The organism is Mycobacterium sp. Aquia_216 (genome assembly GCF_026723865.1).
Lineage (GTDB): Bacteria > Actinomycetota > Actinomycetes > Mycobacteriales > Mycobacteriaceae > Mycobacterium.
The window spans coordinates 3,958,935-4,187,190 of the sequence record NZ_CP113529.1 but is presented as its reverse complement, the minus strand read 5'-3'; the positions used below and the strand labels follow the sequence as shown (position 1 = coordinate 4,187,190).

212 protein-coding genes and 7 pseudogenes (2 of these 219 only partly in view) are annotated in these 228,256 nt (G+C 63.7%); 101 read left to right on the top strand and 118 right to left on the bottom strand.

Features of this window, described 5'->3' with window-relative positions; genetic code table 11:
- Positions 1-721, top strand: partial view of a spirocyclase AveC family protein gene (locus tag OK015_RS19620; protein WP_268125625.1) — the 3' portion only. It extends 473 nt beyond the left edge of the window; only the last 721 of its 1,194 coding nucleotides appear in the window; the start codon falls outside the window, past its left edge; its stop codon occupies positions 719-721.
- Between the two features lie 247 nt (positions 722-968).
- Here OK015_RS19620 and OK015_RS19615 read toward each other — a convergent pair whose 3' ends face one another.
- A complete protein-coding gene (locus tag OK015_RS19615; RefSeq protein ID WP_268125623.1) occupies positions 969-1,811 on the bottom strand; it encodes a hypothetical protein in 843 nt (280 codons plus the stop codon).
- Between the two features lie 136 nt (positions 1,812-1,947).
- On the opposite strand from OK015_RS19615, the pseudogene OK015_RS29290 reads away from it, so the two are divergent.
- Together OK015_RS29290 and OK015_RS19610 are read left to right on the top strand one after the other, a co-directional pair.
- Positions 1,948-2,097, top strand: a pseudogene (locus OK015_RS29290) (hypothetical protein); the annotation flags it as partial.
- Between the two features lie 165 nt (positions 2,098-2,262).
- The gene (locus OK015_RS19610) at positions 2,263-2,667 is read left to right on the top strand and encodes a hypothetical protein (protein WP_268125621.1); all 405 of its coding nucleotides are present in this window, start codon (positions 2,263-2,265) and stop codon (positions 2,665-2,667) included.
- Between the two features lie 140 nt (positions 2,668-2,807).
- Here OK015_RS19610 and OK015_RS19605 read toward each other — a convergent pair whose 3' ends face one another.
- From OK015_RS19605 to OK015_RS19595, 3 genes are read right to left on the bottom strand one after another with little or no spacing between them, the layout of a single operon-like run.
- Positions 2,808-3,947 (bottom strand): acyl-CoA dehydrogenase family protein, encoded by a 1,140-nt coding sequence (locus OK015_RS19605; protein WP_268125619.1) that lies wholly within the window; start codon positions 3,945-3,947, stop codon positions 2,808-2,810.
- A complete protein-coding gene (locus OK015_RS19600) occupies positions 3,944-5,107 on the bottom strand; it encodes an acyl-CoA dehydrogenase family protein (RefSeq protein ID WP_268125617.1) in 1,164 nt (387 codons plus the stop codon). The genes OK015_RS19605 and OK015_RS19600 overlap by 4 nt, the downstream gene beginning before the upstream one ends.
- On the bottom strand, positions 5,108-6,682 hold the full coding sequence (locus OK015_RS19595) for an AMP-binding protein (protein ID WP_268125615.1): 1,575 nt from the start codon (positions 6,680-6,682) through the stop codon (positions 5,108-5,110).
- 363 nt (positions 6,683-7,045) lie between these two features.
- Here OK015_RS19595 and OK015_RS19590 point away from each other — a divergent pair, with 363 nt between their 5' ends.
- Positions 7,046-8,209, top strand: coding sequence for a cytochrome P450 (locus tag OK015_RS19590; protein ID WP_268125612.1), 1,164 nt, complete (start codon positions 7,046-7,048; stop codon positions 8,207-8,209).
- Here the strand turns inward: OK015_RS19590 and OK015_RS19585 are convergent, their stop codons facing one another.
- The 7 genes from OK015_RS19585 to OK015_RS19555 form a co-directional block, all read right to left on the bottom strand.
- Positions 8,210-9,127: an FAD-dependent oxidoreductase gene (locus tag OK015_RS19585; protein WP_268125610.1), complete on the bottom strand. Its 918-nt coding sequence runs from the start codon at positions 9,125-9,127 to the stop codon at positions 8,210-8,212.
- 60 nt (positions 9,128-9,187) lie between these two features.
- Positions 9,188-9,955, bottom strand: coding sequence for a hypothetical protein (locus OK015_RS19580; protein ID WP_268125608.1), 768 nt, complete (start codon positions 9,953-9,955; stop codon positions 9,188-9,190).
- Positions 9,956-9,995: 40 nt separating this feature from the next.
- Entirely contained in the window at positions 9,996-11,567 is a 1,572-nt protein-coding gene (locus tag OK015_RS19575) for a phytoene desaturase family protein (protein ID WP_268125606.1), read from the bottom strand.
- 133 nt (positions 11,568-11,700) lie between these two features.
- Positions 11,701-12,528, bottom strand: a complete 828-nt coding sequence (locus tag OK015_RS19570; RefSeq protein ID WP_268125604.1) for a hypothetical protein — start codon at positions 12,526-12,528, stop codon at positions 11,701-11,703.
- A gap of 19 nt (positions 12,529-12,547) precedes the next feature.
- Positions 12,548-13,102 (bottom strand): hypothetical protein, encoded by a 555-nt coding sequence (locus OK015_RS19565; RefSeq protein WP_268125602.1) that lies wholly within the window; start codon positions 13,100-13,102, stop codon positions 12,548-12,550.
- 5 nt (positions 13,103-13,107) lie between these two features.
- Positions 13,108-14,478 (bottom strand): protoporphyrinogen/coproporphyrinogen oxidase, encoded by a 1,371-nt coding sequence (locus tag OK015_RS19560; protein ID WP_268125600.1) that lies wholly within the window; start codon positions 14,476-14,478, stop codon positions 13,108-13,110.
- Positions 14,475-15,584, bottom strand: a complete 1,110-nt coding sequence (locus OK015_RS19555; protein WP_268125598.1) for a spirocyclase AveC family protein — start codon at positions 15,582-15,584, stop codon at positions 14,475-14,477. The genes OK015_RS19560 and OK015_RS19555 overlap by 4 nt, the downstream gene beginning before the upstream one ends.
- A gap of 78 nt (positions 15,585-15,662) precedes the next feature.
- Between OK015_RS19555 and OK015_RS19550 the strand changes: the two genes are divergently transcribed.
- Positions 15,663-16,283: a TetR/AcrR family transcriptional regulator gene (locus tag OK015_RS19550; RefSeq protein ID WP_268125596.1), complete on the top strand. Its 621-nt coding sequence runs from the start codon at positions 15,663-15,665 to the stop codon at positions 16,281-16,283.
- A gap of 21 nt (positions 16,284-16,304) precedes the next feature.
- On the opposite strand, the gene OK015_RS19545 is transcribed toward OK015_RS19550, so the two are convergent.
- On the bottom strand, positions 16,305-16,766 hold the full coding sequence (locus OK015_RS19545; RefSeq protein ID WP_268125594.1) for a pyridoxamine 5'-phosphate oxidase family protein: 462 nt from the start codon (positions 16,764-16,766) through the stop codon (positions 16,305-16,307).
- A 206-nt stretch (positions 16,767-16,972) separates the two neighbouring features.
- On the opposite strand from OK015_RS19545, the gene OK015_RS19540 reads away from it, so the two are divergent.
- The gene (locus tag OK015_RS19540) at positions 16,973-17,239 is read left to right on the top strand and encodes a hypothetical protein (protein ID WP_268125593.1); all 267 of its coding nucleotides are present in this window, start codon (positions 16,973-16,975) and stop codon (positions 17,237-17,239) included.
- Here OK015_RS19540 and OK015_RS19535 read toward each other — a convergent pair.
- The 4 genes from OK015_RS19535 to OK015_RS19520 form a co-directional block, all read right to left on the bottom strand.
- A complete protein-coding gene (locus tag OK015_RS19535; protein ID WP_268125591.1) occupies positions 17,236-18,465 on the bottom strand; it encodes a phosphotransferase in 1,230 nt (409 codons plus the stop codon). The genes OK015_RS19540 and OK015_RS19535 overlap by 4 nt on opposite strands.
- A gap of 112 nt (positions 18,466-18,577) precedes the next feature.
- Complete coding sequence (locus OK015_RS19530; protein ID WP_268125588.1) at positions 18,578-19,207, bottom strand: TetR/AcrR family transcriptional regulator; 630 nt, start codon at positions 19,205-19,207, stop codon at positions 18,578-18,580.
- Between the two features lie 35 nt (positions 19,208-19,242).
- Positions 19,243-20,064 (bottom strand): enoyl-CoA hydratase/isomerase family protein, encoded by an 822-nt coding sequence (locus tag OK015_RS19525; protein ID WP_268125586.1) that lies wholly within the window; start codon positions 20,062-20,064, stop codon positions 19,243-19,245.
- 5 nt (positions 20,065-20,069) lie between these two features.
- Complete coding sequence (locus OK015_RS19520) at positions 20,070-20,537, bottom strand: FAD-dependent oxidoreductase (RefSeq protein WP_268125584.1); 468 nt, start codon at positions 20,535-20,537, stop codon at positions 20,070-20,072.
- A gap of 211 nt (positions 20,538-20,748) precedes the next feature.
- On the opposite strand from OK015_RS19520, the gene OK015_RS19515 reads away from it, so the two are divergent.
- A complete protein-coding gene (locus tag OK015_RS19515) occupies positions 20,749-21,210 on the top strand; it encodes a hypothetical protein (RefSeq protein WP_268125582.1) in 462 nt (153 codons plus the stop codon).
- 2 nt (positions 21,211-21,212) lie between these two features.
- Positions 21,213-22,520 (top strand): protoporphyrinogen/coproporphyrinogen oxidase, encoded by a 1,308-nt coding sequence (locus OK015_RS19510; RefSeq protein ID WP_268132909.1) that lies wholly within the window; start codon positions 21,213-21,215, stop codon positions 22,518-22,520.
- 47 nt (positions 22,521-22,567) lie between these two features.
- Here OK015_RS19510 and OK015_RS19505 read toward each other — a convergent pair whose 3' ends face one another.
- Positions 22,568-23,221, bottom strand: a complete 654-nt coding sequence (locus OK015_RS19505) for a TetR/AcrR family transcriptional regulator (protein WP_268125580.1) — start codon at positions 23,219-23,221, stop codon at positions 22,568-22,570.
- 161 nt (positions 23,222-23,382) lie between these two features.
- Between OK015_RS19505 and OK015_RS19500 the strand changes: the two genes are divergently transcribed.
- Positions 23,383-25,032, top strand: a complete 1,650-nt coding sequence (locus OK015_RS19500) for a phytoene desaturase family protein (RefSeq protein ID WP_268125578.1) — start codon at positions 23,383-23,385, stop codon at positions 25,030-25,032.
- Positions 25,029-25,760 (top strand): hypothetical protein, encoded by a 732-nt coding sequence (locus OK015_RS19495; protein WP_268125576.1) that lies wholly within the window; start codon positions 25,029-25,031, stop codon positions 25,758-25,760. The genes OK015_RS19500 and OK015_RS19495 overlap by 4 nt, the downstream gene beginning before the upstream one ends.
- 6 nt (positions 25,761-25,766) lie before the next feature.
- Here OK015_RS19495 and OK015_RS19490 read toward each other — a convergent pair.
- The 6 genes and pseudogenes from OK015_RS19490 to OK015_RS19465 all read right to left on the bottom strand — a co-directional run.
- Positions 25,767-26,107 (bottom strand): annotated as a pseudogene (locus OK015_RS19490) (cytochrome P450); the annotation flags it as partial.
- Positions 26,108-26,154: 47 nt separating this feature from the next.
- On the bottom strand, positions 26,155-27,711 hold the full coding sequence (locus OK015_RS19485) for a phytoene desaturase family protein (RefSeq protein ID WP_268125574.1): 1,557 nt from the start codon (positions 27,709-27,711) through the stop codon (positions 26,155-26,157).
- 1 nt (position 27,712) lies between these two features.
- A complete protein-coding gene (locus OK015_RS19480) occupies positions 27,713-28,606 on the bottom strand; it encodes a DUF1295 domain-containing protein (protein WP_268125572.1) in 894 nt (297 codons plus the stop codon).
- 424 nt (positions 28,607-29,030) lie between these two features.
- A complete protein-coding gene (locus OK015_RS19475; protein WP_268125570.1) occupies positions 29,031-30,092 on the bottom strand; it encodes a phosphotransferase in 1,062 nt (353 codons plus the stop codon).
- 21 nt (positions 30,093-30,113) lie between these two features.
- The gene (locus OK015_RS19470) at positions 30,114-31,106 is read right to left on the bottom strand and encodes a DUF7065 domain-containing protein (protein ID WP_268125568.1); all 993 of its coding nucleotides are present in this window, start codon (positions 31,104-31,106) and stop codon (positions 30,114-30,116) included.
- A gap of 14 nt (positions 31,107-31,120) precedes the next feature.
- A complete protein-coding gene (locus tag OK015_RS19465; protein WP_268125566.1) occupies positions 31,121-32,203 on the bottom strand; it encodes an LLM class flavin-dependent oxidoreductase in 1,083 nt (360 codons plus the stop codon).
- Positions 32,204-32,293: 90 nt separating this feature from the next.
- On the opposite strand from OK015_RS19465, the gene OK015_RS19460 reads away from it, so the two are divergent.
- The 5 genes from OK015_RS19460 (at position 32,294) to OK015_RS19440 (ending at position 37,184) form a co-directional block, all read left to right on the top strand.
- The gene (locus OK015_RS19460) at positions 32,294-32,848 is read left to right on the top strand and encodes a TetR/AcrR family transcriptional regulator (protein ID WP_268125564.1); all 555 of its coding nucleotides are present in this window, start codon (positions 32,294-32,296) and stop codon (positions 32,846-32,848) included.
- A gap of 172 nt (positions 32,849-33,020) precedes the next feature.
- Entirely contained in the window at positions 33,021-34,064 is a 1,044-nt protein-coding gene (locus OK015_RS19455; protein WP_268125562.1) for an LLM class flavin-dependent oxidoreductase, read from the top strand.
- 32 nt (positions 34,065-34,096) lie between these two features.
- Positions 34,097-35,113: an LLM class flavin-dependent oxidoreductase gene (locus OK015_RS19450; RefSeq protein ID WP_268125560.1), complete on the top strand. Its 1,017-nt coding sequence runs from the start codon at positions 34,097-34,099 to the stop codon at positions 35,111-35,113.
- Complete coding sequence (locus OK015_RS19445) at positions 35,103-36,428, top strand: protoporphyrinogen/coproporphyrinogen oxidase (protein WP_268125558.1); 1,326 nt, start codon at positions 35,103-35,105, stop codon at positions 36,426-36,428. Before OK015_RS19450 ends, OK015_RS19445 begins: the two co-directional genes overlap by 11 nt.
- A 21-nt stretch (positions 36,429-36,449) precedes the next feature.
- A complete protein-coding gene (locus tag OK015_RS19440) occupies positions 36,450-37,184 on the top strand; it encodes a hypothetical protein (RefSeq protein ID WP_268125556.1) in 735 nt (244 codons plus the stop codon).
- A 22-nt stretch (positions 37,185-37,206) separates the two neighbouring features.
- Here OK015_RS19440 and OK015_RS19435 read toward each other — a convergent pair whose 3' ends face one another.
- From OK015_RS19435 to OK015_RS19410, 6 genes are read right to left on the bottom strand one after another with little or no spacing between them, the layout of a single operon-like run.
- The gene (locus OK015_RS19435) at positions 37,207-37,962 is read right to left on the bottom strand and encodes an SDR family NAD(P)-dependent oxidoreductase (protein ID WP_268125554.1); all 756 of its coding nucleotides are present in this window, start codon (positions 37,960-37,962) and stop codon (positions 37,207-37,209) included.
- Between the two features lie 47 nt (positions 37,963-38,009).
- Positions 38,010-39,065 carry a phosphotransferase gene (locus OK015_RS19430; RefSeq protein WP_268125552.1) on the bottom strand — a complete coding sequence of 352 codons (1,056 nt, stop codon included), beginning with the start codon at positions 39,063-39,065 and terminating at the stop codon, positions 38,010-38,012.
- Positions 39,062-40,057: a DUF7065 domain-containing protein gene (locus OK015_RS19425; RefSeq protein ID WP_268125550.1), complete on the bottom strand. Its 996-nt coding sequence runs from the start codon at positions 40,055-40,057 to the stop codon at positions 39,062-39,064. The genes OK015_RS19430 and OK015_RS19425 overlap by 4 nt, the downstream gene beginning before the upstream one ends.
- A complete protein-coding gene (locus OK015_RS19420) occupies positions 40,054-41,214 on the bottom strand; it encodes an LLM class flavin-dependent oxidoreductase (protein WP_268125548.1) in 1,161 nt (386 codons plus the stop codon). Before OK015_RS19420 ends, OK015_RS19425 begins: the two co-directional genes overlap by 4 nt.
- The gene (locus tag OK015_RS19415; protein WP_268125546.1) at positions 41,211-42,233 is read right to left on the bottom strand and encodes a DUF7065 domain-containing protein; all 1,023 of its coding nucleotides are present in this window, start codon (positions 42,231-42,233) and stop codon (positions 41,211-41,213) included. Before OK015_RS19415 ends, OK015_RS19420 begins: the two co-directional genes overlap by 4 nt.
- Positions 42,230-43,888, bottom strand: coding sequence for a phytoene desaturase family protein (locus OK015_RS19410; protein ID WP_268125544.1), 1,659 nt, complete (start codon positions 43,886-43,888; stop codon positions 42,230-42,232). Before OK015_RS19410 ends, OK015_RS19415 begins: the two co-directional genes overlap by 4 nt.
- A gap of 103 nt (positions 43,889-43,991) precedes the next feature.
- Here OK015_RS19410 and OK015_RS19405 point away from each other — a divergent pair, with 103 nt between their 5' ends.
- Both OK015_RS19405 and OK015_RS19400 read left to right on the top strand, forming a co-directional pair.
- On the top strand, positions 43,992-46,832 hold the full coding sequence (locus OK015_RS19405; RefSeq protein ID WP_268125542.1) for an ATP-binding protein: 2,841 nt from the start codon (positions 43,992-43,994) through the stop codon (positions 46,830-46,832).
- 134 nt (positions 46,833-46,966) lie between these two features.
- Positions 46,967-47,662, top strand: a complete 696-nt coding sequence (locus OK015_RS19400; RefSeq protein WP_268125540.1) for a TetR/AcrR family transcriptional regulator — start codon at positions 46,967-46,969, stop codon at positions 47,660-47,662.
- Positions 47,663-47,675: 13 nt separating this feature from the next.
- Here the strand turns inward: OK015_RS19400 and OK015_RS19395 are convergent, their stop codons facing one another.
- The 4 genes and pseudogenes from OK015_RS19395 to OK015_RS19385 form a co-directional block, all read right to left on the bottom strand.
- On the bottom strand, positions 47,676-48,143 hold the full coding sequence (locus tag OK015_RS19395; protein WP_268125538.1) for a class I adenylate-forming enzyme family protein: 468 nt from the start codon (positions 48,141-48,143) through the stop codon (positions 47,676-47,678).
- A 16-nt stretch (positions 48,144-48,159) separates the two neighbouring features.
- Positions 48,160-48,432: an AMP-binding protein gene (locus OK015_RS29285; RefSeq protein WP_442791132.1), complete on the bottom strand. Its 273-nt coding sequence runs from the start codon at positions 48,430-48,432 to the stop codon at positions 48,160-48,162.
- Between the two features lie 79 nt (positions 48,433-48,511).
- Positions 48,512-48,985 (bottom strand): annotated as a pseudogene (locus OK015_RS29280) (AMP-binding protein); the annotation flags it as partial.
- A gap of 127 nt (positions 48,986-49,112) precedes the next feature.
- Complete coding sequence (locus tag OK015_RS19385) at positions 49,113-49,319, bottom strand: hypothetical protein (protein ID WP_268125534.1); 207 nt, start codon at positions 49,317-49,319, stop codon at positions 49,113-49,115.
- On the opposite strand from OK015_RS19385, the gene OK015_RS19380 reads away from it, so the two are divergent.
- Positions 49,300-49,638, top strand: a complete 339-nt coding sequence (locus OK015_RS19380) for a hypothetical protein (RefSeq protein WP_268125532.1) — start codon at positions 49,300-49,302, stop codon at positions 49,636-49,638. The two genes, OK015_RS19385 and OK015_RS19380, sit on opposite strands and share 20 nt — an antisense overlap.
- Here the strand turns inward: OK015_RS19380 and OK015_RS19375 are convergent.
- The 3 genes from OK015_RS19375 to OK015_RS19365 all read right to left on the bottom strand — a co-directional run bounded on the left by OK015_RS19375 (position 49,587) and on the right by OK015_RS19365 (position 54,554).
- A complete protein-coding gene (locus OK015_RS19375) occupies positions 49,587-51,047 on the bottom strand; it encodes an aldehyde dehydrogenase (protein ID WP_268125530.1) in 1,461 nt (486 codons plus the stop codon). The genes OK015_RS19380 and OK015_RS19375 overlap by 52 nt on opposite strands.
- Positions 51,048-51,089: 42 nt before the next feature.
- Positions 51,090-53,546: a CaiB/BaiF CoA-transferase family protein gene (locus OK015_RS19370; RefSeq protein ID WP_268125528.1), complete on the bottom strand. Its 2,457-nt coding sequence runs from the start codon at positions 53,544-53,546 to the stop codon at positions 51,090-51,092.
- Between the two features lie 249 nt (positions 53,547-53,795).
- Positions 53,796-54,554, bottom strand: coding sequence for a hypothetical protein (locus tag OK015_RS19365; protein WP_268125526.1), 759 nt, complete (start codon positions 54,552-54,554; stop codon positions 53,796-53,798).
- A gap of 272 nt (positions 54,555-54,826) precedes the next feature.
- Here OK015_RS19365 and OK015_RS19360 point away from each other — a divergent pair, with 272 nt between their 5' ends.
- Entirely contained in the window at positions 54,827-55,351 is a 525-nt protein-coding gene (locus OK015_RS19360) for a hypothetical protein (protein ID WP_268125524.1), read from the top strand.
- A 38-nt stretch (positions 55,352-55,389) separates the two neighbouring features.
- On the opposite strand, the gene OK015_RS19355 is transcribed toward OK015_RS19360, so the two are convergent.
- Both OK015_RS19355 and OK015_RS19350 read right to left on the bottom strand, forming a co-directional pair.
- Positions 55,390-56,844, bottom strand: coding sequence for an aldehyde dehydrogenase (locus OK015_RS19355; protein ID WP_268125522.1), 1,455 nt, complete (start codon positions 56,842-56,844; stop codon positions 55,390-55,392).
- A gap of 114 nt (positions 56,845-56,958) precedes the next feature.
- Positions 56,959-58,068: a cytochrome P450 gene (locus tag OK015_RS19350; RefSeq protein ID WP_268125520.1), complete on the bottom strand. Its 1,110-nt coding sequence runs from the start codon at positions 58,066-58,068 to the stop codon at positions 56,959-56,961.
- 367 nt (positions 58,069-58,435) lie between these two features.
- Here OK015_RS19350 and OK015_RS19345 point away from each other — a divergent pair.
- The 3 genes and pseudogenes from OK015_RS19345 to OK015_RS19335 form a co-directional block, all read left to right on the top strand.
- Positions 58,436-59,365 (top strand): annotated as a pseudogene (locus OK015_RS19345) (aromatic ring-hydroxylating dioxygenase subunit alpha); the annotation flags it as partial.
- On the top strand, positions 59,362-59,937 hold the full coding sequence (locus OK015_RS19340) for an SDR family NAD(P)-dependent oxidoreductase (protein WP_268125518.1): 576 nt from the start codon (positions 59,362-59,364) through the stop codon (positions 59,935-59,937). The pseudogene OK015_RS19345 and the gene OK015_RS19340, both read left to right, overlap by 4 nt.
- A gap of 34 nt (positions 59,938-59,971) precedes the next feature.
- Positions 59,972-60,745, top strand: a complete 774-nt coding sequence (locus OK015_RS19335; RefSeq protein WP_268125516.1) for an SDR family NAD(P)-dependent oxidoreductase — start codon at positions 59,972-59,974, stop codon at positions 60,743-60,745.
- On the opposite strand, the gene OK015_RS19330 is transcribed toward OK015_RS19335, so the two are convergent.
- Genes OK015_RS19330 through OK015_RS19315 form a run of 4 tightly spaced genes read right to left on the bottom strand, consistent with a single transcriptional unit; the run spans position 60,739 to position 63,177 of the window.
- Positions 60,739-61,479 carry a hypothetical protein gene (locus OK015_RS19330; protein ID WP_268125514.1) on the bottom strand — a complete coding sequence of 247 codons (741 nt, stop codon included), beginning with the start codon at positions 61,477-61,479 and terminating at the stop codon, positions 60,739-60,741. The genes OK015_RS19335 and OK015_RS19330 overlap by 7 nt on opposite strands.
- 50 nt (positions 61,480-61,529) lie before the next feature.
- Positions 61,530-61,799 carry a cytochrome C oxidase subunit IV family protein gene (locus OK015_RS19325; protein WP_268125512.1) on the bottom strand — a complete coding sequence of 90 codons (270 nt, stop codon included), beginning with the start codon at positions 61,797-61,799 and terminating at the stop codon, positions 61,530-61,532.
- Between the two features lie 5 nt (positions 61,800-61,804).
- Positions 61,805-62,407, bottom strand: coding sequence for a cytochrome c oxidase subunit 3 family protein (locus OK015_RS19320; RefSeq protein ID WP_268125509.1), 603 nt, complete (start codon positions 62,405-62,407; stop codon positions 61,805-61,807).
- Between the two features lie 29 nt (positions 62,408-62,436).
- Complete coding sequence (locus tag OK015_RS19315; RefSeq protein WP_268125507.1) at positions 62,437-63,177, bottom strand: hypothetical protein; 741 nt, start codon at positions 63,175-63,177, stop codon at positions 62,437-62,439.
- Positions 63,178-63,435: 258 nt separating this feature from the next.
- Here OK015_RS19315 and OK015_RS19310 point away from each other — a divergent pair, with 258 nt between their 5' ends.
- Positions 63,436-64,074, top strand: a complete 639-nt coding sequence (locus tag OK015_RS19310; RefSeq protein WP_268125505.1) for a TetR/AcrR family transcriptional regulator — start codon at positions 63,436-63,438, stop codon at positions 64,072-64,074.
- A 24-nt stretch (positions 64,075-64,098) separates the two neighbouring features.
- Here the strand turns inward: OK015_RS19310 and OK015_RS19305 are convergent, their stop codons facing one another.
- From OK015_RS19305 to OK015_RS19270, 8 genes are read right to left on the bottom strand one after another with little or no spacing between them, the layout of a single operon-like run.
- On the bottom strand, positions 64,099-64,812 hold the full coding sequence (locus OK015_RS19305) for a TetR/AcrR family transcriptional regulator (RefSeq protein ID WP_268125503.1): 714 nt from the start codon (positions 64,810-64,812) through the stop codon (positions 64,099-64,101).
- Complete coding sequence (locus tag OK015_RS19300; protein ID WP_268125501.1) at positions 64,778-66,304, bottom strand: class I adenylate-forming enzyme family protein; 1,527 nt, start codon at positions 66,302-66,304, stop codon at positions 64,778-64,780. The genes OK015_RS19305 and OK015_RS19300 overlap by 35 nt, the downstream gene beginning before the upstream one ends.
- A 24-nt stretch (positions 66,305-66,328) precedes the next feature.
- Positions 66,329-67,495 carry a thiolase C-terminal domain-containing protein gene (locus OK015_RS19295; protein WP_268125499.1) on the bottom strand — a complete coding sequence of 389 codons (1,167 nt, stop codon included), beginning with the start codon at positions 67,493-67,495 and terminating at the stop codon, positions 66,329-66,331.
- Positions 67,492-68,250 carry a Zn-ribbon domain-containing OB-fold protein gene (locus tag OK015_RS29075; RefSeq protein ID WP_326498489.1) on the bottom strand — a complete coding sequence of 253 codons (759 nt, stop codon included), beginning with the start codon at positions 68,248-68,250 and terminating at the stop codon, positions 67,492-67,494. Before OK015_RS29075 ends, OK015_RS19295 begins: the two co-directional genes overlap by 4 nt.
- Entirely contained in the window at positions 68,247-69,143 is an 897-nt protein-coding gene (locus OK015_RS19285; protein WP_268125497.1) for a hypothetical protein, read from the bottom strand. Before OK015_RS19285 ends, OK015_RS29075 begins: the two co-directional genes overlap by 4 nt.
- 7 nt (positions 69,144-69,150) lie before the next feature.
- Positions 69,151-70,329, bottom strand: a complete 1,179-nt coding sequence (locus OK015_RS19280) for an aromatic ring-hydroxylating oxygenase subunit alpha (protein ID WP_268125495.1) — start codon at positions 70,327-70,329, stop codon at positions 69,151-69,153.
- Between the two features lie 5 nt (positions 70,330-70,334).
- A complete protein-coding gene (locus OK015_RS19275) occupies positions 70,335-71,567 on the bottom strand; it encodes a cytochrome P450 (RefSeq protein ID WP_268125493.1) in 1,233 nt (410 codons plus the stop codon).
- 43 nt (positions 71,568-71,610) lie between these two features.
- Positions 71,611-72,486: an SDR family NAD(P)-dependent oxidoreductase gene (locus OK015_RS19270; protein ID WP_268125491.1), complete on the bottom strand. Its 876-nt coding sequence runs from the start codon at positions 72,484-72,486 to the stop codon at positions 71,611-71,613.
- 399 nt (positions 72,487-72,885) lie between these two features.
- Between OK015_RS19270 and OK015_RS19265 the strand changes: the two genes are divergently transcribed.
- On the top strand, positions 72,886-74,043 hold the full coding sequence (locus OK015_RS19265) for an acyl-CoA dehydrogenase family protein (protein ID WP_268125489.1): 1,158 nt from the start codon (positions 72,886-72,888) through the stop codon (positions 74,041-74,043).
- Positions 74,044-74,067: 24 nt separating this feature from the next.
- Here the strand turns inward: OK015_RS19265 and OK015_RS19260 are convergent, their stop codons facing one another.
- The 4 genes from OK015_RS19260 to OK015_RS19245 all read right to left on the bottom strand — a co-directional run bounded on the left by OK015_RS19260 (position 74,068) and on the right by OK015_RS19245 (position 76,779).
- Positions 74,068-74,262, bottom strand: a complete 195-nt coding sequence (locus tag OK015_RS19260; protein WP_268125487.1) for a ferredoxin — start codon at positions 74,260-74,262, stop codon at positions 74,068-74,070.
- Positions 74,263-74,394: 132 nt separating this feature from the next.
- Positions 74,395-75,174, bottom strand: coding sequence for a hypothetical protein (locus OK015_RS19255; protein ID WP_268125485.1), 780 nt, complete (start codon positions 75,172-75,174; stop codon positions 74,395-74,397).
- Positions 75,175-75,297: 123 nt separating this feature from the next.
- Complete coding sequence (locus OK015_RS19250; protein ID WP_268125483.1) at positions 75,298-76,209, bottom strand: alpha/beta fold hydrolase; 912 nt, start codon at positions 76,207-76,209, stop codon at positions 75,298-75,300.
- Positions 76,210-76,290: 81 nt separating this feature from the next.
- Positions 76,291-76,779: a MaoC/PaaZ C-terminal domain-containing protein gene (locus tag OK015_RS19245; protein ID WP_268125481.1), complete on the bottom strand. Its 489-nt coding sequence runs from the start codon at positions 76,777-76,779 to the stop codon at positions 76,291-76,293.
- A gap of 149 nt (positions 76,780-76,928) precedes the next feature.
- Between OK015_RS19245 and OK015_RS19240 the strand changes: the two genes are divergently transcribed.
- Positions 76,929-78,500 (top strand): aldehyde dehydrogenase family protein, encoded by a 1,572-nt coding sequence (locus OK015_RS19240; protein ID WP_268125479.1) that lies wholly within the window; start codon positions 76,929-76,931, stop codon positions 78,498-78,500.
- A gap of 15 nt (positions 78,501-78,515) precedes the next feature.
- On the top strand, positions 78,516-78,698 hold the full coding sequence (locus tag OK015_RS19235) for a ferredoxin (RefSeq protein WP_268125477.1): 183 nt from the start codon (positions 78,516-78,518) through the stop codon (positions 78,696-78,698).
- 18 nt (positions 78,699-78,716) lie between these two features.
- Here OK015_RS19235 and OK015_RS19230 read toward each other — a convergent pair whose 3' ends face one another.
- Entirely contained in the window at positions 78,717-79,883 is a 1,167-nt protein-coding gene (locus OK015_RS19230; protein WP_268125475.1) for a CaiB/BaiF CoA transferase family protein, read from the bottom strand.
- Positions 79,884-80,068: 185 nt separating this feature from the next.
- Here OK015_RS19230 and OK015_RS19225 point away from each other — a divergent pair, with 185 nt between their 5' ends.
- The 7 genes from OK015_RS19225 (at position 80,069) to OK015_RS19195 (ending at position 87,673) form a co-directional block, all read left to right on the top strand.
- Entirely contained in the window at positions 80,069-81,163 is a 1,095-nt protein-coding gene (locus OK015_RS19225; protein WP_268132905.1) for a homogentisate 1,2-dioxygenase, read from the top strand.
- Positions 81,164-81,292: 129 nt separating this feature from the next.
- On the top strand, positions 81,293-82,486 hold the full coding sequence (locus tag OK015_RS19220) for a cytochrome P450 (RefSeq protein WP_268125473.1): 1,194 nt from the start codon (positions 81,293-81,295) through the stop codon (positions 82,484-82,486).
- A gap of 39 nt (positions 82,487-82,525) precedes the next feature.
- Positions 82,526-83,359 (top strand): mycofactocin-coupled SDR family oxidoreductase, encoded by an 834-nt coding sequence (locus OK015_RS19215; RefSeq protein WP_268125471.1) that lies wholly within the window; start codon positions 82,526-82,528, stop codon positions 83,357-83,359.
- A gap of 9 nt (positions 83,360-83,368) precedes the next feature.
- Complete coding sequence (locus OK015_RS19210; RefSeq protein WP_268125469.1) at positions 83,369-84,694, top strand: NAD(P)-binding protein; 1,326 nt, start codon at positions 83,369-83,371, stop codon at positions 84,692-84,694.
- A 49-nt stretch (positions 84,695-84,743) separates the two neighbouring features.
- Positions 84,744-85,856 (top strand): epimerase, encoded by a 1,113-nt coding sequence (locus OK015_RS19205; protein WP_268125467.1) that lies wholly within the window; start codon positions 84,744-84,746, stop codon positions 85,854-85,856.
- A 30-nt stretch (positions 85,857-85,886) separates the two neighbouring features.
- Positions 85,887-86,912 (top strand): NAD(P)H-dependent flavin oxidoreductase, encoded by a 1,026-nt coding sequence (locus OK015_RS19200; RefSeq protein WP_268132904.1) that lies wholly within the window; start codon positions 85,887-85,889, stop codon positions 86,910-86,912.
- Positions 86,903-87,673: an enoyl-CoA hydratase-related protein gene (locus tag OK015_RS19195; protein WP_268125465.1), complete on the top strand. Its 771-nt coding sequence runs from the start codon at positions 86,903-86,905 to the stop codon at positions 87,671-87,673. Before OK015_RS19200 ends, OK015_RS19195 begins: the two co-directional genes overlap by 10 nt.
- 11 nt (positions 87,674-87,684) lie before the next feature.
- On the opposite strand, the gene OK015_RS19190 is transcribed toward OK015_RS19195, so the two are convergent.
- Positions 87,685-88,938: a cytochrome P450 gene (locus OK015_RS19190; RefSeq protein WP_268125463.1), complete on the bottom strand. Its 1,254-nt coding sequence runs from the start codon at positions 88,936-88,938 to the stop codon at positions 87,685-87,687.
- A gap of 205 nt (positions 88,939-89,143) precedes the next feature.
- Between OK015_RS19190 and OK015_RS19185 the strand changes: the two genes are divergently transcribed.
- The 7 genes from OK015_RS19185 to OK015_RS19155 all read left to right on the top strand — a co-directional run bounded on the left by OK015_RS19185 (position 89,144) and on the right by OK015_RS19155 (position 98,251).
- Positions 89,144-90,700, top strand: coding sequence for an AMP-binding protein (locus OK015_RS19185; RefSeq protein WP_268125461.1), 1,557 nt, complete (start codon positions 89,144-89,146; stop codon positions 90,698-90,700).
- 67 nt (positions 90,701-90,767) lie between these two features.
- Positions 90,768-91,451: a TetR/AcrR family transcriptional regulator gene (locus OK015_RS19180; RefSeq protein ID WP_268125459.1), complete on the top strand. Its 684-nt coding sequence runs from the start codon at positions 90,768-90,770 to the stop codon at positions 91,449-91,451.
- A 242-nt stretch (positions 91,452-91,693) separates the two neighbouring features.
- Positions 91,694-93,394: a phytoene desaturase family protein gene (locus OK015_RS19175; protein ID WP_268125457.1), complete on the top strand. Its 1,701-nt coding sequence runs from the start codon at positions 91,694-91,696 to the stop codon at positions 93,392-93,394.
- A 16-nt stretch (positions 93,395-93,410) separates the two neighbouring features.
- Entirely contained in the window at positions 93,411-96,173 is a 2,763-nt protein-coding gene (locus tag OK015_RS19170; RefSeq protein WP_268125455.1) for a PEP/pyruvate-binding domain-containing protein, read from the top strand.
- On the top strand, positions 96,107-96,952 hold the full coding sequence (locus OK015_RS19165) for a tyrosine-protein phosphatase (protein ID WP_268132902.1): 846 nt from the start codon (positions 96,107-96,109) through the stop codon (positions 96,950-96,952). The genes OK015_RS19170 and OK015_RS19165 overlap by 67 nt, the downstream gene beginning before the upstream one ends.
- Before the next feature lie 106 nt (positions 96,953-97,058).
- Positions 97,059-97,631, top strand: a complete 573-nt coding sequence (locus OK015_RS19160) for a TetR/AcrR family transcriptional regulator (protein WP_268125453.1) — start codon at positions 97,059-97,061, stop codon at positions 97,629-97,631.
- A complete protein-coding gene (locus OK015_RS19155) occupies positions 97,580-98,251 on the top strand; it encodes a TetR/AcrR family transcriptional regulator (protein WP_268125452.1) in 672 nt (223 codons plus the stop codon). The genes OK015_RS19160 and OK015_RS19155 overlap by 52 nt, the downstream gene beginning before the upstream one ends.
- 22 nt (positions 98,252-98,273) lie before the next feature.
- On the opposite strand, the gene OK015_RS19150 is transcribed toward OK015_RS19155, so the two are convergent.
- Positions 98,274-99,059 carry an enoyl-CoA hydratase/isomerase family protein gene (locus tag OK015_RS19150; RefSeq protein WP_268125451.1) on the bottom strand — a complete coding sequence of 262 codons (786 nt, stop codon included), beginning with the start codon at positions 99,057-99,059 and terminating at the stop codon, positions 98,274-98,276.
- A gap of 103 nt (positions 99,060-99,162) precedes the next feature.
- Entirely contained in the window at positions 99,163-99,948 is a 786-nt protein-coding gene (locus OK015_RS19145) for an SDR family NAD(P)-dependent oxidoreductase (protein ID WP_268125450.1), read from the bottom strand.
- A 200-nt stretch (positions 99,949-100,148) separates the two neighbouring features.
- Here OK015_RS19145 and OK015_RS19140 point away from each other — a divergent pair, with 200 nt between their 5' ends.
- The 3 genes from OK015_RS19140 to OK015_RS19130 are packed head-to-tail and all read left to right on the top strand — an operon-like array spanning position 100,149 to position 103,070.
- Positions 100,149-101,279: an acyl-CoA dehydrogenase family protein gene (locus OK015_RS19140; protein ID WP_268125449.1), complete on the top strand. Its 1,131-nt coding sequence runs from the start codon at positions 100,149-100,151 to the stop codon at positions 101,277-101,279.
- Entirely contained in the window at positions 101,276-102,268 is a 993-nt protein-coding gene (locus tag OK015_RS19135) for an acyl-CoA dehydrogenase family protein (RefSeq protein WP_268125447.1), read from the top strand. Before OK015_RS19140 ends, OK015_RS19135 begins: the two co-directional genes overlap by 4 nt.
- Before the next feature lie 37 nt (positions 102,269-102,305).
- Positions 102,306-103,070, top strand: a complete 765-nt coding sequence (locus OK015_RS19130) for a crotonase/enoyl-CoA hydratase family protein (RefSeq protein WP_268125445.1) — start codon at positions 102,306-102,308, stop codon at positions 103,068-103,070.
- A gap of 16 nt (positions 103,071-103,086) precedes the next feature.
- Here the strand turns inward: OK015_RS19130 and OK015_RS19125 are convergent, their stop codons facing one another.
- From OK015_RS19125 to OK015_RS19110, 4 genes are all read right to left on the bottom strand, one after another.
- Complete coding sequence (locus OK015_RS19125; protein WP_268125443.1) at positions 103,087-103,365, bottom strand: hypothetical protein; 279 nt, start codon at positions 103,363-103,365, stop codon at positions 103,087-103,089.
- A 104-nt stretch (positions 103,366-103,469) separates the two neighbouring features.
- A complete protein-coding gene (locus tag OK015_RS19120) occupies positions 103,470-104,222 on the bottom strand; it encodes a hypothetical protein (protein WP_268125441.1) in 753 nt (250 codons plus the stop codon).
- A gap of 1 nt (position 104,223) precedes the next feature.
- Positions 104,224-105,342 (bottom strand): phosphotransferase family protein, encoded by a 1,119-nt coding sequence (locus tag OK015_RS19115; RefSeq protein WP_268125439.1) that lies wholly within the window; start codon positions 105,340-105,342, stop codon positions 104,224-104,226.
- A gap of 42 nt (positions 105,343-105,384) precedes the next feature.
- Positions 105,385-106,431 (bottom strand): DUF7064 domain-containing protein, encoded by a 1,047-nt coding sequence (locus OK015_RS19110; protein WP_268125437.1) that lies wholly within the window; start codon positions 106,429-106,431, stop codon positions 105,385-105,387.
- 240 nt (positions 106,432-106,671) lie between these two features.
- Between OK015_RS19110 and OK015_RS19105 the strand changes: the two genes are divergently transcribed.
- Positions 106,672-107,316: a TetR/AcrR family transcriptional regulator gene (locus tag OK015_RS19105; protein ID WP_268132900.1), complete on the top strand. Its 645-nt coding sequence runs from the start codon at positions 106,672-106,674 to the stop codon at positions 107,314-107,316.
- A 273-nt stretch (positions 107,317-107,589) separates the two neighbouring features.
- Here the strand turns inward: OK015_RS19105 and OK015_RS19100 are convergent, their stop codons facing one another.
- Positions 107,590-108,342 carry a hypothetical protein gene (locus OK015_RS19100; RefSeq protein ID WP_268125435.1) on the bottom strand — a complete coding sequence of 251 codons (753 nt, stop codon included), beginning with the start codon at positions 108,340-108,342 and terminating at the stop codon, positions 107,590-107,592.
- On the bottom strand, positions 108,339-109,937 hold the full coding sequence (locus OK015_RS19095; RefSeq protein ID WP_268125433.1) for a phytoene desaturase family protein: 1,599 nt from the start codon (positions 109,935-109,937) through the stop codon (positions 108,339-108,341). The genes OK015_RS19100 and OK015_RS19095 overlap by 4 nt, the downstream gene beginning before the upstream one ends.
- Before the next feature lie 70 nt (positions 109,938-110,007).
- On the opposite strand from OK015_RS19095, the gene OK015_RS19090 reads away from it, so the two are divergent.
- The 3 genes from OK015_RS19090 (at position 110,008) to OK015_RS19080 (ending at position 112,539) form a co-directional block, all read left to right on the top strand.
- A complete protein-coding gene (locus OK015_RS19090) occupies positions 110,008-110,634 on the top strand; it encodes a TetR/AcrR family transcriptional regulator (protein WP_268125431.1) in 627 nt (208 codons plus the stop codon).
- Positions 110,635-110,998: 364 nt separating this feature from the next.
- Entirely contained in the window at positions 110,999-111,826 is an 828-nt protein-coding gene (locus tag OK015_RS19085; RefSeq protein ID WP_268125429.1) for a hypothetical protein, read from the top strand.
- A complete protein-coding gene (locus OK015_RS19080; protein ID WP_268125427.1) occupies positions 111,823-112,539 on the top strand; it encodes a hypothetical protein in 717 nt (238 codons plus the stop codon). Before OK015_RS19085 ends, OK015_RS19080 begins: the two co-directional genes overlap by 4 nt.
- Before the next feature lie 8 nt (positions 112,540-112,547).
- Here OK015_RS19080 and OK015_RS19075 read toward each other — a convergent pair whose 3' ends face one another.
- A complete protein-coding gene (locus OK015_RS19075) occupies positions 112,548-114,161 on the bottom strand; it encodes a PEP-utilizing enzyme (protein WP_268125425.1) in 1,614 nt (537 codons plus the stop codon).
- A 63-nt stretch (positions 114,162-114,224) separates the two neighbouring features.
- Here OK015_RS19075 and OK015_RS19070 point away from each other — a divergent pair, with 63 nt between their 5' ends.
- The 4 genes from OK015_RS19070 to OK015_RS19055 all read left to right on the top strand — a co-directional run bounded on the left by OK015_RS19070 (position 114,225) and on the right by OK015_RS19055 (position 118,425).
- Positions 114,225-115,307 carry a spirocyclase AveC family protein gene (locus OK015_RS19070; protein ID WP_268125423.1) on the top strand — a complete coding sequence of 361 codons (1,083 nt, stop codon included), beginning with the start codon at positions 114,225-114,227 and terminating at the stop codon, positions 115,305-115,307.
- Positions 115,308-115,316: 9 nt separating this feature from the next.
- Complete coding sequence (locus OK015_RS19065; protein ID WP_268125421.1) at positions 115,317-115,928, top strand: TetR/AcrR family transcriptional regulator; 612 nt, start codon at positions 115,317-115,319, stop codon at positions 115,926-115,928.
- Positions 115,925-117,319, top strand: coding sequence for a protoporphyrinogen/coproporphyrinogen oxidase (locus OK015_RS19060; RefSeq protein WP_268125419.1), 1,395 nt, complete (start codon positions 115,925-115,927; stop codon positions 117,317-117,319). The genes OK015_RS19065 and OK015_RS19060 overlap by 4 nt, the downstream gene beginning before the upstream one ends.
- A 230-nt stretch (positions 117,320-117,549) precedes the next feature.
- Positions 117,550-118,425 (top strand): hypothetical protein, encoded by an 876-nt coding sequence (locus tag OK015_RS19055; RefSeq protein WP_268125417.1) that lies wholly within the window; start codon positions 117,550-117,552, stop codon positions 118,423-118,425.
- 49 nt (positions 118,426-118,474) lie between these two features.
- Here the strand turns inward: OK015_RS19055 and OK015_RS19050 are convergent, their stop codons facing one another.
- Positions 118,475-119,362 (bottom strand): hypothetical protein, encoded by an 888-nt coding sequence (locus tag OK015_RS19050; protein ID WP_268125415.1) that lies wholly within the window; start codon positions 119,360-119,362, stop codon positions 118,475-118,477.
- A gap of 417 nt (positions 119,363-119,779) precedes the next feature.
- Here OK015_RS19050 and OK015_RS19045 point away from each other — a divergent pair, with 417 nt between their 5' ends.
- From OK015_RS19045 to OK015_RS19030, 4 genes are all read left to right on the top strand, one after another.
- Positions 119,780-120,976, top strand: a complete 1,197-nt coding sequence (locus OK015_RS19045) for an aminoglycoside phosphotransferase family protein (protein ID WP_268125413.1) — start codon at positions 119,780-119,782, stop codon at positions 120,974-120,976.
- Positions 120,976-121,890, top strand: coding sequence for an LLM class flavin-dependent oxidoreductase (locus tag OK015_RS19040; RefSeq protein ID WP_268132898.1), 915 nt, complete (start codon positions 120,976-120,978; stop codon positions 121,888-121,890). The genes OK015_RS19045 and OK015_RS19040 overlap by 1 nt, the downstream gene beginning before the upstream one ends.
- Before the next feature lie 104 nt (positions 121,891-121,994).
- Positions 121,995-123,566, top strand: coding sequence for a class I adenylate-forming enzyme family protein (locus OK015_RS19035; RefSeq protein WP_268125411.1), 1,572 nt, complete (start codon positions 121,995-121,997; stop codon positions 123,564-123,566).
- Between the two features lie 19 nt (positions 123,567-123,585).
- Complete coding sequence (locus tag OK015_RS19030; protein WP_268125409.1) at positions 123,586-124,404, top strand: hypothetical protein; 819 nt, start codon at positions 123,586-123,588, stop codon at positions 124,402-124,404.
- A gap of 27 nt (positions 124,405-124,431) precedes the next feature.
- Here the strand turns inward: OK015_RS19030 and OK015_RS19025 are convergent, their stop codons facing one another.
- On the bottom strand, positions 124,432-125,208 hold the full coding sequence (locus OK015_RS19025) for a hypothetical protein (protein WP_268125407.1): 777 nt from the start codon (positions 125,206-125,208) through the stop codon (positions 124,432-124,434).
- A 405-nt stretch (positions 125,209-125,613) separates the two neighbouring features.
- On the opposite strand from OK015_RS19025, the gene OK015_RS19020 reads away from it, so the two are divergent.
- The gene (locus tag OK015_RS19020) at positions 125,614-126,432 is read left to right on the top strand and encodes a spirocyclase AveC family protein (RefSeq protein ID WP_268125405.1); all 819 of its coding nucleotides are present in this window, start codon (positions 125,614-125,616) and stop codon (positions 126,430-126,432) included.
- Between the two features lie 28 nt (positions 126,433-126,460).
- Here OK015_RS19020 and OK015_RS19015 read toward each other — a convergent pair whose 3' ends face one another.
- Positions 126,461-128,059 carry a phytoene desaturase family protein gene (locus OK015_RS19015; protein WP_268125403.1) on the bottom strand — a complete coding sequence of 533 codons (1,599 nt, stop codon included), beginning with the start codon at positions 128,057-128,059 and terminating at the stop codon, positions 126,461-126,463.
- Between the two features lie 232 nt (positions 128,060-128,291).
- On the opposite strand from OK015_RS19015, the gene OK015_RS19010 reads away from it, so the two are divergent.
- From OK015_RS19010 to OK015_RS19000, 3 genes are all read left to right on the top strand, one after another.
- Complete coding sequence (locus OK015_RS19010; protein WP_268125401.1) at positions 128,292-128,858, top strand: TetR/AcrR family transcriptional regulator; 567 nt, start codon at positions 128,292-128,294, stop codon at positions 128,856-128,858.
- 94 nt (positions 128,859-128,952) lie between these two features.
- Positions 128,953-130,026, top strand: coding sequence for a spirocyclase AveC family protein (locus tag OK015_RS19005; RefSeq protein ID WP_268125399.1), 1,074 nt, complete (start codon positions 128,953-128,955; stop codon positions 130,024-130,026).
- 244 nt (positions 130,027-130,270) lie between these two features.
- Positions 130,271-130,915, top strand: a complete 645-nt coding sequence (locus OK015_RS19000) for a TetR/AcrR family transcriptional regulator (RefSeq protein WP_268125397.1) — start codon at positions 130,271-130,273, stop codon at positions 130,913-130,915.
- 10 nt (positions 130,916-130,925) lie between these two features.
- On the opposite strand, the gene OK015_RS18995 is transcribed toward OK015_RS19000, so the two are convergent.
- Positions 130,926-131,576, bottom strand: coding sequence for a TetR/AcrR family transcriptional regulator (locus OK015_RS18995; protein WP_268125395.1), 651 nt, complete (start codon positions 131,574-131,576; stop codon positions 130,926-130,928).
- Positions 131,577-131,708: 132 nt separating this feature from the next.
- Here OK015_RS18995 and OK015_RS18990 point away from each other — a divergent pair, with 132 nt between their 5' ends.
- From OK015_RS18990 to OK015_RS18980, 3 genes are read left to right on the top strand one after another with little or no spacing between them, the layout of a single operon-like run.
- A complete protein-coding gene (locus tag OK015_RS18990; RefSeq protein ID WP_268125393.1) occupies positions 131,709-133,064 on the top strand; it encodes a protoporphyrinogen/coproporphyrinogen oxidase in 1,356 nt (451 codons plus the stop codon).
- Between the two features lie 5 nt (positions 133,065-133,069).
- Positions 133,070-133,885, top strand: coding sequence for a hypothetical protein (locus OK015_RS18985; RefSeq protein WP_268125391.1), 816 nt, complete (start codon positions 133,070-133,072; stop codon positions 133,883-133,885).
- Positions 133,882-134,688, top strand: a complete 807-nt coding sequence (locus OK015_RS18980) for a hypothetical protein (protein WP_268125389.1) — start codon at positions 133,882-133,884, stop codon at positions 134,686-134,688. The genes OK015_RS18985 and OK015_RS18980 overlap by 4 nt, the downstream gene beginning before the upstream one ends.
- 7 nt (positions 134,689-134,695) lie before the next feature.
- On the opposite strand, the gene OK015_RS18975 is transcribed toward OK015_RS18980, so the two are convergent.
- Complete coding sequence (locus tag OK015_RS18975) at positions 134,696-135,886, bottom strand: spirocyclase AveC family protein (RefSeq protein ID WP_268125387.1); 1,191 nt, start codon at positions 135,884-135,886, stop codon at positions 134,696-134,698.
- 45 nt (positions 135,887-135,931) lie between these two features.
- Entirely contained in the window at positions 135,932-137,428 is a 1,497-nt protein-coding gene (locus OK015_RS18970) for a carotenoid oxygenase family protein (RefSeq protein WP_268125385.1), read from the bottom strand.
- Between the two features lie 376 nt (positions 137,429-137,804).
- On the opposite strand from OK015_RS18970, the gene OK015_RS18965 reads away from it, so the two are divergent.
- The gene (locus OK015_RS18965) at positions 137,805-138,326 is read left to right on the top strand and encodes a MarR family winged helix-turn-helix transcriptional regulator (protein WP_268125383.1); all 522 of its coding nucleotides are present in this window, start codon (positions 137,805-137,807) and stop codon (positions 138,324-138,326) included.
- A 30-nt stretch (positions 138,327-138,356) separates the two neighbouring features.
- On the opposite strand, the gene OK015_RS18960 is transcribed toward OK015_RS18965, so the two are convergent.
- Positions 138,357-138,998, bottom strand: a complete 642-nt coding sequence (locus OK015_RS18960; protein WP_268125381.1) for a TetR/AcrR family transcriptional regulator — start codon at positions 138,996-138,998, stop codon at positions 138,357-138,359.
- Positions 138,999-139,446: 448 nt separating this feature from the next.
- On the opposite strand from OK015_RS18960, the gene OK015_RS18955 reads away from it, so the two are divergent.
- Positions 139,447-140,979 carry an AMP-binding protein gene (locus OK015_RS18955; RefSeq protein ID WP_268125379.1) on the top strand — a complete coding sequence of 511 codons (1,533 nt, stop codon included), beginning with the start codon at positions 139,447-139,449 and terminating at the stop codon, positions 140,977-140,979.
- On the opposite strand, the gene OK015_RS18950 is transcribed toward OK015_RS18955, so the two are convergent.
- Both OK015_RS18950 and OK015_RS18945 read right to left on the bottom strand, forming a co-directional pair.
- Complete coding sequence (locus tag OK015_RS18950) at positions 140,954-141,946, bottom strand: acyl-CoA thioesterase (protein ID WP_268125377.1); 993 nt, start codon at positions 141,944-141,946, stop codon at positions 140,954-140,956. The two genes, OK015_RS18955 and OK015_RS18950, sit on opposite strands and share 26 nt — an antisense overlap.
- The gene (locus OK015_RS18945; protein WP_268125375.1) at positions 141,924-142,754 is read right to left on the bottom strand and encodes a mycofactocin-coupled SDR family oxidoreductase; all 831 of its coding nucleotides are present in this window, start codon (positions 142,752-142,754) and stop codon (positions 141,924-141,926) included. The genes OK015_RS18950 and OK015_RS18945 overlap by 23 nt, the downstream gene beginning before the upstream one ends.
- 141 nt (positions 142,755-142,895) lie before the next feature.
- On the opposite strand from OK015_RS18945, the gene OK015_RS18940 reads away from it, so the two are divergent.
- The 5 genes from OK015_RS18940 (at position 142,896) to OK015_RS18920 (ending at position 149,853) form a co-directional block, all read left to right on the top strand.
- Complete coding sequence (locus OK015_RS18940; RefSeq protein ID WP_268125373.1) at positions 142,896-144,098, top strand: cytochrome P450; 1,203 nt, start codon at positions 142,896-142,898, stop codon at positions 144,096-144,098.
- A gap of 1 nt (position 144,099) precedes the next feature.
- Positions 144,100-146,442: an acyl-CoA dehydrogenase gene (locus OK015_RS18935; RefSeq protein ID WP_268125371.1), complete on the top strand. Its 2,343-nt coding sequence runs from the start codon at positions 144,100-144,102 to the stop codon at positions 146,440-146,442.
- Positions 146,439-147,644 carry an alpha/beta hydrolase gene (locus OK015_RS18930; RefSeq protein ID WP_268125369.1) on the top strand — a complete coding sequence of 402 codons (1,206 nt, stop codon included), beginning with the start codon at positions 146,439-146,441 and terminating at the stop codon, positions 147,642-147,644. The genes OK015_RS18935 and OK015_RS18930 overlap by 4 nt, the downstream gene beginning before the upstream one ends.
- Positions 147,645-147,725: 81 nt before the next feature.
- Complete coding sequence (locus tag OK015_RS18925) at positions 147,726-148,763, top strand: LLM class flavin-dependent oxidoreductase (protein WP_268125367.1); 1,038 nt, start codon at positions 147,726-147,728, stop codon at positions 148,761-148,763.
- Positions 148,764-148,971: 208 nt separating this feature from the next.
- Positions 148,972-149,853: a spirocyclase AveC family protein gene (locus OK015_RS18920; RefSeq protein WP_268125365.1), complete on the top strand. Its 882-nt coding sequence runs from the start codon at positions 148,972-148,974 to the stop codon at positions 149,851-149,853.
- Here OK015_RS18920 and OK015_RS18915 read toward each other — a convergent pair.
- Entirely contained in the window at positions 149,839-150,597 is a 759-nt protein-coding gene (locus OK015_RS18915; RefSeq protein WP_268125363.1) for a hypothetical protein, read from the bottom strand. The two genes, OK015_RS18920 and OK015_RS18915, sit on opposite strands and share 15 nt — an antisense overlap.
- Before the next feature lie 193 nt (positions 150,598-150,790).
- On the opposite strand from OK015_RS18915, the gene OK015_RS18910 reads away from it, so the two are divergent.
- The 3 genes from OK015_RS18910 to OK015_RS18900 are packed head-to-tail and all read left to right on the top strand — an operon-like array spanning position 150,791 to position 154,497.
- Positions 150,791-152,011: an enoyl-CoA hydratase-related protein gene (locus tag OK015_RS18910; protein ID WP_268125361.1), complete on the top strand. Its 1,221-nt coding sequence runs from the start codon at positions 150,791-150,793 to the stop codon at positions 152,009-152,011.
- A 3-nt stretch (positions 152,012-152,014) separates the two neighbouring features.
- Entirely contained in the window at positions 152,015-153,172 is a 1,158-nt protein-coding gene (locus tag OK015_RS18905) for an acyl-CoA dehydrogenase family protein (protein ID WP_268125359.1), read from the top strand.
- 14 nt (positions 153,173-153,186) lie between these two features.
- Positions 153,187-154,497, top strand: coding sequence for a phytoene desaturase family protein (locus OK015_RS18900; protein WP_268125358.1), 1,311 nt, complete (start codon positions 153,187-153,189; stop codon positions 154,495-154,497).
- Between the two features lie 65 nt (positions 154,498-154,562).
- Here OK015_RS18900 and OK015_RS18895 read toward each other — a convergent pair whose 3' ends face one another.
- The 4 genes from OK015_RS18895 to OK015_RS18880 all read right to left on the bottom strand — a co-directional run bounded on the left by OK015_RS18895 (position 154,563) and on the right by OK015_RS18880 (position 158,610).
- Positions 154,563-155,216, bottom strand: a complete 654-nt coding sequence (locus OK015_RS18895; protein ID WP_268125356.1) for a TetR/AcrR family transcriptional regulator — start codon at positions 155,214-155,216, stop codon at positions 154,563-154,565.
- Between the two features lie 338 nt (positions 155,217-155,554).
- Complete coding sequence (locus OK015_RS18890; RefSeq protein ID WP_268125354.1) at positions 155,555-156,703, bottom strand: acyl-CoA dehydrogenase family protein; 1,149 nt, start codon at positions 156,701-156,703, stop codon at positions 155,555-155,557.
- Between the two features lie 3 nt (positions 156,704-156,706).
- Positions 156,707-157,858, bottom strand: coding sequence for an acetyl-CoA C-acetyltransferase (locus tag OK015_RS18885; RefSeq protein ID WP_268125352.1), 1,152 nt, complete (start codon positions 157,856-157,858; stop codon positions 156,707-156,709).
- Positions 157,859-157,917: 59 nt separating this feature from the next.
- Complete coding sequence (locus tag OK015_RS18880; RefSeq protein ID WP_442791131.1) at positions 157,918-158,610, bottom strand: TetR/AcrR family transcriptional regulator; 693 nt, start codon at positions 158,608-158,610, stop codon at positions 157,918-157,920.
- Positions 158,611-158,718: 108 nt separating this feature from the next.
- Between OK015_RS18880 and OK015_RS18875 the strand changes: the two genes are divergently transcribed.
- On the top strand, positions 158,719-159,888 hold the full coding sequence (locus OK015_RS18875) for a MaoC family dehydratase (protein WP_268125350.1): 1,170 nt from the start codon (positions 158,719-158,721) through the stop codon (positions 159,886-159,888).
- A 102-nt stretch (positions 159,889-159,990) separates the two neighbouring features.
- Here the strand turns inward: OK015_RS18875 and OK015_RS18870 are convergent, their stop codons facing one another.
- The 3 genes from OK015_RS18870 to OK015_RS18860 all read right to left on the bottom strand — a co-directional run bounded on the left by OK015_RS18870 (position 159,991) and on the right by OK015_RS18860 (position 163,209).
- The gene (locus OK015_RS18870) at positions 159,991-160,194 is read right to left on the bottom strand and encodes a helix-turn-helix domain-containing protein (protein WP_268125349.1); all 204 of its coding nucleotides are present in this window, start codon (positions 160,192-160,194) and stop codon (positions 159,991-159,993) included.
- A 489-nt stretch (positions 160,195-160,683) separates the two neighbouring features.
- Complete coding sequence (locus OK015_RS18865) at positions 160,684-162,090, bottom strand: aldehyde dehydrogenase family protein (RefSeq protein ID WP_268125347.1); 1,407 nt, start codon at positions 162,088-162,090, stop codon at positions 160,684-160,686.
- Between the two features lie 189 nt (positions 162,091-162,279).
- Positions 162,280-163,209 (bottom strand): LacI family DNA-binding transcriptional regulator, encoded by a 930-nt coding sequence (locus OK015_RS18860; RefSeq protein WP_268132894.1) that lies wholly within the window; start codon positions 163,207-163,209, stop codon positions 162,280-162,282.
- 306 nt (positions 163,210-163,515) lie between these two features.
- Here OK015_RS18860 and OK015_RS18855 point away from each other — a divergent pair, with 306 nt between their 5' ends.
- The 3 genes from OK015_RS18855 to OK015_RS18845 all read left to right on the top strand — a co-directional run bounded on the left by OK015_RS18855 (position 163,516) and on the right by OK015_RS18845 (position 169,021).
- Positions 163,516-164,373 (top strand): lytic transglycosylase domain-containing protein, encoded by an 858-nt coding sequence (locus OK015_RS18855; protein WP_268132892.1) that lies wholly within the window; start codon positions 163,516-163,518, stop codon positions 164,371-164,373.
- A gap of 185 nt (positions 164,374-164,558) precedes the next feature.
- The gene (locus tag OK015_RS18850; protein WP_268125345.1) at positions 164,559-168,692 is read left to right on the top strand and encodes a SpoIIE family protein phosphatase; all 4,134 of its coding nucleotides are present in this window, start codon (positions 164,559-164,561) and stop codon (positions 168,690-168,692) included.
- On the top strand, positions 168,692-169,021 hold the full coding sequence (locus OK015_RS18845) for an STAS domain-containing protein (protein ID WP_268125343.1): 330 nt from the start codon (positions 168,692-168,694) through the stop codon (positions 169,019-169,021). Before OK015_RS18850 ends, OK015_RS18845 begins: the two co-directional genes overlap by 1 nt.
- Positions 169,022-169,052: 31 nt before the next feature.
- On the opposite strand, the gene OK015_RS18840 is transcribed toward OK015_RS18845, so the two are convergent.
- Entirely contained in the window at positions 169,053-169,772 is a 720-nt protein-coding gene (locus OK015_RS18840) for a Type 1 glutamine amidotransferase-like domain-containing protein (RefSeq protein WP_268125341.1), read from the bottom strand.
- A gap of 193 nt (positions 169,773-169,965) precedes the next feature.
- Here OK015_RS18840 and OK015_RS18835 point away from each other — a divergent pair, with 193 nt between their 5' ends.
- Positions 169,966-170,703 (top strand): hypothetical protein, encoded by a 738-nt coding sequence (locus tag OK015_RS18835; protein ID WP_268125339.1) that lies wholly within the window; start codon positions 169,966-169,968, stop codon positions 170,701-170,703.
- 146 nt (positions 170,704-170,849) lie between these two features.
- The gene (locus OK015_RS18830) at positions 170,850-172,460 is read left to right on the top strand and encodes an MFS transporter (protein WP_268132890.1); all 1,611 of its coding nucleotides are present in this window, start codon (positions 170,850-170,852) and stop codon (positions 172,458-172,460) included.
- A gap of 36 nt (positions 172,461-172,496) precedes the next feature.
- Here the strand turns inward: OK015_RS18830 and OK015_RS18825 are convergent, their stop codons facing one another.
- Both OK015_RS18825 and OK015_RS18820 read right to left on the bottom strand, forming a co-directional pair.
- A complete protein-coding gene (locus tag OK015_RS18825; RefSeq protein ID WP_268125337.1) occupies positions 172,497-173,039 on the bottom strand; it encodes a GNAT family N-acetyltransferase in 543 nt (180 codons plus the stop codon).
- A gap of 144 nt (positions 173,040-173,183) precedes the next feature.
- Complete coding sequence (locus OK015_RS18820) at positions 173,184-173,321, bottom strand: hypothetical protein (RefSeq protein ID WP_268125335.1); 138 nt, start codon at positions 173,319-173,321, stop codon at positions 173,184-173,186.
- Positions 173,322-173,851: 530 nt separating this feature from the next.
- On the opposite strand from OK015_RS18820, the gene OK015_RS18815 reads away from it, so the two are divergent.
- Complete coding sequence (locus OK015_RS18815) at positions 173,852-175,657, top strand: N-acetylglutaminylglutamine amidotransferase (protein ID WP_268125333.1); 1,806 nt, start codon at positions 173,852-173,854, stop codon at positions 175,655-175,657.
- Entirely contained in the window at positions 175,654-177,447 is a 1,794-nt protein-coding gene (ngg, locus tag OK015_RS18810; protein WP_268125331.1) for an N-acetylglutaminylglutamine synthetase, read from the top strand. Before OK015_RS18815 ends, ngg begins: the two co-directional genes overlap by 4 nt.
- Positions 177,448-177,465: 18 nt before the next feature.
- On the opposite strand, the gene OK015_RS18805 is transcribed toward ngg, so the two are convergent.
- The 3 genes from OK015_RS18805 to OK015_RS18795 all read right to left on the bottom strand — a co-directional run bounded on the left by OK015_RS18805 (position 177,466) and on the right by OK015_RS18795 (position 180,484).
- Positions 177,466-179,163 carry an aldehyde dehydrogenase family protein gene (locus OK015_RS18805; RefSeq protein WP_268125329.1) on the bottom strand — a complete coding sequence of 566 codons (1,698 nt, stop codon included), beginning with the start codon at positions 179,161-179,163 and terminating at the stop codon, positions 177,466-177,468.
- A 151-nt stretch (positions 179,164-179,314) separates the two neighbouring features.
- On the bottom strand, positions 179,315-179,467 hold the full coding sequence (locus OK015_RS18800; protein ID WP_268125327.1) for a hypothetical protein: 153 nt from the start codon (positions 179,465-179,467) through the stop codon (positions 179,315-179,317).
- A 321-nt stretch (positions 179,468-179,788) separates the two neighbouring features.
- On the bottom strand, positions 179,789-180,484 hold the full coding sequence (locus tag OK015_RS18795; RefSeq protein WP_268125325.1) for a glycoside hydrolase: 696 nt from the start codon (positions 180,482-180,484) through the stop codon (positions 179,789-179,791).
- 151 nt (positions 180,485-180,635) lie between these two features.
- Here OK015_RS18795 and OK015_RS18790 point away from each other — a divergent pair, with 151 nt between their 5' ends.
- A complete protein-coding gene (locus OK015_RS18790) occupies positions 180,636-181,559 on the top strand; it encodes a class I SAM-dependent methyltransferase (RefSeq protein WP_268125323.1) in 924 nt (307 codons plus the stop codon).
- On the opposite strand, the gene OK015_RS18785 is transcribed toward OK015_RS18790, so the two are convergent.
- Both OK015_RS18785 and OK015_RS18780 read right to left on the bottom strand, forming a co-directional pair.
- Positions 181,535-182,833, bottom strand: a complete 1,299-nt coding sequence (locus OK015_RS18785; RefSeq protein WP_268125321.1) for a glycosyltransferase — start codon at positions 182,831-182,833, stop codon at positions 181,535-181,537. The genes OK015_RS18790 and OK015_RS18785 overlap by 25 nt on opposite strands.
- A gap of 218 nt (positions 182,834-183,051) precedes the next feature.
- The gene (locus tag OK015_RS18780; RefSeq protein WP_268125319.1) at positions 183,052-183,822 is read right to left on the bottom strand and encodes a class I SAM-dependent methyltransferase; all 771 of its coding nucleotides are present in this window, start codon (positions 183,820-183,822) and stop codon (positions 183,052-183,054) included.
- Between the two features lie 233 nt (positions 183,823-184,055).
- Between OK015_RS18780 and OK015_RS18775 the strand changes: the two genes are divergently transcribed.
- The gene (locus OK015_RS18775) at positions 184,056-184,691 is read left to right on the top strand and encodes a class I SAM-dependent methyltransferase (RefSeq protein WP_268125317.1); all 636 of its coding nucleotides are present in this window, start codon (positions 184,056-184,058) and stop codon (positions 184,689-184,691) included.
- A gap of 15 nt (positions 184,692-184,706) precedes the next feature.
- On the opposite strand, the gene OK015_RS18770 is transcribed toward OK015_RS18775, so the two are convergent.
- Together OK015_RS18770 and OK015_RS18760 are read right to left on the bottom strand one after the other, a co-directional pair.
- A complete protein-coding gene (locus tag OK015_RS18770) occupies positions 184,707-185,408 on the bottom strand; it encodes a histidine phosphatase family protein (RefSeq protein WP_442791312.1) in 702 nt (233 codons plus the stop codon).
- A gap of 711 nt (positions 185,409-186,119) precedes the next feature.
- Positions 186,120-186,863 carry a chitin-binding protein gene (locus OK015_RS18760; RefSeq protein WP_268125311.1) on the bottom strand — a complete coding sequence of 248 codons (744 nt, stop codon included), beginning with the start codon at positions 186,861-186,863 and terminating at the stop codon, positions 186,120-186,122.
- A gap of 341 nt (positions 186,864-187,204) precedes the next feature.
- Between OK015_RS18760 and OK015_RS18755 the strand changes: the two genes are divergently transcribed.
- Positions 187,205-188,047 carry an acyl-CoA thioesterase domain-containing protein gene (locus OK015_RS18755; RefSeq protein ID WP_442791130.1) on the top strand — a complete coding sequence of 281 codons (843 nt, stop codon included), beginning with the start codon at positions 187,205-187,207 and terminating at the stop codon, positions 188,045-188,047.
- Positions 188,044-189,594 (top strand): class I adenylate-forming enzyme family protein, encoded by a 1,551-nt coding sequence (locus OK015_RS18750; protein ID WP_268125309.1) that lies wholly within the window; start codon positions 188,044-188,046, stop codon positions 189,592-189,594. Before OK015_RS18755 ends, OK015_RS18750 begins: the two co-directional genes overlap by 4 nt.
- 4 nt (positions 189,595-189,598) lie before the next feature.
- Here OK015_RS18750 and OK015_RS18745 read toward each other — a convergent pair whose 3' ends face one another.
- Positions 189,599-190,219 carry a TIGR03085 family metal-binding protein gene (locus OK015_RS18745; RefSeq protein WP_268125307.1) on the bottom strand — a complete coding sequence of 207 codons (621 nt, stop codon included), beginning with the start codon at positions 190,217-190,219 and terminating at the stop codon, positions 189,599-189,601.
- A 97-nt stretch (positions 190,220-190,316) separates the two neighbouring features.
- On the opposite strand from OK015_RS18745, the gene htpG reads away from it, so the two are divergent.
- Together htpG and OK015_RS18735 are read left to right on the top strand one after the other, a co-directional pair.
- On the top strand, positions 190,317-192,242 hold the full coding sequence (gene htpG, locus OK015_RS18740) for a molecular chaperone HtpG (protein WP_268125305.1): 1,926 nt from the start codon (positions 190,317-190,319) through the stop codon (positions 192,240-192,242).
- A 70-nt stretch (positions 192,243-192,312) separates the two neighbouring features.
- A complete protein-coding gene (locus OK015_RS18735) occupies positions 192,313-192,534 on the top strand; it encodes a hypothetical protein (RefSeq protein WP_268125303.1) in 222 nt (73 codons plus the stop codon).
- On the opposite strand, the gene OK015_RS18730 is transcribed toward OK015_RS18735, so the two are convergent.
- Together OK015_RS18730 and OK015_RS18725 are read right to left on the bottom strand one after the other, a co-directional pair.
- Positions 192,531-194,303, bottom strand: coding sequence for a DUF3556 domain-containing protein (locus OK015_RS18730; RefSeq protein WP_268125301.1), 1,773 nt, complete (start codon positions 194,301-194,303; stop codon positions 192,531-192,533). The genes OK015_RS18735 and OK015_RS18730 overlap by 4 nt on opposite strands.
- Positions 194,304-195,180: 877 nt before the next feature.
- Entirely contained in the window at positions 195,181-195,906 is a 726-nt protein-coding gene (locus tag OK015_RS18725; RefSeq protein ID WP_268125299.1) for a GntR family transcriptional regulator, read from the bottom strand.
- A gap of 183 nt (positions 195,907-196,089) precedes the next feature.
- On the opposite strand from OK015_RS18725, the gene OK015_RS18720 reads away from it, so the two are divergent.
- The gene (locus tag OK015_RS18720; RefSeq protein WP_268125297.1) at positions 196,090-197,283 is read left to right on the top strand and encodes an MFS transporter; all 1,194 of its coding nucleotides are present in this window, start codon (positions 196,090-196,092) and stop codon (positions 197,281-197,283) included.
- Here the strand turns inward: OK015_RS18720 and OK015_RS18715 are convergent.
- Positions 197,237-197,917: a PadR family transcriptional regulator gene (locus OK015_RS18715; RefSeq protein WP_268125295.1), complete on the bottom strand. Its 681-nt coding sequence runs from the start codon at positions 197,915-197,917 to the stop codon at positions 197,237-197,239. The two genes, OK015_RS18720 and OK015_RS18715, sit on opposite strands and share 47 nt — an antisense overlap.
- Before the next feature lie 70 nt (positions 197,918-197,987).
- Between OK015_RS18715 and OK015_RS18710 the strand changes: the two genes are divergently transcribed.
- Both OK015_RS18710 and OK015_RS18705 read left to right on the top strand, forming a co-directional pair.
- Positions 197,988-199,064: an NAD(P)H-dependent flavin oxidoreductase gene (locus OK015_RS18710; RefSeq protein ID WP_268125293.1), complete on the top strand. Its 1,077-nt coding sequence runs from the start codon at positions 197,988-197,990 to the stop codon at positions 199,062-199,064.
- A 125-nt stretch (positions 199,065-199,189) separates the two neighbouring features.
- On the top strand, positions 199,190-199,591 hold the full coding sequence (locus OK015_RS18705) for a VOC family protein (protein WP_268125291.1): 402 nt from the start codon (positions 199,190-199,192) through the stop codon (positions 199,589-199,591).
- 191 nt (positions 199,592-199,782) lie between these two features.
- Here OK015_RS18705 and OK015_RS18700 read toward each other — a convergent pair whose 3' ends face one another.
- Positions 199,783-201,456 (bottom strand): GMC family oxidoreductase, encoded by a 1,674-nt coding sequence (locus OK015_RS18700; protein WP_268125289.1) that lies wholly within the window; start codon positions 201,454-201,456, stop codon positions 199,783-199,785.
- A 128-nt stretch (positions 201,457-201,584) separates the two neighbouring features.
- Between OK015_RS18700 and OK015_RS18695 the strand changes: the two genes are divergently transcribed.
- On the top strand, positions 201,585-202,202 hold the full coding sequence (locus tag OK015_RS18695; protein WP_268125287.1) for a TetR/AcrR family transcriptional regulator: 618 nt from the start codon (positions 201,585-201,587) through the stop codon (positions 202,200-202,202).
- A gap of 3 nt (positions 202,203-202,205) precedes the next feature.
- Here OK015_RS18695 and OK015_RS18690 read toward each other — a convergent pair whose 3' ends face one another.
- The 7 genes from OK015_RS18690 to OK015_RS18660 all read right to left on the bottom strand — a co-directional run bounded on the left by OK015_RS18690 (position 202,206) and on the right by OK015_RS18660 (position 209,696).
- Positions 202,206-202,769 (bottom strand): hypothetical protein, encoded by a 564-nt coding sequence (locus OK015_RS18690; RefSeq protein WP_268125285.1) that lies wholly within the window; start codon positions 202,767-202,769, stop codon positions 202,206-202,208.
- Positions 202,770-202,837: 68 nt separating this feature from the next.
- A complete protein-coding gene (locus OK015_RS18685) occupies positions 202,838-203,692 on the bottom strand; it encodes a GNAT family N-acetyltransferase (protein ID WP_268125283.1) in 855 nt (284 codons plus the stop codon).
- A 535-nt stretch (positions 203,693-204,227) separates the two neighbouring features.
- Positions 204,228-204,731 (bottom strand): DUF2505 domain-containing protein, encoded by a 504-nt coding sequence (locus OK015_RS18680; protein WP_268125281.1) that lies wholly within the window; start codon positions 204,729-204,731, stop codon positions 204,228-204,230.
- 90 nt (positions 204,732-204,821) lie between these two features.
- The gene (locus OK015_RS18675) at positions 204,822-206,489 is read right to left on the bottom strand and encodes an NRAMP family divalent metal transporter (protein ID WP_268125279.1); all 1,668 of its coding nucleotides are present in this window, start codon (positions 206,487-206,489) and stop codon (positions 204,822-204,824) included.
- The gene (locus OK015_RS18670; protein WP_442791129.1) at positions 206,486-207,823 is read right to left on the bottom strand and encodes a magnesium transporter MgtE N-terminal domain-containing protein; all 1,338 of its coding nucleotides are present in this window, start codon (positions 207,821-207,823) and stop codon (positions 206,486-206,488) included. Before OK015_RS18670 ends, OK015_RS18675 begins: the two co-directional genes overlap by 4 nt.
- 255 nt (positions 207,824-208,078) lie before the next feature.
- The gene (locus OK015_RS18665) at positions 208,079-208,834 is read right to left on the bottom strand and encodes a sensor domain-containing protein (protein ID WP_268125277.1); all 756 of its coding nucleotides are present in this window, start codon (positions 208,832-208,834) and stop codon (positions 208,079-208,081) included.
- Positions 208,835-208,946: 112 nt separating this feature from the next.
- Complete coding sequence (locus OK015_RS18660) at positions 208,947-209,696, bottom strand: sensor domain-containing protein (RefSeq protein ID WP_268125275.1); 750 nt, start codon at positions 209,694-209,696, stop codon at positions 208,947-208,949.
- Positions 209,697-209,844: 148 nt separating this feature from the next.
- On the opposite strand from OK015_RS18660, the pseudogene OK015_RS29070 reads away from it, so the two are divergent.
- Positions 209,845-210,155: pseudogene (locus OK015_RS29070) on the top strand (bleomycin resistance protein).
- Between the two features lie 60 nt (positions 210,156-210,215).
- Here OK015_RS29070 and OK015_RS18650 read toward each other — a convergent pair.
- Together OK015_RS18650 and OK015_RS18645 are read right to left on the bottom strand one after the other, a co-directional pair.
- Positions 210,216-210,608, bottom strand: a complete 393-nt coding sequence (locus OK015_RS18650) for a DoxX family protein (protein ID WP_268125271.1) — start codon at positions 210,606-210,608, stop codon at positions 210,216-210,218.
- 92 nt (positions 210,609-210,700) lie between these two features.
- The gene (locus OK015_RS18645; RefSeq protein ID WP_268125269.1) at positions 210,701-211,765 is read right to left on the bottom strand and encodes a cupin domain-containing protein; all 1,065 of its coding nucleotides are present in this window, start codon (positions 211,763-211,765) and stop codon (positions 210,701-210,703) included.
- On the opposite strand from OK015_RS18645, the gene OK015_RS18640 reads away from it, so the two are divergent.
- Both OK015_RS18640 and OK015_RS18635 read left to right on the top strand, forming a co-directional pair.
- Positions 211,758-211,964: a hypothetical protein gene (locus OK015_RS18640; RefSeq protein WP_268125267.1), complete on the top strand. Its 207-nt coding sequence runs from the start codon at positions 211,758-211,760 to the stop codon at positions 211,962-211,964. The two genes, OK015_RS18645 and OK015_RS18640, sit on opposite strands and share 8 nt — an antisense overlap.
- A gap of 190 nt (positions 211,965-212,154) precedes the next feature.
- Positions 212,155-213,330, top strand: coding sequence for a thiolase family protein (locus OK015_RS18635; protein ID WP_268125265.1), 1,176 nt, complete (start codon positions 212,155-212,157; stop codon positions 213,328-213,330).
- Positions 213,331-213,338: 8 nt separating this feature from the next.
- Here OK015_RS18635 and OK015_RS18630 read toward each other — a convergent pair whose 3' ends face one another.
- Positions 213,339-213,899 carry a hypothetical protein gene (locus OK015_RS18630; protein WP_268132884.1) on the bottom strand — a complete coding sequence of 187 codons (561 nt, stop codon included), beginning with the start codon at positions 213,897-213,899 and terminating at the stop codon, positions 213,339-213,341.
- A gap of 189 nt (positions 213,900-214,088) precedes the next feature.
- Here OK015_RS18630 and OK015_RS18625 point away from each other — a divergent pair, with 189 nt between their 5' ends.
- Positions 214,089-214,817 carry a 3'(2'),5'-bisphosphate nucleotidase CysQ gene (locus tag OK015_RS18625; RefSeq protein ID WP_268125263.1) on the top strand — a complete coding sequence of 243 codons (729 nt, stop codon included), beginning with the start codon at positions 214,089-214,091 and terminating at the stop codon, positions 214,815-214,817.
- A 68-nt stretch (positions 214,818-214,885) separates the two neighbouring features.
- On the opposite strand, the gene OK015_RS18620 is transcribed toward OK015_RS18625, so the two are convergent.
- Positions 214,886-215,341, bottom strand: a complete 456-nt coding sequence (locus tag OK015_RS18620; protein ID WP_268125261.1) for a hypothetical protein — start codon at positions 215,339-215,341, stop codon at positions 214,886-214,888.
- A 79-nt stretch (positions 215,342-215,420) separates the two neighbouring features.
- Here OK015_RS18620 and OK015_RS18615 point away from each other — a divergent pair, with 79 nt between their 5' ends.
- Positions 215,421-216,452 (top strand): amidohydrolase family protein, encoded by a 1,032-nt coding sequence (locus tag OK015_RS18615; RefSeq protein WP_268125259.1) that lies wholly within the window; start codon positions 215,421-215,423, stop codon positions 216,450-216,452.
- A gap of 5 nt (positions 216,453-216,457) precedes the next feature.
- Here OK015_RS18615 and OK015_RS18610 read toward each other — a convergent pair whose 3' ends face one another.
- A complete protein-coding gene (locus OK015_RS18610) occupies positions 216,458-217,363 on the bottom strand; it encodes a haloalkane dehalogenase (RefSeq protein ID WP_268125257.1) in 906 nt (301 codons plus the stop codon).
- 131 nt (positions 217,364-217,494) lie between these two features.
- Here OK015_RS18610 and OK015_RS29275 point away from each other — a divergent pair.
- Positions 217,495-217,665: pseudogene (locus tag OK015_RS29275) on the top strand (DUF2652 domain-containing protein); the annotation flags it as partial.
- Between the two features lie 136 nt (positions 217,666-217,801).
- Here OK015_RS29275 and OK015_RS18600 read toward each other — a convergent pair.
- Positions 217,802-219,001: a MalY/PatB family protein gene (locus tag OK015_RS18600; protein ID WP_268125253.1), complete on the bottom strand. Its 1,200-nt coding sequence runs from the start codon at positions 218,999-219,001 to the stop codon at positions 217,802-217,804.
- A 96-nt stretch (positions 219,002-219,097) separates the two neighbouring features.
- Here OK015_RS18600 and OK015_RS18595 point away from each other — a divergent pair, with 96 nt between their 5' ends.
- Positions 219,098-220,084: an LLM class flavin-dependent oxidoreductase gene (locus tag OK015_RS18595; RefSeq protein ID WP_268125251.1), complete on the top strand. Its 987-nt coding sequence runs from the start codon at positions 219,098-219,100 to the stop codon at positions 220,082-220,084.
- Positions 220,085-220,357: 273 nt separating this feature from the next.
- On the opposite strand, the pseudogene OK015_RS18590 reads toward OK015_RS18595, so the two are convergent.
- From OK015_RS18590 to OK015_RS18565, 6 genes and pseudogenes are all read right to left on the bottom strand, one after another.
- Positions 220,358-220,678, bottom strand: a pseudogene (locus tag OK015_RS18590) (MFS transporter); the annotation flags it as partial.
- Between the two features lie 149 nt (positions 220,679-220,827).
- On the bottom strand, positions 220,828-221,817 hold the full coding sequence (locus tag OK015_RS18585; RefSeq protein ID WP_268125249.1) for an alpha/beta fold hydrolase: 990 nt from the start codon (positions 221,815-221,817) through the stop codon (positions 220,828-220,830).
- A 59-nt stretch (positions 221,818-221,876) separates the two neighbouring features.
- Complete coding sequence (locus OK015_RS18580) at positions 221,877-222,386, bottom strand: lipoprotein LpqH (RefSeq protein ID WP_268125247.1); 510 nt, start codon at positions 222,384-222,386, stop codon at positions 221,877-221,879.
- 98 nt (positions 222,387-222,484) lie between these two features.
- A complete protein-coding gene (locus OK015_RS18575; protein ID WP_326498553.1) occupies positions 222,485-223,207 on the bottom strand; it encodes a hypothetical protein in 723 nt (240 codons plus the stop codon).
- Complete coding sequence (locus OK015_RS18570) at positions 223,207-224,094, bottom strand: LLM class F420-dependent oxidoreductase (RefSeq protein ID WP_268125243.1); 888 nt, start codon at positions 224,092-224,094, stop codon at positions 223,207-223,209. The genes OK015_RS18575 and OK015_RS18570 overlap by 1 nt, the downstream gene beginning before the upstream one ends.
- Positions 224,091-224,873, bottom strand: coding sequence for an SDR family NAD(P)-dependent oxidoreductase (locus OK015_RS18565; protein ID WP_268125241.1), 783 nt, complete (start codon positions 224,871-224,873; stop codon positions 224,091-224,093). Before OK015_RS18565 ends, OK015_RS18570 begins: the two co-directional genes overlap by 4 nt.
- A gap of 115 nt (positions 224,874-224,988) precedes the next feature.
- On the opposite strand from OK015_RS18565, the gene OK015_RS18560 reads away from it, so the two are divergent.
- Together OK015_RS18560 and OK015_RS18555 are read left to right on the top strand one after the other, a co-directional pair.
- Positions 224,989-225,585 carry a TetR/AcrR family transcriptional regulator C-terminal domain-containing protein gene (locus OK015_RS18560; RefSeq protein WP_268125239.1) on the top strand — a complete coding sequence of 199 codons (597 nt, stop codon included), beginning with the start codon at positions 224,989-224,991 and terminating at the stop codon, positions 225,583-225,585.
- A gap of 8 nt (positions 225,586-225,593) precedes the next feature.
- A complete protein-coding gene (locus OK015_RS18555; protein ID WP_268125237.1) occupies positions 225,594-226,853 on the top strand; it encodes a cytochrome P450 in 1,260 nt (419 codons plus the stop codon).
- Here the strand turns inward: OK015_RS18555 and OK015_RS18550 are convergent.
- Positions 226,800-227,657, bottom strand: a complete 858-nt coding sequence (locus OK015_RS18550) for an alpha/beta hydrolase (protein ID WP_268125235.1) — start codon at positions 227,655-227,657, stop codon at positions 226,800-226,802. The two genes, OK015_RS18555 and OK015_RS18550, sit on opposite strands and share 54 nt — an antisense overlap.
- 35 nt (positions 227,658-227,692) lie before the next feature.
- Here OK015_RS18550 and OK015_RS18545 point away from each other — a divergent pair, with 35 nt between their 5' ends.
- Positions 227,693-227,887: a hypothetical protein gene (locus OK015_RS18545; protein WP_268125233.1), complete on the top strand. Its 195-nt coding sequence runs from the start codon at positions 227,693-227,695 to the stop codon at positions 227,885-227,887.
- A gap of 41 nt (positions 227,888-227,928) precedes the next feature.
- The gene (locus OK015_RS18540) at positions 227,929-228,138 is read left to right on the top strand and encodes a hypothetical protein (protein WP_268125231.1); all 210 of its coding nucleotides are present in this window, start codon (positions 227,929-227,931) and stop codon (positions 228,136-228,138) included.
- An 8-nt stretch (positions 228,139-228,146) separates the two neighbouring features.
- Here the strand turns inward: OK015_RS18540 and OK015_RS18535 are convergent, their stop codons facing one another.
- Positions 228,147-228,256, bottom strand: partial view of a sulfurtransferase gene (locus tag OK015_RS18535; RefSeq protein ID WP_268125229.1) — the 3' end only. The gene runs 745 nt beyond the window's last position; 110 of the gene's 855 nt are visible here — the last part of the coding sequence; the start codon falls outside the window, past its right edge; its stop codon occupies positions 228,147-228,149.

Genomic DNA, 228,256 nt, shown 5'->3' with positions numbered 1-228,256 from the left:
CGGCGCCCCGGGCGCGACCGTCGTCGAACCGCCCATGACCATCATCGGTCTTTACGTCGTGATCATGACGGTCGCCGTACGGATTGGCGTGGCGACGCTGCGCTGGGCGTCGGCTCGGTGGCCGGGGCTCGGTCGGGTTGGGCTAGCCCTGATCTGCTGGGTGGTGATGTTCGTCTTCGACGTCGTATTCGAGGGCGTAGTCTTTATGCCACTTGGTGTTTGGACTTATGCGGGCGGGCACTTCAGCATCTTCGCCGACCGCTATCACGCGTTCCCACTGCACGAGGCATTCCTGGTGGGGATCCTGCTCACCGCCTACACGTTCCTGCGCTTTTTCCTCGACGACCGGGGCAGGACTCTCGTCGAGCGAGGGTCGGAGCGGGTCAAGGCATCGCCGGCCGGGCACGGTGTCATCCGGGCACTGTCGATCATCGGGGCAGTGAACATGATCTTTCTCGCCGTCTACACGGTGCCCCACCTGTTCGTCGGGGCGCACAGTCGGACGTGGAACGACGACATCCAGAAGCGATCCTATTTCCTGGACGGCATCTGCGGTGCGGGCACCGGCCGTGCCTGCCCGGGACCCGCGGTTCCGCTGGTACGCAACGATAATTCGGGCAGCGGTGGCGGGTCTGCCTACGTCGGCTCGGACGGCACGCTGCGCGTCCCGGCTGGAACCATTCTGCCGTCGCAGGTCCCGTTGGACACCGGCACCGGCTAGGGCGGGCAAATGGCTCTGCGTGTTCGGGTGTAATTCCGTTGGTGCACAACAGTATTTGCCCCGATAACGAAGGTATAGAGTTGACCGTCGCGACATCCATAGCTCGCCTGGGGAGGCACTCTTACCTGACCGTCGCTACAACCCGAACCGTTCGTGGGGCTTGTCAGTCAGTCACAATGAGCGGTCCTGAGCCCTCGCCGTCGGTAGCGCGCCCGTTGCTCCGGACGGTGTCACGGCCGCGGTGAGGTCAGCTTCGCCCGGCGTAGGCCTGGCCATTCCAACTTGCCGCGATCTCTCGTGATGTGTCGTGCTCAGCCGCCGACAACCAGCTCACCCGGCGCCCAAGGCTGATCGCCTGCCAGTAGACCCAGAGCATCATGGTGCAGAACGCCATCGTCGCTAGAGTCCCCCCGTAGGTAGCGAACGTGGGGCTCCTAGCAGCGGTCGAGCCGATTGCTAGGTAAGCGAATACCGAACCGAGAGTATGAACCGCGAGAACGACCGGCGGCATGATGACGATCAGTAGGAAGCGACGGTTGCGAGGCAGCACCTTGAGCAGGAAATAGAGTACGACGGCGCTGGCGACGACGGAGTGGCCGTTGGCGACAGCCCACCAGATCGGGAAGCCCACGATCTTGAGTGGCTGAGAGCCGTAGTAGGTCCACATCGCGACTTTGGTTGGTATCACCTCGATCAGGCACGCCGCGCCGACGAGAGCAGCGCAGATCGCACTGAATTCCCGGCCCTTCATTCCGTGATCCAGTCGGTGGGTGACGAATTTCCATGCAGGAGCCCAGTAGAAGATGTAAATCAGCCCGACGTACGCGGGGATGTGGCGGCCCAGCGCGTGGATCCAGCCGATCTGGTTCAACTCTGGGAAGACTGCCAGCCCCAGCACATCGGTAAAGGGTTCCAGTGTGAAGACAGTCAATCCACCGGCGAGGCCAAGGAAGATCATCAGCGGATCGCGCCGGGTTATTGCGTGCCACATGAAGAACAGCACGGCGATGCCGGCACCGACAGCGGTGATCGTGACGGCGATGTGCGCGGTGCTTGCAGGGATGCCGTAGATCGGCGGCTCGGTGAGCAACTCGGATCTCCTCCAAATCATGATGCAGCGGCAACTAAGGGACAGATGCGTCCCATGACGCTAACGCCGCGTATCTGTTTCTGTAAAGGGACACTGCTGTCCCCCTAATCGCATGAGCGGATTGCTAATCTGATTTGTGCGCGCCAAGACCCCGCCAACCGCAGCCGCAGCAACCACCGCCCGTCGGCGGTCTTCTGAGCTCCATCGACAAATCCTCGTGGCTGCAGAGCGCGCTGTCACCCAATCGGGACACAGCGCGTCTGTCGACCTGATCGCGCGCGAAGCCGGTGTGTCCCGCTCGGTGCTGTATCGGCACTTTTCGAGTCGTGACGAGCTGATACGACAAGCCACTCTCGGGCCGTTCCGGCGGTTCCTCGACGATTTTCGCTCCGTTTGCAACCGCGCGAACCGCACTTCGCGGCTTTCGGATTGGGACCTCGAGCGCGCATTCATGAAAGGGCTCGTTGACCATTTCAGAGCCCATCGCGATTTGCTGCAGACGGTGCTCTCAGACCGATCGGTGCTACCGGATGACGAACGCCGCGCGCTCTGTGCCGAATTCGAGTCAACGCTTGACGAAATTGCCGGATTCATCGCCGAAGAGATCACCGTCAGCGAGCGCGACATACCGGTCGAGACCGTCGGGGTCAAACTGCGTCTCGAGATTGCGATGGTCGCGGGACTCATCACCAACGCGGCGTGGTTACTTCCCACCGGGGAAGGCGAGTGGTCGACTGCCGAGTTGCTCGACCACCTCACCGAGTTCACCCTCTATGGCGCTCAGACTGCTCCAGAACGCCGATCGTCACCAACGCCGCGACGACGCGGCCAGAAGGCGAAACGCACAGCCAACTAGGTTGCGGCGCGAGGGGAGTCGTAGCGTGGCGATGCGCTAGTACAGCTAAGAGCCGATGAGGGGCATCAACGCAACACGCGCTTCGACGTCATCTGTCAGCGGCCTTGCGGCCGCCGCGGTACCAGGACTATTTGGACCCACTACCGCAGCCCGAGTGAACCGCTGATGATTTCGCGCTGAATCTCGTTGGTGCCGGCGTAGATCGGCAGGACCAGCGAGTGCCGCACATGGCTTTCCATGTCGTACTCGGTCGCGTAGCCATAGCCGCCCATCATCTGCATACCCTCGAGCGCGATGCGTTTGGCGACTTCGGAAGTCTTGACCTTGGCCATCGACGTCATCCGCGTGGTGACCGGGTCGGCGCCGCGTTCGAGTCGCGCAGCGACCTCATAGGTGAGCAGGCGGGCGCATTCCAGGTCAGTGGCAAGGTCGGCGATGCGATGACGCAACGCTTGAAATGTTCCGATGGCCTTACCGAACTGCTTGCGCTCCTTGACATATGCGATGGCGTCATCGAGTGCGCGTTGGCCGATCCCAAGTCCGACCGCGGCGCCGAGCAACCGCTCGCCGTCGAGGCCGGCCATGATTTGCGGGAAGCCACGGCCGATTTCGCCGACGACGTTTTCGGCGGGAACAATGCAGTCGGTGAAGAAGACGTCGTTGACTTCACGACCCCCCAATGTGGAAATGCGGCGCGTCTCGATGCCGGGAGTATCGCGAGGTACTTCGAAAATGGTCAGACCCGTGTGCGGTTTCTCGCCGTGGCCGGTTCGCGCGACCAACAGGATTCGCCCGGCCCGGTGTGCATATGAGCACCACGTCTTCTGGCCGTTGAGCACATAGCCGTCGGCGACCGGCTCGGCCCGGCAGGCGATCGCGGCGACGTCTGATCCCGCACCGGGTTCCGAGATCGAAATCGACATGATCTCACCACTTGCGATCGCCGAGAGTGCCTCCTGTTTCTGCTGCTCCGATCCGAATCGCTTGTAGCACCCGGCAACCGTCGTCGTCGGGCCGAGCGCCTTGACCGGAGCAAGTCCCCGCCAAAGTTCCTCGAAGAGAATCGTCTGCTCCACGTAGGTGCCGCCGGAGCCGCCGTATTCCTCGGGGATGGCCACGCCGAGCCAACCGAGTTGCGCGAGCTTCTTATATAGAACCGAAGATTGGTCCTCTTCGTCCGCGTCGAGCAGCGCTTCGCGCTGTTCGCGGGTGGCGCATTCGCGCGCGCAGAAGTCGCGTACCGCCTGCTGAAAATCCTGCTGCTCGACGGAAAGCGTCATGCTTGCGGGAATCTGCGGTCGGGAAACAGCCCCGCGGCAACGCCGTTTCGCAGCACTGCCGGTGCACCCCCGGCCACCACGTTGGTGACGCAGTCCCGATGAATGCGCTGGATCGGGTAGTCGGTTGTCACGCCGTAGCCCCCATGCAGTTCCATCGCTTTGAGGGTGATCTGCGGACCGGCGGTGGCGCCGAACAGCTTGGCCTGAGTTACTTCGGCGAGTTTCGGAAACCGGCCCTCGATTGCCGTGGATGCGGCCCGGTAGGCGAGCAGTCGCAGCGCCTCGATCTGGACCCACATGTCGGCCAGCGAGTGGTAGACAGACTGAAAGTCGATGATCTGCTTGCCGAATGCCTCGCGCTGCTGGGTGTACTTGGCGGCCTCGTCGTAGGCGGCCTGGCTGAAGCCCAACCAGAATCCGCAGTTGTGCAGCCGCTCGAGGTTGAATGCTGTCATCAGCCGGGCGAACTGGCCGGGACCGACGATGACGTTCTCGGCGGGCACTCGGACGTCGGTGAGCACCATGTCGCCATGGTGGATTCCGCGATCGCCGATGTACACCGGGCCGCGTTGGATCTCGACGCCGGCCAGTGAGTTCTCCACGACGATGGCCCCGATTCCTTTGGCGCCCGGCACGTCGTCGAAGCGCACGAAAGTCGCGTTGAGGCCGTTGACGTTGGAACCGGTCAGAAAACTCTTGGTGCCGTTAAGGATGAAGTCGTCGCCGTCGCGGACCGCGGTGGTGTTCAGATGGGTCAGGGCCGAGCCGGCTTGCGGCTCGGTGAGCGCGATGTTGCAGGCGCGACGGCCGGCGACGATGTCGTACAAGTACTTCTCTCGCACCGTGTCGCCGCCGAGCAGGAACATCGACGGCCCCGGGCCGCTGGTGCAGAACACCGGTTCGGGCGGCAGCCAGGACTGGGCATAGCGGAACAACGCCTCCACCACGATGAGGTACTCGACCGCGCCGCCGCCCTGACCTCCGTAGTCGGTGGGCATTGCGACGCCAAACAGCCCTTCCGCGCCAACACGTTCGAAGATTTCGCGGTAGGGCGCCTCGTCGGACTCGTCCCACTCGCGGGCCTGCTCGGCGAACGACCGACCGAGTTTCTCGGCGCGCTCCTGCAACTCCAGTTGCTTGGGAGTCAAGGTGAAATCCATCTAGCGGCGCTCCTGCTTCGCGACGGTCAGATCCATTGCTTCGAAGTCCCACGTCTCCGCTGTGTTTCCGGCGTCACGCAACTTGTGCTTGAGCACGCGCCCGACACCGTTGCGGGGGAGTGCGTCGAGGAAGTCGACATAACGGGGGATGGCGAAGTAGGGCAAGTTGTTTTTGAAGAAGTCGAACAACTCGGCAGCCTCGACCGGGGAGCTGGTGGCGATGCAGGCCTTGATGTCGTCCTCACCGAGTTCGGAAGCCACGGCGACGACCGCCGATTCGACGATGGCCGGGTGGGCGTCGATGGCCTGTTCGAGTTCGAAACTGGAAATGTTCTCACCACGGCGGCGAAGGCTGTCTTTCTTGCGATCGATGAACGCGAACGCCCCACTCGGCAGGCGTCTGCCGTTGTCACCGGTGTGGTACCACAAGCCCCGGAACGCCTCGACTGTCGCCGTGGGGTTGTCGAAGTAGCCGTTGAACATCGCATACGGGACCTTGGGTCGAAGGCAGATCTCGCCCGTGGCCTCACCGTCAAGGATGTAGCCCTCGTCGTCGAGGAGTGCCACCTCGAGGTCGGGCGCCCCGATGCCGCAGCCGTTCGGATCGCGCCGGTCCGATGAGAGCGTCGTCAATGTGGCTGGCATGCACTCGGTTTGGCCGAAGATGTCGACCCAGGGATCGACGCCGAAGCGGTCGCGGAAGGTAGCTTGGGATTCGAGCGACAACGGCGCGCACATGATCCGGGTGACTTTGTGGTCGCGGTCGGCGGCCGACGGTTCGGTCGCCAGTATCGCGGCGCCCATCGCGCCGACCGCGATCATCAGCGTGGCTTCGACTTCCTTGGCGCGGGGGAAGTAAGCGCGCGCGCTGAATGTCCCCTGCAGGTAAGCCGGTATGCCGTAGACCAGGGGCAGCGTCACGGTGACGAGTCTCGCGCCGGCGTGAAACAGCGGAAGGCCGGCGAACAGGACATCGTCTTTGGTGACTTCGAGCGCGGCACCGATGATTTCGCCGCTTCGGCAGTAGTAGCCGTGGCTGGCGACACATCCTTTGGGCAGCCCGGTGGTGCCGGAGGTATAGAGGATCGACATGGTGTCGGTGGCGGTGAGCTCCACATCAGGCGGTGTGTCTCCGTGGTCGAACAGACTCGCGTACGGAATCTCGCCGTCTTCGGCCTCGTCGAGCATGATCACCGCCCGCAGATCGGGCAGCTGGCTGCGCACCGGAGCCAGTGCCTCCCGGCCGGCGGCGTCGGTGACCAAAAGGCCCGACTGCGACTGGCGCAGCTGGTGAAGAAGAAAGTCGCCCTTGAGGTATGCGTTCAACGGCACCTGGGCGGCCCCGGTCTTCGCGGCCCCGTAGAACACCTCGAGCAATTCGATGCGGTTGGGCGACAGCATCGCGATCTGCTCACCCTTGCCGACGCCTAATCGCGCCAACCCGGCCGCGAGTGCATCCGACCGTTGATTCATCTCTGCATAGGTGTAGACGTTGTCGTCCATCGCGCAGCAGACGCGGTCGGGCGTACTCAGAGCGCGCGTACGCAGGATATTGCCAATAGCATCACGAACCATTGCGGCAACCGAATCCAGAAGTCATGTCTTCCATTTTGGGGGAGCGTTAACGATCATTTACGCATTTTCCTCGTAGTGTCCAGCGCTTTGGGTCGCTCCGTGAACTGACTTACTACCGTTGCCGACGGCCCCGAATCGTGGGCACTGCGATTATTTTGAGACAGTACGGCTATAAATTAGCTCTGTCAACGATGGTGCCGCCTGTCGTGGCGGGGCGGAAGCGGCCGGCGCCGAGAACTCCCGCAGTGTGATGCAGGTCACATAGCGGCTATTTGATACATGTATGATATTCAAGTACAGCGTCACTAACTCAGCCTAGAATTTAACCGGGATTAACACTGGTTATGAGTCGGAGGAGCTGTCATGGAGGTCGGCTGCCCGGCGCTACCCGCGCTGGAAACTTTGCCTTTTGCTCAGGACCGCGAGTCGGCGTGGCACATGCTCCTGGCGCCCGGCAAAATCGCCGTGTCCGATGCCGGGGTGTACTTCATCAGCGGTGCCGACGTCGTCGAGGAAGCGGCCATCCACCCGGAGCTCTTTTCCTCTTTTGGCGCGTTCGATTTGGTGGGAAGCCCATTTCCGATGGTGCCGATCGCCTTCGATCCCCCTGACCACACCCGGTTTCGGCGGGTACTGGATAAGTTCTTCGGTCCACGCCGCATGGCCGAACGCGCACCCGAGTTGCGCAAGCAGGTGGGCGAGCTGATCGATCAGATCGTGGCGTCCGGCGGTAATTCTGAGGTCATGAGCGCGCTCGCGGTTCCGTTTCCGTCCCAGGTCTTTTTGACGCTGTTCGGGCTGCCGCTCGCCGACCGGGATCTTCTAATCTGCTGGAAGGACGCGGTTTTGGCGTTCTCCGCCGCGGAAGGCTTGGAGCCGTCGCCGGAGACCTTGGCCCGAGGCGCCGAGCTGGTGAACTATCTGACGGGACATCTTGCCGATCGTCGCCGCAGCGGGGGCGACGACCTGCTCGGTCAATTGCTTTCGGACACGAGCGAGGGCGCGCTGACCGACCCGGAGATCATCGGTCTGTGTTTTCTCTTTTTGGTCGCCGGACTGGACACCGTGACCGCCGCAACGGGTTTCGCGCTCTACGAGCTGGCTCGCAATGCCGCGCTGCGCACCACGTTGGTCGATGACGAAGAAGCGGTCAGCCACTTCATCGAAGAGGTCTTGCGAATCAACCCGCCGGTCCCTTATGTCCCGCGAATGACCACCACGGAGGTCACTGTCGCGGGTGTGACGATCCCGGCAGGTTCACGGTGCTGGCTGGGGCTCGGGACGGCTAACCGGGATCCCGAGCGGTATCCCGACGCCGACGTCATGCACCAAAGGCGGAACAATCACTTCACCTTCGGCCGTGGTCCGCACCGTTGCCTCGGTTCACACCTGGCTCGCCTGGAACTGCGCCTTATCATCGAGGAATGGAATCGGCGGATTCCCGCCTACTCGGTCTTGGAAGAGCCGACGGTTGGATGGCCGTGCGGCACACTCCATTTTCAGGAGCTGCACCTGCGGATCGGCTGATCAGTGTGGCTCGCCGACCGAAATCGGTTGGGGTCCGGGGACCAGCACCGCATTCACGACGCGATTCGCCGCTTCTTGGCCGCTGACCAACGCACCGTTGAGGCCCGAGATCCTGTCTAGATCGGAGGCGAACTGAACTCGTGCCGTCCAGTCAAGGCGCCCCTGGAAGTCGGCGATTCGCGCGAATCGGCCCTTGTCCATGACCGGAACGGACTCGGGCCACCGTGCGACCGCGTGCTCTTCGAGGGTGTCGACGACATTTCCGTGGTAGAAGCGGGCGCGGTCTATGGCGTAGTCCAGCACGTCCTCGTCGCTGAGATCCATTGTGCGCTCCAGGTATTCGTGGGACAGCAGCACGGTCAGCAGGCCCTTGTCCTCGGGAGCCCGGCCTGGTGCCTTCGCGTGGTCGGCGATCACGGCGATCGTGTCGGGGTCCTCGTGCGGGGAGACCATGTAGTAGGTCGCGGGATCCTTCGGGCGCTGCGATAGCCCGAGGCAGATGCTGCCGAGTCGCCGGTAGCGGGTGGTCTGGTAGAGCGCGCGATGGTTTTCGTCCATCTGCGGGAACATCGCCAGTGCATACTGCGCTTGAGTGGCGATGACGCACGCGTCAAAGGACTCGGTTCGTTGATTGAGGCCCCCGGGCGCGAAGGTGACCTCCACGGCGGCTCCGGTGTCGGCGACATTGAGCACGGGGTGCTGTCGCCGGATGTGCAACCGCCGGCCCAGTTCCTCGGGCAACCCACCGACTCCAGGGCGCAGATTGTACATTGTGCTGACCAGCATGTTGCGTATCGTCCACAGCAGCAACGCGATTGAGGTGCCCGCGTCGTCGGCGACCCACGTGCTGCTGACCAGCGGGCGGCCCGCCCATTGCAGCAATTCGTCGTTGAGTTCGCGGCGAAAGTAGTCCCGCACGGTCTCGGTGTCCAGCCGGGCGACCTGGGCACGTGGGCTCTTTCCTTGTGCTGTAGACGATTACGTTGCGGTGAGCTCGGGCTCGGACCGGTGACCGGTGAGCCAGTCATTCATACCGGCTTGCTCCTGGGCGCGCTCGTCTTCGCCGATGGCCCGCAGCAGCAACACCACCATCACGACGAACCAGCAGAAGTAGACGCAAAGCGGGACCCACCAGGCGAATATTCCGTTCCAGGCCAGGGGGCCGGTTTTGAAGAAGGGGATGATCGCCGCAGGCACCCAGATCATCGAGACCCAGATGTTGAAATAGCCTGCCCAGCGAGGGAATACCGGCTTGACGCCCTTATCGAGCAGAATCGCGACACCCAGCGAGGCGACTTGAATGCAGGCCGAGGAGATGATGCCGAGGAACATCAACCACGCCATGTCATTGAGCATTTGGACGATCTCGGGACTCCATTCGTGGAGCCGGTACAGTGCCGTCTGCCAGATCGCGAAGGGCACCAGGAACTCGACGCACAGCAGGCCGCCGGAGACCAGCTGCGACTCCGCGAGAACCGAGCGGACACCTTCCATCCGGCGGATCTGTGCAGCGATGACCGCGCAGAACGGCACCAGCAGCGCACACGCGAAGAGACTGATGACCAGCCCGAGGCGGATCAGGTTGGTGTGCTCACTGAACTGGGCGACGAGCGCGGCGCGCGACTTGGCGGGACTGGGTGGTGGGATGAAGTGGCAGAGGAATGCGAACGCCGAAGCCCACACTGCGATCATGAACGGACCACACCATACGCACAGCCGTTGGGCCGTCAGATTCATGTTAGGCACCGATCGTCCTCCTCAGTCGATTCGAATCACCTTGTCGCAGCTATTCATTGCGGAGCGCGTGCTGGGCGGCCAGACGTCCGGGCCAACCGGTTACCCCGCCACTGGGATGAGTGCCGGCACCGGATTGGTAGAGCCCCTTGATCGGGGTGTCGTAGCCACCGAGACCGTGTGCGGGGCGGTTTTTGCCCAGCCGAGTGACCAGCATGTCCACGTGGAAGTAGGCGCCGGCCGGCGCGGCGAAGCGAGCTTCCAGATCTTGCGGGGTGGACACCACCCGCCCGATCTCGGTTTCCAGGCCGCCGAGGAAGCGAAGACCCGATTTCCAGATCTGTTCGGTGTAGTCGTTTTTGTTGACGCCCCAGCCGTTGCTCGGATAGCCGGGCACATTCGAATGTAGGTAGAGCACATCGCCCTCGGCCGATGCGATGCTTCGATCGGGTGCGGACAGGATGGCCATGTACACCGGCGGAGTGTCGACATTGAGTCCGCGCTTCATCGCGTACATCTGCTCGATGTGGTCCTCGAGGGTGCCGGTCATGAAGGTGGTGGTGCGGATGTCCTCGCCGTCGCGCTTGGCCCGGGCGGCTTCGGCCTTCGGGTAACCGATGCGGCCCGCCGTCGCGACGTCGATCTTGAATGCGGCCGCGTTCACCGAATTCGCCGGGATGAGGGCAACTTTGTTGTGGTCTTCGCGGCTCAGCTGCTCCGGCGGGACCAGCTTGCCCAGCGTGATTTGCGCTGCGGCATTCGAGACGACCCCACGCCGGGCGCGCAGCTCAGTGCCGTCCTCGAGCCGCACTCCGGTCGCGCGTCCCGAGTCGACGAGGATCTGGTTGACCCCGTTGCCCAGCCGCACCACTCCGCCGTGGCTCTCCAGCTTGCCTTTGAATGCCTCGACCAGGTTGGTCATGCCGCCACGGGGGCGCTGCACGCCGAGATGACGGTGCACGCCGGCAAATCCCAGGAAGTAGGCGCCCGAACCGACCGAGTCCGCCGGACCGACCATCGACGACCAGTAGGCCCACAGGCCGCGCATGGCGTCGGACTCGAAGGTTTCCGAGATGAGTTCGAAGACATTCAACGACATCATGCTGCCCAGGAAGCGACGGGTGGCCCGGTCGGGGCGATGCCGCAGTAGGTATTTGGCGAAATCAAGCTTGCCCCACGCGGAGGGGTCCTGGACCGTGAGGATGTCGATGAGATCCATCACCCAGTCGATCGGGCCCCGAAGCTGTTCGTAGGTGCGTGCGTCCTTGGGGGAGAAGTAACGAATGTCCTCCAGGGTGCGGGCGAAATCGCCCCACAGCAGCAGGGTGTCGCCTTCCTCGTTCATCCAGCCGTAGGGGTGCGCAAGGGGGACCGTGTCATACCCGAAATCGGCCAGCCGCATCTCGCGGGCCAGCGGGGTCTGGGCCATGAATAGGTCATCCATCGCGCCGATGCTCAGCTTGTGCTCCGGCGCATCCTGCAAATACGGATAGCTCGCCGAAAGGCCGCCGAGCACAGATAGCCGTTCGACTACACACACCGAGCGGCCTTGCTCGGCCAGCGTCGCTGCCGCGCAGAGCCCGTTGTGCCCTGCACCTACCACGATGTAATCGAACGTTTCCATTTAATGAATCCTAAGTGAGTCGGGTCAGGCGCTAGGGAAACCGGACAATATGGGCATTAAACATGCATTTTTAGGTACTCCCCACCAGCTATTGAGCCTAGTCTCGAAGATCGATCGTTCACAACGATTATGTTCAGGAATGCGAATACGCATGCGCGCGGTTCTGGCCCTGCGCCGTAGCGGGGGTCGGTGCGGGTAGCAGGCGCCATTGGCCGGTTCCGATCCGGATCAGAGCGTCGATCGCGATCACCCCCAGCGCCATGCTCAGCAGCGCCGCCGCCATCCGGACTCCAGTGGGCAGATCGGTGTTGGTGATCGCGAAGTGCGGCATCGCCGGCACCCAGGAGGCCATGTAGGTCGCGAACGGCACGAAAATCAGCAACAGCTGACGTGCCCCGGTGAACAACCAGGAGAGCCGGACGATCACCACCGCGCCGAACAGCGAGCCCAGGCTGTTGATTACCAGCCAACTGAGCGGAAAGCCGCCGATCGCAAACGGTTGATCCCCGTAGTACACGTACAGACCGGAGCCGAGCATCGGTAACTCCAGTAGCACGTTGAGTACCCCGAAAACGGCTATGCCGCAACACATCGCCCGGTGGCTGGCACCACGCCTGAACGCCAACGCCATCAGATAGGACAGCCCACCGAAGAAGACGACGTAGGCCAGCACCACCCACACCGGCACGCCTCTGCCGAATGCGGCATAGCCGAGCACTCCGTCGAGGGGAAAGAAGCAATGGCCGAGCACGTCGACCGTCGCCTCATTGAAGGAACAGATGTAACCGCCGACCAACGTCAGCAGGAAGGCCGGCGACCCCGAGCGTCGCCAATCGACGAGTGCGACAACGACAAAGGCCGCCACCACCACGGCGAGGATCGCGGTGATGATCGCCTGCGCGATTGTGGGGGTGGTCATCTCCCATGGGGGTTGGGCAATCGCAACGATTGAGGTTGTCATCGCCAGAACTCCTGTTCTTCTATGCGCCGACGGCGCTACGGTCGACGTCGGCTTTCGATAAACGCTCAGTTGTGTTGGGCGCTGCCGTAATCGGGGGGAGCAGGCGTAACTGCCCGGTGCCGAAGCGGATCGTCGTGTCGATCCCGATCAGGCCGAGCGACATGCTCACGACCGCGGCGATCATCCGGAGGCCATGGGCCGCATCCGTGCCGAGGACCAAGAACAGCGGCATACCCACCGCCCACGACGACATGAACGTCACAAACGGCACCAGGAGCAGCAGCAGCTGACGCGCGTCGGTGAAAAACCACGAGAGCCGGGTGACTACTACCGCTCCCAACATTGACCCGAATGCGTTGAACACCAATTGACTAAGCGGGAAGCCCCCCACAATGAATGGCTGATCGCCGTAGTAGACATAGAGATGCCGTTTGGTGCGATACCAGCTGGCCAAAGCGGCTATGACGAAGCCCGCTACCGCGAGGCCAAGGACGACCGTGATGATCGTTTGCGGTGCCGCGGGCGTCGTTGTGCCCCAAGGGGGTTGGTCCCACGCCAAGGTGGTCCTGATCATCGCAGTTACGTTCCCGTGGTACCGATAAGTCGTCCCCGAGGAACTCTGTCGGCGAACAGCGTCGACACCCGGTCCGCCGCCTCCTTACCGCTGACCAACCCGCCGTTGAGGCCCGGGATGCGATCCAAGTCGCTGGCGAACTGGACCCGAGAAGTCCGGTCCATCTTCTTGCGGAAGTCGGCAATTCGCTTGAAGCGGCCTTTGTCGATGATCGGGACCGATTCCGGCCAGCGGACCACGGCGTGCTGCTCCAGGTCACCGGGGAGCTTGCCGTAGTAGTACTTGACCCGGTCGAGCGAGTGCTCGATCAAGTAGTCATCGTCGCGATCGTCGGTCCGGTTGAGGTAGGCAGGCGACAGCAGCACGGAGATGAGGCCCTTGCCTTGCGGTGCCCGTCCCGGCGCCTTGTTGTGGTCGGCGATGACAGCGATAGTGTCCGGATCGTCGTACGGGGAGACCATCGAAAAGGTGCCGGGATCATTCGGTCGTCCCGAAAACCCAAGCGACACATTGCCCAATCGGTGGTATCTGGCGGTTCCATAAAGGTTGCGGTGGTTTTCGTCCATCTGCGGATAGATGCCTAGCGCGGGCTGTGCCGTCGTCGCGATGACTGCGGTGTCGAAGGTTTGGGTCTGTTCGCCCGACGACGGTGTCACGTAGCTGACTTCGACGGCCGAACCGTTGTCGGTGACGTTGGTGACGGTGTGCTCGAGCTTGGTGTCCACCAGCGTCGCCAATTTGACGGGCAACCCGGCCACGCCGGAGGTCAGGTTGAACACCGACTTGACCAACATGTTGCGCACCGTCCAGTGCAGCAGGGCCACCGAGGTGTCGTGATCCTCGTGTACCCAGGTGCCGCTGACCAGGGGTGCGCCGATGTAGCGGGCCAGCTCCTCGTTGAGCGCCCGACGGCAATAGTCGGCAACGGTTTCGTTGTCGATCTCGGCGAGACCGTCATAGGTGTCGTAGCCGAGGCTGTTACGGTATTTGAAGACATCGGCGAACAGTCGAATGGCCTTGATCTTGGCCGGCCAGGAAATCACTTGGGTGGCCAGGCTGGCCCGAATCGGCTTTGCCAGGTCCAGGTAATGCTGCTTGCCCTGGCGAGGCATTCCGAAAATGACTGGGGTTTCGATGAACTCGTTGCTCAGCCCGACCTCGTGGATCATCGCGACCGCTTCGCGGTAGGTCCCGAGATAGACTGCGGTACCCAGGTCCATCACGAAGTCGTCCTTGCGTACGGTCCAGATCCGTCCGCCCACCCGGTCGCGGGTCTCCAACACCGTGACGTGGAAACCGGCCTTGGACAGCTCGTAGGCCGCGGCCATCCCGGCGATTCCGCCTCCGATTACCGCCGCGGTGCTGTGCTGTGTCATTGATGCCTCTCTGGTAGGAGCTCGGGGCGATCCGGTGCCGATTGACGTGAGATCGGCAGCTTCGGATCGGCGCAATTGAAAGCGGTGGTGGGGCCACAAACTCCGCCGTTACGCCAGGTTCGTTCGATATGCGGCTTGGGCATTGGCCCGGAGTGCAACGCGTAGAACCAGTACGGCATGTTGAAGGCGATGAAGATCGCCAACTGTGCCGCGCCGGCGATCGCACAGAACCTCGCGAAGGTCTTGAATCCCTCGCGCTTGAACTGCAGTTTGTCGATGCCGCGTTCGGGCCAGGACCGGCCCCGGTCGTCGCGGAAGAAGTGCAGGCAACTCAGGATGATGAACGTCCCGGGCCAGCTCAGCGGCTCATAGAGCGGGAACTGGTGATCGGTGCCGGCGAATAGCGTCAGCCAGGGAATGGTCGACGAGTAGCTGATCAGCCCCGTCCTGGTCATGATCAGCTCGACGATAAAGTCGCCGACGATCATGACCAGATAGGTCTGGGCGATGAGTCGAAATACACTGCGCGACGGGTCTCTTCTGCGCTGATAGGTCATGTAGCGGGAGCCGGCGTAGCCGGACATCGCGCACATCCACAGGTAGGCGGTGAAGTACACCATGGGCACCGGAATCAACTGCCCGTTGCCCGAGCTCCACCCCGGTATGTGCGACAGCCAGCTCCCGAAGTTGACGAACGTTGTCGCGTACTGGAATTGGTAAACGGTCCAATCGATCCAGGGCTCCTGGAAGAACATCAACCACCCGGCCAGGAAGAACAGGCCGTCAAAGCTGAAGCGACCGGTGCGTATCTTCGGTCCGATCACGAAGCGCCACAGGATCCAGCCGGTGATGAAGATTCCGAAGACCACTTCTACGCATCGAACCAGAACGACGTACCAGGCGGGCTCTTGACCACGGCCGAGCGTGTTGGGCGTGAAATCGCCGCTGACAACCCACATGGTCCAGCAGTAGGCGATCAGTGCAAGCCACAGGACGCCGTGCACGATCCAGACCTTCGCCCAAGTCCGCTGAGCTGCGACGGGATCCGGGCCTGCTGCGTCCACCCCCACTGGCCCCGTCGCCGTTAACGGTCGTTCATCGAGCATGTGATGACGGTAACAGATCTATCTGTCGATGAACAGATATCTATCTGCTTACCGACAGAATCGTCGTACACTCATGTGGTGCCCAGTGCGATCAAGCGCCGACCGAAGACCAATCAGGAGCGTGTCGAAGAGTCGACGCTTGCCCTGATCGCGTCCGCGATCCAGCTGTTCGCCCGTCAGGGCTACGAACGCACCACCGCCGTCGAGATCGGCATCAACGCGGGCTTCAGTCGCAACATGGTCCGGGATCGGTACGGCTCCAAAGAGGCACTGCTGCAGTCGGTTTTCGAAAACTTCGCCGAACTGCTGCTGCCCGCGATCCGCCGTGAGCGTGGTGGCACCGGCCTGGACCGGGTGATCGGTCAGCTCGACGATCTGCTCGACGCTGTCGAGCGAGAACCCGAAACGATGCGGGCGATGATCGTGCTAACCTTCGAGACACCCGCCGCGTTGCAGGGCTTTGCCGGCTGGTTCGACGGTCTCATCGGCGCGTACGAGGCGGAACTCGCCGGCCACCTCGCCGCGGGCCAGGCGGACGGCTCGGTCAGGGGCGGCCTCGACCCCGCGCGTGAGGCCGAGATCTTCGTGTCCTACGCGATCGGCCTGTGCTTTAGGTCGGCCCTGCGCCGCGATGGCTACGACTTCGTCGGCGAGATCAAGGAGTGGCGAGCCCGGCTCGTTGAGCACTACACCGCCTAGCAGAGCGCGAATAGTGCTGTTTTACTTGGCTCTTCGGTTGCGTGCGTAACTGAAGTTCAGTGCGGTCATCTTTGCCGGCGCCAATCGTAGGAATACGGCGCCGTCCGGGCCGCCATCGCGCAGGTAGCTGCGGTAGTCATCCGGTGAGTCCGACCACGAATCCTCGTCGGGGCCCAGGTACCGGTACAGGAGTCGGCGGCCGCGCTCGACGTCGTAATCCTGAATGTGCGCCGGACCCTGGACGACGACCTGTTTGACGATGCCGTTGTCGAAGTCGCCGACATCGACGCAGAAAGCGACGTTGGGGTCCTTCTGCACACGCTGATACAGCTTCGCCCACGGGCCGCTGATTATCCAGAACGCGTTGTCTTCCCACTGGTACCACAGTGGTCTGATGGTTGGGCCGTTGGTGGCCAGCTGTCCGGTGAGCGGCCCCGACAAAAAGTCATCAACTTCGTCGGGCGACATGGTGAGGTCCTCCACGGGCACTCCTTGCGGCGACACGAGCGTGCGAGTAAAACTACCATCTGGTGTGAACGAACGTTCCGGCTTTAACAAGTGGAAGTGGGATCTCAGAGAGGAGCTGGTGTCTCGTGACTCGGGTAACGGCAACGGTTCTGGCGGCGGTGCGATCGGCGATCGGTGCGAGTGGATGGCTGATGCCGATAACCGCTTCCAGGATGTTCGGAATGAACGTCTCCAAGGACGCCAGCGCGGCGCTGTTCCTCAGGCTCGGCGGCACGCGCGACTTTGCGCTTGCCGCGGCGCCATTGGTGACCGAACGCCGGTCGCGGACTCAGATGTTGAAGGTTGCCGCCGCGTGCGATCTCGGCGACATTGTGGCTGTCGGCGTCGCACACCGGTGCGGCAAGATCTCTAAGCTGAGCGCGGCCCTCTTCACGCTGACGTCGATGGGGTGTCTGGCCTTGAGTGTCAAGGCGATTGCCGAAGGCTAAGACGTGTACGGAATGGGTATCGCTGTCGCGGACTGTTGCAAGGCGCCGAAAGAATCCAGGTCGTCGATCATGGCCGTCATTCGCTCCAGGTTGGCTAGCGATACCTCATCGGGTTGCATGGCTGGCTGCAGCCGGCCGGCGCCGATCGTATAGAGCCAGAAGACCAGACCGTGGAAGGCTTGCTGGCGGTACGCCAACCACGCTTCGTCGAACGAGAGCGCGGGTCCGCCCGCTGCGTGCAGGCGGTCGACGTACAACTCGATGAGTTCCCGTTCCCAGACGCGCCGATCGTCCACGGTGAGCGCCGAATTGAGGGCATAGGCGACGTCGAGGCCCCATATTCCCCGACTGATCAGCTGCCAGTCGTAGAGGCCCATGCCACCATCAGGCGTCAGATACCAGTTGCGCGAATGCACATCGGAATGCAGCAGCGTGTTGGGGGCCGAGTTATGCATCGCCAGCGACGCCATTGTCGCCGGGAAGACATCGGCACGGCGACGGCGGAACCCGGCGGGAAAGACGTCGGCCGCGCGGTCGAACCCGATCAGGGTGCGACGCGGAAAGTCGATCGTCTCGTTGACATCGATCTGCCACCGCTCGGCGCCCTTGACGACGGCCAGATCGCCGCCGAAGCGCGGACTCTCCCACAGCGTTCCGTGGACGGTAGCCAACGTGGTGACGATCGCTTCGGCGCGAGTCCGGTCGATGTAGTGCTTGGTCGGGTCTCCGAAAGTCGCGCCCTTGCTGCTCGCCACGTCCTCCATCAGGAACATCGAACGTCCGGACCTGTTGTCCACCGCCATGTAATAGCCACGGGGCGCTTCGATATCGAGGGTTGGCCGGATGCGGTCGTAGAACAGCGCCTCGCATGTCAAGGCCGCCGAGGGAACTGTCACGGCGCGGGAGGTGAATTTGGGGGTCGACTTGGTAAAAACCGATGTCGGTAGCCCGGCATGGCGGCCGACATCGTTGTAATCGATAGCCAGTATTCGCCTGGTGGTCGACCCGTCACTGCCCGAGGCGGTGGACACCGAAGTCACCCAAGCTCCCGGGTGTCCGCGGCACAACGCGGCTGTCAGCCACTCCGGTGTCAGTGCGTCCACCGTCGGCGGAATTTCGGCCAGGGCAGTGGGTTTGGGGCGACGCAATCGCTCGTTGACTACATGCGCGCCGATTCGCCCCAGCTGACCGGCGACCCTGAGTTTTTGGCTTAGGGACTCGGGCATGACGTTCTTCTTTCGCCTGACGAGACGTGTTATTGATACAAGTTATATCAAAATTATGTTTCGGTGCGTAGGGGTTGGTGGCGGTTATGGGTGACGTGGCGGTGACCGTGTCTCAGGCCGAACGGACCGGAGGTCGCTTCTGGCGGACACTCTTCTGCGCCGACACGCTGGGTGAAGCATCGTTGCCCAGCCATTCCAATCCCTGCAAGGCCATCCCGGTGAGGATGTCGGCGAGTCCGGCAGTCCGCAGCGACTTTTCCGGCCACATCGGGGTTGAGTCGATCAGGCCGTGCGTCGCGTGCACGGCCGCGTTGAGCACGTCGCGCGACTGATTCGGGTAGCAGGCCTGCAGGCAATCCACCCAGCGGTCGATGTAGCGCTTGATCCGCGCGCTCAACCTCGATCGGTATGCCTTGGGAATCGAATTGCGTTCTCTGGTCCATACACTCATCAGTTCGCGTTCCTCGAGGGCTCGCTGCACGTGCCCCCGCACCAAGTGCTCCAGTTCCTCGCGCGGATCGTCGAACTGGCCGCCCGTCGACATCAGGACCCGGTCGATCGCCTCGTCGAGAAGTGTTATCAGGATCTCGTCTTTGCCGCTGAAGTAGCGATAGATCGCCGGACCGGACACACCCGCCTTCTCGCCGATCAGATCCACACCGACACCGTCAAAGCCGCGTTCGTGGAACAGGTGCATCGCAGTGCGCAGGATCTGTTCTGAACGGTCGTTACGCTTGGCCATTTTCTAACGGTAGCGCAGTAGGGCGGTGACCAGCGTCACCTGGACCGATCCGGGGGATTACGTTGGTTCAGCTGCGGTGGCCGTTTCTCGGCGAATGCCCGGGTTGCTTCGGCGAAGTCGGGCTGCTCCTGCAACCAACCCTGTGTGTGAGCTTCGTGGTTGAGTTGATCGGCGAAACCGGACTCGAGAGCACGATGATGGGCCTGCTTGATCGTCGCGACGCTTACCGATAATTCCGCGAAACGCCGGGCCATGGTGACGGCATCCGCGAGCGCCCGGCCGTCTTCGGCCAATCGGTTCACCAGGCCCCAGCTATGCGCCTCGGGGGCGGAGAGGCGCTCCGCCAGCAGCGCTAATTCGTTGGCGCGGCCGAGGCCGACGACCCGGGGAAGCAACCAGGTCAGGCCCGCGTCGGGCATGAGCCCGATCTTGGCGAACGACAACTCAAATCGTGCCGACGTCGCGGCGACACGCAGGTCGCACGCCAGTGCCAATGACACTCCCGCCCCGGCCGCGACACCGTTGACGGCGGCGATGATCGGGATCTGCAATGACCGCATCGTCATCACCAGCGGATTCCATGAATCCAGAAGTACTTGGCGGGCATTGCCCACATCGCCGGAAATGTCTGCGCCCGCACAGAATCCGCGGCCGGCGCCGGTGAGCACGACGGCCCGGATCCGGCTGTCGGCCTCCAGCTCGAGAAAAGCCGACCTCAATGTGTCACCGGCCTCCGGGGTGACCGCATTGAGTCGCGCGGGCCGGTTGATCGTGATGACGCCCACGGTGTCGTCACGCTCGACGAGCACATCGGCTGTGGGCTGCTTGCGGTCCGCCGTCGGAATCGAGGATGCCATCGCTTCTACTTTCCTAACAACTGTCGGATATAGTCCGTGCCAATGCACTTGTTGTAGGTCGCCGCAGCAAACCTCCCCTTCGCACTCCCGCCGCGCCAGGCAGACCCAGGCTTGGCGGACATGGTCAACACGTCGGTCGTGAGACCCGAGCGGATCAGCCGATCGAGGCGTAACGGTCGGACCCGGCCGTTGCGGTACACGCCGAGATAAGGGGCCGTATCAACGATGCTCAGCCCCAGCTCTTTCGCCAGCTGCGCGGCGATCGGGTACCGCGCTGCGAACGCAGTGGCGCCGGTATCGACGCGATATCCGTATTGCCGGATGGTTTCCACGCGTCCACCCGCACGGGGCTCCGCTTCGAAGACTTCTGCCGTCCGACCTGCTTGTTGCAGACGGTAGGCGGCAATAAGGCCGGCGATTCCAGCACCGGCGACGGCCGCTCGCCGCGGTTTCACAATCGATGGTCGGGGCACCTGGTGGTTTCTACGACTCTCGTAACGAAGGTTATTTTGAGACACTAGAGTTTATAAATGTCTAGTGTCAACCACCGTTTACCGAAATTTGCGGGCGGTGGTGAAAGTCATGCTCTGCACGGTAGCGTGTCAACGCAGGGGAGTGACAACGATCGTTCACGTGCGGTGACCCGCGTCGAGTGGGGTCCCGACGGGCCGGAGAGGATGCGACATGCTGTCGCCTCAGGCAAATCTGCAGCTCCTGCAGCGCACTTCGTGGAGCGGGTATGTCTATATCGCCTTCCTCATGGTCGGCATCTTGCCGCTCGCCCGGTTCTTCCCCTCCCAACCGCCGAGCTGGGACGCCAATCAGATCACCCACGTCTATCACTCCAACGTCGCCGGGATTCGAGGCAGTCTCATCTACGCCTCACTGGCGGACGAGGACCCCGATCCGATCATTCCGCGCTGGGTCGGCTGGTTCAACGTGTTCTTTGTGCTCGACCTGATTCCGCTGAGCATCATCTTCTTCTTCCAGACCGGGCCGTTCGCCTGGAACGGGTTGTTCGGCTTCTATCTTCCGTTTGCAACGTTCTGGGTCTGGTTCTTCGTGATGACATACACGGTCCGCCGCGCGTTGCATCGGCTCGATGACGTTCCCGCGTCGTCGGTTGCCTACGTCCGGGCCGCTTGAGAATGCCGCGCGCCGCGATTGTCGGAGCAGGCCTGTCCGGACTGACGGCGGCCCATCGCCTGCAGGGGGCCGGCTGGCAGGTAGACGTCTTCGAGGCCACCGACGTACCCGGCGGTCGCGTGCAGACGGTACGCCGAGACGGCTATGCGATCGACACCGGTGCCTCCGCCCTCGGTTCGACCTATCACAGCTACCTGTCGCTGGCGCGCGAACTCGGCATCGAAATGCGTCCTACCGCACCGCATATCGGCATTCGTCGGGCCAGCACGACCCATCTGCTCGACATGGACAAAATGGTGCGTTCGGGCCTGACGACACCGCTGCTGTCGCTGGGCGCGAAACTGCGGGTGCCGCGGTTGGCGGCGGACGTGGCGCTGGCCAAGGTGCGCGGCCGCCTGGATTACGCCGATATGCGTAAGGCGGCACCACTGGACACCGAAAGTGCCCGCGCCTACGCGCGGCGCGCGCTCTGCGCCGAACTCGACAGCTACCTGTGTGAGCCGATCGTGCGCACTATGCTGATTGCCGACACCGACAAGGTGTCCAAGGTGGAATTGCTCTCCGGAATCGGCAACATCTTCACCGCCAAGATTCTCGCCGCCGCCGGCGGACAGGGCCGATTGCCCGAGGCGCTGGCCGCGCAGCTGACGGTTCACCTGAAAACGCCGGTCACTGAGGTTCAGCGCGTCGAAAACGCTGTCCGCATTACGCATTCGGGTGTCACATCGGACTACGATGCCTGCGTCGTTACCTGCCCACTGCCCGAGGCGACGGCAATCTGCGTCGACGAGCGCGACCTCCTTGGGCCGCTGAACGACAGTCTGGGCTACACCCAATGCATCAGCGTCGCCGTCGGCACGGTCCGGCCGCCGGACTGCCCTGCATTTCTGGTGATGTTCCCCTCGGTGGAGGATCCCGATATCGCCCTGATGTTTCTCGATCACAACAAGGCCCCGGATCGGGCACCCGCTGGACACGGCTTGCTGAGTTGCTTGTGGGAGACCGGCGCGTCGGAGCGGATGATCGATGCGCCGGACGAGCAATTGATCAATCACACCTTGGCGAGCGTATTCGCGGTCTTCCCCGAACTGCGCGACGCCGTCGAGTTCACCCATGTGACCCGGTGGCGGCGGGCACTGCCGTTCACTCGCATCGGCGCGTATCAGGACATCGGCCGCCTCAACGCGGCCCTTGATCCGGCGTCGCCGGTGCAGTATGCGGCTGACTTCATGTCGGCGGCCGGGCAGAACACCGCGGTCGAGTTCGGCAATCGGGCCGCACACAATCTGGTTGGTGCACAGGCGACTTGAGGCTTGTACTCTGCTCTGCTCAAACGACGTGCCGGACCGCGGCCGGATCACTCCGGCCCAAACAACGTGCCCTCCCACATAATCGCCAGGGTCTCCAGTAGGTCCTGCTCATCGTTCAGATCGTCGTCGGCGTCGGTCCCGGCCAGATAGAACAGTTGCTCACTCGACCAGAGCAAAGCCGCACTGCGCTGACGCGCCGTCCTGCCGCGAGCTGCCCCGTGGTCGGCGCCACCCTCCAATTGCCCCGCGATCGCATCGGTGAATTTCTCGACGAGCGCGAGCCACTTGACCCGCAACTCGGGTACGGAGTGCCAATTCTCGTGTGTGGCATGGAAAACCGGCCGGTGTAGCTTCCATAGCTTTGCCGACTCCTGCAGGACTGCGGCGATCGCCTGACGCCGACTGTCGTCGGGGAGTCGCTGGAACAACGGATCGAGCAGGTCGAACAGCTCGAGCATGACGCGACCCAACACTTCGGCGACGACTTCGCCTTTCGACGAGAAGTAGGCGTAAAACGTAGCCCGCGAAACCTGCGCCTCGTTGAGGATCTGGTCGATGGTGATCTTGTGAAACGGCGTCTCCGCCAACACCCGCTCGGCGGCTTCGACGATAACGGTCATGTAGTCCGGCCGAGTGCGGCCACTGAGGCGCTCGGCCCTTCGCTTGTCCCGCACGCCGCGGAGGGTCGACGGCTCTGACATGGGCATTCCTCGCTGCTGCGACGGCCGGAGGTGGCCAGGCTCTGCCCGACTGTAATACGCGCTGCGCCATAGCCACCCTAGACGTACTGTTTTCTCTACTATACAGTCCGTTCATGTAGGCATACAGTGCGTTTAATCATCAAAGGTTTAGGGGAGATGCCGTGGTCTCGCTGGCAAGCAAAGACAACTCGGATCTAGACGTGATCGTGGTCGGCGCCGGCCACAACGGATTGACGTGTGCGGCGTACCTCGCCCGCGCAGGTAAAAAGGTATTGGTTTTGGAGGCCCGCGACGTGGTCGGCGGTCTCGCATGGACCATGGAAATGCCGAATGCGCCCGGCTACAAGGTCAATCCGTGCTCGGTCGAGTTCCTGTTGACCGGTGTTGAGCCATCCATCGATCACGAACTGGAGCTTGAGAAGTACGGACTGCGCTGGGTGTATCCCGACACCCTGCTGACCTGGTTGGGCCCCGACGGGCAGGTGATGCCGATTTGGAAAGATCGCAGGCGCCTGGTCGAAGAGATCAAGCGCTATTCACACAAGGACGCTCGCCGCTACGAGCAGTTGTGTGACGACATCACCGCGACTCTCAAGGTCGCCCTGCCATATCTGCAGGGTCATCCCGTGCGGGTCCGGCCGGCGGCGTTGGGCGAGATGCTGGTCCGAGCGGCCAAGGGACCAAAGTCGATTGCACGCGGCGCCCGGGCGATGCTGGCCTCCATCGAACAGGTCTGCGAAGAGTATTTCGACCGTGACGAGATCAAGGTGCCGGTTGCCACCTACTCACTGGCCAGTTTCGCCCCGACGTGGGAAGCCGGCACGGGGCTGCACCTGTCCCTGATCGCCGGATTGCACGAGTGGGGGGTGCGCCATCCGGTCGGTGGCACTGGCGCATACACCCAGGCTTTGGCCCGTTGCGTGGAAGCGCACGGCGGTACGATCCTCACTGCCGCCAAAGCCAAAGAGATCCTCACCGAAGGTGGCCATGCACGAGGCGTCACGCTCGAGGACGGGCGGACATTCACCGCGCGCCAGGTGGTTGCCGCTACCGACCCGATCACCCTGATGACCAAACTGCTCGACCCCGACGTGGTGCCAGAACAAACTCGGGACGAAATCCGCGGACTTCAGAATCTGCACTCCAACATCTACACATTCAAGGTCGACTGCGCGCTGGACCGGCGACTCACCTTTCCCCGCTACCAACAGGGCCGCAGCCCAGAAGCGTTGTCGGCCATCACGATTTGCCCCAATATGGACTACCTTAACCGCTCGGCCCATGCCGCAATCAACGGCGAGTTCACCCACGAGATCCCGATTCAGCACATCACCAGTTCGATCTACGACCGCACTTTGGTGCCCGAGGGTAGCGACGGTGACACGCTTTACTTCTATGCGTTCAACACACCGCGGAAACTGTCGGGTGGGCGCACGTGGGAGGACGAGAAGGAGCAGTACGTCAAGCTGATGATGGACAACTTCGCCCAGTATGCACCGGAATTGGGCGACGCGATCCTCGACGTTCACATCACCACGCCCGATGACTTCGAGTCGCAGTATCACGTGGCGCGCGGTAATTACGAACACGTCGACTGTTCCCTGGCGCAGATGGGGCCGTGGCGGCCGGCGCCGTCGATGTCGGCGTGGAAGACGCCCATCGACGGGCTGTGGCACACCGGGGCAGGTGCTTTCCCGATGGCATTCCTCAGCGGATGGCCGGGGCGCGGTAGCGCTCGGGAGATTCTGCGGAATAGCGGCAATAAGCGGATCACTCGGCGATTGGGCGGGCGTTCAAGGTCTGCGTCGTGACGTACGCCGTGCAACGCGCTATGGCGTGGTGCGGATTGGCGGTCATCGTGTTGACCTTCGCCGGCTTCACCGTCGCTCGCCTGCTTCCGGTGCCGCCCGGCGCCAATCTGAACGCCGAGCAGATCGCCGAGTTCTACCGCGCTCATCCGACCACGACACGACTCGGATTGTTGCTCGCCGCAATTGGGTTGGGATTCTTGGGGCCACTCGTCGCTTTGATCACCACACAGATGCTGCGGATCAAAGCGGCCCCGCCCGCGCTTGCAACGCTGCAGCAGATCGGCGGTATCTGCGTGGTGATCGTCACCGTCTTGCCGCTCATCGTCATGAACGTCGCCGCGTTTCGCCCCGACCGAGATCCCGTGGCGATCCAGGCGATCAACGATTTGGCGTGGCTGCTGCTGGTCACACCGATCGGGCTATTTTTACTCCAGGAGATCCCGATTGCCGTGGCAATCCTGTTGGACCGCACTACGCACCCGGTATTTCCTCGCTGGGTCGGTTACGCGAACATATGGATTCCGCTCACGTTCCTGCCTGCCTTCCTTCCATACTTCGCGAAAACAGGACCGGTGGCGTGGCAGGGATTGCTCGTCTTCTACCTAGGCCTTGGCACGTTCGGCATCTGGGTCGTCATCATGATGTGGGCATTGCTGAGGGCGTTGCGGCAGCAGGAGAAAGAAGCAGACGCGCCAGCACCCAATGTGATTGGTGCACGGGCAGTCTGAAGCGGATCAGCTGTGCGTGGGGAAGGCTTCCCGGGTAATTGCTGGGCAGCGTGGCAGCTCGGTCGCCACGGGTCTTGCTGCCACGGGGTTGAGTACGGAGCGGACGCAGATACGCGTGCCGCGGTGCGGCACCAGGATGACATGCCTTACCCTTTGTCGTTCACCGTGAGCCGCAGTGGTTTCGAGCGGCACACGACGGAGAATCTCGCACAGGGCGACTCTCATCTCCGGCACGAAACGTCGCACCGAGACAGCGGCGATTGCCGCCGCCGACTGGCAGCCAGGTGGTCGGACTAAGCGTGGCGCCAAGCGTCCGGCCCGGGGTCGAACCGTTCGGGATCGGGATGATGCCTGGGCGATCATGATCGAAGCATGCGAGTGATGCCAGCTGCGGTTATAAGGACTTGAGGACGGTGCGCGCGGTGGTTCTGCCCGCCCAGCCGTGCACGCCGCCCATCGGATGCGCGCCGGCGCCCGTATGCCAGAGGCCCAGGATGGGGGTGCGGTAGCCCGCCAGCGACGCGGTCGGGCGATTGGGTCCCATCTGATTCAGCGACATGTCAACGACGACGTAGCTGCCCTCATGTGTCATGTCGCGCAGTTCTGCCGGGCTTTTGACCCAGCTGCCCATGACGGCGCTGGCGAATCCCGGCGCCACCTCGTCGACCTTCTGTATCGCCTGGTGCGCGAAGGGCCCGCGGTGTTGCGCCCATTGGCTGCCGTCGGCGAAGGTTTGCGGAACCGCAGTGCAGAACAGGTACATGGTGTCGCCCTCGCTGCCCGGCGGCACCTGCGAACGGTCGAAGGCCGACGGCATGAGGGCCCACATCGGCGTCTCGGCCGGAATGTGACCATGCATCGCGGCGTCGAGTGCGCGGTCGACGTAGTGCTTGGTGTCTCCGATCAGCATGTAGCTGCCCCAGAGTTCAGGCCTGTCGCACAATAACTTCGGCCGTCGAGATATCGCTACGTCGATCTTGGTGTTGTTGATGCCCCAGCCGTTGATGCGGATATTGCGAACCTCGTCGAGCACCGCGTCCGACACGTGCGCCGAGTCGACCAGCTTGCTCATCAGCGTGACGGGGTCGACCGCCGCGACGACCTGCCGAGCGTGCAGCACCTCGCCATCGGCCAAACGCACTCCAGCTGCCTGCCCACCCCGGACCAGGATCTCTTCGACGGCCGCGTCGGTCCGGGTCTCGCCACCGTGGTGGCGCAGGCATGCGGCCAGTGCGCCGGTGAATTCGGCCATGCCGCCGATCGGGCGTTTGATACCCCACCCGATGTGCATCATGATCACGCCCAGCACCGCGCCCGATCCCGGCTCCCGCAATGGCGCTTCCGAACCCGAGGCGTAGATCGCCAGCAGCGACTTCACCTCTTCGGATTCGAACATCGACTCGATGAGCTGATGCGGGGAAGCCATCAGCATGCGGGCTACCGGCGCGAGATTGCGGCGCTTGCGCACCGCACGCCAACCCAGTTCCGCGACCGTCTTGACCCGCGGCCGGGTGGGATGGTCCATCAGGTACGGCGCCGCCACATACCAGAAGTCACACCACATCTCGCAGAGTTGCGCGAACTTCGTGGCGTCACGTTTCGAATACCGCCGGATCTCGTCGACGGTGCGATCGAGGGAACGCCACAGCCCGATCGACTGGCCTTCCGGTCCCACGTAGGCGCCCCACGGCTCGGGGCTGGCCTGACGCAATCCGAACGATTCCAGGCGAAGCTCGTTGACGATGGAAGGCTCAAGATTGGTGAACAGCAGATCCACCGCGCACGGATTCATCACGAATCCCGGTGCTTCGGAAACGGTTTCGCGCGAGTAGGTCATGCCGCCGAGCCACGGTTTTCGCTCCAGCACCACGACGCGTTTGCCGGCGCGGGCAAGATAGGTCGCGCAGGTCAGACCGTGGTGGCCGCCCCCGACGACGATGGCGTCGTACATCTCAAGCAGCGTTCGCGCCGGCGCGCTGCTGAGCCAGCTGCGCCTGATTGCGCGCAATAGCTTCGGCCGACAACGGAATCGGTAGGAACCGGCGAGTGCGTGCCATCAGCTCCTGATACTCCGGCCGCACACCCATGTAGTTGTCCTGGAACGCCGAACCCAGCACCGAGGTCAGCATGATCGTGTTGATCAGCGGACCCGCAACCGTCCACCAGCAGGACGGGTTGCCGGCGACGGCGACCAACCACATGCCCCACCAGACCGTGGTGGTCCCGAAGTAATTCGGGTGGCGGCTGTGCTTCCAGACCCCGGTGTTGAGGTAACGCGGTCGCTCATCGAGTGCCAGGAAGGCCTGCAGTTGTGCGTCTGCCACCGTCTCGAAGTACAGGCCGACCATGAAGAGCACCAGGCCGGCGAACGCCAGCAGGCCGATGCCGCCGTTGGGGGTTCGGTTCTTCAAAATGCCGACCACGGCGGGCATTCCGATCAGCACGATGATGACAGCCTGGGGCTCCATCACCCGGAAGAAGCTCTTCCACCAGTAGCCGGGCGACATCTCCGTGACGAAGTTCAGATAGCGCGGGTCGCCTCCATACACGGGCACATAGCGCCGCCAGCGCGCCGCCAGATACCACCCCAGCCGGCCGCCGTGCAGCATCACCATGAATAACAGCAGCGCCGCGGCGACCGACTGGGCGCCAACGATCAGATACGCGAGCAACGCCGGAACCGCGAACGCGAAGCCGTACCAGCCGTCCATCATCGAATGGTTGCCCTGTAGCAAGCCCACCACCCATAGCGCGGTCACCACCGCGAAGGTGAAGGTCGCGCAAAATAGAAAGACGCTGAGGTCGCTGGACGGGTTAACGCCCAGGCCGCTGACGAAGTCACCCACGTTCCCCACCGTAACAAATAGTGAGAACGATCGGTAACTACTAATTGATACAGATCGACAGTAACAGCTATAAACCGTCGTCCATTGGACAGTTCACGATCGTTCATCTCCCGGTCTCGGGCCCTACGCCTCAGTGGGTAACGGCTGTCCGTTCTTGCGTAGGTGGGGATTGCCGCGAGCGCGCGTCGGACGACCTCCGGCCGTGTCTTGTCGATGATCTTCGGGGCGTCCTCGCGTGACCATTCGGTCGGAAGAAGATTGGTCGGGTAGCCATCCGGTCGTGAATGTGCTGATCGACCTTCTCGGTTCATCGATGTGTTCATCGTCAACAGATAAAAGATCATTGCGTCCGGGTTCCTCGCTTCTCCGGCGCGCTGTCCCAACTTCCGCGGCATATCAGTCCGTGACCCCAGGGCGGGCTCGGCTACAGAAGGCCCCCGAGTTGCGCGGCCTCCAGGTCTAGAGCCATGTCCGCATACCGGCGGGTCTGGTCTGCGATAACGCGGTCGACACGCTCCGAAGGCGCGACCCGGCTGGACAGGCCGCAGAAGAGGTAGACGGCGTAGAGGGCACCCTCGCGGTATGCGCGGAAGCAATCGTTGAAGTCATAGCCGGAAACCCCAGTCGCAGTGAGGCGGTCGTGGAATTCGGCGAGTAGCTCACGCTCGGCACGGCGGCGTGTTTCCGTGGATAGCGAGGAGCCAAGGAAATACGCCGGGTCCATACCCGGCGGTCCGAGCCGCACGGTCTGGAAATCGAGAAGGGTGGCCCGCGGGCCGGGGTCGAGACTGAACAGGACGTTGTCAGTGCGCAGGTCGCCGTGCTGAACGACCGACGGGCCGTCCCACGATCTGATCCACTTGCCCGCCTGCGGAATCACGGTCTCGAACAGCGCGACCTGGGGAGGTTCGAGTGAATGCCCGAAGCGGGCAAGCCACGGCTCGAGCCCGGCGGGCATCGAGTCGAAAACCTCCACCGTCCGTTGATGATCCGCGAGCCACGGCATTGCCGCGGTGGTCGGCGAGTTCCACGAGGCACCCTGCAGGTGGGCGAGCTCGGTCAACACGGCGCCGCAGTCGTCCTCGGTGCTCTCCGTCAGGACGTCGCCCGGTCGCGTCCGCCCACTGAGGTCGGCGAGAACCAGGGTGAACGCGCCCGTCGCCTCGTCCAGCTCGGCGAAATGGCAAGTGGGAGTGCTTACGTCGGCCAGGTGGGGGAGCAGGTCACGGTAGAAGCGGACCTCGAGTTCGTACATCCGCATCGCCTGGGCCAGGGCACGGGTGCCCGCATCCGACGTCGGAAACTTCACGATCACCGATTCGGGCGAACCGTTCGCGCCATCCCAGGTCAACGCCGCACGCACCATTCGGCACATCGCGCCGCCGCCCACCTGGTCGATCCGGACGTCGGTCACTTCTGAGCCGGCGGACCCGAGCGCTCGCGTGAACCACTCGGGGGTGAGCTCGTCCGAACTAGACACCACCATCGTGCGCAACCTCGTCTCCTGTTACGGACGTCCGGCGTTGAACGCCTGGCGCTGGTGGGCACGAATGACGTCGATGTCGAACCAGTCCTGGTTCTCGCCCCAGCCCGGCTCGCCGTCGACGTCCCAGCTGGCAAGGCACCACTGCATATGCCAGATGCTGTGCCACTTCAGGCAGTTCTGCACCTTTGACTCCGCGTGGAGCTCGCGGCCGAGATCATCCACCAAATGGAGGGCGACCCGGCGAGGCCGGCCGTCCACCTCGCGATCCAGGACTTCCCGCGTACCGCCAACGACATGTGCCATGACCCCGTCCTTGGTCATGTGGCCGTAACTCACCTGGTCGATGGACCGGGCCGTCACGGGCGCCTTAGGGTCGGGCCGTGCCGACGTCACCGCGAACGAGGACCGCTCCGACGCCCAAGCGAAGTCGAACCCGCCACCGGGAAGGTTATGTGCCGGGCCGGGCCGCAGCCCTCGCGAGTGATCGCGGAAGTGGTGGCAGTCGACCGGGATCGTCTCGCCGTAAAGGGCGATCGTGCCCGTCACGGTGCCGAGTTGTTCGTAGTGGACGCCGCCGTAAATGTCGAAACCGTGCTCACCGGAGTAGTGCAGGTTCGGCGGCTGGTAGGCACCGGTCCAGAGCAGGTCGAACGAACAGGTGTCGCTGGTGTAGCCAAGGCGGTACTGCTTGAGTGGCTCAATGATCTTGCAGCGCATGCCATTACCTAACTCAAAATCAAACATATCCGTGTCGGACGCCATTGGGTTGAAGTGGAACCATTCCGAGTAGAGGCAGTTGTGCGTCTCCGTGCCCTTGTCGTCCCACAGTGCGACGCCTGCGGATGTCAGGTTCATGTTAGGTCGGTGCCAGACATAGAAATAGCCGTCGATCTTGCGCTCGGGAATCATGAACCCGAAGAGGCCGGACTCGTTCCAGAACGGGTCGGAGGGCCGCTCGTGGTAGCGAAACGAGTCGTCTTCCGGTGTGATTTCGCGTTCGGTGTCGATTGTCATCGTCCTTCTCGTCGTCAGAGTTCTTGAAGCAGCTCCCGCAGCCGGGGGAGTTGCTCGCCGATCACGCGCGCTGCCTCCTCCGGTGCGTACGTGGTTCCGGTGACATCGCCCAGCAGGAGGTGGGTGGCTCCGGACTCCGCATAGGGAGCGATCCGTTCGGCGATCTCGTCGGCATTGCCGAGCCAGGCGAGTTCCTCGACGAGCTCGACGGGAATCGTGTCGGCGATCTCGGCCAGACGTTCGGGCTCGATCGTGTGCGGAATGATGTCGGCCTGGCCACGACAGTCCGGCCCGCCCGGATGATCGAGGCCGTACGTCCGCCAAGTTGCAGCCGGCAGGTAGTAGGCGATCAATCGAGCGACCGGTAGCTGTTCCAGCGTTTGCAAGACTTGCTCGCGTGAATCTCCGAGAATCGTCGCGGGTACCAGCGAGGCCACCGGCGTGGGTCTGTCGGCGCTCGTGGCGGCGGCTTTGATGATGCCAAACTGCTCGCGGTACCGTTCCACGCTGCTGGGCAACGGCAGCCAGCCGTCGGCGTAGGTACCGGTCAGCCGGAGCATCCGAGGATGTTGTGCTGCGACCCAAACCTCAGGGATGCCTTTGTTGCCATCGCGCGGAAGTCCAGTGCGGCCAACACCTTCGGGCATGTGGCCGCGGTCAAGCATCGATCGGATTTCCCGTAGGGCCCGCTCGACATTGCCGACGGGGAAGTCGTAGTCATATCCGAACGGGACGATCGATTCCGCCTCGCCCGAGCCCAGACCCAGGACGAAGCCGCCGCGGCAAGCATCGTGCAGCGTGAGCGCGGCACGCGCGAGATCGCCGCCCCGCCGTCGGGTGGCATCGGTGACGCACGTGCCGAGTGGCAGATCAGTCGTGGGACCCAGTGCTGCCGCGACACAGAAGGGATCCAGCAAGGCATCGGGGTCGGGAAGTGCCTGCGCGGCAGGGAACAACGGCCAGATTGTTGGATGGGTGAGGCCCATCATGTGGTCGAGTACCCAGACGTCGTCGACCCCCACCTGCTCCGCAGCGCGGAGGGCGGCGCGATTGACGTCTACAGACTGCATCGTGGGAAGCAGCAATCCAAGTCTCACGGTGTCCCTTGCTCGACGTCGAACTCAGTGCCGTAATATTTACACCGTAAATATTTGATGTCAACCGCGATTGTTCTACCTTGTGGGGAAATGACTACCGGAAATCGGCCTGGGCGCCGCGCCCTCCTCGACGTCGACCATGTGATCGATGTGGCGCTGGCGATCCTTGACGCCGATGGCCTCGAAGCCGTCAGTTTCCGCCGCCTCAGTGCCGACCTCGGCGTCAGCCACATGACGTTGTACGGCTATTTCGACTCCAAAGACGCACTGCTCGAAGCACTTGTCGCGCGCACCATCGCCATCCCGTCGGGTTCTCAAACGACTGTCGAAGACTGGGACACCGTGCTCTTCGACGCCATCCTTGACCTGCACCGGATCCTCGTCAGCCGCCCCGGCATTGCGGAGATTCTGGTCTCGGAGCAACTCACGGGCGAGTGGGTTGCCGAAGCGCGCGAACGCCTTCTCGACATTCTGCGCGGCGGCGGTTACGACGAGCGCCAGGCAACTGACGGAATCAGCGTCGTCTTCAACTACCTGCTGGGCGCGGTCATGATCGAAACGAGACGCGGACGGGGCGGGTCGCCGTCCTCGTTCGGGGTTGGTCTGCAATACCTGATCACCGGTCTCAAAACCGCCCCACCGTGAGCCAGGCCGGGAAAAAATGTGGTCCGGGGTTCGACGGCTTGGCATGAGCGCGGTGTGGATTGGAATGTCAACGACCGTTCACATATGAATGCCGCGCTGATATGCTGCCAGGCATGATTCTAAATCATATGGAGTACACGTTCGTTCAGGATTCGGAGCGGTGAGATAACCGGTGCGCATCGGGCATGGGCACTTCTTCCAGAACCTCGACGGGCGACCCGACCACGAAGTCTGGCGCACGGAGATGATGCTCGCCGATCGCGCCGAACAGCTCGGCTTTGATTCGGTGTGGGCTGTCGAGCATCATTTCGCGGACTATTCGATGTCGACGGATCCATTGCAGTTTTTGACCTGGGTCGCGGCGCGCACGCAGCGCGTGCGGCTCGGCACGATGGTGTCGGTGTTGCCCTGGCACGACCCGATCCGGTTGGCCGAACACGCGTGCGTGCTTGACCACCTGTCCGGCGGACGACTGATTCTGGGCATGGGGCGCGGGCTGGCCCGCCAGGAGTTCGACGGGTTCGGCGTCGAGATGGCCCGTTCCCGACAGCTTTTCGATCAGTCCGCCGCCGAGCTGCTGGACGCGTTTGAAACCGGACGCCTGCGCGGCGTCGAGCTGCGACCGGCGCCCTTGGCGCCGCTGCGCGGGCGCGTGTTCGCCTCGTCGATATCGCCGGAGTCCGCCGAGGTGATGGCTCGCCTCGGTGCGGGGATCATGATTTTTCTGCAGAAGCCCTGGGATCAAACGGTCGGTGACCTGCAGCGCTACGGCGAGCACTATCGGCGATATCGCGGTACCGATCCGCCAAAGCCGATGGTGGTGATTTTCAATGCCTGCCACGAGGACCCCGACCTCGCCGCCGAGCTGTTCGAGCAGGTTGTGGCCTACTACCGGTCGACGATCGAGCACTACGGCTTCGCCGATGAGGCGATGGCACAAATCCCGGGCTATGAATACTACGGCAATATCGCCCGCACGATCGCCAAGCACGGGCGGGAGCAATTCGCGCATTTCCTGGCCGAGCTGCAGCCGTGGGGGACGCCCGAGGAAGTCGTCGAGAAGACCCGCGAGATCGTGCGTCGCACCGATGCCGGGGGCCTGATCGTCGTGTCGGCGTTCGGCAACCTGGCCCCTGACATCGCGGCGGACAACCAGGAGCGCTTCGCCCGGGTAGTGATGCCCGCCTTGTCCGAAACCGTCAGCAGTTCAACCTGAAAGGGGTAGGTGTTTTGAAGCTTGGAATCACAATGCCCAGTCGCACCGCCGCGCTTTCGCGCATACCGGAATACGCGCGCATGGCCGACGAGGCGGGCTTAGATTCGGTGTGGACCTACGAGGTATACCGCAACCCGTTTGCGATGTTGTGCACGTCGGCGTTGGCCACATCGAACATCGAGCTGTGTTCCGGGCTCGCGACGGCGTTCAACCGCTCGCCGTTCGAGGCGGCGAACGCGGCAGCCGACGTCGACGAGCTATCCGGTGGCCGTATGAAATTCGGCCTCGGTACCGGAGTTCCGGAGTTTCTGGAATCCTTCCACTCCACCGACTTCAACAAGCCGATCAAGCGGCTGAGTGAATACGTCGATGTGTTACGCCGTTCCTGGGCGTACCTCGCCGGCGAAGAGGTCAAGCCCTTCAACGGCGCTTACTACAACTTCGTCGCCCCGCCGATCAACCCGTGGGGGCTGCGTGACATGGTGCGCCCGCAGATCCCGATTCTCGTCGCGGGCATGCGGCCACAGCTGCTCAAATTGTGTGGGGCGAAGGCCGACGGATGGGTCGGCTATCTCTGGACACCAAAGTTTTTCGAACAGATCGTGCTTCCCAACATTGCCGAGGGAGCGCGCTCGGCCGGCCGTGATCCGGACGCGCTCGACCTGGCGTGTGAAGTCATTTGCTGTGTCCACCCCGACCGTGACGTCGCGCTGGCGCGTGCCAAGAAGCACGTCGGCTTCTACATCGCCCACCCGGTTTCCGACGTGGTCGCCCAAATCGAAGGCGTGCAGGATCTGGTCAACGAATTGCGTGTGTCGATGATGCAGAGGGGGTTAGCGGCGTTCGAGGACACCCCCGAAGAGCTTGTCGAACTGTTCTCCATCACCGGGACACCCGAGGAGTGCCGCCAGAAACTCGACAACTACAAGGGTCTTCCGCATCTGGCCCTGCACACGTCCTACGTTCCTCCATTTACCACCGAGGAGTCCGAGGACTGTTATCTGCAGATCATCGACGCGTTCAAACGCGTAGGCCGCGATGACCGATGACGTCATTGTGGTCGGCGGAGGGCCCTCGGGTTTAGCTGCGGCACAACGATTATCCCGAGCCGGCGTTCCGGTCCGGGTGCTGGACGCCAACGACCGGCTGGGCGGAAAGATGCTCACGTCGCGCCGGGAAGGTTTCATCCTCGACGAGGGTGCGTTCTTTCTGCCGACCACGCACCGGACGCTACTGGCGACCGCCACCGAGATCGGCATGGCCGGCGAAATCGTGCCCGGCGGGTTCATCCTGGGCATCCTGCGCGACGGAGTCATCCACGATCTGGATGGCAACCACCTGGTGTCCGGACTGCTGCGCACCCGAGTGCTGTCCATCCGCGCGAAACTCGAGATGATCAAAATCCTGCCCGAATTGATCCGCGCGCGCCGAGCCGGCTATGCCCGGATGCCCGAGATACGACGCTATGACACTGAGACAGTGTCGACGTGGACGCGATCGCGATTCAGTCGCGAACTGCAGGAGTATCTCGCCGAGACCGTGCTGCGTGGCATCGCCGCTACCAGCGGCGACACGGCCTCGCGGGGGGACTTTTTGGCGATCCTGGCACTATTCGGCGGCGCCAAGCTGGTGAGTTTCCGCGACGGCATGGGTTCCTACACTGACCGGCTGGCCCGCGACGTGAAAACCGAAGTCGGCGCGGAGGTTACCTCGATTGAGGACACCGGAAGCGGAGTCGCGGTCACCTGGAGGGATCAGGGTGGCGTCGAACGAATCGAAAACGCGGCGGCTTGTGTGGTCACGACTCCCGGACAGACGACCGCGCGGATCGTGCGCGGGCTGGACACTTGGCGACGGGGATTTCTCGAGCAGCGGGTGCGCAACGGAAAGTTGATCCTGCTCAAGGTCGGGCTGTCCAGCATCCCCTGGGATGTGAAGTCCACTTACCTCCTGGTGCCGCGGGCCAGCCACCCCTTCCTCACCGGAATAATGCTCGACCATCACAAGGCGCCCGGTCGCGCCCCAGCGGGAAAGGGACTGCTCACCATCGCGGCACTGGACTCCTGGAGTGAAGAGCACTGGGAGGACGATGACGGCGAGATACGTGTTGCCCTGCTCGCCGGGCTGGATGAGATCCTGCCTGGCACAGCTGATTACATCGAATTCGCCGATGTAATGCGTTGGCGGGAGGAGTACACGGCCGTTGGTTTCTACCGCGACCTGGGACGGTTCCGCGCGCTCTGCGAGCAGGACCGCCGAATACAGTTGGCCGGCGACTCCCAGGCCTTCCAGAACTTGGAATCAGCGACAATCTCCGGTCAGCGCGCGGCCGAGCGGCTACTCGCCGGCCAAGTACTGGCCTGACACTTGAAAGGCACGCTCACGATGACCGAACGGCAACAGCGCATCTGCGTATGGGGGGGAATCACTTTCGCGCCGCTGTTCTTCGTGGGGTTCTGGCTATTCGCGGGCTTCATACCGCCGCCGGCGCCGGGGATGAGCGCCGACGCCGTAGCGCAGATGTTCGCCGAGGGACGTGGCCGAATCCGCACCGGCCTCTGGATCGCCACCGCCGCGGCGCCGTTTTTGGCGTTCTTCGTCGCGGCGCTCACCCACCAGATCCGGCGGATCGCCGGCAGCGGTTCACCGCTGGCCACCGCACAGCTGATTGCCGGGTCGTGCTTGATCCTCGAGTTCATCTTCCCGCAACTGGTATGGCAGACGGCCGCATACCGGAGCGAACGCAGCCCTGAGACGATCCAACTGCTAAACGATCTGGCCTGGCTGCCGTACGTCGGGATCGTCGGAACGGCGATGGCCCAGATGGCGATTATCGCGATCGTCGTATTTCAGGACCGTCGGTCACACCCGCTGCTGCCGCGCTGGTGTGCATATCTCAACATTTGGACGGCGCTGGGCGTCGCGCCGGGCAGTTTCGTCGTCTTCGTGCATGACGGTCCAGTGGCCTGGAACGGAATTCTGGCCTGGTGGCTGCTTTGCGTGTCGTTCTTCGTCTGGATGGTGACGATGACGTGGCTGATGTTGCGCGCCAGTCGCATCGACGAGGAGGCCGAGGGTCAGAGCACGAGCCGCGCGAACGTGCAAGCCGGTGTCGGCTAGCGCCCGAGCGCGGTGGTGACCGCTACGCCACCGTGTACCCACCATCGACGGGAATCGCAACCCCGGTAAGGTAGGAAGCGCCGTCACTCGCGAGAAATGCTGCCACTGAGGCGATTTCGTCTGGACGGCCCAATCTGGCCTGCGAGGTCATGGCCACGGCCTGAGCCTTTATCTGCTGGTACATATCGGGAGTCGTCTCTTTGAGGTCGGCGAGCATGGGCGTTTCGATTACCCCAGGAAGTATCGCATTCACCCGGACGCCAGAACTTCCATATTCGTGTGCGGCGACCCGCGTCAACCCGACAACCCCGGCTTTGCTGGCCGTATAAGCACTCGCTCCCGCGAAAGCGACGACCGCGGCGATCGACGCGATGTTGATGACCGAACCGCCTCCGCTGGAAATCAACGCTGGAATCGATTTCCTCATCACGAGATACACTCCGCGAAGATTCACGGCGATCACCTGGTCGAAGGTTTCGGGCGCAGATTCTGCCAGGGAAGTGAACGCGCCATCGATGCCCGCATTGTTGACCACGATGTCGAGCCGGCCGAATTCGTCCAGTGTTCTCTTGATCAGGGCGTCGACATCGTGTTCGCTGCTGACGTCGCATACGACGCCGATACTGCGGCGCAGCCCCGATGCCACGTGCTCAGGGTTCCCGCCGACATCGCAGATCACCACAGATGCTCCACGGTGATCGAAAGCGCGGGCAATGGCGATCCCGATCCCGCGAGCAGCCCCGGTGACGATTGCTACTCTGCCGTCGAGTTCCGCCATCTCGCTCCTCCCGACATTTCAGAGCGCACCTGGAATTTCGGCGTACCTCAGAACAAGTCAGCTGACGAGTGCCGCTCTACTGCCGAACCGAGCCGGCGAACCATGTCGTCGAGTCGGTCGCGTCCACGTTGGTCGGAGCCTTCCCAACGGACATTTGCCATGATCGGCCACAACAGGTTGTATGCCGTCGCCCAGCGGTACTGTTCGCGTGCCTGGTTCTGCTCGTAGTCGGTCAGGCCACTGCAATAGCGTTGTACCAGAGCATCTTCGATGCCTGCCAGTCGGTCAACCGGCATGCTGGTGCAAAGCAGGTATTGGAGTTCCCGGATCCCGCACTCCTGTCCGACGGTTTGAAAGTCGATGAACACCGGTTCACCGTTCGCGTCGAAAAGTAAGTTGTCCGAGCGTAGTTCGCCGTGTGTGATGCAGGTTGGCGTCGCCAGCGCGTCGAGCATCCGTGGCTGCAGCTCGGCGAAGCGATCCGAGATCCACACCGCGCTGGGCGGTAGCAGTTCCACGAGGGCCTCGCGGCGCAGCCCCCATACATAGGCGAAGAGCTGGCCGTACTGCTGCTGCAGAGCGCGCCCCTCGCCCGAGGAGGTAGGCCAGAATCTGGCCGAATACCGTTGCAGCAGCTTTTCGTTGCTCCAAGACCAACCATGGAACCGTGCGAGAGCGTCGACGATCGCCTCGGCTTGTTGCCGGCTGAATCCCTCGTGCTGGTCGATCTGGACACAATCGCCGGCGAGATCCTCCATCACCAACACGAAGTCGGTGGAATCGGTTGCTTGCTCGGCGAAATGGATTTTTGGTGTACGCACCGGCAGGTGCGGAGCGAGCTCACGATAGAACTCGATCTCACGGCTATACGTGCCGATACCGTCCAGCATCGCGCGGGTGTCGCCGACGATCGGCATCTTAACCAGCACGCTCGTCGGTGTGCCGGGCGGGCCATCGAGGGTGAGCCGAAAGAGGCGGCAAGCGAATGCTGTTCCCAATCCGACGCTTTCGCGGTTGACCACCCGCACCGATGTGCCCAGCGCCTGGCTGGCCCACGAGTCGTCGAGGTCGTCGGCCGACTGTGGAAGCTGTCGCAGGCTCATCGCACCAGGACCGATCGTTCGGTGAGGCCGAAACCAACCTGGCCGTCCCAATTGAATCTGGTCATCGCCTCGGCAAGCAGATGGTGGCAGCCGTCTCCACGCGCGGCCCCGCGGACGATCTCTCCAGGACCGGCGATTGCCAAAGCGCCGACCTGACCTATCGTGGCCGTCAGCTGGATCGTCTCGTTCTCGACTTTTAGCGTGAGCGTGTAGTCGTCGCCTCGCCGGTCCCATGAGTCGAGCAGCGGAGCCGCGCTGACCAGCCGGCCGTAGCGCACACTGTCGCCGGTGCACACGGCCGCGTGGTTCATCCGCCCGGTCCCGTCACGATTGGCCAGATACATCAGGCAGAAGGCGCGCCCGTCAGGCCATTGCGCGTGACACCAGATGTGATTGTGTAGGCCTGTCAGGTCGCGTGCCCCGGTGCTGTGGTCCCGGATCCCGGTGCCGGCCAGTTCCACCGAAACATCGCCGTAAGAAAGTGTTCCCGTTACGGCGCAGTGCTGTTCGTAGTGCGACGATGCCCAATTCTGCTCGTGCATGGCGCCGAGTTCGAACGCTGGGCCCATCGCTTCGTAGGTCAGGTCGAAGGACAGCTTGACGTGTAACCCGTCCGCCACGCCGCCGCTACGCAGCTCGTCGCCGGAAACCAGCCGGGCCGGACCGCGGAATGTCTTGCGCCATGTGCGCCACGGTTCGATGCACTGATACGTTAGCGACGGCCCAGCCGGCCCCCGCGGCGTTTCACCGCCATACCCGAATCCGCGCGCAGCCAGGAACATGTCGCCCGGCAGATAGATCAGGACCAGCTCGTCCCAGGCCGGCTGGTCGAAAGAGACCCGGCCGAGGTGCAGGAACATGCCGATGCGCTCGGCGGGGAAGTAGGCCTGGCTCAAGTAGTTCTCGACCCAGAGCGGCACATCGGGAACTTGATGCAGGAACTCGTCGACGTCGGCCAGATGCTGGGGGCGTTCAACCCGGCTCGTCGTCACACCCGTACCCCTGCCGCCTGCTTGATCAGGCCGGAAATCTCGTTGGCGCGGCGTAGCGACTCCGGTCCCTCCAGTGGTCCCAGCGCCAGCGGCGTCATATCCAACCAGCCGACGAATTGCGCTCCGGCCTCCACGAATCCGGAGTGCAGCTTGGCCATCTCTTGTGGCGTGCCTACGTGAAAAGCCTTGCGTGACATCGACACGGGCGTGGCATTGACAATACGATTGATTTCCTCGTCGGTCTGCTCGAACGGGGCCCACTTGACCGCGTAATGCCACCCCTCGGGCATCACCGGCGTCTCACCTTCTTCGATCCAGCGCGTTTGATCCAGACGGCCGAATTGCCCTGCGAAATACCGGACGATCGGGTTGGCCAGAACTTTCTCGATGACCTCCGGATCCTCGTGGCAGACGTAGATGCTCCAAATGCCGAAACCGAACGCATCGGGGTCGCGTCCGTAGCTCTCCACCTTCTGGCGCATCGCCGTGACGGTCTCGGAGAATTCCTCCGGCGTCTGAATGGCCTGCGGGGAAGCGGCTTCGAATCCATCGGCATACCGGGCCGCAATATCCAGTAGCACCGGTCCGCCGCCCAGGGCCCAGAACTCGGGGCGCTTCTGCGGGCGGTGATTGCCGATCGTGGCGTTTTTCAGATGCCAGAAGTTCGTCTCCTGCGTCCATGGCTCCGGCTCGTCGTAGAGACGGCGGACGAGCTGGAAAATGTCCTCGAGCCTCTTGAGGCCTTCTGCCCGTTTGTAGCCGAACGGTTTCGTCTGCCGCAGCTCACCAGCGCCGACCGCGACCACGACGTCGCCGCTGGTCGCATTGCTCAAGGTGAGCACCTTGCGCAGGAGTTCGGCCGGTGCACTGCGAATCGCATCCGTCGACAGCCGGATGTTGGCATCGGGGTTGTGCGCCAAAGCGATCGCGGCCTGCAGGAACGGGTCGTAGGTCGAGTTGCCGTCGATGAACTCGGCCGCCGGCGTGTTGTCCGGGGTCCACAGCTCCCCGGGGAACCACCCGGACAGCTCGTCCCAGAGCCACATGTAATCGATGTTCGGACTGTCGTGGACCGCCCCGGCGAATTGCGTGAACGCCGGGATGGGCGTGGTCCGGTGATTATCGAGCGGATAGCCGGTCACGACATGGGAGTTCATTTAATTGATTCCTTTCTGGGTCTGGCCACGGTGCGCTCACAGAGCCCGTAACCGATCTGACCGTTCCAGCTCAGGCGGGCCTGAGATTCGTACACAACGTGGCTGGCGTCGAGAGTGCGGTCGGTACCGAGCGTCATCTCGACCGGACCGACGAACGAAAACGGCATGGGCGCAATGATTTCCCCGCGGATCTCCTGAGCCTCGCCGCCAACCTGCAGTTCGATCCGCCACGGATCGAAGACCTCGGATTCGGCGTCGAGCAGCGCATCGTGGCTGACCAGCGATGCGTGAGTCATGCCGGTGCCGTCGCCGATGACGTGGAAGTTCAGCAGCGGGGCTCCGCCGCCGCGACGGGCGATGTGCATCGTTGAAAGCCAACGCCCGTCCGGGAATTCGCCGTGAATCCAGAAGTGGTTGCCCATCACCGAGAGGTCGCGCGGGCCCCACGTGTGATCTCGTACACCGGTGCCCTCCACATCGAGGCGCTGACCGTCGAGGGTTATCTGGCCACTGCACCTGAAGTGCTGCTCATAGTGGGTGTGCCCGAAGTTGCCCGGGCGCACGTCGCCGACACCGAAGGGTGCCCCCAGCGCGTGGTGTGTCAGCTCGACGTCGAGCCCGACGTGCATCCCCGAGGGAGCCGGGCCGTCGCGCAGTATTCGGCCGTCGACTAACTGCGCGGCACCCCGGTAGCGGGTCACGTTCTCCTCGAACGGCCGCGGCGCCTCGAAGGACAAGCTGCCGCCGATCTGCCGCGCGGACGGCGCGTAGCCGAAGCCCTTGGCCACCGCGAACCGGTCACCCGGCAGGTAGACGGCCACCACCTCGCTCCACAGCGCGGTGTCCCACGAGGTGCGGTTGGTGTGTGCGTAGAAGCCGACATTGCTGCGCGGGCAGTAGGTCTGGACCAGGAAACTCTCGGACCAGCTCGCATCGCCCTGCGGCGGATGGGCGAAATCATCGGAATCGGCGAACTCGTGGGGTTCCACGCGGGCGGGCTGCGGAGCGGCCGGCGTCATTCGCCGACCCTGAATTGCAGCGGTGGCAGCGTCGAGGATGCCGCTTTCTTGCGGGCGCGTCGGCGCAGCCGCGACGGCCCCCGCAGCACCGCGTCCGCGGTGTTTCGGCCGGGCCAGCCGCTGATGTATGCCATGGGGAAGGCGCCCGCCCCGGAATGCCAAACCCGCTCGACCGGGCTCTCGTAACCGGCCAGCGCCGGGATGGGCCGCGTCGGGCCGAGCTGGTTCAGTGTGAGATCAACGTGCTCGTAGTTGCCGCCGTGGACGAAATAACGCTCCTCGAAATCCGGCGGCGCGGTGAGGTGTGCGTCGATGATCAGGTCCCGGGTGCCGGGCGCATAGAGCTCGTAGTGGTCCAGAGCACGCTCGAAGTAGTCCTTCTTTTCGTCGTCCCAGCTTCTCCCGTTCGAAAGCTCGATCGGAGTGTTGAAGCAGTAGAACTTCAATGTCTCGCCCGCGCTGGAGGGTGGTACCAGGCTGCGGTCGTAGACCGACGAGCTCAACGTGGCCATCGGGATCTCGTCCGTGAAGGCGCCGGCCATCCCGTCGACGGTCGACCGCCGCATGTAATCCAGCGTCGGACACAACATCAGCGTCGAGGTGTATTCGTCGTCGTGGAATCCCGGGAATTTCGGCCGCCCGGACAATGCCATTTCAGCGTCGAAATAAAGCACGTTGTATCGCCCGACCTGCAACGACCGGAGCTGGTCGAAGGTCGAGTCGGGTACGTCGGACGGATCGAGCAGCTTGGTCAGCAAGGTGTAGGGATCCACGGCGCACACCACGTCGGACGCCAGGATCTGCTCGCCGCTGTCCAATTCGACGCCGCGTGCGGTCCCGTTGTGCGTGAGCACCCGTTTGACCTTGGCGCTGGTGCGAATCTCGCCGCCGTGATGGCGTACCGCATTGGCGATCGCCTGGGTGAAGGCACCGCTGCCGCCGACCGGCCGCTTCACGCCCCATTGATGGATTCCACACAGGAACGCCAAGTGGAATCCGGTGCCGGTCTCGGTGATCGGCCCGAACGTGCCTGCCGAGTAGGCGGCGATGGGGGCCTTGATCTCTTCCCTTTCAAACCATTCTTCGAGCACGGCGTCGATCGAGCCGAGCATGACGCGGGCGCCCTTGGCCAGTTTGGTGCGACTCTTCGCGGCCTGCTTGAGGACGTCGAACACGGTGTGCGGCTTTACCCGCCAGGGGTGGCCGTGAAAGTAGGGCATCAGCGTCATCAGCGTTTCGGTGATGATGTCGACGAGTTGCTCGTACCGTTGCGCGTCCCGGCGTGAGTACTTCGCGATTTCGGTTTTGGTCCGGGCGATGTCCTGGTAGAACGCGACGCTGGCACCGTCGGGACCCAGCCAGGTCGTCAGGGCGGTCGGGTGCACCCACCGCAGTCCGTGCTTGTGTAGCTCCAGCTGGTCCACGATCGAGGGCTTGACGCCGGGCAGAACGAACTCAACGCTGCAAGGGCTCACCTTGAAGCCGGGTGCGTTGGGCATTTCCATTGTCCAGACCAGGCCGCCGACGGTGTCGCGGGCCTCCAGCACCAAAACTCGCTTGCCCGCTTTGGCCAGAAATGCCGCGCAGGTGAGACCGTTGTGGCCCCCGCCGACGACCACGACGTCATATGTCTTCGGTTGCGCGCTTGTTCCCACGTCGGCAACGTATCGGCGGCGATGGGATGCAGTCGCCACCCACCCGGGGGAGTTTTTCGTGGCCCTGTGATGGGTTTTCGGTTAGTGCGATACTGCGCGAATAATGTCGAGACCCGTTCATCCGCTCGAGCGAGACCGCGAACTGGATGCGTTACGTTCCGTGATCACGCACGCGCGCAGCGGTCACGGACAGGCTTGCGTGATCGAGGGACCCAGCGGTATCGGCAAGTCGTACCTCCTCGATGAAGCCGCCGCACTTGCGACCGAGGCCGGTTTCACGGTGCTGCGAGCGCGCGGCAGCGAACTCACCCGCGAGCTGGCCTTCGGTATGGCCGTCGAATTGGTGGAAACCCGGTTGGTGCGCGCCACCGCCGACGAGCGCACCGAATTGCTCAGTGGCCCAGCGGCACTCGCCGAACCGATGGTGAGTCGTCGGGTCCAGCCGGCTGAGTACACCGCCACAACGGACGAGTTCACCGTTATCCACGGCTTGTACTGGCTCATGGTCAACCTGTCCGGGAACGGCCCCTTCGCTCTGCTCGTCGACGACGCGCAGTGGGCGGATCCCGGCTCGCTCCGGTTTTTTGCCTATCTGGGCGAACGGCTGGACGATCTGCCGATCACGCTGCTGACCGCGGTTCGCACCGGTGACCCCGAGACCCACTCTGATCTGGTCTCTTTGCTATGGGAGAGCAGCGCCGCGCCGTCGATTCGGCCGCCTGAACTCAGCCGGCAGGCGGTCGGCGAGCTCCTCGCAACGGGCTTGGAGCTCGAAGTCGATGACGCCCTCATCGACACGGTGCACCACGAGACGGGCGGGAACCCCTTCCTGGTCAGCGAGGTCATCGCCGAGCTACGCGACGAGTCAGACATCACCGCGGCCAGCACGGGTTCGTTGCGAACACCGCACTCAGTGCGACGCCAGATCGCCCGTAGGCTGGCGCGTTTGGGACCGGATGCCCGTGAGCTGGCCAAAGCTGCCGCCGTGTTGGGCGACGGGACGTCTCTGGCCGTCGTTACCCGAATGGCCGCGCTGCGGCCTGCCCCGGCGGTTACCGCGGCCGAGCGGCTCGTTGCCGCGCGGATCTTCGACGCCGCCGATCCAGCCTCGTTCGCTCACCCCATGATCCGATCGGCGACGTACGCCTCCCTGGCGCCAGGGGAGAAGCCCGAAGCGCACGCGCGCGCGGCGAAGTTGCTCGCAGCCGTCGGAACCGATTCGGAGGTCGTCGCGCGCCATCTGCTCGAGGCCACGCCGAGTGAGGAGGCGTGGGTGGCGGGAATTCTGCATGCGGCCGCGCGTGCGGCCGCACGAAAAGGCTCCCCGGCGAACGCGATTCGTTATCTGCGCCGCGCACTGGACACCGCCCCGCAGGACTCGGTCTCGCCTCGCCTTCTGATCGACCTCGGTCTGACGGAGGCGGCCGCGGGACAGACGACGTCGTTGCAGCGTTTCGAGCAGGCGATGCTGCTGATCGATGAACCGACCGTGCGGGCCGATGCGCTGTATTCGTTAGGGCAAACGCTGTACCGCTACGGCAGGCACGAGGAAGCCGCCGCCGCGTTTCGTCGCGGCGCTGAGCTATTCGAGGATGGCGATGTGCAGGTCTTTCGGCGATTCCAGGCGTCGTCGATGTGCGCCGAGTCCTATTTGGCGCCAATTCACCGCCGGGTTGATCTGCTCGACGCCACCGAAGTGTCACCGCCGCAGGGCGCCGGTGACAGGGCAATGCTGGCGATACGGGCATTGAACATCTCGCTACGGGTACCCCCGGCGTCCAGGGCAGCGGCGTTGGCGGACATGGCCATTGCCGACGGCAGACTTCTGCTTGAACAGACATCGGAATCGCCGGTAGTCAATCTTGTTGTGTTGCCCTTGCTTTACGGTGGCGAACTAGAGGCGGCGGAGCGTCACATCGATGCCGTGCTCGCCGACGCACGCAGCCGCGGTGCGTCGCTGGCCTTCGCTGAGGCCGCGTTGATGCGGGCGTTGGTGTGCTATGCGGCGGGCCGCGTCAACGATGCGATGGTGGACGCGCAGATCGCGGTCGAGGGGATGAACCGCGGGTGGCACGCACTGGCTCCCACGGCGCTGGCGACGCTCGTGCATTGCATGATCGAGCGGGGCGAACTGGATCAGGCCGCTGACATGCTGAGCCGTGCCGAGCACGAGTTGGCACCCCCGGAAGCGTTGGGGATCAACGCTTGGTTCTACGTCGCGAGGGCGCGGCTTCGACTGTGTCGCAGGGAGATCACGGCGGCGCGGGCCGACCTGGAATCAGCAGTCCAGTCGCTGCGCGACTACGGCATGATCAACCCGGCGGTGCTGCCATGGCGACCGCTGGCATGCATGGCGGCCGCGGCCGCGGGCGACACATCGCGAGCCCGTGAGCTCATCGAATCCGAGATCGAGCTCGCCCGGCGATTCGAAACGCCGATCGCGCTGGGTGCCGCGCTTCGGCGGTCCGCGCTGGTGCACGAGCCTTCGGAAGCGCTGGCCACCCTCACCGAGTCTGTGGCTGTCCTCGAGAAGACCGGCGCACGACTGGAACTAGCGCGGGCACTGACCGATCTCGGCGTCCATCTGCGCCGCGCCGGATCGCGGGTGGCCGCGCGCGATCCGTTGACCAACGCCCTCGATCTGGCGCACCGTGGTGGTGCCACGGCACTGGCTGACCGCGCCCGCGAGGAGCTTGTGGCCGCTGGTGCACGCCCACGCCGCCCGGCCCGGGTCGGCACCGAGTCGCTGACCCCGACCGAGCGGCGGCTCGCCCAGCTAGCCGCATCGGGGCACGACAACCGGAGTATCGCGGAGTTGACGTTCGTGTCACGCAACACGGTTGCGTGGCATTTACGCAATGTGTTCCGAAAGCTTGGCGTAGATTCCCGCGAGGCCCTCTCCGATGCCATGGCGGACTACGGGCCGCGGCGCACCGACGAGTAGTACCGGAACGACGGTCTCCCGCCAATGCCACCGGAACGAGTTGAAACTCGGTAAACCTGCTGGTCGTAGGTTTATGGCGGCTCTCATGTTCGGCTGCTGCTGCTTTTGAGCTGCGGATAGTCGATAATGTGCCTATGGCCCGTCCCTCCAAGCCCCTAATCCGCCCTGACGCCGTGGTGGAGGCCTCGCTGCGCATCATCGATACGGAGGGTCTGGACGCGTTCAGCTTGCCCCGGCTCGCGCGCGAACTCAACGTGCAGGCGCCGTCGCTGTATCACCACTTCGCCGACAAGGCAGAGATTTTGAAGGCGGTGGCGCGGGCGATAGTGGTCGAGACACGTTTGCCCGACCCCACGTCGGTGCCCAATTGGATGGAGTGGTTGGTCGCGCTGAGTTTGGCGTTTCGTGATTCGATGTTGCGGCACCACAATGCCGTACCGCTGTTACTGCAGTTCATGCCGCGCGATGTGCTCATCCGCAACTACAACGATTCCGCTATTTACCTCACCGAGATCGGTGTGCCGCTCGAGCAAGTGGTGCTGATCCTGGATGGCCTGGACAAGTTGACGTTGGGCGCCGGCATCACCGAGGCGATGCACGGCGACGAGGGGAGGGGTCGCCCATTCGCCAACGCCGATCCGGCCACCGAGCCTGTTCTGGTCGCGGCAGTAGCCGCCAATCAGCGATCCGCTACGGGGGCGTTCGCCGAAGCGATCCGTAGTTTCTTGCGCGGCGCAGCGCCCAATGTTCCGGAGTCCGCGCCACCGCCGCAGCATTGGGGTGAGTTCGGCTCGGCTGTAACACGATTCGAAGAGTCCACCGCCTCTTAGTTCGCCCGCGGGCTCACCCGACCGCTTGAGTGTCGTTTGTCAGCTCGGGATGCGCGCCTCGGATTTGGCGTCGCGCAATCTTGCCGCTGGCGATCCGGGGCAGAGCCGTGTGTTGGACGATGACGTGGCGCGGAACTTTATAGCCGGCAAGATGCGCGCGGCAATGCTCGATGACGGCCTCTGCGGTCAGGTTCTCTTCGGTATAGACGATCGCCGCGGGCGTCTCACCGAATTTGGGGTCGAACGCTGATACCACGCATACCTCGATCACGCCGGGTAGCTCGGCGACCACTGCCTCGATCTCGGAAGGAGCGACATTGAATCCGCCGGTGATAATGATGTCTTTGAGCCGATCGACGACGCGGATCCCGTTGGCATCCTTGATGCCGACATCGCCGCTGTGAAACCAGCCGCTGCGCATCGCCGCGGCGTAGGCGTGATCATTTCGCCAATATTGCGGGGTGATTCCCGGGCCGGACACGATGATTTCACCGGGCTCATCGGCATCGCAGTCGGTACCGTGCGGGCCGCACGACGCGCAGTCGCGTGAAAACCGTTCCGGTGCCGATCGATTCGGGCCGCACGACGGCGTTCTCCCTCGGATTGATGCTGGAAAGCCCTCCCAGTTCGGTCATTCCGTAGGCTTGCTGAACGGTTGCGCCCTTGTCGAGCCAGGCCCTCATCGTCGAAACAGGCGCCGCGGCACCAGCGATCGTCGCCAATTCCAACGCCGACAGGTCGGCCGAAGCAAAATCCGGATGGGCTGCCATACCGAAGTGCCGGGTCGGTAATGGCAAGATCCGCAACAAGGTTGAACGTGCTGCGATGGGTGAAGATGACACCCTTTGGGCGCGAAGTCGTTCCGCTGGTATAGACGATTTGGGTGATGTCGTCCGGGTGCGCATCCTCCCGCCGCCCAACCGTCCGATGTGGTTGGTGGCGCAGCGCGGCGAAGTCTTCGAGCCGCCACAGTCGGGTTGTGGTCCCCTGGATGGCTGCCGCGATCCGGTCGTGGTGGGCGTCATCGGCGAGGACCAGGCTGGGGATGGCGTCGTCGATCAGGTAGCGCAACTCCTCGGCAGTGAAGCGATTGTTCAATGGGACAACGACGATCCCGATCTTGAGCGCTCCGATCGCCGAGACGACCCATTCCAGACCGTTGTCACCGATGATGCCGATCCGGTCCCCGGGGTTGAGCGCCGCAGTTGCCAGATGCAGTGCGGCACAGTCGGTCCAGCGATCCAGCGTCGGGTAATCGACGGTGTCTGTGCCGTCGAAGACGATGGCGGCACGGTCGCGGGCCTGCCGCGCCCAGTAGCTCAACCGTCGGTCACCAGTTCGGTCATCGCGTGCGCTCTCCGTCGCGGATCAGGTCGCGGCGCGGCGAGCAGCGGGCTGGAACGCGGATGCGGCCACGCGAGGAAACCTTATTTGAGTAGGTAAGTGAGTGTCAACGAACACGGCGGCCCTCCGGAAGGTGCGGTTTGACCGGCTCGAACACCGGCACCACCTCGCCTTGCTCGTCGCCGTCGCCGGACCGCAGGTAGCGCACCCGAACCGGGTCGCCGAGTTGCTTCGAAGCGGTCCCGTACGCCTGCATATGCCGGCGCGCGCACAGTGCATAGAGGATGTTGGGGTTGACCGCACCGGAGGCCACCGACCAACCGGCCAATCCTCGCGCCGCGGCGGATCTGTTGGGGGAGCGCCATGATGCACCCGCGGAGCTCGCCCAGGCCCAACACTGCGGCCAAACCGACCCCGACGTCCTGTTTGATGCCGGCGCTGACCAGCAGTCCGTCCAGATCGCTGAGCGCCAGGCCGGCATCGGCGACAGCGCGTTGGACGGCTTCGGCTGCCAGCGCGGTCGTCGAGCGGCCGTAGACCTTGCCCAGCTTTGTCATGCCCAGCCCGACAAGCGCTCCGGTCAACGGTCCTCCCTGATCGGTGGCCGGTACACCGACTTCAGCGCGATGTAGGGCGCCAGGCCTTCGGGGCCGAGTTCGCGACCCAGCCCGCTGGCTTTGACACCGCCAAACGGCCCGAGGACGTCGAGGGCGTAGTGGTTGATTCCCACCGACCCGGTGCGCATCCGCGACGCCAGCGCCGCGCCTCGCTCGGGGTCGGCCGTCCATACCGTGCCACCCAAGCCATAGTCGGAGTCGTTGGCGATGGCGATGGCCTCGTCCTCGTCGGTGTACGGCAGGACGCACAGCACCGGCCCGAAGATCTCTTCACGCGCGACTGTCATGGCGTTGTGGACGTCGGCGAAGACCGTGGGTTCGACGAACCAGCCGAGGGACTGATTCGCGGGCACGCCGCCGCCGGTGGTCAATCTCGCACCGCTGGCCTTACCGTTTTCGATGTAGTCGAGCACGCGGGACCGCTGCGCAGCGCTGACCAGCGGACCGATCTGGGTCGTCTTGTCCAGCGGATCGCCAACTTGCAACGTACGGACCGTATCGGTCACCGCGTCGACGATCTCGGCATACCGCGAGGCCGGCGCCAGGATCCGGGTGGTGGCATGGCAGGTCTGGCCGTTGTTGGGTAGACAGATGTCGGGCAAGGCGGCGACAAACGCATCCAGCTCGGCGTCATCGCTGATGATCGCCGCGGACTTGCCGCCCAGCTCGAGCGTGACCGGCCGCAGCAACCGCCCGCAGATCTCGCCGATCGCCCGACCGGCCGCCGTTGAGCCGGTGAAGGCAACCTTGTCGACGCCGGGATGGGCGACCAACGCGGCACCGGCCTCGCGGCCGCCGGGGATCACATTGAGCACGCCGGCCGGCAAACCGGCCTGCAACGCGGCCTCGGCCCAGGCGAAGGCGTCCAGCGCGGTTTCGGGCGGCGGTTTGAGCACCACGCTGCAGCCGGCGGCCAGCGCGGGCGCGATCTTCATCGCCGCCAGGCCCATCGGGTAGTTCCACGGGACCACCGCCGCGACCACTCCGATGGGTTCGCGGTGGACGCTGACGTGTGACAGCACGCCGGGCCGCAGGTCTTCGTCGCCGAGGTGCTCGGCCAAGCCCGCGTAATAGCTCAGGGCGATCGATGGGAAGAAGCCGTTGGCGCCCAAGGAAAGTCGCCGGGGCATTCCGTTTTCGCGGCTGACCAGTGCGGCGATTGCCTTACCGCGAACCTGCAGTGCCGCGGCCATTGCGCGCATCACCTCGGCGCGCTCCGCGCCCGACATGGCCCCCCATGGCCCGCGCAGTGCTTCGCGTGCCGCGTTCACCGCGGCGTCGACGTCGGCGCCGACGGCTAGTGCGGCGCTGCCCAGCACCTTGCCGGTGGCCGCTTCGAGCACCTCGGTGGTGTTCGCCGGTGCGGACGCGGGCAGCCAGGTGCCGCCGACGAAGAACGTGTCCCTATCCAGGCTGATGTCCACGCGTGTCCTGTCCTTTCACTGTTGGCTCGCGACGGGCGCGTGTCACTGTTGGCTCGCGACGGGCGCGTGCGCCTTCGCGATAGCGGGATCCTCGGGCGGCGGCTGCAGCACCCCGGTGGTGACGAGGCGGTCGATCTCGTCGGGCTCCATGTGCAGCAGCGATGCGCAGATCTCTCGGGTGTGCTGCCCGGGCGTGGGCGCGGGCAGCAGGACCGGATCGGGGACGGTCGAGAAGACCGCGATGCGCGCCGCGGTCGGGATCGGGTGCGTCAGCATGGGGTGACGCAGGGTGTGGAAGGAGTCCCGCGCGACCAGTTGCGGGTGGGTGAGTTCCTCGGGCAGGCGGACCATCGCGGCGGCTGGAACCCCGACGGCCTGCAGCTTCTCTTCGACGGCAACGGCCTCGTGGCCGGCGGTCCAGGCGGCGAGCTGTTCTTCGATCTGTTCGCGCCGAGCGATGCGCGTCGCGGTGTTCCGTAGCTTCGGCTCGGCGGGCAGGCCGGTCACCGCGGCCAGCGCCTGCCAATCGTCGTCGTCGCGCACCGTGATCACGCACCACTCGTCGTCACCGGCGCAGGGGAACACGCCGGCCGGCGCAAGACCGCCGCGGCGGTTACCTTCGGCGTCGACGTGTCCCGGTCGACCGGAGGCTCGGCTGGAGTGGGAGGCCAGGGTGGGACCCAGGGCATACACCGCCACATCGGCCTGGGGAACTTCGATGGCGCTGCCGGCTCCGCTAGCTCCGCGCCCGATCACGGCGGCCAGCGCCGCGACCGCCGCGGCGTGGCCAGCGATGTGGTCGGGATAGACCGTCGAGCCGTCGCAGAAGGCGCTGGGCTCGTCGGGATCGGAGTCGGTGTCACGCCACAGCGACGACAGGGCGCACGAGGCCCGGACCAACGGCCCGTAGCCCATCCGGCTGCGCCACGGGCCGCGGTTGCCGAACGCGCTGCTGTCGGTGACGACGATGCGGGGATTGACGCGGGCAAGCTCGGCATGGCTGAATCCCAGCGATTCGAGGGTGCCGGGTTTGAAGTTGGCGGACACGATGTCGGAGTGGGCGACCAGCTCGCGGAATAGGCGTGCGCCGTCGGGACTGCGCAAGTCGAGGCCAAGGCCGCGTTTGTTGCGGTGGCCCCACGCGAAGGAGGCGTTCATTCCGCCGCCCTTACGGGTCTGACGCAGGCCGTCGGGGAACGCAGAGTTCTCGACTTTGATGACGTCGGCGCCGTAGTCGGCGAAGAGCCGGCCGAGTTCGGCGCCGAACACGATCACGCCGAGATCAAGCATGCGCAGACCGCTGAGCGGCGCGGCTCCGCTGGGCAACGACGGAAGCCCAAGGTCGTGTTCGGGTCGCGAGGCGCGGGCGGTGGTCAGCAAGTGGTTGTGCTCACCGGGCTTCGGCGCGCGCCGGCGCAGTCCGGCCCGTGTGCCGTCGACGAACGCGTAGCCCGACGGCACGGTCGCCCGCAGGCCGTCGGCGATTTCGGTCGACACGAGGGTTCCGGTGCTGCTGAAGTGGTCGCTGGCGAGCACCTCGTCGACGCTGAGCACTCCGGAAATCGGGATTCCCCGCGCGGTGCCCTCGGCGACCAGGTCATCGCGGCCGCGGTCGGCGAATAGCGCGGCGATCAGCGGGTTGAGCCGGTCGGAAGCCGCAAAGCGGGCGGGGATCGCGTCGTAGCGCGGATCGGCGAACTCGGCGGGCTCGCCCAGCCAGGAGAACATCGCGCGCCATTGCCTGGTGGCCAGCAGACAGATTCGAACGTGGCCGTCGGCGCAGGGATAGATCGGGTAGAAATTGGCGGCGTCGGGTCGCCCGCGCGGAAAGTCTTCGGAACGTCCGGCAGCCGCCGAGCCTTGCGAACCGAAGCCCGGGTCGAACCCGTGGACGACGGCTTCCAAAGCCGTGACGTCGACATGCTCGCCCTCGCCGGTGCGTGCCCGCTTCACGTACGCCACGAGGGCTGCCCACGCGGCGTGCACACCGACGGTCAGCGACACCACCCCCGGGGGTGGCAACAGCGGGGTGCCGCCGGGCAACCCCGATCGCGACAGCACACCGCCGGCGGCGGCAAGGACATCCTCGGTGGCCACGCGGTCGCGCTGTGGGCCGGTACGTCCGAAATCGGTGATCGACACGATTACCAGCGCGGGATTTGCCCGCAACAGCGCCGCCGGAGTCAACCCACGGTCCTGTGCCTGCGCGTGGCTGAAGGACTCCAGCAGGATGTCGGCATCGGCCGCAAGGTCCAGCAGCGCCGATCGGCCGGCGGAATTGTCGAGGTCGACAACCACCCCCGCCTTATTGGCGTTGCGCAGCGCGAAGCCCACTTGGTCGCTGCGCCCGGGAGACCCACCGAGCGGCTCGACGCGGATGACTTGGGCCCCGAGGTCGGCCAGGATGCGGCCACACCATTCCGCGGCGCCCTCGGTGAGGTCGAGGACGCGCAGCGCGCTCAACGGCAACCTCGACGTACCGGGCGTGAGGGTCAACACGTGCCTTTCCCTTGTATTGAGCCGCGGGCTGCCAGACAGCTTCAGCCCACCGCGTGTGGCTGGAGGGTGCCCGTCTGAAGGATTTGCCTAATGCTAATAGGTTTAACCGTTGGAGGCAAAGCCGCGCAACCCGTCGGCTCGGGAATCAAACGACTCCTCTGGTAACCGGTCCGGCTGTGCAACGATCAGCTCAAAGATGCTCGCTGTCAATGCTTCCGGTTCTCGGCGCCGATGCCCCGTGAGAAGCGCTCACCGTCGGGTCTCCCGGCTGACGTGGCGGATCAGGTAATAGGAAAGGGTCATGATCCACGAGAAGAAGTAGATCATCGGGATGCCGAGGCCGATTATGCCGCTCCAGGCGAGCGGGCCGTCCTTGAAGAAGATGATGAACCCAGTAGGTATCAGCGCCGCCGCCGTCGCGAGGCATAGGAAGCCCGCCCAGCGCGGAAACACTGCGGGAGTGGCGGTATCGCGCAAGATCGCGCCGCCCTGCGCCAACAGCAGCAGGCTGAACACCGGGTAGGGCATCACAAAGCAGAACCACGCGATGTCATAGAGCGCCTGGGTGACAAAGGCGGGGATCTCGCCTACGCGATAGACCATGATCCCGAAGAACATCGGACTGAGCGCGAGGATTGCCGCGCTCGCGCCGCCGCATACCAGTTGAACGTAGGTCAGCGCGGGGTAACGGCCGTCGGTGGGCCGCAGCTCCAGCGCTACGCCGGTCACGAAGGTTGCGAACAAGCCGAAGCCGATGATCATGAAAATGACGCCGATGCGTATGCCGATCTTGTTCGCTGCCAGATTGGCGACAACCTGCTCCGCGGACAGGCCCGGGCTGGGAAACGGCAGGAATCGTGCGAAGGCTACGAACCCGATGGCGAACAGGACGGTGCAGGCGATACCGCTCCAGGCGCATGCCAATCTCGCCGTGCGATTCAGGGCTGGACCAGTGCCGGGCCGATGACGGATTACTGGATCGGTGCCGATTTCGTGGTCCGTTGTCATGTTGCGGTCCTCCTTGATCGCACAAATGTGGCTGGCGCCAATGTTGAGTTGAACATATTGTTCAACTCATACAGTATGTCTGACTCGGGTACGCTGTCCAGGTGCCGAACGAGTTATCTCGCCGCATTGGCGATCACGCGTCGGTTCCACGGCAGGGGGCGCGAACGGAGAGCGCCCAAGCGGCGGTCGGCCGACGGCGACGTGAGGCCTCGGCGAATGAGATCCTCGCGGCAACCCGACGACTCCTCGCGAGCGGCGAACCGGTCGCACACTTGAGCGTCGAACGCATCCTGGCCGAGGCGCGGGTCGCAAGAGCGACCTTCTACGCCTGCTTCACGGACAAACACGCCGTCATTAGTCGGCTCGCACAGCAGTCCCTTGCCTGGCGCGAGGAGGTCTCCGGTGACGCGCTCCGCGACCCGCATATGACCCGAAAGACGCTCGACGACTTGATGCGCAGGATTGTTCGGCAGTGGCGCATGAACCGTCAGGTACTCGCGGCGATCATCGAGTTGGCCGAGCATGACCCGGGAATGCGGGAGGTGTGGCGCGCGGCCGTCGGGGAGATTACTAGCCAAACAGCTGGATACCTGAGGGAACGCTGGAAGGGCAGTCCTGACGCTCCGGCCGATCCGGATGCTGTTGCCGCAGCGATGACTTGGATGTTCGAGCGGTGTTGCCATCAGCTTGCCGTCGATGACACCTCGGCGGAGACTGTCGCCATGGCACTTTCGGAGATCCTATGGCGGACAACGACTTATACGGTGAGCGGGCCGATTGTCGCTAAGAAGCGCTGACGACTTTTGCTTTCGTCTCGCTCGCAGCACACGCTCTCTCAGCTGAAAATGGCCGCGGTCGGAGCATCAAGGTTGATGGTCTTCAACTCGTAATAGGCCTGCACTGCTTCGGGGCCGGTGTCGCGGCCGATGCCGGAGTTCTTCACTCCGCCGAATGGTGCCTCGGTGTTGTAGACAAACGCATTGACGCTGAAAGTGCCCGTGTGCACGCGGCGCGCGACCTCGGCGGCCCGGCGTGGGTCCGTGGTGAACACGGCGCCGTGCAGCCCGTAATCGGAGTCGTTAGCTATCGCGATCGCCTGATCGACAGTTTCGTAGCGCAATACCGACACCACTGGCCCAAAGATTTCTTCACGGCAGATCCGCATCGAATTGTCGGCGCCGGTGAAGACGGTGGGCTGGACGTAGAAACCCTTGTCCAGGCCCGGGGGAATCCCGCCGCCGGTGGCGATTACGGCCCCTTCCTGCTTGCCGGCATCGACGTAGTTCAGCACCCGTTCGCGCTGACGCGCCGAAACCAGCGGGCCCATCGTCGTGGCGGCGTCGAACGGATCGCCCACCGTGAACGATTCGGCGGTGGCTACCAGGGCCGCGGTGAATTCGTCGTGACGACTTGCCGGTAGGAGCACGCGACTGTAGGCCGCACACACCTGACCGGTATTGAAAAAGCAGCCCATCGCCAGCCCCGCCATGGTCGTCGCGATGTCGGCGTCGTCGAGAACGATTGCCGCTGATTTGCCGCCCAGTTCGAGCTGCAGACGCTTGAAGCTTCCGCCACACTGTCGTCCGATCTCGCGGCCGGCGGCGGTGGACCCGGTGAAGCTGACCTTGTCGATCCCGCGGTGATTCACCAGCGCCGCACCGGATTCCCGGCCGCCGGTGATCAGGTTGAATATCCCCGCCGGCAGGCCCGCTTGGCTGAGAGCCTCGGCGATAAAGAAAGCGTCGAGCGGGGTCTCCGGGGCTGGCTTGTAGACGACGCTGCAGCCCGTGACCAGGGCGGGGATGATCTTGGAGATCGCCATGTTGAAGGGACCGTTCCACGGCGCGATGGACGCGACCACACCCACCGGCTCCTTGACGACCGCTGCGGCCCCCAGCTGTGTTCGTCGCAGTTCGCTGACCGAATCGTCCTGCGCGACATGGAGAAAGTAGCGTCCGGTCTCCAGCGCACCGGGGATCTGAATGCCGGCAATGCTGGTCGGAAGACCCATCTGCGCGGTCACCAGCGTGGCGATCTCATCGATTCGCGACCCGAGCAGTTGCAGAGCGCGCTCGAGCACGTCGACGCGTTCGGACACATTCATAGCCCACCAGGCTCCCCGGTCGAAAGCGCTGCGGGCGGCTCGTACCGCCACATCGACGTCCTCGGCGCCGGCCTCGGGCACCTGTCCGATGGTCTCTTCGGTGGACGGGCACACCACCCTGATCCGCGCCTTCGACGCGGGTTTGCACCACTCGCCGCCTATGAATAACTCCTCATGCACGTGCATACGGGCCCTTTCGCCGCTCTCTACGAATTTTCTTAAGTACTGAGGGCTCGCAACCCGCACGCGTAATCGGCTCGAATTCCCTGTAGCGAAATGGAATTGGATCGCAGGAGCCGATTACGCTGCAGGCACCTCAGGGGTGAAGCGAATGTGCAACTCCAATACGCCACGCACCTGCGCGGTGTTCGATACCGACGGCCGATCGGGATCGGGCTCGACGTCCGGGTTGTCGAACTCCCGCTCGTCGCGGTTGGCCGCGGCGAGCACCACCAGCAGCTGATCACCGGCCCGTGGGTGCACACCGCCCAGTTCGGTGTCGTGGACCACGCTGCGTCCCGCGGATACTGCGGCCTCCATGCGTAGTACTTCCTCCACGGCCGCGGGGATCAGACTGGGGTCTTGGACCAGCGCGTCCCGCTGCTCGCGGTGGGCGCCGAGGTGCATGAGGCCCCACGCCAACGACCCCTGAGTGGTGTGCAAACCGGCGATGAGTAGCAGCATGAAAACGTTGCACAACTCGTCATCGGTGAGTGGCCGTGGCTGAGTATCAATTACGATGTCGCTGTTAATGATCGATGCCGTCACGTCCGACGCGTCCGCACTTCCACTGCGCCGGTCGGCGACTATTGCGGCGAAGTAGGCCATCATTCTGTCCGCCGCTTCGGCCCGGGCGGCGATGGACTCTTCCTCGCTGGCGCCAGGGATGCCATGCAGCGTGGTGCCGGTGGCTTCGGTGAACATAGGCGCGTCCGCCAGCGGCCAGCCCATCAATGCCAGGAATACGCGTGCAGGCAACTCGTGAGCGAATTCGGAAATGAACTCCGCCGACCCGCGGGCGGCGAGTCCGTCGATCAACTCGGTCACGATGGCGCGAATTTGCGGTTCCATCGCGTTCATCCGGTGCGAATTGAAAAGCGGTTGCAGCGCACGCCGGTAAACGGTGTGCGTTGGTGGGTCGTCCTCGAGGGGAATGAACTTGCCAAACCCGTGCGGTATCAAGTTGTTCGGGTAGCTGGAGAATCGGGCTGGGTCGCGTAGCACCTCAGTGATCTCCTGGTACCGGGTGACGATCCAATGTCCGCCATACAAAGGGGAGTAGACGACCGGACCGACGCCGGCCACCTCCTCAATTCGCTGGTTGAACACGTCTTCGGGCGCGGCCAGGGTGGGGTCGTACACATCGAAATCGACAACCAGATCCGCGGGGACTGCTTCGATGGTGTTCATAACCCAACTCGCTCCTGCCATTTCGATTGTTGTCCTGAGCATCGCGCTGCGCTACTGAGTGACAGAATCGTCCACACTCTTTGAACGTGGCCGAGCGCCGCCCGGAGGCGGCCAACGCAATTAACTTATGTACGTAGGTAAAATGTGTCAAGCGTCACCCAGGTGGCCGTAACTTCGTGTTCGCCACTATCAGTGCGACCCTGGTGTACACCTCGCTCAGCGCGTGAAGACGTCGAGTTCCTTCCGTTGCTCTCGCGCATGGTGTAAACCTAGTGCATATAGGTAATTGGATTTATGGGCGTTGCGCGGCGGATCGCGAGGAGGACGCGGCGATGGCACAGGCTTTGACGGCGTCACAGGGACGCATAGCGAGGTCATCGTGGTTCGTCAACGAGACGGCAGCGTGAAATCGTTCGTGAACCACTGTCGCCACCGCGGTGCGCTGCTGGAGGAGCGGGAGCGCGGCAGCTGTCGGCTGTTCTCCTGCGGATATCATCGCTGGTCATACAATCCGGACGGTTCGCTGCGCGCGGTGACGCGTGGCAACACCTTCGGCGAGGTTGACCGCGCCGAACACGGGCTGATCGAGCTGCCCACCCAGGAGCGCCACGGGTTGGTATGGATGGTGGACGAGGCTATCGCCTCGATCGACGTCGCCGATTGGCTGGGTGAGGCTGTCGACGAGATGCTGGCCGACTACCGGCTGGATCGGCTCATCACCTTCCGCAGCGCCGCTTACGACGAGCCGGTCAACTGGAAGATCATGCAGGACACGTTTATTGACAACTACCACATCCACTACGCGCACCCGAATTCAGCGGGAAAGCATGTGTACACCAACGTGCAGAGCGTCGAGGACTACGGCCGTCACGTCCGCATGACGACGCCGCGTAAGTCGATCGACCGCGTGTTGGTCGACGAGCCGGCATACGGCCTGCTGGCCAAGCACGTCATCGAGGGGCATCTTCTGTTGCCCAACAGCACCTTGCTACGCCAGACCACGCACTTCGAGTTGTTGACGTTTCGCCCCCGTCCCACCGAAGCGGGCCGTTGCCGAATGGAGATGCGACTATTGGTGCCCACCGTCGAGGACACCGGGATGGATGAGGCGAAGTGGCAGCGGCTTTCGGAGAAGAATTGGGACATCCTGCAGGCGGTGCTCTATGACGAGGATTTTCCGCTGCTGCGGGGATCGCAGGAGGCTATGGAAAGTGCGAACGCGGGACCGATGCTGTTGGGGCGAAATGAATTGGTGAACCATATATTTCGCCGAGAGTTGCACAAGCTGACGACGTGAGTACTGAGCAGTCGCACGGCCAGAACCCTTCACCGGGCGCCTACGATCTGAGCGGCACGACAGTGGTGGTCACCGGTGGCAATGCCGGTATCGGTGTCGCGCTGGCTCGCGGTGTCGGGCGCGCTGGGGCCACGGTAGCGATCTGGGCGCGAAACGACGACCGCAACCGGAGCTTCCTCACCACGCGCGCCGCCGCTCGGCACATGATCGAACGGGGGAGTGGTTCCATCGTGGTGGTGTCGTCCATGGTGTCGCGCTACGGCGCCGCTCGTCAGGCGGCCTATGCCGTCACCAAGAGCGGCTTGGTCGGCCTGGGCCGCACCCTCGCTGTGGAACTGGCCCGCTACGGAATCCGAGTGAACATCCTGGTCCCGGGATGGACGATCACCGCAATGAATGAGTTCCTGCGTGCCGATCCAAAGTTCATGAAAGCCGCTACCGCACGAATTCCGTTGCGCCGCTGGGCGACCGACGAGGATGACCTCGATATTGCACCGTTTCTGGCCCACAGCGGACTGACCTACCATACCGGTAACGAAGTGGTTGTCGACGGCGGCTACAGCGTCTTCTGAACGCCGGCGATTAGTGGAAAGTGGGAACGCGGCGGTGTCGACGATCGACGGAGTTCTGGACCTGTTCGCCATTACGGGACGCGTGGCAGTCGTGACCGGAGCGGGCAGCGGTCTGGGCGCCGGCTTCGCTCGCGCTCTGGCCGAGGCGGGCGCCGACGTGGTGATTGCCGGTCGCCGGGTGGGGCGGTTGGAGGCCACCGCGGACAGTGTCCGCGCGGTAGGGCGTGAATGCCTAGCGGTGCCTACCGATGTCACACGTCCGAAGGATTGCGCAGCGCTGGTGGAGGCGGCGGTCGACCACTTCGGCCGGGTCGACGTGCTGGTGAACAACGCCGGCATTTCTCAAGTGACACCCGCATCGCGGGAACGACCCGAGGATTTCGCGTCGGTGGTTGAAGTGAACCTGTTCGGCGCCTATTGGGTCGCGCAGGCCTGCGCTGGCGCCATGGGCCGCGGGTCGAGCATCATCAACGTCTCCAGCTTGCTCGGACTGGTCAAATCTGAGCTGCCGCAAGCGGCTTACGCCGCCAGCAAAGCCGGACTGATCGGTTTGACCAGAGACTTGTCCAACCAGTGGGCCGCCCGAAAAGGCATTCGGGTCAATGCCATCGCGCCGGGATTCGTCGAGACCGACATGACCAGCGAGATGTCGCAGGAAACCTTGGGCCGTTTCCTGGCCGGGTGCTCGCTGGGGCGCGTCGCCACTCAGCGCGAGATCGACGCTGTGGTGGTGTTTTTAGCCAGCCCGGCGTCCAGTTACATCACCGGCTCCACGATCGCCGTCGACGGTGGCACCTCGGGTCATTGACGATGTGGCTGTGCCGTAGCCAATAGTGGCTCGTCGGCTCGGGTGCCGGCACCGATCTCGCGGGAGAGTTTCTGGTGGATGGTGATTGTCATCGACATGACCCAGATGACGAACGCCGTGAGCGGGATGTACAAGCCGACCACTCCGTTCCATGCGAACGGTCCGTGCTTGAAGAACAACACCAGCCCGGCCGGGATGATCAGCATCGCCACCCACAGGCTGAGGTATCCGAGCCATCGCGGCAGCACCGGCTCGCTACGGCGATCGATCAGGATCGCGGCGGCTATCGCGAGTAGTTGCACCCAGAGCGACCAGATGACGGTCATGAAGAGAATCCAGCCAAGGTCATGGAGCGCGCGGGTCACGTCGGGTGCGCGGTCGTCGTACCGGAAGCTTACTGCCATCCACACGCCGATCGGCGTGATGAACTCCAGCGACAGCAATGCGCACGAAACCATCTGCACATCGGCCAGCGCCTTCGCACCGTCGATGCGTCTGATTTGGCCCGAGATCGCTATGGCCCACGGCACCAGCAGAGCCGAACCTGCCATGGATATGACCATGCCGAGCTTAATCGCGATCGAGTGATCTGCGTAGAGGCGCACGATTTCTGCTGCGCTGGCGCTGGGACGCGAGGGAGGTATGAACCCCGCGATGAACAGGAACGCTCCGAGCCACACCGCGATCATGGCCGGTCCGCTCCAAATGAGGACTCGGTGGACTCTCGCTTCCATTGCTACCTCCTGGCAAAACTGTCGTCGGGCGCTGTGTCTACGTCAAGTGTTTAGGCGAAAATAAAAACTCCTAGGAGCAGCGCGCACACGATCAGGCAATACGCTTCGAACAACCCGCGCAAGACATTTGGCGCCTCGCGCAACTCCATGAAATAAAGGCCAACCAAGCGGACTTTGATGAAGGCGATCAGCAAGATGATCACGCTGGCGAGCTGGTGATTGGGCATGCCATGCTGAGTACCGAGCGCCCAGGATACCCCGGTAGCGGCCACCAGTATCACCCAGACCGCCGTTGCAGGCGTGCGAAGTAGGGTCGTCATCCGTCTCACCTGACCAAGAAGATCAGTGGGAACAGTACCAGCCAGAGCAGGTCGACCATGTGCCAAAAACAAGCGCCGCCTTCGAAGAACGCCCACTGGTGTGGGGAGAGATCGGGTTTGCGGGCCAAGAAGAACAATACGGTGAGCACTCCCAATCCGAGGATCAGGTGAAACAGGTGCAAGCCGGTCAGCACAAAATAAAGTAGGTAAAAGCCGTTGGTCGTCGGGATCTGGTGTGCTGCAATCCGTTCGGAATATTCGAAGGTCTTGACGATGATGAACGCCGCGCCGCAGAGAAAGGCGCCGGTGACCAGGCGTTGCGCCAGAATCCGCTCGGTAGATCTCATGGCGCGAACAGCCAGCACGACGAATAGCGAACTGACAAGTAGGAAAATGGTGTTGACCGCGCCGAAGTTCTTATTCAGCGTGGACTGGGACAGATCGAACACTTCGACGTGCTTGCTGCGCTGGACCAGATAGTAGGTGAAGAAGACGGCGAACACGCAGATGTCGCCGAGGATGAAGATCCAGACACCCGCTTCGCCGGGGATCCTCTTTGTCGTCTTCGCTGCGAGCGGTGGTGACGGCTGAGTGGCTATGGGCTGCAAGCGATGTGCCCCCTCTCCAGATCGCTGGCTCAGACGGTGGCCAGCTCGGGTCGGTTCTCGGCACGTCCTGCTTTTTGCCGGTCGATGGCCTGCAAAGTAAGCACAGACATGGCGATCATCCAGCCGAAGAAGATCGCGAAGGGGATCCAGAAGGCGCCGACCCCGTTATAGGCGAACAACCCGTCGTGGAAGAACACAATCAGCCCAGCGGGGAAGATCAGGATGGCGCACCAGAAGTTCAGGTAGGCGACCCACCGCGGATACAGCGTGGGCACGTTGTGGTCCTTGATGATCGCCAAGCCGATGACTGCCATCCACAACGCGAACGGCGGCCAGGTGAACAGGAAGTCGAACCACACCCAGTCGTTCATGATCTGCATCACCGACGGGTCGAGCGATTCCGGGCGAAACGCGATGACACCCCACGTCATCGGGATCAGGATGAAAAAGACATAGCCGCCACCCTGCAGGGCGATCGACGAGTACGTCAGGATCGGCCAACCGCGTTCCATCTTGCGGATGAAGACGGTGATCGCCATGCACCACGTCGCCCAAAACGACCAGAAGATGCACTGGATCAAACAACCAAGCCGGATCTCGTTGTGCCGGTCGATGAATCTCTGGGCCAGTTCCTTCGCCGAGAGGGCAGGAGACGGCGGCGGGATGAAATGCATCATGAAGCCCTGCGCGACGATCATCGCGACGATCAGCGCGATGCCCGACCAGACGGCGGCTTTCGCCAGGCCCGAGTCCAGTTCGCCCTTCTTCATGATGCGTCTCCAACTCTCTAATGCCAATGATAAGTGACACTATCTTAGATCGTAAGTAACACTTACGATAGAGGTAAGAATCGGGAGTGTTGGGGATGTATCCAGACGGGTGCGCCAGGTGGCGGACTCGCGCTTCAGGTGCGCATCCGTCGGCCGCGCCGCATGCCTCGGGTTAGAGTCAGGGGCAATGTCGTCGAGTAGGGAGGCCCGGATGTCCAGTTCGGCGTTGACTGCCGGATCTCACCGTTAGTCGTGTCGGTGGCCAGCCCTCGCAACGGACGCCGCGGCGCCGACGAGATAAGAACCCTCGTCCTAGAGGCTGCGCATCGTCTCTTTTCCGAACAGGGCTATCACGGCACCACCACCCGTCAGATTGCCGAGGAGGCCGGCGTCGGCGAGTCGGTTCTGTTCCGCAATTTCGGCAGTAAGGCTGAGCTGTTCGAGACCACAATCGTCTCGCCGTTCTCCGATTTTGTGAATCACTGGGCTACGACGTGGAACGTAAGCATGACGTCGCAGTCGGATCCCGTGGAGATAGCGCGTTCGTTCGTCAAGGGCTTTTACGGACTGGCCGACGAGCACAAGGAGTTGTTTCGCACGCTGGTGGCGGCGCGGGTCAAAGGCGGTGAGCCGGTACTCGCCGAGGTCGCGGCGCGGGTGAGTGGCAAACTCGCCGAGAATCTACGCACTGTGCGGCTCGTGCTGACCGAGCACGGCGCCGCACGGCATTTCCGTGAGCTTGATGCCCCGGTGACCGTTGCGTTGTCCGTCGGGTCGGTGCTGTCGTTGGTTTTACTGGACGACTGGCTTTTTCCGTCGGATCAGCGTCGCCCGGGCCGGAGCCGCCAGATCGAGGAAGCCGTGCAGATGCTGCTCTACGGGGTGACCGGCCGCTGATCGGCGAACACACCCGCCGCCGGCTTAGCTCCCGGGCAAAAACGCCGGCAAGACAAACGTTTTCAACAACATCCGAGTGCCCGAATCATCGGTGCCGCTCACATCGTGGCGACCGACCAGGACGAACTGCACCAATGCCAGCCACCGGCCGACTGCCAACAGGTCGAGGTCCGAACGGATTTCGCCGCGTTGGACTGCCAGCCGCAGCACCGGCTCCCACATCTCGGCGGTGAGTTCGGCGACCAGCGCGGATCCGTTGACGATCGGGGTGGTCACTCCCAGATATTCGGGACCGACCAGGATCCGCATGATCGGGTCCCGTAGACCATGGTCGATGAGATAGAGCAGCCCCTCGACGAGTTGTTCGTCGAAAGACTCAAACCCAAAGATGTAATTGCGAGCTCGGTCGAACAACATCCGGGCACGCCGTTCGATCAACGCCCCCAACAGGTTATCGCGGTCGCCGAAATAGCGGTACACGGTGGGCCGGGAGACTCCGGCTTGCCGTCCGATGTCATCCATCGTCGTTTTCGAGACGCCGTAGCGCGCAATGACCTTCTCGGCCGCGGCAAGGATTTGTTCGCGTGCCTCGGTGGCGTTGCCGCTCAGAACGCTGGTGTTGGTGCGCCGCCTGGTCCTGCCGGGACCGGCGAGGCTGAGAGATGCTACCGGCGGGGGCGGCATGCCGGCGCCGGGCCCGATGTCATCTCGCGCGGGTAAATCGTTGCCCAATGTCATGATATTCCTCCCGGACCGCCTGTTTGGCGATCTTGCCGCTGGGCAACCGGGGCAGCGGTTCGGATCGAAGCACCACGTACCGCGGCACCTTATAGTCGGACAGCAGTTGTTCGCAGTGCGCGATTACCGTCGCCTCGTCGAGGCTTTCGGCTCCGGGTGCCACCGTGATGATCGCGGCGGGCGTCTCGCCGAATCGTGGGTCGGGGGCGGCGATGACGGCCACCTCGGCGACGCCGTCAAGGCTTGCGATGGTCACTTCCAACTCCACCGGTGAGATGTTGATTCCGCCGGAAATAATCAAGTCTTTGATGCGATCGACGAAAGTGATGCGCCCTTGTGCGTCGCGTGTCCCCAGATCGCCGCTGTGTAACCAGCCGTCACGAATCGCCACGGCGGTGGTTTGCGGATCGTCCCAATATCCCGGGGTGACGCCGGGGCCGCGGACCACGATCTCGCCGTGTTCGCCAGGTCCGACCGCCGAGCCGTCGTCGGCCATCACCGCCACTTCGGTGAAAATCGAGCCGACGCCGCACGAGTCCGGGTGGCCCAGTGCGTCGTCCTTTAGCGTCGCTGTCGCCACGCCGCCGGCCTCGGTCATCCCGTAGATCTGGCGCAGCAATACGCCTTTGTCTGCCCAGCGCTTCAGCAGGTCTGCCGGCACTGCCGCGCCACCGACGATTGCGGTTTGCAGTGAGCTTAGGTCGGCGCTGTCGAATTCGTCTGCCCGAGAAAGGGACTCGAAGATCAGCGGGACGCCGAAGATCGCGCGCACCGAGTGTTGTTCGATCAGATTCACCGCGCGAGACGGATTGAGTTCTGGTTCGACCACCAGGGTTCCGCCCAGCACGGTGGTGATCAGCAGTCCGTATACCAGGCCCGGGGTGAATGCCAGCGGCAACACCAGCAACGTCACCGTTCCCGGTCGGAAACCCTCTTCGGTCAGCGTGTTTTCCAGCACGATGGACAGCAGGGTGTTGCTGGTCAGAATCACACCTTTGGACAGTCCGGTGGAGCCGCTGGTGAAAATCACCGCGATCGGCTCCGCACCGTCCCGGTCGACGCGGAAATCGTCGGGAGTGCCGGTGCGTTCGGCGTCGATGCTGTCAAAAGGCAGCACCGCGAATTCGCGGCCCGCCTGGCATGCCTTGTGGGCGACGGTGGCATGGGAGGACGCGGCGATCAGCAGGCTGAGCCCGGCATCGTCGGCAATTTTGCGGATCTCCGAGGGCTTGAGGCGGGCGTTGAACGGCACGAGCACCGCACCGGCCTTCATGATTGCCAACGCCGCCACCGGCCATTGCAGCGCGTTGGGTGCCAGCAGTCCGACACGGTCGCCGGGCTTGACACCGTCGTCGGCCAACCGCCGCGCTAGCCGCCCGGACCAGTCGTGCAGTTGCCGATAGCTGAGTTGGTCCTTGCCAAGGATGACCGCGGGCCGGTCGCCTTTGGTTCTTGCCCACCAGTGCAGTGCTGAGCCGACTGTCGCGGCCATTTTCCTCCTCGAGTCTCCGACGGGTCAGATCGTCGCCGCCGACCCGAACACGGTCGAGCTGACGAGCGGAGCCATTGGACCGCCGATGAGTAGCGAAACATCGGCATCGGAAACAGGATTGGGTGAACCTCCGCGGATCTGCCGTACCGCCTCGGCCACCAGTCCGATCCCGTGCACGAAACCTTCGGCGATGTTTCCGCCGGCGGTGTTGATGGGCAGACGGCCGCGGTGGACCGTCAGGTTGTCGACGGTCAGGACCTCGCCGGCCGCTGGCCCTGGCGGGCACAGCCCGTGGTCGATCATGGACGCGACCGCGGGACCGGTGAAGTTCTCATACACCTGCGCCACGTCGACATCTGCCGCACTGAGTTGCGCACCTTCCCAAAGTCGGTTCACCAAAGAGGGATGGAATCCCGCACTCGTGTAGGTGGTTTCGTTTTCGACCGATTCGGTCCAGCCGGCGGCGGCGCCCTGCACTCCGGACAGGATGTAGGCCGGCGTCCCGCGATAGTCCCCCACGCTTTCGGTGCTGACGACTAAAATCGCGGTGGCGCCGTCATTTTCACGAGAGCAGTCAAAGAGTCGAAGCGGCTCGGAAATGAGTCGGGCACCCTGGTAGCGGTCGTGATCGAGCGGCTGACCGTAGGCGACCGCGTTTGGATTGTTCTGCGCATGGTGATAGCCGGCACGTGCGACCGCCTCCAGGGTCGAGGGCGGCACACCGTCGACGTCGAGCATCCGCTGGGTACGCATCGCGCACACCTGGGCCGGTGCGATCATCCCGTGAGCGGCATAAAGGTGGCCCATGTGTCCCTTGTTGTATGCCCCGCGCCCGTCGGTGGCCTCAGATAAGCCGCGGTAGACCGCCACGCATTGGGCCTGCCCGCTGTATACGGCGGCGGCAGCGCAGTTGACCGCCGCCGCCACCGCACCGCCGCCGCCACCCCAGACCTGGGTCGACCAGCGGACCTCATTAACGCCCAGTGCCGCGCCGATAGCCAGACCTTCGCTGGAATCCCCTGCGTAGGAGACGAACCCGTCGACGGTTCGCGGGTCGGCACCCGCGTCGTCGCAGGCCCGCAGTATCGCCTGCAGTACCAATTGCGCCGACGACAGCGGGCTGGTGCCGCGTTTGTAGTAGTCGGTGGCCCCAACGCCAACCACCGCGGTCGAGCCGCGAAACCCGCTCATCGTGCCTCCACGTCCGAATCGGGGTCCAGGTGCCAGCGCACCAGGGGCCAGTACCGGTCGTCGGCGGGCTGGTCGATGGCCCCACGCACCGTCGCACCGATACGGGGGGTCACCCTGTCGGCCTGGGCGAGCACGCCCAGGACCCGGCGGCCACCGGCCGAGGGGAGCTCCACTAGCACCACGACATAGGGCAGGTGGCCGGTGGCCTCCGCGGCGAACGGCTGCCAGGTTCGCGTCCACGAGTAGATGGTCCCGACCGGGTCGACCGCCTCGAAGGCAGTGTCGAAACTATGACATGCGGGGCAGATGGGGCGCGGCGACCAGATCCACGTCGCACACTCACGACACCGCTGCAGCAGCAGCTTTCCCGCGCGCAGCCCTTCCCAGTGTGGCGTGTCGAGGCCATCGTCCGACGGGCCGGTAAGGCCCACCCAGGGTGGCGTATCGGGGATGTTGCGCACACTGGCCACCCGCCAGCTGCCATCGGTGAAAAGCACCCAACGGCTGCGCAATTCGAACCATTGGTCGTCGAGCTTGGTGTAACGGATGATGACGTCGTAGCTTCCCGACTCTGCTTCGCTGATAGAGCGCACCTGGGCACCCTTGAGCCGGGCAGGTACATCGGCCGAGGCGATCAGTTGCCCGATGCGGTCGGGCAGGAAATCTGCCAACACCGCCTTATTGTCGCCCGCGGCGACGGCTTTGCCATGGGCCTCAGCGGTGCTTTCCAGGTCGACCGGGATCGTGGCGGTCATGGCCGGACGCCGAGTTGATAGCGCACGTCGGTGCGGTCGTGTTGGAATCCGGCAAGGCGGCACGCATTCACGATAAGCGTGTCGTCGGAGTCGACATAGATGATCAACCCGGCCATTCCGGCCTCCTGGACGACGGCTGCCGCGCCGTCAAGTAACCGGCGGCGCTGCGGCAAATCCGCGGCCGGCGTGGCGAAGGCTGACACTATGGTGGCGCAGCGGCCGAATTCCTCGGATGCGACTGCGCGCATGTCCAGCGCTACCACCCCGACGACGCGTCCCGACTCACGCAGCGCGTAGGTGCGGTCGCCGCCCGGGTTCACCGGTACCCAGGCCAGGTCGGCGAGAGCCGCCTCGTCAATGGATTCCAGCACCGGGGCAGCGGTGGCGTCCTCGATCGTGTCGGCCGAGCGGATGAGTTTCCACACCCGCCGGGTGCGTGGGATCAAGAATCGATTCGACAGCCGGCCGGCCGCGGGGTGGTTGCCTTGTGCCCATGCGGTCACCGTGTGGGCGCCGGTGTCGAGCCAGCCGCCCGGAGTAGTCGTGTCCAAACCGACCCTCTCCACCAGCAGTGTCATGATCCCGATCGAGCGCAGGCGCGGGTCGACTACCGCGCTCGCGTGCGCCGACCCGTCCGGCAGGCACTTGAGCCGGAGCACTCCGGCGATTCGCTCTGGTTGATCGGGCTCAGCCATGCTAGTCGCGTGCGGCAGCATCCAGATCAGTAGATGACGCTGCGACGAATCGGATTGGGACATCGCACGATCGACATCGGCGAAATCGATCCGGTTATATTCGGGTTCGGCGTCATAGCCGGCGGCACGCTCGAGAAGATCCGATAGTTCGGTCGATTCGTCGGAGTTAAGACTATTGCGCCACTCGTATTTGATCATTGCGAGGTCACTGCGCGGTGTTGCCCTCGGCGAGCAACTTCTTGGTCTCCCGGCGGAACACCTGGTTAGCGGCCTCGTTGCGGCCCAACAGCATATCGCCGGCATCGGCGCTGGCCATGCCGCGCTGCGAATTGCGCAGCAACGGGAAATCCTCGTTGTGCAACACCGCCAGCAGGATCTCCCAGTTCTTGTCCCACAGGCGGTTCCAGTGTCCCTCGTCCATCCCCGAGTCTTCTTGGCTCGGCACCATCAGCCGCTGCTCCATGCGGGACTTGGTCGGATCACTCGGATGGGGACGGAAGGTCAACAGCTGGAAGTGATCTGGTTGGCGCAACAGTGTGCTGTTTGGCAGCAAGAAGTGCGTCTCGGTGACGTAGCGGTCCAGTTGGCGGTCACCTGGGTCTTCTTCCAGCCAGCGGTCGATCGACTTACGCGGCGCGATGAATCGGCAGTGCCGGCCGAAATCCTCGAATGCCATGACGTTGGTGTGAATGATCTTGCCCGCGGTGTTGGGGTGAGCGTACTGAATGTGGTATCCGTCGAGGAACGCATCCTGCATGATCTTCCAGTTGGTCGGTTCGTCGAACCCCGCGGACCGGACGCATTGGAGCTTGTCCAAGTGGTAGCCGGCCAAGATCGCATCCATTTCGGGACCCAACCAGCCCTCGACATCGATCTCAGCGTGCGCGTTGTCGACCACCCAGATGAAACCGTGCCGCTCCTCGCACGGTATCTCGACCAGACCCTGCTTTTTGCGATCGATCTCGCCGAACGTGGTGTCTCGGGTGACCATCCGCAACGAGCCATCGGGATCGTAGGACCACCGATGGTACGGGCAGGAGAAGAATCGGCAGCGTCCCTTCTCGCTGTCCTCCAAAAGGGCCCCACGATGTCGGCACAAATTCACGAACGTCTTGACACTCTCGTCTTTTTGACGCACCACGATGATGTTGTTGCGCGGCATTTGCACGGTCATGAAGTCGAACGGGCGCGCGATCTCGGAGCCGTGGGCAACGATCGACGGGACACGGCCGAAAATAAGATCCCGCTCCTGTTGCGCCAGTGCCGGATCCGTGAACTCGCCCGCGGAAAAGCCAACGACCTCGTCGAACTTGTCAGTCGTTTCGTTCCGCAACAGCTCTAAAGCCCGACGGATTCGGTCCTGGCGGGGAAGCGATGTGGTCATGGGACTCAGTTCTCTGGTGTAAACGTGATTGGCATGCGAAGGCAGCCACGCACCTGCGTCGAGTGGAAGACCGGGGGATCCGATTCCACCAGTTGGTAATCCGGGATGCGACGGTGCAGTTCCTCGAGAGCGACGGTCAATTCGATGCGGCCGAGATGTGAACCCAGGCAGCGGTGCACTCCCGCGCCAAACGACAAGTGCCGGTTGGGGGAGCGGGCGATGTCGAAGTCGCCCGGGGACGTAAAGGTACCCGGGTCGCGGTTCGCCGAGCACAGCATCAGCAGCAGCTGGTCACCCTCGGCGATGTTAACCCCGCCGAGTTCGACATCGCGGGTCGCGCGGCGGCCGGCGGCGACAGCCGCCTCGATGCGCAGAATCTCCTCGACCGCTTTGGGAATTGTGGTCGGATCGGCAATGATCAGCTCTCGCTGGGCGGGGTTGTTGACCAGATGCACGATCGCCCACGCCAGCGATCCCTGCACGGTGTGTAGGCCACCCATCAACAGCAGGTAGAACATCAAGATGAGTTCTTGGTCTTGGAGGACCCGGGAGCCGTCCGGCAGGTCGACCTCGGTGTTGATCAGGATCGACGTCGCATCGCCGTGCGGGTTGTTCCGCCGATCCTCGATCACCTTCTGGAAGTAGCCGGCTACGGTCAAACCGGCGGCGATGCGGGCCTGGTCGGACTCCTCCTGGGTGCCGCCCGGCTTGCCGAACAGCACTACGTCGGTGGCCTCCGTGAACAGGCCGGCGTCTTCCAACGGCCAGTCCATCAGTGCCAGGAAGATCCTTGCCGGCAGCTCGTGGGCGAACTCGGAGATGAATTCGGCGCTTCCTTTTGGCGCGAAGCCATCGATCAACTTGTTGACTACCGCACGGATATCGTCCGAGAGTTTCTTCATGCGTTGGGGACTGAACAGTGGCTGCAACACCTGGCGGTAGGCGGTGTGCTCCGGTGGGTCGAGTTCGAGCGGGATGAACTTGCCGAAATCCATTGGTGTGACCAGATTGTTCGGGTAGCTGGAAAACGTCTCAGGGTCGGTCAGGACCCGATGGACTTCCTCATACCCGGTTACCACCCAGTGCCCGCCGTAAGCCGGCGAGTAGACAACGGGACCTTTGGCGGCCAGATCGGCCACCCGCTGCTGAAACACGTCCACCGGGGTCGCCAGACTCGGGTCGTACACGTCGAAGTCCGTGACGAGGTTCGGCGGCACTCGGTCCATTGCTGTGGTCATTCGTCTACGCTCCAATCAATTGCGAAATCAGTTATTTGCCAGCTCAATTCGCGTTGGGAACGGGCTCGGGGTTGAGGTCTTCGGGGAACCACATTCCGACGCGGGCAAGGGTGCCCCCGTCGGTTGCCCCAAGGGTGGCCCCGGAAATGTAGGCCGAGTCGTCGGAGACCAAGAACAGCGCCACCTTGGCATTGTCGAGCAGCGACGGAGGCCGGGGCACCTTCAGCGGTATTGGCGAAATAGTGGGATTCCACGGGCCCGCAACCTCTTCGTAGGATTGGCCGACTACCGGCGCACCCGGGGGCAGCAAGAAGTTGGGCGACATGCCGTGCGTCGGCGCAATGGCATTGACGCGGATGCCGTAGCGACCCAGATCCAAACTCAACGCGCGCACCAAGCCATTGACGCCCGCCTTTGTCGCGCAGTACAAGGCAATCTTTGGGTAGGCGACCAGCGACGCCGCCGATGACGTCGCCAGAATGGTGCCGCCGCCGTTGGCCTTCAGGTGGGGAACCGCGGCCTGCGCTGTGTAGACAACACCAGTCAGGTTGACGCCCAACACGTGCTGCCAATCGGACTCGGTCATGTCCTCGAACTCGACAGGCTGCTCGGTACCCAGAGCCGCTGCGCCACCGCGCGACACAATTCCCGCGTTGGCCCAAGCGATGTCGAGCTTGCCGTAGTGATCGACGGTGTTGGCGACCGCGGTGGTTATTTGGTCTTTCTGTGCGACATCGGCGGTGATCGCGATGGCGTCACCGCCCTGCTGCTCGACCAGCTTGGACGCCTGCTCGGCCCGATCGGCGTCGATGTCGACGATTGCGACTCTGGCACCCTCGGCCGCGAACAGCTGCGCCGCTTGTCGGCCAAGGCCAGAGCCCGCTCCGGTGATCAAGGCAACCTTGCCTTCGAGTTTCATCGTCCTCCTTCGGTTGGCGCTCTGTTGCGGGTCCGAAAAGCCTCACGTGTCGGAGCCTGGATGCGGTTGACGAGCGAAGTGTTGCACCCGCGCGGCACGCGGTGTGACATCAGCTACAGTCTCCGTGGCGTTAAACTTACGACACTAGGTATGAGACGTCAATCAAAAAATGTCAGCTGATTTGCGGTTCGACCGCCCGGCTCGCCTTGTCCGGGTTACCTGCGTTGGCTGGAAACATTGCCTGTACACAGGCTTAAGCTCGGAAATCATCGCTGATCGCGCCGAACTGTGTCCAACGGCGCGGACCGCGACTCGCGACGTCGGACCCTGCTACCCACCAGCGGCCCCCAGGCCGTAATCTACGACAGAAAGGTTATTGGGTCGGGACGCGGAGGTGTGATGGACAGCGACCTGTTCGACGTGGACCACGAACGGTTTCGTGCGTCGGTACGCGGATTCGTGGAGACCCATGTGGTTCCGAAGCTGCAGCAGTGGGACGCCGATCGTTTGATCGACCGCGAGACCTGGCGGATCGCGGGGAAGCTCGGCCTCCTCGGCCAGGCCGCGCCAAAAGAGTTCGGCGGAGCCGATGAACGGGACTACCGCTATCGAGTGGTGATCCAGGAGGAGATCGCGCGGGTTGGCGCCTCGGCCCTGCAATCGGGGTTCTCCACCAACGACGACATCGTGTTGAATTACCTGCTACGTCACGCCGGCGAAGCACAGCGAGAACGGTGGCTCCCCGGATTTGTGACCGGCGAGACCATCGGAGCCATCGCGATGAGCGAAGCCGCCGCGGGCAGCGATCTGCGCGCCATCCAGACCACTGCCAAGAAAGACGCGCGCGGCTGGGTTTTGAACGGCTCCAAGACTTTCATCACCAGCGGCATCTTGTGTGATCTGGTCATTGTGTTTGCCAAGACGGACCCGGACGCGGGCTCCCGAGGCTTCAGCTTGTTCGTGGTCGAGGAGGGCACGCCTGGCTTCTCCCGCGGCCGCAAGCTGGACAAGGTGGGACTGCATGCGCAGGACACCGCCGAGCTGATGTTCGACGACGTGCTCCTCGGAAGGGACAATCTGCTCGGCGACGGGGGAGCGGGATTCGCCTACCTGATGCAGAGCCTGCCGCTGGAGCGTCTCGGGATCGCTATTGCCGCACAGGTTTCCGCTGAGGCGGTGTTCGACTGGACGATGACCTACGTCAGCCGGCAGCGCGCGTCCGGCGAACGAATCGGCGATCTTCAGTCGCCGGGATTCCTGCTGGCCGAAATGAAGACGGCGATCGAGGTGTCTCGGGCGTACGTGGATCGCTGTGTGTGCGCCTACAATCGCCGCACCCTGACCGCCGTCGATGCAGCCAAAGCGAAGTATTGGGCGACCGAGTTGCAGGGCAAGGTGATTGATGCCGGCCTCCGACTACACGGCGACTACGGTTACGTGCCGGAATATCGGTTCGCCAAGGCACTCATCGACGCGCGTATTCAGCGAATCTATGGCGGCACAAATGAAATTATGCGCGAGATCATCCGCCGGGATCTGATGGTTGCTTCGGGCTGAGCACCAACCGCTCGCCGGTACTCGCTAGTCCTCCTCGATGATCAGCGCAACCTCGGGGCAGGCGTTCACGCCCAGACGGGTGGCTTGCTCGTCGCCGGGGGCGACGGCGTGGTCCTGCAGCGTCGAGTAACCGTCGTCGTCGATGGGAAACAAGTCCGGCTCGACCGCGAAGCATTGCGCATGTCCAGTGCACTTGCCACGTTCAAGATGAACCTTCATGACCTATCGCCTCCGCTCGACTGCTTGACGCCAAAAGGGGCTGACCTGCGCTTCACGCAAAACTATAGGCATTAGTTGTTTGGGAGTCCAGCTTCCCCGCGGGGTTTCGCGGCCGTCGTTGCGCGCGGTGACTCATACGGCTTTGATGTCGGAGGCAACCGGTTTTCGTGCCAGTAGTTCGGCTAACAGCCAAACCGCATAAGCGGCCAGGCCAATCGTGACCGCGGCGCCGAGGTAGGTGGCCACGAGCGACGTATCTGAACCGAGGGTGAGCCAAATCGGAAGAGCTAGGCCGGCGTTGACCATACCGTCAGCCATAGGCAGCAGCGGGATGATCGCCGCCAGTCTCCAGCCGCCGCCCAGCCTGCTATGCAGCGCGAAGATCAGTGCTCCGGCCGCCATCGGCATAATCGACTGAACGGCAGCCTGCCACAGCGGAAATCCCCAGAAGTTCAGTGGTTGATTGCCGTAGTAGGTGTGGAAGCCGGTGAGCACGCCCGGCGTTTCGACGAGCACGTTACTGACCGCGAAGACACCCCAGAGCTGCCAGATACGCACTGCCGGAACTCTTTTGGAGAAGGCCCGGTACGAGAGATAACCCTGGCCACCGACGAACCACGGGTAGGCGAACACCAGAGCCCACGGGATTGGACGGCCAAGTGCGGTGAAGGCAGTGTGCTGCCCGAGTACGGGGAAGTACAGACAACTGAGGACATCGGCCACCGGCTCGAACAACGCGGCCAGCGCGCCGCCGATGAAGCAAAACAGCAGCAAGGGGCCCTTGCCCCGGCGCACCTGCTCGATCGCGATGGCCAGCACGATCAACATCGGTACGCCGGTGACCACCGTGAAGAGCATTTGTGCGGCGCCGGGCATCGTCGTGTTCGCGATATCGGGCACGTGGTGGCTCATCGAACGCTCCTGCGGGTTGGCCCACAGTCAGGACGGACCCCGGCCTTGCGTCGCAACGGGTGCAGCACCCGATCCGGATCGTTGACCAGTTCGGTCATGGGGCGCCTCCGGATCGTGGATCAATTACGAAACTTGGTGTCTCTGGCTGCCGCTACTTTTTCGTGCGGCCAGGAACTTCAATGTCAAATCGTTGAACTGGTCGGGGAATTCGACCATCGGGCTGTGCCCTGAGCCGGAGAAAACAGCGAGTTCGCAGTCGAGCAGCTTGTCGTGCATCTGGTACGCGGACACGGGAGGCACAACGACGTCGTGCTCGCCCCATACGAGGAGGACCGGGCAGGTGATCGATTCGGGCACCGTAGCGTGCACGGAGCGCGCGGCGGCAGGGATGGCGTTGACCGAACCCGGGCCCCCGAATACCGGCATGGACACGGCCGCCAGCTCCGGCGACATGGCACGGGGATCGCGGAAGGCCGCACGAAGCGCTATCCGCCGAACCCACACCTTGCTCGCCAGCGCCCGGCGAACAAAGCGTCGTCGCAAGATCGCCGAGCACAGCCGCAGCACCACGAGAATCGCTGCCAGGCGTCGCTCAGACATCGGCACACCGCCGGAGTCGACCAGAATCAGGTTCGACGTGCGCTGCGGGTCGGCTTTGAACATTTCTATCGCGACCAGACCACCCATGGAATGCCCTGAGATAGTCGCTGATTCGATGCCGAGCTCGGTGAGCAGATCGAGCACCGTGCGCGCGTGGGTGGCCATTTCGGCCGGTGCGGGCAACGGCTCGGATTGTCCGAACCCGGGTAAGTCGACCGCGATGACACGGTGCTGCTGTGCCAGTGCAGGAATGTTCTCAAGCCACCATTGCCAACTGGAGGCCATGCCGTGTAACAAAACTACAGCCGGGCCCGTGCCGTAGTCGAGGTACTGCAACCGCAGGCCGTTGATCACGCGATTCGCGATCGACGGAGCCCAGTCGATGTCAGTCCAGTGCGGAACAGCTGCCTCCCGACTGGCCGGTGACGACGTCATCACCAAAGCCCTTGTCGGCGCCGCGGACAAAACCTCATGGCGGTAGGTTAACGCACGCTGGGTCTTTCGGGCCAGACAGTGTCAGTCTGTTGCGGGATGACGGCGACGAACGACCTGGATGCCCACCATCGTCATGACCAGGTCGCCATTCTGGTCCACCATCTCGTAACGGCAGTGCACATCGGCTTTGCGGGGACCCGTCTTGACCTCGAGCACCATTAGCGATCCGGTCAGCACCGAGCCGGGACGGACCGGGTTCGGCAGTCGTAACCGATCGAGCCCCTTGCCTGCTATCAGCGCGAGCCGAGCCATGAACTTGGGCGATGAGAGGCTGGCGAACAGCGATAGGGTGTGCATTCCGCTGGCGATCACGTCCCCGAACGGGGATTCGGTTCCATCGACGTGGATCGGAAGCGGGTCGAATTTGCTTGCGAATTCGATGATTTCGTCGCGACTCACTTCGACGTGGCCTAGGTCCATCCAGTCGCCGACAGCGAGATCTTCCGCGTACAGCGTCTGATGGGGCGGCACGGCCGCAAGATCGCGGCCCTCATGGCGCGGCAGGCTCATCCGGTCAGGCTAGAGGGTTGCTGCTCCCCGTGTTCGGGCGACCGGGGCGTTTTGCGGCGGTCGGCGGATTGAGGGTGCCGCCGACCGCCTCCATTTAGTACCAAACATTGTTAGGATATCGCCACCGCAGTCCACCGAAAGGACCGTCGATGACGACGCAGACCGATTTGGGCGTGAGCGACTCGTTGCGCGGGCAAGGATGCATCGAAGTCCGCTGCCCTGCCGATGGGCGGCTGGTCGGCACCGTCCCCGACATGACGTCCGGGCGGGTGCACGAAGTCGCGCAGCAGCTGCGTGCCGCGCAACCGGCGTGGGAAGATTTGGGCCCTAGTGGCAGGGCCAAACATGTTCTGCGACTGCTGGACTGGGTGCTCGACAACGAGAAGCGGTTACTCGGCCTGATGCAGGAGGAGACGGGTAAGTCGTGGGGTGACGCCCAGGTCGAGACTGCCGTGGTGGTCGATACGGTCAACTATTTCACCAAGCACGCGGCGGAATTCCTCGCTGACCGCACCGTGGAGCGTTCGGGTGCGATGGCGCTGACCAAGAACTTGCGCGTCTTCCATCGCCCGCATCAGCTCGTGGGCGTTGTCACCCCCTGGAACGGCCCACTGGCCACCCCAACGATCGATGGCATTCCGGCGCTGATGGCCGGAGCGGCCGTCATGTTCAAGCCGTCCGAGGTGACGCCACTGACCTGGGCCGAGGTGACTCGCGGCTGGTTGGAGGAGATCAAGGGGCCCCCAGTGCTGGCGTGCGTGACGGGCGGTGGCGCCGCAGGAGCCGCGGTGGTCGACGAGGTGGACATGGTGCAGTTCACCGGGTCGACGGCCACCGGCCGGAGGATCGCCGCTCGAGCGGGGGAGCGGTTGATCCCGTGCGGTCTAGAGCTCGGCGGCAAGGACGCGATGATTGTCCTCGACGACGCCGATATCGACCGTGCGACTAGCGGCGCGGTGTGGGGTGGTCTGTGGAACTCCGGTCAGATCTGCGTGTCGGTTGAGCGCATCTATGTGCAGGACAAGGTCTACGACGAATTCGTGGCCAAGCTGACCGACAAAGTCGCGGCGCTGCGCCAGGGCATGGACCGCGATGGCAGCTTCGAAACCGACATCGGGGCGATGGCCACCGAGAACCAGGTGCGCATCGTCGAGCGGCACGTTGCCGATGCGCTGCAGGCCGGCGCTCGCGCCCTGACCGGCGGCAGGCGGGGCGACGGCGGCACGTTCTTCCAGCCCACGGTGCTGACGGGCGTGGACCATTCGATGGCATGTATGCGAGAGGAAACGTTCGGTCCGACGCTGCCGGTGATGCGGGTCGGGGACGAGGACGAGGCGATCCGGCTGGCCAACGACTCAACGTACGGGTTGGCCGCCAGTGTGTTCAGCGGGAACAAGGAACGGGCCGACCGGGTCGCGCGCCGGCTGGAAACCGGCGCGGTCAACATCAACAGCGTGCTGTCGGCGACCATGCTGATTACCTTGCCGATGGGCGGGTGGAAGTCATCGGGGGTTGGTGGTCGAAACGGCGGAGCCGCTGGACTTCTCAAGTTCTGCCGTCAGCAGGCGGTTGTGACCGAGCGATTCAATCTGAAATCCGAACCGCACTGGTACCCATATCTGCCGCGGATGGGCCGACTTCAGGCCCGGTTGGTGCGGCTCACCGGAGCGCACGATTGGCGGCGCCGGCTTGGCCGCCGGGGCAAGAATCGCGAGGGGTGAAAGACGTTGTCTCATGTGACCATTGACCCAGGTAAGTGCCAGGGGCACGGCCGGTGCGTGCTCGTCGCGCCGGCGTATTTCGACATGGACGACGCAGGTTTCGGGACGGTACTGCGTGACGATGTCGAGGACGTGGACAAGGCCGATATCGACGAGGCGGTGCTGAGCTGCCCGGAGCACGCCGTGACGATGGAGTGATCCGGGACGGTAGCGGTGTCAACCGGACGCTGCGACGGTCCCCTCGGCGATCAAGGCGCTGACTTCAGCATCGTTGAAACCCGCCTCCCGCAGTACGTCTCGGGTGTCCGCACCCGGCGTCCTCGGTGAGGGTCCGGCGCGCCCCGGGGTGCGGGACAGCCGAGGTGCGGGGTTGGCGGTCACCGAGCCGTCCGGCGCGGTGACGATCGTGGAGCGGGCCCGCAAGTGGGGGTCGTCGGCGAGTTCGCCGAGGTCGAGAACCGGTGCTCCGCAACCGTCGATATCGGCGAACACCGCGGTCCAGTGGGCGCGCGGCTTGGTCGTGAAAACCGCCGCGACCCTGTCGTGCAATTGAGCCCAATGCGCGGGGTCGAGTTGGGCTGAAATGTCGACGTCGTCGATCCCAAGGGCGCCAAGGAAGTTGGCGTAGAACTTCGGTTCGATCGCACCCACGGCGAAGAACCGACCGTCGGAACAGGGATAGGGACCGTAGAACGGCGCGGCTCCGGACAAGATGTGACGACCGCGGCCCGCCCAAATACCCGCGTTGAACTCGGCGAGGTTGGTGAGGTTGAGCAGCGCCGAGCCGTCGGCGATCGCCGCGTCGATCACTTGGCCCCGGCCGGTGACGGTGCGTTCGTAGAGCGCCATCACAATTCCCAACGCGGCGAACAGCGAGCCGCCCGCCAGATCGCCCAGCATGGCCAGTGGCGGTACCGGCCGGTCGTCGCCGATCACACCAAGAGTGCCCGCGACCGCGGCGTAGTTGATGTCGTGTCCAGCCCTGTCGCGGTAGGGCCCGTGTTGACCCCAGCCGGTCAACCGCGTGTAGATGAGCATCGGATTGCGTTCGCACAGTACGTCCGGGCCCAGCCCGCGGCGTTCCATCGTGCCGGGCCGGTTGCTCTCCAGCAGGACATCGGCGGCATCCGCAAGCCGCGCGATAACCTCGGCGCCGCGCTCCGCGCGCAGATCCACCACGACCGATCGTTTACCCCGCGCCAGCGACTTGGCCGGATCGAAGGGGTGCGAGGCCGCGGGCCGTTCGACCGAAACCACGTCGGCTCCGAAGTCGGCAAGCAGCATCGAACAGAATGGGCCGGGTCCCAACGCGCTCAGGTCCAGCACCCGCACCCCGGTCAACGGCGGCACACCGGCGTCGCTTGGCGGCGGAAGCTGGACCACCCGGTCAAGGTACCAAACATAGTTTGTTTGTGCGGCTGCATTCCGGTGTGAACGCTCGGATGCGGGGGCCGCGGTACGCCGATAACCGGTTACTAGGGCACTTTTGCCGCACCTCGCCGCTGGCCGGCAAAAACCAAATAATGATCGTCAAATGCTTGATGATGTTTTAGGCTGAGGCCATGACCATGCGTACGTTGATCCAGCTCAGCAAGGGCAAGACGAGCAGGCAGGCCCACCGCAATCTGCCCGGCGCGGGTAGCAACGGCGAACTGCTCAAGGACGATGAACTCACCCGGCGGGGCTTCGACGGCCGAGAGGCCGTGTTGTATCGCTCCAACGACCCGACGGTCTTCCGCACCGAAGGCCGGTTCAAGTCGACGAGCGTCATGCTCGGCGACATCAAGCCGGAGGACCTCACCGATGCGCGGGGAAACCCGCAACGGCTTTACTACAACGCCGACGCCACCATCTGGCTGTCACGCCGGGCCGAGCCGATGCCGTTCTACCGGCGCAACGTCGACGGCGACGAGTGCTGGTTCGTCCATCGGGGGTCGGGAACCGTCGAGACGGAATTCGGCCCAATCGGTTACGGCCAAGGCGATTACATCGTCATTCCCAAGGCGATCACGCACCGGTTCGCGGTCGACGCCGGCGAGACCATCTTGTTCGGAATCGAGACAGTGGGTGAACTGCGGGCACCCACCTACGTCGGGTTGGGCCGTCACGCCCCCTTCGATCCCGACGTGATCCGCGTGCCTGAGCCCGCCGCGATCGCCTCGGATCGCGACGAATACGAGATCAGGGTCAAATACGACCACGAGTACTCGTCGATCTACGTCGACAATCACCCGTGCGACGTGCAGGGCTGGAAGGGTGACTACTTTCCGTTCGCGTTCAACATCGGTGACTGGAACGTGATCATGTCCGACAGCCTGCATTTGCCGCCGTCGATGCATTGCTTTCTGGTCGCCGACGGCATCAACATCATCAACCTGCTTCCGCGCCCGTTCGAGACAGTCGCGGGAGTGGAGCGTATTCCGTGGTTCCATCGCAACGCCGACTACGACGAGATCGCCTTGATCCACGGCGGAAAATCACTCGGACGCCCACTCAAATCTGGCCTGGTGAGCCATGATCCGCAGGGGATTCACCACGGCTTCCCGGATCGTGCTCGCATCAAGTCTCGCCGCGAATGGGACGAGCACTCCAGGATCGAGTGGGAGATCATCATGGTCGAGGCCGCGCGGCCGCTGAAATTGGACCCCGTCGTGCAGGCCTGAGGGCTGGGCGGGAAAGAGCTGCGCAGGTCACATCCGGTGTTGGACGTGATCTACTTCATATGGCATGCTGGCCAATTAAATACCAAACGCTGTTTGAGAACTGTTCGACCGAGATTGGGAGCCGTCTCGATGACCTCTTCCGCTGTTGATCGCAACCTCGCCGTCCTGCTCCACACTTTCGACCTGTTCGACCCTGAACACGAGAACTGGAAGTACGACGCTTTCGCCTACGCTCGCGAGCATTGTCCGGTCGTGCGTACCGAAACCGAACTGACCGGTCCAATGTGGATGGTGACTCGCTACGCCGACGTCCGCACCGTCCTCGAGGATCCGGAAACGTTCTCCTCGCAGGGAGGTTCACCCGCGCCTACCCCGATCGGGCTCGGCCCGCTGGACTCGGATCCTCCGCTGCACACCGGATTTCGCAAGCTCCTTAACCCGTACCTGTCGCGCAAATACGCACTGACATTCGAGGACGAGATGCGCGACATCGCCCGTGAGTTGATCGCGGGGTTCGTCGACAAAGGAGAAGTTGAGCTCCTCGGTCAGTTCGCCGGGCCGTTCGTGTCGCGGGTGCTGGCGTCCGTGGTCTTCAAGGAGACTGACATGGCCAAAATGGAGCGGGCCAAGGAGGTCGTCTTCGCCGTGACCGAGGACGGCACCGAACAGGATTTCATAAATCTGGGGATGCTCGCCGCCGAATACCTCTCCGCGGCCACCGAAAACCCGCCGGAGGAAGACGGCATCCTGCGGTCCCTGGTCACCGGCACGGTCGACGGTAAGCCACTGGAACCGCACGAGGCGCTGGGCGCCATCTGCGTGCTGTTCCTGGGCGGGCTGGACACGACGCGCTCAGCGATCGGAACCATCGCCATGAATATCGCGCTGCAGCCCGAACTTGAAGCCCGCGTGCGAGATCCGCGTTGGGTGCGTAACGACATGGACGAGTTCATTCGGCACGCGTCCCCGGTGGCCAGCTTCGGGCGCACGGTCACCCGCGACACAGAGGTCGGCGGCTGCCCGATGCGCAAGGGCGACCGGGTGCTGGTTCGATTCGACTCGGCCAACCGTGACGAAGAGAAGTTCCCAGACGCCGATCGGCTGCAGTTCGACCCACCGCGCGGCGGCAACGCCGGCTTCGGTCTGGGCATCCACCGATGCGTCGGTATGCACCTGGCCCGGGTCGAGATCGCGATCGCGTTTGAAGAACTGCTGGCGCGGATCACCAACCTCAAGTTCGACGGGGATCCGGCCGAACTCAAGTGGGCTCCCGGTATCGCCAACTGCCCCGACCGCGTCCCCCTCACATTCGAAAAGCTCTAAACGGAAACGTATTTCGTCTATGCCCGATTGGAGAAATGGATGACCGGACGGGTGGCCGGCAAGGTCGCGTTAATCACCGGAGCGGCCCGCGGCCAGGGGCGCAGCCACGCGTTGCGACTGGCCAGCGAGGGCGCAGACATCATTGCGCTCGACATCTGCCGACAGATTGAGTCGGTACCATATCCGCTGTCGACACCCGAGGATCTCGAGGCGACTGCCCGCCAGGTCAAGGAGCTCGGCCAGAGCGTGGTGACCTGTGAGGTCGACGTCCGCGACGGTGAGGCGCTTCTCGCGGCGGTGAACGACGGAGTGGCCCAGCTCGGTGGACTCGATATCGTGATAGCGAACGCCGGAATCCTCTCCGTCGGTGCGTCTTTCGAGCTGTCCGAGCAGAGCTGGTCGCAGGTGATCGATACCAATCTGTCGGGGGTGTGGCGCACGACCAAAGCTGCGGTGCCACATCTGATCGCCGGGGATAAGGGCGGCTCGATCGTGCTCACCAGCAGCATCGCCGGGCTCGTCGGCCAGCCCGGGATCGGGCACTACGTCGCGGCCAAGCACGGCGTGGTCGGGCTGATGAAGACGCTGGCTCTTGAGCTCGCGCCGCTGAGTATCCGCGTCAACAGCATCCACCCGACCAACGTGGATACTCCGATGATTATGAACGAGGCGACCTATCGGGTCTTCCTGCCCGATGATCCCCACCCGACCAGGGAGAAATTCGCGGTGCCAGCCGGCGAGATGAACGCGCTGCCGGTGCCGTGGATCGAGCCCGGCGATGTGAGCAATGCGGTGTTGTTTCTGGCCAGCGACGAGGCTCGTTATATCACCGGGATCTCGCTGCCGATCGATGCGGGCGCGGTGATCAAGTGAGGGTCGGCGGTGTCGAACCATATGACCGGTGACGACGTGTTCGACGTCCTGGTGATCGGTGCTGGCGCCGGAGGAATGGCGGCTGCGGCACGCCTGAACCGCCTCGGGTACCGGACCCTGCTGGCGGAAAGCCGGGACCGAGTCGGCGGACGCGCCTCGACGGTCGACATCGAGGGATTCCGGGTCAACACCGGCGCGTTGATCATCGAGACCGGCGGCGAAAACGGGAAGCTGTTCGACGACTTGGATTTACGGATGGGGACCAGGTTGCCTACCCAGCCGCTCGTGTTGCGTTTGGGCAAACGCGACATCCCGGTGATGAACGGGGTCTCCGGTGCGGCATTGCAAGCATTGGTGTCGCTGCTGGGTGTCACCGCTCGTCGCTTCCCTCGGCTGCGGCCCGCGCCGCGGCGCACGCTCGCTGACGTGACGGCCCGCCGCGGCCCGTTCCTACGTGGCCTGCTGCGCAACCTGACCAGCGCCCTGTTCGCCGCCGAGCCCGCCGACGTGGAAGCCGCGTTGCTGTTCGACTACCTCACCAAACCGAAGGCCTTGGACACCTACGCGATGCACCCCGAAGGCAGCATCGGTCCGTGGCAGGTGTTGGCTGACGACTTCGAGCGCGGCGGCGGGGTGCTATGGCTGAATAGCGAGGTCAGCCGGTTCACATTCGACGATGCCGGGTCCGTCGATGGCGCGATCGTGCGTCGCGACGGTGCCGACGTCTCGGTCGCGGTACGCGCCGCGGTCAGCAATGCCGGCCCGGTGGCAACGGTACGAATGTGCGGCGATGAGAACCTGCCCGACGGCTACGCGGAACGCATCCGTGCGCAGTCGGCGCCGAGCACTCTGATCACGGTGAACTTCGCGAGCCGGCGCCCGCTGACCACGGTGCCGGGAGTGGTGTTCTTCGGTCCGACCCGGCGCTTGGCGTATGCGGCCAATCTGACCGAGACGTGTCCCGAGATGGCGCCACTCGGATGGCATCTCTACGCCGGCGCCAGCACGCCGCATCCGGCTACCGGTACCTTCGACGAAGCCGCCGAGGTCGAGATGTTGAAAGCCGATCTTGCCGAACACTTTCCGGGCTTCGATACGGCGAAGATCTTGTCGATCCAAATCTGTGCGGGGGAGGACTGGCCGGCCCAACGGGCAATCGCAGGCCGCGACCTTCCGCAGGCCACCACGATTCCCAACCTGTTCAACGTCGGCGACGGAGTGCGGGAATGGGCGACGGCGGGGCAGAGTGGCTGCGTCCACTCGGCCCGGTTGGTGGTCGAACGCATTGCGTCGCAGTTACCGGTGCTGGCTAAGCGGGTCGACGGTGTGGTTTGATGGCAAGAACCAATTACTGTTTGGTTAATCAACCGCGAATGGTGAGGCGATGAAGACGCTTGTCATCGGTGGCACCGGATCCACGGGTGTCCCGGTGCTGGAGGGTCTGCTGCGTCGGGGACACGACGTGACGATGCTGCATCGCGGCGTGCATGAACCCGACGGGTTGCCGGATGTCCCACACATCCACGCTGATCCGCACTTCCCGGAATCCCTGACCGCGGCCGTCGGTGGTGCACAGTACGACCTGGTGCTGGCGATGTACGGGCGGGTCGCCAGCATCGCCGAGGTGTTCGCCGGCCGGTGCGGCCACTTGATCAGCATCGGCGGCGTGCCGGCCTATCGTGGCTGCCTGCGAGCGGCGCAGGTGCACCCGTATGGCATGGCTCTCAACGCCCGCGAGGACGGGCCGCTGTCCGACAGCACCGAGCCGGTGCCGAAGTTTGCCAAATTGATTCGAGCCGCCGAACGCGCCGTATTCGACCGGGCCCAAGCCGGGGATTACCGGGGCACCGTGATCCGCTACCCGGCGATCTACGGCCCGCGTAACCTGGTGCCTTGGGAGTGGTCGGTGATGCGCCGGGTGCGTGACGGCAGGCGTCGGATGATTTTGCCGGACAACGGATTATGGATCATCTCGCGGTGCGCGGGCCGCAATGCTGCCGAGGTGGTGCTCAGCGCGGTCGACCATCCAGACATAGCGGACGGGCAGGCCTACAACGCCGCCGATGATGAGCAGTTCACCGTGCGGCAGTGGGCCGAGACCGTCGCCCACATCATGGGCGCCGAAATGGAATTCGTCGGCGTCCCGCGGGAGATGGCGCCGTCGGCGCTCATCGAACTGTTGCCGCCCGGTGGCGATCCGCACATCCTTCTGGACAACGACAAGGCCAAGCGGGAGCTCGGGTACACGCAGGTGGTAGCCGCCCGCGTGGCAATGGATGAGGCGGTCCAGTGGCTCAGCGCCAACCCGGTGACGGCCGCGGATTATCCGTTGTATCCGGCGCGTTTCGACTACGACGCCGAAGACCGGCTCATCGACGCTTACCTGCAAGCGGTGCAATGGGTGCGTGATCAGGCTCCGGACAAAGCGCCCGATGTGCGACACCCGATGCCGCATCCCAAGACCGTGTCCGTCGGCCGCGACGAAGGCGGCCGGTGAACCTATGACCAGGAGGCCGTGGTGAGCCGTATGTGGCGCCGATTCCAGGAGCTCGTTGGTGTCGAATATCCGGTCATGCAAGACGGCATGGGCCCCTCGCCCACGACATACCTCGCCGCCGCAGTATCGGCGGCCGGCGGGCTGGGCACCGTGAGCTGTCCGAGTATCGTCAACACCTCAGAAGAATTCCTGCGCAGGGGTTTTCGCAGTGCCATCGAGTATGTCGCCTCGAACACCGATCGGCCCTTCGCGGTCAACGTGCCCGTCGGTCGCACTCCTGACGGAGAGCTGTTGCTGGTCAGCCGGACCTGTATCGACGAGGCGATATCGGTCAAGCGGGATGGCGGCCGGGCCGGCGAACAGTTACGCGCGATCGTGACATCGGCGGGTTTCGCCGGCGAATTCGGCTCCGCCATCCGAGAATCGGGTCTGGTACACATGGCCAAGGTGGGTTCGGTGCGGCACGCGCTGAAGGCCGCCGAATCCGGCGCGAACGTCATCATCGCTTCCGGCTATGAGATGGGCGGTCATACCCACGCCAAGGGTGTGCACACAATGGTGTTGGCGCCACAGGTGATTGATGCCCTCGATGTCCCGGTGGTGGTGTCCGGCGGCGTTTGCGACGGGCGTGGGCTTGCCGCGGTGCTGGCGATGGGCGGAGCCGCGGCGGCAATGGGGACTCGCTTCATCGCCACCCAGGAGCATCAATGGCATCAGGCCTACAAGCAGCGCATCGTCGACGCCAAAGAGTGGGAGGACGTTGTCTACGGCGGCATCTACGCACCGATCCGCGGGCTGCGCAATGGCGCGATCACCGCGCTGGACAAGGCGCGAGAGTCACTGTCGCCCGAGGAGTTTCAGGCTTGGGAAGAGGAACAGATACGTGTGGCCCAGCGCGACGGCGACGTCGAGCGCGGCCTACTGGTCGCCGGGCAGGTATCCGCGGCGATCCACGACATTCCTACCGTCGCCGAGCTCGTCACGCGCATCGTCGCCCAGGCGCGTGAGCTGCTGGCCGCTTCGGCGTCGGTGTTGAAAGAGCCGGCGTGTCCGTAACCGAGACGGTCGATGCCGACGGAGTCGCCGAGCTGGTGGTGCGCCACCCGCCCGCCAATGCCTACACCATCGGCGATCTGGCTCGGCTCACCGAATTGCTGCGCAGCTACGAGCACCGCGAAGAGGTGCGGGTTGCCGTGTTGCGTGCCGACGGCAACGGGTTCTGCGCCGGCGGTGATCTCAAGGAGGTCCAGTCGCTGTCCGGGTTTGAAGGAATCCTGGGCCAGGCAAGGGGCTCGCAGGATTCCAGCTTGGCGATCTCCGAGTGCCCCGTACCGGTGATCGGTTGCATCCACGGTTACTGCGTCGGGGTGGGGGTGCTGCTGGCCGGGACCTGTGACGTGCTCGTCGGTTGTGCCGCAACAAAGTTCGTGCTCGCCGAGGTCGACAACGGAGCGACGACCGGTGGCGTGCAGGCGCTCGGCCTGCTGCCCGAGAAGCGGATGCGCGCCGCGATGTTCACCTGCGAACCGATCGACATCTCCGAGCTGTACGCCTACGGCAGCGTCTACCACGTGGAACCGACCGTGGTGGCGGCGGTGGACAGGGCCAGGGAGATCGCGGCGACGATTGCGAAAAAGACGCCTCGGGTAGTGCGCGCGATGAAGCAGTCGTTGAACAACACTGCCGCTCGTGACCTACGCACGCTGTATCGACAGGAGCTCAGCTACACCTTCGAGCTCAATATGCTCGGAGACGCCTCCGTTGCCAGGCAAACCTTCCTGGATCGGACTCGCACGGGCTACCTGGACGGCGACTGAGCAGCGCCGGCTCAGGCCGTCGTTGCCGGTTCCAGCCGGATCGGTAGCGCGGTGGCAAATCCGGTGAGCAGGCGTGGTCCGGGGGTGAAGGTGGCGGGCATTGCCAGATAGCCGTTGACCAGCGGGATCGTCGGGTACTGGCGGACTCGCTCGTGGTCGATCACGTAGTCCGGCATCCGATTCAGGACCTCGTCGAGCAGAACGGTCAGCTCCATCGGCGCCAAGAATGCTCCGAGGCAGCGATGCACACCGAACCCGAATGACAAATGCTTGCCGCCGTTTTCGCGGTCCAGACGAACTTCGTCGGGGTGCGGAAAGACGGCGGGGTCGAGATTGGCCCCACCGATCGCGCAATACACGCGATCACCCGGTGTGAATCGGTGTCCTTCGATCTCAACGGGTTTGGCGACGGTGCGCGCTACCCCGGTCCCCGGAGGAAAGTAGCGCAACATCTCATCGATGGCCGACGGAATCCGGGCCGGGTCGGCGATCAGCTTCTCGCGGTCGCTGGGATGCGCGCCCAAGTAGCCGAACATGTGCGCGATGAGCGCCGTCGAGGTGTCGATACCGCCGTTGAGCAACATGAACAACAGTTCGGTGATCATCTCGTCATCGAGCGGTTCGCCATCGACCGCACCGGTCAGCAACGCGTCGACCAGATCACCGCGTTCGCCGGCGGTATCTCGCCGCTCGACGACGGTCGATCGCACGTCGTCGACCAGCGCCACCAGATCGCGCACCGAACCTTTTTCCCGGTAGACGGCCTTGTGCAGGGTTGTGGCGTACTGCTCCCACTTGTCCAGCGACAGGCCAAAATAGTCGAGGGACACCATCGCGGGCAGTGGATTCGCGATCTGGTCCACGAAATCGACACTGCCGGAGTCGATGACGCGGTCGATCGTCCAGGACACGATCTCTTGCATCCGCGGGCGATAGGCCTCAATTGCCTTGCGCGACAACAGTGGTGCCAGCAACTTACGGTAAGCCTGGGATACCGGCGGGTCCATCTCCATCATGCCCATGCGAACGGGGTTGGTAGGCACCGTCGCGCCACCTCGGACGGTGCCGTCACCGAACCGCAGGTCGCGGCCGCTGACAAATGTTTCGGGGTCGGCGAGCACCTTTTTGATGTCGTCGTAGCGGGTCAGTACCGAGTAACCGTCGTGTCGATCACTATGGGCCACCGGGCAGTGCCGGCGCATGTCGGCATATATGCCGCGCCAGTGCTGGGCGAAATCTCGCGAGTGATGGTCGAACTGATCCACAGCGGCTCTCCCGATCCGGATGGCGACGCTGGCTACCGTACCAAACGACGTTTGGTATAGCAAGGTTGCCCGGCTCGCTCCTGTTGCCGTCGCGCGCCTATTCTGTTCCGCGATACGGATATTGCGCGACATATTCAACCAAACAGCATACGGTTATGATGAGTGCACCCCGATGTGCCGCACGAAACGTTGAAGGGGATCGGCGATGAGCATCGAGCACCACGCGACCGACGTTGTGCACTATCACTCACGTCGCCGGCCGGATCGGCCGGCGATCGACGATGTCCGTTCCGGTGCGGTGCATACGTGGCGCGAACTCGAGGACCTGGTCGCCGGCTTGGCCGGGGCGCTCGCCGACGAACTTGGTGTCGGCCGAGGTGACCGCGTCGCGGTGCTGGCCGCCAATCACCCCTGGGTGTTGATTTTGCAGTTCGCCTGCATGCGGATCGGAGCGATGCTGGTTCCGCTCAACTTCCGTCTGGCGCAGCCGGAGTTGGAGTTCTGCTGCTCGGACTGCGAACCCGTCGTGCTCGTCCACGACGCGATCTGGGCGGATGCGGCCGCCCGAGTGGGCGCTGCCGCGGGGGTTCCGCGGCTGGCATCGTTCGGTGTCGAGGACGCGGCGTACGACATCGTTGCTGCCACGCAACACGCGTCGCCCCGTCGTGCGGCGCCGATAGTGGCGGTCACCGACCCGATCCAATTGATCTACACCTCGGGAACCACGGGACGCCCGAAAGCCGCGATCTGTACGCACCGCATGCTGCATTACCAGATGCTGAATTCGCTCGACCCGTACGAACTGAACTCTGGCAGCCGCTATCTGGCAGTCCTGCCGTTCTTCCATGCTGCGGGGCTGAACAGCATGACGAACCCCATCTTGGCCCTGGGCGGCACGGTGTCGGTCGTGCCGGCCTTCGACCCGGCCGAGGTAGTGCGACTGCTGAGGGACGCGGCAAAGGGATTCACCCACTTTTCCGGAGCACCCGTGATGTATCAGGTGATGGCGGGGGTTCCGGAGTTCGCCGACGCTGACTTCAGTCACATGCGCCACGGCCAGGTCGGCGGCGGCTTTTTGAATTACGACATCACCAAGGCTTTCCACGAGCGCGGTTGGCCGCTGAGTCCCGGATACGGCGCAACGGAGATGGGCCCCATCGTCAGTGTGATACGGCCGTCGGACACGCTGAGGAAGTTCGGTTCGTGTGGTGATCCGGTGCAATACACCAATATTCGCATTGTCGGGGCCGACGGCCGCGACGTCGAGGTTGGGGAGGCCGGGGAACTGTGGGCCAACGGGCCGGCAGTGACGGGCGGTTACTGGCGCCGCGAGCGCGACGATGACGCTGCGTTCAACGGCGATTGGTTTCGGACCGGAGATGCGGTCAAGTGCGACGAAGACGGATTCTTGACGATGGTCGACCGCTTCAAGGACATGTACAAGTCGGGTGGTGAAAACGTCTATCCGGCAGAGGTCGAGCGGGTGCTGCAAGAGCATCCTGACGTGGCCGACGCTGCCGTCATCCCCGTCGCCGACGCGCGCTGGGGTGAGGTCGGCCGGGCGCTGATCGTGCTGAGTTGTGGCGTTGAGCTGGACTGCGACGTGCTCGCAGAGTACTGCCGCGAGCGCCTGGCGCGGTACAAGGTGCCGACAGAGTTCGTGGCGGTGGAGCCTTTCGAGCGCAACGTGACCGGCAAGCTGCCCAAGGCCGATTTGAAGAAGCGGTACGGGTCGCCGGCGTCAAGCGTCTCGGCGCAATGAGTGTCGGCCGCCGGGGACGGCGGTGTTTGGTTAATCTGAAACCACACATTCCCGGAAGGCGAACGGCATGGTACGGCCCAAGGTCGCGTTGATTTCACGGCGCAAAGTTCTCGAGGCGGCGCTCACCATCATCGACGAGGACGGCCTGGCGGGCCTGAGTATCCGCCGGCTGGCCGATGTACTCGGCGTCAACGGCGCGTCGCTCTACCATCATTTTGAAAACAAGGACGAAATACTGGTTGGGGCAACGGAATTAGCGCTCAGCAAGGTTCGTACGCCCGAAGAATCGGACGACAACTGGCGGCACTGGCTTTCGCAAAACGCGCGCAATCTGCGCAATGCGTTGCTCGAACACCCCGGACTGGTACCACTGATCGTGTCCAAGCGGTCGCTCGGGATGGGTGTTCGGATGTTGGACACTTCGGCGGAGCGGCTGATGGCCGAGGGCGTGCCGAGCGCGGCGGTAATGCCCCTGCTCGACGCGCTCGAGTTGTTCGCTATTGGCAGTGCCCTGCATGACACGCAGGGTTATTCTCCCGAGGATCAGCACGATATCGATTCCGACAAATACCCGGCGCTGGCCAAAGCGATGTCGGAGAGCGGTCTGTCCTCCGAAGAGATCTTCGACCTCGTTACATCGAGCATTCTGGATGCCATCGATGCGGCGGTGAAGGTGCGCCAGGCCAGGTGGTTGCCGACGGCCCAAGTCGACGACAAAACCGGCGCTAACGGTCGCGGAAAGCGGACCTAGGACCGCGGGCACGAACCGCTCCCGGGACTCGACCGGCCTGCCGCGCAGGCGTCGTCGGTAATCCGCTTATTTCCATCGCCTACGGCGATATTGGTTGATTAACAACGCCTTTCAAACAGCGCGGTCTCGCGCTGTTTGCATCACCCGCTGATCGCGCCCGCGCCGTCCGTCGGCGAAATGTGTGACTTGACCCACTGGTGTGCACTATGTATGAATAGTGTGTACACCAGCGCCGGATCGGCATGCACAGTTCAGGAGCGGGAATGAAAAGAAGCGATAGCGGTCACGAGCGTGCCGACGTGGTTGTAGTGGGTGCCGGCCACAATGGCCTTACGGCGGCTTGCTATCTCGCGAAGGCCGGGTATGACGTGCTGGTCGTGGAGGCATCGCCGGCGATCGGCGGTATGACCTCCACTTACGCAACCATTCCGGGTGCACCCGATCACCTGGTTAACGAGGGAGCGGTCCAGGCGTCGCTGTTCCGCGCCACCACAATCGAGTCGGACTTGGACCTTGCGCGGTACGGGTTTCGCCAAATCGTCGCCGATCCCCAGCACCTGCATCTGGGACCTGATGGCGAGTCACTCGCCATCTGGCGCGATCCGGTCCGCACCTCTGACGAGCTCCGTCGCTTCTCGAAAAAGGATGCTCAGGCGTGGCTGGACATGTCCGAAACGCTCGACGTGATGATGGACGCGATGCTGGCTTACATGGCCTCGCATCCCACGCGTCCGAGCGTGAAGGAGATGTTGAAGGGCGCGCGAAACATGGCCCGCCACCCGAAAACCAGTATCGCGCTGAGTCGATATTTTTCGGTATCGCATGCCCAGATCATCGACGAAGCATTCGAAACTCCGCTTGTGCGAGGCAGTCTCGCGCAGATGCCGACGTTCGACTGGATGCGACGCGATGGAACCGCGTGGGGAATGATCTATGTAGCGCTTGTCCATCGGACCAACTCTTCGCGTTTTGTTGGTGGAACGGGTGCTCTACCAAGCGCTCTGGAAGCATGCCTGGTTGCCCACGGGGGTCGGGTGCGGACTTCAGCGCCGGTTGAAGAGATCGTTTGCCGAAACGATCGTGTCGTCGGCGTCAAACTCCGCAGCGGTGAAGAGATCCAGGCGAACGCGGTGCTCGCTGCCTGCGATCCGAAGCAGGCGCTCGACCGCTTGTTGCGCAAAGGAACGTTGCCGCCCAAATTGGAGACCGCTGCGGCCCACATCCCGACAACCACAACCGGTGCCGGCCATATGAAGGTAAACGTGGCGCTCCGCGGTCAACTTCAGCTACCGCGGCATACCGCTTGGCGCAGGGACGAATTGGACCTGCGTAAGCCGGTGACGTGTTGGCACACGTTCGAGGAGCATGTTGCCGGATGGGACCGGGCAGTGAGAGGCGATTGGCCTGAGCGCCAACCATTTCTTTCGGTGATCCCGACGGCGATTGATCCGACACAAGCGCCTGCGGGGCAGGACACGCTGTGGATCTGGAGCGGCGTCGTACCCAACCAATCCCGTGAACCGTGGGAGAGTGTGCGCGACCGGGTAGGGGGCGCAATCCTCGCGGACTGTGCGGATTATTACGACGGGATCGAAGAACTGATCATCGACCACACCGTGCTCACCCCGGGCGACGTAGCAACGCGATTCAACGTCAGCGACGGCAACGTGTACCACGTCGATCCGTCGTTGATGCGCTTTGGCCCGCTTCGGCCCGCACAAGGCTTGGCGGACTACGCGTCTCCAGTTCATGGGCTCTTTCTGGGAGGCGGAGGAATGCATCCGAGCGCAGGCATCTGCGGGCTCCCCGGCCAGCTTGCGGCTCGCACCATGATCCGCAAGCTGCAGAAGGATCGGCTGATTCGCCGATTGCTGCCTGCTCGATCGGCACCGCGATCCGGCTCATCCACCGCGGTAAGCACGTCGAACGTCACCGTCGGCTAGAAAGGAAATCTCTCGAATGTCGACCATCATCTGGTTCCACGACTCCGACGCCACCGACAGCGAACGCGTCGGGGGTAAGGGGCTCAACTTGGCCCGTCTTTCCGCAGCCGGGTTCAGGGTTCCCCCGGGGTTCACCCTGAGTACCCAGGCGTATACATCGTTCGTGGCCACCCTGCAGAGCGAGATCGATCACGTCCTCGACAACATTGATTTCGCCGACCCAGAGGCCGTCGAATCCGGGACAAGCCGAATCCGCGCACGTATCCAGGCCGCCGATCTCCCTGCCGGACTGGCGTCCGATCTGGAAAGCGCATACGCCGAGCTGGGTGGCGACACGTTCGTGGCCGTGCGTTCGTCGGGAACGGCGGAGGACCTCGCCGACGCGTCTTTCGCCGGATTGCACGACACCTATCTGAGCATCCGCGGGACAGACGAAGTGATCGCGGCGGTCAAACGCTGCTGGGCGTCAATGTGGAATGCGCGCGCGACCGCCTACCGCCACGACAAGGGCATCGCGCATTCCGGGGCGAGCATCGCGGTCGTCGTCCAGGCCATGGTCGAGTCTGAGGTCGCCGGCGTGCTGTTCACAGGTAATCCGCTGACTGCCGCCACCGATGAGTTCGTCATCAACGCTAGTTGGGGGCTCGGCGAAGCGGTGGTGGGCGGGCAGGTGAATCCCGATGAATTCGCCGTTGCTCAACGCGATTTGACAGTGATCGGCAGACAGCTGGGATCCAAGGAACGCAAGTTCGTCCGCGATCACATCAAGCGTTCCGGTGCGGTTGAAGAAGCAGTCAGCTTCGTCGACCGAGAGCGGTTTTGCCTCGACGACGGGCAGGTTCGCGATCTGGCGCGGCTGGGACAGCGTGTCCTCGCCTACTACGAGGGCATCCCTCAGGACATCGAATGGGCCTATGCCGCGGGGACTTTCTATCTGCTGCAGTCGCGGCCGATTACCGGCGTCGAGTTCTCCTGGGACGCAGACGTCGACCAGTGGCAGTGGCTCGAATTCGACCCTGAGACCACGTGGACAAGGGCCTGGGCCGACTCGAACTGGACCGGCGCCAAAACGCCGATGTTTTATTCTTTGCGGGCCTACTCGATGACCCGGGGGGAGGAGTTCACCAATCGCCGCCGCGGCCTGGAGGGCGCCGCCAAAAAGCCGTACCTGCGGTATTACCAAGCCGAGGTCTACTACAACTGCGACCTCGATCGGGAGGTTGTCACGGGCACGACCCCGAAAGCATTTCGGGCCCTGCTGCCGGACTTGAATTTCATCCCGCCGGCGTGGCAGGAAGACGTTCTCAACGCCGACTTCAATATCATGCAGTGGTTGCAGTTGCAGGCGCGCATCGCGTTCCTCGGAGGACAGCACGCTCCGCACAATTGCCAGGTCAAGTGCCGCGAATATATCGCGAGTACCAGTTGGCACCCGTCGAATCTTCCTGTGTTGACCGAATTGTCGGACGAAGAGTTGAAGGAATACATTCGCCGGTTCAACGAGGCCGAGGCGACTTATTGCGAGGACGTCTGGTTTTTGTTCCTGCAGCATGCCCGTGACGCGTTGTGCTTGCTGCCGATTCTGCTGCAAAAGTGGTATGCGGGTGACCCTTTGATCGCGCACGACCTGCTGGCTGGCACCACCCGGCCGTCGCGCACCCTGATCGACAATGCCGCGCTGTGGCGGTTGGCGGAACGAATCCGCACCACACCGGTGCTGCGCGACGCCTTCGACGAGCATGAAGGCCCGGCGTTCTTCGAACACCTCGCCCAACTGCCGGAGGGCAAGGAGTTCCTCGCCAGCTACTCGAAGTTCCTCGAGGACAGTGGATTCCGCGGCCACGCCGATCGTGACCTGATCTTCCCGCGACGGATAGAAGACCCGTGGATCGACTACCGCAATTTCCAAACACTCCTGTCGGTCGATGACCCGGTCGACCCGGAGGTCCGCGAGGAAGCGGTGAATGCGCGCCGCGAGGCCGCTGTCGCGACGGTTGTCGCGGCATTGCGGGAGCAGCCATTCGGCACCCTCAAAGCCGATGCTTTCAAAGCGCTTGTCGCCTACATCCACGATTTCATCGTGCTGCGCGACGACCAGCGTTGGAGCCTGGATCGCCTCACTCTGTCGACGAAGCTGGTGCTCGGCGAGCTTGCGCGGCGGGCCCGCGAACGCGGTCTGCTGGCCGGTGAAGACGATCACTTCTTCCTCACCAAGGACGAGTTCTACGAGGTCCTCGACCAGCGGGCCAGTATGCCGTTGGTACACGCGAAGATCGCTGCGCGCCGCCATAACTGGGAACGCAACGAGAACAAGATCGCCAATTTGCCGTTGTTCATGCGTCATGGCCGAGCAGTCGATGTCGGTGTCGAAGAAGTCCCGGTCGGGGACGGCCCGCTACAGGGAATCCCGACCAGCCGCGGCACGGTGACCGGCAGGGCGCGCGTCGTGCGCACGCAAAAGGAGATCGGCATCGTCCGGTCCGGGGAGATTCTGGTCTGCAACAGCACGGATCCGGGTTGGACACCGGTGTTCGTGGTTGTCGGTGGCGTGGTCACCGAGACCGGAGGCATGCTGTCCCACGCGTCATGCCTATCCCGGGAGTATGGGCTGCCCGCCGTGCAAGTCGCCTCGGCGATGCAACGCATCCCCGATGGTGCGACCATCACCGTGCACGGCGACACCGGTCAGGTTGTCATACACGATGCCGACGTATCTGCGACTGCCGATTCTCAGCCACTCACCGGCGAACCATCACTGACGTTGGAAGGTGTCTCCTGAGCGCGAATGCACGCCACGAAGGATCGGAAATCGGGACGGCTTCCGGCCGGCCGTCGTTCCAAGACATAGGCGGGCAGCGGGTTGCGACGGGAGGGCTGGTCGCGCCGGGTAACGTCTACCGTATTGGGGGTTCGTTGGTTTCCGACGACGATCTCGATGCGTTGGACACGTTAGCGCTGCGCACCATCGTCGACCTTCGTGGATCGACCGAAGACCGTTCGGTCATGCAAGGTTTCGCGTTGCGGCGGTCGATCGAGTACCGACACATCCCGATTCACGTCGCAACGGTTGCGCAACTGGCCTCGGTGCCAAGCTCAGTCGAAGGTGCGCGCGCCTTCATGGAGCGTGTCTATCGGGAAGTGGTCAAGAATCACGGCTCACAGTTGGCAGCGGCTATCTCCGCACTGGACTCGCCACTACCTGTCGGTGTCGGCTGTGCTGCCGGTAAAGATCGCACCGGGGTCTTGGTAGCACTGTTGCATGAAACACTGGGCGTATCACGCGAAGTGGCTTTGGCCGAGTACGTTCGGTGTGCTCCCAACCCGACGCTCGTCGGAGATCGGCTACTGGGGCTTTTGCCGGCGAGTCATCAGGTTACCCCTGGCTTCCGGTACATCCTCGAGCCTCAGCCAGATGCGCTCATGGCGGCCCTGACCTGGATCGACAACACCTACGATGGCGTCGAGGGGTATCTCATCGCTGCGGGGGTAGCGCCGGCCACGATCAATCGTCTGCGCGGCACGATGGTCCTGCCGCTCGATGCGCCGAAGGCGGAATAAGCCGCGCGGCGCCGATACCCTTACGTGAATGAAGGAAAACCGGGGTCATCGGCGATGGCGCGAGCACTCAGGTGGCAGTACCCCTGAGACGGCGATCTTCTCTGCCATGGAGCGTCTGTTAGCCGACCAACCGTTACACGAAGTGAGCGTGGAGAAGATCCTGCAGGCTTCCGGGGTGTCACGCGCGGCGTTTTACTATTACTTTTCGTCGAAGTACGACGTGGTCGCCTCCTTGGCCGAGACGGTGCTCGATGAGATCTATCACCTGCTCGACGCGTGGACTGACAGCGATGGGGAACCGTCGCCGGCGCTGTTGCAGCGTGGCCTGCGCAGCGGTGTGGATTTGTGGACCACGCACGGTCCGCTGCTGGCCGCGATGATCGAGAACATGCACGCGGCAGATGGTCTAAAAGAGTCCTGGGTGGGATTTCTCGATCGGTTCACCCAAGCAGTCGCCGCCAAGATCGAGGGAGACCGGCGGAACGGGACGGCACCCCGCGGGCTGCCGGCGGACGCTGTCGCCGGCGTCCTAGTGTGGTCGGCCGAACGTCTGCTCTATCTGGGGCTGCGCGGACTCGATCCCGCGGTTCCGACTGTCGAAGCGGCCGGAAATGCATTGATCGTACTGTGGACCGCGGCAATATACGGCGAAGTCGACATGCAGAGCGCGGCTACCTGATGGCGACGAAAACCAAGAATGGCAATCCGCAAACCCGCCAGGCGATCCTCGACGCACTCGAGCGCACGTTGGAAAACCGTCCGCTGGGTGAAATCGCCGTCACTGACATTCTCGCCGAAGCCGGCCTATCGTCTCGCACCACGTTCTACCAACATTTCGGCGGCCGCGATGAAGCATTCGTCGCGCTCGTCGGTCGTGCGCTCAACGAAATCGGCAATGAGGTCATGGCCGCGATCCACGATGCCAGCGTGCGCCGAACGCCGTTGCTGCGCAAAGCAGTCGATCGCTGGATGGTCCGCGGCGGTCGTCACCGGCATTTGGCCCGCAATATGCTGCTCGAATGGCCACGGATACCCGAATTCAGGGAGATCTTCGTAGCTTTCATGACCGGCCTCTCTGAGCAGCTCGCCGCCGCGATCGACGAGGATCGTCGGGCTGGACTGGTCGTGACCGCTGTGCCGAGCAGCACGGCCGCATCGATGGCGCTCTGGTCGGCTGAGCGTGCGATGCATGCGACGATGGTTGGCGCCTACGGCTTTGCCAGTTCTGCGGCCACCGCCGATGCCCTAGTGGCGCAACACCTGGCTCTGGTCTACGGCATTAAGCCGACCGCGAAATAGACACGGACAACAGGGTTTTCGCCTAACATCCGCGGAAAGCGGGCTTAGCGCCCGGTCCATGGGCGAGCAGTGTTTTGACGCCAATCGCGGCGTCTTCGCTGCTGAGGACCGGTCCGGCCAAGTCGGGTGTGGCGGCGTCGGCGGCCGCGACCCCGCGATCGCGCGCCAGCGTGATGATCTGCTTGGCGATCCCAGTCGCCATCGTCGGTCCTGCCGCGAGTTCCGCGGCGAATTTGCGGGCCTGGGCCAGCAACTCGGGTCCGGGCAGCACCTTGTCGACTACTCCCCAGTCGTGCAGCAAGCAGGAGTCATAGGTGCGCCCGGTGATGACCATTTCGGTGGCGTGCGCCACCCCGGCGCGTGCGACAAGACGCTGGGTGCCCCCGGCGGCGGGGGTGATGCCCACCTGGGCCTCGACAAGCCCCATGCTCGCCTCCGAAGCCGCCCAGATGAAGTCGCACGCCAACGTCAGTTCGAGGCCGATGGTGAGGTTCAATCCGTGGACCACGGCGATGGTGGGCAGCGGCAGCTGCTCGATGCGCTGAATCAGGCCCAGCAGGCGTCGACTGAACTCAGTGCCCGCGGCCGCGTCCATCGTGGTGAATTGCTGCGCCCGGACCCCGGCGCAGAAAACCTTGCCTTCGGCCCGCAGGATCAGCGCGCGTACGCCGTCCGGAAGATCGTCCAGTACCGCGTCGTACGCGTCGGCAACTTCAGGGGTGAACAAGTTGAGTGCGTGCGCCGCCCATACGATCTCGGCCACGTCGCCGTCTCGCTCCAGCCGAAGATCGCCATGACGGATGGTCATGTGCGGAGCGTACTGACCTCGGACACAGTTAATCAAGCACTGTTTGTATAACCCGGCCGAGCAGCTATCGAACGCCCGCAATTCGTTGGTGCGCGAACGTGTCTCAACGGGGGAATTGCCCGTCGTCGACCTTGACGATGGTCCCGGTAACGAACTCCGAGGCCGGCGCGGCCAGGTAGAGCAGCGTGCTGTCGAGTTGGGCTGGATCTCCGATGCGTTTGCGCGGCAGGTCGTCGGTGAAATCGCCCACGCGGGCGATCCGGCCTTCCATCATCTCGGTCATGAACGCGCCGGGCGCGATCGCGTTGACATTGATTCCGTAGCGGACCCACTCGACTGCGAGCGTCTCGGTCATCCGGTTGATGGCTGCCTTGGTTACCGAGTACAGCGCGGCGCCGTCGCCCTGGTAGTGATATGCGCCCATCGACGAGAGGTTGATGATCCGCCCGGGTAGCTTTCCGGCGATCAGGCGCCGAGCAACCTCGCAGGTCAGCACGAATGGCCCGCGCAGATTGGTGTCGATCACCGCATCGATCAACTCCAGCGACATCCGATGTGCCCGTTGGGCATCCGGGATCGCTGCATTGTTGACCAGGGTCGTGATGGTCCCGAATTCCTGCTCGGCACGATCCAACGCGTCGCTCAATCCGGCGGGCCGTGACACATCCATCGCCACCGCTGCACAACGGTGTCCGCGCGCACTGATCTCCGTGGCGACCTGCTGGAGGAGTTCGAGGCGGCGGCCGGCCGCCACCACGGCCGCACCGGCATTGGCGAGCACCGTGGCGAAGCGGCGTCCGAGTCCGGCGCTGGCGCCCGTCACCAACGCCACTTGACCGTTGAGGTCGACCGAGTCGTGCGGAAGCGGAAACCTGTTGGGCGGGTTCATGATGGGCACCATCGCCATTTCTGTCGTCGCGCTCCGGGAGTTGAGCTGGCCAACCTAGAGCCGCCAGCCTAGTGGCTTTAGGTTACTGCCTAGTTGCCGGCCCGTCCCGCACTGATTTGAGACGTCTAAACTCAAAATGTTATGGTGGCGTCCGTGCGCCACTCGGAGACGGGCCCGCGGGCATGACGGACACTGCCTCTATGACGGAACATGACCTGCGAGCCGATGACGATGCGACGCAGCGACTCGTCGCGCTGCGTCAACAGGTGCGTGAGCTGACCGCTTCGTGGCTGGCGGAGGACCGCTACACGCCGCGCAGCGACTGCTGGCTGCGTTCCTTCGATCTGGATTTCAGTCGCGCGCTCGCCGCGCGTGGGCTCATCGGCATCACCTGGCCGGTGGAATTCGGAGGGGGCGGACTCGACGCTCGCTCACGCCTAGTGGTTACCGAGGAGCTGCTGCGCGCCGGAGCGCCCGTCGCGGCCCACTGGATCGCTGATCGTCAGATCGGTCCGGCCATCCTGCGCCACGGCACCCCTGAGCTGCAGAAGGAATTGTTGCCGGGCATCATCGGCGCCGACTACATCTTCTGCTTGGGCATGAGTGAGCCGGAGGCCGGCTCGGATCTAGCCGCCGTGCGCACGACTGCGAAGAAGGTCGACGGCGGTTGGTCGGTCACCGGTCGCAAGATATGGACCAGTGTCGCGCATCGCGCGACACACGCCTACCTGTTGGCGCGCACGGATTCAAGCGGCAAAAAGCACGAAGGGCTGTCGGAATTCGTTGTGGACATGTCCACTGCCGGGATCGAGGTCTCGCCGATCGTTGACATGTCCGGGGAGCACCATTTCAACGAGGTCACCTTTACCGACGTCTTTGTTCCCCAGAATCGACTGCTCGGGACCGAGGGAAACGGCTGGCGTCAGGTGATCGAGCAACTGTCGTTCGAACGAGGCGGTCCTGAACGGGTATTGAGCACGTATCCGCTGCTGGCCGAAACACTTGACCACCTGCGCCGGACCTCTGATGACCGTCACGATGTGGAACTCGGCGCGCTGATCGCCCGCCTGGCTACGCTACGACGGCAATGCTGGGAGATTGCCAACGCCCTGGATGCTGGACGCGCACCTGTCGTGGAGGCGGCGAGTTTGAAGTATCTCGGCACGGAGTTCGAGAACGACGTCATCGAATTCGCCCGACGAGTGGGGCTGCCGACCTCGCGCACCGATCCGTTGGCGGAAGCGCTTTTGGCTTCACCCGGGTTCACCCTCCGCGGCGGCGCCTCCGATGTCCTGCTTTCGATCGTGACGAAAAGCGAGACCAGGCCATGAGTGAATTCGCCCGCGAATTGACCGACCTCATCACCAACCTCGCGGCGGACGCTAACGATCCGGGTTCAGTATGGGGCCAGCTCTGCGAACTGGGACTCGCCGGAATTGGGATGCCCGAGGACAAAGGCGGCTCGGGCGGGAGCCTGGCTGACCTGGTGGTCGTCGTTCGGGAGTTGGCACGCGCCGGACTGAACACCCCGATCGTCGAGGCGTCCACGACCTCGTACGCCGTTGACTCCGTATCCGGCGGTGAAGGTTTCGACACCATCGTCGTAGTTCCCGAGCTGGATGTCTCGTCAAAAGTCGTCACGGCCAACCTCACTCAGGTCCCGTTCGCCGATCGAGCTGCCCGGCTGGTGATCGTGACGGCATCCTCGGTCGTGACCGTCCCGCTGGCGGGGGAGTCGGTTGCCGTGGAGCCCAGCCGCGACATCGCCGACCTGCCCGATGCGCGGGTAAATCTTGCCGGCGCCTCCGCCGCGCACATATCGGGCGGACCCGGTGTCGCGCAGGTCATCGACCGACTGGCACTGGCACGGTCGGCCGCATTGCTCGGCACCGCTTGGGGGGCTTACGAACTCACCCGCAAGTACGTGACTGAGCGTGAGCAGTTCGGTGCGCCGCTGGTAAAGATCCCCGCCGTGTCGACCGCGCTGGCGCAGATGGCGGTGCGTACCAGGTTCGCCCAGTCGGCGCTCGACCGAGCAACGGCGGCATGCGCGGGTGCTCGCACGCCCGAGTCGCACCGGTTCGGCGCTGTGTCGGCGGCTCGCATCACCGCGGCGACCGCGGCGACCCTGGTGGCACGGACGTCGCACCAACTACACGGGGCGGTGGGCATCACCGCCGAGTACGACTTGCATCGCTACACCAGCAAGTTGTGGGCGCTGCGGGATGCCGATCAGTCGGAATTCGCCTACTGCGGCCGGCTCGGGACACGGGTGCGAGACGAAGGCGAAATTCAGCTGTGGGAAAGCATCTCGGCTTAGCCGGCAGCGGTGCCGGCGCAACTTCAGGAGGCAAGCTATGAGTGACACCGTCCTGGTCGATACGGCGGATCGAGTCATGGTTATCACGATCAACCGTCCGCAAGCCAAGAACGCGATCGACAGCTCGGTCGCCGCCGGTATCGCTGCGGCGATCGACGACTTGGAATCCCGCGACGATCTTACGGCGGCGATCCTGACAGGTGCCGATGGAACATTCTGTGCGGGTATGGATCTCAAGGCATTCCTGAGGGGCGAATCACCATCCATCCCGGGTCGTGGCTTTGCCGGGCTCACCGAAAGTCCCCCGACGAAGCCCTTGATCGCGGCGGTGGAGGGCTGGGCGCTGGCAGGCGGCTGTGAATTGGTCTTGAGCGCCGACATCGTGGTGGCCAGCACGGCCGCCAAATTCGGCTTGCCCGAAGTCAAGCGAGGGCTGGTCGCCGCTGCCGGCGGGCTGCTGCGACTCCCGAAGGCGTTGCCCTACTCCCTGGCGATGTTGACGGCGTTGACGGGCGAACCGATCACTGCCCAAGACGCAGAGCGACACGGACTCGTCGCCGTGCTCACCGAGCCTGGCCAAGCGTTGGCGACGGCGCGTGAAGTGGCGGCCAAGGTTGCCGCGAACGGACCGTTGGCCGTCAAAGCGACGAAGAAAATCCTTGCACATCAAAGCAACTGGACGGATCTTCCCGCGTTTGAGTGGCAGCTCGGAATTACCTCTGAGGTAAGAAAATCGGCCGATGCCAAGGAGGGGGCGCTGGCCTTCGCGGAGAAGCGCGCACCACAGTGGCAGGCCAAGTAGCTTTGGACCGAGCGTCCTAACCGCCGCTTTGGCTGACACTGGGTTGGCCACTGGGGCCGCCTTGCCTGGTGTCAGATTGTGTGAAGGCGCTTTGCCCATCGGTGGGTCCGTTGGGATCTTGGGTCAGATCAATGTCGTGGTCAAGGTCGGGCATCATGGGGACCATCCGACAGATCGGATTGAACATCGAGTGACACGGGTCGTAGCCAGGATCGGCGCCCGCGGGAGCCGCGAAATTGAGACCGGCCGCCACGGTGCCCAGCACCACGATCGCGACCTTCCGCAAGGTGGGCATGAAACCTCTCTCCCCGTCGTCTCAATAGCAGGCTAACCCGTCGCCCTGAGACCCGGCCAGTCTATTGAGACGCGTTATCTCACACAACCCCGATGCGGATCGAGCTAGATCGACGTGGTTTCGTGAGTTAGTGACTCGTGACTGGGAGTCTCACCCGCCGCCGGCAATTCCCGAGCCTCGGAGTTGATGGCCTTGATGAGGAATGTCGTGTTGACGATGAAGAGGGCAGTGAAAACTGTCGCGGGCATCCAGAAAACGAACAGACCATTCCAAGCGAATGGGCCGGACTTGAAGAACGGCAGCACGGTAGCGGGAGTGAACATCAGCTCGACCCAGATGTTGAAATACGCGAGCCAGCGGGGGAACAACGGCTGCGGTCTCTGATCGGACAGGATCGCGAAGGCAAAGGACAAGTACTGGGGCATGAACGGCGTCCATGGCATCACCAGCATGATCCAGCTCATATCATTGAGCATCAAGGTCGCATCGGGTGAGCGATCGGGACGAAACGCGGTGACCGCGAACATTAGCGCCGGCACCAAAAACGTCACGCCAGCGAACGCCCCGGCGGCTAGCGACGCGTTGACGACCGTGGGATGCACCCCTGGGATCCGCCGCATCTGTCCGGATATCACCGCGGTAAACCACACATAGAACATCGAGCTCAGGAAGATCAGCCCCGCGCCTAATCTGATGCCGCTGGTGTGAGCTCGGTAGTGCGCCGCGATTTGCGCTGCGGACATTCCCGGGGACAGCGGCGGCAGAAAGCCGGCGGCGACGAAACCGCCGAAGAACAGCAGTACACAAATGATGCCGCTGAACGCGCAGAATCGCTGAAAAGCCGCCTGAGCGTTCATTTCACTGGCCCCGATTCCCGATAAAGCTGGTAGTGGTTCCGGTGGGTGCTGGCAGATCAAGGAGCTTCGCGACGAGCTGGCTTGCCGGATTGCTTTGCGCCATGGGAGATTCTGACGGAAGAAGTCCGGCGCCGATCATCATGTGCGCGGCGCGGACCATCAGGATGGAAAGTCGGGTGCCGGCCAGAACCTCGTAGTAGTCGAGGTCGCGCAATGTGTGACCCGTCGTCCGTTGGTAGTAGTCGATGGTTTCGTCGCGATCGGGAATACCCGCCGGCAGTTCGAGACCTACGCCCTCGGTGTGGTGGCGCATCAAGAACAGCCACCAGCCGAGATCTTGTTCGCGACTGGCCAGGGCCACCATTTCCCAGTCGAGCACGCCCGCGGCGGCGAGCTCGGCGGAGAAAATGATGTTGCCCACCCGCGCATCGCCCCAATTGAGAACCTTGGGTTCGTCGTGCTTTGGCCGGTTCTCGTCCAACCAGCGCAGCGCAGCTTCGAGGGTCGGATTCGGCTCGCCTTCGGCGGCCCACTCGAAGGTGCGTCGCCATTGGGAGAGACCCGCGTCGAGACCGCTGTGGTTTTCCGGCGTATCGAGAAAGTCGAGTCCAAGTGCGCGCCAGTCCACGCTGTGGATCTGGACCAGCACATCGATGCTGTTGTGCCACATCTGACGTCGCTGATCTGGCGTCAGGTCGAGCACCCACCCGGCGGCGGTGAACGGCGGGTCGTCGGCGGGGATACGGCCGTCAATCCGCTGCATCACCAAGAACGGCGCACCGAAGACGGCGGGGTCGTCTTCGAAGAAATACACCTGGGGCACGGGGACCGGCGAATGGTCGGCAAGTGCCTTGATAACGGCCGCTTCCTTGCTCAGGTCGTAGTTGGGAAACACGCCGGGACCGTCGGGTTGCACGCGGGCAGCCATGCCCCGAGTCTGCTGGCCATCGGCGTCACGCCAGTTCGCCGTGAAGAGAACCGTCTCATTGGACAACCCGCCCGCGCCGGGTACCTTGACGTCCGTCACGGTGATGTCCTGTGCATCAGGATATTTCGATGCCAGCCACCCGGCGAGCCTTTTGGCGGCCAGTTCGGTGTCGATAATGTTCTTCAGGGCCATCGCTTGCTCCTCTTTGAGTAAAAAATCCTGCGGGACAACGCGTTATGGATACACAGCGGCCAGCGCTCGGCGTTTCATCTTCCGCTGGTATTCGTCGAACCAAATCTCTTGATACGTCGAGTGAGTGGTGCGACCCTGTTCGTCGGTCCAGCGGTACACGCTGTCGTGGAACGAGGTGTTGGGCCACGCCGGCAGCGGCGCGCACGCGATTGCCTCACCCTCGAACCGGTACAGCTCTCCGGTTTCGTCCTCGGCGGCGATCTCCTGGCGCATGGGCAGGTGAATGCGGGGGTGATACTCGAAGACGTTGCGGCGCACCCACTTAATCGATCGGGTCTCCTCGCCGCGCTGAATCCAGGCGTAGTGATGTGAGGGACGATCTCCGACGTCATAGAGGCCTGCCCAGGCGGGGTCGGTATCCAGCGGCTCGAAGCTGATCTGGTTGAAGATGAGATCGGGGCCGAAGTACATCGGAGACCAGCCGACGGGTGGAACCGGCACCGCGCCACGGCGTTCCACCCTGATCTGGCGCCAGGAGCGGTCCCGCGGGGCATAACAATCGACCGGATAGGTTGTTCCCTCCAGCACCAACTCGCCCGTCATGTGCATGAATTGTTCGGTGCCGCCCGGCTCGCGGGCCACGTCATGATGGTGTTCCTCGCCCGGCATCACATGTCCTCGGGCCAGCAGCGGGGTCACCGCTTCGGCGACGACGTCGACGGTGGTGGCCCCGTCACCGCTCCGGTAGGTGATCCGCGCGGTCCGGCCCGGTTCGAGAAAATCAATGGTCAGCCCGTTGTCGGTGGTGATTGTGCTGCCGTCGACTCGTGGCCAGGGCATCGTGATCTCGTAGTCAAGGAAAGCCATATCGGTGTGTTCGACATTGTCCGTGCCTTGGAAGATGCACACGCCACCTTGCGACAGCGGGAAGGCCGGCTGGTAGCGCACGTAGAGGAAGGCGCCGATCGCGGCTTCGGGAACGCTGAAGCCGAAGTAGTGAGTGTGGATCAGATGCGGATCCCACCGCTCGCCGTCCTCCGGCAGCGGCAGCAGCAGATCAGTGTCTCCGGAATGTTTGGCAAGCGCCATGCCCGCTTCGCTCCTATGCCTTGACGGTTTGGGGAATTGCTGGCTCCGCGAGCGATCCCGCGACTACTTTGAGCTTGTGCCACAACGCCTCCGACTCCGGGGGAGCCGGCTCGCCGCGACCAAGCATCGTCACATCGCCGCTTCGTCAGCTGTGAGCCAGTTCACCCCGCGGGATTAAACTAACAAATCATGAATATAATTTCAAGGGTGAACCTTAATTCATTCGGTAATAATCCGGGTGTGAAGCCCGAGGCCGAAGGCAAGGCGACGACGCGCGTCGAACGTCAGCGGCTACGCACCCGGCGTCTGCTGCTGGACGCCGGTCGAACGCTGATCGCCGCTAAAGGGGTTGCGAGCCTTCGTATCCAGGACATCACCGAAGAGGCCGACGTCGCGCTGGGCTCCTTTTACAACTACTTCCAGTCCAAGGAGGAACTCCTCGAAGCGGTGATCACCGAGAGCTTGTCCGACCTCACGTCGGCGATCATCACCAATGCCGAGGGCGACACCGACCCTGCTGAGGTAGTGGCTCTGGCCAATCTTCGCGTCATTCGGCTTGCGTACGACGAACCCGACTTCGCCCGCCTGATCGTGAACATCGGACATTCCGAGGAACTGTTCGGCGGCGCCGTCCACCCGCACGCCCGCATAGCCGTGGAGCGCGGAATCGAAAGTGGCCGTTTCATTGTCGCCGATATCGAGGTTTTGCTCACCGCGGTGATCGGTGGCGCGTTCGCGCTCATTCGAGAGATCCTCAACGGTCGACATGGCACGAACGCCCACCAAGCCTTCGCTCGCCACGTACTGGCGTCACTCGGGTTGCCACCGCAAGAAGCTGAGGCCATCGTCAGCGCCGCGGCCGATCAGGAGTCGGCAGGGGGCTAGCCTCGCTGCACCACACTGCTCGGCACGTGCAATGGGGGCGCACGGATCATCCGTTCCAGTTCGGCGCTTTCGACTACGTCACCGCGCGACGCGATGCAGCATCACGTTGATACCCATCCCCGGGGCGACTAGGCCGTCCACAAGCTGAATCTCGGCTCGGACGAGATGAATTCACGCGATCGGATTGCGTTCAACCGCTGCCAGCAGCACTTCGATATTCCGTTCGAGTAGGCGCGGGATCCATGCCTGACGAACCGGCGGTTACGCGAAATGCTAAGCGTCTGAACGCGCCGCGCGCGCGTCCGATGTCGCCTCGTCGCGAATGGCCCGCAGTAGGACGACGGTCATCACGATGTACCAGACTCCAAAGACCGCCGCGGGTATCCAGAAACCGACCACGCCGGTCCAGGCAAAGGGACCCGTCTTGAAGAAGATGATCATGCTCGCCGGCAGCAGCAGCAGTGCGACCCACAGGTTGAAGAATCCGAGCCAGCGCGGGAAAACCGGCGCCGCGCTGCGATCGTGGAAGATCGCAACGACCAGCGCGCCGAGCTGACCGAAGATCGGGGGCCACGGGAGGATCAGCATCACGTAGGACAGATCGTTAACGAGCTTCGTCAGCTCCGGCGGGCGTTCCGGCCGAAACAACCCTCCGATGAACAACAGCATCGGGATGATCAACACGACCGTGACGATGATCCCGGAAGCGAACTGCAGAATTGCCAAACTGGGCACGCGCAACTCCGTGCGCCGGATTTGCATGCTGATCGCGAAGAAGAAGGGGATCGTCAAGAAGATGCCGATCAATGCCAGCAGCGTTCCGAGCCGGTGGACGTTGACGCTGTCACCGTAGGCCGCGGCCACCTGCGGGGCTTGGTACGACGGTGGTATGAGCGGAATGAATCCGCCCATCAACCCCCATCCGCCGAACAAGAGCACCACGAACGCCGGACCACACCACGCGCAGAACGTCTGGATCCTGCGCGACAATTCGACGTCACGCAGCAGCGCATCGGGCGCTGTCATCGCTTCCGTTGGTCTCGAATGGCCGTCTGTGCGGCGAGCTTGCCCGGCAGCGCGCACACTCCGCCCACGGGGTGGGTGCCGGCGCCGCTGAGATAGAGCCCCTTGACCGGCGTCCGGTAGCCGCCCAATCCGGCCGCGGGCTTCAACGGCCCGAACCGCGTGATCAGCGGATCGACGTGGTAGACGTTGCCCGCCGGCGCATTGAACCTCGTTTCGAGGTCGGGTCCGCCGAGCACGGCCCGATCGATCTCGAGTTTGTCGAGTCCCTCGTAATACTGTGCGGTATCACGTAATACGGCGTCGCCGACCTTGTCACGGACGTCGTCCCATGGCTCCTCGGGTGTCACCGGGATAACGCCGGACCACAGCCACAAATTGTCACGGCCCTCGGGGGCCTGGGTGGGATCTACCGCGGTGGGGATGATCGCGCAGCTCACCGGGACCGGGTCGGGCCATTGGCCCCGAACAACGGCGTTCCAGGCATCGTCTTGTTCCTTGAGGGTGTGCCAGGCAATGAGGTATTTGCGGAGGTCCAGGCCGTCGCCGCGCCAATCTTCATGCTTCTTCATCGTCACTTGGCCCTCGAGGGCGACGTTGATCTTCAGCGACGTCGCGTGTGTCTTACGAATCGGAATGTCCTTGGCGCGCGCCGACAACGTGCTGTTCAACGTGCCCTCCGGCAGCAGCTCGTTGAGCGTGACGACCGGGTTGCAGGTCGTCAGCACACCCTTGCGTGCCGCGACGAACTGGCCGGATTCCAGCTGCACTCCGGTCACGCGGTCGTTGGACACAGCAAGCTGCTGCACTCGGGTGTTGGTGTGTACGGTGCCGCCCAGCGCGGTGAGGCAGCGATGCAGCGCAGCGGGCAGCGCACCGGTGCCGCCGACCGGCATTGCATTCGCAACCTTTTGCACGACACCGAGATAGATCATTGCCCAGGCGGTCGCGTCGAGACGCATCTGCGAGAAGGCGGCCATGGCTGCCAGCGCGCCCTTGGGCAATTCTGTTTCAAAGGTTTCCTCGAGGAATTCGGTGTGCGACGCAGTGATCATGTTCCGCAGGCCTGCGATCTTCTTGAGGTGGCGGGTGGCGCCGAATAACGAGCCGGCCATCTCGCGATTGAACGGGCGCAGTGGATGCGACTTCATGTACGCGACGACCACGTCCATAATCGGGTCCAGGGCATTGGCCATGTCCAGCCACGCTCGAGCGTCTTTCGGTGAAAAGCGCCGCAGTTCGTCGGCGGTGCGACTGGCGTCCTTCCAGATTGCCAGCGAGCTTCCATCGGGTGCCAACTGAATGTGTGCGGGGTCCACCGAGATTCGCCGCAGTCCGTATTTGTGTAGTTCGAGGTCCTCGGCCACTCCGGACAGCTGGAAGATCCCAGTCAACTGGATCGCGCCCTCGTTGAAGTAGTGGCCCGGGGCCTTCTGCAGGGTGGCGTTGGTGGAAGTCATGCCGCCCACGGTCGGCGATGCCTCCAAGACGGCCACGCGATGTCCGGCCTTGGACAGGTAACACGCGGCGGTCAACCCATTGTGTCCGGCCCCGATGACAACGTAGTCCGCCTCGGTGGGCAGGGTGGTTTCGGTCATACTTGTGATCCTGATCGAACTCGATTCGAAAATCAAGATTGAGACGCGGATCGGGTGCGATACTGCTGTCGTGACTGTGTCTCCTGCCCCGATGGGACGCCGCGACCGGCGTAAGGCGGAAGCCCGGCAACGGCTCCTGGCCGCGGCCCACCAGCTGATCGCCCAGAACGGAGTGTCGGACCTTCGAATTGGCGATGTCACCGATCACGCGGACCTTGGCTTCGGCACCTTCTACACCTACTTCGAGTCGAAGGACGCACTCATCGAGGCGGTGGTGGCCGACGTGCTTGCCGGACTTGCGGCAAGTATCGGCGCGGATGCCCTCGAGTTCGCCGATGCCGCCGAGGCGGCATCGGCGTCTTACCGGCGTTTCCTGCGGTTCAGCCGGGACGAACCAGAGTTGGCGCGGGTTCTCGTGGAGCTCGACCGCGTCAACGCGATATTCGAGGACGCGGTGACACCCTGGGCCATTGAGACCCTGTCCCGCGGCCGCAAATCTGGTCGATTCGCGATCGACGATCTGAACCTTGCCCTGACCTCGATCGTGGGTGCCGCGTTGGCCGCGATACGGGCGATCCTGGCCGGCCGGCTGCCGGCGGGACCCAAGACAGAGTCGCGGGGCGCCGAGATGATGTTGCGCGGCTTCGGCGTCGACGCGGCCTCCGCGCGAGAGATCGCGCGGCGAAAGCTACCGTAGCCGGCGCCGGTAGTGCATATGACACAGGGAATTTCGAGTTCTTCGACATCCGGTTCTGGATCGCCGTTCTCGCGACGACCCTAGCGAGTTCGACAGATATCTTGGGACTGCGTTGAATTCTAATTCACTATTGAAAGTTGATTCAACGTGGGCTAGTTTTGCCATCACTGGGTGACCTGGACGCCCAGACACGGAAAGCGGTCGGTGTTGACAACGATTCAGTGCCGTCGGGCGCAGTCGATCTTGTGTGACCGCGCCAGCGGAGACGGTGAAAGCTTTGCGGGCCAACGCTACTCACTGAGCCCTCCAGCACCTGGGACCGAGCGGATCGGCCTGTCTGCCCGATCGTAAGGAGCAATTCGTCATGGCACTGCAGCACGACGTCGACCGCGAGACTGCCCGTGCAGGCGGGGCGACGGTGCCGTCCGCTGAGGCAAGCGGTGGTTCGGGATCATCGGCGACCGGGGCCCAGCGAACGTTCCAGCGCGTGTGCGCTTTTAGCGGCATCGTCTGTCCGTTGTTGTTTTTCGGGGGACTGTTGTTGTGCAGGTTCCTGCCGCCTTTGCGACCCGGCGCATCGGCGATCGAGATCGCGACGCACTACCAGCAACACGCAACCGGAATCCGGTTTGGTACGGCGCTGATCCTTCTCGCGTCGATGTTCTACATCGCCTACTCCGGCGCGATTTACGGTCAAATCCGCCGTATCCCGGGCTCCGGCCACACCGCTGCCGGCGTTGCCCTGGCCGGGGGAGCGGTGGCGGCGGTGACGTTCATGATCCCCGCGATGTTGTGGGCGGTCACCGCGTTTCGTCCTGACCGGTCACCGGAGGCTACGCAGACGCTCAACGACGTGGCTTGGTTCATCGTGGTGATGCCGTGGGCGCCGTTCATGGCGCAGAACTTTGCGTTCGCGTTTGCGATCCTCACCGACTCCCGGCAGAGGCCCCTGTTTCCGCGTTGGCTTGGCTACCTCAACATCTGGGCCACCCTCGTCTATACCCCGGCAATCGTGTTGCAGTTCTTCAAAGACGGTCCGTTCGCGTGGAACGGCATCTTCGTGTTCTGGTTGCCGGCGGTGGTCTTCGGCATTCAGTTCGTCGCGAACACTGTCTGGCTGCTCAAGGCTGTGACCTACCCAGCCGCCGCGGTCGGAGACCAGGTCGGGCGCGATAGTGCCCGACCACGATGACCGACACGCGGCTGCTGCGGATTGGAATCTGGAGCGGACCCGCGATGGCAATCGTCACCTTGGTCGGCGCCGTCTTGGTCGGGCGCTTCATTCCACCATTCATGGACCCGTCGAGTACCGCGGCTGCGGTGGCGGCAAAGTACGCTGAACACACCACGAGCGTGCGGATCGGCGCGATCATCTCCGCGATCGGCCTCTCCCTCATCGCACCGTTCGGTGGCGCACTCGCCGCGCAGACGCGGCCGGCGGAAGGTGCGCGCCCCTTTCTCACCTACATCCAGGTCGCGTCCGTCGCGGTCGCCAGTGTCTTTGTCGTACTGGCATGCACGGTCTGGGCGCTCACCGCGTTTCGTCCCAGCGACTATCCTCCCGAGATTGTGCGGTATAGCAACGATCTCGCGTACTTTCTCTTCATCTTCACATGGCCGCCGTTCACGGTGTGGTTTGTCGCGATCGCGCTCGCGGCGTTCAAGGAGCCGGAACAGGCGCCGTTTCCGCGGTGGTCCGGGTATTTATGCCTCTGGCTCGCGGTGCAAATCTCGGCGGGCGCGTTAATCGCTTTCTTCAAGACGGGACCGTTCGCGTACAACGGTCTGTTCGCTCTCTACCTCCCGGTTGCACTCTTCTTCGTCTGGGTCGTCGCGATGACTTTCGTGATGTTGCGGAACCTGTCCGGCGAGCGTCAGGGCACCGAATTCCAGACGGGGACTTAGGGTTTAGCCTATAGTCGGCGCACTCGGACGGTGCCCGCCTCGCCATCGACCATCACTCGGTCACCGGTGCGCAACCGCCGGCTGCCGTCCACCGTGTTGATGACACAGGGGATTCCGAGTTCGCGGGCGACGATCGCACCGTGTGATAGCGATCCGCCGATGTCGATGACCACCGCCGCGGCCACCGAGAGCAGCGGAGCCCAGGACGGGTCGGTGATGCGGCACACCAGGATGTCGCCGGGTTCGAATTCATCGGCCTGGTCGTCGCCCGCGTCGTGGACGACCCGCACCGTGCCTTCGGCTGTCCCGGGGCTCACACCCATGCCCGAGACGATGTCAACGCGTTCAGTCGACTGGTCGTGGCGATCCAACGGCAGCGGTGTGGGGTTGCCCTGCCAGGTCGGCGGCAGATCCAAGCTTCGGTAACGGTCGTAGAGCTTGCGACGCTCTGCGATCACATCGCCGCGTTGAACGCGAGGGTCGGTGAGCAGTTCGTCGAGGGTCAGAAAGAACACGTTCTCGGCATCATCGAGCACGCCTTCCTCGGCTAACGACGCGCCGATAGCTCGGGCACCTGCGCGCATCCCGTCCATGGCCAACAGGAACCCGGCTTTGCCAACCTCGCGCGCGAGTACGAACCGTCGTGTCAATGCCAGCGTCGGCGCCAGAAGCGGCCGGCGCGACCACGGGACGCGTACCCGCAGTTCGCGTTCGGCTGCTTGCCGTGATGTCCGGGTGGACGCCGCGTTGGCCAAAGGATCGGCGCCGGACTTGCGGTAAGACTCCGCTAACGCCCGGATCGGCGCGAGGTCCTCGCGCCAGGAGTGGCTCGACACGTCGCCCTCGCCGCGGCCATGGTAGCCGTGGCGGCGCACAAACTCGTGCTCGCCAAGCTGCCCGCCGGCCAGCTCGCGCACGTCGGCGATGACGGCCGACTCCTCCATGCCGCCGTACCCACTCACCAGAGCCCTTTCGCGCCCGTCCATTCCTGCCGCGGTGCACAGCTTGGCGAGCTGGTCGTAGCAGGCCTGGGCCAGCAGCGTGACGATGCAATGGGCACGCATCACCGGGACGTAGCGCCGGCTGCCTTCGGAAAGCACCGCAAGGCCTTCGGTCACTCCGGCGGGGGGGCGGTCACAAACGTTGGCCGTCCACCACGCGTAATTGTCGGCCCGGTAAGCGGCGACCTGGCGCGGCGTCCGGGCCAGGTTCCAGGGCATCTTCGCCACCACCACCGGATAGCGTTGGGGCACTGGATGATCGATCTCTTGCGACATCTTGGCGCCAAAGAACTGGATCTCCACCGCATCGCCGGAGGTGCCGGGCATCCGATCGCCAAAGGCGCGAAATGTGTTGACATTGGCCGCATATCGGCCGTAGAAGATGCAGCCGAACCGCCGGTTGACGTCAGACACATCGGGTGGGCGGGGCCACGCGCCAAGGGCGACAACGACTTGCGAAAGCACCTGTTCGGTCAGACCGCCCCAGATGCTCCAGCCCAGCGGCGTGTGGACGCCGGGGGCCGCCTCGGCGACATTACCCGTCGAAAAGAAAGTGGTCGGGGAGCTGACCATGTGCAACAGATTCGCCTGCTCGGCGCTTGGCGCGATTGGGTTACTCATCGCGGTCAATATACGACATGTGGAACGAGATACGAACATTGTTCCATGTGCTATGTTCCAACGATGGACGCCGGCGTCGACGTGGTCGTGCCCACCCACCGCACGGCCGCGGAGACCGCCACCCGGGTACGGCCGTCCGGCAAGGTGTGGTTGTGGGCTGCGTTGGGTCTGGCGCTGGTAGGGCTGGCGGTGAGCTGCTGGACCAGGTGGTTGTTGTCCCCGCAGGCCGCGGCTGTTGATCCTGGACCCGACCCGTACTCCTTCGGCTGGGTCATTCGGCTGACAGAGGCGATCAGCCTCTCGGTGTTCGCTTTCTTGCTCTGGTTCACACTGCTGCGGCCGGCCTACCGGCAACGGACCATCACCCTGGACGGAAAGCTGTTTTTAGGGGGCTTGTTCGCATCGGTCCTCGACGTGCTGTGTCAGATGTTCAACCCCACTTGGGCGATGAACGCTCATTCGCTGAACTTGGGCACGTGGGCCGGGCAGTTTCCGGGATTCGCCGCACCTCAGGCCGACCGATGGGCATGGAGCTTGGGCTGGTGCATGCCCGCCTACATCTGGTTGGGAGTGGGCGCCGCCATCGTGGGATGTGCCTACTTGGACCTGTTGCGCAGGCAATTTTCGCGGTCAAGCACCGTCGGCCTCTATGCCGTCGTGCTCGTGACTTTCGTTGTGGCATTCGGATGCCTGGCCACCGCCTGGAACCGAACGGGCGTCTATACCTATGTGTCGTCGCCGAACGCGCTTACTCTCTGGGCCGACACCACTCATCGGCTCCCGCTGACCGAGTTGCTGTTCATTTCGGCGTATTGCTTGATGTTCACCTGGTTGCGCGACGGACGTGACGCGAACGGGCGTTGCGCGGTGGACCGTGACGTCGACACGTTGACGGTAAGTCCCGGGGCCAAGACCGTCCTGTCCACCTTGGCGGTATGTGGTTGGGCGGGTTTCACCACCCTGGTGGCCTACCAGATACCTAACGACTGGGTAGCCATGACCGGCGGGACGAACAGTATCCCGGTGTTGCCGTCCTATCAGCAGGGCAGCATCTATTGTGGCCAGCCCGGAAAGCCGTTGTGTCCCAATCAGTATCTGAATCAGCTGAAACATACCCAGAGTACCGGCGTTTCGGGAGGCGGTTAGATGGTCGCCATGGCTACCGAAAACATGGGCGCTCCCGTCCCGGAGCAGGTGCTGGTCGCTGCCCGCCGTAGTTTCGCGCGCTACGGAGTCGACCGAACCACGATGGACGACATCGCCAAGGAATCGGGTATAGGGCGCACCGGCCTCTACCGGCTCGGCCTGACCCGCCCCGAGATCACCGAAGCCGCGATCGTGACCAGACTGCGTGAACTGGGGGAGGGCATCCGGCCGATCGCCGACCGCGACGCCCCGTTCGACGAGTTGCTGCTGGAGACCTCGATCGCCACGGTGGACGCGGCCCGCTCCGATCCGGAACTGCGACACCTGCTGGACACCACCACAACCGTTTCCCTGCACCGGCTGATCACCGGCCACGAATCGGCCATGCAGGGAATCGTTTTGGATGTCTTGGGCCCGATGCTGCGGCGTGCTCGCGAGCGCGGCGAGATCCGGCCCGAAGTGAGTGACGACCGCGTCGTCGAGTGGCTGCGTGGTGTCTACCTGATGTTGATCCTGCGGGAGGATCTCGACGCTGACGCCGAAAAATCCCTCGTCGCCGATTTCGTGCTGCCTTCCCTGGTCGTAAACCGCACGACTCCGAGAAAGAGAGTGAAGAGATGACCGCTAACGCCCATGACGAACTCGCCGACCGCGGACCGGTCTTCATCGTCGGTGCCGGGCCGTCCGGCCTCACCGCGGCCTATCGTCTTCGGGCGCAGGGGATTCCGGCCGTCATTTTGGAGAAACGCGACCGTACTGGCGGCATGATCCACACCCACCGCGAACAGGGGTACCTGATGGAGGAGGGGGCGACGATTCTGCCGAGTGCTTACGAGCCGGTGGTCAAACTCGCCCACGAGATTGGTAGCGGTGATGATCTGATCGCGGCGGGCTCGATCATCGGCTTCGCGCGTGATGACACCATCTACAACCTGCGCTCGGATCACCTGTTTCTCGACGTCCTCAAGACGCCGCTGGTATCGCTGAAGTCCAAGGCGCTGATGGCCCGCTTCGGTATCGACGCGACGCGCGCAAGCAAGCTGCTCAACTACGAAGACCTCTCTCGTGCTTCGGCATTCGACACCATGACGCCCCGCGAATACTGCTCACTGCACCTCGGCCTGTCCGGGGAGGTGTACGACTACGTCATCAATTCGACGGTGCGCGGAGTGCTGGGTGTGCGCGGCGATGCCATCTCGAACCTGGAGTTGTTCTTCATGCTCTACAACATCCTGGGCAGCAAGTTGTACGCGTTCCGTGAGGGATACTCGACCTACGTCGACCGTCTCTCCGAAGGCATGGACATCCGGCTCAACACCTTGGTCCATGAGATCAGGGAAGAGACCGACGGAGTGATCGTCACCTGGACTGACGCCGATGGCGTCACCCACACCGAATCGGGTGCAGGGGCGGTTGTTACGGCGCGCGGCGATACCATCCCCGACCTGGTACCCGGCCATTTCGATGCGGCTTCGGAGGCGTTTTTGCGCAGTCTGCGCTACACCAAGTGCGTCGTGATGAACACCGGCGTGACCCGCAAGCCCAAGGGCATCGTGGCGTCGGTGATCAACATTCCCGAGCCGGTCGACCCTGACTTGATGGGCTTCACCTGCGAGCACAACAAGGCGCCGGGCCGAGCACCGGAGGGTCACGGCTTGCTCGACATCCTGACCATGACCGAATTCGCCGAACAGATCATCGACGAGGACGACGACACCATCCGCACCCAGATCCTGCGCAGGATGGAAAAGTTGATCCCCGGTGTCACCGACACCGTGGACTACACGCGCATCGCCCGGTGGAATGAAGTGATCGTCTACAGCAGGCCGGGGCTCTACAAGGAACTCGGGCAGTTTCAGGCCCGGCAGGCGCCCGTCACCTCGCGAATCCAGTTGGCCGGGGTGTTCCGGTCGTCGTCGAATATGTGCACCGCGACAGTATCCGGTGAGCGGGCCGCGGCAGAGTTACTGGCACAACTGCGTACGCCGCGGCGGCGTTTCGTCGCGGTGTAGCTCTGCCGCAACGGTTCCACACCGGCTGGGCCGCCGTGTCGTTGAGTGAAGGCGCGCCGCTGGACGTGGCGGTCGCCGATTGCGGCCGTGATGAACGGCTATTCATACTTGAAAAATGATTCATATCCGGATACGCTCCGGATTGTCTTAAAAGGTGTAAGCGCAGCCGATCGCCGGGGCGAATGGCGCGCGGAGCCTTGTTCGCGCTCCAGTCCGACGTAAGGGAAGAGATGACGGCATTTGCTTCTGTGCTCGCTGCTGCCCCCCCGATCCCGGTGCATCCGACGACGCCGATGCCCTTCATGCCCGAGGTGCTATTCACGATCTTTCTCGGGATTCCCGTGCTTTTCGGCGTCTTTTTCGCAGTCAAGCATCTTCTGACCGGCCGTGGCCCGTTGCTGGCGTATTGCCTGATCGGCGGCGGTATTGCCTGCCTATTCGAACCAATCGTCGACACGATGGGGTTGTGCTACATACGTCAGGGGGCGGTCACGACCACGTTTTCGTCGATGGGCCGGGATTTCCCACTATTCATCAATTTCGTCTACATCTGGTACGTCGGCGGGCTGGCCTACCTGGCTTGTCGGATCTATCAGACGGGCGTCACGCGGAAAGCGGTTTTCCAGCTATATCTGATCGACGTATTCATCAACATCTGGCTGGAAAGCCCCGGTGTGTTGATGGGTGCCTACGAGTACTACGGTCCACAACCGCTGAACTTCTGGGGTCTGCCGCTGTGGTGGGTCTGCGTCAATCCGCTGATGCCAATGACAGCCGGCGCGTTGATCTACCGGTTGAGTCCCCATCTGCGTGGGGCGCGACTGGCCCTGGTCATCGCGTTCATTCCGATGGCCGACGGCATAGCGAACGGTGCCGCCGCCTGGCCGGTGTGGACGGCACTGAACCTCAACGCCCACGTGGGGTTCACCTATCTGGCGTGGTTGGTCACCCTGGGGTTGGCGTTGACATGCGTGTGGATTCTGTCGTTCGTCGTCGGACGGCCCGACGACGAGGTCTTCATCACCTCCAAGGTCGGCATCATCAAGGCCGCCATCTTCGGTGCCCAAGAACAAGACAAGGTCCCGGTCGCCGTACCCGCTCCCTGAGCGGTCAGCGAGTTGGATTCACCGAATGGGCTTACCCCCGCAGCGACGATCAGTGGACGCGGTGCACGACACCTTGTTCGAGGAGCCCGCCCCCACGCAAGCCGGACGACTCGACTTGCATGAAGTCGTCGTAGGTGCCGAACGCGGGCCCGTCGGTCTCGACGCCCATGGGAACGAAGAATCCCGCTGCGCGCTCCACCAATGCGATCTCGGTCGAGGTCCCGTCTTTGAGTTCCAGTCGCGCCCTGACGAATTGGGCTGCGGCGTTGCGGCGAATGCTCATGTTCACCACCGGCGTCGACGTCGTCGGCGTGTTCCAGAATCCGTCCGAGACCTGCGTCCCGTCGGTGCGCAGGAACTTCATCGAGCTCACGAAGACGTCGTCGAATACGGCCGCCAGCGCGGCGTACTCGACCCACATGGCGGCTTCGTCGCGAAAACCCCAAGTGCGATCGCGTAGTCCCTGAGCGGCAAAGCCATGCTGCCCGCTTCTGGTGGTGACCGTACCCTCGACCCGGCAGGCGCTCTGAAAATGTTGCAGCGGACGCCCGGGAACGAGATCCGGGATCAACCCCGTCGACGAGTAGTCGGCGGGTAGGTACATCGGGGTGTTGACGAAATTCGCGGTCAGGTCGGGGTGGTCGATGCGCACCGCTCCGTTGAGCCCGAAATCGATGTGGTCGCCGGCGAAGCTGCCCTCGGGAAGCGGTTCGATGATTTCGACCGTCTTGCCATCTACCGAGAAGCTGCACCGCGCCCTGCGTGAACCCGGCGCGTTGGGCGACGTCGAGACGTGAACGCTGCCGAACGTGTCGGAAGCCAGGTCCCAGAACGCGAGATAGGCGTTGTCCTTCCAGGTGGGTTCGGCGTCGGTTGCCGCCCCCGTGTGTATCGCGGTGGCCAAAGGCCCCCAGCTGTCGACGGTGACTGCGGTCATCGATCGTTCCCTTCTCGATTCGCGGCAACGCCCACTAACCTAGCACGACGGATAACGATCGTTCACGAATTATGTAGAGGATTTCCGTGTCCGCGGTCAGATCCTGGCAGCCGGTCAACGCCTGTCCGTAGACGCGGCCCGCTGGGCCCGGGGCAACTCTGTACGTTCCTGCGAACGTTCGTTCGGATTGTCCGCGCTGTGCGTGTCGCCGCGAGGCTTGACACGAGACCTGCGTGACGCCAATCATGACCATGGACTCAGAACCGATTCACAGTGAAGTGGCACTAAATATGCAGGCAATAGGTCAGATCAGCGGAAGGCCGGCGGGGGAGTATCGACCCATCGTCGTTTCCGTGGATCGGCCGTATCGACTTATTGTATTCCGCGTACGATCGTTCGCACCGTAGAGGAATGCCAATGCCCTCCATCGCCGCCGTTGCCGAAATCGGGTCCGCCGTGGCAAGGGCGTCGGCCGCTATCGTCTACGAAAAGATCGCCCGGCCGCGACCGACCAGCCTCGACCAAGTACCACCGTCACCGGCGGCGCTGACCACCGAATGGCTTACCGCCGCATTGTGTTCCGGAACGCCCGGCGCACGGGTCGAGCGGTTTATCTTGGGCCCAAAGAACGACGGCACTTCCGCACGTAGAACCGTCGAAGTGGTCTACAACGAGACGGGAAGCCAGGCTGGACTGCCCGTGCACCTGTTCACCAAGTCCTCTCCGACCCTATTGACCCGGCTGGTCACGACCACGGGCAACCTGCTGCCCGCCGAGCACGCGTTCTACAGCGTGATCCGGCGCGAACTCGACATTGAGGCGCCGGCCGGCTACTACGCCGCCTGGGATCCCAAATCCAATCGATCGCTATTCATCATGGAGGACGTGACACGAACTCGGGGGGCCAAGACCGACACGATCCTCACCCGGCACTTCACCCGGGAACAGGCCGAGGACGCCGTCGATCTGCTCGCAAGACTGCACGCCAATTACTGGGATCAGCCCGGCCTGACGAGCCGGTTCGGCTGGCTGATGGACCCGCACTCGTGGCAGCTTCGACTTCACAAGCTGATGCTGATGGACCGCTGCGCTGTCGTCGGGTTCGATCGTGCCGAGCACGTGATGCCACCCGAGATCTTCTTGCGCAGAGATGATTTCGTCGAAGTGCTGCTGCGCAGCAGGCGCGTTTCGGCCGACGGACCACGTACCATCGTGCACAGCGACGTCCATGCCGGCAACTGGTACCTCACCGGCGACGGTCGGGTCGGACTGTTCGACTGGCAGTGCATGCTGCACGGCTTCGGCGCCCAGGACATCGCGTACGCGTTGATCGGCAACCTGACGATCGCGCATCGACGGGCCTGGGAACGCGACCTCCTGGAGTTCTACCGCGAACGTCTGGGTGAGCACGGTGTCGCGAGTGTGCCCGACTCCGAGACCCTCTGGCTGCGCTATCGCCAGATGATCCCCCATGCAATGTTTATGTGGCTCGGCACTATTGGCTCCAATAAGCTGCAGCCGCAGATGCAGAAGCCAGAAATCAGCCTGGCCAATATCGAGCGCTCGGCGCAGGCGTGTGCCGACCTCGACGCGTTCGCCGCCCTGGGCATGTGATGCGAGTCGGGATCACCGTCGACAATCCGGACACGGTCGTGGCCGAGGCGCGTCGCGCCGAGGAACTCGGCTTCGACATTCTCGGCTGTGGTGAACACCTGTTCTTCCACGGCCCGACGCCGAATTCGTTCGCGATGCTGGCCGCTGCAGCGGCAGTGACGTCGCGCATTCGTCTGGTCACGTCGATCGCGTTGCTGCCGCTTTATCCCGCCGTCGCGGTAGCCAAGATGGCGAGCGTCATCGACCGCATTTCGGGTGGCCGGTTCGAACTGGGGGTCGGTGCCGGTGGCGAGTACCCTGCCGAATTCGCCGCGGCCGGTGTCGATCCGGCCACGCGATTCCACCGTCTAGACGAAGGCCTAGAGGTCATCCGGAGGCTCTTCGCCGGCGGCAGGGTCGACTTCGAGGGCAGCTACGCGACGCTCTCCGGCGTTGCTCTCGACCCAGCGCCGCATCAGCCCGAAGGTCCACCGATCTGGTTGGGCGGCCGCAAGAATGGCGCGTTGCGTCGCGCCGGCCGCCACGCCCAGGTATGGCTGCCCTACATGGTCGAACCCAAGCACGTCGGCGAGGGATTGGCCACGATTCGTGCCGCGGCCGCTGAACACGAACGAGACGCGGACGCGGTGTCGGCCGCGCTGTTCGCCTGGACGGCGGTCGACGCGGATTCGACCTGGGCGCGGACTACGGGCGTCGCCGCCGTCAGTGCGGCCTACAGCCAGGACTTTTCGACGCTTGCCGATCGCTACCTGCTGATCGGTACGCCGGAGGCCGTTATCGATCGGCTGGCGCGATTCGCGGCGGCGGGGGTGGACACGGTGCTGATCCAGATTGCCGCAGGTTCGGTAGAGCATCGATCGAGGATCATCGAAACCTTCGCGAGCCGCGTGTTACCCGGTGTCAGAGTTCTTTAGGTGACGCCGTTCTGGCGTTGCCGGCGTCGTTGACCCCGTTGCGCGACGTCTTTATATTGATATAGCTGGGCTCAATAATCGGAGACTGGGAGCGAACACAGGTTATGCCGACCATTGGCGGAACGGCATTGTCGAATGCCAGCCGGGTGGGCGAACGCGAGGCGATCGTCACGGCGGAGCGACAGTGGACTTGGCGTGCGCTGGAAAGCGACATTGCCGCCACGGCGGCCGCGCTCGAGGAGTTCGGGGTGCGCAAACATGATCGCGTCGCCATTCTTTCACCGAACTCTGCGGAATTCATCATTGCGTCGCATGCCGCGTCGCGCGTCGGCGCGATCGTCGTGCCGGTGAATACCAGGTTGGCCGCACCAGAACTCGCCCACATCCTGAACGATTCCGGCAGCACCGTGTTGGCGTTCAGCCCGGCCGACGCGCAGCTGGCCGAGGCCGCAAGTCGGATAGCGGCATCGGCCACCTTGCTCTCATTGGGACCGTCGTCACGCTATCCCGACCTGCTGGCCGGTGGATACGGCGATCCCGTGCATGAAGATCGTGCCGTCGAGCAAGACGACGCATTCATCTTGTACACCTCGGGTACTACCGGGAAGCCCAAGGGCGTGTTGCTCGATCACCATCGCGCGGTTTGGGCGGCGATGGCCCAGATTGTTTCGTTGGGCCTGCGCGACGGCGATCGCTACCTGCACCTGGCGCCCATGTACCACTCGGGCGGAATGACCTATCTGAACGCCACAACTCTGCTCGGCGGGACCCACATCGTCGTGCCGAAGTTTGATGCCGGCACCGTGCTGGAGCTGGTGGAACAACACCGTGCCACATGGCTATTCGCCGTTCCGACCATGTATCAGCGAATCCTGAATACCTACGAGGGCAACAGCGCCGACTTGACCTCGTGGCGCGTCGGCATTTTCGGCGCGGCGCCGATGCCGGCGGCGTCCATCGAGCGGCTACTGGCCGCCTTTCCTCACGTCTCGTTCTTCCAGCAGTGCGGTCAGACCGAAGCCGGACCAACCGGCATTTACTCGACGATGGAACAGGTACGGTCTCGGCCGCAGTCATCCGGCCACCTTGCGCAGCCCTTCGTCGAGGCCCGAGTCGTCGACCCGGGTGGTAACGACACACCGCCCGGGCAAGTGGGAGAACTGGTTTTTCGTGGCGAGGCCATCACCAAGGGGTACTGGAACCAGCCTCAAGCCACTGCAGACGTGATCCGCGACGGCTGGCTACACACCGGCGATTTGATGCAGGTGTATGACGACGGTGCGATGCGTTTGGTCGACCGGTTGCGAGATGTGATCATTACCGGCGGACGCAATGTGTACTCGGCCGAGGTCGAACTAGCCATCGCGGACCACCCCGAGGTGACCGATGTTGCGGTGATCGGCCGACCGGACCCGGAATGGGGCGAAACGGTCGTAGCGTTCATCACCGCCGCCGACGGATCCGATGTCACGCCGGCCTCGATACGGCAATATTGCGCTTCTCGGATCGCGGATTACAAGATCCCGCGTGAGTTCATTTTCGCGGTCGTCCCGCGCAATGGTGGTGGAAAGCTCCAAAAGCACCTGTTGCGGAACCAGTTGAGCCTCAATGCACCACCGGAGAGGGATCCGTCGTCTCGCCGCACGGCAGACGATCGCCGGCCTGCCATCAAGTGAAAGTAACTGGAGGATTCTCATGAACAGAGCGGTTCATCGATTCTGCGCCTGGAGTGGGATCGTCTGTCTCGTGTTGATGGTCGCAGGATTCGTCGGGCTGGCACGGTTCTTTCCGCCTCCGTCTCCGGCTTTAACGACGCTTGAGACGACGCGCCTCATCCTCGACCACGCCACCACGATTCGGTGGGGCATGCTCGTGACGATGGCCGCCGCGGTGTGCCTGGGCGTATTCGCCATCGAGATCGCGGTTCAGATGCGCCGCATCGAGGGAAGGTTTCCCGCGCTGGCAATGATCGAGTTCGGGTTCGGCATGCTGTTCGTGCTGGAGTTCTTGTATCTGCTCTTCTTCTGGCAGACTGCGACATTCCGCGCTGACCGCGATCCCAAACTCGTTGAGCTGCTGAATGATATGGCTTGGATCCCGTTCGTCGGTATGACCGGAACAGCCGCTGCTCAGGTGGCCGCTTTTGGTGTCGCCATCCTGATCGACCGTCGCTCCACGCCGGTGTTTCCGCGCTGGCTCGGCTACGTCAACCTGTGGACCGCCACGATCTTCTGCGCGGGCACCTTCAACGTGTTCTTCAAGCATGGACCACTGGCGTGGAACGGGATTCTGGCGTGGTGGGTGCCGGTTATCGTGTTCGGCATCTGGTTGGTGCTCGTCGCGGTGTATCTGCTTCGCGCAGTGGACACCCACGTCGCCGAGGTCAACGTCGCCGCGGCATCACGCGCTCGGGGCGTGATCACGCCGACACACGCGGAGCTGGCGGCCCAAATCGCCCAGCTACAAGCACAAGTCGGCGAGTTGCACGGACAGGCTGCCGGAACCACGCGGTGATACCTGGCGGACCCGCCAATGGACGTTCTAGTGTGCCGCCCCGGTGGGGGTGCGTAGCTGGGGGCTGTCAACGAGCGTCTGATCGCGGGCGGGCTCCTCGGCCTCGGCGTTGATCGCGCGCAGGGTCAGCACCGAGAACATGACGATCCACACGAAGAACACGATCATCGGGACGTAGAAAACCAGTACCCCGTTCTGCGAGAACGGGCCTGTCTTGAAGAACAGCAGCAGGGAAGCCTCGCACATGAAGAACGCCGAGAACAGATTGAAGTAGGCCGACCAGCGCGGAAAGGTGGGCCGCGCGCTGTTGTCGAGCAGGATGGTCGCCGCAAGGCAGATCTGGAAGAGCGCGAACGGGGCGCCGGTGAACAACACGCCCAGCCAGCCCAGATCGTTGAGCGCCTGAGTGACGTCGGCGCTGGTTTCGCCCGGGCGCCACGACGCCGCGCCAAAGAAGAAACCGATGAACATCACGACGACAACCTCGCAAGCGACCGCGACCACCATGATGTTGAACAGGATGGGCCACTGTCGTTCTCGGCGCCGCACCATCTGGACGATGCTCATACTCCAGGTCGTGTAGAGGATGCTGGAGAAGATGAAAATGACAGTGGCGATGCGAATTCCGGTGGTATTCGCCAAGTACTCGGCCACCACTTTAGGCGCGGGGTCGGCCGCGGACGGCGGCAGGATGTACTGAAAACCCGAGACGACCGTGGCCGCGAACGGCCAGAAGAATGCAAACGCAAAGCCGGTGTGAGCACAGACTTTCAACACGGTGGGGTGAAAACCGTCAGCGCGCATCGGTGCGCTCCAATCCTCGTTATGACCGGCGTGAACCCCGACCCGTGAGCTGAACGGTAGTGACCGCAGCTTCGGTCTGTCAACGTCCTTAGCTATCGCTACTCATTAACAAAATCGTCTAGAGGTGCATAGATAGCTTGTGGAGATGATTAATCTCAAATTATGGTGAGGTACGGAGCGCCGGTCTGACGCCATGACGCCTCCGTTGATTCGTGACGACCTGTGCTAAATGATGTCGAGGTGTGCTGATGGCGATTGTGGACTGTCTCCCGAGTGGGCCCCGGCTAGTGGGCTGATGCCGACCCACGTCGTGCAGAAGCAGTCGCGTCCGGTGCTGATGTGGGCTGGACTCGGTGTCGCGCTACTGATGTTTCAGGTTTTCGTGCTGGGACGCTGGGCGCGGCAGTGTTGTTCTACCTCTGGGCGATCCGCCCGTGGCGGCGATATCGCAGGCTGACCACCGATGCGATGATCGCGCTCACCGCCTCGACGGTGTTCTTCTGGGACATGCTCATGAACTACACGTCGGTGTCGTTGCTGTACAACTCGCATTTGCTCAATCGCGGTGCGTGGGCCAATGGCTCCTGGCCAACGTGGATCAGCCCGAACGCAAACCGGCTGCCCGAACCGCTGCTCATCGTGCCGCCGGCCTACACCGCGTTGGTGTTCTCCCAGGTGATCATCGTGTTGTGGGTAGTTCGCAAGCTCAAGGTGCGGTGGCCGCAACTGGGGGTCCCTGGCTTTGTCGCGTTGATCGTTGTGGGTCTGGTCATCACCGACACCGTCATTGAAGGACTCGTCTTGCGCACCGGTGCCTATGCGTATCCGGGTGGTATTAGGACGATCACGTTGTTTGCCGGTCAGACGTATCAGATTCCGATGTCGGAGACCGTGTTGTTCGACGGCTTAGCGTTGGGGGCGATCGCCTGTCTGAGTTATTTCAGTGATGACCGCGGACGCACCATTGTCGAGCGCGGCATCGACCGGCTCAACGCCGGCACCAAAGCCAGGCAGGCATTGAAATTCCTCGCCATCTATGGCGCCATCCATATCGGCTTCGTGGTGCTCTACATGATTCCGCAGCAGTGGTTCGGTACCCATGCCGACGCCTTTCCGGCCGGGTATCCGTCCTACATGATCAACGACATGTGCGCCTCTGGCGCCCACCGCAACACATGCTCCGGCCCGGGCGTTCCGGTCCCCGCCCGTAGTCAAAAACGTTGAGCGTCAATCTGTTATCACAGTGCGACGGTTACTGGGTGCCGTGCTGTCCGAGCGCGGTTTGGGCAGCGAGTCGGCCGGGCCACCCGCTCACCCCGCCGCCGGGGTGCGACCCCGCGCCGGCGTGGAAGTAGTTATGTACCGGTGAGCGGTAGCCGCCGAGGCCCGGTGCGGGGCGGTTCATCGCCAGCCGCAGCGGGGTCATGTCGACGTGGAAGTAGGAACCGTTCGGGGTGGCGAACTGATCGCCGAAATCGGCAGGGCTGGTTTCGATTCGGCCGATCTCGGCATCGAAACCGTCCATGTGCTGGGTCACCGAGTCCATGATCGCTTCCGACATTGCGGCTTTTGTCTTCTCCCACCCGTCGCGGGGTTGGGCCGGGACATTGGCGGCCAGATAGACGACATCCTGGCCCTCCGGTGCCAGTCCGGAGTCATTGGCTGAGAGGACGGCCATGTAGACCGGGGGTCGTTGTAGCGTGTCGCCGCCCCGGATGGCCTGCAGTTGGCGGATGTTCTCCTCGAACGTTCCGGTCATCAGGGCGGTTTTGCGGATGTCGAAGTCGTCGATTTTGCGCCGCTGCGCATCGCCTTTCGGATAGCTGGCCCGCCCGGACAGGGCGACATCGATTTTGAAGGTGGCCGAGTTGTTGCCGCTGGCCGGCAGGATCGCGACCTTGGCTTTGGTCGCCGAATCCAGCACATCGTCGGCAAGCAGCTCGCCGTAGGCCAGCTGTGGGGGCACGGCGGCGAGCACCCCACGGGCGGCACCGATCTCGGTGCCATCGCCGAGTACGACACCGGTGGCGCGGTTGTTGGTGACCGCGACGCGTTGCACCGGGATGCTGGTGCGGATGTGGGCGCCGCGGTAGGTCGCGTACTCCGCCATCGCGGCCATCGCCGCACCCATCCCGCCGAGGGGGCGGATCACTCCGGGTTTGCGATGCACCGCGGCCAGGCCGACGCAGTAGAAGCCGCCGCCGTCGTGATCGATCGGCCCGATCATGCTGCCCCAATAGGTGGCAAGCGATCGCATCTGGTCGCTCTCGAAGGTATCGGCCATCAGGTCGACCAGGTTATGCGACATGATCCGGCCCAACTGGCTCCGAATCGCCCGACTCGGAGCCAGTTTGAGCATCAGCTTGCCCAACCCGGCCTTCGGCAGTTGCGCGGGATGATGCGGCATGACCGTGGTCAGTGCGTCGAAAATCCAGGAGAGCGCCGGCAGCAGCTCCGCGTAAGTACGGGCATCTTTGGCTGAGAACCGGCGCACCTCGGCCAGCGTGCGATCCAGATCGCGGAACAGCAGCAGTGTGGACCCGTCCTCGCCGATCCAGCCGTACGGGGCCTGGACCGGCGTACTGCGGTAGCCATATCGGTGCAGGCCGAGATCGGAAATGAACGTCGTACACGACATGAACATGTCGTCCATCGCGCCCAGGCTCAGGATATGGTCGGGGGCCTCGGCCAGAAACGGTCCACTGCTGGCCAGGCCGCCTAGATGCGGCTGCTGCTCCAGGACTAGCACGGTGGCCCCGGAACGGGCCAGTGTGCAGGCCGCGCTCAGCCCGTTATGACCGCCGCCGACCACAATGTAGTCGTAGCTGTCTTGAAGCTCGGTTGCTTTCATCGTGTACTCCATCGGTGCGCGGCAGACGGCTTCGCTGCTCGGGCTACGGCCGCCGGGCCACCTACCGCCATGAATTAATTGACAGAGCTGTCTCAAAATAGACACACCGTCGCGGGCATGTCAATGTTCGGCCGAGTGTGCTTCCCTGGCGATCCGGACCGCCGGCACTGGTCATAGAATCGCGGGATATCGCTCAGGTCGGCAGGAGCCGCGACCTTAGACAGGACATTCGATGGACGCCACCACCGCCGGGATCGTCAGCGCCGCACGGGCAGTGTTCGCCCGCTATGGCGTGGCGCGCACTCGTATGGCCGACATCGCCAAGGAGGCGCAGCTGGCGCGCCAGACCTTGTACGACTTCGTCACTGGCCGTGACGAACTGATCGGGCTCGCGCTGGTGGCCTGCTGTGGCGAATTGCAGCAGCGCCTGGATGCGGCCTTGGCCGACGGGCCTTCCGACCTACGCGAACGTTTCGTCGAAGTCCTCGCCCGCGCTGTTGAAATCGCCAGCAGTGATGAAGAATTCGGGGCATTGGCGGACGCGCTGCCACGCGAGACCGTCGATCGGATCATTGGCGGTGCTAGCGCTGTGCAGGCGCTGCTGGCCAAGAGTTTGCGACCGGTGCTCGAGCAGGCGGCCAGTGCCGGACAGCTCCGGCAGGGTGTCGTGGTTGACGAAGCAAGCCAGTGGCTGCTCGGCGTGATCAGCTTCGCCCTGCTGCGGGAAAATCATGACGCCGTAGCGCTGCGCAACGAGTTTCAGACCTACGCGGTGCCGTCAGTCTTCGCCGACAGCTAGGCGACATGGCGACACATCTTGTCAGCGTGTCGCCTCGCGTTGTACGGTAAAGCGCTACAGCGTGTTTCCGCGTGGGCTCCGAATTGGAGGCATCATGTCCACTGTCGCAGCGGATCACCGCAAATCCCTGGCCGTACCGGCACCGCCCCGGCAGGTACCGGCCCCGGTCATCTTGGCCGTCATCGGCGCCTTGGTCGCCGGTTACGCGCTCTGGACCTGGGTAGCCTGGCTGGCTTCGGGCCCGACCCAGATCACCGCCGCCCGTGACCCCGGTGCGCCCTCCTGGTGGGTGGCACGCACCTACGAGACGATCGTGGCCGCGACTGCAGTCGTGATCAGTGTTTACGTTGTGCGGCAATGTCTTCAGCAGCGGCGGCTGATTTTCGACGCGGTCATCATCATCGCCGGGTTTTTCACACTGTTCTGGGACCCGATGGTCAACTGGATGCAGCCGAACTTCATGTACAGCTCGCAATGGCTCAACCTCAACACCTGGGTAGCCCAGGCCCCGGGTGTGGTGAACCCGACCGCCGGGCTGATGCCGCAACCGGTGTTCATCATGTTCATCTATCCGTTCGGCCTGTTGGGATTCTCGATCATCCTCAACCACGGCATGTCCGCCGTGCACCGGCGGCTTCCCCAGATCAGCACCTTCGCGCTGCTGGCATTCGCCTACGCCTACGGGCTGTTCCTGGGCTTCTGCCTCGAGGCGCCTACTTTCCTGTTCAACTTGTGGGGCTTGCCCGGCGCGCCCGCGGCGTTCTCCCTTTTCTCCAACGGTCAGCGCTACGCGTGGGCCGAATACCTTACCACCGGAATCGTTTTCACCACGTTCGCCGCCGTGCGGTACTTTCGCAATGACAAGGGTCAGACGATCACCGAACGCGGCTTGGAATCGTTTCGGCCTGCCGCGCGCACCGCCGTCAGCGTTTTGGCCACCGTCGCGGTATTCGCGATGTCAATGTGGGCCCTGCTGCTGGTTCAGATCCCCGCCGGTCTGCACGCCTCGCCCTACCCGACGGACTACCCGGCCCACCTGATCAACGGCCTGTGCAACATCCCGGGCAATCCATACTCGAGCGCACCCACCGCCTATGGTCCCTGCCCTGGCACTCCGGGTTTCCGGATGCCGGTCAACAACACGTTCTTCCCCAACACCGGTCGCTGATCCGGCTGGGCGATAGCGCTCGGCGACGCTCCCGGCTGGGAATTAAAGCGGTTCGCGCAGTGGAGAATCCGCGCTGAATAAGCGTCGACGGAGTGCCGCGCGGTGCCAATTGGTCAAACCCGATAAGCGGCGGTTCACCAGATCGGCAGCCCGGTCACGCTACCCTTTGAACAGCCACGTAGGCAGATCAGCTGCGGCGTGGGGGCGAGAGGGGTGAGTAGCGCTGACGACCGAATCCACTGTCATGCGCAGGGGCGGACGCCGCGCACCCGACACGGTAAGGGAACTCATCGTCAAAGCCGCTCATCGCCTGTTCTCTGCAAACGGTTACCACGGCACCCTCACCCGCCATATCGCCGAGGAAGCCGGCGTCGGAGAATCGGTCATTTTCCGCAACTTTGGGTCGAAGGCCGAACTGTTCGAGACGACGATCCTGGCCCCGTTCTCCGAGTTCGTCGACAACTGGGCCACGACCTGGGATGCGAAAACAACTGCCTCCGCTGATCCGATGCAGGTGGCGGAAGCCTTCGTAAAGGGGTTTTACACCCTCGTCGACGAGCACCGCGGACTGCTATCCACTCTGGTTGCCGCCCGCATCACCGGCAACGACCCGGGGCTGGCGGAAGTCGCTACCCGGGTTAGCGAGAGACTGGCCAACAACCTCAGCACGCCACGGCGAGTGCTGCTGGAGCACAGTGAAGCTCGGAATTTCCGTAACCTCGACGCCCCGGTCAGCGTCGCCGTGTCGGTCGGGTCGGTTCTGGCCCTGGTGCTGCTCGACGACTGGGTGTTCCCGCCCGATCAGCGTCGCCCCGGGAAGGTCCGTCAGATCAACGAGGTCACCCGGATGCTGCTCTATGGGGTCGCCGGACACCAGCCGCGGGCCTGAGGTACTCGACCTACTTGGGTGATCTCCGCTTAGTTGGGGGGACCGGTTTGGCAGTCCGCGCCCTCGCCGGCCGGGTCGCTGCGCCGCGGCCGCTGAGATAGACCACCCGCCAGACGATCTCGACGAGCGCATCGAGCTGATGCTCAACCTCCTCGTCGTCGGCGGTGCCGACCAGTTGATAGAGCCCGCGTTCGATCATCCAGATGAGCCACTGCGCGGTGCGCGCGGCGTCCAGATCGGCATCGGCCACTTCGGCTCGCTGGGCGTCAGCGATATAGGTCCCGAGCGCGCTCACCACTTGGCCGATCAGGTGTTGCTGTTGTTCCTGTGCCCGCGGGTCGTAAGCGGCGGTCTCGGCGATGGTTCCCAGAATCGTGCGGTGCTTGCGATAGGTGTCGATCGGCACCCGCATGGCCTTGTGCAGATCCTCGCGGGTTGCCTGTACAGGCAGCTCCCACCACGACGCTCCATCGGCGAGCAGGTCGCCGATGACATCTTGGGCCATCGCAACGAGCAGATCGCCCTTATCGTCGAAGTAGACGTAAAACGTGGACCGCGAAATCCCGCCCGCAGTGATGATCGCCTCGACACTCAAATCGGCGTACCTGGCTCCTCCTGCCACTAATTCTTCGACGACGCCGACCAAATGGCGGCTGAGCATACTGCGGCGTTGGGGCCGAGACAGCTGCAATGGTCGAGGAGGGGATGGGTTCACGCACGAAGTATATGCACTGTCGAGTGATTCATACAGAGTGTCTGTTTATCAAACTATGTGTTTGATACAGTGCACAGCATGTCTGACCTATCGAAGGTGTACGTCGTTGGCGCAGGCCCGTCAGGGCTAGCGGCGGCCTGGCGGTTGCAGGAAGCCGGTCACGAGGTCGTAGTAATCGAATCCCGGGATCGTGTTGGTGGACAGCTACTTTCAGTCAAACGTGACGGCTATCTGATGGAAGCCGGGACGACGATCTTGCCGGCTGCTTACGACAGCGTGCTGCGGTTGGTCGAGGACATCGGCATGACAGACGAACTGATACCGGCGAACTCGCTGATGGGTTTCATGCGCGGCGATCAGATGCACTACCTGCGGGCGAATCGCCTTGTCGTGGATGCCGCCCGCACAAAGCTGCTGTCGCTGCGCTCGAAGCTAAAGGTTGCCCGACTGGCTGTGGACTCATTCAAGCTGCGCAACCTGCTGAGCTATGAAGACTTGTCCATTGCCGGCTCATACGACACCGAGACGCCCGAGCAGTACTGCCGGCGGCGCGGTCTTGACGGCGAGCTGTACGACTATCTGATCGAACCGACCGTGCGCGGCGGAGCGGGTGTTCCGGCCAGCGTGATCTCGGTCGTGGAGTTCTTTTTCCTGTGGCAGAAGGTGCTGGGCACCAAGCTGTATGCGTTTCGCGACGGCTATTCTTCGTTTCCCGACCGGCTGGCCGCGGCCATCCCCGACGTACGCCTCAATACCGACGTCGTCGAAGTCGTCGAAGACGCCGGCGGCGTGACGGTCACCTGCGTCGGGCCTGACGGCAGGCAATACTCCGAACGCGGTGCCGGCGCGATCGTCAGCTCCATGGGTAATCGGGTCCCCGATATCGTGCCGCAGTTAGATCCCGAGCGTGCCAAGTTCTTGCGGGAGCTGAACTACACCTCGACGATGTCGATCAATTTGGCGCTGAACCGAGTTCCCGACTGTCCGGCCTCCTTTGTCGTCGTTCCTCGACCGGTGTCAGAAGGGCTGTTCGCGGTGATCCTGGAACACAACAAGGCGCCGGAGCGCGCGCCTGCCGGCAAAGGCCTGGTGTCGCTGTTCATGATGAACCAGTGGGCCGTCGATCACATGGATTCCACCGACGATGAGATCCTGGCTGATGTGTTGCCCGATGCGGAGAAGGCAATCCCCGGGTTGGGCACCACGATCGAGTTCGCGCGAGTCAACCGCTGGTACCCGGTACTCGTCTACAGCCACCCCGGCCTCTACCGCGCGCTAGGCCGTTTCCATGCCGCCCGAGATCTGAACAGTCGTATCCACCTGGCAGGTTCTTACAACTCGTCAGGCAACGTCAACACGGCAACTACCGCTGGCGAGCGTGCCGCACGTGAACTGCAACAAGCACTTTCACCGGCATCCGCACTGACTGCGTGATCGCCATGGCACAGTTCAACATCCCGACACCCCCGGACATGATCTTCCCGCGGATACCTCAGACCGTCGCTGAATTCGTGCTCTGGATCGTAGTGGTCGCGTTCGTGGCATTCGTGATACGGCAATGGCGACGGACGGGGTCGCCGCTCGGAGTGGTGTTGCTGGCAGGTGGCGGGATCGCGTTATTGAACGAGCCGCTCGACGACATCCTGGGACTCGTACACCATCCGCGGCCTGGCCAGGATGTGGTCTTCGAGACGATGGGCCCCATACCGCACTGGGGGCTGCCTACTTACATCATCTTCTTCGGCGGCATCGCGTATGTGTTGCTGTTAGAGCTGCGCAGGCTGAGCTTCACCCCTCGGGCATTCTGGACTGGCATCGCAATCACGTTCGTGGCTGATCTGCTGATTGAGTTGCCGCTGTTGTACTTTCACCTCTATACCTACTTTGGCTATGGTCAGGTGCCGATGAGCATCGGTGGATTCCCGCTGTACTGGCTGTTCATCAACACCACGGGCCCAATCCTGTGCGCCGCGATCCTGTTTGCGGCGCCGGGCTATTTCACGGGCTGGCGTACTGTGCTGGTGTTGTTCTTGCCTGTGGTGACCGACGCCGCCTGCAGCGCCGCGGTGGGATTGCCCGTCTACAACGCCCTGCACGCGCCCGGCGCTCCAGCGTGGATAACCTGGGCCGGCGCATTCGCTTCCTGCGCAATTGGTTTGGCAATACTCGATGCGTCAGCACGATGGATCTACGCCCACACCTTGAAGATGCAACAAGGCGTGGAATCGACACCCGAACTGCAGGAGCAGGGATGAGCCGGTTCCGTGGGCACTTCGATTTGCCCGCGACTCCCGATGGCACGGCGATGCCACAATCCGCTCAACTCGTCGCGACCGCGGCTATGGCGGTTCTGGTGGCTGGTTTCGCCGCGTACGCGGTGCGCGACATCGCCCGGTCGCGATCGTTCACGCTGGCGTTATTGCTAGTCGGGGGAGCGATATCGTATTTCAACGAGCCGATCGACGACGTCCTGGGACTGGTGTGGCATCCGGTTGTAGGGCAGTGGACCGCACTCGATACGTTCGCACGTGTTCCGTTGTGGGGCTTGGGTATTTACATTGTCTTCTTCGGCGCGATGCCGTATCTGATACTGCAGAGCCTGCGACGCGGCGTGAGCCGGCGGCAGCTGTGGGGTTGGGTGGGCGTGTTGGTGGTGGTCGACGTCGCCGTCGAACTGCCCGTGTTGGCCAGCGGCATCTACAGCTACTACGGCGATGCACCGTTGCAGATCAGCGGCTTTCCCGTGTATTGGATCGCGATCAACGCGGTCGGCCCGCTTGCGCTGGCCGTGTTGCTGATGGCCGCGGGGGACACGTTCACCGGCGGGCGAGCGCTGTATTTGCTGTTCCTGCCGATGATGTCGGACGCGGCGGGCAGCGTCGCGGTTGGGTGGCCGATCTTCAGCGCACTCAATGCCCATGCTTCCACGTCGGTGCGATGGCTGGCGGCCGCACTGACCATCGCGGTCGGCCTCGGGACCCTCGACCTGCTGATCGCTTACGCGGCGCGGATGTCCTCGGCACGGGGGCGTGGTAACGCCGTCCGCACTCGAGTGTGAACCGGTCCTAGCGTTGCGGGGTCGACGTCGCAAATGGGTATTGGGCCGGGAGGCTGGTATGCGGCGGGATCACGGCCTTGCCGTCCGGTGTGATGTAGGCAGAGCCCTTGCCGGAACCGGTATTGTCATTGCGGCTCAACGGAACACCCGGGCCGGGGCATGCGTGGTCGGTGCCTTGTCCGCACAGTCCGTCGGTGAGGTACGAGCGGTCGACAAGGTCGCGTTGCCATTCCTTAGAGTGGGTTCCAATCCAGTAGTTCGGCACGTTGTAAGTCATGAACAATGCCACGTGCACGCCGGCGAACACCGCCAGCGCTCGCACCACCGCCTGCGCCCGGTCGGACATCCGAAGGCGTTCGGCACCGCGTTCGACCAGCGTCTGCCCTCGGTCATTGCGGAAGTAGCGCAGGCAAGCCACGGCAGTGAACGTCGCTGAGACGGTGACGACTTCATTCAACGGGAAGGCATGGTAGGTCCCGCTGAAAATCGCGGGGCCGCGTCCACCCGGGTATTCCCAGATGCCGAGCGGCATGAAGATCACGCCCTCGAGGACGATGTCGAATCCGACCATGGCGACGAAGCACACGCCGATCAGTCCGACTGCGCCGATTCGCGGCCACTTGGCCTTGGCCCGGCGCATCGCCCAGCATCCGAGGAACATCGTGATGACGAAGACGTAGACGTATAAACCCGGCATGATCAGGATCGGTTCGACCAGCATCGCGCCGGGATTCCCGTTGGATAGCCAACCCGGGACGCTATGCACCCATGCGCCGTAATTGATCGCCCACGAGTTGTAGGTGAACCAGTGCCCCCCGTACGCCGACAACGGGTCTTGGAACCACAGCGTCGAAAACGCGAGCACCAGCATCCCGTCCAGGGTCAACCGGCGCTGCCGGATGATCGGACGCACGACGAACCAACCTATGAGGCCGAGGCCGACGGGCATTGACGCGGTCTGGAAGAAGACCATCGCCACTTTCATATATGTCGGCGGATCCATCGGACCCGTCGGCACCCGCTCGAAGAACGGACCGGTTACCCAGTCGATCAAGACGTAGGCGATGAAGGCCAGAATCAGCACACCCAGGCCGGCCCACCATTTCACTGGAACCAAAGGCCGCGACTCCGGGTTCGGCTGAACGTCGGCATCGGGCGTTCGCTGAATTTTGGTAGCGGTCGCAGGCGTCGTTACCATGAGCTTAATAATGAAACCCTGTGTATCAAATTGTCAACGACCGCATCAGCGGAAATCCATCCAGTGACCGTGCGGGGTCCAGCCCATGTGGAAGGGCAGCTCGACCTTGCAGATCGGACCGGCAGTGATGTCGTCGGTGTCGAAGATCTGGAATTCACCCCGTCGCTCAGCCCACCACGACACCGGGACGATGATGTAGCCGTCGCCCTCCGGAGCATCGATGGTGCGCGGTGCGAATGAGGCCTCGAGCACCGCGGCTAGTTCGCCCTGACCCCGGATCTGGTAGATCTGCTCACTGACCTTGTCCACGTCGTTGCGGATGAGACTGTCCATCCGCATGCCACGCTTCTTGGGTTGACCTCCGATCTGGAAGCCGTAGCGATGGCCCTTTCCGTAGAAGCGTTGGTCGACTTTGCAGATCTCGGAAGGCAGCTCGGAGAGCTGCTCGGTCTTGGTGTTGCCGGTGGTGAGGTTGACGGTCCAGCGCCCCAGGTAGCTCGCGGCATTGCTGAAGAACAGCGCGGCTTGATCGCCTTCCTTGAACTCGTTTTCCATCGGGAAGGGCGGCGTGTTGAAGATCGGTGCGTCAAGGATGAGCTGATCAGCCTTGATGTTGGCCGTCATGGTGTGCATGACGTATTGCGCGGGCAGCTCGGTCTGAATCCAACGGATCTCACCCTGCAGGTTGTGCCGTGGGATCAGTGCAAGCGTGATCGGGAGTTCGGGCTCCCAGCCGAAGACCGCGTAGCCCTTGCTATTGCGCTTCAGGTCAATGATAAATGGCTGGAACGGCATGACTACCCACTCGGGGGTGAGCCAAATATCATGTGCCACAGTGTTATACGGCGCATCCCACAGGTCACGTGACTCCACCGTGCCGTCGGGGTGCACGTATTTCATCGACACATAGGGCGCGGTGTCGCTGTACGACCAGCCGTAGAGAATGCCGGTGTCCTCATCCCACTTCGGGTGAGCGCAGAATGTTCCGTCGCCGAAGCACACCGGCTCGTGTGGGCCTCTGGACAAATCCGGCGCCCACGGCACGATGCCTTTGGTCTCGAGCGTGATCGGATCAATGACCTGGGGTGGAGCGCCCAGTTCGCCCGATACGATCAGTTCGCCGGCGAAGGGGAAGATGTTGATGCTGGCGGTGCCCTGCGGGGTGTGAGCGTTCTCGGCGGTGCGCACCACCTCGCCGTAGCCGTAATCGCGGTAATCGCCGAATCCACCGTCGGCGTAGTCGAACATTCCACGGCCGTATTTGTCTTCGAGTACGTACTTGGGCGTGCGTACCCAGCGGTTGCGGAAGTCGGCGCGGCCGTTCTCGAAAACCAGGCCCTGCACCATGCCGTCCATCGCCAGCAGCGGTGTCGTCCCCTGTTTGGCCGGCCGCTTCCAGCAGGGTCCGGTGCGGTAGATGCCACCCGTGAGGTCCTTGGGGATCTCGCCATGGGTGACGATGCACTCCTCGACCGTGGCCTCGAAGCGCATCGGTTGGAACGGTCCCTTGGTCGTCACCGTGTCCGGAACGGAGTAGCTCATCTTGATCCCTGGTCCTTGTCTCTCGGGCTGCGCGCCCGACGTACGGGCTGCGATATGCCCGATGCTAGTGCTGAAGCGTCCGTTTGTAAACGATCACTTACATAGAAGTATAGGTGTTGACCGTGACTTGACGCACATCCGGATACCGCGATCGAAGGGCCTGCTACATGCGGCAGTATTAACAAACTACCAGTAAATTGGTGTTATATAGTCGCCCTAGCCGACGCGGTCGAGGCGGATTGGTTCCCGCGGATCGGGCACCAGGTCTCGTCAGCTATGTAAACGATCGTTAGACAAATCAGCGATGAGTCTCCGCGGTGGTGAGTGCTGGCGCGTCGGCGAAGTGAGGAAGCCGCGCGGTGGGCCATAATCGGACATGGCTACCCAGCATCCGTCGGCTCGGACGATCACCGTCGAGGAGTATCGGGAACTGTTGGCCCACCGGCTGGGGGCGGATGCTGCGGTGGGTCAGGATGCGGCTGGGCATGCCGAGCTCGTGTTCAACCTGAGTCGGCTGCACTATCGATTGTCCCGGGATTTCGAGGGCCTGCATCGCCGACGTGGCTGGACATGGGCGGGCTTTCGCATCATGAACGTGTTATGGGCAATCGGCACCGTCGAACTGCGCGATGTTGCACGGCTGTCCGGCGCATCACGGGCCGCGGTGTCGAGTGCGCTGAACACTCTCGAACGCGATGGCTTGGTGCGTCGGGTCCGCGACGGCGCCGACCGTCGCTTGGTCCGGATTGAGCTCACTGAGGAGGGCAGCAGCGCCCTGCGCGCGGCGATGCGTGAGCAAGGCGAGCGCGAGCGCGCGTGGCTATCCGAGCTTGCACCTGCTGATCAGCAGTATCTGAGCAGGCTTCTCGGCGTGCTCGCTGACCGTAAGGCGCCATAAGCCCCGACGGGGCGGCCCTGACTCCGCCTGTCATTTCTGTGGGGGCGCGAACGTCGCGTCGAGGATCCGGCTGATAGATCGCATGGTCCGTTGCGTGCGTTGCTCATCGGAATAGAAGCCGGTGTCCATCGCCAGGCCCCACAGGAGATCCATGCAGACCTGGGTCGTGGCCTCCGTGTCCATGTCGACATCGATCTCGCCGTCGCGCGCGGCGTTGGCAAGCAGGTTTTCGACGTAGTTGCGTACCGAGTCGATCGGGAGCAGCGCCTTGTCGCGAAGCTCCGGGTGGGTGATCGCATCGGCGGTGGAGATGACGAAGAACCGGACGAATGTCTCGTCGGTCTGGCTGAATTCGACGGCGCTTTCGAACACCGCCATGACGCGACGGAAGACAGGGCCGGTTTTTCCCTGGGCGTTGGCGAGGATGTGGCCGGCCACGACATCGTGGACCGACGCCAGCGCGGCACCGTAGAGCTCGATCTTGCTGGCGTAGTAGTGCGCGATGGCGTTGCGGGTGATCCCTGCGTCCTCGGCGATCTGCTTGAGGCTGGCCCGCTCGTAACCGGTGGTGGCGAAGACCTGTCGGGCGCTGTGCAGGATCTTGGCTCGCGTCTCGGCTCCGTCGGCTCCCAACGGACGGCCTGGCCTGCGCCGGCCGACGGGAGCACTCATCGGAAAGACTCTACGAGCGGGCCGTAGCGGATGGGTTCTATTCGCCGCAAGAATGACCCGCCCGTCGCAAACCGCGCATGCCCTTCACAGCCAAACACTGTTGGATTAATGTGAGTGCGCTAGTGCCGATTAGTTTCGTCAAGCTCCCGACGGTCGCGTTCGCAGCGACGGTCGCCCAGGCGGAAGGCGTGATATGTCAAGCGGTCTCGACAACGCGGATGCGGCACTGGATGCGGGATCTACGGCATCGATCCACATCATCAACGGGCAATGCGACATTGGACCGGCGCAAGGCAGCGCTTACGGCCCATGCCCCGGAACGCCGGGCTTCCGCGCGCCGCTCCGACGTCTGCCACATCCGTAGCGCGTCGACCGATTCCGGGCACCCTGCCGACGCATTAGGATTTTAACCATACTTAGATAACGCCGCCGATTGGAGCGCAGATTGGTGTTTACCGCAACTGACTGGGTGGCTTATCACGCGCAGCATCACGGCGAGTCCCTTGCGCTGGGATGCGCCGAGGACGGTCGGCGAACGACGTGGGCCCAACTGGAAGCCCGGGTCGCGGGTGTGGCCGCCACCCTGCACGACCTTGGCGTCGGATCCGGCGATCGGGTCGCGATGATCAGCGAGAACGACCCGCGCGTATTCGAAGTGCAGTTCGCCTGCATGCGCCTCGGCGCGTTGTTCACGCCGCTGAATTGGCGCTTGCACGTAAGCGAGATTCAGGAGATCTGCCTTGACGCCGGCCCGAGTGTCGTCGTCCACGACGACCGGTGGGCAGAAGTTGCCGTCGCCGTCGCGTCGAAAGCCGAGATCGGACAGCGCTTGTCGTTCAACGGGCCACACGATGCGATCGACTACGAGTCCGCTCTCGCGACGGCAGTCCCGTTGCGCGCGACGGGTTTGGTCGCGATGGATCAGCCCACTCACATTCTGTACACGTCGGGGACGACCGGGCGGCCGAAAGGCGCCTTATCGACCAACGCCACCCTGGTGTGGCAGGCCCTCAATACGGCCCACACGACGGGGTACTCCCAGCCCGGATGTCACCAGCTCAATCCGATGCCCCTGTTTCACGCGGGCGGGCTGAACGTAATGGCCAACCCGATCCTGTACTTTGGCGGCGCGGTGACGACGATGGCCCGCTTCGACCCCGAAGACGTTCTTCACCAGCTCGTCAGCCACGACCCGCCGATAACCCATTTCGCTGCGATCCCGTTGTTCTACCAACGCATCGCCGAGACGACCGGTTTCGCCGCAGCGGATTTGTCGCGCCTGCGCCACGGGATCATCGCCGGAGCAGTCGCATCTCCCGAACTGCTGCAATTGTGGGCCGACCGCGGGTTTGCACTGCAGCCCCAATACGGCGGAACCGAGATGGGCCCGATGGCAACGGCTCTCGACGACGAAATGGCACATCTCGGCCATGCCAAGAGGGGATCCACGGGTCGTGCCGCGCCGCACACGCAGATCAGGCTGGTCGACCCCGCGGGCTGCGACGTGGCCGAGGGCGTCGCGGGTGAAATCTGGCTGCGGGGACCGAGTATCACCGTCGGATACTGGGACCGCGACAACGCCGACTATTTCACCGGGGACGGGTGGTTTCGCACGGGCGACTCGGCTTACCGCGACCGGACTGGCTTTTACTATCCGGTTGGACGCGTCAAGGAGATGTTCAAGTCCGGCGGGGAGAACATCTATCCGGCCGAAGTCGAGCAAGTACTTTCGCTGCATCCGGATGTGCGCGACGTAGGGGTTGTCGGAGTCGCCGACCAACAGTGGGGTGAGGTGGGGCTGGCCGTTGTGGTGCCCGAACCCGGGGCCGCTGTTACCCTTGATGACCTGAACGCCTTCGCGGCACAACGGCTGGCGCGCTACAAGCTTCCCAAACGGCTGGTGCTCGTCGAGGGACTTCCGCGCAACGTCACCGGTAAACTATCGCGCGAGCAACTCAAGCTGGATCATCGGGGCGTCTGAGCGCGCCGCGCGGCACGTCGGGCTTTCGCGGCTCTACGAATACCATCTCTTGAGCGACGCTCGCCACGAGTTGACTTGACCGGGAGCGTAATTCGCCGCGGCAGAATGCCCGGAATCCGTGCGCGATGGGTGCGAACTGTGCAAGCAATAGCCAGTCGTCAAGACGTGTCGGATGATGGAACCAGACCGAATGGTTGAGCGTAGCTCCCAGTAGGGTCGTGTGACCGACCATGTCATGCCACGCCATCCCCGTGGGAAAGTACACTGGCTCGAACATCGGCAGGTCCGTTGCGAAGGCCAGCGCTGCCTCATCCGCGCCGGCGATCTCGCGTTGATAGCCAACAGCCTTTAGCCAGATACGGTTTCGTGGTGGGGCCATGGAATCACTCCACGGTATGTGATCAACGTATCGCAGATCGACAGGCCATCGTGGAGCGGCTTGCGCCGGAATCTCGGCTCCATATCGCTCCGACAACGACGCCCAACGTGATGGGAGGGTGTCGGGGTCGGGCAGCGGGTCGGCCGATTCGCCTTGCGGCCATTCATGTTCGATCGATGCCCGGCGGTCGTATGACGCCGCGGTGTGAAACGAGGCGACGGTGGTGGCTAGCATTCGTCCGTCTTGGTGCGCGCTGACTACGCGGGTAGACATCGAACGGGAATCACGTACCCGCTCGACGTCGTAGGTGATGGAACGGGTGTCGTCGCCCGCGTGCAAGAACGAGGTTTGCAACGAGTGCGCCGGCCGGTCGCAATCGACTGTCGCGGCCGCGGCCAGCAGACTCTGTGCCCCCACCTGGCCACCGTAGAGGCGGGGCAAGCCGGAGCGGGTGGGTGCGGCTCGATAGGTGTTGACGGAGATTTCGTGCAGCGCGAAAAGCGTCTGCCACCAAGGCGTCGAATCGGTGTTCTCGGCGGAGTCGGTCCCCGACTTCGGGTAGCCGTCAGCGCGCGGTCGCACCGGCATCGACAGGGATCGTTGCGCCGGTGATGTAGCGGGCTTCGTCGGAGACCAACCAGGCGATCGCGTTAGAGACGTCTTCGGCCTCGATGAGCTGGACGGGAAGGATGTTGGTCATCGCCTCGAAGAGCTCGGGTACTTGCGGCGCGGCACCCAGGAACGATTCGTTATTGACCATCGGAGTGTTGGCGCCGGTGGGGTGCAGCGAATTCACTCGAATGTTATAGTTGCCCAGCGCATTTGCGTAGGCCCTCATCAGCCCTACGGTGCCATGCTTGGCGGCGGTGTAGCCCAACATGCCATACGTCTTTGACCGCAGGCTCCGTGTCGTTCCCTTCAAGCCGGCAGCCGAACTGGTGATCACGACAGCGCCACCTTGGTTCTGCTCGACCAGTGCCGGGATAGCCGCCTCGACCGTGTGGACTACGCCGGTGAGCATGACGTCGATGCAGTCATGCCAGGCTTGCACCACGGTCGAGGTGGGACCCAGTACGGGCATGATGCCGGCGTTGGCGATCACGATGTCCACTCGGCCGAACTCGGCGAACCCCTCATCGAAGACCTTGTTCACCGCGGCCTCGTCGCGAACGTCGGCTTTAGCGGCGACGATCCGGCGACCGAGTGCTTCGACTTCGTCGACGGTCTGGGCAAGCTCGTCCTCGGTCCCGAGCGGGTAGGGCACCGAGTCGATCTGCTCGCAGATGTCGAACGTGACGATGTCTGCACCGTCCTTGGCCAACCGCACAGCATGCGAGCGACCTTGACCGCGCGCACCACCGCTGATGAAGGCAACCTTGCCGTCCAACGCTCCCATGCGGATCTCCCGTTCAGCGGCGTCGCGTGCCGCGATCTCAATCTAACCGATCATTGTTCGATTATGTAGGGGCCAGAGTTGGCCTGTCGCCTGGCCGGCGTCATTGACTAACCAAACGTTGATGGATTAGTGTGCGACGACATGGGCGAGGCGCAGGCCGAATCCGAGAAGTCGGCCGCGGCGATTCTGCCGCACTACAACATGTGGGATCCCGACCACGAGAAGGTCAAATGGGATGTCTTCGCGCACGCGAGGCGCGACTGTCCGGTCGCTCATACGGATGCCGACGGCGGCGGACAGTACGTCGTGACCCGCTACGAGGATGTCCGTCGGGTTCTTGAAGACCCGCAAACGTTTTCATCGGCCGGGGTTGCGCCGCGCCCGTCGCCGGTGCAACTCAACCCGCTCGATTCCGATCCGCCCTACCAGGTTGACCTACGCAGGATCCTCAACCCGCTGTTCACTCGCAACTTCCTGCTGCGCTTCGAGCCCGAACTGCGAAAGAATGCCAGCGAACTCATCGGGCGCTTCATCGACAACGGGCGCTTCGACTTCATCCGGGAGTACGCGGGCCCGTTCGTGGGCAACGCGTTGTCGCGGGTCGTGTTCAACGAAGACGACCCCGAGAAGATGGACGATGCCGCTGAAGTCGTGGTCCGGGTTGCCATCGAGGCCACTGACGAAGCGTTTTTCGAACTCGCCGTGCTCGCCGGGCAATACATTGCCGAGCGTGAAGCGAACCCCGTCGACCGAAACGACGTGCTGAACGCGATCGCCACCGGAACGGTGGACGGGGGCCGGCCGCTGACGGATGAGGAACGACTTGGGGTGGTGACCGTCCTGTTTCTGGGTGGCCTCGATACCACCCGGGGCGCGATGGGTTCGATCGCCTACCACCTGGCAAGAGAGCCCGAACTCGAAGGGCGGCTACGTGATCCGGCGTGGATTCGTCAGGACATGGACGAGTTCATTCGCTTGGAATCGCCGGTTGGCTGTCTTGGCCGGACGGCCACCAGAGATGTCGAACTCGGCGGTGTGGCGATCAAGAAAGGCGAGCAGTTGCTCGTGCGCTTCGATTCCGCGAATCGCGACGAGGCGCGCTTCGAAGATGCGTCGGAGCTGAAGTTCGATGTGCGTCGCAGTAGCTCGGCGGGCTTTGGGCTGGGCATCCATCGCTGCCTGGGCTCGCACTTCGCCCGCATCCAGATCGCGATCGCTTTCGATGAGCTGTTCAAACGGGTGACGAATTTGCGGTTCGCGGATCCGGGCGCCGAAGTACGTTGGGCCCCTGGCATTGCCAACGGTCCCGAGGGGTTGGAACTGCTTTTCGATGTGATCGGCTGACGTGAACTTCGTACCGGCTGAAGATGCCGAGCAATTGCGGGCTGTTGTGCGCGAATTCCTCGCCAAGCGCTCCGACGAGACCGCGGTGCGGGCGCAGATGGAGAGCGAATACGGCTACGACCCGACGGTGTGGCGGCAATCCGCCGAGGAGCTGGGTCTGCTAGGCGTGGTGGCGCCTGAGCGGTTCGGTGGCGGCGGGGCCAGCGCGATTGAGCTTGGTGTGGTGTTCGAAGAGATGGGGGCAGCGTTGTTTTGCGGTCCATTCCTGTCGACCGTGGGCTTGGTCGTGACCGCGCTCGTCGAACTTGGTGATGAGGATGCCGCGGCACGGTACCTACCCGGCATCGTCGCCGGAAACACCATCGCCACGCTGGCCTGGTCGGGGCTCTCCCCGGCGGCCAGCGCGCTCACCGCCCGCGGCGAAGACGGTTGCTGGACCGTTTCGGGCGCCGCGGACGTCGTCGTCGACGGCTCCGTCGCCGACCTGCTGCTGGTTGCCGCCCGCGGCTCGGCAGGGGCCTGCCTGCTTGCGGTTGACGGCGACGCGGCCGGGCTAGCCTGCACACCCCTGGTCGCGATGGATTCCACGCGCAGGCTTGCGAAGATAGATTTCGACGCCTGTTCGGCGCGTCTGGTGGGTCGTGAAGGCGGCGCCGGCTATGCGTTGCGACGCACCGTCGACCTCGCCGCGCTATACCTGGCCGCCGAGCAACTCGGCGGGGCCGCCCGCGTGCTGGACATGGCGGTGGATCACGCGCGCACGAGATACCAATTCGGCAGGCCCATTGGATCTTTCGGGCCTATCAAGCACCGTTGCGCGGATATGCTCGTCGACGTCGAATCGGCCCGATCGGTGGTGTATCACGGCCTGTGGACCGCGGTGCACGACCCCGACAACCTGGCCTTGGCCGCGAGCCTGGCGCGTGCCGTGTGCTCGGATGCATACACCAGGTTGTCAGCGCACAACATTCAGATCCACGGCGGCATCGGGTTCACCTGGGAGCATCCCGCGCACCTGTATCTCAAGCGGGCGAAAAGCTCTGCGCTGCTTTTCGGTTCGGCGAGCGCACATCGGGCGCGGTTGGCCGAAGTGGTGGCCACGGCAAGACCGCTGCAGTTCACCCCGGTGCGCGCCGCCGACGACCAGCCTGCCGCCGGGGAGCCGATCGCACAGGAGATCGAGGAGTTCCTGCGTAGTCATCCCGTCGGCCTGGCCGACGATACGGCGGCTGACCGCGCCCTGCGGGAGGCGCGATTCGACACCGGGTTGGCCGTCGTAAATTTCGCTGAGGGATACGGCGGACGTGGTCTGGACGCTTCATTGCAGGCGCTCGTCGAGCGCAGGTTTGCTATCGCCGGATGTCGGGATCATATGGCGAGCAACGTGATCGGTCTTGGAATGGCCATGCCGACGATCCATGCCCACGGCAGTAGCGAGCAAAAACGGCGCTACCTACGGTCGTGCTTCTCGGGCCAGGACATCTGGTGCCAGCTCTTCTCTGAACCGGGAGCCGGTTCGGACTTGGCCGCTCTGGCCACCCGCGCCGTTCGGGACGGGGACGAGTTCGTCGTCAACGGTCAGAAGATCTGGACGTCGCTGGCGCATGTCGCCCGATTCGGCTTGTTGCTGGCGCGCACCGACCCGGAGGTGCCCAAGCACAAGGGTCTGACCTACTTCCTGCTTGACATGCAGAGCTCCGGCGTCGAGGTGCGTCCATTGCGCCAGCTCACCGGCGAGGCCGAATTCAATGAGGTCTATCTGACCGAGGTGCGGATACCGGTGGCCGACGTGTTGGGCGAGGTAGGGCAGGGCTGGGGCGTGGCCATGACCACGCTTGCCAACGAGCGGATTTCGATTGGGGCCCGGCCGGCGCAGCGAGGGGAGGGCCCGATCGGCCGTGCCGTGGAAATCTATTGCGAGGCAGCAAGTGCCGGGCGGGCCGATGCGGTGGCGACCGAGCGGCTGATGCTGCTGTGGACGCAGGCCGAGGCGGCACGGCTGACCAACATTCGCGCCGCGCAGGTCGGCCGAGGGCCGGGGCCGGAAGGTTCGATCGCGAAGCTGCAGATGGCGGAGTTGAACAAGGCGATCTACGAGCTGTGCGTGGACATGTCGGGCCTGGCCGGGTTGCTCATCGATGGTTACGACGAGCATGCGCCGACGTCGTCGGCCGCCTACGGCGGAGCCGACGTGCGCAAGTCGTATCTGCGGGCGCTGGCCAATTCGATCGAAGGAGGTACGTCGGAAGTGATGCGCAACATCCTTGGTGAACGAGTGCTCGGGTTGCCGGGTGAGCCACGGGTTGACCGGGACATCCCTTGGCGCCAGGTGCGTCGGTCATGAACCCACCGACCGATACCCCGGCGAGTGTCGCACGTATCAAATACCGTCGTACGCCGTATCTAGTTGTTTCCCAAGAACATACGGTCCGCAAGGATGTTTACGGCACCGTCGAGGATCATGTGGTTCGCTACGCGCAGTTGCTTCGCGGCGACCGTGATTCCGATACGGTGATCGTTGCGTCTCATCCGATCGGTTCGCCGGCGTACCTGCCGCTGTTCTCCGAACTGGCGCGCACTGGACTACATGTGATCGGCTACGCCAACCGGTATTCGGTTGGCGATTCCGCGCTGCAAATGGAAAACCACTTGGTCGACCTTGGTGCCTGCGTGCGAGATGCGCGTGAACGGCTGGGTTATCAGCGGGTCGTGCTGGCGGGTTGGAGCGGCGGGGGATCGCCGATGATGGGTTACCAGGCGGAGGCCGAGAAGCCCACGATTACTCAGACCGCGGCCGGGGAACCGTCGTCGCTCGCGGAGACCGCACTCCAGCCGGCCGACGCGGTGATGTTGTTGGCGGCTCCGCGCAGCCGGCACCGGCTGCTGACTGAGTTTCTGGACGCCTCGATCACCGACGAACTGCAGCCGGAGCGCAACCGCGATGCCGAGTTCGACCTGTACGATCCCGCGAACCCCAATCAGCCACCGTATTCGGCCGACTTCCTCGCCGCTTACCGCGACCGACAGCGCGAACGCAATCGCCGGATCACCGCCTTGGCGCAGCAGAAGCTGCAGGACTTCCGCGACGCCGGCAAGCCACATGCTGAGTACTCGTTCGTGGTCCACGGGACGATGGCCGATCCGCGGTGGCTGGATCCAGCGATCGAACCCAATGGCCGCCGGCCGCGGTGGAGTTATCTGGGCGACCCCGAGGTGGCCAACACCAGCCCCGGCGCGCTGATGCGATTCACCACCGCGCGTAGTTGGTTGTCGCAGTGGGGGCTGGACACCGCCCAAGTGGATGCGGGCGACGCCGCGCCGAGGGTTTCGGTGCCGGTGCTCATGGTTGTCAACGGTTGCGATGACGCGGTGCCTACCAGCCATCAGGCGCAGGTGTTCGAAGCGATCGGTCACCAGGACAAAGAACGGGTGGACCTGCCGGAAGCAAACCACTACTTCACCGGCGACGATCAGCGCTCACATTTGTCGGGGGCTGCCGACCACGTGCATGACTGGCTGCGCCGCCACCGCTTCGACGTGAATTGACCCCCCGACGCCAGGAAGATCGGGCCCCGCACCATTCGATAACCCAACAAAGATTGATATCCGGCACAGTAAGGAGCCGACATGAAGCTGAGTCTGATGACCCTGGGGGACGTGGTGGCCGATCCGGTCACCGGGCTTACCGCCACGGCCGCCGAACGGCACCGGGCCATCGTCGAGGCGGCCGGGGTCGCCGACGAAGCGGGCTTCGAGGGTGTTCACATTGGCGAACATCACGGGTTGGAGTACACGACGTCGGCGCCGCCCGTGGTCCTCGCCGCGATCGGAGAACGCACGTCGCGTCTGCGGCTGTCGACCGCGGTGACGCTGGCGGCGAACTTGGACCCGATTCGAGTCGCCGAGGACTACGCGACCGTCGACGCACTCTCGGGTGGGCGCTGCGAAGTCGTCGTGGGTCGTGGCAATTTCTTCGTATCCACCTACACGCTCTTTGGGCAGCGTTTGGAGGACTCCCACGAATTATTCAAGGAGAACGTCGAATTGCTCACTCAACTGTGGGCCGGCAAGGAGGTGAGCTGGGCGGGATCGCGCCACCGCGCCGCGATCAGCGAGTTCGTGCTGCAGCCCGCGCCGGTTGGCGCGATGTCGCTGTGGATTGGCGGCGGGGCCTCGGAATCGTCGACGGACCTGGCCGCGCGCCTGGGCCTCGATTTGATGTTGCCCTCGGCCTTCGGTAACCCGCAGATGTTCAAGCCGGTGGTCGAGAGCTACCGAGAGAAGTTCGCGTCCTACGGCCATCCGCGCGAGCCGCGCGTCGGCGCCTGCTGGCACGTCAACGTCGCCAAGACGAGCCAGGCGGCGCGCGAGCGGTGGGAACCGCGCTACCGGGCCTACTTCGAGTTGATGAGTACCGTGATTCCCCGGGTCAACCCCGACCCGCCGGCGTTCGTCACCAAGCCGTTCGACTTCGAGTTTCTCACCACCCGCGGACCCGCGATCGTCGGCAGCGCGGCGGAGGTGGCCGAACGGCTCAATACCTGGTCGGAGGTGCTGACCAGTGACACCAATCTGATCTACATCGACATGGGTGGCCAGCCGGCCGACGAATACCGCGACATGGTCGAACTCATTGGCTCAGACGTTCTACCGCAATTGAACTAATCCGCGTTGGACGCCAGGCGGCCAACGCCCGACGCCATTGCCACCGCGTAACACGTTGTTTAATCTTGATTCAAACTCAAGGTAGGTGATTGTTGTGGTGTCCGGATCGACGCTCCGCCGAGGCGACCCGCGGAGGGCTACGGCCACCGCGGACACGCCCCGCTCGGGCGGGGTCACAGTATGGGCCGCAATCGCTCTCGTATGGCTGGTGATTGCCGCACAGGCGCTGGTGCGATGGATGGCTTCCAGTGAGTTCAGCCCGGCGCCACTGATTGGTGCGGACCGGATGCCACTGTGGAATCTGGTGTCATTGCGCATCTTCGAGGGACTTAGCATGGCGCTGCTGGTGTACCTGATTTGGGCCTACGTAGTGACGCCCTGGCGCCGCACCGGCGCGTTGAGCCTCGACGGCAAGTTCGTCCTTGGCGGGGTGGCGGCGTTCGTCGCTGACGCCTTCTTGAACTGCTACACGTACTTGTTCGCGTGGAATGCCCACAACGTCAATATGGGCGTCTGGACGGCCTATCTGCCGTTTCATAATCCAGCGGCCTCGTCCCGCTACGCGGAGTCGTTGCTGTGGGGACCGCCGATGTACGTGTACTTCTGCGCGGGCGTGGCTATCGTGGGCTGCCCGGCCTATTTTGCGCTGCGATCACGCTGGCCCCAGCTTTCCAACGTGACGCTGCTGGCGATCGTGTTCGTCGGTGAATTCGTCTTCGACTTTGTGGTGGAGAACTTGGCGATCCGGTTGACCCATGGCTACGCCTACGCCCAAACCTACGGGCCGCTGACATTGTGGGCGGGCAGCCAATTCCAGTTCCCGTTGTACGAGTCATTCCTCGTCGCCTCGCTGGGACTGCTGTACACCTGGATGCGGCTGCAGGCTGTCACCTCCGCGGACGGGTTGTCACCCGTCGAGCGCGGATTCGAGCGGTGGCGCCCAGCGCTGCAGCCGACGGTGCGCACCTTAGCTGCGATCGGATTCTGCTGTGCTGCAACGGTATTAATCTACCACTTGCCCTTCAACTGGCTTGGAATCATCGGGGAGTCTAAGGCGCATCTGCCGACGTACCTGCTACCGGGCCGATAGGTCTTCGTCTTCAATGCAGCGCACTGCGCGAAAGGCGTACGGTGTCACCGCAACGATGAGGACGAAGAACATCACGAACACTGCCCAAAAGTTCAGCAGGCCATGCCAGGCGAACGGACCAGTCCGGACAAAGGGCACCAGACTCAGCGGAACGTAAAGTGCCGCGGTCAGGAAGCACAGGTAGCCGACCCACCGCGGAAAAAGCGGACGTGCGCGACGGTCCAGCAGTATGGCGAAACCCAGTGCCACGCTCTGCAGCAGAGAGAACATAAAAGTCAGGTCGAAGAACAGCCATCCGAAGTCGTATAACGTCTGCACGGTCTCGGGCGAACGTGTTTCAGCTCGAAATGCCGCCGCCTGCCACACAACTGCCGGCACAGCGGTAACGAGACCCGTCATCAAGCCACCGAGAAGTTCCGTCGTCGATAGGATCCCCATCGGCCCTTCCATCCGGCTGATCAGCTTGGAGATGGCCGCACTCCACGTGTAGTAGCAGGGTGCGCCAACGACCATCAGCACCATCCCCACCTGAATGCCGGTGTGGCGATTTTGGAAGTAGCTGGATACAGCCGAAGCGTCCAGGTTCTGTCCCGGAGGCGGCCAGAAACCGGCGAACACCGCGAAGCCGAGCAGGCCTAGGCCCGCGTAGATGCAGACAGACCATAGGCCGAGGCGAAGAGTCGTGTAATCGGCACTCGTCGTGTGGGCATTGCCAACCGCGATGTGTCGCGCTGTCGTTGTCATCGTGCCTCCCGAGTGTCGGATCGAAAGCCTCGTCGACTGGATTTGCTTGCCGGCCGGCCTCGTGAGATTAATTTAACACGTACTAGAAAACTCTGCTAGGGTGCGAACGGATAGCTGTTTAGCTGGCTATATGCCTGTCTAATGAATGTTAAATAACTAGCGGTTGTCGCTCATCCGAAGGGAAATGGAAGCCATGGCGCCTGACGCGCCGTCGCGGCCGGACGAGGCCAATGTCGCTGCCGTTCGCAGCCTGTATCGCGCGCTGGCCGCGGGCGACCGGGAAATGCTGGGGCAGCTACTGCATCCGGACTTCATCGGTCGCGCCACCGCAGGGCTGCCGCTGGGGGTTGGGGGCGAGCACGTCGGTCCCGAGGCGATGCGCCGGCAGTTCTGGTGGGAACTGGGTCGGCACTACGACGTGGCGGCCTATCCCGATACATTTCACGCCCTCGATGACGGCCGTCTGTTGGTGGCCGGCCGTTATCGTGGCGAGGCGCGGCGGTCTGGCAAGAAGCTCGACGCCCCCTTTCATCACGTGATCAGTTTTGCCGACGACGGGCGGATGACGTCGCTGGATCAGCTGACCGATAGTGCGCTGTGGGTCGACGCGCTCGATGAACAAGCGTCGCTGCAAACGATCGATTACGACGTCACCGATGGCGTGGCGACCATTTGTTTGAACCGGCCTAAGAGCCACAACGCAATCGACTTGCGCATGGCGGTCGAAACGCTCGTCGTGGCGCGCCGAGTCGCCGACGATCGCTCCGTTCGCGCGGTTCTGATCTGCGGTGACGGGCCGTCGTTATCGGTTGGCGGCGATATCAAGTCATTTCCCGCAGATCCGTCGACGGCATATGGTGACCTGCTTCATGAGATGACCACACCGTTCCATGAAGCCTTCCGTGTGCTCAGCCGAATCGACGCGCCTATCGTCACCGCAGCCCATGGCGCCGTTGCCGGCGGCGGGCTGGGCTACGTCTACGCTGCCGATCTGGCCGTCGCGGCCGAGGGCACCAGGTTCCTGACAGCGTTTGCCGCCCTTGGCCTTACCGGAGATGGGGGTGGCACCTGGCACCTGCCGCGCCTGATCGGCGCGCGCCGCGCTGCGCAGGCCTACCTGCGGAATACACCCATCGAGGCGGACGAGGCCCTCGAGTGGGGGTTGATCAACGAGGTCGTGCCGGCTGACGAGCTGCGGGCACGGGCTCTGACGCTGGCTACCGAGTTGGCGCAGGGCCCCACTCGAGCTTTTGCCAAAATGCGGGCACTGTTGCGCGATTCGTGGCACAGCGACGTGGCAACGCAACTGAAATCTGAGACCGACGCGCTCAGCGCCGCCGCGAACACTGCTGATGCCGCAGAAGCACTTTCGGCCTTTCGAGCCAAACGCACGCCCCGCTTCACGGGAGGGTAGGAGATGGGACTGATCAGTGATTCGCCTGAGCACGAGGCGATTCGCAGTAGTGTCGCGGGGATCGCCAGCCGGTACGGTCCCGCGTATTTTCTGGAACGAGCACGCACGGGCGGGGGGATCGAGGAGTTGTGGAACGACCTCGGCGCCGCCGGGCTGGTCGGTCTGCACTTGCCCGAGGATTACGGCGGCGGCGGCGGCGGGATGGCAGATGCCGTCGTCGTCGTGGAAGAACTTGCTGCACAAGGGATGCCGCTGCTGATCTGGGTGATTTCGCCTGCGATCTGCGGCAGCATCCTGGCGTGTCATGCGTCGGATGAAATGAAGCAGCGGTGGTTACCGGGGATTGCGGACGGGACCAGAAAAATGGCGTTCGGCCTGACCGAACCCGACGCTGGATCCAATAGCCACAACATTAAGACCACCGCGAAACGCACTGGCACCGGCTGGACGATCTCGGGATCGAAGTACTACATCTCCGCGGTGGACCAATCCGACGCGATACTCCTGGTGGCCCGAGACGCGGATCATTCCACCGCACAGCAGAGCCGACTGTCGTTGTTCGCGGTTCCGACAGACAGTCCTGGGCTGACGATTACACCCATTGCCACATCGATCGTGTCACCGGACAAACAGTTCACCGTCTACCTGGACGACGTCTCAGTTGGCGAGGACGCGCTGATCGGTGTGGTCGGCAACGGCCTTCGACAGGTTTTCGACGGCCTGAATCCGGAACGGATCTTGGTCGGAGCGCTGTCGAGCGGGATTGGTCGGTATGCGATCAGCAAGGCAGTGGATTACGCGCAGCAGCGCAGCGTCTGGTCGACGCCGATCGGGGCCCATCAAGGCATCGCCCATCCGCTGGCCGAGTGCCATATCGCGGTCGAATTGGGCCGGATGGCAACGCTGCGCAGCGCGGAACTTTTCGATGCCGGTGAGCCCGCGGGAGAGGCCGCGAACATCGCCAAATTCGCCGCCTCCGAGGCCGCCTTGAAAGCACTCGACCAGGCGATTCAGACCCACGGGGGCAATGGGTTGTCCCATGAATACGGGCTGTCCGAATTGTGGTTCGTCGCCCGGTTGATGCGCACCGCACCGGTTAGTCGCGAGATGGTGCTCAATTTCGTGGCCCATGCGTCGCTGGGCTTGCCGCGCTCTTACTAGGAAGGGAAACCGACATGGGCTCAACACAATTCGATGTGGTCGTGATCGGCGCCGGCGCAGGTGGTCTGTTCACCGCGGCTCGTCTTGCCCACCATGGTTATCGCACCCTGGTGGTCGAACGCCTCGACAAGGTCGGTGGCCGCGCATCCACCGACGACATCGACGGGTTCAAGGTCAACACCGGTGCCATCGTGATCGAGGTGGGCGGCATCACCCAGCAGATCTGCGACGAGGTCGGCGCACCGTTCGACATCCGCGAACCCAAACCCGCACTGCTGTACCGGATCGGCGGCAAAAACGTCGACGTCACGGGCGGTGGGTGGGGCATGCTGCTGAGCAAACTCACCCGGCAGGGCGCCAAACTGGTTGCCGGGATCGGCGCCGCCCGCAGTGACGCCGGCCTACCTGAGGACCAGATCAGCACCTCCGAGTGGGTGTCGCGTTACACCAAAAACGAACGCGTACACGGGATTTTCCGGAACATGTGCGCTTCGATTTTCGCAGTGGGCTCCGAGGATCTTCCGGCGCGAGTGTTCCTCACCTACTTCACCCGCAAAAGCGCGTTCAAGCGATTTGGTTTTCATCCCGAAGGCACGATTGGGTTGTGGCGCGGTCTGGCCGACGTCGTGCAGTCGCGTGGCGGCGAAGTCTGGCTGTCGACGTCCGCGACCCGGATCGTGGTGGAGCGCGGCCGGGTGACCGGTGTTGAGGTTGCGCGCGGTGGCGAACAGGTCAGCGTCGCTGCACCGGTCGTGGTAAGCGACGTGGGGCCCGCCGCGACGGTCGAACTTCTGGGTCAGGAGAACGTTTCATCCGAGTATCGGGACTTGGTCAAGAAGGGGGATCGCCCGACGGCAATGATCTCGGTCAACTTCGCCAGTCGCGATCGCCTGGTCGAGGTTCCGGGAATGCTCAGCTTCGCCGCCTCACGGCGGCTCGCCTACATTGCGAATTTCACCGATCGCTGTCCCGAGATGGCACCGCCCGGATGGCATCTCTACGTTGGGACTTCGGTGCCCAAGCCGTCCATCGGTGACTTCGACGAGTCGGCCGAAACCGAGCTTCTGCTCGAGGATTTGCGTGACAACATCGCCGGCTTCGATGAGCGTGCGCGGATATTAAACGTTGCCGTCACCCGTGACGATTGGCCTCCGCAGCGTGCGGTGGCGGGTTTCGATCTACCGCATGACACCCCGTTTGCCGGCCTCTGGAACGTCGGTGACGGCGTCAAGGAGTACGCCAATGGGGGCACCACGGCGTGCGCGGAGACGGCTCAGCTGGTGACTGACAAGATCATTGCGGCATACCCGCTTGGCATCCGTTGACCGGAGTGACGGAATTGTTTGAGCGAGAACGGCTTACGACGATCGCTCGGCGGAGTACTTCTCGATCAGCCGACCGATGTCTCGGCAAGTGCGTGCCGGACGAATGACTGTGCGTTGGCGACCACGGTGTCCAGCGAACCGCGCCGGGGGTCCCACCATTCGACCGCCCAATTCAGGGCACCCAAGACGAGCATCTGCGCCAGGTATAAGTCGAGGTCGGCCCGCAGCGCACCCGAGCGTGCCATGTCGTTGATCAGGCGTCGCCACACTTCGCCGTACCGCTGTTCTTCGAGGAGTTGACGCTTCCGGATCGCCTGCGGTACTTGGCCGGCGTTGCGGATGGCCGCGGTCGTGTAGTCCGATATCTCGAGTTCGTGTCGCAGGTGTGCCTCGACCGCGGCGAGCAGACGATCGAGAGCGGAGGCGCCGCCGGGCAAGTCGTCGAGCATCGCGATGACGTGTTCTCGCATGTCGGCGATGCCGGCCCACATCACCTCTTCGATGAGGTCATCCCGGGAGGGGTAGTAGTAATAGATCGCCGGTGCCTGCAGATCTGCCTGAGCCGCGACGTCGTTAAGACGCAATCCGGCGTACCCTTTGGCGCTCAAGACATGGGCGGCCGCGTCCAAGATCCGCCGTCTGGTCAGCGCTGATTTGGACTCAACGCTGTTGGCGGACGCCGGACTCGTTACAGCGGCTACGTCAGTCGGCCTGGTCATTGACCAATTTTAGCCAGTTATCGTCGCCCTGCCGCGGCGTGCCGCCACAATTTTTATGTAAAATTTGATCGTGCTTTCCGACTTTTAGCGCAGTGTGGACGGTGGATTAGGAGGGCTTCGGCCTCAATTTCTACGCTGAATTAAACGATCTCTTCGCGTATTGCGTGGGTGCTGCCGTGGCGGGGGATGATTTCACCCCGCCACGGCAAGTTCGTGATGGCGGCCGAGATGCTGCGGGCACGCTCACGCTTTGGCGACCGTCAGGCATCCAACTCACCAGTTTAATATACATTAAATTACGTAGCACGCGTTAGCGGTGTCGCTGATAAATGCGTTTGCTATCCGGCCAGCTCGCGGCCGATGAGTTCCTTCATGATTTCGGTGGTGCCGCCGTAGATCGTCTGAGCCCGGGTGTCGAGATATGCCCGCGCGACGGGGTACTCGACCATGTAACCGTAGCCCCCATGCAGTTGTAAGCAGCGGTCGATGACCCGGCGTTGCAGCTCGCTGACATACCATTTGCCCTTCGCGGCGTCGACGGGGGTGAGCTCGCCGGCGTTGAAGGCCTCAACTGATTTGTCGACGTATGCCTCGGTGATGTCGAGTTCAGTGGCCATGTCCGCGAGCTCAAAACGGATGTGCTGCAGCGCAGTGAGCGGCTGGCCGAATGCGTTGCGCTGCCGACAGTACTCAACCGTCTGTTCGAAGATCGCTCGCGTGGTCCCGATGGCTTGCGCAACGACGCCGAGCCGCTCGCGAGGAAGGTGGCTCATCAAATACTGTAGCCCGCGGCCTTCTTCGCCCAGCAGGTTGTCGGCGGGAACCCGCGCGTCATCGAAGAACAATTCGGCGGTGTCTTGTGCGGGTAGTCCAATCTTGTCCAGCTGACGTCCGCGCCTGAACCCAGGTGTGTCGCGTTCGACCACGAACAAGCTGAAACCGCGAGAGCCGCCCGCTTCGTTGGTCCTTGCCGCCACGACGACGAGGTCGGCCATGATGCCGCTGGAGATAAAGGTCTTCTGGCCGTTGAGGATCCAATTATCGCCGTCGCGGCGTGCGGTAGTGCGAATCCCTCTGAGATCACTGCCGGCACCCGGCTCCGTCATGGCAAGGGCGCCGATCAGCTCCCCGGACGCGAAGCCGGGCAGCCATCGTTGCTTCTGGTCTTCGTTCGTGAGGTCGAGAAGGTAGTGCAGCACCAGGTCGTCCTGCAGACTGACGGTCAGTCCGAACGACAGCGCATTGACCTTTGCGATTTCCTCGCAGACCACCATGCGGTAGCGGTAGTCGCGTTCTCCGGCGCCGCCGTAGCGTTCGTCAATCTCCAGTGCGTAGACACCCGCCTTGGCGGCGCTGGCGAACACGGCACGGTCGATCTGGTGATCCCGATCCCAATCGTGATGGTGGGGAACAACTTCCCGAGTCAAGAATTCTCGGACAGTCTCTCGGTACGCCTCGTGGTCGGGGCCATACAGAGTGCGGCGCACCGGTTAGATCCTCTCGATGATCGTAACGTTGGCTTGGCCCCCGCCTTCGCACATCGTCTGCAACCCGTAGCGGCCCCCGGTGCGCTCCAGTTCGTGCAGTAGTGAGGTCATCAGGCGGGCACCCGTGCAACCGATGGGATGCCCCAGGGCGATCGCCCCTCCGTTGACGTTGACCCGCTCGGGGTCGGCCTCGAGCTCCGCTAGCCAGGCCAGGACTACCGGAGCAAACGCCTCGTTGATTTCGACCAGGTCGATGTCGTCAATCGACAACCCAGTTCGCTTGAGCGCGTGGCGGGTGGCGGGGATCGGGGCCGTCAGCATCATCACGGGATCGGAGCCGAGCGCCGACATGTGGTGAATCCGCGCGCGCGGCGTCAGTCCGAACCGATCGACGGTCTCCTGGGACGCGATCAGCAGTGCGGCGGCGCCGTCGGAGATTTGGCTGGCTACCGCCGCGCTCAATACCCCACCCTCGGTCAGGAGCGGCAACTTGGCCATTTTCTCCAAGGAGGTGTCCGGGCGTGGCCCCTCGTCGTGGACGACGCCGGCATATTCCGTGATCTCGCGGGCGAACCGGCCTTCCGCGGTCGCCGCGGCGGCCCGTTGATGGCTCGTCAAAGCAAACTGTTCGTTGTCCTCGCGGGTGAGTTTCCACTGGCTGGCGATCATCTCTGCGCCGCGGAACTGCGAGATTTCCTGGGTTCCATACCGGGCTTCCCAGCCGCGACATCCGGACCAGGGATCGACCGCGCCGAACGGCTCACCTGCGGTGAACGCGCTCAAGATGGGGTACTGACTCATTTTTTGCACCCCACCCGCGACGACCAGATCCGCGGTGCCGCTCATGACGGCCTGCGCTGCGAAATGCACCGCCTGTTGTGCCGATCCGCACTGGCGATCCACCGTCACCCCGGGTACCGATTCGGGCAGGCCGGCGGCCAGGGCGGCCGTGCGCGCAATGTCTCCGGCTTGGGAACCGATGTTGTCCAAGCAGCCGAGGATGACGTCGTCTACGGCTTCGGGATCCAGGTCGTGTCGCTCAACGACAGTTCGGATGACGTGGGCAGCCATATCTGCGGGGTGCTCGTCGGCAAATCCCCCTCCGCGCTTACCCACCGCTGTACGAACCGCATCGACAATGAACGCTTCAGTCACCTACATAATTTAACATAGAATCAAAAAGGTGGGCCACTCGCGTCAAAGTGGCGATCGTCTCAGCGTCTGCTGGTTGTGGTGCGCGCCTTCCCGGTACCGCGTCCCCGTGACTGCCCCTGCGGGCTCACTCCGTGGCGTACTAAAGATTGGGCGGTAGCGACGATGCCGTCGACGGAGTCGCGTTGGGGATCGCGCCATTCGGCTGCCCAGTTGAGAGCTCCGAGGACTAGCAGCTGCGCATAACGGAGGTCGAGATCGGCCCGGATCTGCCCGTCGGCTTGGGCATTATCAAACAACCGGCGCCATACCCGCCCATAGCTCGCTTCTTCTTTGAGCTGTCGAGCGCGGAGATGCTGGGGGATCTGCCCGGAATTGCGGATCGAAGCGGTGGCATAGTCGGAAATCTCGAGCTCATGGCGCAAGTGGGCCTCGACGGCGGTCATGATCCGATCCAGCGGCGAGGTTTCCGGTGGCAACTCGTTGAGGGCATCTAGCACGTGCCGGCGTAGTTCTGCGACGCCGCAGTACATCACCTCTTCGATGAGTTCTTCGCGCGAGCCGAAGTAATAGTAGATCGCCGGTGCCTGAATCTCGGCATAGTCGGCTACATCTGAGAGCCTGGTACCGGCAAAACCCTTCGCGCTCAGGACGTGCGCCGCCGCATCGAGGATGCGGGCACGGGTGCGGGCGGATTTGGAATCGGCGTCAGTTGCCGTTCCCCGAGTAGAAGCCGCAGCAGATTTTCTAGGCACTGTCACATCGTAGACGCGGATTTGAATCTAGGATCAGCCGCGTTAATCGTGTCGTGGAATGGCACTCCGCCGTGGCCTAATTCGTCGTTCAATGCCTGGCGCCAATTGATGGCGCAAGGCCGCCCGTGCGATCGGATCACCCAAATAAGGAGTGATCGAAGATGCGTTGCGCAGCAAGTTGTTCCGACGCAGACATCGCAGCGGACCCGCGTTGACCCGGAGGTGGATAGCCTGCCAGCATGTGGCGTTGTGACGATCAATGACAGCTGTGCCGGGTATGCGGGACAACATCGGGGCGGCCCTTACTTTGACGACCTGTCGATAGGGCAGGTATTCGACTCGGCGCCTGCGATGACGTTGTCGTCCGGTCTGGCCGCTGCTCATCAAGCGATCGTGGGAGATCGGTTGAAACTGGCTCTCGACCGCGAATTATGCATGGCAGTGACTGGCGTTCTCGGGCCGCTCGCGCATCCGGCGCTGGTCTGTGATGTGGCGATCGGACAGTCGACGCTGGCAACGCAGCGTGTCAAAGCCAACCTGTTCTACCGTGGGCTCACCTTTCATCGATTCCCGGCCATCGGCGACACCCTTTACACCCGCACCGAAGTCGTTGGGCTGCGTGCTAACTCGGTGAAATCCGGGCGTGCACCGACCGGAATGGCTGCACTGCGGATGACCACGATCGACCAGGCCGACCGACTGGTGCTGGACTTCTGCCGCTGCGCCATGCTCCCCGCAAGTCCCGATTGGCGCCCCGGCGATCGTTCCGGCGATGATCTCTCCGTCGTCGGATCCGACGCGCCGTCGCCCGTGGTGGATCCAACAGCGCAATGGGATGGAAAGGTCTTCCGCAACAGGGTGCCCGGACCCTATTTCCACGGTGGCATGGCCGGTACGGTGCTGCGCAGCAGCGGCGACATCGTCAGCAATGCGCCCGAACTGGCCAGGCTCACCTTAAACATTGCTGCAGCACATCATGATTCGCGGGTCGGCGGACGCCGGCTGGTATACGGCGGCCATACCATAGGGCTAGCGCTCGCCCAGGCCAGTAGGCTGTTGCCCAATCTTGCGATGATCCTGGGTTGGGAATCCTGTGATCACACTGGTCCCGTGCATGAGGGCGATACGCTCCATAGTGAGCTGCATATCGACTCCGCCGTTGCGACCGACACAGGGGGCGTGCTCAGGCTGAGGTCGCTGGTCTACGCGACCGGCGACTCTGCAGACGAGCCCGACCGGCAAGTACTGGACTGGCGGTTCAGTGCGCTGCACTTCTAAGCGACGGGATGCGATGGCCGCGGGCCGGCGCAGTGACAGGGCAGCGATGTCACCAGAAATGCGGCTGCGGAACGGTCTTCGGCGTCGACCTGTGCGGCAACATCAATGAATGCCATCAGCTGTCCCAACAGCGTCGCCGCCTCTTTGGATCCCGACGGCTACGACGAGGGCGTCGGTATGGTCGACGACGGCCCGGTAGAGTTCGCGCTTGTTTTTGAAGTGGTAATTGAGCGGGGGGCGGGTCAAATTCGCGCGATCGGCGATAGTCGAGAATATGGCGCCTTCGTACCCGACTTCGCTGAACACGTGGCAGGCATTGTCGACGATGCGTGCGCGGGTATCGGCTGCGGTAACGGCCGCCGGCCGGCCGACTCTCCGTGGTCCATTTGGGTGGTAGTGCCCCATCGCAGGCCTACTGCTTCGTGGTCGAGTGGTCCTCGGCGTTCGGAGCTCACCACGAGTATGGCTTCCTCGAGTAGGTGTTGCGCTCGCCGTGGCGAGATTGCGAGTTTTCGAATTTATATAGATAAGTTCTGCTCCGACCGCTAGGGCCGGCACTTTTTCGAGGCCGACGCCCTTTGGGGTGAATGCAATTCGCGTGTGACCGACAGGTGCTGCGTTCACTATTGGGATTGCGCCGCCGAACAATTAGGCCAGCGCGGTCGACTTGCCGTCCACGGTGGTATGGGCAATGCCTTAAGCGGGTCACGCAAATGGCGCTCGCACTGCCCGGCGCCGCAGCAGACGGCACGACGCATTTCTCAGGGCGACCCGATCAGAGACCTTCAGAGGCCTTCAGAGACCGATGTAGACCGCCTTGGTGTTGAAGTAGGCCTCGATGCCCTTGCGGCCACGTTCGCCGCCCCAACCCGACTGTTTGTGGCCACTGATCGGCATCGACGGGTCCGCCGCGAGCGAGGAGTTTACCCAAACCTGGCCTGCGCGAAGCTCATTCACAACGCGATGGGCACGGCTAAGGTTCTCGGTCCAGATGGAGCCGGCGAGTCCGTAGTGCGTGTCGTTCGCGGCGGCGAGCACCTCGTCCTCATCGTCGAACGGGATCACACAGCCGACCGGCCCGAAGATCTCTTCTTTGATGAGCCGCATGTCGGGCGTGGTGTTGGTGACGATCGTGGCCTCGTAGAAGTAGCCCTTGCGGTCCATCGGCTTGCCGCCGGTGATCACCTGCGCGCCCCCGGCCACGCCGTCGTTCACGATGCCTTCGACGCGTTTGCGTTGCTTGTCGCTGATCAGCGGCCCGAGTACGGAGTCGGGATCATCGCTGCCGCCCATCGGCAGCATTTGGGCGAAGCCGGCCAGGCTTTCCACGACCTGGTCGTAGATGCCCCGCTGGACGTAGATGCGCGAGGTGCACGAACAGTTCTGTCCCGATCCGGCGAGCAGACCCATGCCGGCCCCGATGATCGCCTTGTCGAGGTTGGCGTCGTCGAACATGATCAGCGGCGACTTGCCGCCGAGCTCGAGGGTCAGGCGCTTGAGGTTGCCGGCGGCGGCCTTGACGATCAGCCGCCCGACCTCCGTCGATCCGGTGAACGAGATCTTGTCGACGTCCGGGTGCGCGGTGAGCGCCGCGCCCGTCGTCTCGCCGTAGCCGGTGATGACGTTCAGGACACCGTCCGGCAGACCCGCCTCGCGGAAGATTTCCTCCAGCTTGAGGGCGGTGAGCGGCGTCTCCTCGGCGGGTTTCAGGACGGCGCTGCAGCCCGCCGCGAGAGCGGGCGCGACCTTGAGCATCGCGACGAAGAAGGGTCCGTTCCAAGGGATGATCAGGCCGACGACACCAACCGGTTCGAGTTGGGTGAAGGTGTGGTAGGTCTCCCAGCTGCCGAGCAAGCCGTCGGACACGAGATTTGCCGACTCGCCGTGGATCTTGCCGACCCAGCCGGCGTAGTACTTCAGCATGGCCACCGACACCGGGATGATGTGACGGGCGGCCGTCAGGTTCATGCCATTGTCTTGGCCCTCGAGTGCAGCGAGCTCGTCGGTGCGCTCCTCGATGATGCGCGCGGCGCGGAAGAGCACGTCGGCGCGGTGCGACGCTGGCGCCTTGCGCCACACGCCCGACTCGAAGGTCTCACGTGCGCGGGCCACCGCCGCATCGACGGCCGCCTGGTCGGAATCTGGCACCTCCAGGATCAGCTCTTCGTTAGAGGGGTTGAAGACCGCGATGGCGTCAGTCAATGTTCTTCATCCTTTCGACGAGCCGCTCCGACGCGGAGAAGCGCGTTGCCTTCAGTTGTTGGAGACCCTGCGCGGTGCGGGCGGCGGAAAGAACTGGCCGGGTAGCCCTTCGCTCGCGAGTCGAGGTGGTCGCCCGACAGAGGTTACGCGCGTAACTAATGGGTGTCTAGTACGTCCGCGGCGCGCGGTTCAGGTGGACTGTCGGACGACCAGCGTCGCGATGTCGCGGGCGTCCGGGCGCGATTCGTCGAGAAAGCCAAGTTCGGTCAAAACTGCTGACAGTGCGACTTCGGCGATCGCCGTGAAGTCGAACGCCACCGTCGTCAGTGCGGGGATGCTGAAGGGGGACAGGGCCGTGGCGTCCACGCCGATCACCGCGAGATCGTCAGGGCAACGCAGGCCGGCGCGTCGCATGCCGTCGAGCACCACGAAGGCCGTCTCGTCGCTCTGCGCGCAGACCGCGGTGACGCCCGCCGCGTGCAATTCACCGACCACCGTGGCGCTGTCGTCTGGCGGCAAAGCCTTGACGACGATATCGGGCAGCCCGTGTTGGTGTGCGGCGCGGCGGACGCCGTCGATCCAGTAATCGCCAAGTGCACGCCACCGACGATCGCCTGAGTACGCGAAAGCCAAACGGCGATGACCCCGTGCGACGAGATGGTCGACGCGCATCTGTCCGACGGAATACTGCGGATCGCCGAGCCCCGGCAGCGTGTGGACGCAGATGTAGGGGATAGCCGCGTCCTTGACAGCGTCAGAACCCTTGCGGCCCAAGGGAAACAAGCTCGTCACTGCGATCGGCTGGAGGTGGTTGATGGCGTCGGCGACGGCGTCGTCGTGCTCGGTCTCGAAGAGCTGAACTTGCATGATCCCGCGGCGGGTCAACTCGGTGGTCATGTGAGTGCCGACGTGCATGGGCATTTCACCGCCGGCGAGTTGCGGCACGATGTACAAGACCACTCCGCTCTTCCCGCGGGCTAGATTGCGAGCAGCAAGGTTGGGGCGGTAGCCCAATTCGGCCGCAGCGTGGCGGACGGCGGCGCGCGTCTGCGCCGAAATGGTGCGTCCGGCGGAGTTGTTGAGTACGTAACTGACCGTCGCGGTCGAGACGTTCGCCATTCGCGCGACGTCGGCCTTGGTCGGCCTACCTTTCACGCTCAGATCGACCTCCCGGCGCAGCCATCCCGTGCGACGACGAGATCCGACTTAGATTACTTCGCGTCGAGGCGCATATGCCGGCTGCCGAAAGCGCCGCGTGTAAGTGCCCCGGAATCACGCGGGCCTTGCCGACCCATTGAAGTCACGCGGTTCGATACGAAAGACTCGGTGCGGGCCAAGCAGCGGCAGGACTTCACGCAATCGATGGCGGTGGACGCAGTGAACCTCGAGCATGTGCGCGTCGCGCCGCTTGCCCTCGGCATGATCATGTTCGCCGTCGTCGGCTGCGCGGAGTCGACGGCGTCGCCCGCGTCAACGAGGATGGTCGCCGAGGCGCCGAGCACGCCCCTAGGCATACAACCCAGGCTGGCGTCGGACCCGGCGCAGCTGGCCGACGACCTTGTCGCCGATGAGCTCGCGCTGCGAGACCCGTCGACGCCGGGGGCGGCGTTGGACGCGGCGGCGCACCGCGAGCAAGCGGCCTATCGGGCCATCGGGCGCCATGCGGAATGGGACGCGATCACGCGACCGCGAGTCCCGCCGTCGTTACTCGATGTCTACGACCGCAATGTGGACGCTCGCCGGCAACTGACCGCGATGGCGCAGGTGAAGGCGACGGTGCCCGCGTGGCATATCGACGCGCCAGTTTCGTTCGATGAGCTGATGAGTGACTATCGCGCAGCGGAGTCGGAGTCCGGCGTCGGCTGGAACTACCTGGCCGCGATCAATTTCGTCGAGACGCAGTTCGGCAGCATCGTCGGGGTGAGCACCGCCGGTGCGCAAGGCCCGATGCAGTTCTTGCCGTCGACGTTCGCCACCTACGGCCAGGGCGGCGATATCAACTCGCCCCGCGACAGCATCATGGCGGCCGGCCGTTACCTCGCCGCGAATGGCTTTGCCGACGACCGTGATCGCGCCCTCTACGGGTACAACCATGCGCACCAATATGTCCAGGCGGTAGACCAATACGCCGCAGTGATTGCGAGTGATCCCGCTGCGTTCGCCGGTTACTACCGGTGGGACGTCTACTACAACACGATCGCCGGCGATGTGTTGCTCCCCGTTGGCTACAGCGCGACATCGCCGATCCCTGTCGACGAGTATCTGGCTACCCACGCGCAGTAGCGATAGCGGCCTTATTTTGCAAACCGGATAGGCGGTTTACCGAAGCCGCCCGCCCGCGAGAACGTTACGTCTAGTCCTCTTCCAGCGAAAAGCTGGCGACGCAAGCGCAGGGAATGGTTGTCTTAACGGGACCGCTACGGGCAGCGGTGGGAGATCGCCCCTGGGCCTGATCACTATTGGAAGGGATGGCTGTGGTTTTCCGGGCAGACCAGGAGATCGGTCGCAATCTAGCCGCCGTCGATTGGGAATCCACGCCGCTCGGGCCGGTGGACGGATGGCCGCAAAGCCTCCGAACGGCCGTGAACATCCTGCTGTCATCCCAGTTTTCGATGTGGATGGCATGGGGCCCGGAGCTGACATTTTTCTGCAACGCCGCCTATCGCCGCGACACCCTGGGCGACAAGTACCCCTGGGCGCTCGGCCGTCCCGCTCGCGAGGTGTGGGCGGAGATCTGGGACGACATCGGTCCGCGAATCGACAGCGTCTTGTCGACGGGAGAACCGACCTGGGACGAGGCCTTGATGCTCATCCTGGAGCGGTCGGGATACCCGGAGGAGTCGTATCACACCTTCTCCTACAGCGCGTTGCGTGACGAGGAAGCACAAGTCGTCGGCATGCTCTGCGTCGTCAGGGAAGACACCGATTGGGTGATCGCCCAGCGTCGTATGGCAACCCTGCGTGACCTGGGGTCTGATCCGAGCGTCGTGCGCACCGAGCGGCAGCTGTTGGACTACGCCGCCCGGCAACTCGCGAACAACCCGTACGACCTTCCCTTCACGACGACCTATTTGTTCGGCGACCAGGGCGAGGCGCAATTGGCCGGCGTGAGTGGAATCGTGCCCGGGCACCCGGCGGCACCGCAAATACTCCCTGCCGGCGACCTTTCCGCGTGGCCGGTCGAGCGGCTCGCGAACGGCGCAACCGAACTGATCCAACTTGATAGCGAGTCGTTGCAGCCGCCCACCGGTGCCTGGCCGGAGCCGCCCGCTCAGGCCCTCGTGGTGCCGCTGTTACAGCAAGGCGGGGCACCGGTCGGATTCCTGGTGGCCGGGCTGAACCGATACCGCCAGCTCGACGACGGCTACCGCGGCTTCGTGGAGCTCGTGGCCGGCTACATCGCCGCGGGCGTGGGCAGCGCGCGCAGCTATCAGGCCCAGCAGCAGCGTGCCGAGGAGCTGGCCGAACTCGATCGGGCTAAGACGGCGTTCTTCTCCAATGTCAGCCACGAATTCCGCACTCCGCTTACCCTGATCCTCGGCCCGGTCGACGAGTTGCGACACCGGGCGACCGGCCTCGATGAGCAGGCACGCCACGAGCTGGAGCTCGTGCACCGCAACGGTTTACGGCTGGCGAAGCTCGTCAATACGCTCCTGGACTTTTCTCGCATCGAGGCGGGGCGAATGCGGGCCCGATTCGAGCCCGTCGACTTGCCAACCTTCACCGCGGACCTGGCCAGCGTTTTCCGCTCGGCGATTGAGCGGGCCGGCCTGACGTTCACGGTGGACTGCCCGCCGCTCGACGAACCGGTTTACGTGGATCACGAGATGTGGGAGAAGGTGATCCTCAACCTCCTTTCCAACGCGTTGAAGTTCACCTTCGAAGGCTCTATCACGGTCGGCGTGAGCCGTGACGACACCGACGCCATCGTCACCGTCACCGACACCGGGGGTGGAATACCTGCCGCGGAAATGCCCCGGCTGTTCGAGCGTTTCCACCGCATCGAAAACGCATGGGCACGCTCCACGGAGGGCAGCGGAATCGGCCTTGCTCTGGTCAAAGAGCTTGTCGGTTTGCACGCTGGGGCCATCATTGTCGACAGCCGGGAGGGTGCGGGCACCAGCTTCGTCATCCGTCTGCCGTTGGGCGCGGCCCATCTGCCGACCGATGAAATCGCTGCACCACCTGGAGCGCTCCCGAGAGCCGGCGTGATCGCCGAACCGTACCTGCAGGAAGCCCAGCGCTGGCTGCCCAGCGACACCGGCGTCACACGGTCCGATACGAGCACGACGGCGATGATGACCGCGCGCGCACCCGTCGGGAGCGACGGCGAACCAACGCGCGTGTTGGTTGCCGATGACAACGCCGACATGCGCGAGTACCTGACCGACCTGCTGCACACTGCCGGTTACGAGGTACGCGGCGTCACCGATGGGCAGCAGGCCCTGGAAGCCATCCGTGTCGAGGTTCCCGACCTCGTCATCAGCGACGTCATGATGCCCAGATTGGACGGCCTGCAACTGCTCGCGGTGCTGCGCAGCGACGCGCGCACCGCCGCGCTACCTGTCCTGCTGCTCTCGGCGCGCGCGGGACAGGAAGCCTCCATCGAAGGCTTGCTGGCCGGCGCGGATGATTACCTCGTCAAGCCGTTCGCCGCCGCCGAGCTCCTTGCCCGGGTGCGCGCCAACGTCGAGCTGGCACGGTTGCGCGGCCACCATGCCCGGTGGCGCACCGCACTGGTGGATTCGCTGCAGGAAGGGTTTTTTGTCTGCGACGAACAGGGCGCCGTCATTGAGATCAACACCGCGTTCACCGAGATCCTTGGCTACGGTCCCGAACAGTTGCCGTACGAAGCCGCGCACCCTTGGTGGCCGAAGCAGACCGACCCCGAAGCCCATCGGCAAGTCGAGGCGGCGTTCGCCCAACTGATGAACCAGTCGCGCGGCGCTTTCACCGCTCCAGTTGTCCACCGGGACGGGCACCGGCTGTGGGTAGCGGCCAGCTTCAACCACGCCGAAGACCCGGACACCGGCCGGCGAGTCATAGTCGGTACCATTCGCGACGTCACTACCGAGCACTCCACCGTGCAGAGCCAGCTCGCCCTCGCTGCCCTGAATCAGCAACTGGCACAAGCAGATACGCTTGATGATGCAATGCAGGGGGCGACCGCGGAGCTGCGTCAGATCTGGAGCGCTCGCCGCGTGCTGGCCGCGACTTTCACCCGCGATGCCCCCAACGAGGCCGCGCCGGCGCTGATTTGTGCCGGCGAGCCCTGTAACTGGGCCGAACTGCCGTCACACCACCGGCAGTTGATCGAGTCGCTCCGCGATTCCGACCTGCTCACCACGGTCACCGGAGAGGCTGGCACAACGGGCATATCGCTGCAGCATCCCCAAGGAGTGCTCGTGGTGTGGCTCGAGTTGCCGGAGCAACGCCCGTTCACGCCGGAGGATCACAATCTGCTGAAGGTCTTGGGCGGACGGCTCAGCCAAGGCCTGCACCGTGTCTACCAGTTGGACGAGCAACGGGAAACCGCCCTGGCGCTGCAGCACGCGATGCTCGGCCCGACGACCCTGCCGGGCGGCTTTGCGGTCCGGTATCACCCCGCCACCCACCCCCTGCAGGTCGGCGGTGATTGGTACGACGTCGTCGACCTCGACGACGGGCGCGTGGCGTTGATAGTCGGCGACTGCGTCGGCCACGGCCTGGCTGCCGCGACGGTGATGGGTCAGCTCCGCAGCGCGTGCCGTGCGCTGTTGCTCGACCAGCCCGGTCCCAGCGACGTCCTCGCTGGACTGGATCGTTTCGCCGCCCGTCTGCCCGGCGCCCGCTGCACCACCGCGTTCTGCGCGGTGCTCACCCCCGACACTGGAGAGCTGGTCTACTCCAATGCCGGCCACCCACCGCCGATCATGGTGCATGCCAACGGAACTACCGAACAGCTGGATGGCGAACATGGGCTCCCGCTGGGTCTTCGACCGGACTGGCCTCGACCCGAGATCCGGGTGACGATGCCGGCGCGGACGACGCTGCTGCTCTACACCGATGGCCTGGTCGAACGCCGCGGTCGTTCGATCGATGACGGCATCGCCAGTGCTACAGATCTGATTCAGGGCGGCCGTTCGCAGTCGCTTGATGAGGTGGCAGACGATCTCATGGTCCGGCTCGAGCCTGCCGGCGGCTATTTGGACGATGTGGCCATGCTGCTGTACCGGCAACCAGCCCCGCTGGCGATGAAGTTCGTCGCTGATGTCGACCACCTCGCCCCGAGCCGAGCTGCGTTGCGCGGCTGGCTGACTCAGGCGGGACTCGAGCCCGCTCAGATTCAAGACGTGCTCACCGCCACCGGTGAAGCCGTCGCCAACGCAATCGAACACGGTTACCGCGATCAACCCAAGGGCAAAGTGTCATTGCGTGCGATCGCCGTCGTCGATGCTCTTCAGGTGACCGTCATCGACAGCGGCAGCTGGAAGCCACCGCGCACGGTGCCCGGCGCCAATCGGGGCCGCGGCATCATCCTCATGCGAGGACTGGTGGAGGACCTCACGATTCACTCCACTGAATTCGGAACCACAGTTAACTTGTACGCGAGGATCGCCTAATGGTCGCAGAGCTAACGCTGAACACCGACCACGGCCCTGACGGGACGCCGCGGGTGACCGCGACGGGGGAGATCGATCTCAGCAATGTCGCCCAGCTCATTCAGGCACTCAATAAGGCGAGCGCGGGGACCCGAAGGCCCATGACCATCGATCTCAGCACGGTCAGGTACTTGGACAGCGCGGGAATCAACGCGCTTTTCGACCATGCCGACAAAGTGGACGGTTTGCACATCATCGTCCACCGCTTGCTCGTTCGGGTCCTCACGATCACCGGCCTCGATAAGATTGCGACCCTCGAAGCTGCCCCGGCCGGGGATTCCGGCCACTAAAGGCGTTGTTGGATAAACGCTTCCGCTCTTATCAGTCGGTGCGTAGCAGTGTGTGCGTGACGTGCGGTTCCTCGAAGCGGAATCGGTGCGCGGGATGCCGCAACGGCTCGAGGGTGGTATCCGGGTGCACGATGACGCCGCCGCCAGAGGGGATTCCGAGTCCGATGGCCGCCCCCTGTAGCGACTGAATTGTGCGCGACAGCCGCGTCCAGTTGGCGTGCTCGTCGTGCGTATCGACAACGGCGGGAACGAGCTTGAACACGTCGAGCAACTCGGTCGTGGAGGATCTCGGTGCCTCGACGATTCCGTATTCTCCGAGCTGGACCGCGCCGGCTGAAATGCCCACGAGTATTGCCCCATGGGTATACCGGCCGAGGATCACATCTTTCATCCCGGTCTTCTCGAACGCTGTCCACCCGAGACGCACATCGCCGCCCGCCAGGACGATCAACTGGGCGCCCTTCAAGAAGGCGCGATCGTCCGGTCCGAACGACGAATCGATCATGCGGCGGTTGGTGATTCCGATCGCATCCATCGCCGCCTCGAAGATCTCGTAGAACTCCGGACGATCCCCATTGGAGGCACCGATGTAGGCGGCGCTACCGGGGGTGTCCCCGGCCAATCCGTCGAGTGCGACCTCGAGGAGAAGTCGGTCCCGCTGCTTCCAGAACAGCAGTTGACTGTCGGCCAGGAGGTAGAGCGGTTGGACTCCAAAGTGCTCGATGCTCGTTTCCCGATCGCCGTCGGACATGGTAGTCACCCTATCGGCGAAGTCGGACCGCAAGCCGTGGGTGCTTGGCTAACAGTGCCGGAGCCTTGTTCGCCTTCCTGCCGCGAGTTACCGTAATGATCGTTCACTCTTTGGGTTTTGCAAGGCTCATTTCTGACTTAAGCACAGTAAGTGATCGTTCACTGCCCGGCTTCGACTCGTTAGGATCCCGCGGATGTACGACGGACGACAAGCACTAACTGCCATCGACCACCACATGGTCGGGATCCTGGTCTTATGCGCGCTGGCGATGATTTTCAACTACACCTGGTTTTTCGCCGCATACGTGATCGCCCGGCGCGACAAGGTGTACTCGATCCCGATCTTCTGCACGCTGTTCTGGTTCGCCGGCGATGGGTCGTTCGTGGCTCGATACGACACATGGTTCCACACCTATCACCACTGGTATGTCGAATTATTCTGGTGCGCATTACTTTTCACTGTCACATTCGAGATTGCCTACATCGTACAGGCGATCCAGTTCGGCAGGAAGGAGTTGCTGCCGTCAGCGACGTCGGGCCAGTTCACTGCTCTCTTGGTGGCCGGGGCTGTCGTTGCGGTCATCGTCTGGAATTTCCTCGACCACTTGATGAGCGACCCCATTGCGATCGCCTATTTTTCGATCGCAAACACTGCACTCCCGCTGATGTATGTCGGCATCCTGATGCGCCGCCGCAGCAGCGCCGGGACCGCCCCGGTGGTGTGGTGGGGCTACCTCGGGATGATCAATTGCTGGTTCGTGGCCCTCACGCTGTTTTTCGGACCGGAATTCCGGTCGTTCTGGTATTTAGCATTGTGGGCCGTCTGTGTCGTCGCGGGCGTTGGTGTGCTGGTCGCGGTGATGCGGCTGCCGAAGACGCCCCCACAATCGGTGCCCGCACCGCCGACCCGCGGCGCTTCACTGGCGCGCTGAACATCGATCGGAAGCCGTTCCCGCCGCAGGAAGAATCGGGCGCGGCGGCCTAGCGGATCCGTGGTGGGAGCGCCGCGCGTGCGTGTCTTAAACTTTTAATTCTTGGGACAACGCGAGCAGAGGGGCTGTCGACCATCGACTCTTTGGTGATTCAGGACCAGGAGCGTGCCGACGGGGGAAAGCCGTCGACGTGGGCACCACTGCGCAATCGCGTGTACCGGGGCCTGTTTATCGCCCAGTTCATCTCCAACATGGGTACGTGGATGCAGGCCGTCGCCGCTCAATGGTTTCTGGTGGAAAAGCACAGCAGTGACGTCATCGTGGCATTGGTTCAGACGGTGAGCCTGGGGCCCACGCTGCTATTGGGATTGTTCGCCGGGGTGCTTGCCGATCTGTTCGACCGGCGTCGGTTACTGATAGTCCTGCAGTCGTATGCCGTCCTGGTCGCGCTCGCCCTGGCGCTGGTGACCAATCTTGGTCGCCTAACTCCGACCGCACTATTGATGTTCACCTTGGCCATCGGCTTTGCTTCGGCACTCACCGGACCAGCCTGGCAGGCGATTCAGCCCGAGGTCGTCCCGCGCGAGCAAATACCGGCCGTGTCCGTTTTAGGCAGTGTCTCGGCCAACTCCACCCGCGCGATCGGGCCGGCAATCGGCGGCATCGTGGTGGCATGGCTCGGCCCCTCCGCGGTCTTCGCGATCAATGCAGTGTCCTTCTCGGCAATCATCATCGCGCTGCGGGCGTGGAATCGACCGAAGCAGATCGTGCCACTCGAGCGCGAACGCATAGGCCCGGCCATCATTACCGGACTGCAATACGTTGAAAACAGTCCAATTTTTCGCAGGATCCTTTTGCGCACAGCCCTTTTCCTGTTTCCTGCCTCGGCCATCCTCGCTTTGCTGCCAGTGGCGGCCGCGCACAAGTGGCACCTGGGAGCCGGCGGCTACGGAGTGGCGCTGGGGGCCATCGGTTTTGGCGCCATTCTCGGCGTCGTAGCAGCGGGACCGTTGCACGAAAGAATGTCGGACAACGTGTTGCTCGCGGCGTCGGCCGCCGCGTACGGCCTCGCCCCGTTGGCCGTGGTCTGGCTGCCGTTCGCCGCTGCGATTCCATTCTTGATGTTGTCGGGCATGGCGTGGCTGATCACCTTGACGACGTTGAATGCCGCAGCGCAACTGTCGTTGCCGCGATGGGTTCGAGCTCGCGGATTGTCGGTGTATCTCTTGGTCTCCACTGGATCTCAGGCACTTGGCGCCTATCTCTGGGGTGCCCTTGCCACGAGGTGGGGGCTTGACGACGCGATGTTGTGGTCGGCGGTCGTGCTGGCCGCGGTTGCCTTCAGCGTTACCGCACTAGGGCTGCGGCCATGCACTGGGACGGAGAGCGTTGAGGTTTCGAGTGCCTGGCCGACCCCGACCCTCGTGTTCGAGCCATGTCCTCAAGATGGACCGGTGCTGGTGGCCGTCCGCTACCACGTGCCACCAGAGAATCTCGACGATTTCATCGAAGCGATGCGGGAAGTCAGGCAGTCACGGCTGCGGACGGGCGGCCACAGTTGGCGGCTCTATCACAGTGTCGAAGAGCCCAACTCGTTTCTGGAGAGGTTCACCGTGACGTCCTGGAGCGAATTTGAGCGCCAGCGCACCGAGCGCTGGGTGGATGTCGATCATGACGGCGTCACGAAGGCGGTCAGCTATACCGTCGATCAAACCCGACGCCACGAGTACTACGTTGCCTTGCGTACGCGCCGGTGAGAGTTGCGCTATGCGGCTGCGGCGCAACACAATCCGCTATTGGTGAGCTGGGCCCGGCGGTGCCTGCTGCTCGCCAGGGCCTAGATCGAGTTGCATCCACCCGACGTCGTGCCAGCTGTCGTGCTTCCAGTAGACGCGCCGGTATGCGCCGACATCTTCGAACCCGAAGGATCGGTGAAATGCGTTGCTGGCCTCGTTGGGTTGGGTGATGCCGGCAAACACTCGCCGGTAGCCGCGTCCGGCGAGCCGGTGCAGGACTTCTGCGTAGAGTCTGCGGCCCCAGCCCGCGCGATGATGATCGCGACTGATGTAGATGCCGGTCTCACAAGACCACTTGAAGGAAGGCAGGCTGATCAATGCGTGACCGTAGGCAAAGCCGATCACCTGATTATCATGCTCTAGAACGAGCCATTCGTGAGCTTTTTGGGCGGACGCTATCCGCGAAGCCATCTCGTCTGGGCTCGGAGCCTCGAGTTCCCAACTGATCACCGTGTTCTCGACGTACGGGCGGTAGATCGCAACGATGGAGGCCGCATCGTGTGAGGAAGCCGCGCGCACGGTGCCGCTGATCGCTTGCATGCCAGCAGTCTTCCAGTCGCCGGGAACGCGTGCGAATCGCGGGTCCACGCCTAGAGATGCCTCAACCGCATCGGCGCCGCACACCTCAACGCCCCGCGACTGCGCAATGAGAATCGAAGGGGCGCAGAGGAAAAAGGTTTGGTTCTACCGGCCGCCGCCGGCACCGCCGCCCCGGCCGCCGCCGGCGCCACCACCGCGGCCACCACCAGCGCCACCACCGCGGCCACCACCAGCGCCGCCGCCGTGGCCGATGAACATTGTCCCGATCCTGTTCTTGATCATGACCCTTACCCTATCGCCGAATCCGACGTGGCGGCAATACGATTCACGCCGGGTATCGGTCCCCGTCGGCAGGTGAACGGATGCGGTAGCTCTAGTTAACAAACGGGGTGTCCGCTCTGCCTGAAACACAGCTCTCCGCCCGACGGTTGCCGAGGCCTGCTGGCGCGACAGAGGCAACCAATTGGAGCCCGAAAACCGGCGGTTGGCATTGTTTGCTGCCGTGATCGTGGACATGGCGGTCATCCCTCAAACCGTCTCCACGCGCGAGGGTGAGGTCAACCGGGCGTACCTGCTGGGGTGGGCGCGTGCGCAATTCGAGACGCGGTCGCGCCGCTCGTGCTGGCATCGGGGCTCGCGTTCGACGCCCGCGGCAGCCACCAACTCAAGGGCGTGCCCGATCGGTGGGCCTGTCCTCGTGGTGCACGACAGCCCTGTCTGACCGGGGCTAACTGGCAGACCGAGCGGACGGAGCGGCCGCGAGCTGTGGTCCCGACATCTCCTTTTCGGAGGAACGCGGTTAGGCTCGAAAAATGTGCGGAGCCGCTGGTGAGGTGCGACTCGATGACCGACTGCCCGACGTAGCTGCGGTTTCGGCCATGGCTGCGGTCATGGCGCCGAGGGGGCCGGACGGTGCTGGCGTGTGGTCACAGGGGCGCGTGGCGCTGGGGCATCGTCGCCTGAAGATCATCGATCTGACCGAGGCGGGTGCTCAACCGATGGTCGACGCTGACCTGGGCCTGACGATCGCCTGGAACGGCTGCATCTACAACTACAAACAACTGCGCAGTGAGCTCGAGGGCCACGGCTACCGATTCTTCTCGACCAGCGACAGCGAGGTTCTGCTCAAGGCCTACCATCGCTGGGGCGACGACTTCGTCAGCCGCCTCAAGGGCATGTTTGCGTTCGCCATCGTGGAACGCGACAGTGGCCGCGTAGTGCTCGGCCGGGACCGGCTGGGCATCAAACCCCTCTACCTGACCCAGGACAGCAACCGCGTCCGATTCGCATCGACGCTTCCGGCCTTGCTGGCAGGTGGCGGCGTGGACACCCGGATCGACCCCGTCGCGCTGCACCATTACCTGACATTTCACTCCGTGGTGCCGGCACCGGCCACGATCCTGCGCGGCGTGCGCAAGGTGCCGCCCGCGTCGCTTGTCGCCCTCGAGCCCGACGGCCGGTCTACCACTACGACCTACTGGACGCCCGACTTCAGCAGGCAAGAGGATCGCTCCGACTGGTCCGAGCGGGACTGGGAAGACGCCGTGCTGTCCAGCCTGCGCCTGGCGGTGGAGCGCCGACTCGTCGCCGACGTGCCGGTCGGCTGCCTGCTGTCCGGCGGCGTGGACTCGAGCCTGATCGTCGGGCTGCTCGCCGAGGCGGGTCAACACGGGCTATCGACCTTCTCGATCGGCTTCGAGTCGGTGGGCGACGTCCAGGGCGACGAATTCCAGTACTCGGACATCGTGGCCGAACGCTTCGACACCGATCATCACCAGATCCGCATCGGCACAGATCGGATGCTGCCCGCGCTCGACGGGGCCATCGGCGCGATGAGTGAGCCGATGGTCAGCCATGACTGCGTCGCCTTCTACCTGCTCAGCCAGGAGGTCGCGCGTCACGTCAAGGTCGTGCAGTCGGGCCAGGGTGCCGACGAGGTGTTTGCCGGCTACCACTGGTACCCGCCGATGGCTTCGCCGGCCGCCGCGACCCTCGAGGGCGCCGTCAGCGAATATCGCGGCGCTTTCTTCGATCGCGACGCGACGGCGCTTGCGGCCATGCTGGGGTCGGGCTACGTCACACCGGGTGATCCCAGCGAGCGCTTTGTCAGCGAGCACTTCGCGCGTGCGGGCGCTCAAACCGGCATCGATCGCGCGCTACGGCTCGATACCACGGTGATGCTGGTGGATGACCCGGTGAAACGGGTAGACAACATGACTATGGCGTGGGGGTTGGAGGGGCGGGTTCCATTCCTCGACCACGAACTGGTCGAGCTGGCCGCAACCTGTCCGCCGGAGCTGAAGATCGCGCACGAGGGCAAGGGCGTCCTCAAACAGGCTGCGCGGCGGGTGATCCCGTCGGAAGTCATCGATCGGCCCAAGGGGTACTTCCCGGTTCCCGCGTTGACGCACCTCCAAGGCCCCTATCTCGATCTGGTCCGTGACGCGCTATACGCGCCAATCGCCAAGGAGCGCGGGCTGTTTGACGCCGAAGCGGTCGATGCACTGTTGGCCGACCCCAATGGCAAGCTGACGCCTCTGCGCGGCAATGAACTCTGGCAGATTGGTCTGCTCGAATTGTGGCTGCAGCGTCACGGTGTGACAGGGCCTGCCGCATGAGCGTCATCGATCCTGCAGACGACCACCCCGAGGCGATAACGCTTGGCCTGCACGACGCGTCGCCGCCCCACATGGTGGACGCGATGGCCAAGGATGTCGAGCTCGAATTAGGTTGGGGCAGGCTGATCTTCGGCCAGACCTTTGCCGATCCCGACACGCTGGCCGAGGCGCTGCGAAGAGAAGCGGCCGGGCGTCGCGACATCTGCATCTACGCCCGCGAGTCCCACGTGGTGGTCGCCAGGGCGCCGACCGAGCTGTTCATCGATCCCAGCCATACCTATCGATTGCGTTTTACTCCGTCGCACGAGGAAGATCTGGCGCCGTCACCGCTCGGCGTGACGGTGCGCACGCTGAATGACCCCGCCGACGCCGATGCGATGAACCGTGTATTTGTGCGATGCGGAATGGTTCCGGCGCCGGTGGACACGATCTGGGACAACCATCTGCACGCGGATGCGGTGACCTACCTGGTTGCGGCGCGTGACGAGGACGGTGCGGTGGTGGGCACCGTGACCGGCGTCGACCACGAATTGTTGTTCTCCGATCCCGAGCACGGGTCGAGTCTGTGGACGCTGGCCGTCGACCCGGCGGCTGGGTTGCCCGGCATGGGCGAAGCCCTGACCCGCGCGATGGCTGAGCACTTCCGGAGCGCGGGCCGCGCCTATATGGACCTGTCGGTCGGCCATGACAATGCCGCCGCCCTCGCCCTCTACGAAAAGCTGGGTTTCCGCCGCGTTCCGGTGTTGGCGATCAAGCGGAAGAACGCCATCAACGAGCCGCTGTTCACCCCGCTCCCGGAGACCGTCGATGACCTCAATCCTTACGCCCGGATCATCGCCGATGAGGCGCTGCGGCGTGGAATCCGGGTCGAGATTCTCGATGCCGAGAGCGGCGAGATGCGGCTCTCTCTCGGTGGCCGCACCGTAATTACCCGCGAGTCGCTATCCGAGTTCACCTCGGCGATCGCCATGTGCCGGTGCGATGATAAGCGCCTGACCCGCCGCTTGGTCTCCGAGGCCGGCATCACCGTGCCGCGTGCCCGCCTGGCCACCTTTGACGACGACGACTACGAATTCTTGCAAGAGGTGGGAGAGGTCGTCGTCAAACCGACTCGCGGCGAACAGGGCAAGGGCATCACCGTCGGCGTCGTCGCCGAAAACGGCCCGGACGAGCTCGCCGTGGCCGTGGCACGCGCGCGACAGCAATACCCTGAAGTGCTGATCGAGCAGCGCGTACAAGGCGATGACCTTCGGTTGGTGGTAATCGACGGCCGGGTGGTTGCCGCAGCACTACGGGTGCCCCCCGAGGTCATCGGCACGGGCGAACACAGCGTGCGCGACTTGATTGCGGCCGAGAGCCGACGGCGCTCCGCAGCCACCGGCGGTGAATCCCGCATCCCGGTCGACGACCTTACGGAGGCGACCGTCCGCGATGCCGGTTGGGAGCTGGACGACGTGCTGCCCGAAGGAATTCGGCTCCGCGTTCGCCGCACCGCCAATCTCCATCAGGGCGCCACGATCCACGACGTCACCGCCGAAGCGCATCAGGACCTCTGCCGGGTCGCGGTGGCGGCGGCTGAGGCGATCGGGATCCCGGTGACGGGCATCGATTTGCTCGTTCCCGACATCGCCGGCGGTGAGTACGCATTCATCGAAGCCAACGAACGACCAGGGCTGGCCAACCATGAACCGCAGCCTACGGCCTCGGCTTTCATCGACTTCCTATTTCCTGGGCAGCCCGGCCAGCCACCGGCCTGGACTCCCGAGGAGCCACGGCCGCACCGCGATTGAGCGGCGCCCCTGCCCGACTTACCCGCGCATCGCGGAGGCGAGGATTCCAGGCAGCGCAATCGGGTTGCGGTGGACGGCGAACTCGACCAGTCGCCGCATTGTTGTCTCGGCCGTTTTATTTGTGAAGAAGAACACTGGCTTTGGTGAGAGCGTCAGCTCGCCGCCGAAGAAAGAGCGCGGCGCCGGGCGGAACGGGATTTCGACCACTGCCTTCTGCGGGCTCGTCAGCATGAAGGCGTTGTGGACCATGCCAATACCGCTACCGATGTTTTGCGGGGTATTGCCGGGATAAGCACCCCAGGGCGCCAGCGCGAAAACCATTCCAGTCCATACATTGATCCCGACAGCGCCGTAGTGCAGGCGTGAAACCGCGTCATCTAAAGCGTCAGCGTTGTGCCTGCGCGTTTTGGGATCAATGGCGATGACCGCGCCCAAGGACCCGGTGAGTACGTCATTGGCGAATTCAACTGCGTTGTGCAGGAATTGCTTTGGCGTCTGGCCGGGGATCCGCACGATGCCAAGGACACCTGCAAAAACCTCATCTGTCAGGATGCTCGCTGCGCTTGAGGGGTCGACGTCGGGAATCAGGGCGCGGCTCTTTCCACTGCAAAGAAACTCGACGCCGGCCATACCCTCGCACGCTTTGGCGGTCTTTTCCTCCCAGCGTGGGTAATACGGTGGTCGCGGTTCGGCCTTGCGCATGACCGCTCGAACTTCGGCGATAAGTTTGTCGGCCAGTGGCCACTCCTGCGGTATGACGAGGACTTGGGTGGCGTTGCAGTTGTGGCCGCAATTGGTGAGTTTGGTCGACGCGATGTGCTCGGCCTGGAACCTCACGTCGGCATCGGTCCAGTCCCCGGGGACGACGATGAATGGGCTGACGCCGCCAAGTTCGGCGGTTATCGGCTTGTCGAGGAGCGGTGTGTTGTCGGCTTTTCGGGCGGTGGCGCGGTCGTCGGTGCCCCAAGCGACTGCGTCGTAGGTGGCCGCTGAACCAGTCATGTGGATGGTGTCGATCTTCCGGTGATGGGCTAGGTAGCCACCAACGTCGGCACCGCCGTACAAAATGCGAAGCCAGCCCCGCGAGATGAAGTCACTGAAGATCTGTTCGTAAAACGGTCCGAGATAGTCGTTCACCGGGTTGAGCTTCACGGCGCAGACGTTGCCCCGCACGTACAGCTGGTCGATCACGTCGAGGATAGTGATCGAACCTAGGTTTCCTGCACTCAGCACCAGGCCGACTTCCGGTCGGTGCGGGGTATGGCCGCGGTACATCTTGGCAGCATCCGCGCGCACCTGCTCGGCGCTCGTGCCCGGCTCGATCCACACGGTGCCGTGGTAGCCGTGGAAGAAGAGGCGGTCGTATGGGGTGAGAGGGAAGATGTCGACCACGACTTGTCCGTCGGGCCGGGTATGCACGGCGTCGGCGTCGATCGGATCCTTACCGGCAAGGATCCGCTTGAGGACGAGCAGTTGCGTGTTGATGGCTTGGAGGGACACCCAAATACCGGTTGCCCATTCCTCCGCGGCCCAGGTGGAGGTCGGCGAAATACCTTTGGCGTCGACGGCAGCGGCCACCATCTGTGGAGCAATATCAAAAACCTTGTGGGGCAGAGCTTCCAGCATCGCCACTTTTTCGCTTAACGACAAAGCTGCCCAGCTGGGAGCGCCAACACATAGTTCGTCTAGCGCCTTTTCCAGCGCGGGCGTGTCCATCGTCGTCCTTGCGGTCATTGGCGCCCCTCGTGAGACATGGACCGGATCGCCGGCTCCCCTGGGGGGAGAGTAGGCCCGGATCTAGACCAAATCCACGGTCGCGGGTGCTTGGCAAGGGCGATTGTCATCGGGAGTGCTGACGTCGGTTCGCTCACTGATCGAGCTCGTCGAACCGCGCGAGCGCGTCATCGATGTCTGCCTCGTCGAACATCTCATACCGACTGATCAAGTCGCCTTCGACCATCGTGAACACGACCTCCGGCCACTCGGCGGCGAGGCCCTCTGGCGAGGTTCCTTTCACCACCTGAAAGACCCCTCCGAGATCACTCGGCCGATGCGCACGAGTGAACGCAACGCCTCGGCGTACGGCTGATAGGGCGCGTCCAGGTCCTCGTCGCGGCGGCCGTACAGCACGACCGTTCGAGTTCGTGACCACGTCCGATGAACGGCCCGGGCCGACGAATACCGGGGGCAGGCTGGGACGCTGGATCGCGGCTTGGGCTGTCTGCACCGGAGGCTCTCGCGGCACCCACGGCCCGTGAGTGAACTTGTCCTGCAACTCAATTGCCGCGGCGGCGGCCGCGGACGGCCGCGGTTCTCCGGCAGCTAATCTGCGCTGCCGTCCCTACTCCGGCGGCGTAGGTGTCATGGACGCGATGTAATAAATTTCGTGCCCGGTGGGGTATCCGCCACCCCCGGTGGCGATATGGACGTGGTCGTAGTGGTTGGCGGTTTCCGACCCCAGGTCGGCTGTCCAGGCTCCCGAGTTGGGACCCGGGTAAATCTTCTGCCGCCAGATCACGTGGTTGATGCCCCACCGTTTCGCATTTGCCAGCGCATATCCGGCGATCTGGTTACCGAGTTCGATGCCCTGCGGGCTGTCATGATTCGGGATCATCACGTCGATCGCCAACCCGTTCGGATGCCACGGCAACGGATCCTGCCGGTATCCGTAAATGGTTTTGATCTGCGGAAACAACACGCTGATGATGCGGGCTGCCCAGATGGTCTTGACTTGCAGCCTGTCCTCCGCGGCGACGCCCGCGGGCAGCGGGAATTGGAAGCTCTGCGCCCCGGTGGGAGCGGTCGCGGCCAATGCCGCCAACGATTCCGCTTCCGCAGGAGTGGCGACGTGCGGGCCCAGCCCGGATGCCGGAACTTTCGGGGGCGCCGCCGCCGTGACCGTTGGGGTTGCTGTTGGAGCCTCGACGGTGACCGAGGACTTCGTTCCTTGGGCGTAAATCATGTAGCCGGAAACGATGAGCGAGGCCGCGATCGCCAACCAGCGGCTCCGGCCAATGGCTAACACGCTCCTGCTCACGAACAGCACTCTAGTGTCGTGCGCGACCCGGGTGGCGATCTTTACCGTTTCTTGTTGTTCCGCTGCCAGCGGGTCGTGCTGATCCTGTCCAAGTTATGGTGGCTGCAATCGAATTTCTGCTCTTAGGGCCGGTTTCAGGATGGGGGTAGCGGTGGCATCGGATGGCGCAGCGCGTACCGAAGGCGACAGTTGGGACCTGGCCTCCAGTGTGGGAGCGACCGCAACAATGGTGGCGGCATCTCGGGCGCTGGCTTCGCGCGAGCCGGATCCACTACTCGACGATCGGTTCGCCGAGCCGTTGGTCCGCGCGGTGGGCCACCCGTTCTTCACTCGCATGCTCGACGGCGACATTCCTCTTGACGACGAGGATGTGCCCCTGACGGCGCAGCAGCGTTCTGAGCAAATGGCTGTGCGCACAAGGTTTTTCGACAATTTTCTGCTCGCGGCGACGGCGAGTGGGATCCATCAGGCCGTGATCTTGGCCGCTGGGCTCGACGCGCGGGCCTACCGGTTGTCTTGGCCGGTGAGCACGGTGGTTTTCGAGGTGGACCAGCCTGAGGTGATCGCTTTCAAGGGAACCACTTTGGCCCAGATCGGCGCCGAACCGACCGCCGAACGCCGAGCGGTCGGTGTCGACCTGCGCGATGACTGGCCGACCGCCTTGCGCGACAACTTCTTTGACGCGACGGCCCCGACGGCGTGGATCGCTGAAGGCCTGCTGCCCTACCTGCCGCCGGACGCCCAGGATCGGCTGCTGGACAACATCACCGCACTCAGCGCGCCCGGCAGCCGCCTGGCCACCGAAAACATCACCGACATGCGGGTGTTCACCGACGAGCGCGCACGAGCCTTACGCAGCGGTTGGCGCAAGCATGGACTCGATTTCGACGTCGCCGATCTGGTGTGGGTCGGTGAGCGTCGGCAAGCCGGCGAACATCTGGCGGGTAGCGGCTGGCGGGTCACCCAGCACAACACCGAAGACCTATACGCCGAAAACGGGTTTGCGCTGCCGGATCACGAGCTGCTGGCCGAGTTTCGGCACACCATCAGCTATCTGAGCGCGGAACTGGGCTGACCGCGGCCCCAGGAACGCTTCGGGGCGGCGAGACCTTCGAGGAGGTCGGCGGCCTCGGCGACGCTCGCGTCGGGCTTGCTCATCCGGGTGGCGAATTCGCGCGCTCGCGTGACGCATTCCGGGGTGAGGATCTGGCGTAGATCGGCGACCAAAGATGTGCGAGTCGTGTTCGCAAACCGCCGGGCCGTACCGATCTTCAGTCGGCTGACCTGGGCCCCCCAGATCGTCTGAACCAGATCCATCGAGAGAACCAGTGTGGGAACTCCGGCGCGCAGGCCCGCGGCCGTGGTGCCCGTGCCGCCGTGGTGCACGACCGCGCGGCACGAGGGGAAGATTGTGGCGTAGTTGACCTCGCCGACCACCGTGACGTTGTCGAAATGTGGCACCTCGCTGAAGTCGCTCCAACCGGCGCAGACCAAGGCCCGCTCACCGAGTTGCGCGCATGCCGCACTGATCATTTCGATTGTCTCGGCGGGGGATTCGATACGCATGCTGCCGAAGCCAAAGCAGATCGGCGGAGATCCTGCGGCGATCCACGACGCGACTTCCTCGTCGGCGTCCGTCATCAAATCCAGTGTCAGCGCGCCGACAAAGGGCCGTCGCCCAGCCCATTTCGCCCATTCGGCTTCCAACCCTGGAAAGCACGCCTCGTCGTAGGCCTGGATTTCCAGCGATCCGCGGTCAGCGATGCGTCTCGAGGCGGGACGAGTTGCGTTGGGCAGGCCCAGTTCACGGCGCTGACCGTCGTCCAGGTGTTTGGTCATCCGCCAGGTCAGCCAGTTGGACACGTTCATGGCCGACCGGACCAATGGCGACGGCACGGCCGGGATCAGCTGGCCGTTGGCCCGGATCGGGACATAGTGCAGGGTGGCCAATGGCATCGCGTAGTACTCCGCGACGTTGGCCGCGGTTTCCATGAAACTCTCGCCGGTGAAGAGTACGTCGGCCCCATCCGCCAGCGGCGTCAGCGTCGCGCTCATCTGCACCCAGCTCCGGACGACGGAGTCGCGAAGTTCGCGCCACATCCTGACCAGAGCGGGGACTTTCCAATAGTTGTGGAAGGCGGATGCCCAGAAGTCGCGGTAGGTATCCAGCCATTCCCGCGTGTTGAGCCCATAGGCAACCGCGTCGAGGCCGGCCGCTTCGGCGAAATCGACGAGGTCGGGCGAGACGGCCATGTGCACGTCGTGCCCTCTGCGCAGCAATTCTCGGCCGACGGCGACTGACGGCTCGATATCCCCCCGAGTTCCATAACTCGCCAGCACAAATTTCATTGCGGATCCCGCATCTTCAGTTGTGTCGGGCCTGTCCGACCTCAGGGGGCATCGGTGGGGTCGTGCCGGCCGAGCGTAGCGTGCTGGGTAGCTGCATGCAACGTAATGTGCTGTCTAACAGCTTGTTTGTGAAATCACCAAGGTTGCTACCGATCTCGATGCCTCTGCCTGCAGTTACGGCTTCGGCCAGGCCCCGATGCGCGCGGTGAAGCAACAGCCTAGTTCTCGGCATTGCGGGCAACACGGTCGGCGCGCCAGCACCACGCGCGCATCGGGATTCCTATCACGTCGGCGCCGGGAAAGCGCGCCTCCATCGCGGCGCGCGCGTCGCCGAGCGTGCGGGCGCGGTCGTCCGGGGAGGCGATGATCGCCCTACTGTAGGTCCCCAACATCGCAACGGCGTCCTCGAGTGTCATCGTCCGCACGAAGCGAAAGATTTCGCGCTCGATGTTGTAGAAGATCTGCGGTTCGGGAAGGTCGAAATGCAGGCGCTGCCGGAATCGGTCAACGGATTGGACTTCTTCGAGGTCTTGGCCGGGCAGCCGGCCCAGGTCGCGCACCCAGTCCACCTCGCGGTCGCGGCTCGTCCAGATCAGCCCGAGGCGACCGCCGTCGCGCAGCACCCGACCGATCTCGGGAATGGTTCGTTCGTGATCCATCCAGTGCCACGCCGACGAGACGAAAACCGCGTCCGCGGCGGCGTCTGGAAGGGGGATCGACTCGCCGCGCCCCTCGAGCGCGCGAACTCCGGGGGATCGCTCGGTCAGCACTTTGCGCATTCGCGCATCGGGCTCGACCGCGATGACTTGTGCCGCTTTATCCACCAGGGTGCGGCTGAACAGTCCGGTTCCGGCCCCTACGTCGACTGCTACCCCGCAGCCGGGCGGCACCAGCCAGCTCACCGCCTCCTGAGGGGCCTGGGGCCGCAGTCCGTCATAGTCTTCGGCAATCGATCCAAAGGACATTGCGCGTTCTTGGCGATCAGTCACAACATCACGCTAATCCGCTTACCTGTGCACTAACTTAGTGATTCCGATGCGCCGCAAGGGTTTCATGCAATCGGCTGACCGAACGGCCGCGTTCCAAGCCCGATCGGGAAATTCCTACTCCCGCCACCGGGGCCTGAGCATCGAGGTGTCGGATCTGGGCGGCTTGGGCCTTACGAAACAGCCCGGCTGGACCCGGTGGACCCGGCGAACCGGGCCGGCACTAGACATGTCCTATGACCGCACCGCGACGTCGGGGGCTCAATAGTGTCGTCACCCGGATTTGGAGTTTCTTAGCACCGGCCTATGACCAGCCGGTTTTGCAGCAGTGGGTGTACCGCCCTCCGCACGACGAGGTGATCGCAAAGCTGCGCGACCATCAATCGCGTAAGATCGCTGACATCGCTTGTGGGACAGGTATTCTCAGCGACCGTATCGAACGTGAACTACACCCCGAGGCGATCTACGGGGTAGACATGTCGGATGGGATGCTCGCTCAGGCGCGGGCCAGATCCACTCGGGTGCACTGGTTGCGCGGGCCGGCCGAGCAGCTGCCCTTCGACGACGGCGCCCTCGATGCGGTCGTGACGACCTCGGCGTTTCACTTCTTCGACCAGCCGGCTGCGCTTCGAGAGTTTCATCGCGTCCTGGCGCCGGGTGGACTTGCCGCCGTCTCCGCGTTGAGCACGCGACAAACGCTGCTGCAGGCGCGTTCGACGAATCGGTGGAAACCGCAGCACAACGCGTCGCCGGCCGAGCTGCGGTCGATGTTCGAGGACGCCGGGTTCACCGTCACCGATCAGCACCGCATCCCGCGGCCATTCTGGATCCGGTTCGTGTCCGACGTAATCACCGTCGGCATCAAGAGCTAACGGCCGCTCAGGAGATCAGCACGGCGGGGGATCGGCATCCCATTCGGTCAATGTCCAGCCTTCGGAAGGATTTCCGGTGAGCACTACGTGGCCCACGTTCGGCAACGACTTGGTCTTCAACAACGACGGGTCGGCATTGCGTGCGTTCATCAGCACCCAGAACATGATCGACGCGCTATGTGAAAACGCGACCGGGTTCTGCTGGCCGCTGTCGTAAATGCGTGAGACGGCCTCGGTATACCGCGCGTTGAACTCGTTGCCGTCCACAGAGCCGGGAATCCGTGCGTTGCGGTCACCCTGCAGCCAGCGTGCCGGGGCGGCGAAGTAGGTCTGCGGGATGTCGGCTTCGGGCGTGCCTTCGTACTGGCCCGCCTCGATCTCGCGCAGCCCGGGCAGCACGGTGATGGCTTCACCGAGTGCTTGCGACGTCGGTGTTGCCGTCTCCTGTGTGCGGATCATGGTCGAGGCGTAGACGCCGTCGTAATGGTTCGGGGCCAATTGCGGGGCCACGAGCGTCGCCTGGCAAAACCCCCGGGGAGAGAGTTCCGGACCGGGGACCGTGGTGTCGATCAGTCCCGATGCGTTGGCTGCCGACTGAGCATGTCGCACCAGCGTCAAGGTGATGTTGTGGTGCCCGGCGGCCCGTGCCGGCGCGCAGCCCGCGGCCAGTATCGCGACGAGGGCGATGGCCACGAAACGCCGTATGGTCACAGCGATTTCACCAGCGCGCAAACGTCGACAGCCAGTCGCAGTTTCACGCGAGAAGTGTAGAGCGTTCGGGACGACCGCGCCGCACGAGTCCTACCGTGATCGCGGTCCGCCGGCGGGGGGCTTGTTACAGCGGGATCCAGACTCCGAAGAGCCAGAAGCCCCATTGGTTAAATCCGGGATTCCAAATCGGCGTCTCCTGGTAGCCCCAATAGTTGATGGGTCCACCCGCCCACCGCCCACCGGGCGGCGGGAGCGGTCCTCCCCAAGCCGGCCGGGGTGGCGCTCCCAATCCCCAGGGGGCGGGCCCGTTTCCCCACGGGGCTCCATTGAAGTAGCCGCGGTGGGAGTCTCCGTGCCATGGCGCGGGGCCACCAGGTCGCCCCGGGCCGTGGTAGTCAAGGGGTGCCGAGACACCGTGGTGGTCCGGCGTTGGGATTGGAGCGGCGGTTGCCAAACCGGAGCCCATGCCCAACGCCGTTGCGCCGAGAGCGCCGGCGATGGTCGCCCCCGCAACCAGTCGATTAAGTTTCATGGTCCTTCACCTGTCTGCTCAGTGAATCCGTGGACATTCGCCCCCGACAATTCCAGATTAGATAGCCTACCTATGTAGCTGCTGTGGCGGAGCGATGGAGATCTTTTGGGCTGTCGGTCGGTAGACAGCACGACGCCCGTCTCGCCGAGCGGCGAAACGGGCGTCGTGGTGGGTGCGTCAGCGATTTACAGCGGGACCCAGACTCCGAAGAACCAGAAACCCCACGCGTTGAAACCGGGATCCCAAACGGGCGTTTCCTGGTAGCCCCAGTAGTTGATTGGGCCGTAGTTCCACGGGCCGCCTGGCGGCGGGAGTGGTCGATCCCACGCCGGTCGAGGCGGCTCACCCGGCCCCCACGGGCCAGGTCCGTCGCCCCACGGTGCGCCGTGGAAGTAGCCACGCTGTGGATCCCCATGCCAGGGACCGCCGGGGCCGCCGGGCCCGCCCGGTCCACCGGGTCCGCCCGGTCCACCGGGACCGTTGAACCCGGGGCCGCCTGGGTGTCCAGGCCCGCCCGGGCCACCAGGCCCACCGGGAGGTCCACCGGGTCCGCCGGGGCCACCGGGGCCACCGGGCCCACCGGGAGGTCCACCGGGGCCGCCAGGGCCGTGCTCTCCGGGTCCGCCGGGGCCACCGGGAGGTCCACCGGGGCCGCCAGGGCCGTGCTCCCCTGGACCGCCGGGTCCGCCGGGTCCGCCGGGAGGTCCACCGGGTCCGCCCGGGCCGCCCGGTCCGGGACCACCCGGGCCGCCAGGGCCGCCCGGGTCATTTGGCCCGGTCGGAGCGCCGTGGCTGCCGGGCGCAGGAGCGCCATGGCCGCCGGACGGTGAACCCGGAGCGGCATTTGCCGAACCGGCGCCGACACCCAGCGCCGCCGCGCTGAATGCGCCGGCGAGCGTGGCCGCCGCAATCAGTTGCTTGAGTTTCATATTCCCCCCACTTATTTATTTAGTGGATATATCGAACGTTGACGCCCAACTTTCTCGACGGTAGTTAGGCTACCTATGAGTTGGCTGTGACAAACCACTGCGGACGCTTTGCTCGATCCCCACTATTCGTTAACTGCGTGGTGCGGTATCCGCTCGACGTCGCCGGCTGAACCCCTGGCAAGCCGGTTTAGTGAGAAAGTCAATATTCCTCCGCGCGTGGATTTTTGGCACAAGCGACAACCGGACATCACGTGACCTGGAAGACGAACTGTAACATCTACCGTTGCCTACCTCAGAGGGGGAGTCTCGATGAAAGCCCTGTTCGAGCGGAGAGTCATGTGGTGACCGAGCCGAATATCCCGGCGGATGACGTCGATTCGGCGACGCCCAGGCCGTACTTTGAGCGCGACGAAAAGCTTTACGTGCCAACGTCAATCGCGCGCGGCGGGTGGGGCCCGTCCATGAGCGGACACGTGGTCGGCGGCATCCTGGCCGCCGTGCTCGAAGGCGCGGTCGACGACCCGGAGTTGCAACCCGCGCGGCTGACGGTCGATCTGCCCGCACCAGCCGCAATGGAGCCGTTCGAGGTGCACGTCCAGGTGCAACACGAACGTCGGCGATTGCGACTGCTCGAGGCGCTGCTCATCCAGCGTGGCGAACCCGTCGCGCGAGCAAGCGCGCTGTTTCTGCGGCGCGGCTCGCAGCCCGCCGGAAAAGTGTGGTCACAGCCAGTGCAGATGCCTCGGCTGCCCACCGAGCACGACGGCGCTACCCCGACGCTGTTCCTGCGGACCTACGGCTGGGGCGGCGAACTTCAGAATCCCGATCCCGAGTGGGATACGACCGGACCGAAATACACCTGGCTTCATGAAACGCGTGCCTTGATCGACGACGAGCCTCTGACCCCGTTCACCCGCGCGGCGCTATGTGCCGACGTCACCGCCGCAATCGCCAACTGGGGTAGTAACGCGCTCGAGTTCATCAACGTCGACTACACGCTTACGCTCAGTCGACTGCCCGAAGGCCCGTATATCGGGTTGGCCGCACTTACTCATTACAGCGGCGACGGGGTGGCCAACGGTTCAGCCGTTGTCGTTGACCGTCGGGGTCCAGTCGGCAGCGCGGTGGCCGTGTCCATAGCGCACTCCGGATTTCGACCACCGGACTTGTCGCCAACCGGATGACGACCGGAAGCGACGTCACCTACTGGACGTTGATCGCCGACGCGGCACGGCACCGACCGAATCGTCCGCTTTTCGCAGACGACTACGGCCGGAGCCTAAGCGCACGCGAGTTTCACGATGCCGCACGCGCAACGGCAGCGGCGTTCGCCGAACGCGGGATCGGTGCGGGAACCGTCGTGTCCTGGCAGCTGCCGACCACGCTCGAGACCGTGGTGGTGATGGCCGCGCTCACTCGACTCGGTGCGGTGCAGAATCCGATCATCCCGATATTGCGGGAGCGTGAGGTTGGCTTCATCACTGGGCAGCTGTCGACAGAATTCCTTGTGGTTCCGGAACTTTGGCGAGGATACGATCACGGTGAGCTTGCTCGGTCGTTGGCCTCCGATCGGGGCTTCGAGGTCATCACCATCGACCTGGCGAAACCTCCGCAGGTCGGTGAGATACGGCTGCCACGTGCCGACGCCGCTGCGCTCGCGCCGCCATCGGCAGCCGGTGGCGACACCCAGTGGATCTACTACTCGTCGGGGACCACCGCGGCGCCCAAGGGGATTCGACACACCGATACGACGGTAATCGCCGGCTCGCGAGGCATGGTGGAGGCGATGGGGATCACCGCCAGCGACGTGGATCCGATCGCCTTTCCGATCGCCCACATCGGCGGGGCCGCGATGGTGGCCGCCGCGCTGCTGACCGGTATGCGCCTGGCTCTCTTCGAGGTGTTCGACCCTGCCACAACACCACTGGCCATCGCGGAACACAACCCGACATTCCTGGGCACGGCCACGCCGTTCTTCGTGGCGTTCCTGGAAGCGCAACGCGCACACGGTAATCAGCCGCTCTTCGGCGCCCTGCGGGGTTGCATCGCCGGGGGCGCGCCGATCACCGGCGAACTGGGACGGCAGGTCCGCGAAACCTTCGGACTGGCCGGTATCGCCAATGCGTGGGGGATGACCGAGTTTCCCGTGGCGACCTCACCGCCGCTCGACGCACCGCCGGAGGTGCTCGACTACACCGTCGGCGCACCGGTGGCGGGCGTTAGCGTTCGCGTGGTCGACAACCGCGAGATCGAACTGCCCGTCGGTCAGGAAGGCGAGCTGCGACTCAAGGGGCCCCAATGCTTCCTCGGCCACGCCGACGCGACGCTCGACGCCGATGCCTTTGACGAGGATGGCTGGCTGCGCACCGGCGATCTCGGACTGATCGACGCCGACGGCAACGTCCGGGTCACCGGCCGAATCAAGGATGCGATCATCCGCAACGCGGAGAACATCTCGGCCCTCGAGATCGAAAATGTCCTCGTCGCCCATCCCGCCGTCGCCGATGTCGCGGTCATCGGGGTACCCGACCACAGCGCGGGGGAGCGGGTCTGCGCCGTCGTGGTACCCGCATCGGCCGACGGCGTCTCATTGGAATCCCTGGTGCGGCACTGTTATTCGCTAGGCCTGAGCCGCTACAAACATCCCGAGCGCCTCGTCATTATCGATGCCTTGCCGCGTAACCAATTCGGCAAAGTCATCAAGAAGGATCTGCGCGCGGCCTACGGCTGAACGGCTACAACCCCTTGGGTGCGTCGCGAACCGTCTGCACCGCGGATGCGTCGCCCTCGAACTCGACCTTGGCCTGCCGCCCGACAGCGAACAGCAGCAGCTCCTCCGGAGCACCGGTCACCGTGATGGGCGGGCCGCTGCCCACGATCAGCACCGTCTTGCCTTCCGGGCTACGCAGTGCGACCCGGCCGGGGACCTTCGCCAGCGTCATCCGCGCCATCAGCGGAAGCGTCCGGCGCAGGCTCTTCGCTAGGGCCGGTTCCAGGACACGTGGCGTCCAGCTCGGCTGCGCGCGGCGGACGTCCTCGTGATGAATGAACATCTCGCCGATATTGGCCACCGGGTCGAGCAGCTTCAGTGGTGAATAAACCGGCGGTCCTGACGCGACCTTGTCCAGCAGCGCATCCCAGTCGGTCCGCTCGGCGACCTCGTTTTGCACCTTGGCGGTGTGGCCGGCGAAGCGCGGGATGAGGATGCCAGGCGAGGCGTCGAGGCGATACTCACGAATCACAAGGTGGGCGGTCAAATCTCGGGTAGTCCAGCCGTCACACAAGGTGGGGGCATCCGGGCCGACGCCGCGCAGGGTGTCGACGAGGGCGGCACGTTCGCGTTGAGCAACAGACAACCTGATGTCCCTTCCTGGGTGGGCTCACCTGTTCAGGGTAAGGCCCGCCCAGGGCCTCGCGACATCAACGATCCTCAGCTCGGTAGATTCTTATCTCATGAATGCGGGTGTTGAACAGTTGGAGTTTCAGGCCGAGGCACGGCAACTCCTTGATTTGATGGTCCACTCGGTCTACTCCAACAAGGACTCGTTTCTGCGGGAGTTGATCTCGAACGCCTCCGACGCACTGGACAAACTTCGGCTTGAGGCATTCCGCAACAAGGACCTCGTCGTCGATACGTCTGACCTCCATATCGAGATCGACGTGGACAAGGGCGCGCGCACGCTGACCATCCGCGACAACGGCATCGGCATGACGCGCGACGAGGTCATCGGCCTGATCGGCACCCTCGCCAAGTCAGGCACCGCCGAGCTGCGCCAGCAGCTGCGGGAGGCCAAGAACGAGGCCGCGTCGGAGGAACTGATCGGTCAGTTCGGTATCGGCTTCTACTCGTCTTTCATGGTGGCCGACAAGGTCGAGCTGTTGACGCGCAAGGCCGGCGAGAGCCAAGCCACCCGGTGGGAATCGAGCGGTGAGGGCACCTACACCATCGAATCCGTCGAAGACGCCCCGCAGGGAACCGCCGTCACCCTGCACCTCAAACCCGAAGACGCCGAGGACGAGCTCCACGATTACACCTCGGAGTGGAAGATCAAGAGCCTCGTCAAGCAGTACTCCGACTTCATTGCCTGGCCCGTCCGGATGGAGGTCGAGCGGCGCACTCCACCGGCAGAGGACGGTGGCGACGAAGTCGTCACCATCGAGACCGAGACCCTGAACTCGATGAAGGCGCTGTGGGCCAGGCCCAAAGACGAAGTGTCCGACGAGGAGTACAAAGAGTTCTACAAGCACGTCGCGCACGCCTGGGACGACCCGCTCGAGGTCATCGTGATGAAGGCCGAGGGCACCTTCGAGTACCAGGCCCTGCTCTTCATCCCGTCGCACGCCCCGTTCGACCTGTTCAACCGGGATGCCAAGATCGGGGTCCAACTGTATGTCAAGCGCGTGTTCATCATGGGCGACTGCGACCAGCTCATGCCGGAGTACCTGCGGTTCGTCAAGGGTGTGGTCGACGCACAAGACCTGTCGCTCAACGTTTCTCGGGAAATCCTGCAGCAAGATCGGCAGATCAACGCGATTCGTCGGCGGCTGACCAAGAAGGTTCTATCGACGATCAAGGACCTGCAGTCCGAGCGGCCCGAGGACTATCGCACCTTCTGGACTCAGTTCGGCCGGGTTCTCAAAGAGGGCCTGCTGTCCGACGTCGACAACCAAGAGACCCTGCTGCAGATCTCGTCGTTCGCGTCGACGCACAGTGAGGAGGACGCCACTACCCTCGCCGAATACGTCGAGCGCATGAAGGACGGGCAGGAGCAGATCTTCTACGCCACCGGCGAGACCCAGCAGCAAATCCTGAAGTCGCCGCACCTGGAGGTCTTCAAGGCCAAGGGCTACGAGGTCCTACTGCTCACCGACCCCGTCGACGAGGTTTGGGTGGGCACCGTGACCGACTTCGACGGCAAACCGCTGCAGTCGGTGGCCAAGGGCGAGGTCGACCTCGATTCCGGTGAGGACAAGAGTGACGCCGAACGCGAGGAGCGGGACAAAGAATTCGCCGACCTGCTGACCTGGTTGAAAGAGACGCTGACCGACCATGTCAAGGAAGTCCGGTTATCCACTCGCCTGACCGAATCGCCGGCCTGCCTGATCACCGACGCCTTCGGGATAAGCCCGGCGCTCGCACGCATCTACCAGGCTTCCGGACAAAACATCCCCATCGGAAAGCGAATTCTGGAACTCAATCCAGATCACCCGCTCATCACCGGACTGCGTGAAGCCCACCGCAATCGGGCCGACGATCCCACGGTCGCCGAGACCGCGGAATTATTGTACGGAACGGCGCTGTTGGCCGAGGGCGGTGCGCTCGAGGACCCGGCCAGATTCGCTGAACTCCTCGCGAATCAATTAACTCGCACGTTGTAAGCAGGCAAAACGTCCGGCCGGTCGAAATCGCTGACGATTAAACCTTGATCGGAGGGGATAATTGCCACGCATGGCCACGTTTCGAGCTATCGACCCCCACGGCGAGATAGTCGCGGCGAAGAATTTCGACAGCGCAGAGGCTGCACACGCATGGTTTATCGACACCATCGTGGATACTTCGGAGCTGGGTTGGCGCATGGAGGTCGACGACAACGGATCGTGGGCGTTCTTCGATGACACCGGCGGCTTTACCGCCCCGGCGAGTCGTCCCCCAACGCCACGGTGCAACTAATCGGCTGCGGATAGCCGTTTTACGGCATCGCCGTCGTGGGTCAGGTGGACGGGGAACTGGTCGCCGGGTTCGGGCCACGGCTGACGCGTCAACATGTCCTCGACGTTGACGTAGCCTTCCTCGATCAGGCCGGTCTTGGCGTCCGCGATGCGATACCACTGCCGTTGGATGTGAATCGGTTGCCCTTCCAAGACGACCACCCGGACATCGCCCTCGTCGAAGTGGCAGCGCCGCTGCAAGGCCTCTAGCAGTTGCTCGTTGTGCAGGTGGCCTTCGCCGAAGTTCCACCCGACCAGGGGGCCGGCGACGATTTCGCCCTCGCGCATCCGGTAGTCGGCTTCGTTATCGACGGCGCGAGTGAGCAACCCGTTGAGTGCACGACCGTGAGTGTGCATCGATCGAAAGGCACCGGCCTTGTCAATGGTGATTTCGGCCGTTGCCGGGTCGTAGAGCTTGGCCAGTTGCTTGGCGGTCAGCGCCGAACTCTTCACGACGTTGGCTTCGATCTTTTCTTCGGCACCCGCACGGAAGCACCACACGCTGGTCGCCCAGTTTCCGGCGTAGTAGCGCATCGCGGGCAGAAACGAAAACTGCTGGGGGAAAAAGTTTCCCAGGATTGGCACCACCGCGAGCCCAAGAAGCAGGATTGCGAGCAGTAGCGGTGACTGCAGGTCGGTCGCGTGGATCGCACTGTAGTGCCCGAACAAATAGAACAGCGAGAAGATCAGGAATACGTTCCACTCCAACGGAACTCCCATCGGGAGGTTGGAAATGATGTTGAGGTGGAAGATCACCATAAAGGCGATCAGGAACCACGCCCAGCGGTGCCCGTCCGCGAAGAAGACCAGAACCAAGGGCACCAGGAATTCGGCCGTGGTGCCGCCGACGTGTGCCATGACTTTCGGCACCCACGAGGGACGAAGGTCATTGACCGGGTCGCGGTAAAGCCGGTGTTTTACCCGGTTGAACAATTTGCTCCGCAAGAGCGGATGGTTGCTCGTCATTACCGCCACGACATAGGGGAAATGATGGTTGAGCTTGGAGGTCGCCGCACCCCACCACAGTGCGAGCATGATGATTTTGAAGCCGGCGATCTGATCGGTGAACGCGAAGAAGAACACGAACAGGGTCAGCCAGTAGTGTTCGCCGCGCGCCGCGAGGAAGACCGTTTTGTCGCGCAAACCCAACAGCGCCAGCGCGATGATCGCCGGGACCAACACAACGGGATTGAGCAGGCCGACATCGCCGGCCGGGGTCGCCGGCCCGCCGCGGCCCGGCGACAGCAGCGCCCAGATGCCGGAGCCCAATACGATGACGTAGAGACCCACGTCGACGATCGTGCGACCATCGCCGCGCGTGAACGGGACTACCCGCGGCCAGGGTGGCAGACGAATCGTGTTGGGCCGCAGCCAATAGAGGAACCCCCCGATTGGGGGCCAGAACCTTGCGGTGAGTGGACCCGACCCGCAGCCCAGGCCGAGGACCTCGAACAGCAGAGTGAAGACCACGACCTTCTGATAGACGATTGGTTGCGTCCACCAGACGCCGATTCGATCCAGGCCGCCCAGACCGGGGGTTAACGAGATGACCGCCGCGGCGCCACCGGCGTACGCGGCCATCTTGAGCACATACAGTAGATAAATCGCCGACGGGGTGCCGAAGCCGTGGTCCACCCAATGCCGAGTCACCACTTGCATCCTCGTGGATCGAGGCAGCGTGGGCCAGGTGTCGTGATCGACGTCTGGAAGGTCCGGCGTGATGAATCCCATGATGGCCTCGTTCCGCGTTGAACCCAGTAGGCGAATACTCAATGTATCGCAGCGTGTCGGTGGCCATCATCGTCATGGTTAGGCGACGCGAATTCAGAACAGCCACTTCGCGTAGCGATCGAGACAACGCGCGAAGCGGTATGGTCTAGACGACCGGGTTACGGCAGAGTTGGACCGCGTTCGACGAAGATATGCAGGCGAAAATAGCTGCAAACATGCGTAATTGGGATGCTTGCGCACCGATCTACGCGCGTAGCGACTTCTGCGGAGTAGACGACCGCGACCCGACGAGGTTTTGCGCCGTTCGAGTCGCGTGATCTCGGCCCGCTGGAGGGCCGCCAGGTCGTCCACCTACAATGCCATTTAGGCACGGGGACAACGGCAATGCGCTCAAAGGTGCGCACACCACCGGACTGGATTTCTCGGGTGTCGCCGTGCGGGAGGCGCAGCGCATCGCGCGCCAGGCGACGGGAGGTCCGAGTATCAGGCAACCGAATTGCGCAGCGAGCTTCGGGATCTGCGTAGTCGGCGCGTCTTTTACCCGGTCGGCAATCTGCTCAACTCCCGGTGTGACCAGCGGTCTGCTTCCGCGCGGTCGATGTTCTTCCAGCCGTGACCCGCATTACGGGCACCGTAATGCGGGTGCCTGGGGCGGCATCAAAAAGCTTGTTGTCGAGGGTGATTCGATATCGGCCGGAGAGAATCAAGAAGTGTTCGTCCTCGTTGCGGCGCAGGTGGGTCGGGACGGCGCACCCCGGGGCGGCTAGCGACTCGCTGATCGCGTACGCACCACCGCTGGTCCGGCCGTCGACGCGAATCGCTTATCGCTCACCTTCCGCGGCCTCGGGCCAGGCCGGCTCGTCGGTGTCCGGCATGGCTATTCCTTGCCGGGTGGGTCGTTCGCTTCGGAAAGGAAACGATGGAGCAGGTTGCCGGTGTCGAGGAGATGCTCGGTGACCAGCGATTGCGCAGTGCCGACGTCGCGCTGACGAACAGCCTTGAGCAGTGCAGCGTGCTCGCGGTCGGACGCACGCTTGTACGTGGGCAGCCCGAACTTGAGCCGGAGATAGCGTTCGCCGCGCCCGTGCAGCATTCGGATCATGTCGAAGAGCTGTGGCCGCGCGGCGGGCACGTAGAGACTCAGGTGAAAAGCCTCGTTGCGGGCCACGTAGAGCGACGCATCGGTTTCGGCTGCCGCCGCCTTGCAGAGTGCCGTGGCATGCCGCAGTGAAGCCGGCGTGTGAGCGGGTATGGCCAGTCCAATGGCGAGACTTTCGAGCGCGGCGCGGATTTCATAGATTTCCCGTGCTTCCTCGGCCGATAACGGAGCAACGGTGGCGCCCTTGTTGATTTCGGCCTTTGCCCATCCTTCGCTTTCGAGCTGGCGCAGGGCTTCGCGAACCGGAATTGCACTGACAGAGAAGTGCCGCGCGATCGCATCCTGGCGCAATGGAGTGCCGGGCGCCAGGGTGCCATCGACAATTGCCGCGCGTAGCGCATTCGCGATCATCCGCGACGTGCTGCCGCGCTCCGCCAACGATAGCGACGCCGGTAGCGCGGCCGCCGGACCGACTAGGAAGGAACGTTTCGTTGCGCTCGTCATCACTATATTATATATAATTATGTACTCGCTTTAGTCCACTTCGCGAGCCAAGGCGGCGCAGCCCGGAGGCGCGATATGAGTTCAACGACGGAACGTGCGGTGCCAGTACGTCACCGCACGCCGCTCAGTCGCTCCCAGATCGTGGGGTTCTGGGGGGCATGGACGGGCTGGACGCTTGATGGGATGGATTCGTTCATCTACGCGCTGGTGCTCACGCCCGCGCTGACCGAGCTGTTGCCGCGATCGGGCGTCGCCGCGACGCCGGCCAATGTCGGGCTGGTGGGGTCGATCCTGTTCGCCCTGTTCCTCGTCGGCTGGGGTCTCTCGTTCATCTGGGGGCCGATCGCCGACCGCTTCGGGCGCACCAAGGTGCTGGCGGCGACGATCTTCACCTTCGCAATCTTCACCGGGCTGTCGGCCATGGCGCAAAACGTCTGGGAGCTTGCCAGCTTCCGCTTCATCGCCGGTGTCGGGATCGGTGGCGAATGGGCCCTCGCCGGGACCTATGTGGCTGAGGCCTGGCCGGAGGACCGGCGCAAGATGGGCGCAGGGTACCTGCAGACCGGTTACTACGCCGGCTTCTTCCTGGCCGCAGCGCTCAACTACACGGTCGGTGTCCATTTCGGTTGGCGCGCAATGTTTCTCACGGGAGCATTACCGATTGTTGTGGCGATCGCGATCCTGACGCGTGTGAAGGAGACCGAGAAGTGGCAGCGGGCGGAGGGGGAAGGTAAGGCCCGCGTGAACCCGTTGCGCGAAATTCTCGGCGCGCGCTATCGGCGTCGCACCTGGGTGGCGTGTGCGCTGGTGACGATCGCGATCGTGGGTTTGTGGGCGGGCACGGTGTACGAGCCGACGGCCGTGATCCAGCTGGCGCAGAAGGCGGGTCTGGGCAAGGGCGATGCGACCAGAACCGCTTCGTGGGCCACTGGGTTGTTGTCGATCGGGACCATCCTGGGTTGTCTCGTCCTGCCCGTGATCGCGGAGCGCGTCGGACGCAGGAAGACCGCAGCGTTCTATTTTGCGGGGATGGCGGTGGCGATTGCCGGCAGCTTTGGCTGGGCGTTCTATCTGCCCAGCGGCCTCGGACCGTTTATCGCGTGGCTGTTCGTGCTGGGTTTCTTCGGCGGCAACTTCGCGCTCTTCAGCCTCTGGTTACCCGAGCAGTTCGAGACACGTGTGCGCGCAACGGCGTTTGCGTTCTGCACGTCCTTTGGCCGCTTTGTCGGTGCCGGCGTGAACTTCTTGCTCGGGGCGGCAGTGCTGCACACGCATACCCTGGGCTTGCCTGTCGCCCTGACGGCGGTTGTTTTCGTGATCGGACTTTTCATCATTCCGTTGGCGCCGGAGACGCACGGCGAGATGCTGCCACCGTAGGGGCGTCGTCGGTGTACCGGTCGGGCCATCCGGAGGTCAACGCATGGGGTGGCACCGCGGCGCCGGTCGCCGGCGTGACGCCGGTCCAATCGCCAATCGCATCCTCGGCCCAACATGCCCAGCGGATAAGAGCTTCGTATTGGCCCATCAGCAGCTTGCCGGCGAGCGAAGCGACCGGGAGGCGGTCTGGGAACGGCCCACCCGTGGTCTCGAACTCCGTTGACCTGTCCATTATTTGAGCGAGCCGTGCTTCGGCGTCAGCCCTGATTTCTCGCACTGTCGCGCGCAGCTGACTCAGATCGCCCGCGTCGGCGAAGGCCACCTTGATCATCGCTTCGAATTCCATCCGCATGCCCGCGGCGGGCCCGTCCAGCCAGTCGCGTAACGCGGCGCGTCCGGCATCGGTGATCTGGTACACGGTGCTGCGCCGTTTGCCGGTGAAGGTGACCTGCGAGGCGGCCAGTCCGGCGCCGACCAGCTTCTTCGGCTCTTCATAAATCATGCTGGCGGCCCGTGGCCAGAACCAGCTCAGCGTGCGCTCCATCTGTTGCGCGAGTTCATAAGTCGTAAACGGCTGGATGGAGAGCAGCCCGAGTATCGCAAAAGATGTCGAGCTCAACTGCTTGCGGGACATGGGTTGACAATACTCCAGATCGGACTAATCTTAAAAATAGTCTGATCTGGAGTATCTGCGAGGAGATGCCATGACTGATTCGACCGGCGATTCGGCGGCCGCCCTGCAGACGCGGTTGACCCGCGAATACGACATCCGCTATCCGCTCGTCGGAGCGGGCATGGGGTTCATCGCGCACGAGCGGCTCGCCGCGGCGGTTACCAATGCCGGCGGATTGGGCGTGCTCGGCGCCTCCCCGGATCCGCCCGAAAGCCTGGCCGTCATGGTGGAACGACTGCGCGCCCTGACTTCTGGGCCATTCGGCGTGGATCTCATCTGCGCCGACACCGGACTCGGACCCGCAAGCACGGACGCGCACATCGACGAATGCATCAGCCTGAACGTGCCGCTGGTCGTGTTTCATCACGACCCACCCCCGGCCCGCTGGGTCGGCGCACTGCGCGCGGCGGGAATACGCGTGTGGATGCAAGCCTCCTCGCCGGAGATCGCCGCGACCGCAATCGGATTCGGAGTCAGCGCAATAGTCGCCCAGGGCAGTGAGGCGGGCGGCCATGCCCGTGGGCGGATACCGCTGCACGCATTGTTGCGGACCATCCGGCACAGCTGGCCCGACATGCTCGTGCTCGCGGCAGGCGGCATATCCGATGGGACGGCGGTAGCGGCAGCTTTACGGACAGGCGCGGACGGAGTATGGGTGGGAACCGCGTTGGTCGCCGCAACGGAGGCTAATGCCCATTCCGAATACCAGCGTCGACTCGTCGACTCGTCCGGCAAGACGTTGCGCACCAACGCCTTCGGGCCCGAGTGGCCCGATGAGCCTTACCGGCTTCTCGCGACTCCCGCGGTGCGCAGCGCTGGGACGAGCGCCCACAATGCCGCGCACCAGCAGGGCGACAGCATCGGGCGCACGCGGCTTTTTCCACACTCCGCCAACATGTCCTACGATTTGCCGGTGCGGTCGGCATTGCCCCCCACGCCCGAGACCAGCGGTGATTGGGAGTCGATGGTATACCCGGCCGGACAAGGAGTGGGCGCGGTCCGACGCATCGCGCCGGCCGCCGACATCATCGGGCTGATGATGGACCAGGCCCATAAAGCGATCCGCAGTGACCACCCGTCGCCGGGATTGCACGAATGTCAGGCGTGAACCGCGTGATCGCAGGAATCTGTTGCAGTACTTGGGATGTTGAACTCAACGCGCGATGATTGGGATTGCACCCGTCGAGCCGACGCCGAGACATCGCCATCCAAATCAAAGTCCAGAGGATTTTTATGCCAACTTTCAGCAGGGTGTCGCACATTTCCTTCTCGGCTCGTGACGCCGAGGCCAGCGCTCGATGGTGGGCCGCGCTGCTCGACCTGACCGAAATCGACCGGGTCGGCGGCGACGGATGGCGCGCGATCTTGTTGATGCATCCGAGCACGCGGACCATCATCGAGTTCCAGCAGCACGACGCGAATCAAGGCGAGGCATTCGACCCACGACGTACCGGGTTGGATCACATGGCATTCAAAGTCGACACGCGTGGCGAACTCGACGAGTGGCTGGCGCGTTTCGAGCAGCTCGGCGTCAGGCATGCGCCGATCGCCGACCGCGAATACGGTGCGGTCCTGACGTTCAAGGACCCTGACGACATTCAGTTCGAAATGTTCTTCAAGGCCGATCACCCGTAGCGCCACGAATGGCTCTCGGACCGAACCGCGGAGGCCCGGACGCACCGTGGTACGTACACGTTCACCGCTGAGTGCGCTTCGCGGGGCCGAAGGAGGGCGCGCCGTCATCGCCGATCTCACCTTCGAGTCGGATTGCTATGTACCGGCTACCTTTGGTTCGCTCGTCTGCACACTCATGCTGCTGGCTGTGCTCACTGAGACGATGCTTTCGGTTTGGTGGCGGCGGTGATCCGTGGCGATCGTCTGTCAGCAGCGGACGTCGGGGTCGGGCGGCGGGAGTTCTTGATGTGATCAGCCCCCTTTTCGGCGATCATGACCGTGGCCGCGTTGGTGTTCCCACTGATGATCGCGGGCATCACCGATGCGTCAACCACGCGAAGTCCGTCGATGCCGCGGACCCTGAGATCGGTGTCGACGACCGCTCGTTCGTCGACACCCATCGCGCAAGTTCCGACCGCGTGGTACTCGGTCTGCGACCAGTTCCTCGCGTGAGCGGCCAGGGCTGCGTCATCCGGGTTCGCCTCGGCGGGCAGGTTCACTCCCTTGACGAACTTTCTGAACGCGGGCTGCTGTGCGATCTCGATGGCCGCTCGCAGTCCGGCGATGACTTCGTGGATGTCTGCCGGATCGGTGAAATAAGCCGGATCGATGCGGGGAGGCATCAGCGGATCGGCAGAGTCCAGCCACAACCGACCGCGGCTACGCGGGTGAGTCACGGCGACGTTCATGGTGAAGTTGGGCAGCGGCGGGCTGAAATGTCCGTGGTCGACGAATGACGTTGGTCCACCGATAAATTGGATGTTCGGGACGGCTCCGCCGTTGCTCGACAGGAATGCTCCCACCTCGGCACCGTTGGATGCGAAGGGACCGCCGCGCCGGTTCTGCCAGAGCGCAAGGTTTTCCGGGTTGGCCAACTCCAGCAGATCGGTCGAGCCCTGAGTCGCCCAGACGATGGGGGTCATCGTGTGATCGTGCAGGTTGTCCCCAACTCCCGGCAGGTCGGCTTTCACGTCGATGCCCAGTGCGCGAAGCTGATCGGCCGGGCCGATGCCCGACAACAGCAGCAGTTGCGGCGAGTTGATGGATCCGCCGGCGAGAATGACCTCCGCCCCGGCGTAGGCGGTCGCCTCGGCGTCGTCGCGTAGGTAGGCTACGCCGACTGCGCGTGAGCCATCCACGAGAATGCGGGTCGCGTGGGCGTTGACCTGCACGGTGAGGTTCGGCCGGGCCAGCGCTGGCCTCAGGTAGCCATCGGCCCCCGACCACCGCCAACCCTGATGGCAGCTGACTTGATAAGAGCCTGAACCGATTTGGGACGCGCCGTTGAAGTCGTCGGTGGCCGCCAGGCCCCATTCACTGGCCGCGCCGATCCAGCTGTGCGAGAGCTCGTGTGTGAACATTCTGTCCTCGACATGTAGGGGACCGCGTTGTCCATGCAGCGGTCCACCGAGTCGACTGTTGTTCTCGGCCTTGATGAAGTAGGGCAGCACATTGTCGTAATCCCAACCAGTGCAGCCGCGTTCGCTCCATCCGTCGAAGTCGGCTCGGTCGCCGCGGATGTAAACCATCAGGTTGATCGACGATGAACCGCCCAGCGTCTTGCCGCGTGGATACGTGGTCGAGCCCTGATAGTGCGTCTGCGGTTCGAGGCGGTAATTCCAGTCGATTTCCGTTCCGAACAGGGAGCCGAAGATCGCCGGTACCCGAATCGCGTCCAGCGTGTCCTCGGGGCCGGCCTCCAGCAACAGCACCTGAACTGACGGGTTCTCGGACAGTCGATTGGCCAGTACGCATCCCGCGCTGCCGGCACCGACGATGACGTAGTCGAACGAATCGGGTGGTGAAGGTCGCCGTGAAGAGCTCATGCGTCGAACGTACATCTATCTAGGGTCAGATGCAATCAGATGGTGACTGCCCCCACATTGTAGAGTCTCAAGGGCGCAGGTTGGCTAGGGTTTAACATCGTGGGACACGTGCAATCAGAAAGTTTCGGATGAGAGATTACGACGGAAAGACCGCGGCGGAACGGGTCGCTGAGCGCCGCGCGCGACTCGTCGGCGCGGGCATCGAGTTGTTCGGCGAGCATGGCTACGCCGGCACCTCCATTCGCTCGGTGCTGCGTCAAGCCGGCCTGCGCGATCGGTATTTCGGTGAGAGCTTTGCCGATCTGGACGCGCTACTGGCAGCCGCCTACGACCAACTGATCGACGGTGAAGTCAGCGCATGCCGAGCCGCGATCGAGGCGACCACCGGGGCATCGGAAGGGGCGCGGGCGATGATCGACGCCATCAGCCGCTCGCTAGAGGGCAACCCAGGCCATGCGCGTATCAAGCTTCGCGAGGTGTTTTCCGGCGGACCAATGGTTCAAGTCGAACGCCAAGCGGGCCTCCGCAAGCTGGCCCAGCTCGTCGCCGACTTGCTGCCGGATGCGGCCGGCGCCGACGACCGTGAGCGGCTGCTGCTCGGCGTCGGTGTGGTAGCCGCCGCCGACGCCTACTTACGCGCTTGGCTGGACGGTGAATTGGACGTCTCGCGCCAAGACGTGGTCGACCTTGTCACGCAGGTCTTCGACTCAGTCGCTGCCGGTATGACGATCAGCCGGTCGCGGTAGCCGTCAGACGCCGTCGACCTGGAGCAGGGCGTGGGCTTTGAGCGTCGACTGGGCGTGGGCGACAAATCGTTTCCGGGCCTCGCCCAGTGCTGCTAGTTGGGCGTCGACGGCGGCGCGGGTCTGTTGGACGTGTTGCGCGGCCGCTGAGGATCGGATGGTTTCGCGATGGGCGTTGGCGGGTTCGACCACCTGGTCGGCCGCGTGACGAATTTCCGCGCAGGTGGCCGCCAATTCGGGAAAACCGATGAGGCTCAGGCTATCCGCGGTGGCGGATAGTCGCCGGATCTCACCTGCCAGCGTGAGCATGTTTTGGGTGAATACGTCGTCGTTGGTGGCGAATGAGCGTGCGTTGTACAGGCGGTCGATCTCGAATGCATGTCCGGCAGCGTGTGATCCGAGCTGCAAGAGCGTCTCTCGTAACCATTTGTGATGATCGAGCACGCGCGCTGACCGGATCGCGGCCTGGCTGTTTTTGTTGTTGATCATGACGCCGACGACCGCGGTCGCGGAGACGATGATTGATCCTGCGAGTGGTAGCCAAGGCAGCCACCAGTGCGTGTTGTCCATGGTGTGCCAGTATTCCCGGCCGGTAAGCGCGCGGCGACCCGCCGCGGTCGCGCCCTGCCCGCCGGCCGTCAGTAGCCGATCGACGCCAAGAAGGAACCGCGCGGCTCCTGGTAGTACCCCAATGCCATCAGGTTCAGCATGTAGACGATCCGCAAGCCGTGCTCGAAACACCATCGCAACAGCTCGGCGTTACGCAAGGGAACAAGAAATCCATTCCAGGAGAACTCGTTTGCGCTGGCGATCAATGCCATCAGATCTTCGTTGCTCACCGCAACAGAGTGGCCGGTGAAACCGACGTCGGTCGTGTATCCGGTTATTCGACCGTCGCGTTCGACAATCTTGGCCGACCCATGCGCGATCGCATCGCGCAATTCGCCACTTCGATCGTGGCCGTGCACCTGCAAACAGAGCTTGTCGCAGTCGGCCAAATCCACTTCTTGAGCTGCGCGCACATCGAACCCGCTGATTTCCATCGATAGTGGCTTGCCCTGGATTGCCGCAAGTGGTTCACGGGTCTGAAAGCCGAGCTTGGTATACAGGCTCATCGACCGGTTGTGATACGCGACCTGTACCAGCCGCACACCCAATGCCTGGCGCTCCGCACTTCGATCCAACACCGCCTGCATCAAGGCGCGACCGACGCGGCCATCCTGCGCGTCGGTAGCCACGCTGACCGGGCCCACACTAAAGATAGACGAACGTTCGTCGAGAAAGTTGCTGCCGATGACCCGACCATCGGATTCGGCCACGACGCTGAAGTATTCGGGATGAGGCTGCAACGCCGAGACGAGATCGTGAGCATGCTGTACCGAGGGGAAATCCGACGGAAAATTATGCCGGGCGGCAATCGCGTTGAAGGCTTTGTAGCAGATGCGCGCGCACTCGTTGGTGTCTGCCTGCGTCATCTTGCGTATGCGGGTCATTTGGTCTTCCTTGTTCGTCGCCTGCACTAACGACGTAGCCTACCGAGCTGAACGGCGGCTAACACCGTGCAGCTGAAAGGCTTACCCTCTCAGAAAGTAGTTAGTGCCTCGTATCGGCGCGAATACACAAGGGGGAGAACCGCGTACGCAAGAACCTTTAGCTACCAGGCCCGATCACGAAACAGCGACCACTGCTCGAGGCGGGCAGGACCTCGTGCACCAAGGACTTATCGATCGTCGGGAATTCGAAGCGATGCGTCTGTAGCCGGCTTCGATGGCGGCATCTTGAGACTCGTTGGTGCCGTCCTTCTTACGCAACTATCGCTGTGACTTTGTCGAGGGCTTCGGCAAGATTGGTGATGGTTTTGCCGAGCTCGACCCATTCGATCTTGACGCCGGTTGCGAGCCGCACGCCGTGACGGCGAGGTAACCTATCGCGGTGGTGCCGATCAATCGCAAAATGTTCGACATTCACTCACAACGGCACAGCGGATACGGTCCCATCGCGAGTTTGCTGTAACGGCATGTACAGCTCCTAAGTGTGGTCGGCGATCCAGGTGGTGGTGAAGCGCTGCACCGCGGGGATGCTCTCGGCCAAACCGGCTCCGAGGGTCTTCTCGAGTTTGCCGCCCACCAATGGAATTTTGACTTCGACCTTGACGGCGAACCGCATCTGCGTGCCGTTGCCGGTGGGCTCCAGCCACGCTTCCGCGCGCCCACCGCCCAGCCCGGGCGACGTCGTGACGTTGACCCGGCCGCGTACCTGACCGTCGCCGGCCGATTCCCAGGTCTCCTCGTGCACGAGTTTGAGGTCGGCTGGGGAGAACTTGGTAACCAGGCTGGGCAATAGCTGGCGGCCGACGTGCTGAGTGACGCGTACCGCCACTGCGCCGTCGTCGTCGACAATCAGCGAGTCCAGCGTGGTGGGGGCGTCTCCGATCGCGATGCGGGCCAGCCAGTAATCCTCGCTGCTGAACGCCGCGTGAATTTGTTCAACGCTGGCGGGCGATTCGGTCAAGACGTCGAATGATCGCGACATAGCAACCCATTCTTACCGAAGTCGCGCGGTCGTGTTCGGGCTTACCCCGAAACGCCTGGACGCCAATGGAACTGCGCATGCAAAATCGTGTCAGCGGCTGATCTGTACGGCCTTCACTACCAGCAGCAGCGCGCCGACCACCAGGTAGCCGCGCAGGGCGATCATGCCCAGTCGCGTTCCAGGCGACCAGGTGACCGGCTCCAGCAGGGTCAGGGGCGGCATCCGCCACGTGCTGCGGTCGATGGGGCGCACCGGGAGTTTCGTCGGCGACGGTGCGGGTTGCCGACGCGCCATCCAGCGCAGCGCGGGCACCGCGCCGGCGGTCAGGACGATTAGGGCCAGGGCCAGGTATGCCGCGACCGCGACGACGTTGATGTCGGGGAACAACGTGGTAGCCATCAAGATCCCAGACAGCAACAGCAGGATTCCGACGATCAGCCCCGCGACCCAGTTGAGCCAGGACCGATTTACCCAGGGCCCCAATACTTCCCGGTCATTGCACAGCAGTAGGAGGAATACGCTGGCGCTGGGTAACAGCAAGCCGGCGAGGGCCTGCACCGCGGTGGTGATCAACCCGAGCGGAGCGCCGGGGATCAGGACGATCGCGGCGGCCAGTGCCACCATCGCGGCATACGATACATAGAACTGCTTGGCATCGGTGAACCCGCGGTGCAGCGAGTGCTTGAGACCGAACACGTCGCCGAAGGCGTAGCTGGTCGCCAGGGTCACCGCGGCCGCGCCGATGATCGATGCGTCCAGCAGCACGATGGCGAACACCGATCCGAGTGCCTCACTGTGTTGGCCGAGCAGCTTAGCGATGGCGCCGGCATCGGTGAAGCCGCCCACGGTATCGGTGGAACGGGCGGCCCAGTCGCCGGTCATCACCAGCGCCGTGGCACCGGCGACCACGACGAAGGCGCCCAAGATGGTATCGGCGCGTTCGTAGGCCATGAAACGGGGCGTGATGCGTTTGTCGACGACATTGGACTGCTGAAAAAATAACTGCCAGGGTGCCACCGTGGTGCCAACGATCGCGATGATCAGCAGCACCGCGTCCGAGCTGACACCGCCCGAAATGCTCGGCATCACAAACGACTTCGCCGCATTTCCCCACTGTGGGTGCGACATCAGCAGCATCGGAATCTGCAGCAGGGTAACCGCGATGAAAACGAACATGGCGCGCTCCCATCGCCGGAAGCTGCCGCTTGCCATGATCGCCACCAGTGCAACGGCCGATATCGGCACCACGACGTATTTCGAGACGCCGATATAGTCGGCGGCCAGGCTGATGCCGATGAACTCGGTGACGATCGTCAAGAAGTTGAGCAGGAAAAGGTCGCCGACGGAGAACCAGCCCCACCCGCGGCCGAAGCGTTCGTTGATCAATCGGGCGTGCCCCACTCCGGTGACCGCGCCGAGGCGCACCACCATCTCCTGGTTGACGATCAGCACCGGGATCAGTAGCAGGAGCACCCATAACAGGGAATAGCCGTAGTTCTGGCCGGCTTGGGCGTAGGTGGCCACGCCGCCGGCGTCGTTATCGCCAACCATGACGATGATCCCGGGACCGACGATGGCCAGCAGGGTCAGCAGCCGGGTCTTCAGCGTTCGCGGATGATCGACGTCGCTGAGTTTGATGCGGCCGAAGGCACCTTCGATATCACCCACATGCGCGGAGTCGAGCACCGCGGTGCGCTGTGGCGCTTTCTGCTCAACTGATGCCTCGGCGGGGACAGTCCGGTCCTCGCCGGTGCTCATTGCGCTCCACCCGTCGGCGCATGGGGGCTGCGCTCACCGCTGGCCTGGGCGATTTCACGGACGGGGCGCGGCGCGGGTTCGCGGCGGCGCCAGTCCTCGGGAATGGTGGCTTCCAGCACGTCGTCGACGGTGACCACGCCGAGCACACGATCGTCGTCGTCGACAACGGGCACCGAGTAGAGGTTGAAGTCGGCCATCAACAGCGCGATATCGGTCAGATCGGCATCCGAACTAATCCGCACCGGATCTGAATCCATCAGCGCTGCAACGTTTTCGGTCGGCTCCGAGTGCAACAGGGTGATGATCGACACCACACCTGCGAGCCGCTTGTCCGGATCGAGAACGTGCACTTTGATGAGTGCCTCGGGTTGTATGGTGCGCGCGGCGGCGACCAGCGCCAGCGCCTGCGCCGCGGTCGCGGTGGCAGCGCAGGAGACGAAGTCGACGTTCATCAGCCCGCCGGCACTTTCCGGATTGAACCCCATCAGGGTGGTCACTTTGGTGCGCTGCGGGCCGGGCATTAGGTCCAGTACGCGCCGGCGCCGCGACTGGCGCAGGTCGACGATCGCGTCGGCGGCATCGTCGGCCCGCATGCGGCCGAGCAACGCCGCGACCTCGTCGTCGGGCATTCCGTTGAGCAGCCGGGTGGCCTTGTCCGGGTCGAGCTCTTCGAACACGTCGGCTTCCAATTCCGGGTCGCTGCGGACCCGGTCGAGGATTTCGCCGCCCTCGGCCTTGTCGGCGTCCTCCAGAAGGTCGGCGATCTCGGCGGGTTTGAACCCGCGGAACCGGCCGGACAAACGGCGCGCGGCTTCGGTGCGGGCGTGACCGATCAGTGGTTCGAATGCTTTCCAATCGCGCGGCGCATGCCCGGGGGACTGCTTGATCAACCCGAACAACTTCGGTGGGCGACGAGTATCGAGTCGCGCAAGAACCCATCCGGCGCCGGTATCTTCCAATTCGATGTCGTAGGCGCGTACTAGTTCCACTGCGGCCACATCGATCAACCGGTGGCCCAGTACGTCGGCGCGCAGCAGAACCTCGCCGTCGCGGCGCTCAAAGCCGCGGAGGTCAATCTTGTTCTTGTCCAAGGTAATCCGGTCGGAGGCGTACTCGTGTATGGACGAGCTGCCGATGAATACCGGTCGCCCGCCGACTTCAGCCACGATCCCGGTCACCAACGGATACTCTTCGGCGCCGCGCAGCCGAACGATGACATCGTCAACCCGGCCTACCGTCTCGCCGGACCGCGCCACCACCGGAGCGCGCAACAGTGCCGAGAGATGGATTACGGGCCAGCCGTCTTGCTCGGCTGCGGTCCGTGATGCGCTCACCTGTCCTCCTCAACGCTGTGCAATGGGCGCCCGCGAGCGGACCTTCCATGTACTGCGAGGCTATGTGTGAGTTGGCCATATGGCCAGGTCTCGTTTGCGGCACCGAGACGCAGGCCGGACCAGTTCAGCGGCAAAGCGTAGGCCGCGACCGCCGTGCATAGCCAGACCCGTCAGGTAAACGACGGGCGACCATCAGGGATACGAAAGGTTTGGTTACCGCGCTTCAAATCTCTTGTGCGCGTGGCTGAGATGCGCTTACTGCTTGTCTACCTTGCCGGCAATCTGATTGGCGACGTCGACGGCCACGTTCGCTGGATCCTTGCGGCAGGCCTCGACATCGATAACGGCGTTGTTGCGCACCGTCAACGCCCGCTGGCAGCTCTGGGACAGGCCCTTGCCATTCCTGCTCGCGGTCACGGACGTGGACGTGCTCAACACCCCGTTGGTGTTGGAAACCGGCCCCACCTTCCACGCGATATCCGGTGTGTCGGCGTCGCCCGGAACAGTGTCTTGGCGGTTGGCGCAGGCCGGCCAGCGCTGCGCGGAGCTGGTGAAGAAGGCGTTTGCCTCCTTCGCGGAAGGGAACAGCACCACAACCTGGCTCACGTCTGGGTCCGGGTCATCCGATCCCGGAATGGACGCGCTGTCGCGTTCACCGTGTACCGCGATGTTGCCACTGCCGGCGTAGACGGAGCCTTCGGCGGTGCCCGTGATGTAAATGCATTCGTCGGGGAATTTGTATCCCTTGGGGAACAAGTCAGCGGGGTTGTCGGTATTCAACTGGTCGATCACTTTGTCACTCTTTGACCCCGTCACGCCCAGCGCACTGTCGATTTCGGCTGGCGTCAGCAAGACGTTCGCCAGTGCGGCCTGCGCGAGGGGAGGCTTCGACGCCGTCGCGGTCGTCGTAGTCGACGATGTCGAAGCGGTACCACCCCCGTTGCTACTGCCGCAGGCAGCGAGCAAGAGCCCTGTAGTGGCGACAGCGACGGCTGTGGCGAATTGGCGCATTGTTGGTGCCCTTCTGCTGGGGTCGGCTCGAAAAACGGTCCGCGCACCTCCACCGCGTGGCAATTGAGCGGGTGTTTGCGGGAGCGGGAGGGAGCATACGACACCGACACTCCTACTGTTTGTCGACTTTGTCAGCGATCTGATTGGCGATGGCCACGCCCATGCCGTCCGGGTTTTCGCGGCAGCCGCTGACGTCGATCACGACGTTGTTGCGCACGGTCAGCGCCCGCTGACAGTTCTGAGATTTTGTCTCACCGTTCTTGGTGAGGCTGATGAACACGGTGGTTCGCAGAACTCCGTCAGCGCTGGAAACCGGTCCCACCTCCCACTGAGCGCTCGCAGAGCCAGCATCGCCGGCGGGAACGTTGTCTTGGCGGTTGGCGCAGGCCGGCCAGCGCTGGGTGGAGGTGGTGAAGAAGGCGCTCGCCTGCTGGGCGGAAGGAAACAACACCACAAACTGGTTTGCGTTAGGGTTCACGCCATTTGACCCGGCCGAGGGCGCGGCAACCCGTTGGGCGCGAACCGCACTGCTCCCGCTGTTGGAATAGACCGGCGCGAGGCCGGGACCGATTATGTACAAGCATTCTTCGGGGAACCGGTATCCCTTCGGGCCCAAGCCGACGGTTGGGTCTTCTTGCAGCGAGTCGGACGCCTTGTCGGTGCGCCAACCAGTAACTCCCAGAGCACTGTCGATGTCGTCCGGACCGAGCAAGAGATCCGGGAGCGCGGCCGGCGCCAGCGCTTGCTTCGACGTGGTCGTGGGGATCTTCGTTTCGGGTGTGCTGCCAGTGCCGCCCCCGTTGCTATCGCAGGCCGCGACCAGCAACCCGATGGCGGCGACGGCGACTGGGAATTGGCGCATCGTTGGTGCCCCTTCCGCTTGAGTCGACTCGATATGCGTTCTGCACCCCACGCGTCGGCTGTTTGGAGGTTGTTTGCGGATGGAGCATACGACAGCATTCGTTCACATCGGCAGTACTTCCGAGGTGACAAACTGTGGTGTGCCCGGAATCGAATTCACCACGGTATCGCCGATCGTCCCCGTGCAAGATCTCGATATCGCCCTGGCTCGCTATCGCCGACTCGGGTTCGATGCCCGTGGCTACGAAGGTCTGGAGCGTTATGGCTTTGTCGACCGTTGGCCGGTGTCGATGCATCTCAGTGAATGGCCGATCACGATCCACTCCGCACGGCAGCCAGCGTGTATCTCTACGTCAGCGACGCCGACGCTCTGTACGCCGAATGGATGGCGCTGAAAGATCTCGACGGCCGCTTCGTGGAACCAGTCGATACCGCTTACGGTTTAAGGGAATTCGCCTAGGTCGATCCCGACGGAACCGCGCGTCGGGTCGGCTCGCCACTGCCTCGGTGACGACAGAAGCTAGCTGTTACGCATGATCTTCAATGCCGTGGTGATCATCGGAATCTGAAGCGGCAACCGTGCGAAGGCAGCGATGCGCATCGGCCACGGCTTGTTCCACCACAGCCGGCACATGTTGACGTTTGCCGGGAAGACCCCGACGAAAAGCAACACGGCTGCCAGCGCCGCCAACCGCCGGGTGCGGCGCGGCACCAGCAAGGCACCGGTGGCGATCTCGGCGACCCCCGATGCGTACGTGTAGAACCGCGGGCTGCCGGGCAGTTCGGCGGGAACAATCGTGTCGAACGGGGTGGGTGCCAGGAAATGCACGGTGCCGACGCCGATCAACATTCCGGCCGTTCGATATGCGGCCGACTGCGCTTCACGTTGAGCTGCGGCTGTGATGGAGGTCATGGCACCCATTGTGCTCATGCCGGGTGAACGTCGGCTTGTCGGGCTTGATCGACGCGACTTTGCTCAACAACTTGACGTTCGAGTCTTCATCGTTACCCGACGGCGGGCGCGTCGAGCGGGTTGATTCGGTTGACGATCAGCGGGTCGGCCTTCGTGAACGGGAAGTCGGGCAGGTCGTCGATGTGGGTGTCGAACGTGGCCGCGAGCACTTCACGTGAGTAGGCGCTGATCGACGTCCGGTAGCCGATGTCGGCGGGGGTGGGCTGATCGAAGAAGATGCAGAAGTGCATCTCCGGGGCTTCGGAAAGGGGACTGAAGACCTCGATGTGGTGCGGGTAGGCGCGGGGGACGAAGTACACGTCGCCCTCCCGCAGGTACCAGGTGTCGAGGTCGCCGCCGGGACCCATCACGGTCATGCGGGCCGCGCCCTTGTCGACGTATCCCATCTCCGCGGTGATCGGGTGCCAGTGCGGCTCGCGCATCCCGTCCTCGCGGATGCGCAACGAGTACATCGACAAGTCCCTGAGCGCGGGCCAGTACTGCACGCGGGCGGTTCTCGCTGACCCGACTGCGCTGGTGACGGGCGGCGTCATCCCGTCGACCGAGAACTTGTGTGGGTCGTCGAAGTAGGCGGTGGCGGGCACGTCGGGGTCACCGTCGCGGGCGGCCAGTGCGCGGTCTGCGGTGCTGCGGCGGATCGCCGCAAAATCCGCGGCCGGCAGGTCGTAGGTGTTGCCGAGCACGGCGTCGGTCATCGCTCCGAATGCGGCACCCAGTCCGAAATCCTCGGGACGTTCGCTGCGGAACGTGAGGATGAATTCGGCCGTGTCGGTGCCGATGTTCTCAATGTGGTGCAGCGAACCGGAGTCGATGTGGAACATATCGCCTGCGCCAACCACGAACGAGGCGAAACGGCTGCCGGTGTCGAGCACCGAAACCAAAGCGGTGCCCGAGACGCAGTAGGTCAGTTCGTTGGCATTGGCGTGCCAGTGCGGGGTGCGCATCGCGCCGGGGTTGATCAGCAGTCGCTTGATCGACAGGCCCTTGAGGATTGGAAAGACATCGGCGGTCAGACGGGTGATCGAACCCAGGTCGGATTCTTCGACGATTTCACCGTTGGTCAACGATGCGGCGTGTTTGCTTATCTGCGTGAACATTTCGTTCTCCTCGGCAGCTTCGGGGGTTACTGCACTCAGGATCCCGCCGTTGAGCGCCGCGCGTCCAACACCGCTCTTCGATGTGCCGATCACCGCCAGTTATCAAGCGACCGCCGACGGGTCGATGCGCTTACGCGGCGAACGTGAAGCCAGCTTCGCGCTGGGCTCCGAACGTGAAGTTAGTTTCACTTTCGGCTAGCGGGAAAGCCGTTAAGCGCGGTCGGCGTCGGTGAATCGGATGACGCGGCGGATGTTGTCTTTACCCGAACCGCTTAATTGTTAGCGCCGTCACAGAGCTCGGTGTACGGAATTTAGACCATTACTATTGCCTATACAGTATTTGATACGATTCGCGTCGTCTGACCGCCCACCGCAGCGAGGTTGAAAACATGGCTACACCCGTCATCGTCGGAGCCGCCCGGACCGCGATCGGTCGTTCCTTCAAGGGGGCGCTGGTCAACACCCCGCCCGAGACGCTGATTACGGCGGTGCTTCCTGAGGTGGTGCGCCGCTCGGGTGTCGACCCGGCAGACATCGACGACATCATCTTCGCCGAATCACATTACGGCGGAGGCGATTTAGCTCGATATGCGGCGACCGCGACCGGCCTGGACCATGTCCCGGGCCAGTCGGTCAACCGGCACTGCGCGGGCAGCCTCACGGCCATCGGCAATGCGTCGGCCCAGATCGGCTCCGGCATGGAGCGCGTACTGATCGCCGGCGGTGTGCAGTCGCTGTCGATGACGCCGCTGACGAACTGGCGCATTCCCGGGCCGGAGCTGAAGTTCGAGGAGCGCTGGATGCCGCCGACCCACGTCGAGACCCCGGACGCCCCCGCGAAAGACATGTCGATCACGGTCGGCTGGAACACCGCGCAGTCGGTCGGCATCACGCGCGAGGAGATGGACGCCTGGGCGGCCCGCTCACACGAGCGCGCCATCGCGGCCATCGATGCGGGCAAGTTCGTCGACGAGATCATCCCGCTCAAGATCACCCAGATTGACGGTTCGGTGGTCGACTTCTCCGTCGACGAGCACCCGCGCCGGGACACCACAGTCGAGAAGCTCGCCGGCCTCAAGGTGCTGCACCCCGAGATCGAGGGCTTCTCGATCACCGCCGGAAACAGCAGCGGCACCAACGACGCCGCCGCGGGCGTGGCCCTGGTCGAGAGCGATTACGCCGCGGCCAACAAACTGAATGTGCTGGCAACGGTCAAGGCCTGGGCCGCCGCGGGCGTGCCGCCGAGGGACTGCGGTCTGGGCGCGGTGAAGGTGATCGGAAAGGTGCTACAACGGGCTGGCTTGTCGCCGTCGGACGTGGCGCTGTGGGAGATCAACGAGGCGTTCGCGTCCGTGCCGATCGCGGCCTGTCGGGAGTACGGCCTCGACGAGGAGAAGGTGAACTTCTCCGGTAGCGGCTGCAGCCTGGGTCACCCCATCGCGGCCTCGGGCGCGCGCATGATCACCACATTGATCTACGAGCTGGCCCGCCGTGGCGGCGGCATCGGCGTCGCGGCCATGTGCGCCGGTGGTGGCCAGGGCGGTGCCGTCGTCATCGAGGTCTAAGCCGCTGCTCAGTTGCAGAACGTGTAGCCGATGAATTCGGTTTCGCGGGTGTTGCTGGGCGAGTAGTTGACGTAGTGCACCGCCGGCATCCCGTTGTACTGGGTGTCGATTTGTTGCGCGTTGGGCGGCGGCACGCCTTTGGGGAAGGCCAAGATCATGTCGCCGAAGATCTTGAGGCCGGGCTGGCAGATGGCATCCGACCGCGGCTTCTGCGCGTTCCACGCATGCACGACGACCGGTTCCGTGAGTTGGTAGCCCGCCGCGCAATTCGGATCGCACAACTTAAAAACGGCGGTGCCGGTTCCATCGGCGCCCTGCGGTCCCCACGAACTCCATGACATGTCTTGCAGCGCAACGGCAACGCTCGCGCACCCCAGGACGTTGAGCTTTTTCGGACGCGGGCTCGGTTGGACCGCGGGGTTGTAGCAGCCCGGAATGGCGTAGCTGTCCGGCGGCGCCAGTGGTTGGCTGGTGGACTGGGCCGACGAGCCGTGCTGGCTGTTGGTCAGTTTCACTCCGACGAAGATCAGCACACCGACCACCAGAAGGGCCACGACGATGCCGATCACCGTTAGCCGCCCCCGCGGAATGTGCCTCAACCCGTCCGGCGAGAAGACGTTGCCGCTCACGTTCTCCAGGTTATGTCAGAAGTCGTATGGCAGGGTGCCAGCGGCCCGGGCATCGAGGCACGGTAAATTCGGTCAACGCTACCAACATAAGGAAGTATCGAGGCTCTCGCGACGTGTTAGGGGTAACCGATGAATGACCACGCGCTGGCCGCGCGCTTGGCCACCGAGGCGGGGCAGCTGTTGCTCAGGGTGCGAGAGGAATTCGCCGACGCCGATGCGAGCGAGCGGAAAGCGGCGGGGGACAAGCGATCTCACGACTTTCTGACGCAAGCGCTCGGCGCGGAGCGGCCCCAGGACGCGGTGCTTTCCGAGGAGGGTGTCGACGACCCGGTGCGACTGCGCTCCGAGCGGGTGTGGATCGTCGACCCGCTTGACGGGACGCGGGAATTCTCCGAGCTCGGGCGCGACGACTGGGCGGTGCACGTCGCGCTCTGGCAGGCCGGCGAGTTAATCGCCGGTGCCGTGGCGCTGCCGGCCCAGGGGGTCGCACTGGCGACCCCGCAGGTTGCAGCGCCTCCCGCCGCGCCGACCAAGCCGCGCATCGTCGTATCCCGCACCCGGCCGCCGGCCATCGCGTTGGCGGTTCGCGACGCGTTGGACGGCACGCTCGTCGAAATGGGTTCGGCCGGAGCCAAGGTCGCGTCAATCGTTCAGGGCTTGTCCGACGTCTACGTGCATGCGGGCGGGCAGTTCGAGTGGGACTCGGCGGCCCCCGTGGCGGTGGCTCGAGCGGCCGGTTTGCATACCTCCCGCGTCGACGGATCGGCACTGCTTTACAACCAGGCCGATCCGAAGTTGCCCGATCTGGTGGTGTGCCGTCCCGAGCTCGCGGAAGCTGTCCTCGCCGTGACGGGCTGACGCGTTCGCCGTCCCGCTGTTAGCCGCGGCATTGAGGTCGAGATCGGCAGGCGGGCAATATGTTTCGATCATGCTTTGTGGTCTCGCCGACGGCGCCTACGGCCCTTTACCTCTTCTGCCCACTCGTTTTCGACCCGTCCGATCTCGAGCGAAAGCAGCGTGAGAGTCGGGTTATCGCAGTGAACTTCGTGAGCTGCGCGGAATTTCGCCGCTTCGCCGGTAACGGGCAGGTGCGGACGTAGGCTCTCGAACCACTCATCGCCTACGACGTTCGGCGGACCGTCGGCGCGAGGTCCGCACTCCCACTGGCGGTAGGCGTCTCGTGCCTGCGCCAAGCCGATCCGCCATTGTTGGACGGCATCGCAGCGGCGTGAGTGCAGGTGGATCCTCGTCTGGTGCTTGTTGTGGGAGTGGCCCACCATCCCGGGCAGCAGATTGTCGGCGGCCGACTTCGCGACGCCCGCGATGCCCACGGCCGATGCACCCACGACCGTACCCATCAGGCCCATCGTCATCATGTCCATATGCCGATCGTTGCACTCGGGGCGAGTGGTGACAAAGGTATGAGTTAGGCAACCGACCCGAACCACGCAAGGAGCGACGATGCTGCGGATCGACACCCACCACCACGCCATCCCGTCCTTCTACCGAGACTTGTTGCGGAAAGCGGGTATTGACGAGGCCGGTGGTCGTGCCATGCCGGGGTGGAGCCCGGAGGCCTCATTGGCGACGATGGCCGAACTCGGCGTCGCCACCGCGATTCTGTCCGTCTCCACGCCGGGCACCACAATCCTGACCGGTCCGGACGACGCCGCTACACTCGCCCGCGATATCAATGACTACCTCGCTGATGTCGTTGCGGCGCAACGTGATCGTTTCGGATTCTTCGCGACCATCCCGATGCCCCACATCAAAGAGTCCGTCGACGGGGCTGTCAGGTCGCTCGACGAACTGCACGCAGACGGGGTTGTGCTGCTCGCCAACAGCGCGGGGACCTACCTCGGCCAGGAGGGTCAGGACGATCTCTTTGCCGCATTGGATGCGCGTTCGGCGGTGGTCTTCATCCACCCCGGCGAACTACCCGGGGCCGCCGTGGACGGCGTCCCGCCGTTCGCCGCCGACTTTCTGCTCGATACGACCCGCGCGGCTTTTCTGCTTGTCCGCAACGAAATATGCCGCAAATACCCCCACATCAAGTTCGTCCTGAGCCACGCGGGTGGATTCGTGCCCTACGCCTCGCACCGGATGGCCGTTGCCATCATGGGCGACACCGGGCGCGGCGTGACTGACATCTTGGACGACTTCACCGGTTTCTACTTCGACACCGCGTTGTCGTCGAGTGCCGCGGCCCTGCCGAGCCTGCTGGCGTTCGCCAAGCCCGGACATGTGACCTTCGGTTCTGACTGGCCATTCGCCCCGGTCGTAGCCGGCAAACTGTTCGCCGCCGGCCTGGAAACCTATCCCGGCCTCGGCGCCGACGCCCGCACGGCGATCGAGCGCACCAATGCGTTGCGACTGTTTCCCCGTCTCGGGACGGCGGCACCGCCGGCCGCCGGCTCAACGCTCGATCAGGTGCGTCACGCGGTCAGCAGAGCGGTCATGCGCGGCGTTGCGCGACTTGCCAACACCCGGTGACGGTTTCATAGCTGGGCTTTCTGCCAGCAGAGGACACGCTCAGCCAGCTCCGGTCCGCTGTCCTCTTGGATGAAGTGGCCGGCCCTGATGCGGGCATGTGGCTGGCCGGCGGCCCCGGGGACATGTTTGATCAGGGGCCGGTCGGCCTGCCCGAGGATGGGGTCGCGCGCTCCGAAGAGCGCAAGAAAGGGCTTCTCCCACCTTCCCAGGGCCTCCCAGGCCGCCCGATTGGCCGGAACAGCTGGATCCTCGGGCGTGGTCGGTACCAACTGTGGAAACGCGCGGGCTCCGGCTTGATAGGTCTTGTCCGGAAACGGTGCGTCATAGCCCGCCCGCACTTTGGGCGGAACCCTGCGGACGGTGCCGGTCGCGACGATGCGGCCGGCGGACAGCACGGGGGAGTAGCGCGCGAAGGCCCGCCACGCGCGGAAAGCGGCAGGGGTGCGGCGCTCGGCTGTCGGAAGAAAACCATTCGCGACGATCACGCGCGCGATCCGATCGCCGTGCTCGGCGGCGATGCGCAGACCGATCAGTGATCCCCAGTCCTGGACGAACAGCGTCACTTCTTTCAGTCGGAGGCGCTCGAACCATGCCGTCACCCACTCGACATGCCGCAGGTAGGTGTAATCCTCAATCCGGCTGGGCTTGTCGGACCGGCCGAACCCGATCAGGTCGGGCGCGAGCACGCGGTTTCCCGCCTCAGCCAGCGGTGGAATCATCGTGCGGTACAGGTAGCTCCAGGTGGGCTCGCCGTGCAGCAGCACGATCGGGGGCCCATCGGCCGGTCCCTCGTCGAGGAAGTGCATGCGCACCGGCGGGGAGTCGGTCGCCGCCACGTCAATGTAATTCGCTACGAACGGATAGCCTTCCAAGTTTTCGAATCGGGAGTCCGGGGTTCGCAGCACATCCATATTCAGCTCCTCCGGTGAACGGGCACCCCTGCAAGCCTCTCTCCGCGAGGGCACTTCGTCCAGTACGAGATTTTCGTGGGAGATAAGCTGGCAGGCCACTAAAGTAGCTAACTCATGGCCATTCGTCGCGCCGTCTTGCAGATATGCGCCAGTCGTTCCTCGCCCGGCGGCAGCGGATCAAAGCCGACATCGCGTGCGAGTGCGCCAGCTGTGCCCAGCTCGACAGCCTGTCGCTCAAGTTCGTGGCGCACGAAGGCGAGGTTGCTGAGCCACGGGTAAAGCGCGACCTCGAACTGGCCGGCTGGGTATGACGGCGAAGTTCGAGTTGAATTCGGTGTCCATCCCGCTCGGCCTCAAGAAACCGGCCGAGGGCTTCCATAATCTGGGCCGCGGTGCCGAAGATATCCCCGTACAGCCGAAAAGCTTTGTGATCCAGAGCTACTGGGCGTTGGCAAGCGCACGGCCCATGCGCGATATGGCCTCGCTGAGAATAGCTTGCGAGGTTGCGAAATTCAGACGCACATGACCAGGTCCGCCGGCGCCGAAGACGTGGCCGGAGCTCAGCGCGACACGGGCGTGGTCGAGAAACCAGCGAGCCGGCCCGGACAGGTCAGCCACCACCGGGAGGCCGTCCGCGGCATGTTCGGCAAAGCCGAGCCGCCGGCAATCGAGCCAAGCCAGGTAAGTGCCCTGCGGGCCTTGGTATTTCACTTCCGGTAGGTGTTCGGCGATCAGGTCTCCGAGCAATGTGCGGTTGGCGTCCAGACCCTGCAGCAGACTGTCGAGCCACTCGTCACCACTCCGGAACGCCTCGGCGTGCGCGATGATGCCCAGGTGGCTCGGCCCGTGGCTGACCTCCTCCGGCATCCGGTGCAAATCGGCGCCCGCCTCGGGCCCGGCGATGGCCAGGGCCGCCTTGAGTCCGGAAAGATTCCACGCCTTCGAAGCGGAGGTCAGCGCGAAGGCGTTCTCGGCGCCGGGGACAGTCAGGTACGGGGTGAATCGCGATCCCGGCAAGACCACCGGTGCGTGAATCTCGTCCGACACCACCCGGACCCGCGACCGCTGGGCACATTCGGCCACGCCGCGCAATTCATCGAATGCGTGCACCGTCCCTGTCGGATTGTGCGGATTGCACAACAGGTACGCGACCTTCCGGCCCGATGCGCGCCCACGCGTGAAGGCTTCCTCCAATGCTTCCAACGAAATTCGGCCCTGGGCATCGAGTGGTGCCTCGATCACTCGACGGCCCGAATGTGTTACGAATGCGTAGAACGGCGCGTACACCGGCGGGTTGAGGACGACGGCGTCGCCGGGGTCGGTGACAAGGCGCAGCGCCTCGACGATGCCGAGCATCACGTCGGGAACGATCGTCGTGCGGCTGACGTCGAAATCGTGCCATTGCCAACGCCGCGAGGCGAATTCACCGACCGCCTCGGCGAGCGCGGAGCCCGACGGATAGCCGGTATCGCCGTTGTCGATCACGGTCCGTAGCGCGTCGGCAACGGTGGGCGGCAGTTTGACGTCCATCTCGGCGACCCACAGCGGCAGGACGTCAGCGGGGTGTGTCCGCCACTTCAGGCTGGTGCGCAGCTGTAGCTGCGGCAGCGCGAGCTCCTCGAGTGGATTAAACGTCACTCCCGCAGACTAAGCCGCCCCGACGACTCTGCCGCTTTACGCCTTCGACTGAACGTGTAACGTACCTCACAAAGATTAGGCCACCTAGGAGTCGCCTTGTACACACTGCGCTTCGATATGCGTGCCCCGTCGTGGGGCGCACCTCCGGCGGCGTTGTATGCCGCGGTGCCCGAAATGTGCTCCTGGGCAGAAGATCACGGCGGCCTAGCCGCCGTGCTGTGCGAGCACCATGGATCCGAGGACGGCTATCTGCCATCGCCGATGATCCTGGCGCCGGCGATTGCGGCGCGCACGCAGCGGCTGGCGATGAACCTGATCCTGATTCTGCCGTTCTACGATCCCGTCCGGCTGGCCGAGGACATGTCGGTGCTCGACATCCTCAGTGGCGGGCGGGCCATGTACACCCTCGCCCTCGGGTATCGGCCCGAGGAGTACGAGCACTTCGGCTTGGCAATCAAAAAGCGTGGCCGGATTGCCGACGAAAAGCTCGGGCTGCTGCGCCGACTGCTGGCCGAAGGAACCGTCGAAGAAGACGGGCGCCGGATCAACGTGACGCCCGCGCCACTGACCGCGGGTGGTCCGTCGATGATGTGGGGTGGCGGCACGTTGGCCGCAGCCCGTCGGGCCGGCAGGTACGGCCTGGGCATGCTGGGCAACGCCAACGCCCCCGGCATCCGGGAGGCTTACGAGGAGGCGTGCCGCGAGCACGGCCACGAGCCGGGGACGACGATGTTCCCCAGCCGTGACACCCCCTCGGTCGTGTTCGTCGCCGATGACGTGGACCAGGCGTGGAAAGAGATCGGCGAGCACCTGCTGCACGACGTGCGGACCTATGCGGCGTGGAACCCCGGCGACGAGACGACGGCCGGCTTCAGCCACGTGAACACCGTCGACGAGCTGCGCGCCGCGCCCAGTTCGCACATCATTATCTCTGTGCCGGAGGCGGTTTCGCGGGTTAAAGCGGGTCAGGTGCTCAATCTGTCGCCGTTGTGCGGCGGGCTGCCACCGGATGTGGCATGGCCGTACCTCAAGCGCGTCGGTGAGGTCGTGCTGCCCGAGGCCCTTTCGAAGACAGACGCGTGACCGCCTAGCGCGGTTGGTTGGGTGTGCCGAGGTATGGGTCTTCGTCGGCCCCGCCGTCACATAGCCGCCCAGTTTCGTGGCCAGATGGGGCGCAAAGACCGAGCCGTCCACCAGTGTCCGACGACGATGACGGCGACAACTCACGACCCCTGCTGCTCGAGTGCGCGGCCAGCCGCGCGTTCGGACTCGAGTGTGCGGCCAGCCGCGCATTCGGACGGCGGCAGCCAGCAATCGGCCCACCACCGCCCCGAGGTTGTCACCGGCACGCTCGAGCCCAAATATTCTGCCGCGCACCCATTCTGGGCTCAGGGATGCCAGCAAGGCGTCGCGCGAGGGCGACCGCACGCCCCGAGACATCCAGGCCAGCGCGCGAAAGACCCCCGCCTGCCACACCGTCGCGGTCACGCCGATCGCTCCGGTCGCCAATGCCGTAGCCAGGTAGCCGCCGGACGCGATCCGTCCCCGACGTTTGGGGTTATTCGCGAGCGGTCCGCCGACCAGTTTCATCACCCTAATCAAGGCGTCGCTGATCCCGTCGACCACGCCGAGGGCCGCGGCGGATGCGCCCAGTGTCCCGGTGAGAAATGTCGGCAATACCGACGTCGTTACCTCGTGGCTCGCATCGGAGAAAAGCTCGTCGCTCCGACGGCTCCCACGCCGCGAGTCAGCCAGCGTCGGTCTGCAGAGTCCGTCGTCATACTCGCGACATAACCATGGTTCGGCAAAGCCGGCGAGTGTAATGCTTAGAGAATGGTTTGATCCACGAGAACCGCGCCGTCGGGCTGGTTGCCGAGCGTGTGTAACGAGATGTCTTCGTCTTGGACTGTGAGAAGAACGACCTGAGCCAACTGCCGCGGAGCATCGCATTGAACGTAGTGATCGGCGCCCGGAACGACCCAGTAGCGGTTTCGACCCGGCTTGGTCTTGAGGTACGTCTGCCAGACGTGGTTCGGGACGCGCAGTGGCGCGACGCTGTCATGCAGTCCCCACACGACGGTGGTGTTGATGTCGCTACTGGAAAGTGCTTCAAGCCAATTGATTTCGTCTGTGGCGCGTTCGTGCAGATACTGGATTGTGTCCGGCAGCACCCGGATTCCGTCGTTGTGCGCGAAGCACTTGGCCAGCGCGGTGATTTCAGGGTCCGCCAATTTTCTTCTCGGCATGAACGTGCTGGCCCCCATGCCGGCCGCCAAGGTCTCCGGCGTGGTCGCTTCCGCGGTCGCTCGTCCCGTTTCCGGATCAAGCAGTGCGGTTTGGAACAGCGTGAGGTTCGCCAGCGGAAGGTAGATGTTGGCGTTCGTCACGATGAAGTCCAGAGGGACGGCCGGCGGGTCCAGCGCGGCCAACATGCCCAGCGCGATCATGCCGACACTGCTGCCGCGATCATGGGTGAGCATTCGAAACCCCGTCAGCTTCCACACGTCGGTGATGGCATGCACGAGCAGACGCGCGTCGTCGTACAACGAATAGACGTACGGCGACGGCGGCTTGTCCGACAACCCGTAGCCCGGAAAGTCCAACAGGTAGATGTCGAAATCGGACCTCAGCTCGTGCGCGAGGTCGAAGTAGTCGATGCTCGACGTCGGGAAGCCATGAACAAGCACGAGCGGCGGCGCCCCGGCCGTGCCGCAGCGGCGACTGAACACCCCGACTTCTTGCCCCTTGTTGGCGTCGGTAGTCGACCGCCAGCGAAGTTCGGTACCGCCGTCTTGCCACTCCGCGAAGATGTCCAAGCTGCCAGCATCTCAGAGGCGATCGTGGTTAGACAACCGGCGTTTCGCCAAGCGCGCGTTCACGAGCAGGTCAGGTGTATCCCGAATGTGATCTGTCGCATACCGGTTTGGCCGGGCATGGTCCCCTGACCGCTGCCGGTGATCGTGTATTTATTGCCTTCTTTGGTTACCAGCACCTGGTTCGCGGACTGAGTCGGTTGATACGGCAGCTGGTACTGCCCGTCTCCGACCTTCAATGAGATCGCAAAGCCGTCAACGCTTGGCGGTTTTTCGTCCGACAACGCGAAGGACACCGACGCCGCATCATCGTGAACGTTGATGCGGGTCGTCAAGTCCCCGGACTCCGGTGGCGTTGCGTGCGGTGCCGCGGCCGAACTGACGCAGTCGACTTTGGCGGTAATCGTGTGCGAGTGCTGGTCGAGCATCACGGTTGTGCTCGAGGGTGCTGGACCCGAGCTGGCGGGGGACGCGGGTTTGCCGCCGTTGCCGGAACAGGCCGAGGCGCCGGCCACCAACACGACCACGCCGAACCCGGCAACACGGGGGCCAATTCGCCGCCGAGCTTTCATCGCATGTCCTCCTACAAGATGTTTCGGCAGGCCGCCGCAGTCCCGTGCCTTACCGTAGCCGCGACGGTGTTGCCCAGCGCGCGCCGGACCACTTTGGGCTACGGCCAGGCTTCCCAATGGATCATCGTGCGCAGCGGACCGGCATATACGGGTCGCACCGCTTGCGATCGCCAGCGTTCTTCGACGAGGGGGGCCAGGGCGGCCGTCGTGCTGAGCGGGTCGCCGTCGAGGTAGACGACGGTGATGTATTGATGGTCGGCTCGCCATCCGCGGGGTACCTGGCTCCACCCGGTGCTCGAACCGAATGTCCATGCGCCCGCTGTGCCGGGTGTGGCCAGCAGGGCCGGAACGTGTTCGGCGTGCAGCCATTGCAGCCATTCGTTCGAGCGGCCGTCGGTGGGCTCCTCGACGATCAACAGAATTCCGCGGTGCGGCCGGAATGGCACCACCTCGGCGGAAATGAGCGCGTGCGGCGACGAGTCCCATTGCAGTAGGCGCAGCCCCGCGATTTGCAGTAGCGGCCGTGCGACGGGAAAACGACCGTTCTCCCGCAGCGCGCGCCCCAGTGTCACGAAGTCGTCGAAGGTTTCTTCGACGGGATCGCTGACCAGATAGTGCACGACGTTGCCGACCTCGCCGAGAGGCCCCTGAGCCGCAAGGCGATGGTTGAGGTAATCGCCGTCTGCGATCCAGCGCAACCCGTGCACGATACCCGGGAGTTGATACTGCTCCGGCATGTGATCGAGCAGGTGCCAACGCAGATAACCGCTTTCGTCGTCGGTCGGTCCGGTGAGGCTGAAAATGCCTGCCTTGACTCGGATCACACGGAGCCTTCGACGCCAGGCGAATGAAGCTCGGCCAGGGCGTGCAGATTTTCTACATAGTGCTGCGCCGAGGTATGGGTGAACCAGGCGCTGATGATGGTGGCGCCGTGCGCAGCGGTATCGGCGAGCACTTCGCGGGTGCGGTCGGCATCATTGATCGGGTCCAGCGGTTTCGGCGGCGGCAGCACCACCTCAAATCCGGCCGGAAGTTCGAAGCGTCCCAACCATTCCCGGGCCTGGTGCAGTGTCACATTGAAAGGCGCCCACCCGTCCGCCAAGGTTGCCGCGCGGCGCAGCGACCGCAGGGTGCGCCCACCGATCCAGATCGGTACGCGATCCTGGACCGCACACGGGTCGACGACCATGCCACCGAACGAATAGAACTCGCCCTGGTAGGCGGGTTCGGAAACCGACAAGGATGCGCGCAGCGCCCGCAGCGCGTCGTCGCCGCGCGGCCCTCGATCGTCGAACGGAGCCCCGAGCAGGTCGAACTCCTCTTTCAGACTCCCGACGCCGACGCCGAGAATCAGACGGCCGTTGCTGACCTTGTCCAACGTGCCGTAACGCTTGGCGATTTCCAGCGGGTGGTGGTAGGCGAGTACTAACACGTTGGTAGCCAGCCGTATTCGCTGTGTGCGCGCGGCCAGGTAGCCCAACGTCGCCAGCGGGTCCCAGTACCGGGTGCCGCGGTGCTGCTGTTCTAGTACTGCCGGTAATGCGACGTGCTCACTGCAGGTCAAGTGGTGGTAGCCCAGCCGGTCGGCCGCTTCAGCGATCTGAGCCAGGTCCTCGATCGAAGCGTCCTTCTCCCAGGCGGCACTGATCTGGGGCATTGTGATCACCACCGGTGTGGACACCGACAGCTTTGCGCGGGGGGTGCTCATCCTTGCATGTATCCTCCGGCGTCGACAGGGATCGATTGCCCTGTGATGGTGCGGCTCTCGTCGCTGGCCAAGAACAACGCCAGGTTGGACACATCGTCAGGCGACGAAACATCCTGCAATGCCAGGCGTTTCAGGGACTTTGCGCGTAGATCCGCGACCTCGATACCCTGCTCGTCGGCCGTGCGTTGCAGCCAATTGCGCCATAGGTCGGTGTCGATGATGCCCGGCACGATGCAATTACACCGGATGCCGTATGGGCCGACCTCGAGCGCAACGGTCTTCGTGAAAGCACGCAGCGATGCCTTCGCGGTGACGTAATGGGTCTTGCGGACCATGCCGTTGTAGCCCGCGGTGGAGGAGAAGTTCAGGATGACTCCGCGCCGGCGTTGCAGCATCGACTGGTTGAGCACTTCGCGGGTGCACAGCATCGCGGCGGTAACGTCGATGGCGATGGTGGCATTCCAATTGTCGAGGGTCTGCTCCCAGATCCAGCGGTCTTGTCCCGGCGCCGCCGCGTTGTTGCACAGGACGTCGACGTGCCCGAACTCATCGACCGCGCGTGCCACCATGGCGGCGACGTCTTCCTCATCCGTGACGTCCGCCCGCATCGCGATCGCGCCGGAGCCGGCCGTGGCCGCGGCTTCGCGGACCAGCTCTTCGCGCCGAGCGGCGAGCAGTACCCGCGCGCCTTCGCGGACGAACACCGATCCCAGAATCGGTCCCAGGCCGGTGCTTGCCCCCGTGATAATCGCCACCTTGCCCTCGAGCCGGCCTGTCATTGCGCAAATATTACATAGCGGACTCATTTGATTCGGGCGGCTCGATACCGGGTAGATTCTAACGATGCTCGAATCATTTTTTAGCGCTGATCGAATCTAACGGAGGAATGACGTAGTGGTAGCCACCGGGAATCAGGTCACGACGCCGGCCGGAGCGCGCCGCGCTTACGGCGGGCTGGATCGCGAGGAGGTGATTGTCGCGTTGCGTGATTTGGCGAAGCGCGTGGGCCTGCAGCGGGTGACCATGCGCGAGCTCGCGTCCGAACTCGGCGCCGCCGTGCCCTCGGTGTACTACCACGTCCCCAATAAGCAGACGGCACTCGAGCTGGTTGCCGAGTCCGTGCTGGCGGAAATACCGCTCCCGGACGCCGGGCCGTGGGACACCAGGCTCATCGAGCTGTACTGTGCTGCACGGGAAATGATCCTCGGTGTGCCCGGCGTCGCGGGCATCCTGCAAACCGGTACCGGCAACGAGCCCGCCCGTCGGCTCGATCGGCACAGCCGGGGCCTGCTCGCCGAGGCCGGACTCGCGAAAGCCGCTGCGGCTGCCGCCCATACGGTGTTGTACACCTACCTGTTGGGTTCGATAACTCTGGAGGAAGCACGCTCGGCCGGCGCCACATCGCGCGGCAGACGCCAGACTACAACACACTTTCGCGCCGGGCTGGACGTGATCGTCGCCGGGATCAAGTCATCCGCACGGGAGGAATGAGCGAGGCGATGAACATCCCGAAGCCGAACGTGGTGGGATCGCTGGTCGTCGAGAACCAGCAGACAGTTTTCGACCGCGATGCCGCTTCGGTACTCGACCCCGACACCTTCGTCGCCGGAGCCCCGTTCGATGCGTTGGCCCGGTTACGGGTGGGCTCACCGGTACACCCGGTGCAACTACCTGGGTTACCCAGGGCATGGCTGCTGACAAAGCATGCCGACGTGCGACTGGTCAGCCGCGACACCGACACCTTCACCAGCAGCAAGGGCAACACCTTGGTCGAGGTCGAGGCGGGACCGAACTCCGCGCTGCTACCGGGTATCGACCCACCCCGGCACGTCCACTACCGCAAGCTGATCAATCAGGGCTTCACCGTCCGCAATGTGCAGCGCCTGGAACCGCACATGCGCAAAGTGGCCCGAGACATCGTCGCCGACATCACCGCCAAGGGTGAATTCGACGCCGTGACAGACATTTCCGCGGAGATGTCGCTGCAGGTGATCGCCGACGTGCTCGGGGTGCCCGCCGGAGACCGGATGGAAGTTTTCCGCTGGAGCAACGCGATCGGAAGCCTCGGTATCGAAGACCCCGACTACGCGCCCACGCCGGAAGCACTCGGACAGGCTGCTGCCGAAATGTTCGCCTACTGCGGTGAATTGGTGGCACACCGGCGCAAGCACGGGCTCACCGACGACATCTTGTCGGCACTGCTGGCCGCCGAGGTTGACGGCGAAAAGCTCAATCGCGACCAGCTGAACGAGTTCTTCCTGCTGCTGGCGATTGCCGGCAACGAAACTACCCGCAACACCCTGAGCCACGGCATCCTGGCGCTATCCGAACATCCCGAGCAGCAGGCCGTGCTTGCCGGTGATCTCGGCGCGGTCAAGACGGCGGTGGAGGAACTGCTGCGCTGGGCCACGCCGGTCATGCACTTTCGTCGTACCGTCACCCGCGACGTCGAAATCCGTGGGCAGCACATCCCCGCGGGGGACTGGGTGTTGCTGCACTACTTGTCGGCCAATCGCGACGAGGAGGTGTTCGATCGAGCCGACGAGTTCGACGTCGCTCGCCCCGATGCCGGTCACGCCGCATTCGGGGGCGGCGGAGTGCATTTTTGCCTCGGCGCTCAGCTCGCCCGTCTGGAACTGCGCGTCATGCTCGAAGAGCTGTACCCGAACGTGCCGGGACTGACGGTCACCGGGCCACCCGACCGGCTACGCTCGTCGTTCTTCCACGGCATCAAGCGCCTGCCGTGCAGTACGCGGTGACGCTGACTCACCCTGTGCGGCAAGCGTTTCGAGCCACCTATGGATGCGGTCGGCCACGGAGGCCCACCCGGGATCGAGCATCATGTCGTGGCTCATGTTGGGGAAGAACTCCGCCTCGGTCCGATACGCCGCTGCGGTGGAATGGACCTCTTGTCGCGTGAAGCAGACGTCCTCGTCGGCTCCGAGAACCAATAGCGGTGCGGTGACGAGGTGCGGTTTGGGCAGGCTCTGCCACACCATGTCACTCGCGATCCTCACCGCATACTCCTCGCAGAGCAGCGCGGTGTAGCGCGCCACGTCGGCGTCCGGAGTCGATGCCGAGAAGAAGGTTTCTCGGGCTAACTCGGGTGTGCCGCCGACGCCGCGCAACGACCTCGTTCTGGCCAGCGCCGCCGCGGTGTGCCACGGGTGTCGTTTGAACCTGCGCAGCAAGAATCCGGTAATCCCGCTCGGGGGCGCGGATGCGAGCAGCACGGCGGCCGGGGCGTGGTGGGATTCCAGGTACTTTTGCACGACGAAGCCGCCCAGGGAGTGACCGACTACGACCGGGCGTTCGGGGAGGCCGTTGGCGACCGCTTCGACGTCGTCAACGAAGTCCGCGATGGAACACCATCGCATGGACCTTGGTGCGGTGCTGTTTCCATGGCCGCGGAGGCTCAACGCCACCGTTCGATAGCCCTTCTCGGCGAAGAAGTCCAAGAAATATTCGTCCCAGCACCAGGCTCCGTGCCAGGCGCCGTGCACAAAAAGCACCGGGGGTTTTGCAGAATCGCGGCCCGGTCCCTTTTCGATTACCTCAAGCATGAGCAAACTCCTTTGTCGCGCACTGAGACTAGCCCGTGGCCACCCCTAGCGAGGGAAAAGGACGATACTGGCAGGGCGGCAAGAAAGTCGTCGTGGCGATGACCGGCATCGGCATGGTGAACGCTACCGAGACCACCGCGGCGGCGTTGGATCGCTTCTCGGATGTCGCTCACTTTTCCACACCGGCAACTTCTTTCAGACGGCGTGGCCGTGGCTACGGCACGGGCTGATCGGCAACGCGCATATCGCCTCGGCGGCGGACCCGGCCTTCGTGGCGACGGACAGCGAGACCGCGGCGGCCCAGGCCGTCGCCGACGCGCACGGAATTCCCTTCCTGGGAATCCGCGGCATCTCCGACGGTCCGGGGGATCCGCTTCGCCTGCCCGGCTTCCCCTTTCAGTTCTTCGTCTACCACAAGGTCGCCGCGGCCAACGCCGCGCGAGTAACGGCGGCGTTTCTGCAGAGCTGGTCCGGCGGCTGACTCCGCCGCTATTCGGGACCGCGAGCGACGGGGTGACTCGGATCCGACGACCACTCGGACCACGACCCCGGGTACAGTGCCGCCTCGCAACCCGTCGCCGCGAGCGCCGCGATCACGA

Bases quoted from the DNA above. Each gene is read 5' to 3' on its own strand.
- OK015_RS18570 (WP_268125243.1), bottom strand. From the start codon at position 224,094: ATGAGCACCCCCCGCGCAAAGCTGTCGGTGTCCACACCGGTGGTGATC.
- OK015_RS19450 (WP_268125560.1), top strand. From the start codon at position 34,097: ATGCCCAGTCGCACCGCCGCGCTTTCGCGCATACCGGAATACGCGCGC.
- OK015_RS18875 (WP_268125350.1), top strand. From the start codon at position 158,719: ATGGCGCAAGGCCGCCCGTGCGATCGGATCACCCAAATAAGGAGTGAT.
- OK015_RS18945 (WP_268125375.1), bottom strand. From the start codon at position 142,754: ATGGGAGCGTTGGACGGCAAGGTTGCCTTCATCAGCGGTGGTGCGCGC.
- OK015_RS19245 (WP_268125481.1), bottom strand. From the start codon at position 76,779: ATGAGCCTGCCGCGCCATGAGGGCCGCGATCTTGCGGCCGTGCCGCCC.
- OK015_RS19365 (WP_268125526.1), bottom strand. From the start codon at position 54,554: ATGACAACGGACCACGAAATCGGCACCGATCCAGTAATCCGTCATCGG.
- OK015_RS19125 (WP_268125443.1), bottom strand. From the start codon at position 103,365: ATGCCCACCTTGCGGAAGGTCGCGATCGTGGTGCTGGGCACCGTGGCG.
- OK015_RS19540 (WP_268125593.1), top strand. From the start codon at position 16,973: ATGAACGTCTCCAAGGACGCCAGCGCGGCGCTGTTCCTCAGGCTCGGC.
- OK015_RS19445 (WP_268125558.1), top strand. From the start codon at position 35,103: ATGACCGATGACGTCATTGTGGTCGGCGGAGGGCCCTCGGGTTTAGCT.
- OK015_RS19140 (WP_268125449.1), top strand. From the start codon at position 100,149: ATGACGGAACATGACCTGCGAGCCGATGACGATGCGACGCAGCGACTC.
- OK015_RS18565 (WP_268125241.1), bottom strand. From the start codon at position 224,873: ATGACAGGCCGGCTCGAGGGCAAGGTGGCGATTATCACGGGGGCAAGC.
- OK015_RS18645 (WP_268125269.1), bottom strand. From the start codon at position 211,765: ATGTTCACGCAGATAAGCAAACACGCCGCATCGTTGACCAACGGTGAA.
- OK015_RS19070 (WP_268125423.1), top strand. From the start codon at position 114,225: ATGGACGCCGGCGTCGACGTGGTCGTGCCCACCCACCGCACGGCCGCG.
- OK015_RS18625 (WP_268125263.1), top strand. From the start codon at position 214,089: ATGAATGACCACGCGCTGGCCGCGCGCTTGGCCACCGAGGCGGGGCAG.
- OK015_RS19260 (WP_268125487.1), bottom strand. From the start codon at position 74,262: ATGAAGGTTCATCTTGAACGTGGCAAGTGCACTGGACATGCGCAATGC.
- OK015_RS18620 (WP_268125261.1), bottom strand. From the start codon at position 215,341: ATGGACATGATGACGATGGGCCTGATGGGTACGGTCGTGGGTGCATCG.
- OK015_RS18860 (WP_268132894.1), bottom strand. From the start codon at position 163,209: ATGGCGAACGTCTCGACCGCGACGGTCAGTTACGTACTCAACAACTCC.
- OK015_RS18845 (WP_268125343.1), top strand. From the start codon at position 168,692: ATGGTCGCAGAGCTAACGCTGAACACCGACCACGGCCCTGACGGGACG.
- OK015_RS18660 (WP_268125275.1), bottom strand. From the start codon at position 209,696: ATGCGCCAATTCCCAGTCGCCGTCGCCGCCATCGGGTTGCTGGTCGCG.
- OK015_RS19215 (WP_268125471.1), top strand. From the start codon at position 82,526: ATGACCGGACGGGTGGCCGGCAAGGTCGCGTTAATCACCGGAGCGGCC.
- OK015_RS19350 (WP_268125520.1), bottom strand. From the start codon at position 58,068: ATGAACACCATCGAAGCAGTCCCCGCGGATCTGGTTGTCGATTTCGAT.
- OK015_RS19575 (WP_268125606.1), bottom strand. From the start codon at position 11,567: ATGGAAACGTTCGATTACATCGTGGTAGGTGCAGGGCACAACGGGCTC.
- OK015_RS18685 (WP_268125283.1), bottom strand. From the start codon at position 203,692: ATGACCCGCATACGCAAGATGACGCAGGCAGACACCAACGAGTGCGCG.
- OK015_RS18895 (WP_268125356.1), bottom strand. From the start codon at position 155,216: ATGACCAGGCCGACTGACGTAGCCGCTGTAACGAGTCCGGCGTCCGCC.
- OK015_RS19595 (WP_268125615.1), bottom strand. From the start codon at position 6,682: ATGGTTCGTGATGCTATTGGCAATATCCTGCGTACGCGCGCTCTGAGT.
- OK015_RS18750 (WP_268125309.1), top strand. From the start codon at position 188,044: ATGACGACCGGAAGCGACGTCACCTACTGGACGTTGATCGCCGACGCG.
- OK015_RS18930 (WP_268125369.1), top strand. From the start codon at position 146,439: ATGAACCCACCGACCGATACCCCGGCGAGTGTCGCACGTATCAAATAC.
- OK015_RS18785 (WP_268125321.1), bottom strand. From the start codon at position 182,833: ATGAAATTTGTGCTGGCGAGTTATGGAACTCGGGGGGATATCGAGCCG.
- OK015_RS18695 (WP_268125287.1), top strand. From the start codon at position 201,585: ATGAGAGATTACGACGGAAAGACCGCGGCGGAACGGGTCGCTGAGCGC.
- OK015_RS19095 (WP_268125433.1), bottom strand. From the start codon at position 109,937: ATGACCGAAACCACCCTGCCCACCGAGGCGGACTACGTTGTCATCGGG.
- OK015_RS19285 (WP_268125497.1), bottom strand. From the start codon at position 69,143: ATGATCAAATACGAGTGGCGCAATAGTCTTAACTCCGACGAATCGACC.
- OK015_RS19590 (WP_268125612.1), top strand. From the start codon at position 7,046: ATGGAGGTCGGCTGCCCGGCGCTACCCGCGCTGGAAACTTTGCCTTTT.
- OK015_RS19610 (WP_268125621.1), top strand. From the start codon at position 2,263: ATGAAAGGGCTCGTTGACCATTTCAGAGCCCATCGCGATTTGCTGCAG.
- OK015_RS19145 (WP_268125450.1), bottom strand. From the start codon at position 99,948: ATGAACCCGCCCAACAGGTTTCCGCTTCCGCACGACTCGGTCGACCTC.
- OK015_RS19135 (WP_268125447.1), top strand. From the start codon at position 101,276: ATGAGTGAATTCGCCCGCGAATTGACCGACCTCATCACCAACCTCGCG.
- OK015_RS19000 (WP_268125397.1), top strand. From the start codon at position 130,271: ATGCGCAGGGGCGGACGCCGCGCACCCGACACGGTAAGGGAACTCATC.
- OK015_RS19050 (WP_268125415.1), bottom strand. From the start codon at position 119,362: ATGACCGCAGTCACCGTCGACAGCTGGGGGCCTTTGGCCACCGCGATA.
- OK015_RS18975 (WP_268125387.1), bottom strand. From the start codon at position 135,886: ATGGTAACGACGCCTGCGACCGCTACCAAAATTCAGCGAACGCCCGAT.
- OK015_RS19130 (WP_268125445.1), top strand. From the start codon at position 102,306: ATGAGTGACACCGTCCTGGTCGATACGGCGGATCGAGTCATGGTTATC.
- OK015_RS18675 (WP_268125279.1), bottom strand. From the start codon at position 206,489: ATGAGCACCGGCGAGGACCGGACTGTCCCCGCCGAGGCATCAGTTGAG.
- OK015_RS18730 (WP_268125301.1), bottom strand. From the start codon at position 194,303: ATGGGATTCATCACGCCGGACCTTCCAGACGTCGATCACGACACCTGG.
- OK015_RS19570 (WP_268125604.1), bottom strand. From the start codon at position 12,528: ATGACAACCTCAATCGTTGCGATTGCCCAACCCCCATGGGAGATGACC.
- OK015_RS18610 (WP_268125257.1), bottom strand. From the start codon at position 217,363: ATGGATGTGCTGCGAACCCCGGACTCCCGATTCGAAAACTTGGAAGGC.
- OK015_RS18700 (WP_268125289.1), bottom strand. From the start codon at position 201,456: ATGAGCTCTTCACGGCGACCTTCACCACCCGATTCGTTCGACTACGTC.
- OK015_RS19530 (WP_268125588.1), bottom strand. From the start codon at position 19,207: ATGGCCAAGCGTAACGACCGTTCAGAACAGATCCTGCGCACTGCGATG.
- OK015_RS19150 (WP_268125451.1), bottom strand. From the start codon at position 99,059: ATGACCATCCGTCATGGCGATCTTCGGCTGGAGCGAGACGGCGACGTG.
- OK015_RS18775 (WP_268125317.1), top strand. From the start codon at position 184,056: ATGACCGCACCGCGACGTCGGGGGCTCAATAGTGTCGTCACCCGGATT.
- OK015_RS19085 (WP_268125429.1), top strand. From the start codon at position 110,999: ATGGCACTGCAGCACGACGTCGACCGCGAGACTGCCCGTGCAGGCGGG.
- OK015_RS18925 (WP_268125367.1), top strand. From the start codon at position 147,726: ATGAAGCTGAGTCTGATGACCCTGGGGGACGTGGTGGCCGATCCGGTC.
- OK015_RS19010 (WP_268125401.1), top strand. From the start codon at position 128,292: ATGGACGCCACCACCGCCGGGATCGTCAGCGCCGCACGGGCAGTGTTC.
- OK015_RS19240 (WP_268125479.1), top strand. From the start codon at position 76,929: ATGACGACGCAGACCGATTTGGGCGTGAGCGACTCGTTGCGCGGGCAA.
- OK015_RS19270 (WP_268125491.1), bottom strand. From the start codon at position 72,486: ATGAAACTCGAAGGCAAGGTTGCCTTGATCACCGGAGCGGGCTCTGGC.
- OK015_RS19250 (WP_268125483.1), bottom strand. From the start codon at position 76,209: ATGACGTCGTCACCGGCCAGTCGGGAGGCAGCTGTTCCGCACTGGACT.
- OK015_RS19315 (WP_268125507.1), bottom strand. From the start codon at position 63,177: ATGAAGAAGGGCGAACTGGACTCGGGCCTGGCGAAAGCCGCCGTCTGG.
- OK015_RS19005 (WP_268125399.1), top strand. From the start codon at position 128,953: ATGTCCACTGTCGCAGCGGATCACCGCAAATCCCTGGCCGTACCGGCA.
- OK015_RS18650 (WP_268125271.1), bottom strand. From the start codon at position 210,608: ATGACCTCCATCACAGCCGCAGCTCAACGTGAAGCGCAGTCGGCCGCA.
- ngg (WP_268125331.1), top strand. From the start codon at position 175,654: ATGAGCGTCATCGATCCTGCAGACGACCACCCCGAGGCGATAACGCTT.
- OK015_RS19225 (WP_268132905.1), top strand. From the start codon at position 80,069: ATGCGTACGTTGATCCAGCTCAGCAAGGGCAAGACGAGCAGGCAGGCC.
- OK015_RS19065 (WP_268125421.1), top strand. From the start codon at position 115,317: ATGGCTACCGAAAACATGGGCGCTCCCGTCCCGGAGCAGGTGCTGGTC.
- OK015_RS19420 (WP_268125548.1), bottom strand. From the start codon at position 41,214: ATGAACTCCCATGTCGTGACCGGCTATCCGCTCGATAATCACCGGACC.
- OK015_RS18990 (WP_268125393.1), top strand. From the start codon at position 131,709: ATGTCTGACCTATCGAAGGTGTACGTCGTTGGCGCAGGCCCGTCAGGG.
- OK015_RS18690 (WP_268125285.1), bottom strand. From the start codon at position 202,769: ATGGACAACACGCACTGGTGGCTGCCTTGGCTACCACTCGCAGGATCA.
- OK015_RS19525 (WP_268125586.1), bottom strand. From the start codon at position 20,064: ATGGCATCCTCGATTCCGACGGCGGACCGCAAGCAGCCCACAGCCGAT.
- OK015_RS19030 (WP_268125409.1), top strand. From the start codon at position 123,586: ATGAACAGAGCGGTTCATCGATTCTGCGCCTGGAGTGGGATCGTCTGT.
- OK015_RS18615 (WP_268125259.1), top strand. From the start codon at position 215,421: ATGCTGCGGATCGACACCCACCACCACGCCATCCCGTCCTTCTACCGA.
- OK015_RS19040 (WP_268132898.1), top strand. From the start codon at position 120,976: ATGCGAGTCGGGATCACCGTCGACAATCCGGACACGGTCGTGGCCGAG.
- OK015_RS19430 (WP_268125552.1), bottom strand. From the start codon at position 39,065: ATGAGCCTGCGACAGCTTCCACAGTCGGCCGACGACCTCGACGACTCG.
- OK015_RS19045 (WP_268125413.1), top strand. From the start codon at position 119,780: ATGCCCTCCATCGCCGCCGTTGCCGAAATCGGGTCCGCCGTGGCAAGG.
- OK015_RS18995 (WP_268125395.1), bottom strand. From the start codon at position 131,576: ATGCTCAGCCGCCATTTGGTCGGCGTCGTCGAAGAATTAGTGGCAGGA.
- OK015_RS19110 (WP_268125437.1), bottom strand. From the start codon at position 106,431: ATGGCGCTTGCCAAACATTCCGGAGACACTGATCTGCTGCTGCCGCTG.
- OK015_RS18665 (WP_268125277.1), bottom strand. From the start codon at position 208,834: ATGCGCCAATTCGCCACAGCCGTCGCTGTCGCCACTACAGGGCTCTTG.
- OK015_RS19170 (WP_268125455.1), top strand. From the start codon at position 93,411: ATGTCGACCATCATCTGGTTCCACGACTCCGACGCCACCGACAGCGAA.
- OK015_RS18985 (WP_268125391.1), top strand. From the start codon at position 133,070: ATGGCACAGTTCAACATCCCGACACCCCCGGACATGATCTTCCCGCGG.
- OK015_RS19440 (WP_268125556.1), top strand. From the start codon at position 36,450: ATGACCGAACGGCAACAGCGCATCTGCGTATGGGGGGGAATCACTTTC.
- OK015_RS19355 (WP_268125522.1), bottom strand. From the start codon at position 56,844: ATGCACGTGCATGAGGAGTTATTCATAGGCGGCGAGTGGTGCAAACCC.
- OK015_RS19035 (WP_268125411.1), top strand. From the start codon at position 121,995: ATGCCGACCATTGGCGGAACGGCATTGTCGAATGCCAGCCGGGTGGGC.
- OK015_RS18850 (WP_268125345.1), top strand. From the start codon at position 164,559: ATGGCTGTGGTTTTCCGGGCAGACCAGGAGATCGGTCGCAATCTAGCC.
- OK015_RS19325 (WP_268125512.1), bottom strand. From the start codon at position 61,799: ATGACGACCCTACTTCGCACGCCTGCAACGGCGGTCTGGGTGATACTG.
- OK015_RS18820 (WP_268125335.1), bottom strand. From the start codon at position 173,321: ATGATCAAGAACAGGATCGGGACAATGTTCATCGGCCACGGCGGCGGC.
- OK015_RS18825 (WP_268125337.1), bottom strand. From the start codon at position 173,039: ATGCAAGCGATCAGCGGCACCGTGCGCGCGGCTTCCTCACACGATGCG.
- OK015_RS19405 (WP_268125542.1), top strand. From the start codon at position 43,992: ATGTCGAGACCCGTTCATCCGCTCGAGCGAGACCGCGAACTGGATGCG.
- OK015_RS19265 (WP_268125489.1), top strand. From the start codon at position 72,886: ATGGACAGCGACCTGTTCGACGTGGACCACGAACGGTTTCGTGCGTCG.
- OK015_RS18760 (WP_268125311.1), bottom strand. From the start codon at position 186,863: ATGAAACTCAAGCAACTGATTGCGGCGGCCACGCTCGCCGGCGCATTC.
- OK015_RS19400 (WP_268125540.1), top strand. From the start codon at position 46,967: ATGGCCCGTCCCTCCAAGCCCCTAATCCGCCCTGACGCCGTGGTGGAG.
- OK015_RS19600 (WP_268125617.1), bottom strand. From the start codon at position 5,107: ATGGATTTCACCTTGACTCCCAAGCAACTGGAGTTGCAGGAGCGCGCC.
- OK015_RS18965 (WP_268125383.1), top strand. From the start codon at position 137,805: ATGGCTACCCAGCATCCGTCGGCTCGGACGATCACCGTCGAGGAGTAT.
- OK015_RS19100 (WP_268125435.1), bottom strand. From the start codon at position 108,342: ATGACAGCGCCCGATGCGCTGCTGCGTGACGTCGAATTGTCGCGCAGG.
- OK015_RS19175 (WP_268125457.1), top strand. From the start codon at position 91,694: ATGCACAGTTCAGGAGCGGGAATGAAAAGAAGCGATAGCGGTCACGAG.
- OK015_RS19055 (WP_268125417.1), top strand. From the start codon at position 117,550: ATGACGGCATTTGCTTCTGTGCTCGCTGCTGCCCCCCCGATCCCGGTG.
- OK015_RS29285 (WP_442791132.1), bottom strand. From the start codon at position 48,432: ATGGCAGCCCATCCGGATTTTGCTTCGGCCGACCTGTCGGCGTTGGAA.
- OK015_RS18900 (WP_268125358.1), top strand. From the start codon at position 153,187: ATGGGCTCAACACAATTCGATGTGGTCGTGATCGGCGCCGGCGCAGGT.
- OK015_RS19295 (WP_268125499.1), bottom strand. From the start codon at position 67,495: ATGAGCGGGTTTCGCGGCTCGACCGCGGTGGTTGGCGTTGGGGCCACC.
- OK015_RS19300 (WP_268125501.1), bottom strand. From the start codon at position 66,304: ATGGCCGCGACAGTCGGCTCAGCACTGCACTGGTGGGCAAGAACCAAA.
- OK015_RS18705 (WP_268125291.1), top strand. From the start codon at position 199,190: ATGCCAACTTTCAGCAGGGTGTCGCACATTTCCTTCTCGGCTCGTGAC.
- OK015_RS19075 (WP_268125425.1), bottom strand. From the start codon at position 114,161: ATGAGTAACCCAATCGCGCCAAGCGCCGAGCAGGCGAATCTGTTGCAC.
- OK015_RS18635 (WP_268125265.1), top strand. From the start codon at position 212,155: ATGGCTACACCCGTCATCGTCGGAGCCGCCCGGACCGCGATCGGTCGT.
- OK015_RS18940 (WP_268125373.1), top strand. From the start codon at position 142,896: ATGGGCGAGGCGCAGGCCGAATCCGAGAAGTCGGCCGCGGCGATTCTG.
- OK015_RS18735 (WP_268125303.1), top strand. From the start codon at position 192,313: ATGGCCACGTTTCGAGCTATCGACCCCCACGGCGAGATAGTCGCGGCG.
- OK015_RS19025 (WP_268125407.1), bottom strand. From the start codon at position 125,208: ATGCGCGCTGACGGTTTTCACCCCACCGTGTTGAAAGTCTGTGCTCAC.
- OK015_RS19115 (WP_268125439.1), bottom strand. From the start codon at position 105,342: ATGGCCCTGAAGAACATTATCGACACCGAACTGGCCGCCAAAAGGCTC.
- OK015_RS19180 (WP_268125459.1), top strand. From the start codon at position 90,768: ATGGTACGGCCCAAGGTCGCGTTGATTTCACGGCGCAAAGTTCTCGAG.
- OK015_RS19255 (WP_268125485.1), bottom strand. From the start codon at position 75,174: ATGAGCCACCACGTGCCCGATATCGCGAACACGACGATGCCCGGCGCC.
- OK015_RS18835 (WP_268125339.1), top strand. From the start codon at position 169,966: ATGTACGACGGACGACAAGCACTAACTGCCATCGACCACCACATGGTC.
- OK015_RS19120 (WP_268125441.1), bottom strand. From the start codon at position 104,222: ATGAACGCTCAGGCGGCTTTTCAGCGATTCTGCGCGTTCAGCGGCATC.
- OK015_RS19305 (WP_268125503.1), bottom strand. From the start codon at position 64,812: ATGACATTGGGCAACGATTTACCCGCGCGAGATGACATCGGGCCCGGC.
- OK015_RS19510 (WP_268132909.1), top strand. From the start codon at position 21,213: ATGCCGCGCGCCGCGATTGTCGGAGCAGGCCTGTCCGGACTGACGGCG.
- OK015_RS19200 (WP_268132904.1), top strand. From the start codon at position 85,887: ATGTGGCGCCGATTCCAGGAGCTCGTTGGTGTCGAATATCCGGTCATG.
- OK015_RS18910 (WP_268125361.1), top strand. From the start codon at position 150,791: ATGGCGCCTGACGCGCCGTCGCGGCCGGACGAGGCCAATGTCGCTGCC.
- OK015_RS19605 (WP_268125619.1), bottom strand. From the start codon at position 3,947: ATGACGCTTTCCGTCGAGCAGCAGGATTTTCAGCAGGCGGTACGCGAC.
- OK015_RS19220 (WP_268125473.1), top strand. From the start codon at position 81,293: ATGACCTCTTCCGCTGTTGATCGCAACCTCGCCGTCCTGCTCCACACT.
- OK015_RS18805 (WP_268125329.1), bottom strand. From the start codon at position 179,163: ATGGACACGCCCGCGCTGGAAAAGGCGCTAGACGAACTATGTGTTGGC.
- OK015_RS19330 (WP_268125514.1), bottom strand. From the start codon at position 61,479: ATGGAAGCGAGAGTCCACCGAGTCCTCATTTGGAGCGGACCGGCCATG.
- OK015_RS19080 (WP_268125427.1), top strand. From the start codon at position 111,823: ATGACCGACACGCGGCTGCTGCGGATTGGAATCTGGAGCGGACCCGCG.
- OK015_RS18855 (WP_268132892.1), top strand. From the start codon at position 163,516: ATGTTCGCCGTCGTCGGCTGCGCGGAGTCGACGGCGTCGCCCGCGTCA.
- OK015_RS18680 (WP_268125281.1), bottom strand. From the start codon at position 204,731: ATGTCGCGATCATTCGACGTCTTGACCGAATCGCCCGCCAGCGTTGAA.
- OK015_RS19535 (WP_268125591.1), bottom strand. From the start codon at position 18,465: ATGCCCGAGTCCCTAAGCCAAAAACTCAGGGTCGCCGGTCAGCTGGGG.
- OK015_RS18980 (WP_268125389.1), top strand. From the start codon at position 133,882: ATGAGCCGGTTCCGTGGGCACTTCGATTTGCCCGCGACTCCCGATGGC.
- OK015_RS19485 (WP_268125574.1), bottom strand. From the start codon at position 27,711: ATGTACGACGCCATCGTCGTCGGGGGCGGCCACCACGGTCTGACCTGC.
- OK015_RS18580 (WP_268125247.1), bottom strand. From the start codon at position 222,386: ATGAAAGCTCGGCGGCGAATTGGCCCCCGTGTTGCCGGGTTCGGCGTG.
- OK015_RS19160 (WP_268125453.1), top strand. From the start codon at position 97,059: ATGGAGCGTCTGTTAGCCGACCAACCGTTACACGAAGTGAGCGTGGAG.
- OK015_RS18725 (WP_268125299.1), bottom strand. From the start codon at position 195,906: ATGACGAGCGCAACGAAACGTTCCTTCCTAGTCGGTCCGGCGGCCGCG.
- OK015_RS18815 (WP_268125333.1), top strand. From the start codon at position 173,852: ATGTGCGGAGCCGCTGGTGAGGTGCGACTCGATGACCGACTGCCCGAC.
- OK015_RS18550 (WP_268125235.1), bottom strand. From the start codon at position 227,657: ATGCTTGAGGTAATCGAAAAGGGACCGGGCCGCGATTCTGCAAAACCC.
- OK015_RS18710 (WP_268125293.1), top strand. From the start codon at position 197,988: ATGACTGATTCGACCGGCGATTCGGCGGCCGCCCTGCAGACGCGGTTG.
- OK015_RS18915 (WP_268125363.1), bottom strand. From the start codon at position 150,597: ATGACAACGACAGCGCGACACATCGCGGTTGGCAATGCCCACACGACG.
- OK015_RS19560 (WP_268125600.1), bottom strand. From the start codon at position 14,478: ATGACACAGCACAGCACCGCGGCGGTAATCGGAGGCGGAATCGCCGGG.
- OK015_RS19275 (WP_268125493.1), bottom strand. From the start codon at position 71,567: ATGACCACAGCAATGGACCGAGTGCCGCCGAACCTCGTCACGGACTTC.
- OK015_RS18555 (WP_268125237.1), top strand. From the start codon at position 225,594: ATGAACATCCCGAAGCCGAACGTGGTGGGATCGCTGGTCGTCGAGAAC.
- OK015_RS19460 (WP_268125564.1), top strand. From the start codon at position 32,294: ATGACTACCGGAAATCGGCCTGGGCGCCGCGCCCTCCTCGACGTCGAC.
- OK015_RS19205 (WP_268125467.1), top strand. From the start codon at position 84,744: ATGAAGACGCTTGTCATCGGTGGCACCGGATCCACGGGTGTCCCGGTG.
- OK015_RS19475 (WP_268125570.1), bottom strand. From the start codon at position 30,092: ATGGTGGTGTCTAGTTCGGACGAGCTCACCCCCGAGTGGTTCACGCGA.
- htpG (WP_268125305.1), top strand. From the start codon at position 190,317: ATGAATGCGGGTGTTGAACAGTTGGAGTTTCAGGCCGAGGCACGGCAA.
- OK015_RS19435 (WP_268125554.1), bottom strand. From the start codon at position 37,962: ATGGCGGAACTCGACGGCAGAGTAGCAATCGTCACCGGGGCTGCTCGC.
- OK015_RS18840 (WP_268125341.1), bottom strand. From the start codon at position 169,772: ATGTCCGACGGCGATCGGGAAACGAGCATCGAGCACTTTGGAGTCCAA.
- OK015_RS19515 (WP_268125582.1), top strand. From the start codon at position 20,749: ATGCTGTCGCCTCAGGCAAATCTGCAGCTCCTGCAGCGCACTTCGTGG.
- OK015_RS18715 (WP_268125295.1), bottom strand. From the start codon at position 197,917: ATGTCCCGCAAGCAGTTGAGCTCGACATCTTTTGCGATACTCGGGCTG.
- OK015_RS19280 (WP_268125495.1), bottom strand. From the start codon at position 70,329: ATGACCACATCGCTTCCCCGCCAGGACCGAATCCGTCGGGCTTTAGAG.
- OK015_RS19505 (WP_268125580.1), bottom strand. From the start codon at position 23,221: ATGTCAGAGCCGTCGACCCTCCGCGGCGTGCGGGACAAGCGAAGGGCC.
- OK015_RS19060 (WP_268125419.1), top strand. From the start codon at position 115,925: ATGACCGCTAACGCCCATGACGAACTCGCCGACCGCGGACCGGTCTTC.
- OK015_RS19185 (WP_268125461.1), top strand. From the start codon at position 89,144: ATGAGCATCGAGCACCACGCGACCGACGTTGTGCACTATCACTCACGT.
- OK015_RS19415 (WP_268125546.1), bottom strand. From the start codon at position 42,233: ATGACGCCGGCCGCTCCGCAGCCCGCCCGCGTGGAACCCCACGAGTTC.
- OK015_RS18905 (WP_268125359.1), top strand. From the start codon at position 152,015: ATGGGACTGATCAGTGATTCGCCTGAGCACGAGGCGATTCGCAGTAGT.
- OK015_RS19555 (WP_268125598.1), bottom strand. From the start codon at position 15,584: ATGCTCGATGAACGACCGTTAACGGCGACGGGGCCAGTGGGGGTGGAC.
- OK015_RS19565 (WP_268125602.1), bottom strand. From the start codon at position 13,102: ATGATCAGGACCACCTTGGCGTGGGACCAACCCCCTTGGGGCACAACG.
- OK015_RS18720 (WP_268125297.1), top strand. From the start codon at position 196,090: ATGGATTCGTTCATCTACGCGCTGGTGCTCACGCCCGCGCTGACCGAG.
- OK015_RS18970 (WP_268125385.1), bottom strand. From the start codon at position 137,428: ATGAGCTACTCCGTTCCGGACACGGTGACGACCAAGGGACCGTTCCAA.
- OK015_RS19015 (WP_268125403.1), bottom strand. From the start codon at position 128,059: ATGAAAGCAACCGAGCTTCAAGACAGCTACGACTACATTGTGGTCGGC.
- OK015_RS18960 (WP_268125381.1), bottom strand. From the start codon at position 138,998: ATGAGTGCTCCCGTCGGCCGGCGCAGGCCAGGCCGTCCGTTGGGAGCC.
- OK015_RS29075 (WP_326498489.1), bottom strand. From the start codon at position 68,250: ATGACCGCCACGATCCCGGTCGACCTGGAAAGCACCGCTGAGGCCCAT.
- OK015_RS19470 (WP_268125568.1), bottom strand. From the start codon at position 31,106: ATGACAATCGACACCGAACGCGAAATCACACCGGAAGACGACTCGTTT.
- OK015_RS18950 (WP_268125377.1), bottom strand. From the start codon at position 141,946: ATGCCGGTGCGACCGCGCGCTGACGGCTACCCGAAGTCGGGGACCGAC.